This window comes from Gordonia sp. 'Campus', assembly GCF_022206305.1.
GTDB lineage: Bacteria > Actinomycetota > Actinomycetes > Mycobacteriales > Mycobacteriaceae > Gordonia.
The window spans coordinates 1-229,466 of the sequence record NZ_JAKOIW010000004.1 but is presented as its reverse complement, the minus strand read 5'-3'; the positions used below and the strand labels follow the sequence as shown (position 1 = coordinate 229,466).

Sequence of the window (229,466 nt, the reverse complement as noted above, 5' to 3'; positions counted from 1 at the left end):
CGGTGAGCGGCCGGGATCGTCCGAACGGCCTTCGCGGCGATCGTGTTCACGTTCTTGAGATGCTGTGCCTCGTCGACGACGATCCGGTGCCAGGGCTTGGTCGACAGCAGTTCGTGATCGCGGCCGGCGATCGCGAACGTGGTGACGAGGACGTCGACGGAATCACGGAGCCCGTCGAAGGTGGCACCCGACGCGCGGGAAGGCCCGTGATGGATGGCGACACGGAGGGTCGGCGCGAATCGGGCGAGCTCCCGCGCCCAGTTGCCCACCAGAGACATCGGGCAGACGACGAGCGTGGGTGCGACGGGCGTGTCGGTATCGGTTGCGGCAGAACGGCGTTCATGGCACTCGAGGGCGATGACCTGCAGCGTCTTCCCGAGCCCCATGTCGTCGGCCAGAACGCCCCCGACGCCGAGGGTGGACAGATGTGCGAGCCAGTCGAGGCCACGCTGCTGGTAGGGCCGCAGAGTCGCGACCAACTGCTCAGGGGGAGTGACAGAGTCGGGACGGAGGGCGCCGGTCTCGGCGACGTCGTCGAGCCAGGAGAGCCCTTCGACGCGGGTGACCGGAGCGGGTAGCTGGTCGGAGCCGCCGGTGACCAGGTTGAACAGTTCGCCGAAGTCGCTCGGGGGTTCGGTGGCCGCCAGCGCGCGCTGAGCCGTGACGAAGGTGGCGGCGCGGGTGAGCGCGGCACCCTCGGCGCGTACCCACACGCCGCGGACGCGGACGAGATCGCCCTTCAGGCCGGACAATTCGTCGAGGTCGGCGTCGGTGAGCGTGAGCGCGTCCGGCGAGTCGCCCAGCGCGAGACGCCACTCGAACTCGCGGATCTCGCGGAGTCCGACCATCGCCGCCGGGGCGCCGCCGCCTGGTGGGGCGAGGGCGCGCAGGGTGAGGCTGGGACGGACCTCGGCGATCGTGCGGGGGAGCAGGACGGGGATACCGGCGGCGCCGAGTGCGGCCGCACCGGTGGCGAACAGCGCCTCGGCCACCTCGGTGGGGAGGAGGAAGTCCAACGAGGTGCGATCCGGGTCGGCGCGGGCGAGATCGGGGAACTCACGGACAGCCGTGGCCAGTTCGGTCGTCAGCTCGTCGAGTTCGTGCGCGTCGAGTCGATGTGGGGCGACGGGTTCGACCTGACCGTCGACGCTCAGCCGACAGACCTGGAGACGCCACCGCGACGATTCGGCGACCTCGTGTCGGGTGGGCGGCGCGAACGTGTCGTCGTCCCATGGGTCGTCCCACCGGCTGTCCACGGGGTCGTCGTACTCCGGTTCGTGCAGGCGCAGGATGAGCGAGCGATCGTCGCGCGGCGCTCCCGCCCCCCACCGCGACCAACTCCCGGACGCGGCGGCGAGCCGTTCGGGGGAACTGGGCGGGCGCGAGTCGGCGTCGGGGAGGAGAGCACGGACGATGGGCGACGCCGGGCCCGGATTCCCGAGTCGGGCAGCCGAACGAGCGATCGTCGACCGACACTCGTGGTCGATCGCCTCGGCGAGAAAGTCGTCCAGCGCGGCGACCGATCCGTTGTCCGACAACGCGTCCGGGGAACCACCCACCACGACGGCGTGCCAACTGCGCCATGTCGGGGTCGGGATGGCCGACCACCGCATCAGCCACTCGCCCGCGACCTGCACCACCGTCGGCACCACCGCGCCGGCGCCGATGAACGCACGCGCACCATCGAGGAGGTATCGGTACCACCGCACGTCGCCGGTCACCGGAACCGATCGCGAGGCGTCGAGAAGCGTGACCGCCGACGTCACGCCCAGCGTCGCGGCCCGGACGAATCGTCGGCGGCCGTCGGCGTCGACGACGGGGATCTCGCTGCGGAACCGCCGGCCGGACAGGACGTCGCGCAGCGGTTGCGGGAGGTCGGACACCTCGCCGTCGACCCAGACCGCCATCCCGATCCCCGGCCGCCACAAGGCATGCAGGGGTGCGGTGGTGCGAGTCGTGGGGGCCGTGTCCGGTGAGGTCTGCCCGCTTCGTGGCGCGTGTGTAGGCATCGAGAATCGCAGGCCAGTCTAGCGGCGACGTCCGACACGAACCGTGCCCGCGATCGGCTGTGCGCTGCTCCTCGCGCGTTTGCGCGAGCGGCGGCCCGGGTATCGCCGAAGGTCTCACAAGAGGGCACGCCGCCCGAGCGAGGAGGCAGAGATGGCACAGTCCGGCAAGGACAAGGCTTCAGCAGAGGCCCAGACGGAAGAAGTACAGAAGGAAGAAGTACAGAAGGACCCGCCCGGACCGAAGGATCACGGTCGCGACGGCGGCATGGCCACCCGCGAGAACGCCCCCGAAGCGGTTCAGCGCTCCGAGGGCGGCGGCTCGGCGGACGACTAGGTACTCGGGTCAGGACACCTCGCGCAGGAGTCCCGTCGCGACGTCGAAGACGAACCCGCGCAGCGAGGTGGTCTTGGTGACGAACGGGCTGTTCCGGATCCGGGTCAGCGACTGGCGGATGTCGTCGTCGAGGTCGTCGAACGCCTCGGCCGACCACGCCGGCTTCTGCCCGACCTCGTCCTGGATCTGCCGTTTGAAGTCGTCGTCGGTGAAGGTCAGCATGCCGCAGTCGGTGTGATGGATCAGGATGATCTCGGTGGTGCCGAGCAGTCGTTGACTGATCGCCAGCGACCGGATCTCATCGTCGGTCACCACGCCTCCGGCGTTCCGGATGACATGGGCCTCGCCCTCGTTCAGCCCCAGGATGCGGTAAACATCGAGGCGGGCGTCCATGCAGGCCACCACCGCCACATGTTTGGCCGGCGGAAGAGGTAGCGGTCCGGTGAAGGTCTTGGCGTATTCGGCGTTGTTGGCGAGGTATTCGTCGGTGACACTCATGCGCTGATCCTGATGGGTTCCCACCGGCCCGGCGAGGGTTTGGACGGGGGTGATCCGAACTGTCAGAGGTGACTCCGCAGATGTCGCACTTCGTGGCGATCCCCGTCACGAAGTGCGACATCTGCTCGTCCCGAAGTGCGACAACTCGCGGGCTCAGGAATTCCCGTCGAGCGAACCCTTCACGTCGTTGAGGACCAGCCACGCGGCGGCGAGACCCGAGGTCTGATACCAGACCTCGTCGTCGACGGCGAGGACCCGTTTCCAGACCGGCGCCCCGAGGCTGAGCCATTCGTCGCTCAACAGCACGTCCTCGCCATGGGCGCGGCCTGCGTCTCCGTCGAAGCTGACGTAGATGAGGTCGGCGTCGGCGTCCCGGAAGTTCTCGTCGGTGACGGCGAAGGAGTCGGGGACGCGCTGCGGGCCGGGGCGTTGGACGCCGATGTCGCCGAGGACCTGGCCGGCGAAGGTGTTCATCCCGGCGATGGTCTCCGAGCCGTCTCCGAACCGGACCAGCGACACCTGGGTGTGCGAGGCGTCCATTCGTCGGCCGGTCTTGCGGGCCTCTGTCGTGTATTCGGCGAGACGACTCGCGCCGGCCTCGCTGCGCCCCAGGGCGTCGGCCACGGACTGGAACTGTTCCTTCCAGTCCGTTGCTCGTCCATCTGGGCCGATCGGAACGGTCACCGACCGCACGCCGTCGAAGGCGCGCGCCGAGCCCGCGGTGTCCGGGGTGGTCAGAACGAGGTCCGCGTCGGCTGCGGTGACGGCCGCGGAGTCGGGCGCAGACCCGATCGCGGGGACCGAGGTCAGTTGCGGCCCCAGGTATGCGGGCACCGACCCCGGCTCGGCGGTCACGGCGCTCACCTTGGCACCGAGGCCGAGGGCACACACGGCGTCGAGGAGCGCGGGATCGGTCACGACGACCCGGGTCACGTCCTGCACCCCGGGATCCGGTGCCGTCGGAGCGAGGCAGGTCTTTGCGTAGTCGCGGTCCGCGGAGACGATGTTGACCTCGGCGATGCGCGTCACGGTGGTCGAGATGGGGGAGCCGTCGGGCGTCGTCAGCGGTTTCTCGCCCGAGCAGGCCGCCGCGGCGACGACGGTCAGCCCGATCGCCGCGGACCAGCCGAGACGACGCAGGAACGAGACGGTAGAGCCGCCGGAAAGCGAGTCGACATCTCTGGCCACCACGTTCACGACCCCCGTCACCCTGCGCTGCACCCGCCCAACCTAGCACCGGCTCGCCGGCGTCCGGCGTAGGCTCGGACCCGTACACAGGGGACCCTCGACACGGGGTCCCCGATGTACGTTCGCAGAGCCGGGCGAGTCGTCGAGAAACAGGCGGTGAGCACTGTCGATACGTCCGATCCGGAATCGAATACGACAGATCGTAGGACCCGGTCGGCCCGGGCGCCGGTGAGGGTTTAGGATCAGTAACCAGCGCTCGGTTTGTTCATGTGCCGACCGGCAGCCGAAGGGGTTCGGCGTCGAGTTCGGGCAAGAGGAGGATCTGTGACCGCGGTAGACCAACCCACCACGCAAGTGGCTCCAGTGCGTCCGTTCCCGGAGCGCTATCAGCCCAAGGGTTCGTTCATCTACAAGCTGCTCACCACGACCGATCACAAGTTGATCGGCATGATGTACATCACTGCGTGCTTCGCGTTCTTCCTCATCGGCGGCCTGATGGCCCTGCTGATGCGTGGCGAGCTCGCGATGCCCGGCATGCAGTTCTTGTCCACCGAGCAGTTCAACCAGCTCTTCACGATGCACGGCACCGTGATGCTGCTGATGTACGCGACCCCGATCGTCATCGGCTTCGCCAACTTCGTGTTGCCGCTGCAGATCGGTTCCCCCGACGTCGCCTTCCCGCGACTCAACGCTCTCGGCTTCTGGCTGTTCGTGTTCGGCTCGACCATCGCGATCGCCGGCTTCATCACCCCCGGTGGTGCCGCCGACTTCGGCTGGACCGCCTACACGCCGCTGACGGACGCCGTCCACAGCCCGGGCATCGGCGCCGACCTGTGGATCATGGGCCTCGCCGTCGGTGGTCTCGGCACCATCCTCGGTGGCGTCAACATGGTCACGACGGTCATCTGCCTTCGTGCTCCCGGTATGACGATGTTCCGGATGCCGATCTTCACCTGGAACATCCTCGTGACGAGCGTCCTGATCCTGCTGATCTTCCCGCTGCTGACCGCGGCGCTCATGGGTCTCGAGGTCGACCGGCAGTTCGGGGCCCACATCTACGACCCCGCCAACGGCGGCGTCATCCTGTGGCAGCACCTCTTCTGGTTCTTCGGTCACCCCGAGGTGTACGTCATCGCCCTGCCGTTCTTCGGCATCGTGTCCGAGGTCTTCCCGGTCTTCTCGCGCAAGCCGATCTTCGGTTACTCGGGTCTGATCTACGCGACTCTCGCCATCGCCGCACTGTCGGCTGCGGTCTGGGCGCACCACATGTACGTCACCGGCGCCGTGCTGCTGCCGTTCTTCTCCTTCATGACGTTCCTGATCGCGGTGCCGACCGGCGTGAAGTTCTTCAACTGGATCGGAACGATGTGGCGAGGCCACATGACGTTCGAGACCCCGATGCTGTTCTCGGTCGGCTTCATCGTCACGTTCCTCTTCGGTGGTCTGACCGGCGTCCTGCTCGCGAGCCCGCCGCTGGACTTCCACCTCTCCGACAGCTACTTCGTGGTCGCGCACTTCCACTACGTGCTCTTCGGCACCATCGTGTTCGCCACCTACGCGGGCATCTACTTCTGGTTCCCGAAGATGACCGGACGCATGCTCGACGAGGGGATCGGCAAGATCCACTTCTGGATGACCTTCATCGGCTTCCACATGACGTTCCTGGTGCAGCACTGGCTGGGCAACGAGGGCATGCCGCGTCGCTACGCCGACTACCTCCCGTCGGACGGCTTCACGACGCTGAACATGATCTCCACCGCCGGTGCGTTCATCCTGGGTCTGTCGACCCTGCCGTTCCTCTGGAACGTGTTCCGCAGCTACCGCTACGGCGAGGTCGTGACCGTCGACGACCCGTGGGGCTTCGGCAACTCGCTCGAGTGGGCGACCTCGTGCCCGCCGCCGCGCCACAACTTCACCGAGCTGCCCCGCATCCGGTCGGAGCGTCCGGCGTTCGAGCTGCACTACCCGCACATGATCGACCGGATGCGTGCCGAGGCGCACGTCGGCCCGGGCCACGACGCGGGCAAGGACCGGCAGATGGAAGAGGCTCGTCGCGAGCCCTTCACCGTGGGTACGCACGAGGGATCTCCGGATCCCGACCCGCGCTGACCCGGTGGGCGCAGAAGCAACAGCAAGTCCCGGTACGACCGTTCTCGTCACCGTCACCGGTCCTGACCGGCCAGGCGTCACCTCAGTTCTCATGGGTGCCCTGGCCGGTCAGGCCGTTGCACTGCTCGACGTCGAACAGGTGGTCATCCGTGGGCAGCTGACCCTCGGTGTGCTGGTGTCCGCCGGCGGTGATCCCGAGACCTTGCAGGAGGTCGTCGAGCAGGCGATGGCGTCCATCGGCTTCGATGTCCGGGTCGAGATCGGTGTCGATCCCGGCAGCCGGTCCCCGTCATCGCACGCCGTGGTTCTCCTCGGCAGCCCGGTCACGGCCACGGCCTTCAGTGCGGTCGCCGCAAAGCTCGCCAGCCAGGGCGGCAACATCGATTCCATCCGCGGGATCGCCGACTACCCACTGACCGGCCTCGAGCTGATGGTGAGCGTGGCGGGCCGAGGCGGCGTCGCCGCCGACGCCGCACTCCGCAAGGGTCTGGCGCAGGTCGCCGCGAAGCACTCGGTGGACATCGCGGTCGAGCGCGGCGGACTGGCCCGACGCGCCAAGCGTCTCATCGTCTTCGACGTCGACTCGACGCTCATCCAGGGTGAGGTCATCGAGATGCTCGCGGCCCATGCGGGTCGCGAGGCCGAGGTCGCCGCGGTGACCGAGGCCGCGATGCGCGGCGAGCTCGACTTCGCCCAGTCGCTGCACGAACGCGTGAAGGCGCTCGCCGGGCTCGACGCCGGAGTGCTCGACGAGGTCGCAACGTCGCTGCAGCTGACGCCTGGCGCACGGACCACGATTCGTACGCTGCACCGTCTCGGATTCCACTGTGGTCTGGTGTCGGGCGGATTCCGCCAGGTCATCGACGGTCTGGCCCACGAGCTCGAACTCGACTTCGTCCGGGCCAACACCCTCGAGATCGTCGACGGGAAGCTCACCGGCCGCGTCGTCGGCGAGATCGTCGACCGGATGGGCAAGGCCGACGCACTGCGGTCCTTCGCCGACCAGGTCGGGGTCCCGATGGAACAGACCATCGCCGTCGGCGACGGTGCGAACGACATCGACATGCTCAGCGTCGCGGGTCTCGGTATCGCGTTCAACGCCAAGCCCGCGCTGCGCGAGGTCGCCGACGCCACGCTCAATCACCCGTTCCTGGACGGTGTCCTGTTCATCCTGGGTGTCTCGCGCGACGAGATCGAGGCCGCGGACGCCGCCGACGGTGTGTACCGCCGGGTCCCGCTGGGCTGAGGGCTGCCGCCCCGTATGGACGTCGAGGCGATCAAGGCCGACCACCGCCGGCTCGTCCGCTACGTCGGTGGCGGTGACGATCCCGCAGACCCTGCCGACGTCCTGGCGATGGCCATGGTGCTGCGCATCGAGAAGAGCGAACCGCCCGACCGCACCGACCTGCTGACCGCTGCCGCTCGTGCGGTGGCGCTCCTGTGCCTCGACGAACGCAGTGCCGGTGACGGCCCCTGGGCCGAGCCGATGGACGACTGGTGCGACGCTCGCATCCGCAAGATCGCGAGGCGGGCGAGGGGTGCGCACTGGGTTGCGGCGCAGGAGGTGTGGGGTGTGACGGCCACCGAGGGGGACGCCTCGGCGAGGGCCTTCGTACCCGGACGTGTCGGCGACCTCGACCGGCGGATCGCGCGTCTGCAGATCGGCGGGACCGAGGTGGAGGGACAGGTACCCACCGACCGGCCCGCCGGCGGCGTGGTGCTGTGGACCAACGCAGCGCTGGAGATGACCGTCGGGAAACTCGCCGCGCAGGTGGGCCATGCGGCGATGCTCGCCACGAAGCTGCTGACACCCGACGAAGCGGTCCGCTGGCGCCTGTCCGATTGTCCACTCGCCGTTCGCGAGTCGACACCCGAACGCTGGCATGAGCTTCTCGCGGCGGACTCCGCCGGAACCGCGGTCGCCGTGCGCGATGCGGGGTTCACCGAGATCGCGCCGGGGTCGGTGACGGTCATCGCCGAAGTCATCCGCGAACAGGAGAACACATGAGCACCGCCGAACCGCCGGACTGGGTGACAGCGCTCGATCTGCAACCGCATCCCGAGGGCGGCTGGTTCCGGGAGACATGGCGCAGCGACGTCGTCGTACCGCGCGACGCGCTGCCGGGCGACTACGCGGGCGACCGTGCGGCCGGCACCGCCATCTACTTCGTCCTGCTACCGGGTGAGACGTCGGCGTGGCACACCGTCCGGGGTGGCGAACTGTGGCTGCACCATCGCGGCGCCCCGGTACACCTCGACCTCGGCGGGGCCACCGAGACGCCGGGTGACGTGACGTCGGTCGTCGTGGGACCCGGCATCGAGGCCGGACAGCAACCGCAGGCTCTGGTGCCGCCGGGGGTGTGGCAACGCGCCCGCGCCGTCGGCGACGAGCCGTCGCTCGTCAGCTGCATCGTGGTCCCCGGGTTCGACTTCGAGGACTTCCGGCTCGCCTGAGAGCGTCATCGAGCCCCGAGCGCGCCACCCCGGGGCGGCGTCTCTGGGCGCGCCACCGCGCAGCGACGTCTCCGGGCGCGCTACCGCGCGGCGACCGGCGAATTCGCCGGGGCCAGATGGCCGAACGTGCCCAGCCAGACCTCACGGTCGGGGGCCATCGACGCGACGATCAGCTCGTCGGCGTCGGCGTGGCCGGCGAACCAGGTGAGGTAGTCGCGGACCTCCGCGGGCGTGCCGACTCCCGAATACGTGGTCATCTCGTCGATCTGGCGGCCCTGCGGCATCGACAGGATGGCGTCGGCCTCCTCGTCGGTGAACGTGCGGCCCCGTCCGAAGAGCAGGGACACCCGCTGTCGTTTCGCGATCTGCAGTTGTTCTCGGGCACGGTCCGCGTCGTCGTCGGCGATCGCACCGACACCGGCGATCACATAGGGCTCGGCGAGCGCCTCCGACGGCCGGAACTCGCGGCGGTACAACGCGACCGCCTCGGTCAGTGCCTGCGGCGCGAAGTGGGAGGCGAAGGCGTACGGCAGCCCGAGGGCCGCGGCCAGCTGCGCGCCGAACAACGACGACCCCAGGATGTAGAGCGGGACGTGCGTCCCGGCGCCCGGGGTGGCGCGAACACCCTCGATGCGGGATTCGTCGCCGAGGAAGGCCTGTAGCTCCAGGACATCGTGCGGGAACCGCTCGGCCGAGGAGTGTGTCCGACGCAGTGCGGCGAAGGTCTGCTGATCGCTGCCGGGGGCGCGTCCGAGGCCCAGGTCGATGCGTCCGGGATGGAGCTCGGCGAGGGTGCCGAACTGTTCGGCGATGGTGAGCGGCGAGTGGTTGGGCAGCATCACACCGCCGGCGCCGAGCCGGATCGTCGAGGTGTGCGCGGCGATGTGTGCGATGAGCACCGCGGGCGCCGACGAGGCGATGGCGGACATGTTGTGGTGCTCGGCGTACCAGATCCGACGGTAGCCCCACTTCTCCGCATGCTGTGCGAGATCGACACTGGCGGAGAGGCTTTGCGCAGCCGTCTCGTCGCGACCGATCTGCGCGAGATCGAGGATCGACAGGGGGAGGTTCGAAGGCGTCACGACTCGAGTCAACCGTGGACACGCCCGTTCCTATTCCCGTACGGCGCCGGTTTCCCGATGACCTCGACGACGCCGAGAGTCGACACGTCCGAACGGGGGGCCGTGGTGCAGGATGGGGGAGTGACCGATTCCGATCCCGACCTCCTGATCGATTTTCGTGACGTCGCCGTCGTTCGCGGCGGTGAGACCCTCGTCGGCCCGCTGTCGTGGCAGGTGGAACTGGACGAACGTTGGGTGATCATCGGGCCCAACGGCGCAGGCAAGACGACGCTGATCCGGCTGGCCGGTGCGGAGATCCATCCGACGTCGGGGACCGCTTTTGTGCTCAACGAGAAGCTGGGGCGGGTGGAGATCCGCGAACTGTCGACCCGGATCGGCGTCTCGAGCCCATCGCTGGTCGACCGGGTGCCGCCCGAGGAGATCGTGAGCGATGTCGTGATCTCCGCGGGCCACGCGGTTCTCGGTCGATGGCGGGAGAGCTACGACGCGATGGACCGTGCGCAGGCCGTCGAGTCGCTGGAATCGATGGGTGCCGAACACCTCGCGGACCGTCGCTTCGGCACGCTGTCCGAAGGCGAGCGCAAGCGGGTCGTGATCGCCCGCGCGTTGATGACCGATCCCGAACTGCTCCTGCTGGACGAGCCCGCCGCCGGTCTCGACCTGGGCGGACGCGAAGAACTCGTCGACCGCCTCGCGCGTCTCGCGGCCGACCCGGACGCACCGGCCATCGTGCTGATCACCCACCATGTCGAGGAGATCCCGGAGGGCTTCACGCACGCGTTGATCCTGTCCGAGGGCGGAGTGGTGGCGCAGGGGCTGCTCGATGAGGTACTCACCAGTGAGAACCTGACCGCTGCCTTCCGGCAGCAGATCGTTCTGGACAAGGTCGACGGTCGGTACTTCGCACGGCGCCGACGCCGTGCGGGTGGCCATCGACGGGCAGCAGGAGGTAGCTAGATGACGTCCACCCAGTCAGGTGCCGAAGTGGTGTCCGCGCCGTTGCGCGACGCGGCGACCGTCGTTCTCGTCCGCGACGCCGCCGACGGCATCGAGGTGTTCCTGCAACGCCGGGTGAAGCAGATGGCGTTCGCCGGCGGCATGACGGTCTTTCCCGGTGGCGGCGTCGACAAGCGCGACGCCGACGCCGACCTCGCCTGGACCGGACCGGACGCCACGTGGTGGGCGAGCGAGTTCTCCAGCGACGCCGAGGTGGCGCAGGCACTGGTGTGCGCGGCGGTCCGCGAGACATTCGAGGAGTGCGGGGTACTGCTCGCCACGGACTCCGATGGTTCGTTCGCGGACCCGTCGGGTCTCGGGGGTGACCGTCAGCGTCTCGTGGGGAAGTCGTTGTCCTTCGCCGAGTTCCTGACCGCGCGAGGGCTCACCCTGCGTGCCGACCTCCTGCGACCGCTCGCGCACTGGATCACTCCCGTCAACGAGAAGCGACGCTACGACACCCGGTTCTTCCTGGCGGCCATGCCCGACGGTCAGCAGGCCGACGGCGAGACCACCGAGGCCGAGGTCGCCCGCTGGGCGAACGCGCGTACGGCCATCGAGTCCTGGGCGGCCGGGGAACATTTCCTCATGCCGCCGACCTGGTCGCAGCTGAACTACGTCGCCGGGTTCGCCACGATCGACGAGCTCCTCGCGGCCGAGCGGGTCATCGAACCGATCCTGCCGAACGTGACACCCGGTGCCGGACTCGCCGGGCTCGGGTTCCCGAACTCCGACGAGTACTTCCGGACCCTCGGTGACCAGCAGCCGCCGGAGATCACACTCTGACCAACGCCTATTCCTCGGGGTCGTCCTCGTCGGACCCGATGTCGTCGCGGTCGGCCCACTCGATGAGCGAATCAAGCCGGTAGGCGACGTCGTCGATCTCGGCATGCAGGTCGCCGAGCCGGGCGAAGCGTTCCGGGACCGTCGCGATGGTGAAGTCGTCGGGCTCGATGTCGTCGATCTCATCCCAGGTCACCGGGGTCGAGACCGTCGCGCGCTGGTTGCCGCGCACCGAATACGCCGATGCCATCGTGTGATCGCGGGTGTTCTGGTTGTAGTCGACGAAGACCGCCGCCGGGTCCCGGTCCTTGCGCCACCACGTGGTGGTCACGTCGTCGGGTGCTCGGCGCTCCACCTCGCGGGCGAAGGCCAGCGCCGCCCGCCGAACCTGCGGGAAGCCCCACTCGGGGGCGATGCGCACGTAGATGTGGAGGCCACGGCCCCCGGAGGTCTTCGGGAATCCGCGCATGCCCAGTTCGTCGAGAACCTCCTCGACGACATGCGCCACCCGCTGGATACGGGAGAACGAGCAGTCGGGCATCGGGTCGAGATCGATGCGCCATTCGTCGGGCGATTCGGGGTCCGCGCGCCGCGAGTTCCACGGGTGGAACTCGACCGTCGACATCTGGACCGCCCAGATGACCGACGCCAGCTCGGTGACGCACAGTTCGTCGGCGGTGCGACCGTAGCGAGGGAAGTAGATCTCGGTGGTCTCCAGCCAGTCCGGCGCCCCCGCGGGCACACGTTTCTGATGGACCTTGTTGCCGCTGATCCCCTTGGGAAACCGGTGCAGCATGCAGGGACGGTCACGCAGAGCGCGGACGATGCCATCGCCCACCGACATGTAGTAGTCGGCGAGGTCCCGCTTCGTCTCACCCCGTTCGGTGAAATAGACGCGGTCGGGACTTGACAGCCGGACGGTACGGTCGCCGACCTCGAGCTCGATGGGATCACCTGCGGAACCCGACGTTTTCGCCATGACCGCCACTGTATGGCGCTCCGCGGCTTCCGGGCGGCGTCTGCGGGCTGCGGCGCCGGACGGACTTACCTACCGGTAGCCTTCGACCATGCCTGAGTTCGTGACCCTCGAGTGCTCCGACGAGCATCCCGGTGTCGGCACCATCCTGCTGCAGCGACCGCCGATGAACGCGCTGAGCCGACAGGTGCAGTCCGAACTCGCCGCTGCGGCCGACGAGGCCACGCTGCGCGACGACATCAAGGCCGTCGTCGTCTACGGCGGACCGAAGGTGTTGGCCGCCGGCGCCGACATCAAGGAGATGAGAGACGTCGGTTATGCCGAGATGAGCAAGGTCGCCGGCAGGCTGCAACGCGACCTCGGGGCCATCGCCGCGATCCCCAAGCCGACGGTCGCCGCGATCACCGGCTACGCCCTGGGCGGCGGCCTCGAAGTCGCGTTGGGCGCCGACCGGCGGATCGCGGGCGACAACGCGAAGCTCGGGCTGCCCGAGGTGTTGCTCGGCCTGATCCCGGGCGGCGGCGGCACCCAGCGGCTCGCGCGCCTCATCGGTCCGTCGAAGGCCAAGGACCTCATGTTCACCGGCCGGTTCGTCGGCGCCGAGGAAGCTCTCGCCATCGGGCTCGTCGACGAGGTCGTCGCCCCCGACGACGTCTACGACGCGGCGCTGGCCTGGGCGGGCCAGTTCACCGGCGCCGCATCGGTGGCTCTCGCCGCCGTCAAGAAGGCCGTCGATCAAGGGCTCGGGGTCGACCTCGACACCGGTCTCAAGATCGAGGAGCAGCTGTTCTCCGCCTTGTTCGCCACCGAGGACCGCGCCATCGGCATGGCGTCGTTCGTCGAGAACGGCCCCGGCAAGGCGGCATTCGTCGGACATTGACCCGACGCACCGACCATTCCCTACCCACCCACGCGACAGGAAGCGATCATGACCACCGACGCGACACCCGGTATCGACCCGGCGCCGAACCCACATGCGACCGAAGAGCAGGTCAAGGCCGCGCTCACCGACACCAAACTCGCGCAGGTCCTCTATCACGACTGGGAAGCCGAGACCTACGACGAGAAGTGGTCGATCAGCTTCGACGAACGGTGCATCGACTACGCGCGCGGCCGCTTCGACGCGGTCGCGACCGACGACTCCTCGCTGCCGTACGGCCGGGCGATGGAACTCGGTTGTGGCACAGGCTTCTTCCTGCTGAACCTGATGCAGTCCGGAGTCGCGGAGAAGGGTTCGGTCACCGATCTGTCGCCCGGCATGGTGAAGGTCGCGCTGCGCAACGCCGAGAACCTGGGGCTCGACGTCGACGGCCGGGTCGCCGATGCCGAGAAGATCCCCTACGACGACAACACCTTCGACCTCGTCGTCGGACACGCTGTGCTGCATCACATCCCCGATGTCGAGCAGGCGCTGCGCGAGGTCCTGCGGGTCCTGAAGCCGGGCGGTCGCTTCATCTTCGCCGGCGAACCGTCGACGATCGGTGACTTCTACGCCCGCTGGATGAGCCGCGCCACCTGGTTCGCCACCACCAACATCACCAAGTTCGGTCCGCTGCAGGGGTGGCGTCGACCCCAGGAAGAACTCGACGAGTCCTCACGCGCGGCGGCGTTGGAAGCGGTTGTCGACATCCACACCTTCGATCCGGATGAGCTCGCCGGCATCGCCCGCGCCGCCGGCGCGAACAAGGTGGAGACCGCCACCGAGGAGCTGGCGGCCGCCATGCTCGGCTGGCCGGTACGCACCTTCGAGGCCGCGGTGCCGCCGGAGAAGCTCGGTTGGGGATGGGCGCGCTTCGCCTTCGGTGGCTGGAAGCGTCTCACCTGGCTCGACGAGAACGTCCTGCGGAAGGTAGTGCCGCCGAAGTTCTTCTACAACGTGGTGGTCACCGGCACCAAGCCGTGAGCTACTCGTTCTCGCTCGACGACGTCGCGTTCCTGCGGTCGCGGCACGGTGAGAAGGCGCTGCAGACGGTGTCCGGTCTCGAACTGTCGGCGTCATCGATGATCGCGGACGTCCCCGAGGTCCGTAGCCGGTATGCACCCCACGACGCCGCACTGATCGAGACCGTCCGATGCAGGCGGCGCGCGGCGGTCAAGCTGCGGGCGGCCGATGACCTGCTGGTGAACGACGACGCGCTCCAGCAGGCGACGGCATCGGCGGTGGCGGCCGACCGGACTGCCGAAATTGCCGGGCGGTTCCCGGGCGCGGTGGTCCACGACGTCACCTGCTCGATCGGCGCGGAGTTGCGGGAGTTGGTGCGCAGCAACGGGATTGCCGGTGTCATCGGCAGCGACCTCGACGTGGTCCGGCTCGCGATGGCCCGGCACAACGTGCCGGCGGCGACGCTGCTCAACGCGGACGCGCTCACCCCCACCTCCACCGCCGATGTGGTTCTCGCCGACCCGGCCCGACGCTCAGATGCCGGCCGGGTCTTCCGGCTCGACCAGCTCACACCACCGCTTCTGGAGCTGATGACGACCTATTCGGGGCGCGTGCTGATCGTGAAATGCGCACCGGGTCTGGACCACATGATGTTGCGGAATCGCTTCGGATTCGACGGCGAGGTCCAGATCACTTCTCTCGACGGCGGTGTGCGGGAGGCGTGCCTGTGGTCGGGACCCGGAGTGGAGCCGGGTCGTCGTGCGACGGTGCTGCGGACGCGCGGCGGGGTCGTCACCCGTTTCGAGATCACCGACCGGGAATCCGACGACGTCGATGCCGGGGATGTGGGGGAGTGGATCGTGGACCCGGACGGCGCGATCGTGCGCGCCGGACTCGTCCGGCACTACGCGCACCGCTTCGGGCTCTGGCAGCTCGACCCCCAGATCGCCTATCTCACCGGAGATTACGTACCAGCGGGAGCGCGTGGTTTCCGGGTCGTCGAGCAGACCGGTGTCACCGAGAAGGCCCTGCGCAAGGCGCTCACGGCGCACGATTGCGGTCCGCTCGAGATCCTGGTGCGCGGACTCGATGTCGATCCCGACCGGTTGCGAAAGAAGCTCAAGCTGAAGGGCTCGCAACCGATGTCGGTGGTGCTGACCCGCATCGGGCGCAAGGGTGCCGCGTTCGTCTGCGAGCCCGGAGTCCGATTCTGACCGATCTCGAAATCCAGAGTGCGGGATGAGTGTCGAGAACCGACACTCATCCCGCACTCTGCGGAGGACTATCCGATCGCGGCCTTGCTGTCGAAGAAGTAGACCTCACCGAGGTTGGTGGCGGTGACGACCTGGCCGGAGTAGGAGATCGAGACGCCGGTGGCGAACCCCGCCGAATTCGGCAGCGCCAGCCTGCGTTTGGTCGCACCGTCGGCGGTGGACACCTCGACCAGCGACAGCGTGTCCTTGCCCGCGTCGCGTACGACGGTCCACGCCGTCTGCTGCTGCGTGAGAGCAGACAGGCTGACGGTCGCCAGATCCTTTCGTTGCCAGACCTGTTCGGCGCGGTCTCCGCGATCGCGGAGCAACGTCAGTGGTGCGCCGAGTGAGCCGGTCGGGATGATCAGACCATCGGGTGAGACGGTCATCGTGGCGAAACCGTGCCCGCCGATGTCCTGGGTCCACTTCGTCGATCCGTCGTCGGCGTTCAGCGCCACGATCTTGCCGTCGCGCGAGAACGCGTAGAGCGTCGTTCCGTCGGCCGAGAGGGTGGGCGTGCCGACGACGCCGGTGGGCACATCGGCCTCCCATGCGGTACGCACCTCGCGTGCACCGCCCACCTCGCCGTACTTCATCGCACGGATCTGCGAGGTGGCAGCGCCCGAGGGAAAGAAGTTGAGGTAGAAGCGTTCCCGGCCGGTGTCGACGGCCGCCGGTGCGGGGATGGCGCACTGCGGGCCGTTGCGCACGCAGTCACCGAATCCGCGCAGCGGCTGCGCGGGATCGGCGTCGTCGCGCAGCCGGACCTCCGGCGCGACGAGCTCGTTGCGCTGCGAGTCGACGAGGAGGATCTGCCCCTGCGTGGTGGTGATCAGTACGACGCTGGGTGCCGCGAACTTCGCGGACAGCGGCACTCCGACGACCCCGGCCCGCCAGCGGATGGCCCCACCGGCGTTGAACGCCAGGAAGGTGGTCTCCTCGCCCAGGTACGGCTGGTCGTACTGGTCGACGAGCATCGCGTTGATCTCGACGCCGGGACGCATGTCCTTGCAGAAGTTCTTACGCCCCGACTGTCCGTCGAGGACCAGGACGTTGCACCCGTCGGCCGCATTCGAGGTGACACCCACGTTCCCCTTGCCGGAGATGGTCACCGGCGCGGTGACCGGGCCGCCCGTCGGGCGGGTCCAGCTCAGCGTCAGGTCGTCGGGTACGTCGGCATAGGCGAAGTTGCCGTTGCCCGGCACGCCGCCGTAACTGGGCCAGCCCACGCTCGGGACCGAGCGGACGTCGATGTGACCGTCCGAGCACGCGGCGAGGGCGAGCGAGCACACGGCCGTGAGGGTGACGAGCAGGCGGGTCAGCGCAGATCGGCGGCGTCGGGACACCTGCGGTCGTGCCAAGGCCATCCTGCTCCTCTTGATCGTGTCCGCGTACGGGACGCGGCATCGAAACCGGCACGGGGGACGTGCCAGCAGTGAGCCTATCGTGCGCCGAAATCGCGTCGATTAGGGTTTCTCGTCATGACCACCATGTGGAACGCCTCGTACCGGTCCCGCCGGCGCGCGGGCCGCCGCCGCGACCCCGAGCAGGCGCGTTTCCTCACTCTCGACTCCCTGCGCTGGGTGACGCGGAATCGCGCCTACACCCCGTGGTACCTCGTGCGTTACTACCGGCTGGCGCGGTTCCGCATGGCCAACCCGCACATCGTGCTGCGCGGCATGGTCTTCCTCGGACGCAACGTCGAGATTCACGCGACGCCCGAACTGGCTCGCATGGAGATCGGTCGATGGGTCCACATCGGCGACGGCAACTCCATCCGGTGCCACGAGGGCAGCCTCCGCATCGGCGACAAGACCGTGTTCGGCTGCAACAACGTGGTCAACTCCTACCTCGACCTCGAGATCGGCGGGTCCACCCTCATCGCCGACTGGTGCTATATCTGCGATTTCGACCACAAGATGGACGACATCACGCTGCCGATCAAGGACCAGGGCATCGTGAAGGGTCCGGTCCGTATAGGCCCGGACACCTGGGTTGCGGCGAAGGTCTCGGTGCTGCGCAACACGATCGTCGGCCGCGGGTGCGTGCTCGGCTCGCACGCCGTCGTCAAAGGAACGATCCCGGACTACTCGATCGCCGTGGGCGCACCCGCGCGGGTGGTCAAGAACCGCATGGACGACTGGGCGTCGAACGCTGCCGAGCGCGCCGAACTCGAGCGGGCGCTCGCCGACATCGAACGCAAGAAGGCCGCGGCGGAGCGGGGGGAGTAGCTCAGGGCTGTCCCGGATCCCGCTCCGGAAGCGGGCGAACGGGGATGTCGGGACGCCCGACGGGGTGCCGTACCCGACGTTTGGCCGCCAGGTGCACGCTTGCCGTGCGTTCGGCCACCTCGGCCCACGAGAACTCCGCGGTCAGGCGGGCCCGCGCACGACGTGCTCGCTGGGCTGCAGCGCCCGGGTCGGACAGGGTGGCGCGGACGGCGGTCGCCAGGCCCGCGACATCGGCGGGTGCGAACGACAGTCCGGTGTCGGGTTCCTGCACCGCCTCGCCCAGCCCGCCCGCCGTCGACACGATCAGCGGTGCCCCGGTGGCGGCGGCCTCCAACGCGACGATGCCGAACGGCTCGTAGCGGCTGGGCAGCACGATGGCGTCGCACCGATGCATCAGGGTCACGAGCTGGTCGTGATCGACCGCGCCGACGAAGTTCACCGATCGCGTCACGCGGTGCTTGCGGGCCTGTTCCATCAGCCAGTCACGTTGCGTCCCTTCGCCTGCGACGGTCAGCGTGGTCCCCGGATGACTGCGGCGGATGCGTGGCAGCGCGGCCAGCAGATCCTGCACGCCCTTCTCGTATTCCAGGCGACCGGCGAACAGCAGTTCCGGAGGCCCGCCCGGGTGGGAGCGTTCTGCGAACGGCCATGTCCGGATGTCGATCCCGTTGTGGATCACCGAGATGTCGGCGGCCTCGTAGCCGAACAGTCGGTGCACCTCGTCGCGCATGGACGCCGAACAGGTGATGAGCGCATCGGATTCGGACACCAGCCACCACTCGACCGAATGCACCTGGCGATTGATCCGACCGCTGACCCAGCCGCTGTGCCGGCCCGCCTCGGTCGCGTGGATGGTGGAGACCAGCGGGACGTCGAACAGCTCGGCCAGTGCGATCGCCGGATGGGCGACCAACCAGTCATGCGCGTGAACGACATCCGGAATCCACTGTCCGCCAGACCCGTTCGCATCCATTCCCGCCAGAACCCGAACGCCCGCCCGAACGAACGCGTGCCCCATGGCCAGCGTCCACGTCATCATGTCCTGGGCGAAGTCGAACTCCGGCGGGTCCTCGGCGACGGCCAGGATGCGCACACCGTCGACGACGGTGTCGGTGGTCGGATGCGTGACCGCGTCGGTGCCCGAGGGGCGCCGCGTCAGCACCGTCACATCGTGACCGGCCGCGGCCATCGCGGTGGCGAGATGATGCACGTGCCTCCCGAGTCCGCCCACCACGACCGGCGGATACTCCCACGACACGAACAACACCCTCATCCGATGCCCCCCTCGGCGTTTCCGATCGCGTGCAACCGACGCGCGTCGAGCGCGGGGAAGAGAGAGTCCGCGCGAGACCAGGTCTCGGCGAGGATCGCGGCCGCGTCGTCGCGTCCGCGCATCGCCGCGTCGCTGATCTCGCGGGTGGCGTGCGCGTGGGTGTGGGCGCGGGAGACGGCGTACTGGGCCGCGGTGTCCTTGGACACCATGAACGGCCAGTCCGAGGACACCGTCAGCAGCAACTCCCGCACGATCTGATCGGCGACGCGGTTGCGACCCCGTCGCCGGTCGAGCAGCTTGGCGACCGCGTCGAGCGCGGTCTCGGTGACCTCGGCGTTGAGGTCCACGAGGTGCCGGACGGCGGGACCGTTCCACACCCGCCAGTCCTTGCCCGACCCCCACGACGACGCCGGTAGGTCCACGGGATCGCCCACCAAGCCCGATCGCGTTGCGCCCGACAGGGTTCCGACATCGACCCCGATCTCGGGCAGCCGCCGCAACACGCGTTCCAGCCAGACCGGCCCCTCGTGCCACCAGTGACCGAACAGTTCGGTGTCGAAGGCCGCGACCACCAGTGCCGGCCGCCCGATCCGCGCGGATTCGTCGATCAGCCGCTGCCGGACATGTCCGACGAAGTCCTCGACATGGCGGTCGATGACGGCATCGACGCGCGACGGATCGTAGGGCTTCTTCGCCTCACCCGGGACCCCGCGGCCCGTCACGCGGAAGCGTTTGAGGCCCGACCCGTGGTCGTAGGTGTGGAAGTCGCGGTACGCGGCGTGGCCGGGATAGCCCGACTTCGGTGACCAGACGCGATAGCTCACCTGGAGATCCCGGCCATAGGCGATCACATCGGCGTCGCCGACGGGGCGGCCCAGCGCGGTGTCGCCGTGCAGTGTCGGGCCGTCGACCATGAAGTGGCGGACCCCTGCGCGGTCGTACTCCGTCTCCATACCCGGTGCGAAGGCGCATTCGGGTGCCCAGATGCCTGCAGGATCGACTCCCCATCGAGCCCGCGCGTCCGCACGACCCTCGGTCAGCGAGAACTGTCGCAGGCTCGGGTCGAGCAGCGGCGCGAACGGATGGGCGAGCGGACCGCCCAGGATCTCGACGACGCCGCTCGTGGCGAGGCCGCGGATCAGCGGCGAGCCACCGTGACGCCAGCGGGTCTCGAAGGTCTCCAGTGCCCGCCCGGCGTCCAGGTATTCGCGGCGGCCGGCATCCGCGCGGTCGGCGTCGCGACTCATCGCGGCCTCGGTCGCGCGGAGCTGCCAGTCGGCGAGCCACTCGTACATCGACGCGGTGCAGTGCGGGTCGTCGAGCTGAGCGGCGAGCACCGGTGTCAGACCCAGGCTGACCTGATCGGTGTAGCCGTCGGCCGCGAGTCGCTCGAACACGTCGAACAGCGGCAGATACGACGACGCCCACGACTGGTAGAGCCATTCCTCGCCCACCGGCCAACGTCCGTGGTTGGCCAGCCACGGCAGATGCGAGTGGAGGACCAGGGTGAACTGGCCGGGGACCGCGGTGGTGCTGATCGCCATCGTCAGGCCCGGTTCGCCACGGCGAACAGGTCGAGCGACTCGTCGATCTCGGCGTCGCGCGCGTCGACGACGTCGAAGTCGTCGGCGGCCACGCCGGCGACGTCGTCGGTGAGTTCATCCGGCCAGGGCTCGCCGGCGAGGGCGCGTTCGATCTGGGCGTCGATCAGCGAGCCACCCCATCGTGCGTCGAGGGCCTCGAGGCGGGCTCCGTGCACGACCCCGAGCATCGCCTCGACCTCGAATCCGCCGTCGACCAGCAAGGCGGTGAGTTCGGCAGCGTCGAGCTCCCGGGTGTGGAACGGGTTGAGAGGGGTGTCGCGGCCGGGGGAGAAGGTGATCCGATTGGGGGTGGAGATCAGCAGCCTGCCGCCTGGGCGCAGTACGCGCCGGCACTCGGCGATGAACCGCGGCTGATCCCAGAGGTGTTCGATGACCTGGAAGTTCACCACGACGTCGACCGATGCCGCGGCCAACGGCAGGTCGACGAGATTGCCCTGATGGACGACGAGCCCCGGGTAACGGCGTCGCGTGTGTTCGACCGCGGCGGTGTCGTAGTCGACACAGATCACCGACGACGCCCCGGCGTCGGCGATCATGGCGGCCCCGTAGCCCTCGCCGGAACCGGCCTCGAGGACGTCCAGGCCGGCGCAGTCGGCGGCGATGTGGCGATAGGCGATCTCGTGGCGTCGGAACCAGTAGTTCTCCGCGGGGATACCGGGAACCGTCCGCTCGCCGGTGAGGGCGAGCTGCTGGTCGAGGTCGAGCGCCTCGAGACCGCTGGTCGCGGTCCCGCCCGGTCCCTGGGCACGCGGGGAACCGAGGTCTGCGTCAGTCATCTGAGAGAGCGTAGGGCATGGGTTCGGGCCTCCTGGGGCGGTCGCCCCGACCGAGCGAACGGTCGAGCGCATTGTGTGAGGTAGTCGATGTTTAGTGAGAGGATAGGAGACGCTAAAGTGGTGGGGACCCATGGCCTTACCCGCCGGTAAGTTGCCGAACCCGATGCAGGAGGTCGACGAAGACCCATGACAAACATTGTCGTACTGATCAAGCAGGTTCCCGACACGTGGTCCGAGCGCAAGTTGTCCGACGACGACTACACCCTGGACCGTGAGGCCGCCGACGCCGTCCTGGACGAGATCAACGAGCGCGCCGTCGAGGAAGCGCTGAAGATCAAGGAGGCCGATGGGGGCGAGGTCACCATCCTGACGGCGGGGCCCGAGCGCGCCACCGATGCCATCCGCAAGGCACTGTCGATGGGCGCAGACAAGGCGATCCACATCAAGGATGACCTCATGCACGGCTCGGACGCGGTCCAGACCGCCTACGTGCTGGCCCGCGCACTCGGCACGGTCGAAGGCGTCGAACTGGTCATCGCAGGCAACGAGGCCACCGACGGTCGCGTCGGCGCGATCCCCGCGATGATCGCCGAGTACCTCGAACTCCCGCACCTCACCCACCTGCGTGCGCTGACCCTCGAGGGCGAGACCCTCAAGGGCGAGCGGGAGACCGACGACGGCATCTTCCACGTCGAGGCCACCCTGCCGGCCATCGTGAGCGTCAACGAGAAGATCAACGAGCCGCGCTTCCCGTCCTTCAAGGGCATCATGGCCGCGAAGAAGAAGGAAGTCACCGTCCTCACCCTCGCCGAGATCGATGTCGAGGCGAGCGATGTGGGCCTGGAGAACGCGGGGTCGGTCGTGACCGCGTCCAAGCCGAAGCCGCCGAAGACCGCAGGCGAGCGCGTCACCGACGAAGGCGACGGCGGCACCAAGGTCGCCGAGTACCTGGTCGGCCAGAAGATCATCTGATCTCCCGACGCAGACCACCGGCGAACCCCCAGACATTCAGGAGAAAACCACCATGTCAGAAGTACTCGTGCTCGTGGAGCAGGACGCCGAAGGCGCCCTGAAGAAGGTCACCAGCGAGCTCATCACCGCCGCCCGCGCGCTCGGCACCCCGTCGGCAGTCGTCGTCGGCAAGCCCGGCTCGGCCGACGGCATCGTCGACGGACTCAAGGAAGCCGGCGCAGAGAAGATCTACGTCGCCGAGTCCGATGACGCGGGCGGCTACCTCATCACCCCGCAGGTCGACGTGCTGGCCTCGATCGCCGAGTCGGCGTCCCCGGCCGGGATCCTGGTCGCGGCGACCGCCGACGGCAAGGAGATCGCGGGTCGTCTTGCCGTGCGTCTCGGCTCCGGCGTGCTCGCCGACATCGTCGACGTCCAGGAGGGTGGCGTGGGCATCCACTCCATCTTCGGTGGCGCCTTCACCGTCGACGCGCAGGCGAAGGGCGAGGTCCCGGTCTTCTCGGTTCGTCCGGGTGGCGTCGAGGCCGCTCCGCAGGCCGGCGCCGGCGAGCGTGTCGACGTCGAGGTCCCCGCACAGGGCGAGGGCGCGGTGAAGATCACCAAGGTCGAGCCGAACGTCGGCGGCGACCGTCCCGAGCTCACCGAGGCGTCGATCGTCGTCTCGGGTGGTCGCGGTGTGGGCAGCGCCGACAAGTTCTCGGTCGTCGAGGAACTCGCCGACGTGCTCGGCGCGGCAGTCGGTGCCTCGCGCGCCGCGGTCGACTCCGGGTACTACCCCGGCCAGTTCCAGGTCGGTCAGACCGGTAAGACCGTGTCGCCGCAGCTCTATGTCGCCCTCGGTATCTCGGGCGCCATCCAGCACCGCGCCGGCATGCAGACCTCGAAGACCATCGTGGCCGTCAACAAGGACGAAGAGGCCCCGATCTTCGAGATCGCGGACTACGGCATCGTGGGCGACCTGTTCAACGTCGCCCCGCAGCTGACCGAAGAGGTCAAGAAGCGCAAGTGATCACCAGCTGATCATCGAGCTCGGCCCGATGGCCCCCGACTCATCGTCGGGGGCCATCGTGCGTTCACGGGCGAACCCTGTTCACCCAACCCGCACCGACACGACACGCTGCGGTGGTCCCGCCGATGCCCGCCCTGGCTTTCATTCGAGACATGAACGCCATGCAGTCCTCCGTCCGCACCGATCATGTCGCGCGCGCCCGGTTCTCGCGGGCCGTACCGACCACCCTGTTGTCCGCGGGACCCATTCGCGTCCTCGTGTCCGACGACCCCGCCGACATCGTCGCGGCGCAGCGACTGCGCTACCAGGTCTTCGCCGCCGAGCCCGGCTTCTCCAACCGCATCGGTGACGCCGCGACGGGCCGCGACGCCGACCGCTTCGACGCGTTCTGCGAGCACCTGATCGTCCGGCACGACGACGACGGGGTCATCGGGTGCGCCCGCGTGCTCTCGCCGGCACGGGCGATCGCGGCCGGCGGGTGGTATTCGGCCACGGAGTTCGATCTCGCGGAGATGAGCGACATCGTCACGGCGACAGTCGAACTCGGCCGAGCGTGCGTGCACGCGGACCATCGCGACGGTTCGGTCACCGCGCTGATGTGGGCCGCCCTGCTCCAGTACATGGAGGAGGCTGATCTCCGCTATCTCATGGGCTGCGTATCGGTGCCCCTCCACAGCCCGGGGGAGTGGTTACCCGGGTCGGCCATGCGCGCATTGCGCGATCGGTTGCGGGCCGAGCACCTGGACCCCCACCGCAGTGCGCGCCCGCTCGTCGCCGCCCGGATCGGCGGACGCCTGCTCGACGACATCGAGCCCGCCGACACGGTCGCGATGCCGCCGCTCATGCGAGGCTACCTACGGCTGGGCGCTCGGATCTGCGGCGAGCCCGCCGTCGACGAGGTCTTCGACGTCGCGGATTTCCTGACGCTCCTCGATCGGGAAGGCGCCAACAAGCGGTACCTCGACCGTCTGCGGTCCAGCGCCCGCCGCCTCGGCGGAGCCCGGGCCGACGCGGCCACCCCGGCTTCGGGCACCCCGGCACGATGACCGCCCTTCTGGTCGGGCCGGCCACCGCCGAGACCGCCCGCATCCCGAAGTCGGCAGGTGTCCCGAGGGCCGGCGCCGTCTCGGAACGGTGCGCAGTCCCGGAGCCGAGCATTGCCTCGCACCGGGACCGCGTCGCCGCTCCGCACGCGACCCGGCCCCGGCCGCTCGGATGTGTGCCACCGGGCGACGTCGGCCCCCGATCGCACCCGTGGTTCCCCGTCAGCACGTGCGGCGACTCGTGCATCGGTCCACGGGTCTCGCGACGGCTGACCGCCGTGGCGGACGCGACAGTCGTCATGTGGCGTCTGTTCCGCCTGGCCGTGGTCGTGACGTGGATCGTGTGGGCGGCTTCGACGGCCCGCATGTCCGCCCGGCTGCGTCACCGCCCGCCGCGTGCACTCCGTGGACCGGCGTCCGCGGCTCTGCTGAGAGCCCTGGGCATCAGCGTCGACGTCGAGGACCTGCGGGGCGATCCGTCCGGGCCGGGACTCGTGGTCGCCAACCACATCTCGTTCCTCGACGTGCTCGCGCTGGCCCTCATCAGTCCGGCCCACGTGGTCGCGAAGTCCGATGTCGTCGCGATGCCGGTGGTGTCGTCCCTGGCCCGTCGGTTCGGGGTGATCGCGGTCGACCGTGCGACGCTTCGCGGACTGCCGTCGACGGTGGGCGAGGTGGCGGACCGACTACACGGGGACACCTCGGTCATCGTGTTCCCCGAGGGCACCACATATTGCGGACGCACCGGCGGCGCGTTCCGTCCGGCGTTCTTCCAGGCCGCCATCGACGCCGACGTCCCGGTGGTGCCCGTCCGTCTGCGATTCGTCGGCGTGGACGGGACCACCGCCACGGCGCCGAGCTTCATCGGCGCCGACACCCCGGCGGACACCCTTCGGCGCGTGCTGCGCACTCGTGGTCTTGCCCTCACGATCGTGATCCACCCCGCCGAGTCGCCCGGGCGCGATCGTCGCGAACTGGCGGGACGCTGCGAGCGGGCGGTGACCGGTTCGGCGACCACCGCGAAAAGTGACATCATCCGTTCTCTCATATAGGTTTCATCGGTACCGTTCCGTACCCAGCGGACGACCTGATGTGTACCCAGGAGGCCGACGATGACGTCCACCCAGACCCGAGAAGCCGCGCGCGCCAAGTTCTTCGAGCTGCGCGACGTCGACGGCCGCGTCGACGACGCCGATCTCGACACCGTGTGGGCGGGCTTGGCCACCCTGCGTCCCGAGGAGATGCTCGGTGCGTGGAAGGGCGGGGAGTTCACCACCGGGCATGCCATCAACGGGATGCTGGGAAAGGCCGGCTGGTACGGCAAGACCTTCACCTCGCGCAGCGACGTGCAACCGTTGGTGTGTCGCGACGAGAACGGCAACCTGTACTCCAACACCAAGCTCGGCAAGGGCGAGGCGAGCCTATGGGCGATCGAGTTCCGGGGTGAGATCACCGCGTCGATGGTCTACGACGGACAGGCGGTCATCGACCACTTCAAGCGGGTCGACGACACGACGGTGATGGGCATCATGAACGGAAAAGGCGGCGTCATCGACGGTCGCCACCTGTACTTCTACCTCGAGCGCGCCTGACCGATCCGCCTTCGGGACCGGCCAGATCGCCGATCGCGGAATTTGTCGGCGACCCACACGCGTTTATCCTTGCTAGCGATGCCCGAATCAAGCCGACCGCCCGTGCCGAACAGCAAGGGGGCGCCCGTCTACCTCGACCACGCCGCTTCGACGCAGATGCTGCCCGAAGCCGTCGAGGCGATGACCGCTGTCTACGCGCAGCCTGGTAACGCGTCCTCGCTGCACGGCTCCGGCCGCACCGCGCGTCGTCGGCTCGAGGAGGCGCGGGAAGCGATCGCCGCGGCCGTCGGGGCCCGCCCGTCGGAGGTCGTCTTCACCGGCGGTGGAACCGAGTCGGACAACCTGGCGATCAAGGGAATCTACTGGTCTCGGCGGCGGGCCGATCAGCGACGCCGTCGGATCATCACCTCCGCTGTCGAACATCATGCGGTCCTCGATCCCGCGCAGTGGCTGGCCGAGGCGGCGGATGCCGAGCTCGTCCTCCTGCCTGTGGACGCCGCCGGCGTGGTCTCGGTCGCCGACCTGCGTGCCGAGCTCGAGACCCACGCCGAGGAGACCGCACTCATCTCGGTGATGTGGGCCAACAACGAGGTCGGGTCGATCCAGCCGATCGCGGAGATCGCCGCGCTCGGCGCCGAATTCGACGTGCCCGTGCATTCCGACGCGATCCAGGCCGTCGGCCACCTTCCGGTCGACTTCGCGGCGAGCGGACTGTCGGCACTCTCACTGACGGCCCACAAGTTCGGCGGACCGCAGGGTGTCGGCGCGCTGCTGCTCGGCCGAGATGTCGGTTGTGTACCCCTGCAGCACGGCGGCGGGCACGAGCGCGACGTCCGGTCGGGAACACAGGATGTCGCCGGCGCTGTCGGCATGGCGACGGCGTTGTCGTGGTGCGTCGAGCACCTTGCCGAGAACACCGTGCACGTCCGTGCGCTACAGGAGCGGCTCACCGAGATCCTCCTCGGCGTCGACGGTACGACGCGCAACGGCGCCGACCCCGATCAGCGGCTGCCGGGCAACGTCCACGTGTCTTTCGCCGGGTGTGAGGGCGACTCCCTCCTGATGCTGCTGGACGCGAAGGGCGTGGAGTGCTCGACCGGCTCCGCGTGCACGGCCGGTGTCGCGCAGGCCAGCCACGTACTGCTCGCGATGGGGCTCGACATGGCCGACGCCCGCTCATCGCTGCGGTTCTCCCTCGCTCCCACGACAACCGACGCCGACATCGATGCGGTCGCCGCGGTCATCGACGAGGTCGTCGACCGTGCGCGCGCGGCGGGCCTCGTGTCCGCGCCCGGTGGAAGGATCTCCTGATGCGTGTACTCGCGGCGATGAGCGGCGGCGTCGACTCCGCGGTGGCGGCGGCACGGGCTGTCGAGGCCGGCCACGAGGTGGTCGGTGTGCACCTCGCGCTCTCCACCGCACCGGGGGCGCTGCGGACCGGTTCGCGCGGTTGCTGCTCCCGTGAGGACGCCTCGGACGCGCGGCGTGCCGCGGACGTCCTGGGCATCCCGTTCTACGTGTGGGACTTCGCCGACCGGTTCAAAGACGACGTCATCGACGAGTTCGTCGAGGCATACGCCGCCGGCCGCACCCCCAACCCGTGTCTGACCTGCAACGAGAAGATCAAGTTCGCGGCCCTCGCGGACAAGGCCGTCGCCCTCGGTTTCGACGCGCTCGCCACCGGTCACTACGCGCAACTCGTCGACGGCGAACTGCGCCGCGCGGTCGACGCGGACAAGGACCAGTCCTATGTGCTCGCGGTCCTGACCCGGGACCAGCTCGCGCGGGCGATGTTCCCGATCGGGGACACCCCCAAGAGCGAGATCCGCGCCGAGGCCGCCCGCCGCGGGCTGGCCGTCGCGGACAAGCCCGACTCACACGACATCTGCTTCATCCCCAGCGGCGACACCCGCGCGTTCCTCGGCGCGCGCATCGGCGTCCGGCCGGGCGCGGTGGTCGACGCCTCGTCGGGTGAGCGCCTCGCCGACCACGACGGCGTCCACGGTTTCACGATCGGGCAACGCAAGGGGCTGGGCATCGACGCGCCGGCGGCTGATGGCAAGCCGCGCTATGTCACCCAGATCGATCCCGACTCGGGGACGGTGACCGTCGGTACGGCCGATGATCTCCAGGTCTGGGGAATCACCGCCACCCGCGCGGTCTGGACGTCGGGTGTGACCCCGGACGAGCCCTTCGACGCCATGGTCCAGGTCCGCGCACACGGCGGTCTGGCGCCGGTGCGGGCGACCCCGATCACGGTCGACGGCGAAGCGGGCATCGACATCGCGCTGCAGGAGCCGCTCACCGGCGTCGCCCGCGGTCAGGCCGCGGTGCTCTATCTCCCCGACGCCCGGCGCGGCGACCAGGTCATCGGGTGCGGACGCATCGCCACCACCTCGGCGCAGCCGACACCGGTCGCCGCTCGGTGACCCACCCCGTCCTGCCCACCGGCCTCGGCACCGGTGTGGGCTCGATGCCGGGCACCGACCCGCGTGCCGCCGCGGAAGTGGTCAACGGCGAACTCGATCTCGCCCACCTCGTCGAACTCCCCGGCCGGGGGATCGGCTCCGACCTGATCGGCCGCATGGCGGCCATCCTCGTCGACCTCCCGATGGACACCGCGACCTGGGGTTACCGGCTCGCGCAGCGCCATTCGCGGCTCGCGCGGCGTGCCACCGATCTACTCAGCGAAGATCTGGACGTCGTCGAGGAGCTCTGGGAGACAGCGGGTTTCGTCGGTACCGGACGGTCGTTCAAAGTGCAGGTCGCCGGGCCGTTCACGACCTCGGCGTCGGTCGAGTTGGCCAATGGCCAACGCGTGCTGAAAGATCCGGGTGCGGTCCGCGATGTGGTGGCGTCGACCGCCGAGGGGATCCGCGAACATGTCCGCGAGGTCGAGAGGCGGCTCGGGGCCCGCGTCGTCGTCCAGCTCGACGAGCCGATGGTGGGGCAGGTCATCGACGGCACGGTCAAGCCGCTGACCCGCTTCGATCCGATCCGCGCGATCCCGGCGGTCGAGGTGGCGCGCGCTCTCACCGAACTCGTCGACCACATCGGTGTTCCGGTGATCCTGCACGACTGCAACCGTCCGCGGTGGGATCTGCTCGCCCATCTTCGTTCGGTGGCCTACTCGATCGATCTCACCCGGCCCCGTGACGCGGACCTCGACGGCATCGGGATGCTCGTCGATCGGGGCGACACTCTGGTCGCCGGTGTCGTGCCCTCGACCCCGCCGGAACGACGGCTCGATGCCGAGACGGTCGCCGTGGACCTCGCTGCGATCACCGACCGCATCGGACTGAATCGACAAGTGCTGTCGGACAACGTTATCGTCACTCCCACTTGCGGACTGGCCGGTGCTTCGTCCGACTGGGCGAAAAGGGCGCTGGCGATCACCGCCGAAGCCGGCCAGTTCCTCGGAACCGATCCGACTGCGCTGTAGCGAAGGATCAAGGGAGCAACGACTGCGGGGCAAATGGACTGCGGGCGAATCCCGGCAGCCCTATCCTCATCGGTATGCCGCACCCGATCATGTTCGACGATGCCGATCCGTACCTGGGCCGGATACGCGAGATCGCGTTGGCCCTGCCCGACGCCACCGAGGTGGTCGCACACGGTCGCCCGACGTTTCGCTGCGGCAAGATGTTCGCCAACTACGGGGGTGGCGTCAAGGGTTCCAAGGTGCGCCACGACCAGTCGATCCTCGTCATCGCCGAGGAGGCCGAACGGCCCGCCCTCCTCGAGGACCCGCGATTCTTCCTGCCCGCCTATCTCGGTCCCTCCGGTTGGGTGGGTCTGATCCTCGACGACACCACCGACTGGGATGAGGTGACCGAGCTCCTCGATGCCAGCTATCGCCAGATCGCGCCGAAGGGTTCGCTCGCCAAGCTCGACGCCTTGTGAGCCGTGCTCCCTCCCATCAGTGAGAGCGATCTCTGAGAGTGTGGGACCGTGACGACAACCTATCGGGACTACCTGTGGTTCAACGACGACGAATTCGCCGGCTGGCGAGCGAACGGACACGTGGTCAGCCTCATTCGTGATACCACCGCTGACGATGTCCTCGATGCCTTGTCCGCCTTCAGCCGGCGTCCACGCGGGGTCGGGTTGGAGGGGTTCGGCGGCCGGGCGATGGAGTTCGAAACGCTGGGCCTGGCCACCTTGGGGTCGCAGGCGGTTCAGACCGTGGGGGTTGCGGACATCGGCGACGGCTGGGTGTTGCTGATCCAGCACAACAGTGAATACCTCGGCGTCACCGATGATCTGTTCAGGCCCGTCATCGAGAAGCACGAGGTGGTCAGCCACTTCAGCAACGTCAACGCGAACTCTCGCTTTGTGTGGTGGCGCGATGGGCAGCGAGAGATTTCATTTGAACCGATGTTCCCTTCCTGGGATGTCGACCGGGCCCGGTCGACAACGACCACCGGGTCGTCGACATTGTTCGATCTGATGTCCGAAGTCGGTGGATTCGAGCTCGAGGAGGCCGACGAACCCCGCTCCGAGTTCTTTCACATCGAAGCCAGTTTCGCACTTGCCGAGCGGCTCACCGGGATTCCGGTCACCAAGGAGATGATCAAAACAGCCGAGTTCACCGTCGCCCTGGTACCCACCACCACCGAGCCTCAAGCGCCCTATGCCCACGAAATCCCACCGCGGGTTCCGCTGCTGGGGGAGAGAGCAACGTGGAGCGAGGTGCACCAGCTGTACCGGTCGGCCGGCGAAGCCACTGTTCACGCGACGATGGTGCTCTCCGAGGATCAGGGCGGTAGCGAGGAGCGCCACGAGGTGGAGTTCTGGTACTCGCCGTTCGAGGGAATCCGGCAGGTCGACGACGAAGGGTTGCTCTCCGTTGGCGACTCCTCGGGGCGTCACTGGCACCGTGGGCCGTACTCGCCGAACACGTGGCCCGATCAAATGGTCGCGATACACCGACGCTGGGATCAGCAAGTCCCGTTTCGTTTGGTTATCGATCCCACCAGTGCGGGAACGGCCACCGAGGTCAACGGGCGCCGAGCGTGGGAGTTCGTGTTCCCTCCTGACATCTTCGGCCCGGTAGCAGTTGCATTCGATGCTCACACCGGCATCCCGCTCCGCGCCGAAAGCGGCGACCGCACAGAAGAACTCTCCGACGTCAGACTCGACGAAACGTTCGCCGAGGACCTGTTCACACTGCCGGAGTGATCGGTTCAGCAGTCGGCAACGGGACTCCGTACTGGGGGCCGGTGGGCGTTCCTGGCGGCGAGAGTGCGACTTCTGTTGGTGGCTCGCTCTGTGACTGGTGGGGTTTCTGTTCACCACGGTTCACTGCGGTTCACTGCTGGTGCGCGAGTGACTTGTACTGAAGCGCAATGATATTCGCGGCGGAGTTGGTTGTGGAGAAACCTCGTTGTCGAACATATTTGCGGGTACCTTGGTGTCATGCCCTCGCTCACCGAACTCCGTGACACCCTCATCTCTCTGCAACCACCGCCCGACGACCGAACTGGTCGCCTGGTGTCCGACCGTCTCGACGAATTACGCGTACTGCGCAACGTTCTCGATCACCAGATCGCGGTACACGCAGCTCGTTTGGACGAGTCGGGCGCGCCGGCGCGGGCCGGGTCGACGACGCGGAACATGTTGATCGAGATGGGGTTTGCGCCGGCGGCCGCGCACCGCTACATGCGGATCGCCGGTGGGGTGGTGTCGTTACCGAAGCTCGCCGACTGTGCGGCGCAGGGGTATCTGGCCGCGGAGTGTGTCGATGCGGTGGTACGCGGGGTCGGACTGATCGACAAACGCGCTGCAGTAACGCTTTCCGACGACGAACGGAGTGTGTTCGAGACCGAGTTGTTGACGCAGGCGTTCTCCGGTGCCACCCCGGCCGAGATCGACGCCCATGCCCGCGCTATTGCGGTCGGTGTGGCCGACGCCGACCCGGACACGGTCGCGGCGGCTGATGATGCGTCGTTGAACACCCTGCACCTGCGGGTGACCGAGGATGGGCGGGTGGCGATCAGCGCGGAGGTGACGGCGGTGATCGGGGAGAAGTTTGTGTCGATGATCGACGAACGGTCCGGTCCGCGCCCGGAACCCGATGGTGCCGAGGATCGCCGCAGTGTCGGGCAACGCCGGGCGGACGGGTTGGAGGTGTTGTTGGATCAGGCGGCGCTTGGTGCGGCGATGACCACCGCCGGAGCACCGCGGACTCAGGTGTTGGTCACGGTTCCCGCTGATGGTGTCGATCCGGCGCGGTTGCCGTGGCTGGGGGCGGTGTCGGCGTCGACGGCGCGGCGCTTGTCCTGTGATGGCGGGGTGGCTGAGATCGTCCTCGACGCCGAGGGGGTGCCGCTGCGGATGGGCACCACGAAACGACTGTTCCCCCATCATCTGCGGCAAGCGATCATCGTGCGGGATGTGTGTTGTGTGAAATGTGGTGCCCCCGCGGCGCATACCCAGGTGCACCACATCGTGCATTGGGTTGATGGTGGGCCGACGGATCTGGACAACGGGTGTCTGTTGTGTCAGCGGTGTCATACCCAGGTGCATCACCACGGCTGGGAGGTGGTGATGGGTCCCGACCGGCATCCATGGCTGATCCCACCGGCCGATATCGACCCCCGGCGCCTACCCCGACCGGCCTACAACCGGCGCACCATGCGACTCGACGACGCCCTGGCGTAGCCACCCTCGCCCCGCTGACCCTCCGGCGTCGACACCCGACGCCACACGACCTTTGACAACTCCACAGTGTGTACCCGGCCCGCCCACCGGCATCTCGTGACAAAGAGGGTTCTTCAGCGTGCTGTTCCGGTCTGGGCTCGTCGAGGTCCCAGGTGTCGCCTCATGCCGCCGAGATCAGGCTCAATACGCTCGGTCGTCACGTCGACGACGGCCCCCTGTGCCGCTGCGACGACAAGCAGGGCATGTCGGCCCGCTCCGATACCCTCGGAACGTGGCAGATACAACGGAGTCGGGTCAGCCGGTCGCCGAGCAGTCGGGGTCGGAGGGCGGCCTGCGCGAGGAGTGGTCGGCACTCGCCGAGGAGATCCGCGAGCACCAGTTCCGCTACTACGTGAAGGACGCGCCCGTCATCACCGACGGCGAGTTCGATCTGTTGCTGCGTCGGCTGCAGGCGCTCGAGGACTCCCACCCCGAGCTGGCGGCGCCCGATTCGCCCACCAAGCTCGTGGGCGGCGGCTTCTCGACCGCGTTCTCGCCGGTGGACCATCTCGAACGAATGATGTCCCTGGACAACGTCTTCGACCACGACGAGATGCGCGCCTGGGTCGACCGGGTCGTCGCCGACGCGGGGGCTCGGGTCGACTTCCTCTGCGAACTCAAGATCGATGGAGTGGCGCTCGCGCTCGTCTATCGCAACGGTGTGCTCGTGCGGGGTGTCACACGCGGCGACGGCCGCACCGGCGAGGACGTGTCGCTGAACGCGCGCACGATCGACGACATCCCGATGCGGCTCACCGCGTCCGAGACGTATCCCGTGCCCGAGGTCCTCGAGGTCCGCGGCGAGGTCTTCTTCCGGGTGGAGGACTTCGAGGCGCTCAACGCCTCGCTTGTCGCCGAGGGCAAGCCCCCGTTCGCCAACCCGCGCAACTCGGCCGCGGGATCGCTCCGGCAGAAGAACCCGCAGATCACCGCGCGTCGCAAGCTCCGGATGATCTGCCACGGCATCGGCCACACCGAGGGCTGGCGGCCGGCGTCGCTCCACGACGCCTACCTCGCACTCGGAGAGTGGGGCCTGCCGGTGTCGACGCACACCACCAAGGTGTCCGGGGTCGACGAGATCGTGGACAAGATCGCGTACTGGGGCGAGCACCGCCACGACGTCGAACACGAGATCGACGGCATCGTGGTGAAGGTCGACGATGTCGGGGTCCAGCGCCGACTCGGTTCCACTTCGCGCGCGCCGCGCTGGGCGATCGCCTACAAGTACCCGCCCGAGGAAGCCACCACCAAGCTCCTGGACATCCAGGTCAACGTCGGAAGGACCGGCCGCGTCACCCCGTTCGCGGTCCTCGAACCCGTGCTCGTCGCCGGGTCGACGGTGTCGCGCGCGACCCTGCACAACGGCTCGGAGGTCAAGCGCAAGGGCGTGCTGATCGGCGACACCGTCACCATCCGCAAGGCCGGCGACGTCATCCCCGAGGTCCTCGGACCCGTCGTCGACCTACGCGAGGGCACCGAGGTCGAGTTCGAGATGCCGGAACTGTGTCCGGCATGCCAGACGCCGCTGCGGCCGGAGAAGGAGAGTGACGCCGACCTTCGGTGTCCGAACCAGGAGAGTTGCCCGGCTCAATTGCGCGAGCGGCTCTTTCACCTGGCCGGCCGCGGCTCCTTCGACATCGAGGCCCTGGGCTACGAAGCCGCATCGGCGCTGCTCTCGGCGGGAGTGCTCACCAACGAGGGCGACCTGTTCTCACTGACCGCCGACGAGCTCGTCCGGACCGATCTGTTCACCACCAAGGCGGGTGCGCTGTCGGCCAACGGCAAGCGTCTGTTGGCGAATCTGGACAAGGCCAAGGACGTGGCGCTGTGGCGCGTGCTGGTCGGGTTGTCGATCCGCCATGTCGGGCCCACCGCGGCCCGCGCGCTGGCCACCGAGTTCGGTTCCCTGGAGGCGATCGAGGCCGCCGACATCGAGCGGCTCGCCGCGGTCGAAGGGCTGGGGATGACCCTCGCCCAGTCCATCCACGACTGGTTCACCGTCGACTGGCACCGCGAGATCGTCGAGAAGTGGCGCGCCGCAGGTGTTTCCATGGAAGACGAGCGCGACGAGTCGATCCCGCGAACCCTCGAGGGAAAGACGATCGTCGTGACGGGATCACTGGTCGACTTCTCCCGGGACGGTGCCAAGGAAGCCATCTTGCAGCGTGGTGGCAAGGCGTCGGGGTCGGTGTCGAAGAAGACCGATTACGTGGTGGTCGGGGAGTCACCGGGTACCAAGGCGGACAAGGCCGAACAGCTCGGTGTGCCGGTCCTCGACGAGGACGCGTTCAAGAGACTGTTGGAGACCGGCAGCCCGGAATGATCTATCAGCCCGGAATGACCTATCAGCCCGGAATGGCCGATCACTCCAACGCGGTCTCGAACGCCCGGTACGCGCGCTGGTCGAACAGGACGAAGCGCACCTCGGCGATGGAGGTCTCGGGCAGGGTCGACCGGACCGTGTCGACGGCCCGGCGGGCGCCGTCGGCCATCGGCCAGCCGTAGACACCCGTCGAGATGGCCGGGAACGCGATCGTCGTCGCTCCCAATTCTGTTGCCAGACGTAGTGATTCGCGGTAACAGGAGACGAGCAGTGCTGATCGGTCCTCGTTATGGGAGTACACCGGGCCGACGGTGTGGATGATCCAGCGCGCGTCCAGATCGCCCGCGGTGGTGGCCACCGCCTCGCCGACGGGGAGTCCACGTGCGTAAGCGCCGGCGCGCAGCTGTTTGCATTCGGCCAGGATCGCCGGACCGCCGCGCCGGTGGATCGCGCCGTCGACCCCGCCGCCGCCGAGCAGGGTGGAGTTCGCGGCGTTGACGATCGCGTCGACCGACTGCGTCGTGATGTCGCCCTGGACGAGCTCGATGGACGTCATCGATCCATCATGCCCGTACTCCGGGCCAGATGTGCTCAGCTCTCGGAGCGCAGCACCGTACTCACGATGCCCGCGAGATAGCCGAGCCGCGCGACCTCCGACGGCCGGAAGTCCGGACCGCCGATCCGGCCGAGAAGGATGGCCTTGGCGTCGGCGCCCAATGGCGCCGCAGCCAGTCGTGTGTCCATGTCCTGCCAGGCGGCGGGCACCCAGTCACCCTCCGCGTCGAGCTGGGCCGCGTGCTCGAGGGGCAGCCAGTCCGCCGTGGTCAAGGGTGTCTCCGGCGCGCCGGAGGAGCCGAACAACTGCAGGACGCCGCCGCTGGCGGGGGTGATGACCATGGCCCACGAGACCCGGAGGACGCGTGGGGCGTTGTCGACCAGGACCTGCAGCCGGTCGCGACCCGCGGTCGCGACCTGATCGACCAGCTCGAGCTCGCGGTGCGTGTCGAGTACGCCCGAATAGGGCCGAATGGAGTCGACGCGCACACCGCTGACCTTCTCGGCCGCGGTGATCAGACTGTCGGGGAGGGCGCCGGGCGCCACCTCGACCACGAGATCGTCGACCGCGTACCCGTTCCCGCGCTCGACCACCTCGAGGGACAGGATGTCTGCACCGACGGACCCGAGTTGTACGGCGAGCACGCCGAGACTGCCCGGGCGATCTTCGAGCGAGACCCGCAAGAGGTAGGACACGGCGCCATTCTCGCACCCGCGGCCGACCCGCGCGCACCGCCCGGGTCGGCAACGGTGGCCGGGGACAGCAGGCATCCTGGGGACAACGGGGATCGCGCGTTCCCATAGTCTGGGTGTCGCACCCTGCGTCGTGAACGGTCCGGACGAGACCGCCGGATGACATCCACGCGCAGTGACAGAGAACCACGAGGATGTTGTGGAAGGAAGGACGCTGAAGTGGCTGGCGAACCGAAGTCCATCTCGCGGGACGAGGTCGCGCACCTGGCGCGACTGTCGCGACTGGCGCTGAGCGAGGACGAACTCGATGTCTACGCCGAGCAGCTGGACTCGATCCTGACCCACGTCGCGTCGGTGTCGGAGGTGGCCGCCGACGACGTCCCGGGCACGGCCCATCCCGCCGAGCTCGCCAACGTGCTGCGTCCCGACGTGGTCGTCCCCGGACTGTCGACCGCGGAGGCCTTGTCCGGCGCGCCCGCCGTCGAACAGGACCGATTCGCCGTTCCGCAGATCCTGGGAGAAGAGCAGTGAGTGCCGCCGAGACAAACTTCGCCACACCGCGCGACTCCGGTGACCTGACCGGCCTGTCCGCCGCCGAGCTCGCCACCAGGATCGGTTCCCGCGAGATCAGCTCGCTGGAGGTCACGCAGGCCCACCTCGACCGCATCGCCGAGGTCGACGACCGGCTCGGTGCGTTCCTGCACGTCAGCGGGGCAGAGGCGCTCGTCGCCGCCAAGGCCGCCGACGACGCGATCGCCGCGGGTGAGGCCCCCTCCGCTCTGGCGGGCGTGCCCATCGCCCTCAAGGACGTCTTCACCACCGTCGACGCCCCCACCACGTGTGGGTCCCGGATTCTCGAGGGCTGGGTGCCGCCGTACGACGCCGCGGTCACCGAACGCCTTCGCGCAGCGGGTATCCCGATCCTGGGCAAGACCAACATGGACGAGTTCGCCATGGGCAGCTCGACCGAGAACTCCGCCTACCAGCTCACCCGGAACCCGTGGGACGTGAGCAAGATCCCGGGCGGGTCGGGCGGCGGCAGCGCCGCGGCACTCGCGTCGTACCAGGCGCCGCTGGCGATCGGCACCGATACCGGCGGCTCCATCCGTCAGCCGGCCGCGGTCACGGCGACGGTCGGTGTGAAGCCCACGTACGGCACCGTCTCGCGCTACGGCCTCGTCGCCTGTGCCTCGTCGCTCGACCAGGGCGGTCCCTGCGGCCGTACGGTACTCGACACCGCGATGCTGCACGAGATCATCGCCGGTCACGACCCGCGCGACTCGACGTCGATCGACGTCGCCGTGCCCGATGTGGTCGCCGCCGCCCGCGAAGGTGCCGAGCGGGACCTGACCGGCGTACGGATCGGCGTGGTCACCGAACTCCAGGGAGAGGGTTACCAGTCCGGCGTGCTCGAGTCCTTCCAGCAGGCCGTCGCGCTGCTCACCGAGCGCGGTGCCGAGGTCGTCGAGGTCAGCTGCCCGCACTTCACCTACGCACTCGGTGCGTACTACCTGATCCTGCCCTCGGAGGTGTCCTCCAATCTGGCCCGCTTCGACGCGATGCGCTACGGGCTGCGCGTCGGCGACGACGGTTCGCATTCGGCCGACGAGGTCATGGCGCTGAGTCGGGAGCAGGGATTCGGTCCAGAGGTCAAGCGCCGCATCATGATCGGTACGTATGCGCTGTCCTCGGGCTACTACGACGCCTACTACGGTCAGGCGCAGAAGGTCCGTACCCTCATCTCGCGCGACTTCACCTCGGCCTTCGAGAAGGTCGACGTCCTCATCTCGCCGACGACGCCGACGACGGCGTTCCCGATCGGCGAGAAGGTCGACGACCCGCTCGCGATGTACCTGTTCGACCTCTGCACCCTGCCGGTGAACCTCGCGGGCATCGGGTCGATGTCGGTGCCCTCGGGGTTGTCGGCCGACGACGGCATGCCCGTCGGCCTGCAGATCATGGCGCCCGCCCTCGCCGACGACCGGTTGTACCGGGTCGGCGCGTCCTATGAGGCGGCTCGCGGACCGATCGTCTGACCTGCCTGATCCGTCCCGTAGCGGTGGCCCACGCCTGCCTCGCCGTCCAGGGCGGCGAGCAGGTCCACGCTCGTCTGCACGAAGCTGACCACCGGCAGCCAGGGCGCCCGGGGCACCCGCGGACCGCCGCGGCGGGTGTCGCCGGTGTCGGTGTGCGGATGCCACAGGCTCGACACCGACCACCGCACGACGGGATCGCTGTGGTTGGCGAGGATCTTCCGAGGCGTGCGGGACGATTCCGCCACCGTGTCGGCCGGCGGTGCGGTGAGCACGGTCTCGTCGAAGAGCTCCGGGTGGTGTTCCTCGAACCAGATGCGGGCAGCGTCGGCGCCGACGGCCCCGAGGCTCTGCCCGTAGAGCACGACTTCGGGTCGGTTCTCGGCCGGTGCCATCCGCAATGCGCCGGCCAGCGCGCGGGCGGTCGCGATCGCCGACTCCGAGGCGCCGGACCGATCGGACACGAAGGCCTTCCAGGACGGGACGTCGGCGTAGGGCAGCGTGATGACCCGCACGTCGCCGAACCTGCGCGCGAATCCGTCGACAGCGGCGGGATCCACCCACCCTGACCCCGTCGGCACGGCCAGCACGACCGCGCGGGCCGCCTGCCCGCCCGACGCCACCCAGTCGTCCACCAATTGCTCTGCGGCGCGGTCGAAATCGTCGGGAGTGAGGACTCCTCGCAGCACCGGCCCGGGAGCCTGGACGACGGTGGAGACACGGGTGGCGCGCTGCTCGCCGGCTCCCGACTCGTCGGCCCCCGCGTCGGCGGGCGCCAGCAACCCGGCCGTCAGCGCCAGGGCGCATGCCGCGCCCACCGCGGCGACACGCGGCGCGGCGACGATCGCCACCACGACCGCGGCCGGGATCACCGTGATCGCCGCACACCATTCCCAGCCGACCGGCGTCGCCCCGACCGCTGAGCGGACGACGTTCTGCCACCACAGTGCGACGCCCGCGGTACACGTCATCACCACGATGCCCGCCCCGAAGGTGATCCGGCTCGCCTGTTCGTCAGCGGTGCGAGAACTCCGCCGGCGCACGAGCATGCCGATGATCGCACCCAGCGCGGTGGCCGCCGCGGCGACGACAGCCGCTGCGACCGCGCCGCGGGGCAGACTCCCCGGGTAGAGGGAGGCGATGTAGGCGGCCGTGACGGCTACGTTGATCGCCGGGTGGGGCCAGCGGCTCATGACCGCACCGCCTCGTGGGCCGGATCCACCAGCGCGCGTTCGAGAGTGGTGGTCACCAGCGCGGTGATCGATTCGTTGCCCGCGGGTGGCCCGCCGCGCTGTCGCCATGTGTTCCACGCGAGCCCCATTCGGGCTGCGGTAGCGGCCGCGGCGCAGCCGGGCGACCCGCAGGCCGCGTACATCCGGTTGATGAGCATCCGATCGAGGGCGACACGTGCCCACGGGCCCAGGGGCTCACCGTCTCGCTCCGCGGCACGCAAGAGGTCATAGCCGAAATCATGTGTGCGACAGAGCGGGGTGAAATCCGCGGGAAGCGGTACCGGCGAAGAGCAATCACCCTCCGGATCGATCGGGTACCCGTCGACGATGTCGGGGGAATAGCCCTGGGTCAGTGCGAACGACCGGGGCAGCACCGCCACCGCCGCGGACGGTCGTGGACCCGACAGTGCGACGACCGTGGCGGCATACGGATTTGCGGCGTCGGCCGGGGGAGCGGTCACCGCCGTGCCGACGGTCGACGGTCCGGCGACGGCATGGGCGGTCGAGAACCACTGTCCGGTGAGGAGAACGGACAGCGTCAGCGCGGCCACCCACCACCGCGCCTGACCGCGCGCCGTCGAACCCTGCGGATGATGTAAGTCACTGGCGGAAGAGCGATTTCGGTGCAACGTCGATCTGGTCATGGTCGTCGACGCTATGGCGCCCGACCGCGACGCCACATCGTTCGCCGGGGCCGTTCGTTCTCGTCCTGAGGGGGGCGTCGCCGCCCGAGATCCATACCGCCGCGCGAGGCCGTATCCCCCGAAAGTATGAGGTGTTCCCGCGGTCGGCGAGCCTAGGGTGAAGGCATGTTCGGATACCGCAAGACACTCCGCAAGGCGGGTGCGTCCTCGCTGGAGTGGGCTGCGACCGCGCCGGTGGCACAGGACCCCGCGGTGCGGCACTACTTCTCGTCGCGCATCAACTGGTTCTTCCTGTTCGTGGCGCTCGTCATGTACTCGGTCTCCTGGCCGACGCTGCCCATCACCCACGCCGTACCGGCGTTCGTGTTGCCCGTGGTCGCGGCGTTCGCGGCGCTGCCGATCGCCCTCGCGTGGTCGGCGCCGCTGGTCGGCTGGGGCGTCTCGGTGGTCTCGGCGCAACTCATCGGCATCGTCGTGCCCGCAAGGGACTCGTGGGAACTGACCATCCAGGTCACCCACCTCATTGAGCTGCTCGTCCTCACGTTCATGGCCTTGCTCCGGTGCCCGCTCCGGTGGATACCCGTGGTGTGGGCGTCGACGTCGATCGTGATGGCGTTCGCCGTACAACCGTCCGCCCGGATCGGCTGGGTGTTCGGCATCTCGGTGCTCGCCGTCGTGGTCGCACTGCTCCGCGGGCTCATGGCTTCCCGTCGGCAGCTGGCGGTGCGCACCGAACAGACGCAGGCCGCCGAGGCGGAGGCGGCGGTGTTGCAGGAACGCGCCCGGATCGCACGCGATCTGCACGACGTGGTGGCACATCGCATGTCGATGGTCGTGGTGATGTCGCAGACCGCCCGTTACCGGGTGCCCGATGTGAGTCCCTCGGCCGCAGCGGAATTCGAGGCCATCGCCGAGGCCGCGCGCACCTCCCTCGACGAGGTGCGACAGCTGCTCGGCGTCCTGCGTGTCGAGGGCGCCGATGCCGTCGGCGCACCGAATCCAGGTTTGGCAGAACTCGATTCGCTGGTGTCGGAGACGCGTCGCGCAGGATCTGACGTCACCCTGCGCCGCGAGGTCCAGCCGGAAGAGGTGGGTGAGTCGGCGGCTCTGGTGATGTATCGGATCGTGCAGGAGTCCCTCGCGAATGCCACTCGACATGCGCCGGGAGGGCACGTGGACGTGAGCGTCGCCTGGGCCGGCGGCGACCTCGTCGAGGTCGCCGTGGTCAACACTCCCGCCACGGCCGAACCGTTACACCTCGGCGGCAGTGGCGTCGGCATCCCGGGCATGATCGATCGGGCCCAGGCGGTGGGTGGTTCCCTCACCGCGGCGCCGACCCCGACCGGGGGTTTCGCGGTACGCGCGCTGATCCCGTCGGCGCCACGCCGGGACGGTGTCGTCGTCGCCGAGATCGCGACCGTTCCGGGTTCCGTCGAGTCGCCGTCCGGGCGGTAGCGTAGCGGCGTGCCGATCACCGTAGTCATCGCCGATGACCAGGCCATGGTGCGTCAAGGATTCTCGGCGCTGCTCGCGGCCCAGCCGGACCTGTCGGTCCTGGGCGACGCCTCCGACGGGGTGGAAGCCGTCGAGGTGTGCCGCCGCGTCCGCCCCGACGTCGTCCTGATGGATGTGCGGATGCCGCGCAAGGACGGGCTGTGGGCCGCCGAACAGATCCTGGGGTCGTCGACCGAGCCACCCACGCGGGTACTGATGCTGACGACCTTCGACATCGACGACTACGTCTACGAGGCGTTGCGCATCGGAGCCTCGGGCTTCCTGCTGAAGGACGCACCCGCCGACGAACTCGTCCGGGCGGTGCGCGTGGTCGCGGCCGGCGAGGCGCTGCTGGCGCCGTCGATCACGCGGCGGCTGATCACCGAGGTGACGGCCAACCGCCGGCGGCAGCCACGTGATGCCCGTCTGGACACCCTCACCCCCCGCGAGCGGGAGGTGCTCGACCTGGTCGCCGACGGCAAGTCCAACGCCGAGATCGGTGCCGAGCTGTACGTCACCGAGCAGACGGTGAAAACCCATGTGAGCAGCCTGCTGGGAAAGCTCGGTCTGCGCGATCGGGCGCAGGCGGTGGTCTTCGCCTACGAGAACGGCATCAAGTGATCTAGGGATCAGGAATTTCTGGGCCTGGGATTTCGGGGTCAGCGGCCGGCCCGCATGCGCACTAGATTGGGGATGTCCGCGCACCGACGTGCGCGCGTTCTCGAGAGTGACGACAGGGAGGGTCTCGCCAGTGACCAAGAGGTTCGGCATTCTGACGTCCGGCGGTGATTGCCCCGGTCTGAACGCGGTGATCCGGGGTGCGGTGCTCAAGGGCGAGACCGTGTACGGGCACGAGTTCGTCGGCTTCAAGGACGGATGGGCGGGACTGGTCTACGGCGACATCGTCGAACTGAACCGCTCCTCGGTCCGGGGCCTGTCCAACCAGGGCGGCACCATCCTCGGCACCAGCAGGTTCGGTCCGTACACCGAGCCCGACGGGGGACCCGAGAACATCGCGAAGGTGCTCAAGAACCTCGAGATCGACGGAGTCATCGCGATCGGCGGAGAAGGAACCGCCGCGGCGTCGAAGCGACTGTTCGACGACGGCATCAACATCGTCGGCGTCCCCAAGACCATCGACAACGACATCGACGCCACCGACTACACCTTCGGTTTCAACACGGCCGTCGAGATCGCGACCGAGGCCATCGACAGGCTGCGCACCACCGGCAACTCCCACAAGCGCTGCATGGTCCTCGAGGTGATGGGCCGCCACGCCGGGTGGATCGCGCTGCACTCCGGTATCGCCGGCGGCGCCCACGTCGTCCTGATCCCGGAGAACCCCGAGAGCATCGACCAGATCTGCGCTTGGGTCACCAGCGTTCGGGATCGCGGGCGCGCACCGATGGTGGTGGTCGCCGAGGGCTTCAAGCTCCCCGACATGAAGGAAGCCCATTCGACGAAGGGACTCGACGGGTTCAACCGTCCCCGGCTCGGCGGCGTCGGCGAGGTGCTCGCGCCGATGATCGAGGAACGAACAGGCATCGAGACCCGCGCGACCGTCCTGGGACACATCCAACGCGGTGGCGTGCCGTCGGCCTACGACCGCGTGCTCGCCACCCGGATGGGCATGGCGACCGCGGATCTGGTCGCCGAAGAGGGCTGGGGACAGATGGTCGCCCTGCACGGCACCGAGATCGCGCGTATCACCTTCGACGAGGCGCTCGGCGAACTGAAGACGGTGCCCGCGGACCAGTACGAGGAGATCCGGGTCATCTTCGGATGATCGTGTCCTTGTCCTTGTCCCCGTCTACGGACGGGTGGGGTCAGACGACCGGGGTGGCAGTGGCCGGGGCGGGCCGGCGAGGGATCACGATCCACAGCGCCAGGTAGATCAGCACCTGCGGTCCGGGGAACAGGATCGACAGGACGAACAGCGCGCGAACGAGGGTCGGGTCCCAGTTCCAGCGCTCGGCGATGCCACCGCAGACCCCACCGAGCCAGGCGTTGTCGCGCGAGCGCATCAGGCGCGGGCCGATGTGGGCGGGTTGTGCGGTGGTCATGGGTCCTCCTCATGGGTGGTGTCTCGGCGGGTGTCAGCCGATGTCTTCGACGGTAGGAGCAGAGGCCGCCCCGCGGCATCGGTGATCACCCTGAACGTGTCCCTGGGATATGGCCGCATAAACTGACAGCCATGACTTCCGCCGCCGTCGAACTGTTTGAGTACGACGAGGTCATCGCCGGTTTCGATCCGGTGATGGGCCTCGAGGTGCATGTCGAACTGGGTACCGCGACCAAGATGTTCTGCGGCTGCCCCACCGAGTTCGGTGCCGAACCCAACACGCAGGTGTGCCCGGTGTGCATCGGATTGCCCGGTTCGCTGCCGGTCGTGAACGCCAAGGCCATCGAGTCCGCGATCCGCATCGGGCTCGCGCTGAACTGTTCGATCCGACCCTCGAGTGTGTTCGCGCGCAAGAACTACTTCTACCCCGACCAGCCGAAGAACTATCAGATCTCGCAGTACGACGAACCCATCGCCTACGACGGGTATCTCGACGTCGTGTTGGGCGACGGCACCACCTGGCGGGTGGAGATCGAGCGGGCCCACATGGAGGAGGACACGGGCAAGTCCCTCCACATCGGCGGTTCCACCGGGCGCATCCACGGCGCGAGTCATTCGCTGCTCGACTACAACCGCGCCGGGGTTCCCCTCGTCGAGATCGTCACCCGCCCGATCGTCGGGGCGGGCGAGCGCGCACCCGAGGTCGCGCGGGCGTATGTGGCCGCGCTACGCGACCTGCTGAAGGCACTGGACGTCTCGGACGTCCGGATGGATCAGGGCTCCCTGCGGTGCGATGCCAACGTCTCACTGATGCGCAAGGACGCCACCGAGTTCGGCACCCGCACCGAGACCAAGAACGTGAACTCGCTCAAGAGCGTCGAGGTCGCCGTGCGCTACGAGATGCGCCGCCAGGCCGCGATCCTCGACGCGGGTGGCGAGATCATCCAGGAGACGCGTCACTTCCACGAGTCCGACGGCACCACGTCGGCGGGTCGTCGGAAGGAGACCGCCGAGGACTACCGCTACTTCCCGGAACCGGATCTCCCACCGGTACAGCCTGATTCGGCCTGGATCGAAGACCTGCGCGCGACCCTGCCGGAGCTGCCGTGGTTGCGCCGGGCGCGTATCCAGCAGGAATGGGGCGTCTCCGACGAGGTGATGCGCGACCTCGTCAACGTCGGTGCGGTCGACCTGATCATCGCCACCGTCGACGCGGGGGCCTCACCCGAAGCCGCCCGCAGTTGGTGGGTGTCCTTCCTTGCCCAGCAGGCGAACTCGCGCGGGGTCGAACTCGACGGCCTCGCCATCTCGCCCGCCCAGGTCGCCGAGATCGTCGGTCTGGTCGACGAGGGCAAGCTGACCACCAAGCTCGCGCAGCAGGTCGCGAACGCAGTCCTGGACGGAGAGGGCGAACCCGCTCAGATCGTCGCCGACCGCGGCCTCGAGGTCGTCCGCGACGACTCGGCACTGCAGAAGGCCGTCGACGATGCGCTGGCCGCCAACCCGGACATCGCCGAGAAGATCCGCGGCGGCAAAGTCGCGGCCGCGGGCAAGATCGTCGGCGACGTGATGAAAGCGACTCGCGGACAGGCCGATCCGGCGCGCGTCAAGGAACTCGTCATCGCCGCCTGCTCCTGAGGCTCGCCGCCCTTCGAGGCTCGTCGCGAGCGCAGCGAGCCTCGAAGGGTCACGTCCGGTCGTTGCCACCGCCGGAGGGCAGGAAGCGGAACACGCGATCGTCGGTGGGCTTGGCCGCGCCCACTTCCTTGTTCACCGTCGCGACCTGCAGCAGGCCGTTGGGCAGCGCGGCCATCCGGCCCAGCGCCCCGTAGCGTCGATCCAGCACGACGGCCGGCGCGGTGATCGTCGGCTCTTCACGTGTGGGTTCGTTGATGCCCTCGATGCGCTGGGTGCGCGTCGTGGAGACGAAGATGTTGCCGCCTGCGACACCACATCCGGCGATCTGTGGTTTGTCGGGCCACGTCCACAGCACCTTGGGGCCGCCCTCCTCGAGGACCTGCACGCGGTCCTCGGTCGCCTTCTGATCGGCGATGTAGATGGTCCCGGTCGAGGCGTTGGGGCACAGCGACACGGTGGAACCGAACCCGGCGGCGAGGACGGTGGGCCGAGGATTCGCCCCGGAGGACAGCGAGGTCACCAGCAACACCTTGCCCGCGAGTGACGACGGGTCGTCGGCGGCCGCGGGGTTGCCGGCATCGCCCGTGGCGACCACCAGTTCGGTCGGCGATCGGAAGTACATGGACCCCATGTTCCCCGTGGTGCCCTTGGGGATTCCGGTCAAGATCGGCTTGGGCACGTCGCCGGGCGCCAGTCGCACGATGCGGTTGTCCGCCGCAGTCGTGATGAGGGCGTAGATCAGGCGGTCCTGAGAATAGGTGGGGGAGAACGCGAAATCGATCAAACCGCCGTCACCGGACGCGTCGACCTGTGCCTCGCCCAGGGTTCGCTGCGGGCCGTAGCGCTTGGTGGTGAGGATTCGGCCCGTCGTGCGCTCGGCGACGACGGTCACCTCGCCCTGCTCGTCTCCGGGCATGACACCACCGGTGGAGGCCAGACAGGTCGCGATGACGGCCGGGTCGGGGTCGACGCACGGGCCGGTGGGTGGCGGTTGCGTCTCACGCGGTGTGGCCGGCGGTGGTGTCGGTTCGGGCTGACCACTCGGCCGGTTGTTGGGACTGAAGGCACCGGCTTCGCGCTCACGGTCCTGCGCGGAGAAATCGGCGCACCCCCCGACCATGATCGTCACCACGGCCAGAACCGTCACCAGCACTCGCCACCGGACCCATGCCGGGCGCCCCTTCCACATGGCGTCCACAGTAGTGGTGCGTCGAATGTCGTCATCCCGACTCACCCCGGCGGGGTGCGCGGAGGGCGCCTCGAGAGCCTCTAGAGTCGGGCGTGTGAGCGAACGCGATACGTCGGGCACCAGCGGGCGCGACACACCGGCACCCGGCGGGGCGACCCCGTACGACGGGGCGATGAGCCCCTACGACGAGCCGACCGGACAGATACCGGTTCCCGGTTCCAGACCCGAAGGCCCCGGAACCCGAGCTGCAGGAACCCGAGCTCCCGGAACCCGAGCTCCCGAACCCCGAGCCGCAGGACCCGGCGGTGGTGCCCCGGTACCGCCGTCCGCGCCCACGACGCCCGACCGCGACGACTTCTACAACCGGCACGCACGTCGCACGCCCGCGCCCTACTCGCGGGTCGACGACCTCGACGACCTCGATCCCGGTGACGTCGAGACGCGCTCGATCCCCGGCGCCGCGTCACAGGACCCTGCGGCAGCGGCCCCCGCGACCAGGGACCCCGCGACCAAGGACCCCGCGGCCACGGGAGCCGCGACCGAGGACGCCGCGACGGTCCAGTTCGCGAAGAGTCCGTCCGCGACCCCGGTCCCCGAACCCGTCGACGACGCGGTCACGACCCCGGAACCGGCGTTGCCGCCCGTGGGCACCGCCCGGTACGACTTCCTCGACGACGAGGACTCGTCCGCCGGCGCCTATCCGCGGCGCGAGGCGTCGGACACCGCGGTTGCCGTCGACGAGGAAGAGGACGGCAGGACCCGCCGATTCGGACGTCGTCGCAAGGATGCCGTCGAGAACCGGAACACGACCCCCGCCGACGACGATCTCTCCGATGCCCTCGCGAAGTCCCGCCGCGGCACCATCGACCTCGGACTGCTTGTGCTGCGCGTCGCACTGGGACTCGTCGTCGGCGCCCATGGGTTGCAGAAACTCTTCGGTCTCTGGAACGGCCCACGGCTCAGCGGGTTCGAGTCGATGCTCGTCGACGGCGGCTTCAACGCCGACTACGCGCAGGTGCTCGCCATCGTCGGTGCGCTGTCGGAGACAATCGGTGGGCTGATGGTGATCCTCGGTCTGCTCACCCCGATCGGGGCCTCGGCGATCCTGGGCACGATGCTCGTCGCCGCGGCCTACAAGATCTCGGCGGCAGGCGGTTTCGCGTTCTTCGCCGCCGCGGGCGGGGTGGAGTTCGAGTTGTTCCTCGCCGTCGCGGCCGCCGTCGTGATCCTCACCGGTCCGGGGCTGTACTCGCTGGACTATCCCCGTGGCTGGGCGCGCCGCCCCTTCGTCGGGTCGTTCCTCTGGCTCATCGTCGGCGCGGCTGCGGCCGTCGCGGTCTGGGTCCTGGCCAACGGCAGCAACCCGCTCGCCTGACACACACAGAGTGCGGGGTGGGTATCGGATTTCGATACCCACCCCGCACTCTCTGTCTGATCTGTTCGAGGTCAGTCGACCTGTGACATCCAGAGGTCAGTCGACCTGGCGCACCGCACCCCGGTCGGCCGACGTCGCCAGCTTGGCGTACGCCCGCAGCGCGGTGGTGACCGTACGTTCGCGATCCTTCGGCTGCCACGGGCGCTCGGACGCCTCCATCTTGGCGCGGCGCTCGGCGAGGACGTCCTCGTCGACGAGGACCTCGAGACGACGGGTCTTCACATCGATCAGGATCGGGTCGCCGTCTTCGACGAGCCCGATGGCGCCACCCGAGGCGGCCTCCGGTGACATGTGACCCACCGACAGTCCCGACGACCCGCCGGAGAAGCGGCCATCGGTGATCAACGCGCACTTCTTGCCCATGCCCGTGCCCTTCATGAAGGCGGTCGGGTGGAGCATCTCCTGCATACCGGGCCCGCCCGCGGGACCCTCGTACCGGACCACGAGCACCTCGCCCGCCTGAATGGTCTTCGACAGGATCACCTGGACGGCGTCCTCCTGGCTCTCGACCACGCGGGCCGGACCCTCGAAGTGCCAGAGGTCCTCATCGATGCCCGCGGTCTTCAGGACGGCACCGTCGGGTGCGAGGTTCCCGCGGAGAACGCACAGGCCACCCTCGACGGTGTAGGCGTGCGCGAGGTCGCGGATGCATCCGCCCTCGGCGTCGACGTCCAGGGACTTCCACCGATTGGCCGTCGAGAAGGGGGTGGTGGTGCGAACACCGCCGGGTGCGGCGTGGAACAGTTCGACGGCCTCGTCGATGGCCTTGCCGCCGCGGATGTCCCAGTCGTCGAGCGCCTGCGCCAGCGTCGGGGTGTGCACCGTGGAGGTGGTGTCGTCGAGGAGTCCGGCCCGGCGCAGTTCACCGAGGATGGCCGGGATTCCGCCCGCCCGGTGGACGTCTTCCATGTGGTAGTCGGAGTTGGGGGAGACCTTCGACAGGCACGGCACATTGCGGCTGATCTCGTCGATGACCGAGAGGTCGAAGTCGGCGACCTCGCCTTCCTGGGCGGCGGCCAGGATGTGCAGCACAGTGTTCGTGGAGCCGCCCATGGCGACGTCGAGCGCCATCGCGTTGCGGAAGGCGGCGGGCGTCGCGATGTTGCGGGGCAGCACGGACGCGTCGTCGTCGCGGTACCACCGGGTCGCCGCGTCGACGACGACCTCACCGGCCTTGGTGAACAGCGCGCGGCGTGCCTCGTGGGTGGCCAGGGTCGAGCCGTTGCCGGGCAGAGCGAGCCCGAGTGCCTCGGTCAGGCAGTTCATCGAGTTGGCGGTGAACATGCCCGAGCACGAACCGCAGGTGGGGCACGCCGCAGCTTCGACCTCGCTCAGGCCCGCATCGTCGACCTCGCTGTTGGCCGAGGCCGAGATGGTGGTGATCAGATCCGACGACGGATGCGCGACATCGCCGACGACGACGGCCTTTCCGGCCTCCATCGGTCCGCCGGAGACGAACACCGTCGGGATGTTCAGGCGCATCGCGGCGTTGAGCATGCCGGGGGTGATCTTGTCGCAGTTCGAGATACACACCAGCGCGTCCGCGGTGTGGGCGTTGACCATGTATTCGACGGAGTCGGCGATGATCTCGCGACTGGGCAGCGAGTAGAGCATGCCGCCGTGGCCCATCGCGATGCCGTCGTCGACGGCGATGGTGTGGAACTCGCGCGGCACGCCACCGGCGGCGCGCACGGCCTCGGCCACGATGTCGCCGACATCCTTCAGATGCACGTGACCCGGCACGAACTGGGTGTAGGAGTTGGCGATCGCCACGATCGGTTTGCCGAAATCGTCGTCGGTCATCCCGGTGGCGCGCCACAGGGAACGTGCGCCGGCGGCTTCGCGGCCGACGGTGGTGGTGCGTGACCTCAGAGCAGGCATGGATTCCTCGAATCGATCGTGTGGCTCGGGCGGGCCCGGCGCGATCGGACGTGCAGTGACGGACCGGCGCCGGACTCTTCGGCTCAACACCGCGATCCCGGGGTTGTTCCCACGGGCTGTGGCCGGGCGCGGCTGTGTTGACGGGCGCCGCCTCGCTGAGGGTGGGCGTGGGGGAGCGCCGAGAAGCCAGGCTACTCCGCTGTGACGAGGGGGGACAAAACGATTCGGGCGTCCCCGACATGCCCTTGTCGGCGCCGTCCCCCGACGGGGTCAGATCCCCAGCACCGCCTTGGCGATCGAGAAGTAGAGGAGGAGCCCGGTGGCGTCGCAGAACGTCGAGATGAACGGGGTGGAGAACACGGCCGGGTCCACCCGGATCGACTTCGCGATCAACGGCATCACGCCGCCGACGGTCGCGGCCAGGGTGCACACCGACAGGATCGTCAGACCGATGACCACGCCGATGTCGAGGCCGTAGACGAGTGCGGCGACGGTGAACCCGGTGAGGCCGAGCAGCGCGCCCATGGTCAGTCCGACCCGCACCTCCTTGGCGGCGACGCGGGCCACGTCGCGCGGGGTGACCTCGTCGGTGGCGAGCGCGCGGGTGACGGTGGTCGCGGCCTGCGAACCGGTGTTGCCGCCGATCCCGGTGAGCAGCGGGATGAACAGGGCGAGGGCCACCCGCTGCTCGAGGGTGCCCTCGAAGATCTCCAGGACGTTGACGGTGAGGATCGCCGACACCGCGAGGACGAACAGCCACACGATCCGTGCGCGGGTGATCGACAGGATGGAGGAGACCAGGTAGGGGTCGCGGAGCGGTTCGCGCGCACCCGCGCGGGCCTCGTCGGTGTCGCGGGCCTGTTCGACGACTTCGACGGCGTCGTCGATCGTCAACACACCGACCAGGCGGCTGTCGTTGTCGACGACGGGCATCGCGAGGATCCCGCGGTCCACACACCGCTGCGCGGTGGCCTCGGCGTCGTCCTCGGCATGGGCGAACATCGGCTTGTTCATCAGGGCACGGACGGGTTCGGCAGGGTCGGCCAGGAGGAGGTCGCGCAGGCTGACCACACCGCACAGGGAGCGAGCGCCGTCGAGGACGGGCACGGTGTAGATCGTCTCCGCGGCGTGTCCGCGTTCCCGCACGCGGGCCAGCGCATCGCCGGCCGGTTCGTCTTCGCGCGCATGGACGAACTCGGGACTCATCCGGCGCCCCACCGAGCCCCGGGGGTAACCGAGAACCACTGCGGTCATGTCGCGTTCGGCCGGGGTGAGTTGCTGGATCAGCGACTTGGCGACTCCCGCGGGCAACTCGTCCAACAGCTCGGCGCGGTCGTCGGGGTCGAGGTTGTCGAAGGCGGCAGCCACCTCGGCGGTGCCGAGATCGTCGATGAGGCGGCGCTGCGAGCCGGCCGACAGATCGTCGAACACCTTCACCGCAAGGTCCTTGGCCAGCAGGCGGAACGCGATGCCGCGGGACTTGTGGGGGAGTCGGTCGAGCAGGGCGGCGATGTCGCCGGCCGGGAGCAGGGACAGCGTCGTCCCGACATCGGCCAGGCGCCCGGCCGAGATCAGGTCGTCGAGTTCACCGGCGTCGAGTGTTCGGGTGTTCGCCACGGCCGCACTCTATCGCCGGAATCCGGGGCGACGACACGTCAGAAGGTCCGACGCTGCCGTCGGTCGAGCCGGGCGTCGGTACCTACTTGGCCGAGCGCGCTGCCTCGAACGGGTCCGGGATGCGGCCGGCGCTGACGATGGACAGGACCGGAAGATCGCGGAATGCGATGGCGGGCAACCGAACACGGCTGCCGTCCTGCAGCACCGCCCGCACCGAGCTCCACTTGGGGAACTGCAGACCGGCGATGTCGGACCATGCGATGTCGGTCGTGGAGAACATGCGCACGGTGTGCAGTCCGTCCTCGGTGACCTCGGTGCGGAGCCGATGGATCCACAGCCACAGCAGGACCGGGATGACGATCGCGAAACCGAACCACAGCGACGCACCGACCAGCAGCAACACCACCAACGCGACCATCGGGACCGTGAAGTAGGCGACCCGGTTGATACGGAACGTCACCGGGTACTCGAAGGTCACGGCGTCGTCGGCGTCGGACCCAGACGTGTCGTTCGACTTGTCGGCTGGGTCGGGGGATTCTGTCGGCACATGTCCATTGTGCCAACCCCTCGGGCCGCGATGCGTCGACGGGTTCTGCCCGGTCACGACGGTCCGGTGAGGCGTATCGGGCCACGTCGCGGCGCATCACCAGTGGTTTCCCACGATGTGAGACACAGTGGTCCGGAGTTTGACTCGGAACTACACGCGGTCCTACCGTGAACGCGTGATGCAGAACGGGATCCTCGTAGTAATCGGCTGGCGCGTCTTCGCCTGACCGGTCACCTCGCAGACCCCCAACCGGCATCGACGCGCCACCCTCGAACAGCTGAAGCTGTCGGGGGTTTTTTCATGCCAGGCAGTTCCATCACGGATATCGGATTCCACAACCAAGATGAGGATCGTGCAGTGAGCGCACCAACAGCACGCACCGACGCCGGCCGTAATGAGCCGACGCGCAACGCAGGATTGCGACAGCAGTCTCCGGCGGCGGGCAACCTCCGTGCGGTAACCCAGCACACGGTCGCGCCCGAGCGCGTCAGCGGCGCCCAGTCCGTGGTCCGCTCGCTCGAGGAACTCGGTGTCGAGGTCGTCTTCGGTATTCCGGGAGGCGCGGTCCTGCCTGTCTACGATCCGCTTCTCGATTCTCAGCGGGTCCGTCACGTGCTCGTGCGCCACGAACAGGGCGCAGGTCACGCCGCGACCGGTTACGCCCAGGTCGCCGGCCGTGCGGGCGTCATGATGGCAACGTCCGGTCCGGGCGCCACCAACCTGGTGACCCCGCTGGCAGACGCCCAGATGGACTCCGTGCCCGTCGTCGCGATCACCGGTCAGGTCGGCCGGGCGCTCATCGGCACCGATGCCTTCCAGGAAGCCGACATCTCCGGTATCACCATGCCGATCACCAAGCACAACTTCCTGGTCAGCCGCGCGATCGACATCCCCAAGACCATCGCCGAGGCCTTCCACATCGCCGAGAGCGGTCGCCCCGGCGCGGTCCTGGTCGACATCCCGAAGGACATCCTGCAGTCGCAGACCACCTTCTCGTGGCCGCCGCAGATCGACCTGCCCGGCTACCGCCCGGTGACCAAGCCGCACGGCAAGCAGGTCCGCGAGGCGGCTCGGCTCATCAACGCCGCGAAGTCGCCGGTGCTCTACGTGGGTGGCGGCGTCATCAAGGCCAACGCATCCGCCGAACTGCTCGAACTCGCCGAGCTGACCGGCATCCCGGTGGTCACCACGCTGATGGCGCGGGGTGCCTTCCCCGACAGTCACGACCTGCACCTCGGCATGCCGGGCATGCACGGGACGGTCGCCGCCGTCGCCGGCCTGCAGCGCAGCGACCTGCTGATCACCCTGGGTGCGCGCTTCGACGACCGGGTGACCGGCCAGCTGTCGTCGTTCGCGCCCGGCGCGAAGGTCATCCACGCCGACATCGACCCCGCCGAGATCGGCAAGAACCGTCCGGTCGATGTCCCGATCGTGGGTGACTGCAAGGCTGTCATCGCCGAGCTGACCGAGGCGCTGCGCGACGAGCGGGCCACGAGCGGCTCCACCCCGGACATCTCGCAGTGGTGGTCCTACCTGGCGAACCTGCGCCAGACCTACCCGCTGAGCTACGACCGTCAGACCGACGGTTCGATGTCCCCGGAGTTCGTCATCCAGGCGCTCGGCAAGGCGGCCGGGCCCGACGCGGTGTACTGCGCGGGCGTCGGTCAGCACCAGATGTGGGCGGCGCAGTTCATCTCCTACGAGAAGCCGCGCACCTGGCTCAACTCCGGTGGTCTGGGCACGATGGGCTACGCGGTGCCCGCCGCGATGGGCGCCAAGGCCGCCGACCCGTCCGCCGAGGTGTGGGCGATCGACGGTGACGGCTGCTTCCAGATGACCAATCAGGAACTCGCCACCTGCGCGATCGAGGGCATCCCGATCAAGGTGGCGCTGATCAACAACGGCAATCTGGGCATGGTTCGTCAGTGGCAGACGCTGTTCTACGAGGAGCGCTACTCGAACACCGATCTGTCGACCCATTCGCGGATGATCCCGGACTTCGTCAAGCTCTCGGAGGCGCTGGGCTGTGTGGCTTTCCGCGTCGAGCGCGAGGAGGACGTCGACGAGGTGATCGCGAAGGCGCGCGAGATCAACGACCGTCCGGTGGTCATCGACTTCATCGTCGGCAAGGACGCCCAGGTGTGGCCGATGGTCGCCGCCGGCACCGGCAACGACGAGATCATGGCCGCTCGTGACATCCGGCCGCTGTTCGACGACGACGAGTCGGCGTCGGGTCCGGTGGAGATCCACCAGGCGATGGACGGCCATCAGACGGTCGAGAACGCACCGGCCGACCGCGCAAACCAGAAGGACGAGCAGTGAGCACCACCCATACCCTCAGCGTCCTGGTCGAAGACCGTCCGGGCGTCCTGGCGCGCATCTCCGCGCTGTTCTCGCGACGCGGCTTCAACATCGAGTCGCTGGCCGTCGGCCCCACCGAACTCAAGGGCATCTCGCGGATGACGATCATGGTCTCCGTCGAGGATTTCCCGCTCGAGCAGGTCACCAAGCAGCTCAACAAGCTGATCAACGTGATCAAGATCGTCGAGCAGGACCCGGGGAGCTCGGTGTCCCGCGAACTCATGATGGTCAAGGTGCGGTCGGACTCCACCGTCCGCACCGAGGTCATCGAGGTGGTGAACCTTTTCCGCGCCAAGGTGATCGACGTGTCGCCGGAATCGCTCACCATCGAGGCGACGGGTACGTCGGAGAAACTCGAAGCACTTCTGCGGATGCTCGATCCGTATGGAATCCGGGAGATCGCGCAATCCGGCGCGGTGACCCTCGGTCGGGGACCGAAGAGCATGTCGGCCAACCGCTGACAAGGAATCCCGCTGTCGCCGTGCGCCACTGAGCGCCGACGGCAGCGACAGGAGAATTACGAAACCCGGGCGTTCGGAGAGTTCGCCGGGGTCACCACATATCGAAGGGAAACATAGTGGCCATCGAACTGTTCTACGACGACGACGCAGATCTGTCGATCATCCAGGGTCGCAAGGTCGCGGTGATCGGCTACGGCAGCCAGGGCCATGCGCATTCGCTGTCGCTGCGCGACTCCGGCGTCGACGTCGTCATCGGTCTTCGCGAGGGCTCGAAGTCGAAGGCGAAGGCCGAGGAGCAGGGCCTGAAGGTGCTGACCGCGTCCGAGGCCGCCGCATGGGCCGACGTGATCATGGTGCTGGCACCCGACACCTCGCAGGCGAAGATCTTCACCGAGGACATCGAGCCGAACCTGCAGGACGGCAACGCACTGTTCTTCGGCCACGGTCTCAACATCCACTTCGGTCTGATCAAGGCCCCGGAGAACGTGACCGTCGCGATGGTCGCCCCGAAGGGCCCCGGCCACCTCGTGCGCCGTCAGTTCGTCGACGGCAAGGGCGTTCCCGCCCTCATCGCCGTCCACCAGGACCCCAAGGGCGAGGGCCAGGCGCTTGCGCTGAGCTACGCCAGCGCCATCGGCGGTGGTCGTGCCGGCATCATCAAGACCACCTTCAAGGAAGAGACCGAGACCGACCTCTTCGGCGAGCAGGCCGTGCTCTGCGGTGGCACCGAGGAACTGGTCAAGACCGGCTTCGAGGTCATGGTCGAGGCGGGCTACGCCCCGGAGATGGCCTACTTCGAGGTGCTGCACGAGCTCAAGCTCATCGTCGACCTCATGTACGAGGGCGGAATCGCCCGCATGAACTACTCGGTCTCCGACACCGCTGAGTTCGGTGGCTACGTGTCGGGGCCGCGGGTCATCGACGCCGACACCAAGGAACGCATGCGCGGCATCCTCACCGACATCCAGGACGGCACCTTCGTCAAGCGCCTCGTCGCCAACGTCGAGGGTGGCAACAAGGAGCTCGAGGGTCTGCGTAAGGAGAACGCCGAGCACCCGATCGAGGTCACCGGCAAGAAGCTGCGCGATCTCATGAGCTGGGTCGATCGCCCGATCACCGAGACCGCCTGAGTCACAACCACAAGCGGGCCCGCACCGAAAGGTGCGGGCCCGCTGTGCGTATCGGGGTCCGGCGCGGAGGGGTCGATCACAGAGGAGGGTCGTTCACCGATGAGGCAGGCCCTGCTCCCGGACGGCGGCGACGTCGACTCCGCTCCGCCGCGAGACCGCGGCGACGAGCTCGTCATAGGTACGGCACACCGCCGCCGACCCGGTGGGGGAGCTGATCACCCAGCCCGACGGGATCGCCCGGACGGTGTCGCGTCGCAACACCTGCATCATCCGTGTGGCGACCGCGGCGCGCTGCCGCGGACCGCTCACGAACTCGGCCGCCCAATCCGGTGGTGCCCCTGCGCAACCCCCACACATCAGGGCATCACGTCGCCGGAGTTGGGGCCGAGTACCTGCCCGACGAACAGATTGCCACCCGGGTCGGAGGCGAGAAGCACTGCCACCGGCGCGATCTCCTCGGGTCGTCCGAATCGGCCCAGCGGCAGCTCCGCACGCTTGCTGCGCTTCCACTCGTCGTCGATGCCGTCGACCATCGGCGTGTCGATGGGCCCGGGGGCGATCGCGTTCACCAGGACGCCCTGCGCGGCCGTCTCGAGCGCGATCGACTTCGACATCGCGATGACGCCCGCCTTCGCCGCGGCGTAATGAGCCAGCGAGACACCGCCTTTGATGGCCAACTGAGACGCCACGTTGATGATGCGTCCGCCACCTTGCGCGAGCATCGGCCGGAGCGCCGCACGGTTGAGCAGAAAGACGCTCGTCAGGTCGATGTCGACGGTCTCGCGCCACAGCTCGGTCGGCATGTCCACGGTGGGCGACTGGGTGAGGATGCCGTGCGAGCACACGAGGATGTCGAGTCCACCGTCGTCGTCGACGATCTGGTTCACCAGCCCGTCGACTTCGGTCTCGATCGTCGCGTCGAGGACGACACCGCGGCGCGCGCCGACCTCGTCCGCCACCTCCTCGACCCGTGTATCGCGGTCGGCGAGGGTCACCACCGCTCCCTCGGCGACGTAGGCCGCGGCGATCGCGCGTCCGATACCCGACGCAGCGCCGGTCACCAGCGCCCGTCGTCCCTCCAACAGTCCGGTCATGTCAGATCCTCTCCGGGATGGTGCATTCAGTCACGCATGGCGGTGGTCAGGGCGCCGTCGACGACGATCGCCTGACCGCTGACATACGACGCCTGAGGACTCGACAGGAAGGCGATGACCTCGGCGACCTCGCGGGGGTGTCCGACTCGGCCCCACGGGATGTAGTCGCCCGCGCGGTCGAGCCCTTCCGGTCCGAGTGAGTTGACCGCATCGGTGGACTGCGGGGTACGGATGAGGCCGGGGATGATGGCGTTGGCGCGGATGCCCCGGGGCCCGTACTCGACGGCGAGACTTCGTGCCAGGCCGACGACCCCGGCTTTGGCTGTCGCATAGTGGGCGTGGTTCTGCCAGCCGTAGACGCCGCCGGCGATCGACGAGATCACCGTCACCGAGCCGCCTTCGCCCATGTGGCGCAGGCCGGCACGCGCCGTGCGCATCACCCCGTGCAGGTCGACATCCATCATGTCGTGCCACTGGACGTCGGTGATCGAATCGAACGACGCCTCCCGCAGGATGCCCGCGTTGGCCACCGCGATGTCGACACGGCCCCAGGCGGATACGAGTTCGTCGGCGAAGGCATCCACCGACTCGGTGGAACGCACATCCACTTCGACGATGCGCCCCTCGCCGCCGGCGTCGTGCACGTCCCGGAGCGTCGACTCGGGGTCGTGCGGATCGCCCGGGAAGGTCCCGATTCCCACGCGCACACCGCGTTCGGCGAGGCACACAGCCGTGGCCGCGCCGATACCCGATGCGGCGCCGGTGATCATCGCGACACTCGGATCGCTCATGCCTGGGCTCCCGCCGTCGTCGTGGGACCCGCGGGGACGCCCGCCTGGGGCGGGGCGTCGACGACTTTGCGGGCACCGAGCACGATCACGGCCGAGGCGATGGCGCCGAGCGCGCCGACCCAGAGAGCAGCCGTCGAGTAACCGATCGACGCGGCGGTGAGACCGGTGAGGATGAAGCCCGAGATGATCGCACCGGGTTGGGACATGGCGCCGATGAACGCGCTTCCGGTTGCGCGGCAATCGGTGTCGAAACACTCGGCCTGGAAGAACATGATCGCGGCGTACGGGCCGAGGAGGAAGAACAACCCCATCATGTATGTGACGAGAACGAAGATCTGATCCGACGGTCCCAGCAGCATCGCGCCGAAGAACAGGCCCGACAGCAGCCAGCCGACGGCAATCGTGTTGCGGCGGCCGAAACGGTCGCCCGCCCAGCCGTGGGCGAGGTAGCCCGCGACCGCGACGAGGTTGGACAGGACCACGAGGATCAGGGTGCTCGAGGCGTCGATTCCCTTGCCCTTCTCCAGCACCGTGGTGCCGAGGACCGAGAAGGTCTGGATCGCGAACCAGTTGAACAGCCACGCCAGCGACAACACGACGGTGTTGCGCAGGTGCTTGCCGGTGAAGATCCGCTTGAACGGAGCCGAGGTCTGCTCGACCGTTGCGGTCGCGGCGGCCAGTGCTTCGGCCTCCTCGTGCTTGCCGGCCTTACGGAGTTGCTTGACCGCATGCTGTGCCTCGAACTGCGGGCTCTCCTTCAGGGTGCGGCACACGAGCGCGACGATGACCGCCGGAACGGTGGCCAGTAGGAAGGCGATTCGCCAGGAATCGGCGCCGAAGATCGCCGTCACGACGGCGACGAATCCGGCGGCGAGCAGTGCGCCTGCGGGCCAGCCGGTCTGGACCATCGAGTAGACGAAGCCCCGACGCTTCTTGATCTTCTCGTCCTCGGTGAGCTCGTAGAGCTCGTTGAGGTAGGTGGCGTTGACCGACTGTTCGGCGAGGCCCAGGCCGCTGATCGCGCGGACTCCGATGAGCGATGTCGCGCCGAATGTCGCGGCGGTGGCCGCCGACGATGCAGCCGTGCCGCCGACGGAGATGATCATGCCCTTGCGGCGTCCGAGCTTGTCGACCATGGGACCCACGAGGAGAACCACGATGGCGGTGCCGACGCTGACGAGGGTGGAGACCAGGAGCGCGTGACTGGTGGTCCAGCCGAACGACTCCTCGATCCGCGGGAGCAACGTCCCGAAGAGGATGAAGTCGTACACCGCGATCGTCCACGCGAAGAACGCGATTCCGGATGCGCGACGGGTCTCCTTGCCGGTGACGCGCCGCAGCCCCGCGGTCGGGGGTGTGGTGGGTTGAGACATGGTTGTGCTCTCTTGCTCAGAGGGTTGAGTCGGTGGGGGGTAAGGCGGTGGGGGTTGAGTCGAGGGGTTGACGCGAAGGGGGAATGGGCGCGGTGGTGCTCAGCCGCGCGGGGACCGCTTCTTGAAGTCCTCGGCGATGGTGTCGAAGTTCGCCCAGCGGACGCCGTCGTGGGTGTTGATGTGCTCGATGAGTCGTTCGAGCATCAACAGCACCTGCGGGCGTCCGGAGACATCGGGGTGGATGGTGAAAGTGAAGACCGCGTAGTCGCTTTCGCGGTAGACCCAGTCGAACTGGTCGCGCCACATCTCCTCGATGTGCCGTGGGTTGACGAAGCCGTGGCTGTTCGGGCTGCCCTTGATGAACATCATCGGGGGCAGGTCGTCGAGGTACCAGCTCGCCGGGATCTCGACCAGGTCGGTTTCTTCGCCGCGCACAAGGGGTTTCATCCACTCCGAGGCGGGTTTGTCATAGTCGATGGGCGTCCACGAGTCGCCGACCCGGACGTAGTACGGTTCGAAGTCGCGGTGCATGAGCGAGTGGTCGTAGGTGATGCCGCGCTCGACCAGGAGTTCGTTGGTGACCTTGCTGAACTCCCACCACGGTGCCACGTAACCGGTGGGTCGCTTGCCCGTTCGGTTGCCGATGAGATCGATGCAGTGGTCGAGGATCTCGGACTCCTGCTCGCGGGTCATCGCGATCGGGTTCTCGTGGCTGTAGCCATGGAGGCCGATCTCGTGACCCGCCGCGACGACCTGATCGAACTGCTCGGGGAAGGTCTCGATGGAGTGGCCCGGCCAGAACCAGGTCGCCGGGAGATCGTATTTCGCCAGCAGGTTGTTGAGCCGGGGCACTCCGACCTCGCCGGCGAACACGCCGCGCGAGATGTCGCCGGGCGAGTTCTCGCCACCGTACGAGCCGAGCCAGCCGCCGACCGCGTCGACGTCGATGCCGAAGGCAACGAAGATTTCTTTGGCCATTGTTCAGTCCTCCTTGATGTCGGGGTGATTGCTGATGTCGGGGTGATTGCTGATGTCTGGGTGATCGTTTGTGTCGGGGTGATCACCGGTGTGGGCGTTCGCCGTGCACGCCGACGTCGAGTCGGCGTAGGTCGCGATCAGTTCCGGCAGCGGTCGTGCCGTGGTGAGTCCGGTGGAGATCAACAGCGCCAGCAGTATTCGCACCTGCGTGGCGGGCAGTCCGGAGGCGGGTGGCACGCCGGCGGCGACGAGGTCGGCGCCTCCGCCGTTGCCGTAGACGCCGCGCACGGGTCCGGCCGGGACGCGGGTGGAGAGAACGAGGGCGACCCCGTCATCGACGAGTTCGGCTGCAGCCGCGACGATGTCGGCGTTTCCGTTGCCGATCCCGGTGCCGGCCAGCACGATTCCGGCTGCCCCGGCGCGTGCGGCGGCCCGAACCAGCACGTCGTCGGCGCCGGGATAGATGTCGATGAGGTCGACGCGCGTGTGGTCGAAGGACGAGTCCGGCCGTGGCAGCGGTGCCGGACGCGTCACTGCCGACCCGATGCGAACGTGGCCGTCGTGCACGGTTCCCAGTGGGAGAGCGACGACCGACCGGAATGCGTCGAGGGCGGTGGTGTGGATCTTCCGCGCGCCACGAGCGGGGACGATTCGTCCGGCGAAGACGACCATGACGCCTCGGTCTCGCGCCGCCTCCGACGCCGCCACGCGCACGGCATCGGCCAGGTTCGTCGGCCCGTCGCCGTCGGTGGTGTCACCGGCGCGTTGCGCGCCGGTCAGGACCACCGGACGCGGATCGTCGTGGACGAGGTCGAGGAGCACCGCGGTCTCCTCCATCGTGTCCGTGCCGTGGGTGATCACGATCCCGTCGATCGGTCGGGTGGAACGGGCGAGGAGTTCGGCCACCGCGTCGCTGATCCGGCGTAGGTGCCCGAGCGTGAGTCGATAGGAGCCGACCGTCATCAGATCGAGCGTCTCGACGTCGACGTCGTCGAGTCCCATGCCGCGTACCAGCCGCTCGGCCGTCTGGGTGGCCACGACCCCTGTGTCGGTCGCCTCGGAGGCGATGGTGCCGCCGGTGGCGATGACCGCGACCCGCGCCATCAGCGGTCCCTCCGGCCGGCGCCGACGCCCCGGCGGGCGTGGCGATCTGTGATCTGCGTGACGTGCATGAAGTGAAGTGAAGCACAGCCCAAACGTTTGGCGCAATCGTTTGTGTAACTTCCGCCAAACGTTTGTGTAAACCAAGGCGTAACACGATGGGTTGGGTACGATGTGGCCACCGACGAGAGAGGGGCGGCGTGAGACAGCCAGCCGAACGGCCTGCCAGGGGGCCGCTGACGCTTCGCATGATCGCCACGGAGCTGGGCGTGAGTCCGTCGACGGTGTCCCGTGTCCTCAACACGCCCGGGGATGCCGCACTGCGATGGGGGTCCTCCGACACCGTCGCGCGCATCCGCGCATTCGCCGCCGATCACGACTACTCGCCGAACCCCCAGGCGTCGAGCCTGCGGACGCGTCGGTCAGGGCTGATCGGCGTGCTCGTTCCCCGTCTGCAGGACTACGTGCTCGCGACGATCTACGAGGGGATCGAGGAGGCCGCCTACGAATCGGGGCTGTCGACCTTCGTGACCAACTCGCTGGACAAGCCGGAGAACCAGCGCGCCCGTACCCGCATGATGATCGATCGCCGCGTCGACGGTCTGATCTACGGCGACGCACACCTCGATCACCACTTTCTCGACGAGATCCATTCGCAGGGAATCAAATTCGCGCTCGTGTCGCGGACGGCCGGAGACTACCCGTCCGCGACGGTGAACGATGTCGAGGGCGGTCGGTTGGTGGGCGAACACCTCATCGAGACGGGGCGGCGAGATGTCGCCGTGCTCGCCGGCTGGGAATTCGCCTCGACCGCGCGCGACCGGACCAACGGCATCGTCGCGACATACGCCGACCACGGAATCGAGATCCCGGACGACCGGATCGTGTATTCCGGCTTCGACCCGGCCGGTGGCCGGGCTGCCGTCGACCGCCTACTCGCCACCGGGTCGGTGCCCGACGCGATCTTCGCGACCAACGACTTCGCGGCCATCGGCGCCTTCGGCGCGCTGCGAGACCGCGGCATCCGGGTGCCCGACGATGTTGCGCTCGTCGGTTACAACGACACCCCGATCGCCGCCGGCGGTGCCGTCCCGCTCACCACGATCCGCTCGCCGATGCACGAGATGGGTAGACGGGCGGTCGGTTTGCTGATGGAGGTGCTCGCCGGACGCACCCCGGAATCTGTCGTCCTCGAGCCCGAGCTGATCGTCCGCTCGAGCAGTACATCGCGCGCCGGTGATCTCGACGATCTGATCCCGAACGCCTCGTCCATCGAGGGCTGAGGCCAGACGACGGCAACACATACGACGACACATACGACGGCGACACAAACGACGACGCCCCGGGTGTGAACCCGGGGCGTCGTCGTTTGTCTGTGGCGATCGGTCAGGCCACGCGGAATCCCTTGTAGGCGTCGAGGGACCCGATGCGCTTGAGGATCGGCTGGATGTTGGTGCCGGTCTCGGGGCCGAGGCATCCGAGGAAGTAGTAGGCGTTGACCATGCCCACCAGGCGGTCACCCACGACCACGGGACTGCCCGAGTCTCCCTCGATCACGCACATCTGACTCACGTGCACGTCGCCGTCGGAGAACCAGGCGATGCCGCAGGTGTTGCCGGTGGTCCGGCCTTCCTTGCAGGCGATGGTCGGGAAGGCGAGAGGAGCGGTGTCAACCGAGCGGATCGTGATACCGCGCACCGTGCGCAGCGGCACGACGCGCGACGCGTCGAACTCGATGACCGCCATGTCGAGATCGGGAGCGGAGTAGGTGATGGTCCCGGCCTGACCGCGGTCCTGGAAGGTCTCGGAGTACACCTTCTGGCCCGGGTTGCCGCAGTGTCCGGCGGTCACGCCGATCAGCTTGTTGGTCTTGGACCGGCCGATCGTGGTCAGCGTGCATGCTGCCGCCGAGTTGCCACCCTTGAGGACCAGGATTCCCGAGCCGCCGCCGATGAAGATCTTCGCCGGCGCGGCGACCGCGACGCCCCCACCCCAGCCGGCCAGCACCGTCGCAGCCAAAACCGCCAACAGCACTGTCAGCTTCTTCGTCATCCGCACTCCACTTCTCGGGTTTCAAGGCATCGAAACGCCTGCCTGGACATCGCAGCAGGCGGCAAGCACACCGTACCGGGCCGGTGGGACGTCCACGTCCGGGCGGGATCGACCCGCGGTCGGTTTGCAACACTTCTGTGATCCGGTGTGCCGTCGAACCGTAATGCCGATCACACTCTACCCAGGTCGTCGGACAAGCCTCCGGTTTCGGGGTAGACCGCATGCTCGACGCCACCTACCACACCTTTAAGCTGTCGTACGGAGTCGTCTTCGGCGCTCCGCACCGTCGTAGGTGATAATCGCCCGCCCCGAACCTGGAGAAATGACTGTGAGCTCTGCTGGCCGCCCGGTTGTACTCATCGCCGACAAGCTGGCGCCGTCCACCGTGGAAGCACTCGGTGACGGTGTCGAGGTGCGATGGGTCGACGGCCCGGATCGTCCCAAGCTGCTCGAGGCGGTCGTCGACGCCGACGCCATCCTCGTACGCTCCGCGACGACCGTCGACGCCGAGGTCCTCGACGCGGGCAAGAAGCTGAAGATCATCGCGCGCGCCGGCGTGGGTCTCGACAACGTCGACGTGCCCGCCGCGACCGAACGCGGAGTCATGGTCGTCAACGCGCCGACCTCGAACATCCACACGGCCGCCGAGCACGCCATCGCGCTGCTGATGTCGGCATCCCGTCAGATCCCCGCCGCAGACGCGACCCTTCGCGAGAAGACCTGGAAGCGTTCGTCGTTCAACGGTGTGGAGATCTTCGACAAGACCGTCGGCGTCGTCGGCCTCGGTCGCATCGGCCAGCTCGTGGCCGCACGGCTGGCCGCCTTCGAGACCCACATCATCGCGTACGACCCCTACGTCTCGCCTGCACGCGCGGCCCAGCTGGGAATCGAGCTGGTTTCGCTCGACGAACTCCTCGAGCGCGCCGACTTCATCACCGTGCACCTGCCGAAGACCCCGGAAACCCTGGGCCTCATCGGTGCCGATCAGCTTGCCCGCACCAAGAAGGGCGTGGTCATCGTGAATGCCGCGCGCGGTGGGCTCATCGACGAGCAGGCACTCGCGGATGCCATCTCCTCCGGGCAGGTGCGTGCCGCCGGTCTCGACGTCTTCGCGACCGAGCCGTGCACCGACTCCCCGCTGTTCGACCTCCCGCAGGTCGTCGTGACCCCGCACCTGGGCGCATCGACGAGCGAAGCGCAGGATCGCGCCGGCACCGACGTCGCGAAGAGCGTCCGCCTGGCCCTGGCCGGTCACTTCGTGCCGGACGCCGTCAACATCACCGGCGGTGCCGTCGACGAAGAGGTCGCGCCGTGGCTCGAGGTCGCGCGCAAGGCGGGCGTCCTGCTCGGTGCGATCAGCAAGGAGCCGCCGACCTCGCTCGTCGTCGACGTCCGCGGTGAGCTGGCTGCCAACAACGTCGAGGTGCTGGGCCTCTCGGCCCTGCGCGGTCTGTTCTCGGCCGTGCTCGACGAGCCGGTCACCTTCGTCAACGCACCGGCTGTCGCGGAGGGCCGCGGCGTCACCAGTGAGGTCACGACCGCGTCGGAGAGTCCCAACCACCGCAGCGTGGTCGATGTGAAGGCCGTGTTCGCCGACGGATCGACCCACAACGTGTCGGGCACCCTGTCGGGTCCGCGCCTGGTGGAGAAGATCGTCAACATCAACGGCCGGAACTTCGACCTCCGCGCCGAGGGACACAACCTCATCGTCAGCTACGCCGACCAGCCCGGTTCGCTCGGCCGGATCGGAACCCTGCTGGGCAACGCCGGTATCGACATCCTCGCGGCCGGTCTGTCGCAGGACGCCGAGGGCGGCGGCGCCACCATGATGCTGCGCGTGAGCAGCGTGCTCGACGACGAGACCGTCGCGGCGATCGGCGAGGCCGTGAGCGCGACCCTGATCGAACAGGTCGACCTCGCATGAAGCTCGCTGTCATCGCCGGCGACGGCATCGGTCCCGAGGTCATCGGGGAGGCGCTGCAAGTCCTCGACGCCGTCGTCCCGTCGGTGAGCACCACCGAATTCGACCTGGGAGCTCGTCGTTATCACCGCAACGGTGAGCTCCTCACCGAGGACGACCTCGAGTCGCTCCGACGCCACGACGCAATCCTGTTGGGAGCGATCGGCGATCCGTCGGTGCCCTCGGGTGTTCTCGAGCGCGGCCTGCTGCTCACGATGCGTTTCGCTCTCGACCATCACGTCAACCTGCGCCCGTCGCGTCGTTTTCCCGGTGTCTCCTCGCCGCTCGCCGGCGATCCCGACATCGATTTCGTCGTGGTGCGCGAGGGGACCGAGGGCCCGTACACGGGTAACGGTGGCGCGATCCGCGTCGGTACGCCCCACGAGGTCGCCACCGAGGTCAGCGTCAACACCCGTTTCGGCGTGGAACGCGTGGTGCGCAACGCCTTTCATCGCGCCCAGCAGCGTCGCAAGAAGTTGACGCTGGTCCACAAGACCAACGTCCTGACGTTCGCCGGCTCGATGTGGAGCCGGGCCGTCGCGGAGATCGGCGCCGAATTCCCCGACGTCGCCACCGATTACTGCCACGTGGACGCGGCGACGATCTACCTGGTCACCGACCCGGGCCGCTTCGACGTCATCGTCACCGACAACCTGTTCGGCGACATCATCACCGACATCGCGGCCGCGGTGAGCGGAGGCATCGGGCTGGCCGCGTCGGGCAACATCGATGCCACCGGTGCCAATCCGTCGATGTTCGAGCCCGTCCACGGCTCCGCACCCGACATCGCCGGGCAGGGCAAGGCCGACCCCACGGCCGCGATCCTGTCGACCGCACTTCTGCTCGAGCATCTCGGCGACACCGAGGCCGCCGCGCGCATCGAGAAGGCGGTCGCCGAGGATCTCGCCGAGCGGGACGGAACGTTCAGCACCTCGGAGATCGGCACGCGCATCCGCGAGCGTCTGTAGTCCGAACCCGAGACCGCCTCGCGGCAGGCAACAGCACAATCAATGGACAGACCCGCCACCGATCCGCTGGCGGGTCTGTCCATTCGCGGTGGATTCAGGCGTCCATCAACTCGCCGGGTTCCCGCGCCCGGTCGCGGGGCACGAACGGCGCGGCTGCGAGGGGAGCGAGTGCGGTGACGGCGAACGCCAGGGGGAACCCCACGGCGGCGATGAGCGCGCCCAGCAGCGGCGTGGTGGCGGCGACCACCAGGTGCTGCCCGGTGTTCTGTACGGCGAGGCCACGCCCGCTCCAATCGGGTCCCACGAACTCGGCGATCGCCGTGAACGCCAGCCCGTTGTCGGCGACCGAGATCACCGTCGCGACCGCCATCAGGGCCGGCGCCCACGGGCTGTCCAGCCAATCGGCAAGTGCGAGAGCGAACATCGAGGCCACGCCGGCCACGGCGATGATCCGGATCGGTCGCATCCTCGACATCCAGGCATCCGACCAGCGTCCCGCGACGATGCGGCCCAGCGCGCCGGTCACCTGAGTGACGGTGATCAACAGTCCCGCACCGGCCGGGGACCATCCGTGCGCCACGATGAGCCAGGTGGGCACGAAGGTCCAGAGCATGGACTGGGGGATCACCAGGAGCATGCTGACGAGGTGGACACGGGCCAGGAATGAGTTGCCGCGGTAGGGATTAGGGCGTGGCGCGACGGTCTCGCCGATCCGTTCGGCGGCCCCCCGGCGCGGCGGGTCGGTGATGCCGACGATCACCGCGACGAGTCCGGCCGCGGTCACGACGGCCGGGATCGCCAGTGCCGCAGCAGGTCCGTGGCTCGCCGCGACCACCGGCATGGTGAGCGCGCAGACGCCGATGCCCAGGGGTTGGGCCATCTGTCGGATTCCCATCGCGGTGCCGCGCTGATGAGCCGGGAACCAGCCCACGACAATCCGTCCGCTGGCCCCGTTGGCCGCACCGGAACCCAGCCCGCCGATCAGAAGTGCGCCACCGACCACGACATACGACGCGGCGACGGATGCCGCGACCGCGGCGGCGCCGGCTCCGGCGAGCGTGATCGTCAGCGACACCAGCAGGATGCGACGTTCGCCGTAGCGGTCCAACAGGATTCCCCAGGGGAACGTCGCGGCCATCAATCCGACCGTCGGGACGGCGGCCAGGGTCGATGCCTGGGTCAGTGTCAGCCCGGCGTCGGTGTGCAGCGACGGGATCAGGTACGCGACACCGCTGACCACCGAGGTCGTCGTGAGTGCGGCGAGGAGCGAGCAGCCGAGGATGAGCCACCTTCTGGCGGTGGAGATGTCGTCGACGGCATCCATGAATGCTCCCTTCTCGGCTCTCAGCGCAATACGGCGCAGATCGGGCGGGTCTCAATATGTGAAACGATTCTTCCACATTCTAAAACCGCCGAGGCGTCCGGCCAACTCGGCTCCCAACGGGTGAGATCGGCCGTGCGCTAGGGTTTGGAACATGCGCTTAGGTCGAATTGCGAGTCCCGACGGAGTGGCCTTCGTGTCCGTCGAGGGGGATGGTGACGACACCGTCGTCAAGGAGATCGCCGAGCATCCGTTCGGCACCCCGACGTTCACCGGCCGATCCTGGAAACTGGCCGATGTACGGGTGCTGGCGCCCATTCTGGCCAGCAAGGTGATCTGTATCGGCAAGAACTACGCCGCCCACGCGGCCGAGATGGGCGGCGAGGCGCCCGCCGATCCGGTGATCTTCCTCAAGCCCAACACCTCGATCGTCGGACCCGAGATCCCGATCGTGCGGCCTCCGTCGTCGCAACGAGTCGACTACGAGGGCGAGCTGGCGGTGGTCATCGGACGACCCTGCAAGGACGTGTCCGCGGCACAGGCCAAGGACGTCATCCTCGGTTACACGGTCGCCAACGATGTGACCGCGCGAGACCACCAGCAGGCGGACGGTCAATGGACACGGGGCAAGAGCTACGACACGTTCTGCCCCCTGGGCCCCTGGATCGAGACGACCTTCGATCCCTCCGATGTCGAACTCGTGACCGAGCTCGACGGTGAGGTCAAGCAACGCACCCGTACGTCGCTGATGCTGCACGACGTCGGGGAGATCATCGAATGGATCTCCCGCGTGATGACGTTGCTGCCGGGCGACGTCATCCTGACGGGCACCCCGGAAGGGGTGGGGCCCATGGTCGCCGGTCAACGCGTGTCGGTGACGGTCGACGGTATCGGCACTCTCTCCAATCCGGTGGTGGACAAGTGACAGCTCCGAGCACAGCACGGGTCAACGGCATCGACATCTCCTACAGCGTCGCCGGATCCGGCCCGCTGGTGGTCATGGTGATGGGGACCGGAAGTCCGGGACGGGTGTGGAAGGCCCACCAGGAACCGGCCCTGGTGAAGGCCGGCTTCACCGTCGTGACCTTCGACAACCGTGGTGTCGCCCCGTCGTCGGAGTGTGCCGAGGGCTTCACGCTCGACGACATGGTCGCCGATACCGCCGCCCTGATCGAGCACCTGGGTCGCGGCCCGGCGATCGTGATCGGTACCTCGCTCGGCGCCCGGATCACCCAGGAGTTGGCGTTGGCGCGGCCCGACGTGGTGAAGGCGGCGGTGATGGTCGCGACCTATGGTCGCAACACCCCACTGCAGGAAGCGATCTCGGCCGGAGAGCGGGCGCTGTACGACAACAAGATCACGTTGCCGCCCGAGTACGAGGCCGCGATCACCGCGCATCTGAACCTGTCGCCGCACACCCTCGACGACGACCGCACCGCACGCGACTGGCTCGACATCATCGGGTTCTCCCCGCAGACCATCACCCCGGGTGTCCGCGCGCAGCTCGAACTGCACAACAAGGAATCCAACCGGCTCGCCGCCTATCGCGGTATCACCCGGCCCGCCCTGGTCGTCGGATTCGCCGACGACCGGACCCTGCCCGCGAAGTTGGCGCGCGAAGTCGCCGAGGCCATTCCGGGCGCGCAGTACATCGAGATCGAGCGGGCCGGACATTTCGGCTATCTCGAGCAACCGGCCGAGGTGAACCGGGTGCTCGTCGACTTCTGCGAGCGTCACCGGGGCTGAGATCGGGCGTGTCGGGCGTGTCGGGCGTACCGTCGCGACCGACGGAGCGGAGCTCGTGGCGGCTTCGATACCCTGAGCCTCATGACCAGTACTGAGGGTGTGCGCGTCCGATTCTGTCCGTCTCCGACGGGGACGCCGCACGTGGGACTCGTGCGGACCGCGCTCTTCAACTTCGCCCAGGCCCGTCACGACGGTGGCACATTCGTCTTCCGCATCGAGGACACTGACGCCGCGCGCGACAGCGAGGAGTCGTATGCGGCCATCCTCGACGCCCTGCGCTGGCTCGGGTTGGACTGGGACGAGGGACCCGAGGTCGGTGGACCCTACGGGCCCTACCGCCAGTCGCAGCGGCGGGACCTCCACGCCGACGTCGTCGCCCGGTTGCTCGAGGCGGGGGAGGCCTACGAGGCCTTCTCCACCCCGGAGGAGGTCGAGGCCCGTCACCGCGCCGCCGGGCGCGACCCGAAACTCGGCTACGACAACTTCGATCGTGACCTCACCCCCGAGCAGCGCGCCGCCTACGTGGCAGAGGGCCGTAAACCCGTTGTCCGACTGCGTATGCCGGACACCGACATCACATGGAACGACCTCGTCCGCGGTGAGACGACCATCAAGGCGGGCACCGTTCCCGACTTCGCCCTAACGCGAGCCTCGGGCGATCCGCTCTACACGCTGGTCAACCCCGTCGACGACGCCATGATGAAGATCACCCACGTACTGCGTGGGGAGGATCTCTTCTCCTCGACCCCGCGCCAGCTCGCGCTGTACGACGCGCTCATCCGCATCGGCGTCGCCGACGCGGTGCCTGCCTTCGGTCATCTCCCGTTCGTGATGGGGGAGGGCAACAAGAAGCTGTCGAAGCGCGACCCGCAATCCAACCTCTTCCATCACCGGGACCGCGGCTTCATCCCAGAGGGACTGCTCAACTACCTCGCGCTGCTCGGCTGGGGTTACAAGAGCGATGTCGACGTGTTCAGCCTCGACGAGATGATCGCGGCTTTCGATGTGCGACAGGTCAATTCCAATCCCGCGCGGTTCGACCAGAAGAAGGCCGACGCCATCAACGCCGAGCACATCCGACGCCTGGAGCTCGGTGACTTCACCGCGCGACTGAAGTCGTACCTCGTTACGCAGGGCAAGCTCGCCGACACTGCCGACGACGGGACCTTCGCTGCTCTGGCAGAGCTGGTACAGACGCGCATCCAGGTCCTCGGCGACGCGTGGGACCTGATCGCGTTCGTCTATGTCGCCGACGAGGACTTCGCGATCGACGAGAAGGCGGCGAGCAAGAACCTGGGCGCGGACGCGGTGCCGGTGCTCGACGCGACCATCGCGGCCGTCGAGGCCCTCGACTCCTTCACCACGGCCGCACTGCAGGACGCGCTGAACGCCGCCCTGGTGGACGATCTGGGGCTCAAACCGCGTAAGGCGTTCGGTCCGGTACGCGTCGCCGTGACGGGATCGCAGATCAGTCCGCCGCTGTTCGAATCGATGGAGATCCTGGGCCGCGACAAGACGCTCGCGCGACTGGGCGCCGCCCGCGGTATCGCGGCCGAAAACCAGTCCTGAGCTGCACGTTTGTGGACTTCCGGTTACCCTTTGATACTCTCTTTCTCGGCAGTTTTCCGCAAGGAAAACCAAGCCAGTGGGGTATGGTGTAATTGGCAACACAGCGGTTTCTGGTACCGCCATTCTAGGTTCGAGTCCTGGTACCCCAGCGGACAGAAAGAGATCGAGATCGTGCTAAGGTCTTGATCGCCGGAAGTTCCCAGGGCCCCGTCGTCTAGCGGCCTAGGACGCCGCCCTCTCAAGGCGGTAGCGCGGGTTCGAATCCCGTCGGGGCTACGAGAAACACCCTCCCTCTGCACAGCAGGGGGAGGGTGTTTTCGTTTGTGCCGCAATCACTTCGGTGTCACATCGACATCCCGGTCACATGGACGTGTCGGTCACAGGAACTCGGCGGTGCTCCCGGACGCCGGCATCTCCGGGATGCCGAGCTTGCGATGGTCCCAGGACCGCGTGCGGGACGCCACGACCCGGACGGCTACGCGCTTGTTCATCATCTGCTCGACGAATGGACGCGACTCCTCGGTGTAGGGGGCCGTGTAGCGCTCCCAGACGCTGATGCCGACCTTCAGGCATGAGTCCGCATCGTCCAGGATCTCCGCGGTGCCCTCGAAGGTCACGCCGCGAAGCGTGTCGTAGGTGTCGCCGTCCTCGATCATGACCGAGCAGCGGCTGTTGCGCCGGAGGTTGACGGCCTTCTGTGACTTGGCCTTGGTCTCGAACCAGATCTCGCCATCGATGACGCCGTACCACATCGCGACGAGGTGGATGCTCCCATCCGGGCCGGTGGTGGCGAGGGTGGCCGTCCGGCTGCGGCTGACGAACTCGGCGATCTCGGCCTCGGACATGACGATCTGGTTGCGTTGATTGACTCCCATTTCTCCGACGCTAGTCGACGACGCGCACGGGCGGAACGATCCGTCGTGCAACGGCTCTGGTGTCGTCGACGGAACCGGAACTCACACCCGTGATGCCTGTAGTCGCTTGTGGATCGCGTCGGCGGCGGCGAGCAGGTCGGCTGCCCACCGTGCGCCGGGCCGGCGACCCATCCGGTCGATCGGTCCGGAGACGGAGATGGCGGCGACGACGTCGCCGTTGCCGTCGCGTACCGGTGCGGACACGCTCGCCACGCCCGCGGCCCGCTCGCCGGCGCTCTGCGCCCAACCGCGGCGTCGGATCTCGTGCAGGGCGCGCTCGCTGAAGATGCTGTCGTGCAACAGGGCACGCTGGGTGGCGGGGTCGGCCCAGGCGAGCAGGACCTTGGCCGCCGACCCGGCGCTCATGGGGAAACGCGTACCGACGGGGACGGTGTCGCGCAGTCCGGTCGGTGGTTCCATCGCGGCCACGCAGACGCGCTCGGCGCCTTCCCGGCGATAGACCTGGACGGACTCGCCGGTGATGTCGCGGAGCCGGGGGAGGACCATGAGTGCCGATTCGGTGACGGGATCGTGTGCCGACGAGGCGAGTTCGCCGAGGACGGGACCGGGTTGCCAGCGTCCGGTGACGTCGCGGGTGAGGAAGCGGTGGGTCTCGAGCCCGACCGCGAGGCGGTGTGCCGTCGCGCGGGGCAGACCCGTTCGATCGCACAGCTCGGACAGGTTGCACGGCGTCTCGGCGATGGCGTGCAGCACGGCCACGGATTTGTCGAGCACTCCGATTCCGCTGCTGACCCCGGATGCGCTATCCTTTCCCATAGGACGATACTAGCTGTCCAAATAGTGAGATGCACGTCAAGCCCCGCCCGGCGTGCACCGTCCGTTGAACCCGAGCAGATATCGAGTGCAGCCATGAGCAACAGCCCAGCCCAGCCGCTAACTCTCGCCGAGAAGGTGTGGCGCGACCACGTCGTCGTACCCGGAGAGGCCGACGCGTCGGGAACGCATGATCCCGACCTGATCTACATCGACCTCCACCTCGTGCACGAGGTCACCAGTCCGCAGGCCTTCGAAGGTCTGCGCCTCGCCGGCCGTCCGGTGCGTCGCCCCGACCTCACCATCGCGACCGAGGACCACAACGTCCCCACCGTCGACATCGACAAGCCCATCGCCGATCCGGTCTCCCGGACGCAGGTCGACACCCTCCGCAACAACTGTGCGGAATTCGGTATCCGGCTGCACCCCATGGGGGACACCGAGCAGGGCATCGTCCATGTCGTAGGTCCGCAGCTCGGCCTGACCCAGCCCGGCATGACCGTGGTCTGTGGCGACAGCCACACCTCCACCCATGGCGCGTTCGGCGCCATCGCGATGGGCATCGGAACCAGCGAGGTCGAGCATGTCCTCGCGACGCAGACCCTGTCGCTGCGTCCCTTCAAGACGATGGCGATCAACGTCGACGGCGAGTTGCCCCCGGGTGTCACGAGCAAGGACCTGATCCTGGCGATCATCGCCGAGATCGGGACCGGCGGCGGGCAGGGATACGTACTCGAGTACCGCGGCGAAGCAATACGCAAGTTGTCCATGGAAGCCCGGATGACGATCTGCAACATGTCGATCGAGGCCGGCGCGCGGGCGGGCATGATCGCGCCCGACGAGATCACCTATGAGTTCCTCAAGGGGCGTCCCCACGCGCCGTCTGGTGCCGATTGGGATGCCGCCGTGGCCTATTGGGACAGTCTGCGGACCGATCCCGACGCGACGTTCGACGCCGAGGTGCACATCGACGCTGCCGCGCTCACGCCGTTCGTCACATGGGGGACCAACCCGGGGCAAGGGGCGCCGCTCGGTGCCGCGGTGCCCGACCCGGCCGAGTACGGCGACGAGGTCAAGAGCGGCGCAGCCGCCAAGGCGTTGGAATACATGGGACTCGAGCCGGGTACTCCGCTGCGCGACATCAAGGTCGACACCGTGTTCGTCGGATCGTGCACCAACGGCCGCATCGAGGATCTGCGCGAGGTCGCGGGCATCCTCAAGGGACGCAAGGTCGCGGACGGGATGCGGATGCTCATCGTGCCCGGTTCGATGCGGGTGCGTGCGCAGGCCGAGGAAGAAGGTCTCGGCGAGATCTTCGTCGGCGCCGGTGCCGAGTGGCGCCAGGCGGGGTGCTCCATGTGCCTGGGCATGAACCCCGATCAGCTCGCGCCGGGTGAGCGGTGCGCGTCGACGTCGAACCGCAACTTCGAAGGGCGACAGGGCAAGGGTGGCCGCACCCACCTCGTGTCGCCTGCGGTGGCCGCCGCGACGGCCGTCCGCGGCACGTTGTCCGCGCCGGCCGATCTCGGTTGAATCACAGCCGCGAGACAGTTACGCCGTACAACCATTCGAGTGTCGGCCAAACAGTCTGACCGGCAAGCGTTGTGCCGCCGCACACCGACGACGACACCGACGTGCGGTGGCGCATCCCGACCATCTCCCAACCATCATTCGAACAGGGGCTCTTCTCATGCAACCGTTCACCGAACACACCGGCATCGGCGTCCCGTTGCGCCGCAGCAACGTCGACACCGACCAGATCATCCCGGCGGTCTACCTGAAGCGCGTGACACGCACCGGGTTTGAGGACGGTCTGTTCGCCGGCTGGCGCACCGATCCGGACTTCATCCTGAACAACGAACCGTGGAGCCGCGGCTCGGTCCTCGTCGCCGGGCCCGACTTCGGAACGGGCTCGTCGCGCGAGCACGCCGTGTGGGCACTGTCCGATTTCGGTTTCCGCGTGGTGATCTCGTCGCGCTTCGCCGACATCTTCCGGGGCAACTCCGGCAAGGCCGGACTCGTGGCGGCTCAGGTGGAGCAGCCCGACGTCGAACTGTTGTGGAAACGACTCGACGAGAATCCGGGACTGGAAGTGACGGTCAGCCTCGTCGACAAGACGGTCACTGCCGGAGACCTCGTGGTGCCGTTAACAATTGATGACTACACCCGCTGGCGCCTGATGGAGGGTCTCGACGACATCGGCCTGACGTTGCGCCAGGTAGAGCCGATTTCCGAGTACGAATCGACGCGCCCGGCGTTCAAGCCGAGGACCCTCGCCGACTGATCCGCGCCCGCACCGCCGGGTGTTCCCGGCGGTGCGCCCTCCGTCGTGAGCTGCCATGCGATTTCGCAACACGGCGTCTTAATTGGCGTGGAAGATGGACGTTTTCACATCCGACGTTTACCGTGTGTTGGTAGCTGGCCGAAACTCGGTCAGATCAGCTTGCGGAGGTACTCTCATGAACAAGGCGGAGCTCATCGATGAGCTGACCAAGAAGCTCGACGCGGATCGCAAGACTGCGACTGAAGCCGTCGAGCTCGTAGTCGACACGATCGTGCGCGCGGTCAACAAGGGCGAGAGCGTCACGATCACCGGATTCGGCGTCTTCGAAAAGCGGAAGCGCGCACCGCGCGTCGCCCGCAACCCGCGCACCGGCGAGACCGTCAAGGTCCGCGCGACCTCGGTTCCCGCGTTCCGCCCGGGTGCTCAGTTCAAGGCTGTCGTCGCCGGCAAGCAGAAGCTCGCCGCCACCGGCCCGGCCGTGAAGCGCGGAAGCGGAACCACCACCACCGCGGCCAAGAAGACGACGGCGGCGAAGAAGTCGACGCCGGCCAAGAAGACCACCGCGGCCAAGAAGACCACCACGGCGGCGAAGAAGGCTCCGGCCAAGACCACCGCGGCGAAGAAGACCACCACGGCGGCGAAGAAGGCTCCGGCCAAGACCACCGCGGCGAAGAAGACGACGGCGGCGAAGAAGTCGACGCCGGCCAAGAAGACCACCGCGGCCAAGAAGACCACCACCGCGGCGAAGAAGGCCCCGGCCAAGAAGACCACCGCGAAGAAGACCGCGGCCAAGAAGACCACTCGTCGCTGACCCTCGGGTCCCAGCGGTAACAGCCACAGTTCAACCCCCGGCGTACTTCCCCCGCCGGGGGTTGAATTGTGTCCGGACCCTTGTGGCCTCACAGAACAGGGTCAGGCGGTCGGCAGCGGGCCCGGGATGTGGTCGGCGGCAACCAGTCGGCCGTCGTGCAGGGACAGGACCCACACGCTGCCCTTGCGGGTCGAGACCTTCGGCAGAGTGATCCCGTCGTGGTCGGCCCACCAGTCCATCAGCGGCGGAATCACCTTGCCCTGACTACAGACCGCGAGTGTTGCCGAACCCTCGGAGGCGAGTTCGCGGATCCGTTGTTGTGCCGCCGACGGATCCGCCTTGTACGACTCCTCGGACAGGGCGGGCTCGCTGTGCATGTTGACGCCCAGCCGGTGCTGGAGCGGTTCGAGGGTTTGCTCGCATCGCACGCGGTCGGCGGCGTGGACCCGCGCCGCACCGAAGGCCACCAGCAGCGGAACCAGCGCGTCGGCCTGGGCGCGGCCGAGTTTGTCGAGAGGGCGCTCGCGGTCGTCTCCCTTGTAGGTGGAACGCCGGCCTGCTTTCGCATGCCGCACCAGCAGCAAGGTGTGCAGATCCGCGGGGAGGCGGGTGAACTCCTCAAGGATCGCGCGATCGAGGGGATAGCTCAACGCCTTGTGCGCCTTGCTCGTCGACATCCACCGGAGGTCGTCGACCTCGTGATCGGCGGCGAACTCCCCGCCCAGGGCGCGAGCCGACCAGTAGCGCACGTGCTTGCGCGTGCTGCCCAGATCGTAGTGGACGTCGTCGAGGTGTCGACCGAGGACGACGCGCTGACCGGTCTCCTCGGCGATCTCACGAACCGCGGTGTCGACGAGGGTCTCACCCGGCTCGGCCTTGCCTTTCGGCAACGTCCAGTCGTCATAGCGCGGACGGTGGACGAGCGCGATCTCGACATCGTCGATGTCGGTGGAACCCGACGCTCCCGGCCGCCAGACGACGCCGCCGGCGGCCCATACAGTGGTCTCTTTCTTCTTCGACATCGTCAGCGATGGTAGATGCGCAAGGTTACGTCTCGGTGCCGGTCACGAATTGGTCTCCGGCCGACGACGATTGCGGCGCATCATCTGCCGCTGGTGGTCGCGGACCTCCTCGCCCTCGGCGGGGGAGGCGATCCAGCTGCCGTCGGAGTGCAGGACCCAGCAACGGGTTCGCGGATCGAGCGCGGAGGCGAAGATGTCGCTGAGCTCTCCGGCGAGTCGTTCGTCGCGCACATTGACCATGACCTCGACACGTCGATCGAGGTTGCGGTGCATCATGTCCGCGCTGCCGATCCAGTACTCGTTCTGCGCCCCGAAATGCAGGACCCGGGAATGCTCCAGGAACTGTCCGAGGATGGAACGGACATGGATGTTGTCGCTGACACCTTCCATACCCGGTCGCAGGGCACTGATCCCGCGCACGACGACGTCGACCGGGACACCGCTCTGGGAGGCCCGGTACAACGCGTCGATGACCTGTTCGTCGACGAGCGCGTTGGCCTTGAGCCGCACCCGCGCCCGGGCGTCACCCTCGCGGAACAGTTCGATCTCCCGCTGGATCCGCTTGATGATGCCCGCGCGAATGCCATGGGGCGCAACGAGAATGTTGCGATACTCCTTCTTTCGCGAGTATCCGGTCAACGTGTTGAACAGATCGGTGAGGTCGGCACCGACGTCGGGCGCGGCGGTCAACAAGCCCACGTCCTCGTAGAGTCGTGCGGTCTTGGGATTGTAGTTGCCGGTGCCGATGTGGCAGTACCGTTTGATCGTCGAGCCCTCGCGGCGCACCACCAGACACGTCTTGCAGTGGGTCTTGAGGCCGACGAGACCGTAGACGACGTGGACGCCCGCCTGCTCGAGTTTGCGCGCCCACTTGATGTTCGCCTGCTCGTCGAACCGTGCCTTGATCTCCACGAGCGCGACGACCTGTTTGCCGGCCTCCGCGGCGTCGATGAGCGCGTTGACGATCGGGGAGTCACCGGAGGTGCGGTACAGGGTCTGCTTGATCGCCAGCACCTGTGGATCGGCCGCGGCCTGTTCGATGAACCGCTGCACGCTCGTCGAGAACGAGTCGTACGGGTGGTGCACGAGGACGTCGCCGTCGCGCAGCGTGGAGAAGACGCTCTTCGGCGTCTCACGCTCGCCGAACGCGGGGTGGGTCGCCGGTACGAACGGCCGGTCCTTCAGATGCGGGCGGTCGAGTGCGTAGATCTCGAAAAGCGATGACAGGTCGAGCAGTCCGGGCACCTGGATGACGTCGGCCGGGTTGACCTCGAGCTCGCGCAGCAACAGTTCGAGCATGTGCTCGCTCATGTCATCGGCCACCTCGAGGCGCACCGGGGAACCGAACCTACGCCGCGCCAGCTCGCGCTCGAGTGCCTGCAGCAGGTCCTCGTCGCGATCCTCCTCGACCTCGAAATCGGCGTTGCGGGTGATCCGGAAAGCATGATGCTCAACGATTTCCATCCCCGGGAACAGGTTGCCGAGATTGGCCGCGATGAGGCTCTCCATCGGCAGGAACACCGCGCGCTTGCTGTGCTTGTCGTCGTCCGGGCCACGGTGCGGGGCGAGTCGATCGACGCGGATGAAGCGATTCACGTTGTCGGGGACCTTGACCCGCGCGAAGTGCTCACCGCTCTCGTTGACGTCCCGGACGGTGACGGCGAGATTCAGGGACAGACCGCTGATGTACGGGAACGGATGGGCCGGGTCCACCGCGAGCGGTGTCAGGACGGGGAAGACCTCGTCCTGGAAGTAGCCCACCATCCGGGCCTTCTGATCGTCGGTGAGCTCCGACCACGACACGACGTAGATGTCGTTGGCCGCCAGTGCCGGACGGACCGAATCGAGGAAGACGCGAGCGTGACGGTCCGCGATGGTCTGCGTGCGTCCGGCGATCCGCATCAGCTGCTCGCGTGGGGACAACCCGTCCGCGGACCGCACCGACAACCCGGTCTCGTCACGTCGTTTCAGACCCGCCACCCGGACCATGAAGAACTCGTCGAGGTTGGAGGCGAAGATGGCGAGGAACTTCGCCCGGTCGAGCAGCGGCAAGGACGTGTCCTCGGCCAGGGCCAGCACGCGCGAGTTGAAGTCCAGCCAGCTCAATTCGCGGTTGAGGTAGCGGTCCTCGGGAAGGTCCGCCGATTCGTCGGGCACCAGGGTGGCGGCCGGCGGCGCATTGGGGATCGGTGTGGTGGTGACCATCGCGGTCTGCGAAGCGGTGTCGTCGGCTGGGCTCACCTGTCAATCATGACGTATCACCGTCGGTGACGTACACGGCCGACGGTCGACCGGGCCGGGACGCGTCGCGATCAGAGGTTGCGGAGCGCTTCGGTGGTGTGTCGACCGAGTCCGAGCCCGCGGGCCACGGCGAGATCGGCCGCGGTGTCGACGTCGGTGCGCAGGTCGGCCCACCGGTGACGGGCCGGGTCGAGCTCGACGGCGCCGGCGGCCCGGTGCGCCGCCGCGGATGCGGGACCGAACCGCGGCACCGCACCCGCGTCGTCGGTCGAGCCGTGGAGGATAACCGTCCCGGTCCCGTCGCGGTCGCTGAGGAAACTCGACGGGTGAACTCGAGCCGCCCGGACGACCTCACCGACGGAGCGACTCGTGGCGGCGGGGAGATCGGCCTGAACGAACATGAGTCGGCTCGAATCCGGCCACGTCTGGCGCGCCCAGCGCGCACCGTCGGCGAATGCGGCGTTCAATCCCGCGGTGGCGGAGCCCGAGACCGGCGATTCCCGGAGACCCTGCATCCCCGCACGCCGAGCCGCGGCGAGAACCTCGTCGTCGGGGGAGACCACGACGACGCGTACGACTCCTGCGCCGCGGAGGGCCTCGATCGTGTCGAGGAACATGCCGAGGACGAGTGACCCGTGCGTGGTCGGGTCGTCACCCGCCGGGACCGTGGACAGCGTCGCCGCGAGGCGGGATTTGGCCCGATGCAGACTCTTCACCGCCAGCACGGCCGCGACCGTCGAAGCGGCCGACTGGTCCTCGACGGAAGCGGCTTCGACAGCATCGGCGTCCACAGCATCGACGTCGGTCTGTCCGACGTCCGCCGAGTCGACGTTCACGTCGACCGAACCGTGTTCCATGCAGACCATCATGGAGCACCGGGTGATGGTGGGTGACATTCCGGGTCGGTCGACGCCGCGGGGCACTAGGGTGAGCAGGGTCGGTCGATCCGAGGGGCCGTCCGAGTGGATGCGAAGTGTCCCCGACAGGAGGTTGCGGTGCGCGCGGCGGTGATGGGAGCAGGTTCCTGGGGAACCTCGGTGGCGAAGGTCCTCGTCGATGCGGGTACCGACACGGTGATCTGGGCGCGCCGCCCCGAGTTGGCCGATGCGATCAACAGTCGGCACGTCAATCCCGACTATCTCCCGGACATCACGCTGCCCGACGGATTGTCCGCGACGGCGTCGGCGGTCGATGCGCTCATGGGTGCCGACATCGTGGTGTGTGGCGTGCCCTCGCAGTCGTTGCGGCCGAACCTGACCCAGTGGACGCCCTACATCGGGTCGGATGCGTCGCTGGTGTCGCTGGCCAAGGGCATCGAATCGAATTCGCTGTTGCGGATGAGTGAGGTCATCGCCGAGGTGACCGGTGTCGAGGACGATCGCATCGCGGTGCTGACCGGACCGAACCTGGCGCGAGAGGTGGCCGAGGGCCAACCGGCCGCGACGGTGATCGCATGCACCGACGAGTCGCGGGCGGAGGCGCTGCAGAGTGCGTTCAGCACGCGATACTTCCGTCCGTACACCAACACCGACGTGATCGGCTGCGAGATCGGCGGCTCGGCCAAGAACGTCATCGCACTCGCGTGCGGGATGGCCAGCGGGGTCGGATTCGGTCAGAACACGCTCGCCACCATCATCACCCGCGGACTCGCCGAGACGATCCGGCTCGGCGTGGCGGTGGGCGCGCAGATCGAGACCCTCGCCGGGCTGGCCGGGATCGGGGACCTCGTCGCCACCTGCTCGTCACCGCTGTCGCGCAACCGGAGCTTCGGCGCGCGTCTGGGCGAGGGGGCGACGATGGCCGAGGCCCAGCAGGCCACCAACGGTCAGGTCGCCGAGGGCGTGAAGTCGTGCTCATCGGTGCGGGCGCTGGCCGAGAAGCACCAGGTGCCGATGCCGTTGACCGACGCGGTGCATCAGGTGTGCCATGACGGCATGTCCGTCGCCGACGCCGTCAACTCGCTTCTGGGACGCAGCACCAAGCCGGAGATCTACCGGGATTGAACGTCCCGGCGCGCGGGCGTGCCGCCGGCTAGCCGAAGTCGAGCGGGCCGCGTTCGAGCGTCCGGTCGATCAGTCCGGAGATGTCGGTGATGGGTCCGTTGCCGGCATTCGACGGCACCCACATGGCGACGTAGGGCCGGTGGTCGACGCACACGTATGCCTGGCCCGAGCCGTCGACGGTGTCGGTGATGAACCATTGGACGCCTTGCTGACCCGCGGCGTGGATCTCCTGCAGGTTGCTCGTCGGGGACAGCTCTCCCGGGCGGGTGACGCCGCAGCGCAGCGTCATGTCGTCGCCGGATTCGGCGGCCGGCCAGGTGGCCCGGTCCTCGGAGATCTCCTTCGTCCCGAATCCCTCGAACTGCTCGGGCGCCTCGGCGAGGAGTTTCGCGCACGCCTCCGGAACGGTTGCGGCGGAATCGTAGGACTCGATGGGATTCACCGGGTCGGGGCGCAGTGCCGCGAACACGATGAAACCGGCGAGGACCATGACCGGGATGGCCACGAGTGTCGCTACGAGTGCCGGACTGAGCCGACCGCCGCTCCCGTAGCGACCGGCGCTCGCCGTGTCGTCGTCGGGGAGGTCGCCGACCGTCGGGTCGTCCACCGGGTCCTGCGGAGTGTCATCCGAACCTGCTGACGTCACAGGACCACAGTAGGAGTCATGCGCCCGGGGGCGTGCAGCGGGACCGGGTGTGCGGGCGGCGGCGGGCCGACCGGGTGTCCCCGGTCACCGTGTGGAGGTGACGACCGGGCAGGTGAGGGTGCGGGTGATGCCGTCGACCTTCTGGATCTGCGGGACCACGCCCTCGGTCAGGTGCTTCGCGTCGGCGGCGTCCACGCGGACGATCACGTCGTAGGGCCCGCTGACCTCCTCGGACGATGCGACGCCCGAGATCTCGGCGATGGTCGCCGCTGCCAGCGCCGCCCTGCCGACCTCGGTCTGGATCAGTATGTATGCCTGAACCACGGACATCCTCTCCGTCTGAGCCACATCGCCGGCCCAATACACTGTGGCACACATTGTCACCGACAACCCCGTACGTGCGCGACCGGAGAGAAAGGCAGGCCGGACAGGTGACCTCCGACGACGCAGGCGGTTCGCGAGGCGGGATCGTGCGTACGGACACGGTCGGGGAGATCGGTGAACGGGCGGTGATCGCGGCGCTGACCGCTGCCGCGACGTCGGGGGAGCCCGCCGACGACATCGTCATCGGATCCGGCGACGACGCAGCGGTTCTCGACATCGGCGGGTCGGCGGTGATCAGCACCGACACCGTCGTCGAGGGGCGACACTTCCGGTTCGACTGGTCGACGCCTCGGCAGATCGGGGCCCGCGCCGTCGTGCAGAGCGCTGCCGACGTGGCCGCGATGGGCGGGCGCACAACGGGTCTCGTCGTCTCGATCGCGTGTCCCGCGTCGACGCCGGTGGGGGTGGTCCTCGACCTGAACGACGGTGTGGTCGACGCCGCGCACGCACTCGGAGCACGGGTGCTGGGCGGCGATCTCGTCGCGGCCGGCCAGGTGGTGGTGAGCGTGACCGCCGTCGGCGCCCTCGAGGGCCGGCGACCGGTGTCGCTGGGCGGAGCGCGGACCGGCGACGCGCTGGCGGTGAGCGGTCCGCTGGGTGCCGGTGCGGCCGGCCTGGCGGTGCTGTCCGACAAGCGCGTCGACGCCTCCGCCTGGACGGATGTCGTTGCCTTGCATCGCGTTCCGTCTCCCGACCTGACTCAGGGGCCGATCGCTGCGGCGGCGGGCGCGCACGCCATGACCGACATCTCCGACGGGCTGGTCGAGGAGTTGATCACGATGTCGCGCGCCGCGGGTCTCGTGATGAGCGTCCGCGCCGACGACGTGCCCCGGCGGCCCGATCTGTCCGGGGTGGCTCGCGAACTCGGGGTCACCGTCGATCGGTGGGTGCTCGCCGGAGGGGAGGACCATCACCTGCTCGCCGCGTTCGACCCGGCTTCGGTCCCTGGCGGGTGGACGGTCATCGGCGAGGTGGGCGAAGTCTCGTCCACCGCGCCGGAGGTGTGGGTCGACGGGCGGCGGGTCGGCGAACCGGGGGGACCGGATCTACACGGGTGGCAGTCCTTTGCCGACCCGTCCGGTGGCTAGAGTCGCCCTATGGCGATTTACGCACTCGATGATCGAGAGCCCGTCCTGGGCGAGAACACCTACGTGCATCCGGACGCGGTGGTGATCGGGGCCGTCACGCTCGGTGACGGTGTCTCGGTCTGGCCCGGGGCGGTGCTGCGCGCCGACTACGGGACCATCACGATAGGTGCGCGCACCAACATCCAGGACGGGACGGTCGTGCACTGCACGGTCTTCGACCCGACCGTCATCGGTGAACGATGCGTGGTCGGGCACAACGCCCACATCGAAGGCGCGACCATCGGCGACGAATGTCTGATCGCCTCGGGCTCGGTGGTCCTCAACGGTTCGACGATCGGTGACGGCGCGATCGTCGGTGCCGGAGCGGTCGTCCCCTTCAAGTTCGACGTACCCCCGCGTCGCATGGCGCTCGGTGTCCCGGCCCGTCTGCGTGAGGGTTACGAGGTCCCGGACGGGCACACCGAACTGAACTGCGAGATGTATTACCAGAACGCCCAGCACTTCCGCACCGCCCTGAGGCGACTGGACGGATGAGGGCGACGACGGGAAAGAACCAGTGACGGAGGAGGACCGATGACGGCGTCACCGAAACCACTTGCCGAACTGATCGACCCGGGGTGGGCGGAGGCCTTGGCGCCGGTGGAGCCGGTCATCACCGAGATGGGCCGCTTCCTGCGGGACGAGGTCGCGCAGGGGCGGCGTTATCTTCCTGGTGGGCAACACATCTTGCGCGCGTTCACCCGGCCGTTGGACGACGTCCGGGTCCTCATCGTCGGCCAGGATCCGTACCCCACGCCCGGACACGCCGTGGGGCTGAGCTTCTCGGTCGCCCCCGAGGTGCGGCCGATCCCGAGGTCGCTGACCAACATCTATACGGAGTACTGCTCGGACCTGGGATATCCGATGCCGAGCACCGGGGATCTGACACCGTGGGCCGACAACGGGGTCCTGCTGCTGAACCGGGTCCTGACGGTCGCCCCGGGGGAGCCCGCATCGCACCGCGGAAAGGGCTGGGAGGAGGTGACCGAGTGCGCGATCAAAGCACTCGTCGCCCGCGACGAACCTCTCGTCGCCATCCTGTGGGGCCGGGACGCCGCGAGCCTGGAGAAGTGGTTGCCGGATGTGCCGACGATCGTGTCGGCCCACCCGTCACCGTTGTCGGCGTCGAGAGGCTTCTTCGGGTCGAAACCGTTCAGCCGGGCCAACGAAGAACTCATGGATCTCGGCGCGGACCCGGTGGACTGGCGTCTGCCCTGAGACCGGGCTCGCGAGCGTCTCCGGTGTTTCCTGAGGAGCGAGCTCGCGAGCGTCTCGAAGGGCTACCGCCCGCGGGTGAAGTCCGCGGCACGTTTGCCGACGAATGCGTCGACACCCTCGATGCCCTCCGGCAGCCCGGCGCGCTCGGAGATGGACCGGGCTTCGAGGGTCAGTTGCTCGAGGAGTGAGTTGTCCGCAGAGACCGACAGCAGGTGTTTCGTCGCCGCATCGGCATGACGGGGGCCGGACGCGATCGTCTCTGCGACGGCGAGGGCGGCTGAATCCACGTCGTCATCGGCGACGATCTCGGACAGCAACCCCCACTGGAGGGCTTCGTCGGCGGAGATGATCCGATCGGTGAGGATGATCTGTTTCGCGCGGGCCGCGCCGACTGCCCGGGGCAGGGTCCAGGTCAATCCGCCGTCGGGGGTGAGTCCGATGCCGCGGTACGCGGGTCGCAATCTGGTCGAGGCGCTGCCGATGGCGACGTCGGCGTGCAAGACGAGAGACATGCCGGCGCCGGCCGCCCATCCCTTCGCGGCCACGACGACAGGGCGGTCGGCCTCGTACAGGGCGCTGACGAGCTGGTGGAAGTTGTCGGCGATCTCGCGGAGGTAGGTCGGCCGGTCGTCCGCGCCGGCGAAGGCCCGCACGTTGCCGCCCGCGCAGAAATTCTTGCCCAGACCGGTGAGCAGGACGGCACCCACGTTCCGGCTCCCTCGAGCCACCTCGCGCAGAGCCTGTGCGCCCGCGGCGACCCCTGCATCGTCGAGCGAATTGCCCGCGCCCGCGGTCGACACCGCGATGGTGAGGACGCCGTTGATCTCGGTCACGAGCGCGGCGTCGGGGGCTGTGTCGGGAGCAGCGGAGGAAGCAACGGAATTCGAAGAGGCCATGCGCGAAACCCTATCCCGCACACGTCAAAGACCCGATGCCGGGGAGCTTTCGCTCGTGGCATCGGGTCTCTTGCTCTCCGAACACCTCACCCGCTCGCGGGTGACGGGATCAGACAGCTGCGGTCTTGCCGGCCTTCAGGCAGGAAGTGCAGACGTTCTTACGCTTGCGGTTGCCCGGGGCGACCTCCACGCGAACGGACTGGATGTTCGGGTTCCAGCGGCGGTTGGTACGTCGGTGTGAGTGAGACACCGACTTGCCGAAGCCCGGGCCCTTGCCGCAAATGTCGCAGACGGCAGCCATCGTCGAACTCCCTTGATAGATGATTATGGTCTGGTGGTCAGCCTCTCGGATCGATCGGCACCACCGGAAGGTGTGCACGCTGAGGCGAAAGGCAACCCTGCAAGGATAACCAGGTCCGGCTGACGTGACCAAATCCGGCCCGTCCCGCCGGGGGACCCGCTCGCGTCGTGCGGATCGGTCGGACACCCCGAGTAGCCTTGCACACATCCTCACCAGCCGGTCCCGTAGCCCGCGGTCCCCATGCCCGTCGCGCGGCACGTCAGAGCGAGAAAGAGCCACCGTGTGATCGCCCGCACCGTCAATCCGCAACTGCTGCGCGACTGGGCTCGCGCGTCGGTCGAGCAGCTCGAGGCGCTGCGCGGCGAGATCAACGACCTCAACGTCTTCCCGATCCCCGATTCCGACACCGGCAGCAACATGCTCTTCACCATGCGGGCGGCGGCCGAGGCCGCCGAGGCGACAGCGCCGGATGCATCACTGCCCGAGGTCGCGCGGGCGATGGCCGACGGCGCCGTGGCGCAGGCGCGCGGCAACTCGGGGATCATCCTCTCGCAGGTGCTCGTGGGGCTCGCCGACGGCGCCGAGATCCTCGGCGACACCCCGGCCCTGACCTTCGCCGAACTGTCGACCCTGGGTCTGCGGCTCGGTTCGCTCGCGGCGACGCGCGCGGTGAGCGAACCGCGCGAGGGCACCGTGCTCACCCTCGTGCGAGTGGCGGCGGAGTCCGCGGCGGCACACGAGTCCGAGTCGGCGGCCGACCTGGTACGCGCAGTCGCCGACGACTGTGCCGAAGCCCTCGAACGCACGCCGGAACAGCTGTCGGTACTCGCCAGCGCCGGGGTCGTGGACGCCGGCGGCCGCGGGTTCCTGGCGGTCGTCGACGCGATGGTCCAGGTGATCACCGGCGTGTCCCATCGCCGTCGCCGCTACCGCGGCATACTCACCGACAGCACGACGCTGGGTCACGGGCCGGACGAGAGTTGTCTGGAGGACAGCGAGCAGGATTTCGAGGTCATGTATCTCCTCGACGGCGCGGCCGGCGAGCAGATCGCCGAGTTGCGCAAGAAGCTCGACGACCTCGGGGACGCGGTCGTCATCGTCGGCGACAGCTCCAGCGGTGAGGGCGAACGGTTCTCGGTGCACGTGCACACCTGCGAGCCGGGAGCGGCGGTGGAGGCCGGCGCCGGTCTCGGACGGCTCTCGGACATCCGCATCAGTTGTTTCGCCCTGGACGCCATTCGCGCGCAACCGGATTCGACGGAGCCGCCGCCCCGTCACAAGCGTGCGGTGGTGGCGGTGGTGTCCGGCGACGGCGCCGCCGAGCTGTTCGGGGAGGCCGGGGCCGTCGTGTTGCGGGCCGACGACGGTCTGTCGGCGTCCGAACTCGGGCAGGCGATCCGGGAGACCGACAGCGCGCACGTCGTCGTCATGGCCAACGGCGCACTGACCTCCCAGGACCTCGTGACGGTCGCGACCGAGGTGCGGTCCACCCGACGGTCGGTGCTGATGCTGCCGACGTCCTCCATGGCCCAGTGCCTGGCGGCTCTCGCCGTGCACGACCCCGGCGAGACGCCCGACGTCGACGCGTACGCGATGGCGGAGGCCGCAGCGGGCGCGCGATGGGGTTCGTTGCAGACGGCGGGCACCAAGATGATGACGCTCGCGGGGATGTGTGAGGTCGGTGACGTGCTGGGGCTCATCGGCGACGACGTCCTCGTCGTGGCACCGGACCAGACGTCGGCGTTCACCGCCCTGGTCGACCTGATGCTCTCCACCGGCGGCGAACTGGTGACCGTGCTCGCGGGTGTCGACGTGGACGACTCGGCTCTCGAGGCGGTCGCCGAGCAGATGCGACGCAGCTACCCCGGCATCGAGCTGGCGGTGTACCGCACCGGACAACGCAGTGACCTGGTCCAGGTGGGTGTGGAGTGACCGGCCTGACCGCGTCGGACTCGCTCGTCGACGTTCTCGGTGAGAAGCCGGCCGAGCAGTTGGCCACCGTCGGTGTCCACACCGTCGGCGAACTGCTCCGGTACACGCCCCGCCGGTACATCCGGCGCGGTCACGTGGCCGATCAGGAGCGGCCGGAGGCCGGCGAGTGGCTGACCATCGTCGGACGGATCACGAAGTCGGATCTCATCCGGATGAAGAGCCGCAACGGGTCGTTCCTGAAGGTCAAGATCTCCGACGACAACGAGGTGTACGAGGCCAGTTTCTTCAATGCGTACCGGATCAAGGGCCTGCTCCGTCCCGGGACGCGGGTGATGATGGCCGGGGCGGTCAAGTATTTCCGCGACCAGATCCAGTTGTCGCATCCGGAGTGGATGATCCTGCCCGACGGTGACCCCGAGATCGAGGACGTCGTCGGGTCGAAGATGCTGACCGAGATGTACGCGATCGAGGAGCAGGTGACCGGCGGGCACGGCGACCATCCGCTGGTCACGATGTTCGACCGTGACATCCTGCCGATGTACCCGGCCAACAAGAACATCCAGACGTGGGACATCCTCGGTGCGGTCCGTCGGGTGCTGAGCGAAAGTGCCCCGATCCCCGATGCGCTCACCGACTCCGAGCGGCGCGAGCGCGGCCTCGTCACCACCGACGAGGCGATCCGCAAGATCCACCTGCCCGATTCCGAGGACGACGTCAAGATCGCTTCCCATCGGCTGAAGTTCGACGAGGCGCTGGCCATCCAGACCGTGCTCGCCCAGCGCCGATTGGCCGGGCGCAGTGACTCGGCGCCGCCGTGCCCGCGTGTTCCCGGGCGACTCGAGGACGCCCTGCGCGAGGGTCTTCCGTTCACGCTGACCGACGGTCAGCTCCAGGTGGGGGAGGAACTCGCCCAAGATCTGGCTCGCGCGCAACCGATGTCGCGGTTGCTGCAGGGTGAGGTGGGGTCGGGCAAGACCCTCGTCTCGCTGCTGGCGATGCTGCGCGTCGTCGACAACGGTTTCCAGTGCGCGATTCTGGCACCCACGGAAGTGCTTGCCGCCCAGCATTATCGGACCATGAAGACCATGCTGGGGAATCTCGCCGAGGCGGGTGAGCTCACCGCCGCCGAGGGGGCGACCCGGATCGCGCTGCTGACCGGTTCGATGAAGACCAAGGGGCGGCGGCAGACTCTCCTCGATGTGGTGACCGGTCAGGCCGGCATCGTGATCGGCACCCACGCGCTCCTCGAGGACAAGGTGGAGTTCTTCGACCTCGGGTTGGTCGTCATCGACGAACAGCACCGGTTCGGTGTGGAACAGCGAGACGTGCTGCGGGGCAAGGGCCGCGACGGACGAGTGCCGCATTTCCTGGTCATGACCGCGACGCCGATCCCGCGGACGGTCGCGATGACGGCCTTCGGCGATCTCGAGACCTCGGTTCTGCGTGAGCTGCCGCGCGGCCGCCAGCCGATCACGACCTCCGTGGTGCCCACGAGCAAACACTCATGGGTCGATCGGGTGTGGTCGCGGGCCAACGAGGAGATCGACGCGGGCCGTCAGGTGTATGTCGTGTGCTCGCGGATCGGCGACGGCCCCGAACCCGAGCCCGGCGCTGACGAGGAGAAGGCCCCGCGCACCACGTCTGTTCTGGAGCAGTACGAGATCCTCGCGGGGGGTCCGTTCGCCCACCGGCGGGTGGAGATGCTGCACGGTCGGTTACCTGCCGACGAGAAGAACGCGATCATGGACGAATTCGGGCGCGGGGAGATCGATGTCCTGGTGTCGACGACGGTGATCGAGGTCGGTGTGGACGTCCCCAACGCGACCACGATGGTCATCGTCGACGCGGATCGGTTCGGCGTGAGCCAGTTGCATCAGCTGCGCGGCCGTGTGGGCCGCGGACGGCACGCAGGACTGTGTCTGCTGATGACGGGCGCCCGGGACATGTCACCGTCGATGGAACGTCTGCGGGCCGTCGCAGGCTCCAACGACGGATTCGAGCTCGCACGAGTGGACCTCGAACAGCGACGCGAGGGGGACCTGCTCGGTTCGCTGCAATCCGGTGTCAACACGTCCCTGCGTTTCCTCTCGCTGCTCGAGGACGTCGAGGTCATCGAGGATGCGCGTGCGCTCGCCGAGACGGTGGTCAGCGACGACATCACCCTGCTGGAGCACCGACCGCTCGCCGACCTCGTCGACGGAATCCTGGTGCCGCACAAGATCGCCTATCTCGACAAGTCCTGAGCGCGGCCGGCGCCGCGGCGTGTCGCCGGAACCGGATGCACCCCGCCTGCGTCTGAGAATGCATGGTGTCGGGTGAACTCCGGTTGCGTCCACCGTCGCTGCGGCGTCTGTGTATGCGGGTGCGTTGGATGCTGTGGACTCCACGGGCTCACCCGTCCTGGCCCCCGCGTCGGTGGGCGGTGCTCGTCGCAGCAGTCATCACCGTCGTGGCGGTGGCGGCCGGGGTGGACTGGTTGGGGGCCGGTCCCGATGTCGACCCGCGTGTTCGGGCGATGGCCGAACGGGTACTCGCAGAACTCGAGGCGATACCGGTGTCCGCCACCCGGGCCCATCGGGATGATTACGAGCGCAGCGCTTTCGGGAGCGCATGGACCGACGCGGTGACCGTCGCCGGTGGCCGAAACGGGTGTGACACCCGCAACGATGTACTGACCCGCGACCTCGACGAGGTCCGCGCCGGGCCCGTGGCCGATTGCCCGCGAGGGGTGCTGGCCGGCGAGCTACGAAGCCCGTACACCGGTGAGTTCGTCGTGTTCCGGCGGGATCGTGCAGCATCGGCCGTCCAGATCGACCACATCGTGCCCCTCGCCTATGCGTGGGACATGGGTGCGTGGTCGTGGCCGCCCGACAAGCGGCAGGACTTCGCGAACGATCCGGCCAACCTTGTTGCGGTGGACGGGGAATCGAATCAGGCCAAGAGCGACACCGAACCCGCTCGGTGGATGCCGCCCGAGCGCGGGTTCTGGTGTCAGTACGCGATCCAGTTCGTCACCGTCGCCGCGGCGTACGGCGTGATGCTCGATGCCGCGTCCGCCGAGACGCTCGGAGAGGCGTTACGGGACACGGGCTGAGGCGCGATGCCTGCCGTGGCCGCGGGTCAGTCCGTGAACGTCGGCGGCCCGCCGGCCGGTCGCTTGAACTGCGAGAAGCTCGACGTCCCCGCAAGGGTCACCAGAGCGGAGAACAGGGCTTCGGCCTCGTCGCCGCCGGGGACGTCGGACAACACCGGCCCGAAGAAGTGGACGCCGTCGATGCCGGTGATCGGACTTCCGCCGGGCTCGCCCAGCGCATCCTGGCTTCGTCGATGCGCCGCGCGCAGCGCTTCGTCATGGGACTCGTCGTGCATCGCGCGCGACAGACCGGCGGGGAGCCCGACGCCCACGAGGATCTGCGACACCACCTCGGGTGTCATCTCCTCGCCGGCGTGATGGAACCGTTGTCCGAGAGCGGCATACAGGGCTTCGATCGCCTCGTGCCCGTGCTCGTCGACAGCGGCCACGAACACGCGTCCGAGCTGACGAGAGGTCTCGAGTCGACGGCGCTGCTCGTCCGACCCGGGCTCCTGGTCCTCGTTCAGGATCGCCAGACTCATCAGTCGCCAGTCGACGTGTGCACCGTGCCGGCCGGCCTGATCGGTCAGCCATCGCGATGCCGCCCAGGCGAACGGGCACACCGGGTCGAAGTAGAAGTCGAAGCGTGTCATGAGAACTCCTGCGATGTCGAAGGGGACGCTTGGTCGTTACTGAGGTGGTCCGGACCGGGGTGTCAGGACTGGGTCGAGAGCGAGTCGATGGCAGCGCGCAATTTCTCCGCGGCGTCGCGTGCCACAGGTTCGAGGTCCTGTTCTCCCGAGACCTGGACCATGAGATCGGGATTCATCGCTTCGACGATCGTGATGTCCGGCCTCTCCGGGTCCGACCGGACGACCACGTTGCAGGGCAACAACAGTCCGATCTGACGTGCGACGCCGAGCGCCCGGTGTGCCAACGGCGGGTTGCAGGCGCCGAGGATCAGATAGGGCTCCATGTCCTCGTCGAGTTTTGCCTTGAGCGTCGCGGTGACGTCGATCTCGGTGAGGACGCCGAACCCCTGGTCGGCAAGTGCGGCGCGGGTGCGCTCGACGGCCTCGTCGAACGGGACCGGCAAGGTGGTGGCCAGTGCGAGTGACATTGCTGTTTCCTTTCTTTCCGACCCGGTGGATCGGTGGTGTACCCGTTTCGGGTGCTTTCAATGCGAGAAGCTGATGGAGGGCAGTACTCGATGCAGCCAGTTCGGCGCCCACCACGCGGCGCGGCCGGTGATCCGGAGGAGGGCCGGCAGCAGCGTGAGGCGGATCAGGACGGCGTCGAGCAGCACCGCGACGCCCAGGATGATCCCCATCTCCTTCGGCGGAAGCGGTTCGGAGAGCGAAAGTGAAGAACACCGCCACCATGACCGCGGCCGCGGCGAAGATGATGCGTCCGGAGTGCGCCATCCCGTCGATCTGGGCGGTCGCCGGATCGTCGGACCGTTCGAAGTGTTCTTTGGCGGTGGCCAGCAGGAACACGGTGTAGTCCATCGCGATGGCGAAGATCATCGCGAAGAAGAAGACGGGTCCCCAGCCGTCGAGAAAGCCCTGGGGTGTGAAGCCCAGCAGGTCGGCGAGGTGACCATCCTGGAAGATCAGCTTGGCGACGCCGAACGCGGCCGCCGTCGACAGCAGGCTCACCACGGTGCCGATGAGGGCGATCAGCGGAGCCTGCAACGACACCAGGAGCAACAGGAAGCCCAGGACGAGGATGACCGTGACGATCACGGGGAAGTAGTCGTTCAGGGCCTGCTGCAGGTCGAGGTTCTCGGTGGCGGCACCGCCGACGAGGGCCTGCTCGGGCAACGCCTCACGTAGATCGTCGACGATCGTGCTCATTCGACCGTCGGACGGGTCCACGGACGGAAGTGCCTGCAGGACAACGTGGTCCGAGCCGTCCATGGCAGGCATCGGGGGAGTCACCATCTCGATGCCCGGAGATCCCGCCGCGATCGTGGCGGTCTGTTGGGCCACCTCGGCGGGCGCGATGATCTGCAGCATGCCGGGGGCGCCCTCACCCATCTGCGCTTGCACGAGCTCGTACCCCTGGCGGACGGGGGCGTCGGCCGGGATGACCTCGATCGAGGGCATCGCGACCTTCAGGCCGACGACGGGGATGGCAAGCGCGACGAGCACCGCGAGGGACCCGGCCGAGACGGTCCAGGGGTGACGGTGCACGAACCCGCCCCACCGCGCGAACAGCGGCGAACGGTGCCGCTGACGTCGGGCGTACGGCATGGACACTGCGTTGACCCGGTCGCCGAGCCTGCCCAGTGCGGCCGGCAGCAACGTCAGGGTCGCAGCCAGGACGAAGGCCACCGCGAGCATGATGCCCACCGCCATCGTCCGTACCGCGGGCGCGGGGACGAGCAGCACGGCCGACAGACTGACCAGAACCGTGAGGCCTGAGAGAAGCACAGCTTTGCCCGCGGTGTCCATGGTCTCCGCGACGGCGGCGCGCATGTCCTCGCCGTGCTCGCGGATCGCGTCGCGGAACCGCGACACGATGAACAGCGCGTAGTCGATACCCAGCGCGAGGGCGAACATCATCGCGAAGTTCATCGCCCACACCGAGATGGGCGTGACCTGGTTCAACAAGACCAGCCCGCCCGCGGAGGCGACGAGACCCGCGATGGTCAGCAGCAGGGGCAGACCGGCGGCGACGAGCGATCCGAAGGCCAGCACCATGATCGACAAGGTGACCGGCCAGGAGAACAGCTCGGCCTTGATCATCGCGTCGTGGTTGGCCTTGTTGAAGTCGCTCCACAACGCCGATGCGCCGGTCGGGTAGACCTCCACCCCGTTTCCGGACAGACCGGTGAGCGCGTTCTTGTGTGCGTCGACGGCACGGACCATCTCGTCGGTGTCGGCGGCCGCGCCCAGAAGCACGATCCCGGTGTGCCCGTCGGGGCTGATCGACAGCCCGGGTTGTGGTGGGACGACGCCCGCGAAGCGGTCATCGGAGGCCGCGATGTCGGTGATCCGGGCGACGACCGATCGGACCTCGGGGCTGTCGATCTCGTTGCTGTCGCTGTGGACGACGACCTGAACCGCAGCCGAGGATTGTCCGCCGAAGTGTTCCTGGGCGAGCTCGCGAACCTGGACCGATTCCGATCCGTTCGCCTGCCAGCCGGCACCCGCGAGAGATGAGAACACCGACGGCGCGGCTGCCCCCAGGACCACCAGGGCGATCAACCACGCGCCGAACACCCAGCGGGCTCGACCGGCCATCGTCGCGCCCCAGCGGCCGAGTGCTCCGGCCGCCTTGCGGGATGTGTCTTGTGCTGCCTCGTCTTCGGGCAGGGCCGATGTCGGCGTCATGGCCTTCCTCTCGTCATCTCCGGTATACCCAGGGGGGTATCGGATATGGCGCCAACATACCCATGGGGGTATTGTTCGTCAAGACAGCGCACGATCGGCTACCCGGGCCGTTCTGCCGGAACGGAAGAGAGTTGTGATGACCGACGTCGAGAGGCCGCAGATGGCCGTGGGTGACGAGGCGATGAGCGCGGTCCTGAATCGTCTCAGGCGTGCTCAGGGCCAGCTCGCCGGTGTGATCGCGATGATCGAGGCCGGGCGGGACTGCAAAGACGTGGTCACCCAGCTCGCCGCGGTGTCGCGGGCACTCGACCGGGCCGGGTTCAAGATCGTCGCCTCGGGAATGCGGCAATGTCTCTCGGCCGTTGACGGTGAGCAGCCGCCGCTGACCGAGGCGGAGCTCGAGAAGCTGTTCCTGGCGCTGGCGTAACGGAGTTCCGCTGTCGGGATGTTCCGGCCGCGGCGCTACTCTGAGAACGGCACTTGTCCGGGGCGTCTCGTTCCGGAACCACCGCGAAGTCGAGGATGTTGATGAGCGCACCCACCGCAGAGCAGTCCGTCACGGGCAGCTCCGGCACCGAGAAGTCCGACGCCGAGAAGGTGGTCCTCGGACTCGCCAGGGCGGCGAAGTCCGCGTCCCGTTCGCTCGGTGGACTGACGACCGCGGGGAAGAACGAGGTGCTACTCGCCGCGGCCGACGCCATCGAGGCCGCGACGGAGTCCATCCTCGCCGCCAATGCAGACGACATCGCGCGTGCCGAGGATGCAGACTTCGAGGCGAGCCTGCTCGACCGGCTGCGCCTCGACGAGGCGCGGGTGGCCGGCATCGCCGACGGTCTGCGCCAGGTCGCGGTGCTTCCCGATCCGATCGGTGTGGTCGTCTCCGGCAAGACACTTCCCAACGGCCTGCAGCTGCGCCAGCTGCGGGTGCCGCTCGGCGTCGTCGGCATCGTGTACGAGGCACGCCCCAACGTGACCGTCGACGCTTTCGGGATCGCGTTCAAATCCGGCAACGCGGTGCTGCTGAGAGGCTCCTCGTCCGCGGCGTCCTCCAATGCCGAACTGGTGCGCGTGCTGCGCGAGACGCTGTCGTCGAAGGGCGTCACCGCAGATGCGGTGTCCCTGCTGCCGAGTGACGACCGGTCGAGTGTCACCGCGCTCATCCGGGCGCGTGGACTCGTCGATGTGGTCATTCCTCGTGGCGGTGCCGGCCTGATCGCGGCCGTCGTGTCGAACGCGACGGTTCCGACCATCGAAACCGGCGTCGGCAACTGCCACGTCTACGTTCATGCGGGCGCAGATCTCGACGTCGCGGCGCGCGTCATTCTCAACTCCAAGACCCGCAGGCCGAGCGTGTGCAACACCGCGGAGACGGTCCTGATCGACAAGGCCGTCGCCGCCGAGGCGCTGCCGCGGATCACGTCCGTTCTGCAGACCCAGGGCGTGGTGATCCACGGTGACGAACCGGGCATGGAACCGGCGACCGAGGACGACTGGTCGACGGAGTATCTGTCCATGGACATCGCCATGAAGGTCGTCGACGACCTCGACGCCGCCGTCGCCCACATCGACACCTACGGGACCGGGCACACCGAGGCCATCATCACCACCGACCTGTCGGCCGCCGACGAGTTCACCCGCCGGGTCGACGCCGCAGCGGTGATGGTCAACGCGTCGACCGCGTTCACCGATGGGGAGCAGTTCGGTTTCGGCGCCGAGATCGGCATCTCCACCCAGAAACTCCATGCTCGCGGTCCGATGGGCCTGCCCGAGCTGACCTCGACCAAATGGGTGGTCTGGGGCAACGGCCACGTGCGGCCGGCCTGATGGCGGAGTACACGGGCGCCGGGCCCGCGGTGGTGCCGTCGTTCACCGCCGTCGACGACGTCGTCACGCGGTTGCGCGACACGGGATACCTCGCCGACGATGCCACCGCGACGTCGACCTTCCTCGCCGACCGTCTCGGCAAGCCGCTGCTGGTGGAGGGGCCCGCCGGCGTCGGCAAGACCGAGTTGGCCCGTTCGATCGCGGCGGCGACGGACGCCGAGCTCATCCGGCTGCAGTGTTACGAGGGCATCGACGAGGCGCGGGCCCTCTACGAGTGGAATCACGCCAAGCAGATCCTGCACATCCAGGCCACCGGCACCCGTGCGTGGGACGAGGCGAAGACCGACATCTTCTCCGACGAGTTCCTGCTGCCACGACCGTTGTTGAAGGCGATCTCCCGCGAGGGCGCCACGGTGCTGCTCATCGACGAGGTCGACAAGGCCGACGTCGACGTGGAGGGCCTGCTGCTGGAGGTGCTCAGCGATTTCGCCATCACCATTCCGGAGATGGGAACCGTTGCCGCGCAACGACGCCCGATCGTGCTGCTGACCTCCAACGCCACGCGTGAACTGTCCGAGGCGCTCAAGCGGCGCTGTCTGTATCTCTACATCGACTTCCCTGATGCCGAGCGGGAGAAGCAGATCCTCGCGTCGCGGGTCCCGAATCTGTCGGAATCGCTCAGCGCCGAGCTGGTACGCATCGTCGGAGTCCTGCGCACGCTCGACATCCGTAAGAAACCGTCTGTGGCCGAGACCATCGACTGGGCCAACACGCTGCTCGCGCTGGGTGCGGGGGAGAAGGCGACCGCGAAGGGCGGGGGCCTCGACGACGGGCTGATCGCGCGGACCCTGGGCGTGGTGCTCAAGCACCGGCCAGATCTGAAGACGGCACTCAAAGAACTCAAGCTGGGCTGATGACGGCTCCGCTCGTCGCGCACCTCACCGAATTCGTCGACGAGTTGCGTCGCCGCGGGATCGTGGTGGGGCCGTCGGGGCTCATCGACGCCGCGAGCGCGATGGAGGTTCTCGACCTGCTGGAACGTCCGCGACTCCGTGAGGGGCTGGCCACGACGCTTCTCGTCGACCATGCGCACCGGGGTGTGTTCGATCGGGTCTTCGACCTGTGGTTCCCGATCGGCGCCGGAATGCGCACGGTCACCGAGGATCTCCCGCGCGACGAAGACGGCGCACTCGATGTGGAGGCGGTTCGGGAGTTGCTCGCCGAGCTCCTCGCCGACGATTCGGCCGCCAACGACGGGCGGCTCGACCAGGCGATCGCGATGATCGTCGACGAACTCGGTCGATACGGGTCCACCAAGGGCGAGGCGTTCTCGGCCTACCAGGCACTGTCGGCGGTCAGCCCGCAGACGTTGATCGCGAAGATCGCGGCGGCGATGGCGGGCGGCGAGGGTGACGAGGGGTCACGGGCCGGCACCGAGCCGATGTACCGCCAGGCGGCGCGCAAGAGGGCCGACGATCTGCGCGCGGCGATCGAGCGGGAGACGCAGCGGCGCATGGCCGACCGCAACGGCCGGGACAAGGTCGGTGCCTACGCCGTTCCGCCCCTGCCGGAGAAAGTGAACTTCCTGTCGGCAGGTGCCAAAGAGCAGGTGGAGATCCGCAAGACAATCGAGCCGCTGGCCCGCTTGCTCGCCGCGAAACTCGAGACGCGACGACGCCGCGCCCACCGCGGTGCGGTCGACGTCCGCAAGACACTGCGGGCGTCGATGTCGACCGGTGGTGTGCCCATCGAACTCAGTCATCGCAAACCGCGGCCCGGCCGTCCCGAGCTGACCATCATCTGCGACGTGTCCGGATCCGTCGCGGGGTTCAGCCAGTTCACGCTGCGATTGGTGTACGCGCTGCGCCAGCAGTTCTCGAAGGTCCGTGTCTTCGCGTTCGTCGACACCGTCGACGAGGTGACCGACTTCTTCGACCACGGTGAGGAGGACTTCGGCGCGGCGATGCACCACATGATCTCCACCGCACGGATATCGACGCGCGACGGACATTCGGACTACGGAAACATGCTCGCGGGCTTCGTCAGTGACTACGGCGACTCACTGACCCACCGGGGTGCGCTGCTCGTTCTCGGGGATGCCCGCAACAACTATCACGACCCGCACGCCGACGCCCTGCGCGAGCTGGTGCAGCGCGCGCGCCATGCCTACTGGCTCAACCCGGAGGCCGAGCAGCACTGGGGGACGGGCGACTCGATCGCCACCGATTACGCGGAGGTCATCGACATGTTCGAGTGCCGCAACGCCGGCCAGCTCGGCACCGTCATCGCCGACCTGCTGCCGATCTGATCCCCGCGCCGAGTCTGAGCAGGTGATCGACGCGTAGACTGACCGTCCATGTCACCCGACCGCCCTCGCGCGCGCCGTATAGGTGTCATGGGTGGCACGTTCGATCCGATCCACAACGGTCACCTCGTGGCGGCGAGCGAGGTCGCTCACCGGTTCGCGCTCGACGAGGTCATCTTCGTCCCGACGGGTCGTCCGTGGCAGAAGATCGGCGAACTCACCACGGTGAGTCCACCCGAGGACCGCTACCTGATGACCGTCATCGCCACGGCCTCCAATCCGCAGTTCAGCGTGAGCCGTGTCGACATCGACCGCGACGGCGACACCTACACCGTGGACACCTTGCGCGACCTGCGGGCGTTGCTTCCGGATGCGCAGCTGTATTTCATCACCGGCGCCGACGCGCTCGAATCGATCCTCTCGTGGCAGGACTGGGAAGAACTGTTCGGCCTCGCCAGGTTCGTCGGGGTGAGCCGCCCGGGATACGAGCTCGACGCCAAACACCTGGCCCACCATCTCGAGGCGATGCCCGAGGACACCCTGCACCTGCTGGAGATCCCGGCGCTCGCGATCTCGTCCACCGAATGCCGCACGCGGGCATCGCAGGGGCGGCCGGTCTGGTACCTGGTCCCCGACGGCGTCGTGCAGTACATCGCGAAGCGCAAGCTGTATCGCGCGGCACGCGCGTCGTCACCGGGTGTGTCCGCCCCGGCCCTCCCCGGTGCCAACCGCCCCGAGAAGCATGACCCCGAAGCCGCCGAATCGATTCGGCGCGTGGGCGAGACAAGCGACAAGTGAACGAGAGGACTTGAGTGACTGCGTCAGCGGAAGCAATCGAGATGGCGAAGGTGGCGGCACTGGCCGCTGCCGAGAAGCTCGCCCATGAGGTGACCGTGATCGATGTGTCGGAGCAGTTGGTCATCACCGACGCCTTCGTCATCGCCTCGGCGGACAATGAGCGACAGGTCAATTCGATCGTCGACGAGGTCGAGGAGAAGCTGCGGGAGGCCGGACACAAGCCGCTCCGTCGAGAGGGCACCCGCGAGGGTCGTTGGGCGCTGCTGGACTATGCCGACATCGTCGTGCACATCCAGCACACGGATGAACGGCGCTTCTACGCGCTGGAGAGCCTGTGGAAGGACTGCCCGGTCATCGAGGTGGACGGACTCTCGTGAGTGGCGGTCCGGATTCGCACGACACCGCTGTCGAGCGGCTGACCCCCATCGTCCGTCGGCTGATCCTGTTGCGCCACGGGCAGACCGAGTACAACGCGGCGAGCCGGATGCAAGGTCAGCTCGATACCGACCTCTCCGAGCTCGGTGTGCGGCAGGCGAACTCGGCGGCCGTCGAGCTCGCGAAGCGTCAGCCGCTGGTGATCTGGTCGTCGGATCTGCGCCGGGCCCGCGACACCGCGCAAGCGCTGGCCGAGCGCACCGGTCTGCCGGTGACAACCGATGTGCGGCTGCGTGAGACGCATCTCGGCGAGTGGCAGGGCCTCACCCATCTGGACGTCGACGATGTCATGCCCGGGGCGCGTGCGGTCTGGCGCGACGACGCCACCTGGACGCCGCCGGGCGGGGAGAGTCGTGTGGACGTGGCCCAGCGGGCCACCCCGCTGGTCGACGAACTCATCGAGCAGCTACCGGAGTGGGGTGTCGGAGACAGCGCCGAGGCTCCTGTCGTACTCGTCGCACACGGCGGGGTCATCGCCGCGATGACGGCGGCACTGCTCGGTCTGCCGGTGGAGAACTGGCCCGCCCTCGGTGGCCTCGCGAACACCAGCTGGGTCCAGTTGTCGGGTCACGCCAAGCCGGGTGAGCTCCCGCGCTGGCGGCTCGACGTGTGGAACGCCTCGGCCGAGGATTCCGACCCCGCGGTGCAGTGACCGACCCAGCACCCCGTGGGGACCGGCCCGTGAATGTGTCCGGAACGGACCGGCGCAGCATCCTGGTGCTGTCGGATTCGTTGGCCTACTACGGGCCGAAAGGCGGGCTGCCTGCGGACGATCCGAACATCTGGCCTTCGCTCGTCGGCGCCGATCTGGGGCGTCCGGTGCGTCTGTTCGGGCGGATCGGGTGGACGAGTCGGGATGTGTGGTGGGCGCTGACGCAGGACCCGAACATCTGGGCGACGGTGCCGCACGCCGATGTCGTGGTCCTCGCCTTCGGCGGGATGGACACCCTGCCGTCGCCGCTGCCGACCGCGTTCCGCGAACAGATCCGGTACGTCCGTCCGAACCGGCTGCGGCAGTGGATTCGGGACGGTTACGCGTGGGTGCAGCCGCGCGGCTCCCGTCTCGGTTGGCCGTTGGCACTGCCGCCCGGGGTCACGGTCGAGTACCTCGAGAAGATCCGGGAGGCGCTCACACACCTGCGTCCGGACCTGCCCGTCGTCGTGTGTCTGCCGCCGACGCATCGCAGCCCGTATTACGGCTACGTCCATACGGGTCGAATCCCCACCACCGCCGCCATGGCGCGCTGGGCTGCCGACCACGACCTGCCGTGCGTCGACTTCTACCCGACGACCCGCGACTCGTTCGACGATCCGGGCGCCGAGATGAACCCCGACGGCATCCACTGGGGGTTCGCGTGTCATCGGCAGATCGCCGATCGGGTGATCCCGGTCGTCGAGGCCGCCCTTCGCGGGTGAGTGGCCGGAGCCCCTGGTGGCGCCGAGCGAGTCGACTCCCGTGTCGGGGCCGTCGCGTGAACCGGTTAACGTAGACCCGTGCCTGTCGTCGTCGTCACAGACTCCTCGTCCCGGTTGCCGCGGTCGGTCACCGAGCACTACGGAATCCGGCAGGTCCCCCTGCACGTCAACGTCGAGGACAAGGACTATCGCGAGGGTGTCGACGACATCCCCGCCGACATCGTGACGACCCCCGGAGTGACGACCTCGGGCGCCAATCCGAACGACCTCGCGGAGTATTTCGAGGCCGCGCTCGAGGACAGTGCGGGCGACGGGGTGGTCGCGGTGCACATGTCGCGGCGATTGTCCGGCACCTGGAGTTCGGCCCGGATGGCCGCGGAGAAGTTCTCCGGCAAGGTGCGCGTCGTCGATTCCCGATCCGTCGGTCTGGCAGTGGGTTTCACCACCATCGCCGCGGCGCAGGCAGCAGCGGGCGGTGCCGATCGCGATCGGGTCTACGAGTCCGCGATCCGCCAGGCGGCGACGGTCGATTCGCTGCTGTGCGTGCAGCAACTCGACAACCTCCGCAACAGCGGACGGATCAGCGCGGCCGGCAAACTCTTCGGGTCGGCCCTGTCGATCAAACCCATCCTGCACATGGTCGACGGCACCCTCACGCTGAGGGAGCGACACCGTACGTTCTCCAAGGCATTGGACAAGATGGTCGACGCCGCGGTCGACTCGGCCGGCGGACGTGCGGTCACCGTCGGCATCCAGCACTGTCAGAGCCCGGACGTCGCCGAGGAACTGCGTGCCGCGGTGCACGGCCGATTGCGGGTCGTCACCTCCGAGCTGACCGTCGACCTGGGCCCGATTCTGGGAAGTCATGTGGGTCCCGGCGCAGTCGGCATCGTCCTGGCCGCCCACCTGGACCCGATCGAGGGCCTCGACACCGCCTGAGGAGCGGCGCAGCACTCAGCGGCCCATCCACAGGGTTGCGAACCGTCCACAGATTGCGGTGGCCATGACCGGACTCGTCCGGTGACGACGTGCGGCGCGCCTAGCGTGTGGCCTCATGAGCGCAACAGGCCGGCGGAGTCCACTGGACAGACTCGGGCCGAGGGTGGAGTCCCCAGGCCGTCGAGCCGAGTCGACGTCATCTGACCTCGATGGCTTTCCATCTCATGGCGCAGCTGAAGGCGAGGAACCGGGTGCGCCCGTCCCAGGAGTCGTCGATCCGGGATCGGTCGAGCCGGAGCCCGACCATCCGGGGTGGGGGATAGGTGGTATGCCCACCTGGCTCGACACTACGGACCGTTCCTCGGGCGGGCGTGCGGGATACGACCATGACGACGACCCCGGCGACGATGGTGTCGTCGACCGGCGACGTTTCGCGGTGGCACCCCCGGCGGCCATCGCGCTCATCGCCGTCGGCGTGATCGCCTGTACTGTCGCGGCTTTCGGTCTCTTCCGGGGTGCTGACACGGCGCCGGTGGTGGATTTCGGAGCGGTCGCCGGATCGTCGTCGCTCCCGACGCCCCAGGGCGGTACTTCTGCGCCCGTTCCGTCGACTCCGTCCCCGATGGTGGTCAGTGTCGTCGGCCTGGTGAACAAGCCGGGCCTCGTACGCCTCGCGGCAGGAGCGCGGGTTGCGGAGGCGATCGACCGTGCGGGCGGCGCGCGCAGGGACGCCGATCTGCTGTCGCTGAACCTCGCGCAGGTGCTTCGCGACGGTGATCAGATCCTCGTCGGCTACTCCGGTGGTGAGGGTCGGATGTCGTTGCGCAGCGCGGTCGTCGGCGCATCGGGTTCGCCTGCGACGCCGGGCGGATCCGCCGGGTCGGGCGCACCGGCGGATGGTGCGGGCGTTGCTGATCCGCCCGGCGGAGCGGGCGGCCTCGTGAACCTGAACACCGCGACAGAGGCCGACCTCGACGACCTGCCGGGCGTCGGGCCGGTGACCGCCAAGGCGATCCTCGCGTGGCGAGAATCCAACGGCCGCTTCGCTTCCGTGGACCAGCTCGCCGAGGTCGACGGGATCGGTCCCGCGCGCCTGGCCAGGCTTCGCGACCTCGTGACGGTCTGACGGATGGACTTCCGGCTGTTGTTGCCGGCCGTGGTGGTCTGGTCGGTGACCGCTGCGGGTCTGCTCGCGTCGTCCGCGACGACCATCGGTCTCGCGGTCGGCGCCGGGGCTATCGCGGTGGTGGGCACCGGCGCGTGCGTGATGGGCCGAATCGGCTGGGAGACCATCGGTCTGGTCGTCGTCGCGGCCGGGCTGGCCGCGATGTGTGCGACGTCGCTGTCACTGAGGCAGGAGGCGCGCGCCGATCATCCGCTGCGCGCGGAATCCGGAAAGGCGACGGTGGTCATGACGCTGCGCGGCGACCCGACGCCTGTCGGCGGTCCGCGGACGGGCCGCGCCCGGGTGCGCGTCGACGTCGAGCAGGTCGGTGCCCGGCCCGTTCCGGAGGCGCCGGCGGAGCTGATGGGTGACGCGAGGGCATGGCTGGGTCTGCTGCCGGGGCAACGTGTCGTCGCGGTGGTTCGTGTCCGGCCCCCGCCGGATCATTCGCTGCTCGTCGCAAGCCTGACCGCGCAAGAACCGCGGACGGTGGGCGGTCCGCCCGCCTATGAGCTCGGTGCGGGGGCGATCCGGGAGCGGTTGCGGACAGTGGCCGCGCGCGGGCTGGGGCCGGAATCGGCGGGCCTGTTGCCGGGTCTCGTCCTCGGCGACGAAAGCGCACTGGACGAACAGCTGCGGGAAGACTTCCGCGACGCCGGGTTGAGCCACCTCACGGCGGTCAGCGGCAGCAACTTCGCCATCGTCTGTGGCGCGGCACTTCTCGTGGTCCGGAGCGTAGGTGTGCCGCCGCGGGTGGCCGCGATCGCCGGCCTGGTGGTGATCGTCGGGTTCGTCATTCTCGTCCGACCCTCGCCGAGTGTGCTGCGCGCCGCGCTGATGGGAGCGGTGGGTGTCCTCGCTCTGTTCACATCACGACGGGCACAGTCGTTTCCGGCACTGGGCGCGGCGGTGGTCGGCGGTCTGCTGTGGTGGCCCGAGCTCGCCCTGCAACCGGGGTTCGCGCTGTCGGTCGCCGCGACCTGCGCGATCGTCATCTGGGCACCGCGTCTCCGTGATCGGCTGAGACAGTGGCGTTGTCCGCCGGGCGTCGCCGAGGTGATCGCGATGGCCGTGACCGCTCAGGTGGTGACCGCACCCATCGTCGTGGCCGTCACCGGGCGGTTCTCCGTCGTCGGGATCGTCGCCAACGTTCTCGTCGCCCCGGTGGTGGCGGTCATCAGCGTGGTCGGCACGCTCGCCGCGCTGATCGGCGCGATCGGGCCGCCGGACGGCCCCGGCGCCCTCGTCGCGGAACTGCTGATACGGGCGCTCGCACCCGAACTCTGGTGGATGGTGTGGTGCGCGCGCACCCTCGGTGGGGTGAGTTGGGCGAGTGTGGACGTCCCGTCACCGTTCGATTAGGCGGTCCCCGGATTGGGCAGGCCGCCCCGCGGCGCGGTTCCACGCCAGGTACCCGATGCCGACGGCGGAGAACCACACCGCGCCGACCACTAGAGCGATCCGGCCGTCGTGGTCGAAGAACAGCAGGACGAAGACGAGGGCGAGGAAGGCGAGCGCGAGCCAGGTCGTCACCGGGGCTCCCGGGACCCGATAGTCCGACCGGGGGAGCTCACCGCGTGCCACCTTGCGGCGGTAGGCCATCTGGCAGATGAGGATCGTCGACCAGATGACGATGATGCCGACCGTCGAGACCGCGGTGATGTAGGCGAAGGCGTGTTCGGGGTCGATCACGTTCACCACGACGCCGATCGCCATCACGGCGGCGCTGAGGGCGATGCCCGCGGCCGGGACCTTCCGGTTCGACAGCTTGGTGAACTGGCGGGGGGCGTCGCCGGTGTGGGCGAGGGAGCGCAGCATACGACCGGTGGAGTAGATACCCGAGTTGCACGACGAGAGCGCGGCGGTCAGCAGGATGAAGTTGACGATGCCGGCCGCGCCCGGGATGCCGATGTAGGAGAACACGGAGACGAACGGACTCTGGCCCGCCTGGAAGTCTTTCCAGCTGCGCACCGAGAGTATGACGAACAGCGACCCGACATAGAAGATGCCGATGCGGAAGGGGACGGAGTTGATCGCCTTGCGGAGCGTCACCCGTGGATTCTGCGCCTCGCCCGCCGTGACGCCGACGAGTTCGACGCCCACGTAGGCGAACATCACGATCTGCAGGCTGAGCATGGCGTTGCTGAATCCGGTGGCGAAGAAGCCACCGTCGTTCCAGAGGTTCGTCACCGACGGCCCGGATTCGGGGCCCAGGCCGGCGATCGGCAGGAGCACCCCGATACCGACGATGATCATGCCCAGGATGGCGGTCACCTTGATCGCCGAGAACCAGAACTCGGCGCGACCGAACACCCCGACGGAGATCAGGTTGGCGCCGAACAGGATGACCAGGGCGACCAGGGCGGTCACCCACACCGGTATCGACGGCCACCAGTAGTTGATGTACTTGCCGGCGACGGTGATCTCCGCCATGCAGGTCGTCGTCCACACCGCCCAGTAGGTCCAGCCCTGACTGAATCCCGCGAACCGTCCGAGGAACTCGTCGGCGTACTCACTGATGCCGCCGGAGATGGGGCGGTAGATGAGGAGCTCGCCCAGGGCACGCATCACGATGAAGATGGCCAGCCCGGCGAGCGCGTACGCGAGGATGAGTGCCGGCCCCGCCTTCTCGATGGCCCCGCCCGCACCGTAGAACAGGCCGGTGCCGATGGCGCCACCGATCGCGATCATCTGGACCGTGCGCGCGGTCAGCCCGCGCTGATACCCCTCGTCGGTGTCCGCACCTGTCTCGGTGCCGGGGTGCTCGACTGTCACGTGGACGTCTCCTGATCCGCTGATGGAACTCTGGCGGATCTCACGGTAGCGAGCGGTGAGCGAGGGAATTCACGCACCTGACGCGGGTGTCCAGTTTGTCGTATTCGATTGCGGTCGCGTCCGTCTCACCGTCGTCGGGGGCATCTGGCACCATTGGCGCGTGACCGAACGCCTGCACCTGCTGCTCGGAGACGACGACTTCCTGACCGGTCGGGTGATCTCCGCCGTCGCCGAGGCCGCGTCGACGGAGGCGGGTATTCCGGTCCCGGTGACCCGGGTGCGTGCGGGCGACGTGAGCGAGCACGAGCTCGCCGAGTTGCTGAGCCCGTCGCTGTTCGCCGAGGAACGGGTCGTCGTCGTCGAGGCCGCGGCCGACGCGGGCAAAGAGCCCGCGGCGCTCCTGACCGCGACCGCGTCCTCGCTGCCCGAGGGCATCACCCTGATGGTGGTGCACCACGGAGGCGGACGGGCCAAGTCGATGGTGCCCGCGCTGAAGAAGGCGGGCGCGGTCGAACACGCGACAGCTGCGCCGAAGTGGCCGTCGGATCGGATGGCTTTCGTACGCAACGAGTTCCGCGCACTCGGCGTGAAGGTCAGCGCAGAGGTGGTCGAGCAGGTCGTCGAGGGGGTCGGCTTCGAACTGCGCGAGCTGGCTGCTGCCTGCGCCCAGCTCGTCGCCGACACCGGCGGGAAGGTGGACCGCGACACCGTGCGGTTGTACTACCAGGGGCGCCCAGAGGTCACCGGCTTCGAGGTCGCCGACCGTGCGGTGACCGGCGACCGGGCGGGAGCACTCGAATCGCTGGCCTGGGCGCTGCACCACGGCGTTCCGCGCGTGCTGCTCGCCGACGCCCTTGCCGAGGCCGTGCATGCCATCGCGCGGGTCCGGCCCATGGGGTCGATCGATCACTTCGCCGCGGCGAGCGAATTGGGCATGCCGCCGAACCGGGTCAAGAACGTCCAGGCCAAGGCCAAGGCGTGGGATTCGGAATCGATCGCGCGGGCCGTCGGCGTGGTCGCCGCGCTCAACGCCGACGTGAAGGGTCAGGCCGCGGACCCCGACTACAGCCTCACCCACGCCGTTGCAGCCGTCGCAGACCTCAGACCCGACGGGCGTCGTCGGAGCTGACGGCCTGGCGAACGACGATCACCCCGGCAACCGCGTGGATGCTGCCGGGGTGAGCGAAGAGGATATGAAGATATGTCGGCGGTGCCGACGGTCCGGCCGGGGCCGGGCAGGCTCAGATCAGAGCTTGTTGACCGCGAGAGCGATGGCCGACTTCTTGTTGGCTGCCTGGTTGGCGTGGATGACACCCTTGCTGGCAGCCTTGTCGAGCTTGCGGCTCGCGGTCTGGCCGAGCTCGGCGGCCTTGTCCTTGTCGCCGGACTCGACAGCCTCACGGAAGCTGCGGATCGCGGTACGGAGCGCCGACTTCACCGACTGGTTGCGCTGGCGGTTCGCTTCGTTGGTGCGATTGCGCTTGATCTGAGACTTGATGTTTGCCACGCGTGTCTACCTCTGTCGTTGCTGGTGGATATGTCTGTCTGTTCGTGGTCGGGCGGTGACCGAGATGGCCCTGCTCGCACCGGGCGGTGTCGGCACGCGAAGAGTCTCCGCGGCATCACCGCAACAGCGGACCACATTACCAGTCGGCTCATCCAGCCCAAAATCCGCGCGACGGCCCGGCCCGGCAGTGCCCGAGGGCACTAAGAATCATCGTGAACTTATGTCTACGGTGGACGCATCATGTCCGTCGTTTACGTACACATCGGCCTGCCGAAGACCGGCACCACGCATCTGCAGGATCGCCTCTGGCGAAACCGCGACCTGGCCCTGCAGTCGTCCGGACTGCTCTATCCGGGCAATGTGATCTCCGATCACTTCCACGCCGCCGTCCACCTGCAACCCGAGCGCTACCTGGACTGGGTGGACCCGGCCTTCGCCGGGACGTGGCCGAAGATGCTGGGGCAGATCCGTGCTTGGCCGCAGATCTCCCTGCTGTCACACGAGCTGTACAGCACGGCGACCGGCGAGCAGATCGAGCGCCTGATGGCCGATCTGTCCTTCGCCGACGAGGTCCATGTCATCGCGACGGTCCGGGATCTGGCGCGTCAGCTCCCGTCGGTGTGGCAGGAGAACGTCAAGAACCAGCGCCGGGCCTCGTTCGACGAGTTCGTCGATTCGGTGGCCTACGCCGCCGGGGGACTTGCGCACGGAGCGCCCGTCGGCGGCGAACCGATCGAGGAGGAACCCTTCTGGGAGTTCCAGGACTACATCGGCATCCTCGAGCGCTGGGCGCGGTGCGTCGGTCCCGAACGGGTTCACGTCGTGACCGTGCCGGGTCGCGGGGCCCCTGCCGGTGACACGCTCTGGGATCGGTTCCTGCGGGTCATGGAGATCGATCCGACACCGCTGCGCATTCCGGTGCCGAGTCTCAACAGCTCGCTCTCGGCGGCGCAGGCCGAATTCCTCCGCGGCCTCAACCGCCGCTTGCAGCCCGACGTCATCGAATGGCGCCGATACGAGCGGATCATCAAGGGTCAGCTGATCGGCGAGATCCTGTTCGAGGCGCCCTCGGGCCCACCCCAGGGACTCTCCGCGAAGCACCGCCAGTGGGCGGCCGGCCAGTCCGAGCGCATGGTCGACGCGGTGCGGGCGGCGGGATACGACGTCGTCGGTGATCTGACCGATCTCGCCGTGTCGCCGCAGCACGTGGCATCCGACGTCCCGGCGCCCACGGACACCGCGGTGCTCGATGTCGCCCTCGACACGGTCGCGGCGATGGTGCTCGCGGCTCCGCTGCCGAAGGTCGGCCCGCGAGCACGAACGCGAGCGGCAAACGTCCTGCGTCGAGTCAAGCGGCGTATGATCGCCGCACGCCGGTCGCGCTGATCCTCCCGGCCGCGAGGTGCCGGGAAAGTCCGCACGTGACACGGCCGGTCGACGTCCTGCCGATCCCGACGATTTGTAGCACCATGGCAGTTTATGACCCCCGCATCGACCAGTGCGCCCGCCAAGAAGGCGGCGCGTAAGTCCGCAGCCGCCAAAGCGGCATCACCGAACTCATCAGGCCGGGCGGCGTCCGGCCGTGCCGGCGCGGCGAAAGGCTCTGGCTCGGGCGGGAAGTCGGCGAAGTCGACGTCCGCGGACAACTTCACCGGCAACTTCGCCGGATATGCAAAAGGGCCGTACGGCAAGGCATATGACGAGATGTTCGATGCCGCCGGAGAGGTGCGCACCCCGTACCGCGGCATCTACAAGGCCATGGCCGACGAGGATCAGTCCGACCTCGTGGAGGCGCGCGTCGAGGCGCTGGGTCGGGCCTACCTCGATCAAGGTGTCACCTTCTCGCTGTCGGGCAAAGAGCGCCCGTTTCCGTTGGACGTTGTGCCGCGCGTGATCTCGGCCGCGGAGTGGAGCAAGCTCGAGGCCGGCATCACCCAGCGTGTCCAGGCGCTCGAACTGTTCCTCGACGACATCTACGGCGAGCAGGAGATCCTGCGCGACGGCGTACTGCCCAAGCGGCTCGTCCACTCCTGCGAGCACTTCCACCGCCAGGCGGCAAACATCCGCCCGCCCAACGGTGTTCGAATCCACGTCGCCGGCATCGACCTCATCCGTGACGAGAACGGTGACTTCCGGGTGCTGGAGGACAACCTCCGCTCCCCGTCGGGGGTGTCCTACGTCCTCGAGAACCGTCGGGCCATGGCCCGGGTGTTCCCGGATCTGTTCTCCAAGCATCGGGTGCGTGCGGTCGCCGACTACCCGAGTCATCTGCTGCGCGCCCTGCGCGCGTCGGCGGCATTCAACGAGGCCGACCCCAACATCGTCGTGCTCACACCGGGAGTCGCCAACTCGGCCTACTTCGAGCACTCGCTGCTCGCCCGCCTGATGGGCGTGGAGCTGGTCGAGGGGCGTGACCTCTTCTGCCGCGACAACATCGTCTACATGCGCACCACCGAAGGTGAGCAGCGGGTCGACGTCATCTATCGACGCATCGACGACGACTACCTCGATCCGATGCAGTTCCGGCCCGATTCGATGCTCGGGGTGGCCGGGCTGCTCAACGCCGCACGCGCCGGGAACGTGGTGATCTCCAGTGCCGTCGGCAACGGCGTCGGCGACGACAAACTGATCTACACCTATGTGCCCGAGATCATCCAGTACTACCTCGGCGAGAAGCCGAGTCTGCAGAACGTGGACACGCTGCGGTGCTGGTTGCCGGAGGAATGCGAGGAAGTCCTCGATCGCATCGACGAGCTCGTGGTGAAACCCGTTGAGGGGTCCGGGGGTTACGGCATCGTGTTCGGCCCGGACGCCACGGGCGCCGAACTGGATGCGTTGGCGCGGAAGGTTCGCAACGATCCGCGCGGGTGGATCGCCCAGCCGGTGGTGCAGCTGTCGACGGTCCCCACGAAGATCGGCGACGACATCCGTCCGCGCCATGTGGACCTGCGACCCTTCGCCGTGAACGACGGTGAGTCGGTGTGGGTGCTGCCCGGCGGCCTCACCCGCGTGGCGCTGCCCGAGGGATCGCTGGTCGTGAACTCCAGTCAGGGTGGCGGTTCCAAGGATACCTGGGTCCTGGCCTCGCGTAGCTCCGAAGGTGATCGCGAACTGTCCGGCGCCAAGGTCGTGACCACCAGCGGCGTCGCCGCGGCACGGCCGGCCGAGAGCGCGCCCGACCCGGTGCACACCCAGACCCAGCAACAGCAGCAGGGCACCATGTCTCAGCAGCAACAGCTGGGCGCCATGACGCAGCAGCAACAAGGCGGTGACGTCCGATGATGCTGGCGCGCAACGCCGAATCCCTGTACTGGATCGGCCGCTATGTCGAACGCGCCGACGACATGGCGCGCATCCTCGACGTCGCGATCCATCAACTACTCGAGGACACGACCGTCGACGTGGACCGTCAGGCGCGGCTGATCATCCAGGTGCTGGGCCTCGCAGCGCCGGAGACCGACGAGGAACTCGACGTCTGGTCGCTGACCGAGCGCGTGGCCTACGACGCCGACGCGGTGGGGTCGATCGTCGATCTCATCCGCGCGGCGCGTGAAAACGCCCGCGGCGCACGTGAGGTCACGTCCAGCGAGTTGTGGGAGTGTCTGAACACCACCTACAACGGTCTCGACGGCGCCGAGCGACGCTCCCGTCGCCTGGGTCCGCATGAGTTCCTCTCCTACGTCAAGAACCGGGCGGCGATGTTCGCCGGACTCGCCGACGCCACCCTGAGTCACGACGACGGATACCGGTACCTGTTGCTCGGGCGTTCGGTGGAGCGCGTCGACATGACGATCCGGATGTTGTTGTCGCGCGCGGGGGATCGCACGTCGTCGCCCGCCTGGGTCAACGTGCTGGTGTCCGCGGGTGGGCACGACACGTTCCTGCGTACCTACCGCGGGGTGCTCGACGCGGAGAACATCGTCGAGTTCATGCTCCTCGACCGACTGTTCCCGCGGTCGATCTTCCATGCGCTGAGTGTCGCCGAACGCAACCTCGGCCAACTCGAGAAGGGACCGAGCCGTGTCGGCGCCCAGGCCGAGGCCCAGCTGCTCCTCGGTCGCGCGCGGAGCTCGCTGGAGTTCCTCGAACCGGGGAAGCTGCTCGACGATCTCCAGGACCGCCTCGTCGACCTGCAGGACACGTGCCGGGCGGTCAACGAAGCGGTCACCAAGCAGTATTTCCATGTGTCGCCGTATGTCTCGTGGGCCGATGCCCGCGCGAGCGAGGGCCAGATCATCGAGGAGAGTGAGCTGTGAGCTGGCGTCTGCGCGTCGTCCATTCCACCGGATTCGCCTACCACAGTCCGGTCACCTCGTCGTACAACGAAGCCCGGCTGACACCGCGCAGTGACGCGCGGCAGAACGTCATCGTCAACCGCGTCGAAACGGTGCCCGCCACGAGGTCGTACCGCTACACCGACTACTGGGGCACGGCGGTCACCGCGTTCGACCTGCACGCGCCGCATGAGGAACTCGAGGTGTCGGGCCTGTCTGTCGTGGAGACCGACCGCGGTGTGCGTCCGGCCGAGGACGATCAGGTGTCGTGGGACGACATCAACAGCGAGGCCGTCAAGGACCGCTACGACGAGATGCTGTCGTACACACAGTTCGTCGCACGGAACCGGCAGCTGCTCTCGACCGCGAAGAAGGTGACCAAGGGCCTGAATCCCCAGGAGGCCGTCGAGGCCGTGTGCCGCTTCATCTACACCGAGATGGAGTACGTCCCCGGCACGACGGGTGTGCACACCACCGCGGTCGACGCGTGGAGCGATCGCAAAGGGGTGTGCCAGGACTACGCGCACCTGACACTGTTGATGCTGCGCGGTCTGGGCATCCCGGCCCGGTACGTCTCCGGCTATCTGCATCCCGAACCCGATGCCACCGTCGACAAGGCCGTGCAGGGACAGAGTCACGCCTGGATCGAGGCCTGGACGGGCGGCTGGTGGGGATACGACCCGACCAACGACACCCCGATCACCGAACAGCACGTCTCGGTGGGTGTCGGCCGCGACTACGCGGATGTGTCTCCGCTGAAGGGCATCTACACCGGGGGCGGCGCCACGGATCTCGATGTGATCGTGGAGATCACGCGACTCGCCTGAGCGAGATCCGGAGCCTGCTCACGGGGAGCCTGCTACCGCCAGCCGTATCGGTCGCGCAGTTGCTCCGCGACCGCATCGAAGCGCCGCTGGTCGAGTACGGCGCCCTCGCGACGGATTCCGTCGGCGTCGACGACGAGCACCCGGTCGAGCCGCACGGAACTCGGCCGGTTCTGCGAGTCCCAGGAGCCCGACCCGACGGCGAACCAGTTGCCCTCACCGTGGTGGTCCTTGCTCGACAGCATGAGACCCAGCACGTTGCCGGCCAGTCCGTCGTCGGCTGATTCCCCGTCGGCTGATTCCTCGTCGGCTGATTCCTCGTCGGTTGGGCCGCCGTCGCGCCCCACCACGAGCACCGGCCGGTCCTTGCCCTGGTTCGGATCGTCCTCGTAGGCGACCCAGGTCCATACGATCTCGCCGGGATCGGCGTCACCGTCCAGATCGGGCGAGTAGCTGATGTGACGCGCCAGCTCGGCGGTCGGGCGGATGGCGGAGCGCATGCTGCGGCTCGTCACGAACGGGTCTCCTCGGTCACGGTGGGGGTCATTGGGCGGACATCAGGAAGTCGTCGACGGCGTCCGCGGTCAGGGTCGCGGTGGGTTTCTTCTTCGGATTCAGGTCGTGTCCGACCTTCTCCAGCTCGACGATGCGGGTGGGACCGGGGATGAGCGCGATGGCGTCGGCCATCTCCTCGGTGGTGCCGAACGGGTCGGTGCTGCCGTGTACGACGAGGGTCGGCACGTCGATCGACGGCAGGTGCTCGGTGCGCAACCCGTCGGGCTTGCCGGGCGGATGCAGCGGATACGAGGTGAGCAGCAGGCCGTCGGCGAGGCCGGTGCCGTCCTCGGCGACCGCCATCGACGCCTGTCGGCCGCCGTAGGAGTGACCGCCCACGAACAGGGGGCCGTCGGATTCGGTGCGGAACGCCGCGCATGCGGCACGTATGCCGTCGCGGTCGGCGGGAGAGGTGGATGGGCTGGGCGGTCCCTTGGGCCGGCGTCGCCGGTAGGGCAGGTCGATGCGCGCCACGACGAACCCTCGATCGCACAGCTCGTCGGCCAGCGCGCGGAGGATGACGGCGTTGCGGTTGCCGCCCGCGCCGTGCGCGAGAACGATCGTGGCCCGGGCGGCGGTGACCGGTCGGTGCACGTCGGCGGCGACGTCGTCGTTCTCGATGGTGGTGACGGAGGAGTCGGACACGACTGCCACCGTATCGCCCGGCGTGCGTCGAGGGTCGTCGCAGACGTGGCCGTGGGCGCGAGTCGCGGCTCGCATGAGAAACTGATGGTAAACCTTGTCCCCGTCGGGTACCCCCAAGTCGGTACCCCCACACAGTTCGGTCCCACACAGCTGTACGTCTCGAGGAGTAGTTCCCATTCCCACCTTCGCCGACACAACCTTCACCGACCCGGCGCGCATCCGGAACTTCTGCATCATCGCGCACATCGACCACGGCAAATCGACCCTGGCCGACCGGATGTTGCAGCTGACCGGTGTCGTCGAAGAGCGGCAGATGCGGGCGCAGTACCTCGACCGGATGGACATCGAGCGGGAGCGCGGCATCACCATCAAGGCTCAGAACGTGCGCCTGCCGTGGACGGTGTCCTCGGCGGAGGGCGATGAAGACTATGTCCTGCACCTCATCGACACCCCCGGTCACGTGGACTTCACCTACGAGGTCTCGCGCGCGCTGGAGGCGTGCGAAGGTGCCGTGCTCCTGGTCGACGCCGCGCAGGGCATCGAGGCCCAGACGCTGGCCAACCTGTACCTCGCGATGGAGAACGACCTCACCATCATCCCGGTGCTGAACAAGATCGACCTGCCCGCCGCCGATCCCGACCGTTACGCCGCCGAACTCGCGCACATCGTGGGATGTGAGCCGGAAGACGTGCTGCGGGTGTCGGGCAAGACGGGCGTCGGGGTCACCGAGTTGCTCGACGAGGTGATCCGTTCGGTCCCCGCACCGGTCGGCGACGCCGACGCGCCCGCGCGCGCGATGATCTTCGACTCCGTCTACGACACCTACCGCGGCGTGGTCACCTACGTGCGCGTGGTCGACGGGAGGATCGTTCCCCGCGAGAAGATCCTGATGATGTCGACCGGTACGACGCACGAGCTCCTCGAGGTCGGCATCGTGTCACCGGAACCCAAACCGACCAAGGGACTCGGGGTGGGTGAGGTCGGGTACCTCATCACCGGGGTGAAGGACGTCCGCCAGTCGAAGGTGGGCGACACCGTCACCACCGCCCGCCGGGGCGCCGAGCAGGCGCTCACGGGCTACCGCGAGCCGCGGCCGATGGTGTACTCGGGGCTGTACCCACTCGACGGTTCCGACTACCCGGTCTTGCGTGAGGCTCTCGAGAAGCTGCAGCTCAACGACGCCGCGCTCACCTTCGAGCCGGAAACGTCGGTGGCCCTCGGATTCGGGTTCCGCTGTGGCTTCCTCGGCCTGCTGCACATGGAGATCACCCGCGAACGACTCGAGCGCGAGTTCAACCTGGATCTCATCTCGACCGCACCCAACGTGGTGTACCGCGTCGTGATGGAGGACGGTTCCGAACACGTGGTCACCAACCCGTCGGACTGGCCCGAGGGCAAGACCCGCCACATCTACGAACCCATCGTGAAGACGACGGTGATCGCACCGAGCGAGTTCATCGGCGCCATCATGGAGCTGTGCCAGTCGCGTCGCGGCGAGCTCGGGGGGATGGATTATCTGTCCGAAACCCGGGTCGAGCTGCGGTACACGCTGCCGATGGCGGAGATCATCTTCGACTTCTTCGACGCGCTCAAATCGAGAACCCGCGGATACGCCAGCCTCGACTACGAGGAGGCCGGCGAACAGGAGGCGGACCTCGTCAAGGTCGACATCCTGCTGCAGGGTGAGGCCGTCGACGCCTTCAGCGCGATCGTGCACAAGGACGCCGCCTACGCGTACGGCAACCGCATGGCCATCAAGCTCAAAGAGCTGATCCCGCGTCAGCAGTTCGAGGTGCCCGTACAGGCTGCGGTCGGCTCCAAGATCATTGCCCGCGAGAACATCCGGGCCATCCGCAAGGACGTGCTCGCGAAGTGTTACGGCGGTGACATCAGTCGTAAGCGCAAACTGCTCGAGAAGCAGAAGGAAGGCAAGAAGCGGATGAAGACGATCGGCCGCGTCGAGGTGCCCCAGGAGGCGTTCGTGGCCGCGCTCTCCACCGATGCGGTGGGTGACAAGCCGAAGGGGAAGTGATGGACCGCGCCGAAACCCTGTCCGCACACGACAACTCGACGCCGAACCCGGTCCTGGCACCGAGCTCGCTGCCGTTCGACCTGCCGGACTTCGCGTCCATCTCCGACGACGACTTCCTGCCCGCGTTCACGGCCGCGATGGCGTCGCACCTCGCGGAGGTCGATGCGGTCGCCTCGGACACCCACCCGCCGACGTTCGCCAACACGGTCGAGGCGCTGGAACTGTCCGGTCGCGACCTCGCCCGTGCCGCGGGCATCTTCTTCAACCTCGTCGGGCCCGACACCAACCCGCAGCGCAACGAGATCTCGCAGGAGCTCTCCACTCGCCTCACCGATCATGCGAACACCGTCGCGATGAACCCGGTTCTGTTCGAACGCATCTCCGATCTCCACGACCGTGCCGACGATCTCGACCTGGCCGAGCCGCAGCGCCGGCTCCTCGACAAGCGCTATCGGGAATCGGTTCGCGCGGGCGCCGGACTTCCCGCCGACGACCAGCGGGAGATGCGTGAGATCGCCTCGCGCCTGGCCTATCTCACGACGACGTTCTCCCAGAAGATCCTCGACGACACCAACGACTCCGCCGTGTTCGTCGACGATGTCGCCGACCTCGACGGTCTCTCCTCGGGGCAGATCGCCGCCGCCAGGCGAGCGGCAGCCGAAGCCGGCCACGACTCCGGGTACCTACTGGCCCTGGAACTGCCGACCAGCCAATCGGTGCTGACCGAACTGGCGAAACCGGAGGTGCGGCAACGCGTCTTCGACGCGTCGGTCAACCGTTGCGCGCGGGGCAACGCGCACGACACCCGCGACCTCGTGCTCGAGATCGTGCGGTTGCGTGCCCGGCGCGCCGAGTTGCTCGGGTACCGCGATCACGCGGAGTTCGTCATCGCCGAGCAGACCGCTCCGAACCCCGCCGCCGTCGACGACATGCTCCGGGAACTCAACACGTCGGCGATGCGTGCCGGCGGCCGGGAACTGACGCGTCTGACCGAGTTCGCCGGTGACGCCACGATCGGGGCCGCCGACCTCACTTATTGGCTCGACCGTGAGCGACGTGCGACGTCATCGGTTCCGCTGGACGACTTCGCGGACTACTGCGAACTGGACACGGTCCTCACACGCGGGGTCTTCCACGCCGCGAACAAGCTGTACGGCCTGCGTTTCGTCGAACTGACCGATCTGCCGCTGTACCACCCGGACGTGCGGGCGTGGGAGGTGCGGGACGACGCGGGTACCGGCATCGGGCTGTTCCTCGGCGACTTCTACGCGCGGCCGTCGAAACGTGGTGGCGCATGGATGAACAACATCGTCGACCAGTCGTCGGTGCTGCACACCCAGCCCATCATCGTCAACGTGCTGAATCTGACCAAACCCGATGCGGGCCGGCCGTGCCTGCTGACGATGGACCAGCTGACCACGCTGTTCCACGAGTTCGGACACGCGCTGCACGGCCTGCTCTCCTCGGTCGAGTACCCGTCGCAGTCCGGGACCTCCGTGCCACGCGACTTCGTCGAGTTCCCTTCGCAGGTCAACGAGATGTGGGCGCTGCACCCCGATGTGTTGGGCAATTACGCCCGTCATCACGAGACCGGTGAGGCCATCCCGGCCGAGCTCGCCGAGGCCGCGAGGCAGTCCGCCGGAGCCGAATCCGCCCACGGCACCATCGAATACCTGGCCGCATCCTCGCTCGACCTGGCCTGGCACCGGTTGTCGGTGGAGGACGCCGCGAACGTCTCCGACGTGGAAGAGTTCGAGGCGAACGCGCTGACCGCGGCGGGGCTGCGGACCGAGTTGATCCCACCGCGCTACCGGAGTGCGTACTTCAACCACATCTTCGGCGGCGGCTACTCCGCCGGGTACTACAGCTACATCTGGTCGGAGGTGCTCGACGCCGAGACCGAGCAGTGGTTCCTCGCCGAGGGCGGGCTGCAGCGCGAGAACGGCCGGCGCTTCGCCGACGCCACTCTCTCCCGCGGCGACAGTGTCGATCCGCTCGCTGCGCACGAGGGCCTGATCGGCCGCCGACCGAGGATAGACCCCCTGCTGCGGCGCCGGGGGCTCGCGGCCTGAGCGGGGTGTGGCCATGACGACGACGCGCACCTCACGCCGCGACCTGTCGGCGTTCGCGGTACTGAGCATCGTGACCGCAATCGTCGTGATCGGCCTCAAACTGATCGCGTGGCGTATCACCGGTTCGGTCGGTCTGCTCTCCGACGCGCTCGAGTCGCTGGTCAATCTCGTTGCGGCAGTGGGTGCTTTCGTGGCGCTGCGGGTGGCGGCGAAGCCACCGGACCGCGGCCACAACTTCGGGCACACCAAGGCCGAGTACTTCTCGGCGGTGTTCGAGGGGGTGATGATCGTCGTCGCGGCGGTGGTCATCATCGTCACGGCCGTCGACCGTCTGGTCAATCCGCGGGAGCTCGAGGAAGTCGGTGTCGGACTGGCGATCTCGGTCGGTGCGACCGTCGTCAATGCGGTCGTCGGCTGGGTGCTCATCCGAGCCGGCCGCCGCCATCGGTCAGTGACGCTCGAAGCCGACGGCAAGCACCTCATGACCGACGTGTGGACGACGATCGGGGTGGTCGTCGGTGTCTTCCTCGTGGCCGCGACGGGCTGGCTGCCGCTCGATCCGCTGATCGCCATCGCGGTGGCGATCAACATCCTCGTCGTGGGCGGGCGACTCGTGTGGCGATCCGGTGCGGGGCTGATGGATTCCGCACTACCCGACGACGAGCGCGCCGCGATCGACGGGGTCCTCGCGGCGCACCGCGCCGACCGGATCGACTTCCACGACATCCGCACCCGCGAGGCGGGTCATGAACGGTTCGTGCAGCTGCACATGCTGGTGCCCGGCGACTGGTCGGTGCAGCGCGCACACGACCTCGCCGAGCGGGTCGAGGACGAACTGCGCACCGCGGTCGACGACCTGAACGTGACGATGCACGTCGAACCGATCAACGACCCACGCGCCTACGAGGAGTGGCGGCTCGACTGAGGGCCGGTGACCGGATCGACGCGCCCGGTCAGTGATTCGCGGGCTGGAACGTGGCCTGGTGGGCCGCCTCCTCGGCGCGGATCACGTGCATCACGGCGTTGATCAGAGCCAGGTGGGTGAACGCCTGCGGGAAGTTGCCGAGGTGCTGTCCGGTCTTGGCGTCGATCTCCTCGGCGTACAACTTCAGCGGGCTCGAATACGAGAGCAGGCGTTCGCACAGCGTCTTCGCGCGCGGGAGTTCGCCGATCTCCACCAGGGCCGACACCAACCAGAACGAGCAGATGGTGAACGTGCCCTCTTCGCCGCTGAGGCCGTCGTCGGTCTCCTCCACCCGGTACCGGAGCACCAGCTCGTTCTCGGTGAGTTCGTCGGCGATGGCGAGAACCGTTGCCCGCACCCGATGGTCGTCGGGCGGCAGGAACCGCAGCAGTGGAACGAGCAGCAGTGAGGCGTCGAGCGCGTCGTCGCCGTAGCGCTGGGTGAACACCCCGCGATCGTTGACGCCGTGTTCGAGGATGTCGTCACGGATCTCCTCGGCGATCGCCGCCCACTCCCGGGCGTGGGTGCGTTCCCCGTGCATCGTCGCCAGTCGGGATCCACGGTCGAGGGCCACCCAACACATGACCTTCGACGAGGTGAAGTGCTGGGGTTCGCCTCGGACTTCCCAGATACCGCGGTCGGGCTCTCGCCAGTGCTTGATCGCCTCTTCGACCTGTGCCTTGAGAACCGGCCACAGCGTCTCGGGAATCGTCTCGTGCGACTTGATGTTCAGGTACACCGAATCGAGCATCGTGCCCCAGATGTCGTGCTGCGCCTGGTTGTACGCACCGTTGCCGATCCGGACCGGCTGGGCGCCGTCGTAGCCCGAGAGGTGGGTCAGCTCTTCTTCTTCCAGGGTGCGTTCGCCCCCGACGCCATACATCACCTGCAGCGGATGGCGTTCGCCGTTGGTGATGCCCGAGACATCGGCGATGAACGAGAAGAAGTCGTCGGCCTCGCGGTCGAGGCCCAGGGTGTAGAGCCCCCACAGGGCGAAGGTCGAATCGCGCACCCAGGCGTAGCGGTAGTCCCAGTTGCGCTCCCCCTGAGGGGTTTCCGGAAGGGACGTGGTCGCTGCGGCGAGCAGCGCGCCGGTCGGCGAGTAGGTCAGGCCCTTGAGGGTGAGGGCGGAGCGCTGCAGATGCGAGCGCCACGGATGGTCGGGGAAGCTGCCGATGTTGATCCACTGGCGCCACGATTCGCTGGTGGCCCACATCTTCTGTGCCGCTTCCTCGAAGTTCTGCGGGGCCGGTTGTCGTGACCAGCTGAGGGCGACGAACCTGTTGTCGCCCTCCACGAGTCGGGTGCGCGCACGCGCCTCCCGGCCTTCGAGGCCGAGCCGCAGATCGGTGGTGAGTTTGAGAGTGGGTGTGTCGGTGTCGGTCTCCTTGGCGACGGCGATCGCCTCGCCGTAGGCGGGACCGGAGTACTCCCACGAGGTGGTGCCGCGGTGATAGTCGAACGCCGGCTCGCAACTCATGTGCAATTCGACTGTCCCGGAGACGCATCGAACGGTCCGGAGCAGGATGTGCTCGGCGTCCCAGTCGGTGGGTGTCCGGCGGTGGGTGCGCGAGCGCCGCTCGTTGTCATGCCACGGGCCCATGACGAGCGCATCGCGGACGATGATCCAACCGGTGTCGGTCTGCCAGGTGGTCTCGACCATCAGACTGCCCGGCAGGTACCGGCGATCCACGGGAACGTTGACGCCGTAGGGGGCGAGGCGGAAGTGGCCCGCGCTGCGGTCGAGGATCGCACCGAACACGCTCGGTGAATCCGGCCGCGGCACGCACATCCACTCCACCGACCCGTTGCGGGCGATCAGACAGTTGGTCTCGGTGTCGGAGAGGAAAGCGTAGTCACCGATGGGTGGAAAGGCGCTCGAATGCGACGGAGCCGAGGGTGTGACCGGCGCCGACACCGGGCCACCGACTCGCGCGACGCCTGCGCCGTCCGCACTCCCGGGTGCCGGGGAGGTCGCGCTCGGCAGGGGCGTTACGGTGGAGTCATCTGCGGCAGACATGGACCTATCATTGCGATGGGCGTTCGCCTGCGCCAATCGGCCCCCGAAGGGCCGACGGTGGCGGTGGTCACGGTCTGCCGGGCCGCAGGTGAGACGCACCGGACGCACGAGTGTCGCCGGTCGGACGACGGATGGACGAGGTGATGGGGTGACGGCGTTCTTCGCCTGGTGGGACAGTGTGGAGGAGTGGCTGACCGGCCTGTCCTTCGTGCCCCAGCTGCTCGTGACCGTCGCCGTCGTGATCCCCCTGGCGATCCTCATCGCCTTCGTGTTGAGCATCCTGGTGGATGCCGCAGCCGCGCTGTTCGACAGACGCCGATTCGCCGACGACGATGGGACCGGATTGTGAAGATACTGCGTTCGCCGGTCACACTGGCGCTCCTCGCCCTGCTGATCCTCGTCGTGATCGCCTGGCTGCTGACGGCCTGACCGGATTGTCGTCGCATGCGACCTCGATCCGGCGGGTCACGAGGTGTGGGTCACCGACGCGTCAGCGACCCGCGGGCACCGTGGTCCGGGTGGCGGCGAGACGGTAGAGCGAACAGATCGCATCCACCACATCCGGATGGGTACCGAGCGGTCCGGCCACGAGGGTCTCGTCGACCATGGCATCGAGTGCTCGCTCGACCCGTTCGGTGAGCAGTCCCGCCGACAGGAAGTAGGGACTCAGCGCGATCCGGCGCGCGCCTCCGGAACGGAGGCGACGCACCGCGGACTTCAGGATGCGATCGCCGGCGCCGAGTTTGGTGGCGAAGACCACCTCGACGGGCCGGTGCAGTCGCGTCGACAGCTCGATGGCCCGTAGGCGGACGGAGCGGTCCGCGTCGGGGTCGGACGAGCCGACCGCCGACAGGATCACCCCGTCTCCTTCGCCGAGGCCCGCCTCGACGAGCCGGTCGGCGAGGGCGCGGGTCAGCGACCGCGTCCCCATGACATCGGTCTGGCGCGCGGACGGGTGGCTCTCGGCGAGGATTCCGGGGAGATCGACCTTCTGGTGGAAACCCGCCGACAGCAGCATCGGCACGACGACTGGTTCATCCTGAGCGTCCGCGGAGGCGTGTAATCCACTGAGCACGTCACCGACGAGCGGTTCGTCGAGATCGAGGTAGGACAGGACCACCTCGACGCCGGGCAATTGCGCCGCCACGGCGTCTCGCACACGCCGTGCGGTCGCGCCGAAGCGCGGATCGCGACTGCCGTGTGCGGCGAGTACCAGGGTCCGGCTCACACCAGCTCTTTGAGGTGCAGCGGTGCGAGTGCATCGCCGACGAGTCCGGCGGCCAGGGTGTTGCCGCCCTGCGGATCGATGAGCAGGAAGCTGCCCGACTCGCGGTTCACCTGGTAGTCGTCGGCCGGGATGGGCTCGGCGGTCTGTACCGAGATCCGCACGATCTGGTTGAGCTCCACCGACTCCGGGGCCTCGACCAGTGCGAGGTTCTGCTCGTCGAACTGTGCGTCGAGTGCGCCGACGATCGCCTGCGTCGTCTTGGTCCCGTGCTTGAGCAGCAGGCGCGCACCGGCGCGCAGCGGCTTCTCGGCCAACCAGCAGACGGTTGCGGTGAACTGCTGCAGCGGTTCGGGGGCGTCGCCCGCCGAGGCGATCAGGTCGCCGCGCGAGATGTCGACGTCGTCGGCCAACAGGATGGTGACGCTGCGACCGGTGTGCGCGGTCGCGAGTTGTCCGTCGGCGGTGTCGATCTGGCTGACCGTGGTCCGTTGGCCCGACGGCAGGACGACGACCTCGTCGCCGACCGACACGCGTCCGGCCGCGATCTGACCTGCGTACCCGCGGTAGTCCGGGTACTCGGCGGTCCGGGGCCGGATGACGTACTGCACCGGGAACCGCAGACCGACCCGATGGCGCTCGACGAGGTTCGGCACGGTCTCGAGATGCTCGATGAGAGTGGGCCCGTCGTAGAACGGGGTGGTCTCCGAACGTGTCGCGACGTTGTCTCCGTTGAGTGCCGACACCGGGATCGCGGTGACCTGGTCGTCGGACCATCCCAGCGAACGTGTGAGCTCGGCGAACTCGGCGGAGATGTCGGCGAAGACCGACGCCTGGTCGTCGACGAGATCGATCTTGTTGACGGCCAGCACGAGCTGCGGCACGCCGAGCAGCGCCATCACGGCAGCGTGCCTGCGGGTCTGCGAGACCACGCCGTTGCGGGCGTCGACGAGCAGGATCACGAGCTGCGCGGTCGAGGCGCCGGACACGGTGTTGCGGGTGTACTGCACATGACCGGGGGTGTCGGCGAGGACGAAGGACCGTGCGGGCGTGGCGAAGTAGCGGTACGCCACGTCGATGGTGATGCCCTGTTCACGCTCGGCGCGCAGGCCGTCGACGAGGAGCGACAGGTCGGGACCTTCGAGGCCGCGGTCGACCGATGCCTTGGTGACGGCGTCGATCTGGTCGGCGAGCACGGACTTCGTGTCGTACAGCAACCGTCCGACGAGAGTCGACTTACCGTCGTCGACGCTGCCGGCGGTGGCGATGCGGAGGAGATCGGGGGAGTGCTTCATGTCAGAAATATCCTTCGCGCTTACGGTCTTCCATGGCGGCCTCGGAGACCCGGTCGTCGCCACGGGTGGCGCCTCGCTCGGTGAGTCGCGACGCGGCGACCTCGGCCAGGACGGCCTCGTTGTCGGCGGCATCCGACAGCACCGCGCCGGTCGACGAGCCGTCGCCGACGGTCCGGTACCGCACCGAAAGACGCTGCAGCTCTTCGCCGTCGCGGGGGCCGCCCCAGACGCCCGGGGTCATCCACATGCCGTCGCGTTCGAAGACGTCGCGCTCGTGCGCGTAGTAGATCGAGGGCAGCAGAACCTGCTCGCGGGCGATGTAGCGCCAGATGTCGAGTTCGGTCCAGTTCGACAGCGGGAAGACGCGCACGTGCTCACCCGGCGCGTGGCGTCCGTTGTAGAGATTCCACAACTCGGGACGCTGACGCTTCGGGTCCCACTGTCCGAAGGCGTTGCGCAGCGAGAAGATCCGCTCCTTGGCCCGCGAGCGCTCCTCGTCCCGGCGCCCGCCGCCGAAGACCGCGTCGAAGCGGTTCTCGGTGATGGCATCCAGCAACGGGATCGTCTGCAGGGGGTTGCGGACACCGTCGGGACGCTCGGTGAGCCGGCCGTCGGCGAGATAGTCCTCGACCTTGGCGACGTGCAGCCGCAGGTTGTGACGCTCGACGACCTGATCGCGGAACTCGAGCACCTCGGGCAGGTTGTGCCCGGTGTCCACGTGCAGCAGCGAGAAGGGCAGCGGCGCAGGCCAGAATGCCTTCAGCGCGACGTGCAGCAGAACGGTGGAGTCCTTGCCTCCCGAGAAGAGGATCACCGGGCGCTCGAACTCGCCCGCGACCTCACGGAAGATGTGGATGGCCTCGGACTCCAGCGCGTCGAGCGTGGTGAAGTCGTCGGCGTCGGTGAGTGCCGGGGTCGGCTGTGCCGCGTCGGTGACGGCGGTCTCGGTGACGGTCATGCGTGCAGCCCACATTCTGTCTTGGCGCGGCCGGCCCAGCGGCCGCTGCGCGGATCGGATCCGGGTTCGGGTTTCGCGGTGCACGGAGCGCACCCGATGGAGGGATAACCCTCGTCGACAAGCGGATTCACCAGCACACCGTTGGTGTCGATGTAGTCCTGCATGGTCTCGTCGGACCAGGCCGCGATCGGATTGATCTTGACCAGCCCGAAGCCCTCGTCGAAGGAGATGAGCGGGGCGTTGGCCCGCGTCGGTGCCTCCACCCGACGGATGCCGGTGATCCACGCGTCGTAACCGCCGAGGCCGGCCTTGAGCGGCACAACCTTCCGCAGCCGGCAGCATTCGCCCGGGTCGCGCGCGAAGAGGTTGCGCCCCAACAGCTCATCCTGCTCGGCGACGCTGTGCTCGGGCGTCAGGTTCACCATCTCCACGCCGTACACCTGCTCGACGGCGTCCCGGGTGCCGATGGTCTCGGCGAAGTGGTAACCGGTGTCGAGGAACAACACCTTGACCGGGTCACCGCCCAGGAGATCGCGGTCGATGTTCTTCACGGCGAGGTCGACCAGGGCTGCGTCCTGCATGTTCGACGCGACGACGAAGTTGGTGCCGAAGGTCTGCGCGGTCCAGCGGATCAGTTCTTCGGGGGTGGCGTCGGAACCGAGATCGGCGGCACCCTTCTGCGCGATGTCGCGAAGCTGATCCTCGCTGAACCGTCGCCCTGCGCGGGCAGTCGTCTCGATGGTCATCGCAGCGCCTCCTCGTCGGCACGAACGGCCCACTGCGCGAACCGTTCACCTTCTTCGCGCTGGTCCACGAAGTTGCGGACCACACGCTCGATGTAGTCACCGAGCTCGGTGCCGAGCACCTTGTGCTGGCGCAGCTTGCGCCCGAAACCCGAGTCCAGGCCCAGGCTTCCGCCGAGGTGGACCTGGAATCCGTCGGTCTGGTTGCCCTCGGCATCCTCGACGAGCTGGCCCTTGAAACCGATGTCGGCGATCTGCGACCGCCCGCACGAGTTGGGGCAACCGTTGATGTTCACCGTGATCGGCACGTCGAGCTGGGAATTGATGTCCGCGAGCCGCTCGTCGAGCTCCGGTGCGAGCACCTGCGAACGCTTGCGGGTCTCGGTGAACGAGAGCTTGCAGAACTCGATACCGCTGCACGCCAGCAGGTTTCGGCGCCACCGCGTGGGCCGGCCGTGCAGGCCGAGTGGCTTGAGCTCGTCGATCAGCCAGTCGACCTTGTCGTCGGGGACGTCGAGGACGATGAGCTTCTGGTACGGGGTGAAGCGGACGCGGTCCGAGCCGGCCGCGGCGACGGCCTCGGCGGCCTTGGTCAGGATCGTGCCCGAGACGCGGCCGGCGATGGGGGAGAAGCCGATCGCGTTGAGTCCGTTGCGCAGCTTCTGCACCCCGATGTGGTCGATCGGGCGTTCGGGTTGTTCCGGGGCCGGGCCGTCGATCAGCTTGCGGCCCAGGTACTCGTCCTCGAGCACCTGGCGGAACTTCTCGATGCCCCAGTCCTTGATGAGGAACTTCAGACGGGCCTTGGCGCGCAAGCGGCGGTATCCGTAGTCACGGAAGATCGAGACCACGGCCTCCCACACATCGGGCACCTCGTCGAGGGGGACCCATGCCCCGACGCGCTGGGCGAGCATCGGATTGGTGGACAGGCCGCCGCCGACCCAGAGGTCGAGGCCGGGACCGTGCTCGGGATGCACGACGCCGACGAACGCGACGTCGTTGATCTCGTGCACCACGTCCTGCTGACCCGAGATGGCGGTCTTGAACTTGCGCGGCAGGTTCGAGTACTTGGGGTCGCCGATGTAGCGGCGGACGATCTCGTCGATGGCCGGGGTGGGGTCGAGGACCTCGTCGAGCGATTCACCGGCGAGCGGCGAGCCGAGCACGACGCGCGGGCAGTCGCCGCACGCCTCGGTGGTCTTGAGTCCGACACCTTCGAGGCGCTCCCAGATCGTCGGGACGTCCTCGATGCGGATCCAGTGGTACTGGACGTTCTCGCGGTCGGAGAGGTCCGCGGTGTCGCGGGCGAACTCGGTGGAGATCTCGCCGAGGGTGCGCAGCTGCTCGACGTTGAGCGCGCCGCCATCGCAGCGCACGCGCATCATGAAGTGGCTGTCTTCAAGGATGTCGATGTTCTCGTCGCCGGTCCAGGTGCCGTCGTATCCCTCGGCGCGCTGGGTGTACAGGCCCCACCAGCGCATGCGGCCGCGGAGGTCCTGCTTGTCGATCGAGTCGAAGCCCTGCTTGGAGTAGATGTTCTCGATGCGGGCGCGGACGTTGAGCGGGTTGTCGTCCTTCTTGACCTGCTCGTTGGGATTGAGCGGCTCCCGGTAACCGAGCTTCCACTGGCCCTCGGCGCGACGCTTGGCGGGACGGGCCTTGCGCGCCGGACGGGCGGGCTTGTCGGCGGGTGCCTCGCGGGTGGCGGCGGCATCGGGCTCTGCACCCGCGCCGGGCACGGCGGGGGCGTCGGTGGTGGACGTCATGAACTCTCCTGTGCCGGCACACAGGGCCGGCGTTCGTTGCACGAATTACGGGCTGAAACGTGCCGGCATCCCCAGGGAAACGGGGACCAGATCGGGGCCGAGACGTCGCTAGATGCGACAGAAAGCGCTGTTGACGCGCTTGAGATCAATGTGGCGGCGCGCTGCGAGCCACACCCCGGGGAAAATCACGAGGTCCATAGTGCCACGCTGCCCATCGACTCGTCTACTTGGGGTTATTTTCCATCACGCTGATGGAAAACGGGCGGGAGGATCCCCGCCTGTGGCCGACAACGCATGTGGGGACGCCGCTGTTCCCGGGACGGGCGAATCCGGCGCCCGGCGCCGGACGAACGGCTCGAGCCGAGCGATTTGCGTGGCTCGGCATGATGGGAGGGTGACCGTCGACCTCCGCACGCCCGCATCCGAGCTGATCGCCGGCGCGTGCGCGAACGCAGATCCCGACGTGCCGCTCGGCCTCTACCTGCACGTGCCGTTCTGCGCGACGCGGTGCGGATACTGCGATTTCAACACCTACACCGCGGGTGAACTGGGTTCGTCGTCCTCGCCGGAGTCCTGGCAGCAGGCAGTCGCCCGCGAGCTCGAGACGGCGGCCCGCATGCTCACACCGGTCCGACCGGTCTCGACCGTCTTCGTCGGGGGCGGGACACCGTCCCTGCTCGGCGGTGACGGGCTCGGCCGTCTGCTCGACTCGGTGCGCGCGCACTTCGACCTCACCCCGGATGCCGAGGTCACCACCGAATCGAACCCGGAGTCGACCTCGCCGGAGTTCTTCGCCGAACTGCGCGGGGCGGGGTTCACCCGCATCTCGCTGGGCATGCAGTCCGCCGCTGCGCATGTGCTCCGACTGCTCGATCGCACCCACACGCCGGGACGGGCGGTCGCGGCCGCCCGCGAGGCGCGCGCCGCGGGATTCGACCACGTGAACCTCGACCTCATCTACGGAACCCCGGGGGAGACCGACGCCGACCTGCACGCGACGATCGACGCCGTACTCGAAGCCGGGGTCGACCACGTGTCGGCCTACGCGCTGATCGTCGAGGACGGCACCGCACTGGCCCGACGCATCCGGCGCGGTGAGATGCCCGCTCCCGATGACGATGTCCTCGCCGACCGCTATCAGATCCTCGACTCCCGGCTGCGCGCCGGCGGTCTCGACTGGTACGAGGTGTCGAACTGGTCGGCGGGAGGCGATTCGGTGTGTCGCCACAACATCGCGTACTGGCACAGCCACGACTGGTGGGGGATCGGTCCGGGAGCGCACTCCCATGTCGGCGGTGTCCGTTGGCTGAACGCCAAACACCCTGCGCGCTATGCGAAGTCGCTGGCCGACGGTGAGCTGCCGATCGCATCCGCCGAGGAGCTCACCGACTCCGACCGGCACCTGGAGACCGTCATGCTGACCACGCGTTGCCGCGGTGGCCTACCGCACACGGTCCTCGACGCCACGGAGCGTGCGAACGCCGAGAAACTCAGCGCCGACGGGCTTCTCACCTCGACCGGTGATGCATACGTCCTGACCGACGCCGGCCGGTTGCTCGCCGACGGGGTCATCCGGCGTGTGCTCTGGGACTGAATGTCGACCGACGGACTCGGTCACCAACCGGAATCGGGACGTGCGGGGCTGGTCCATCCGGTCGACCGCGTGCCACGGCGATGCGCTCCGCCGGCGTCGGGTGCCGTCGGGGGACGCCGCGCGGGGATCTCCGCGGTGTCCTCGAGCTGCTCGTCGAGCGGTGCGGCTGTCCCCGACAGGTCGAGTGCGTCGAGGTCGAGGGTGCGCGCGTGGATGATGTGACGGTTGCGCAACGCCGACCGGACCGCGCGATGCAGCCCGTCCTCCAGATACAGGTCGCCTTCCCAGCGCACGACGTGCGCGAAGAGGTCACCGTAGAAGGTCGAGTCCTCGCTGAGCAGTTTGTCCAAGGCCAGGACCTTGGTGATCGGGATCAGCTGGTCGAGGCGCAACTGCCGCGGCGGGATCTTCGCCCAGCCGCGTGACGACAATCCGTGGTCGGGGTAGGGCTTGCCCTCCCGCACCCCCTTGAAGATCATGAGAACTCCTCCGACGCCCGTGCTCGACGCCCGGCTCGGCGCCGCGCGTCGATCCGCGCAGCGGACGTCAACCGCGTGTGCGCACCGGTTTCGTACTATGGAACGCACCCAACTGTATGGCAGTGGTCCGAGTCAGGAGGTGTACCGCGTGTCAACCACCGATGATCGCCGCTTCGAGATCCTCCGTGCGATCGTGACCGATTACGTCGGCACGCAGGAACCGATCGGCTCCAAGGCGCTGGTCGAACGGCATCAGCTCGGTGTCTCCAGTGCCACGGTCCGCAACGACATGGCGGTGCTGGAGGCCGAGGGATACATCACCCAGCCCCATACGAGCTCAGGGCGCGTGCCCACCGACAAGGGCTACCGCATGTTCGTCGACCGGATCAGCGAGATCAAACCGCTGTCGTCGGCCGAACGCCGCGCGATCCTCTCGGTTCTCGACTCCGGCGTCGACCTCGACGACGTGCTGCGCCGCTCGGTGAAGCTGCTCGCCCAGCTCACCCGCCAGGTCGCGGTCATCCAGTACCCGGTGCTGTCGGCGGCGACCGTGCGGCATCTCGAGGTCGTCACGCTGTCGCCGTCTCGACTGCTGCTGGTCGTCATCGTCGACAACGGTCGGGTCGAGCAGCGGATGGTGGCTCTCGACGAGGACCACGACGAGGCCGACATCGCCCGGCTGCGCGACCTGTTCTCCGCCGCGCTGCACGGCAAGCGGCTCGAGGCCGCGTCGGCGGCCGTCGCGGAACTGGCCAACTCCGCACCCGACGACCTGCGGCGTGCGGTCCTCGCCATCGCGACCGTCTTGGTGGAGACGCTCGTCGAGCGCGGGGACGACCGACTCGTGCTGGGTGGCACCTCGAACCTCGCGCGTTCGGCCGCCGACTTCACGCCCGTCGTGGGCGGCATGGACACCGTCCTCGAGGCGCTCGAAGAGCAGGTCGTGGTGCTCAAGATCCTGGCCACGACGCAGGACATGGGGCAGGTCACCGTGCAGATCGGGGAGGAGACGCAGACCGAGAACCTGCGTGGGACCTCGGTCGTGTCGACAGGGTACGGTGCATCGGGAACCGTGTTCGGCGGCGTCGGTGTGCTCGGCCCCACACGGATGGACTACCCGGGAACCATTGCATCGGTGGCAGCCGTTGCCAAATACATCGGTGAGGTGCTCGCCGAACGATGACCGCTGCGCGACGCCGGCGGTTCCCGCAAGGACCCGAGCAGTCGTCGACAGTGGGGTCGGTTCCCCACGCGCGTACCCCCGCGCTCGCGTGAGCACCCGCCGCAGGCACCAACTGAGACCGAAGGATCACTACGACCGTGGCACGTGACTACTACGAAATCCTGGGTGTGGCCAAAGGGGCCGGTGACCAGGAGCTCAAGCGCGCCTACCGCAAGAAGGCCCGCGAACTGCACCCCGACGTCAACCCGGGTCGGGAGGACGAGTTCAAAGAGGTGAGCACCGCCTACGAGGTGTTGACCGATCCGGAGAAGCGACGCATCGTCGACGCCGGCGGGGATCCCCTGGCCGGCGCGGGCGCCGGCGGGTTCGGTGGCTTCGGCGGGGGCGGCGGCGGTTTCGGCGATGTCTTCGAGGCCTTCTTCGGCAACGGTGGCGCGTTCGGCGGTGGCGGCGGCTTCGGCTCGGGTCGCGGCCCCAAATCGCGGGTCCAGCCCGGCGAGCCGGCGCTGGTGACCCTCACGCTCGATCTGGCCGAATGCGCCAGAGGCGTCAACAAAGAGATCACCGTCGACACCGCCATCCTGTGCGACGTGTGCACGGGGTCCGGTACCAATGGCGACAGCAAGCCGGTCACCTGCGACATCTGTAAGGGTGCCGGCGAGATCCAATCGGTGCAGCGATCGTTCCTCGGCCAGGTCATGACCGTCCGTGAGTGTCCGACCTGTCACGGTGTGGGCGAGGTCATCCCGGATCCCTGCCACAAGTGCGGCGGCGACGGTCGGTACCGCTCGCGGCGCACGATGACCGTCCGTATCCCCGCGGGGATCGAGAACGGCATGCGTGTCCGACTCACGGGTCAGGGCGAGGTCGGCCTGGGCGGAGGCCCGGCCGGCGACCTCTATGTCGAGGTCAGGGAGCGTCCCCACGAGATCTTCGTGCGTGACAAGGACGACCTCCACTGCACCGTGAAGGTGCCGATGGCCGACGCGGCGCTCGGCGCCGACTTCGAGGTCGAGACCATCCTCGGCGACCCGGTGAGTGTGACGATCGCCCCGGGCACCCAGCCGGGGCAGGTCGTCACACTGCGCGGACAGGGCATGCCGCACGTCAGCTCCGGTGTCCGCGGAACGATGCACGTGCACCTCGATGTCGTCGTCCCCACCAGACTCGACGCCGCGCAGACCGATGCGCTCAAGAAGTTTCGCAAGGTCGCCGCCGACCAGATCGAGGTGGTCAACACCTCCGCCGCGGCCGCGCCCGGCGGGCTGTTCTCCCGGTTGCGCAACGCGTTCGCCGGAAAGTAGGAGCCGTTGTCGCGGGCATCCTCGGTCTCGTCGGCGGACCAGCGATGAGTCCGCCGCTGTTCTGGGCGGATTCCGTCCCGGCGCCCGGCGCCGACCTCGTCCTGACCGGTGCCGAAGGACGGCACGCCGTCACCGTGGCCCGGCTGGGCGTGGGCGAGCGCATCCTCGTCGGGGATGGGGCCGGATCGGTCGCCGGGTGCGAGATCCGCGAGCTCAAGGGCAAGGACACCCTCGTCGCATCGGTCCACGACCTCGAGTTCGAAGCGCGGGCCCAGCCCTCGGTGACCCTGGTGCAGGCGCTCCCCAAGTCTGAGCGATCCGAACTCGCGGTCGACCTCGCGACCGAGGCCGGGGTCGACGCCATCGTGCCCTGGCAGGCGGCTCGGTGCGTCGCCCGGTGGACCGGCAAGGCCGACAAGGGCGTCGCGAAGTGGCGGGCGGCGGCATCGGCCGCCGCGAAGCAGAGTCGCCGGCCGTGGATCCCCGAGGTCACCGACCTGGCGACCACCATCGACGTCCGCGCTCGCTGCGCCGAGGTGGTCGCGGCCGGGGGTGTGGTCGCGGTGCTGCACGAGGAGGCCGCGCAGCCGTTGGCGGACCTACCGCTGGCCGATGCCACCGAGATCCTGCTCGTCGTCGGACCCGAAGGGGGTCTCGACCCCGGTGAGGTCGCCGACCTGACCGCGCTGGGTGCACGATCGGTCGTCCTGGGGCCCGAGGTGCTGCGCACGTCGACCGCCGCGGCGGTGGCCCTGGGCGCGATCGGCGTACTCACCCGGCGGTGGTCCCGGTGAGCGGCGTCCGGCGCGCGTCCGTGCGTCGCACCAAGATCGAATATGGTTCGGCGCCATCACAATTCGGGCACCTGTATCTTCCTGCCCGTCCTGACACCTCGTCGCCGACGCGGCTCGTGGTGCTGGTGCACGGCGGGTCGTGGTCCGTGGAATTCGGCTCGACCACGCAGACGGCGATCGCGCGCATGCTCGCCGAGCGTGGGGCGGCGGTGTGGAACGTCGAGTACCGGCGGGTCGGCGAGGACGGCGGCGGGTGGCCCAACACGGGCCGGGACGTGATCGACGCGCTCCGCGCCATCGACGGGCCGGTCCGCGATGCACTGCCCGCGGACGCCGTCGACCTCTCGTCGACGGCGGTCGTCGGGCACTCGGCAGGCGGCCAGCTCGCGGTGTGGGCGGTCGGGCACCTCGGCGCGCGCACCGCAACGGCCACCATCACCACCGTGGTCGCCCAGGCGGCGGTGCTCGACACCGTCGAAGCCGCCGACCGGGAGTCGGTGCAGGCCTACATGGGTCGGCCCTACCGGGAGTCGCCGCGCCGGTACCGCGAGGCCTCACCGATGCTGGCGCCCGTGTTCGACGCCCACGTCGTGGCGATCCACGGCGACGCCGACGATCTGATCCCGCTCGAGGTCAGTCGACGCTATGTGGACGACGCCGCGGGGCGAGGCCAGTCCGCCGAGCTGGTCGTCGTTCCGGGGGAGGGGCACGACGCGTTCGTCGACCCCCGGAGCGCGTGTACACGGCAGACCGTCCGGGTGCTCGGGGTCTGACGGAAATATTGCCTGCTGATCGGCCGTTGCACCGCGATACACTGGCGGCACCCCTGCATGTCCGCCGACGGTGAGAAGGCGCTCGTGCAGAAGACCGGACATCCAGAACACCAGGAGTGATTTCATACGTGAGTGACGACAACCCCGACCAGAGCGGGCAATCCAGCCGAATGCACCAACCGCAGCGGCCTGGGGTCACATCCACTGTCGAAGTCTCTCCCGGGGTCGTCTTCGGGCTGCTCGGCGCCAGTGACGTCAACCTCCGCACGCTCGAACAGCTCCTGCCCGCCGACATCCACGTTCGCGGCAACCAGGTCACGCTGACCGGTGAGCCCGCCGACGTCGCCGCCTCCGAGCGGGTGATCGCCGAACTGGTGGACCTCGTCGGCCGCGGCACCCCGCTGACACCGGACCTGGTGCGGCACAGCGTCTCGATGCTGTCCGACGGCACTGTCGAGTCGCCCGCGGACGTGCTGTCGCTGGACATCCTGTCGCGACGCGGCAAGACGATCCGGCCCAAGACGCTGAACCAGAAGCACTACGTCGACGCCATCGACACCCACACCATCGTCTTCGGTCTGGGGCCCGCCGGCACCGGCAAGACCTATCTGGCGATGGCCAAGGCCGTGCAGGCGCTGCACTCCAAGTCGGTGAACCGCATCATCCTGACGCGTCCGGCGGTCGAGGCCGGCGAACGCCTCGGCTTCCTCCCGGGGACGCTGAGCGAGAAGATCGACCCGTATCTGCGTCCGCTGTACGACGCCCTGCACGACATGATGGACCCCGAGGCGATCCCCAAGCTGATGGCAGCCGGGGTCATCGAGGTGGCGCCGCTCGCCTACATGCGCGGCCGGACGCTCAACGATGCGTTCATCATCCTCGACGAGGCGCAGAACACCACGAGCGAACAGATGAAGATGTTCCTCACCCGGCTCGGCTTCGGATCCAAGGTGGTCGTCACCGGCGACGTGACCCAGGTGGACCTTCCGGGCGGCGCCCGCAGCGGACTGCTCGCCGCGTCGGAGATCCTCGAGGGGATCGAGGACATCCACTTCGCCCGGCTGACGAGTCAGGACGTGGTCCGGCACCGCCTCGTCGCCGACATCGTCGACGCCTACGGCCGAGCCGAGGAGTCGCGTCGTGGACTGTCGGATGCCGCGATCGGCGGCAACCGGGCGTCGCGGCGCGCGGCGGCCCAGGGGCGTCGTTCATGAGCATCGAGCTCGCCAACGAGTCCGGCGTCGACGTCCCGGCGGAACTGATCATCGACGCCGCGCGCTACGCGGTGAACGCGATGGACGTCAATCCGGCTGCGCTTCTGTCGGTCCTGTGTGTCGACGAGGACACGATGGCCGACATGCACGTCCAGTGGATGGACCTGCCCGGCCCGACCGATGTGATGAGCTTCCCGATGGACGAGCTGGTCCCGGGGGGACGCCCCGATGCCGCCGAGCCCGGGCCGGCGATCCTCGGCGACATCGTGCTCTGCCCGGATTTCGCACGAAAGCAGGCCCGAGAGGCCCGGCGGTCCTTCGAGCACGAGCTCGCGATGCTGACGATCCACGGCGTTCTGCACCTCCTCGGTTATGACCACGCCGAGCCCGAGGAAGAGCGCGAGATGTTCGGGCTGCAGAACAAGATCCTCGACGAGTTCTACGCCGAGCGGCACCGACGGGCGCAGGAGCAGCGGCAGACCGACCGCGACTCGCGGCTGCTGTCCAACATCGGGTTCACCGGTGGCCCGGGCGACCCGCCCGCCCCGGAGACCGCGCCGCGGTCCGAGGAGGACTGAGAACGTGCCCTCCGACTACTGGTTCATCGTGGCCGCAGTCGTGCTGATCGGGGTGGGCGGCATCTTCGCGGCCGTCGACACCGCGGTGTCCACCGTCTCCAACGCCCGTGTCGACGACATGGTCCGGGACGGGCGCGCGGGTGCCCGCCGCCTGGCGCGCATCCTCGAGGCGCGCGCGACCTACGTCGGCCTCGTGGTCCTGCTCCGCGTGGTGTGCGAGACGGCCGCTGTCGCTCTGGTCGCGGTCGCCGCGACCCAGCTGATCGGCGTCGGCGGGGGACTGGCGGTGGCCATAGCCGCCATGGCCGTCGTCTCCTACGTCGCCGTGGGCGTCGGCCCGCGCACCCTGGGCCGGCAGCACGCGTACACGATCGCGCTCGCGTCGTCCTATCTGTTGTTCGCGCTGGGTGTGCTGCTCAAACCGCTGACGCGTCTGCTGATCCTGATCGGTAACGCTCTCACCCCGGGCCGCGGATTCCGCAACGGTCCGTTCGCCACCGAGATCGAGCTGCGCGAGGTCGTCGACCTCGCCGAGGCCTCGGGCGTCGTGGCCGCCGACGAGCGCCGCATGATCCAGTCGGTGTTCGACCTCGGCGACACCAGCGCCCGGGAGGTGATGGTCCCGCGTCCGGAGATGGTGTGGATCGAAGCCGACAAGACCGCTTTGCAGGCCACCAGCCTGGCCACTCGGTCGGGGCACTCCCGCATCCCCGTCATCGGTGAGAACACCGACGACGTCCTGGGCATCGTGTATCTCAAGGACCTCGTGGCCCGCACGGTCGCCCAGCGCATCGATCCCACGACTCTTCGCGTGGTCGATGTGATGCGCGACGCCGAGTTCATCCCCGACTCCAAACCGCTCGACCGGGTCCTCGCCGACATGCAGCGCGAACGGAACCACATGGCGATGCTCGTCGACGAGTACGGCGGCATCGCCGGACTGGTGACCATCGAGGACGTCCTCGAAGAGATCGTCGGCGAGATCACCGACGAGTACGACACCGACGAGCTCGCCCCGGTCGAGGATCTCGGTGACGGGTCCTACCGGGTGTCGGCACGGCTGCCCGTCGAGGATCTCGGCGAGTTGTTCGACGTGGAGATCGCCGAGGAGGAGGTCGAGACGGTCGGCGGACTCGTCGGACTGGAGCTGGGTCGTGTGCCGCTGCCCGGCGCCCGCGTCGAGTCGCACGGCCTGCAACTGGTGGCCGAGGGCGGGCCCAATCGCCAGGGCCGCCAACGCATCATCACGGTGCTGGTCACCCGAGTCCCCGGCGCGGAGGAGGATTCGCGACGCGACGATCATCGGGGGAGCTCGAACCGCTCGCAGTCTCGTTCCGAGCGTGCCTCGGGACGCGATGACGATGCCGGACGCCGCGCGGAACGGGGTGGCGACCGATCCGCGGACGAACGCGGAGCCGACGACCCGGACACCGCCGATCACCGCAGCACAGACGAGTCGAGAGCAAGGATGAACCAGTGACCGAGACCCTCCCCGACGAGGATCGCAAGCTCGTGGTGCTCGCGCGCGGTGCGCTGGCCCGTGCCGAGGCGCCCTCGGGCGCCGCGGTTCGTGACGGTGACGGCCGCACGTACGCCGGCGCCGACGTGCGCACCGCCACGCTGACCCTCACCGGCCTGCAGGTCGCCGTCGCCTCGGCGATCTCCAGCGGGGCGACCTCTTTCGAGGCGGCGGTCATCGTCAACGGTGAGGCCGACGACCCGGGTCTGGCCACCCTGCACGAACTGAGTCCGGACGCGTACGCCGTTCTCACCGACACCGCGGGCGCACCGCGGCAGCGCATCGAGCGTGCGGATGCCTGAGTTCCGTTCGGGTTTCGTCTGTTTCGTCGGCCGGCCCAACACCGGCAAGTCCACGCTCACCAACGCCCTGGTGGGTGAGAAGATCGCGATCACGTCGAATCGCCCGCAGACCACACGCCACACCATCCGCGGGATCGTCAACCGGCCCGACGCCCAGCTGATCCTCGTCGACACGCCCGGTCTGCACCGCCCGCGCACCCTGCTCGGCCGGCGCCTCAACGACCTCGTCCGCGACACCTACTCCGAGGTGGACGTCATCGGCGTGTGCATCCCGGCCGATGAGGCGATCGGTCCGGGCGACCGCTGGATCATCTCGCAGGTTCGCGAGATGGCACCGCGCACGACCATCGTCGGCGTCGTCACCAAGATCGACCGGGTGGGTGCCGAGCGGGTCGCCCAACAGCTGCTGGCGCTCTCGGAGCTGCTCGGCCCCCAGTCCGAGGTGGTGCCCGTGTCGGCGAAGTCGGGCAAGCAGCTCGACGTCCTGAGCGATGTCCTCGTCGGACTCATGGAAGAGGGGCCGGCCTTCTACCCCGACGGTGAGCTCACCGACGAACCCGAACAGGTCCTGATGGCCGAGTTCATCCGGGAAGCGGCGCTCGAAGGAGTCCACGACGAGCTGCCGCACTCGCTGGCCGTCGTGATCGAGGAGGTCATCGACCGTGAGGACCGCGACCCCGAACTGCCGCCGATGGTCGACGTCCACGCGATCCTCTTCGTCGAGCGTGACAGCCAGAAGGGCATCATCATCGGGCGCAAGGGCGCGCGTCTGAAAGAGGTGGGTACAGTTGCCCGCGCACAGATCGAGCGGCTGCTGGGGACCAAGGTGTACCTGGATCTGCACGTGAAGGTCGCCAAGGACTGGCAACGCGACCCCAAGCAGCTGCGTCGATTGGGTTTCTAGCAGCGTGACCTGCCGGCTCGTCGCCGGGTGGAATCGGCCTGCGGGGAGGAACGTCCATGGGAACGCACGAATCGCCGGACCGGCCGGAGGATGAACTCGGGCGCGGCGCGCACGAGGCCCCCGAGAGCGATCAACCGACCGGCCGCACCATCGCCGGAGTGCTCTCCTCGCCCCGGTTCTGGCTGGCGCCCCTTGCGCTGGTGGCCGTGTTGTTCTCGCTGATGGCGGGGCTCTACATGGCCGCCGTCGTCGACCCGCAGCGCCACCTGCACGACTTCCCGGTCGCGCTGGTGCAGGAGGACGCCGGCGGCGACGTGGAGAACGCGCAGGGCGAGGCCACCAAGCAGAACTTCGGGGACCAGGTCGCCGAGGGCATCATCTCCTCGGCCGCGGAGAACGGGATCGTCGTGACCCGCACCGACCGGTCGACGGCCCTCTCCGAACTCAACAGCGGCAAGGTGTACGGCGTCATCGTCGTCGGGTCGAACTTCACGAATCGGGCTGTCGCGCTGGGTCGTTCGACGGTACTCACGGCCGAGCCGGCGAAGCCGGCCATCGACATCTTCATCAACCGGGGCTCGGGCGCGTTCGCGTCGTCGATCACCACCACCCTGGCCGATCAGGTGCGCACACGGGTCAACGACCAGGTCGGGGCACAGCTGACCGAACAGGTCCGCACCCAGCTCGAGCGCAACGACATCACCTTCACCGGCGCGGCGCAGCTCGCCCTCGCGACGCCCGTGGCCGTCGAGGTGTCCGAGCCGACCCCGCTGCCCGACGGCGCGGGCAACGGACTGTCGGCGTTCTATCTGACGTTGCTGCTCGTGCTCGCCGGCTTCACCGGGGCGATGATGGTCAGCATCGTCGTCGACGGCATGCTCGGCCAGACGCCCATCGAATACGGGCCGTTCTATCAACTGCGTGAGCGTCTCAAGATCAGCCGGTGGGCCACGCTCGCCGCGAAGTGGACGATCATGTTCCTGGTCGCGGTGGTGCTCTCGACCCTGTTCATCGCCGTCGGCGCCATGGTGGGGACGTCGATTCCGAACGGGTTCGTGCTCTGGATGCTGTCGGTGCTGGGCATCTTCGCCGTCGGGGTGAGCGCCAGCGCGATGATGGCGGTGTTCGGCAACGCCGGACTGTTGTTCAACCTGCTCTTCTTCGTGGTGTTCGGTCTGCCGTCGTCCGGCGGGACGCTTCCGTTGGAGGCGAGTCCGCGCCTCTTCGAGTGGATCGCCGCGATCGAGCCGATGCACGTGATCTATCTCGGCGTGCGCGCGGTTCTCTATTTCGACGCCGATCTGTCGGCAGGGCTCGGCCGGTCGATCATCCAGTGCCTCATCGGTCTGCTGGTCGGCGTGCTCCTCGGTCTGCTCGGCACCAAGTACTACGACCGCAAGGGCTGGCACCGGTATCCGGGTGGGATGACGCTGCCGCCGAAGCTCGACAAGATCGTCAACGCCGGCTGAGCCCGTCTGCCCTCCGGAGTTCTCGATCGTCGGCTCCGGCCGGCCGGCGGGCATGTCGGGGTGGGACATGTCGGTGCGCGGTGGGAGAATGCGTCGGTGAGGTTCTACCGGGATGAGGCCGTCGTGCTGCGCCAGCACAAGCTGGGCGAAGCCGACCGGATCATCACCCTGCTGACCGCCGAGCACGGTCTCGTGCGTGCGGTCGCCAAAGGAGTACGGCGGACTCGCTCGAAATTCGGCGCCCGGCTCGAACCCTTCGCCCACATCGATGTGCACCTGTATCCGGGGCGCAGCCTGGACGTGGTCACCCAGGTGCACAGCCTGCACGCCTTCGCCGATCGCATCGTCGCCGACTACGGGCGCTACACGACGGCCTGCGCGGTCCTCGAGACCGCGGAACGGCTCGCGGGCGAGGAGCGTGCTCCCACCCGCCAGCTGCACCGGCTCACGGTGGGTGCACTGGAGGCGCTGGCCGACGACCGGCGACCGCGTGAACTGATCCTCGACGCCTACCTGCTGCGCGCGATGTACAGCGCGGGGTGGATGCCCGCGCTGGAGGAGTGCGCACGATGCGCGACGCCGGGGCCGCATCGCGCCTTCCACGTCGCCGCGGGTGGCGCGGTGTGCCTGCCCTGTCGCCCGCCGGGTTCGGCGACACCCTCGCCCGGTGTGCTCGACCTCATGGACGCGTTGTTCCGCGGTCAGTGGGATCACGTGATCGACTCGACGCCGTCGCTGCGCCGTCAGGCCAGCGGGCTCACCGCCGCGCATCTGCAGTGGCATCTCGAACGGCAGCTCCGAACCCTGCCTCTGATCGAACGCACCGCGCCTCATAGGCTGATGGACACAGGTGTGGACGTGGGTGTGAGGAGAGTCGACGATGGCGTTGCGGCCGGGTAGTTCCGCGAGAGGGCGGAAGTCCGCGAGCCCCCGTGGCGACGTTCGGCCACCCGACCCGCATCCGAGCGGCGCGCGTCCGCCGGCCATCCCCGCCCAGTTCGTACCCAGGCACGTGGCGCTCGTGATGGACGGTAACGGCCGCTGGGCCACCGACCGCGGACTCCCGCGCACCGAAGGCCACAAGCGCGGGGAAGCCGTCCTCATGGACACCGTCTGCGGTTGTATCGAACTGGGTGTGGGCTGGTTGTCGGCCTACGCGTTCTCCACGGAGAACTGGTCCCGCAGCCCCGACGAGGTGCGCTTCCTGATGGGATTCAACCGGGACGTCATCCGTCGTCGACGCGACGAGATGCATGAGATGGGAGTCCGCGTGCGCTGGGCCGGTCGCCGACCCCGGTTGTGGCGCAGCGTGATCCGTGAACTCGAGATCGCCGAGGAGATGACGCGGGACAACACCACCATGACGCTGACGATGTGCGTCAACTACGGTGGCCGCGCCGAGATCGCCGACGCCGCAAAGGAGATCGCCCGCCGGGCGGCTCGCGGCGAGATCGATCCCGACCGCATCACCGAATCGACGTTCGCGCGCTACCTCGACGAGCCGGACATGCCCGACGTCGACCTGTTCCTGCGCCCGTCGGGGGAGCAGCGCATCTCGAACTTCCTGCTGTGGCAGTCGGCGTACGCCGAGATGGTCTACCAGGAAAAGCTGTTCCCCGATTTCGACCGCCGCGACCTATGGGATGCGTGCCTCGAATACGCCTCGCGCGACCGACGTTTCGGCGGGGTGAAGCCGTCGTGACCGAGGCCGCCGGGCTCCTGGACCGGACTGCGGAGATCGTCGCCGAACTCGGACCGGTCGACCGTCCCGATGCCGATTCCGTGGTCGTCCAGGTCGGTCCGACCCGCGCGTCGATCCGCGTGCTCACCCTGGCCGACGGGCTCGACGTACTGGCCTTGACGCAGATGGTCGCGATGGACCTGCCCAACACCCCGACCCTGCGGGACGATGTCGAGGCGTGCGCCGCGCAGCTGAGCTTCGGCAGCCTCCGACGCTCCGACCGTGCCGGGGTCACCACGGATGTGCTGCAGTACTACACGTTTCCGGCCGGGCAGCTCGACGACGTACCACTGCTGACGGTCCTGCACATCGTGCTCGCCGCCGGTGTCGACGCCGCCGAGCGGCTGATGGGCCCGAGTACTGCGTCCTGAGGTGTGGGGGGCGTTCTCGCTCAGCCGTTCTCGGCAACCCGGCAGTCGGCGCAGCGCCCGAACACCTCGACGGTGTGGTTGATGTCGGTGAATCCGTGCTGCGCGGCGATTTTCGCGGCCCAGCGCTCGACCGGCTCCGCCTGCACCTCGACCGTCGTGCCGCAGTCGCGACACACGAGGTGATGGTGATGGCCGGAGGAGCAATGGCGGTAGCGGGTCTCGCCGGAACCGTCCCACAGCACATCGATCTGTCCGGACTGACTGAGCGCCTGGAGGTTTCGGTAGACGGTGGTCAGGCCGATGGACTCGCCCCTGGCCTTGAGGATCTCGTGGAGCTCCTGCGCCGAACAGAAGTCGTCGGTGCCCGCGAGGGCGTCGGCGATCGCGGCGCGCTGACGCGTCGACCGGACGCCGGTGACCGGCTGTGGGCCCGACGCGGCGACACCGGTCACTCGTTCACCGCCGTCGCGTCGGACGAGACCCGGGAGCCGCCCGGCGTCGTCTCCATGGCGTGGACAAGCGCGTCGCCCACGATGTGCGCGACGTGGTCGTCGAGGAGTTCGTAGGTGATCTCGCGACCGTTGCGCTGCCCGCGCACCACACCGGCGTCCTTGAGGACACGCAGGTGCTGGCTGACGAGCGGTTGACTCAGGCCGAGGTGTCCCACGAGCTCGTGCACACACTGCACCCGTTCGCGCAGGGACAGCACGATGGCGACGCGGGTGGGGGAAGCGAGAGCGCGCAGGAGGTCGGCTGCGGCCTCTCGTGCGGCGGCGTCGGCCGCGTCCATCGGCTCGGGTGCGCCCAGTGATTCGGCAGACATGGCGCTCCTCTCGGCGGGCTCGCGGTGCAGGGTCGGTTCATTCTATCGGAAATGGTTTTCAATCAGGTCCCGGGTGTCATCCCTGGTCAGCCGCCCTCGGTCCGGCGGCGCTGGTCGACCGGAGGTACCCCGTCGCGGCCACCGGTCGACAGCGCGTACGTCGCGACCGCGTGTGCGACCGCTGCCGCGTTCACGGCGAGGAGTTCGGTGTCGATGTTGTCGATGGTGTCTCGCGCGGTGTGGTAGTCGGGGTCGAACGCCTCGCCCGCGGTGCCACCCCACAGCCGCGCCTGCTCCTCGGTCTTCTTCTCGTCGGCTCCGGTGAAGACCCCGCCGGCGGGGATGCCGGCGGCGATGAACGGCCCGTAGTCGGAGCGTCCGTCGAAGTCGCTGGGCGCGAGGGCGATACCCCGGTCGGCATAGAACTTCGCGAAGGTGCGCTCGATGCCGTCGGAGCCGCCAGGCCCTGCGGGGGCGCCGTCCCGCTCGGAGTCGTCGCCGTCGTAGGTGAGGTATCCGCCGTTGGGTGAGGCGAGCATGTCGAAGTTCAGGTAGAGGGCGATCGCCGCCCGTCCGGCGTCGTCGAGGGTCTGGATGTAGTCGGTGGACCCGATGAGTCCGTCCTCCTCGGCGCCCCAGAACGCGAACCGCACCCGATGCGGGACCCGTGGTGAGGATCCGAGCCGTAGCGCGGTCTCCAACACCGCGGCACTGCCGCTCGCGTTGTCGTTGATCCCGGGGCCTTCGTCGACGCTGTCGAGGTGCGCACCGGCCATGACCACGTCGTCCACGGTGCCGGTCCGGGTCTCGGCGATCAGGTTACGGGTGGTGATCGGTGTGGTCCGGGCTTCGACGGCCAGGGTGACCGACTCCGCCGAGCGCAGGCGATCGGCGTCCTCCGACGGCGCGCCCACGACGGGGATGGTCGGGCGCTCGTCGGTCCCGAGGGTCGCGCCGCTCAGCTGACCGGGTTCGTTGTTGACCATGATGACGCCGACTGCTCCCGCGGCCTGGGCATTGCGAGCCTTGTCCCCGAAGGTGCAGGTTCCGCGGACGATCACCGCGACGGCACCACGAACCGTCGCAGGGAAATCCGCGGCGGCGCAACCGAGACCGCCCACCCCGACGGGCCGCGCGGTCAGCGGGTCGTCGCCCGTGCCCGCGGAGTACTCGAGGACCGTCGTCGCCACCTTGTAGCCATCGGCGGTCAGGGTCACCGGGCCGGCGTCGAAGCGCTCGTACTCCACCGTCGGGGTCGTCACCTCGAAACCGGCCGTTCGCAGCAGTCCCGCCGTGTAGTCCACGGACGCGTCGAAGCCGGGGGTTCCGGCGGCCCGGTCACCGCCGTTGTTGTCGGCGATCTGCTGGAACGCCCGGACGTGGCCCATCACGTTCTGGATCGTGACGGCGTCCGCGAGAGCGCCGGGGGTGACCTCGCCGACGGGAGGTCCGGGGACCGGTGTGGACACCGGAGCCGACGACGGACGCTCCGGCTCGTCCGAACTGTCGGGCGCGCACCCGGCGAGCACACCCAGCGCCAGCGTGGACGAGGCCAGCAACGCAACGACGCGGGGTCGTCGTCGGGACAGAACCGTGCCGAGCGGGGCTCGTCGTAGTCGAACGGTCACCCTGTCACTGTGGCAGTTCCGGACCGTCCACGCCCACCGGTTGCCGGCCCGACGCGGGTGACCGCAGTGCTTTCGTGGAACGGGACACYTGCTCGGTACCCTGTAAGGGTTGCCGTGCGATCGCTCGTCGTTTTCGCCGAGCACGTCGCACGTGAGCAGAACCGTCCCGCCCGAACACCGAACCCGTGGAGAGCAGTTAACCGTGGCCGCCCAGTCCAATGTGGAATCCGTCGTCAACCTCGCCAAGCGCCGGGGTCTGGTCTACCAGTGCGGTGAGATCTACGGCGGTACCAAGTCGGCGTGGGACTACGGACCACTCGGTGTCGAGCTCAAGGAGAACATCAAGCGCCAGTGGTGGCGCACCATGGTCATCAGCCGCGAGGACGTCGTCGGCCTCGACTCGTCGGTGATCCTGCCCCGCCAGGTGTGGGAGGCCTCCGGTCACGTCGAGGTCTTCACCGACCCCCTGGTCGAGTCGCTGCACACCCACAAGCGGTATCGCGCCGACCACCTCATCGAGGCGTACGAGGCCAAGCACGGTCGCCCGCCGGAGAACGGTCTCGCCGACATCAACGATCCGGAGACCGGGCAGCCCGGCAACTGGACCGAGCCCAAGGCCTTCAGCGGCCTGATGAAGACCTACCTCGGCCCCGTCGACGACGAAGAGGGCCTGCACTACCTCCGTCCGGAGACCGCGCAGGGCATCTTCGTGAACTTCAAGAACGTGATGACCACCGCTCGGAAGAAGCCGCCGTTCGGTATCGCCCAGATCGGCAAGAGCTTCCGCAACGAGATCACCCCCGGCAACTTCATCTTCCGGACCCGCGAGTTCGAGCAGATGGAGATGGAGTTCTTCGTCAAGCCCGGCGAGGACGAGGAATGGCACCAGTACTGGATCGACCAGCGCTTCGACTGGTACGTGAACCTCGGTATCGACCCGGAGAACCTGCGGCTCTACGACCACCCCAAGGAGAAGCTGTCGCACTACTCCAAGCGGACCGTCGACGTGGAGTACAAGTTCGGGTTCACCGGCAATCCCTGGGGCGAGCTCGAGGGTGTGGCCAACCGCACCGACTACGACCTGTCCACCCACAGCAAGCACTCGGGTGAGGACCTGTCGTTCTTCGATCAGGCGTCCGGTGAGCGGTACACCCCGTTCGTGATCGAGCCGGCGGCCGGTCTGACCCGGTCGTTGATGGCCTTCCTGTGCGATGCCTACACCGAGGAAGAGGTGCCGAATGCCAAGGGCGGCACCGACACCCGTACCGTGCTGCGCCTCGATCGTCGTCTCGCCCCGATCAAGGCCGCGGTGTTGCCGTTGTCGCGGAATGAGAAGCTGTCGCCCAAGGCCCGCGACCTCGCCGCCGAACTGCGCAAGCACTGGAACGTCGAGTTCGACGACGCGCAGGGCATCGGCAAGCGGTACCGCCGCCAGGACGAGATCGGCACGCCGTTCTGCGTGACGGTGGACTTCGACACCCTCGACGACCAGGCGGTCACCGTCCGCGAGCGCGACACCATGAGCCAGGAGCGCGTCGCCCTCGACAAGGTCGCCGAGTACCTCGGCGGCAAGCTGCTCGGCGCCTGAGCGGAGAACGACAGGAGCCCCGTCCGTCACGATTGAGCCTGACCTGCGCTTGTCTGTCACAATTGATGGCGAGTTGTCGCGTGGAGCAGGGCATGGGGTCCGTCGCGCCCGCGACGAGGAAGTGAGTGGAGTCGTGTCTGTCAGCGGGAAAGTCGTTCACTACGACGCAAATCGGGGATTCGGGTTCCTGGCACCGGAATCGGGCGGTGCCGATGTGTTCCTGCACATCAACGACATCGACATCGACGAGAACTCGTTGAAACCCGGTGCCAAGGTGTCGTTCGACGTCGAGGAGACCGACCGCGGGTCCAAGGCCGTCAACGTCGCGGTGACCGAGGCTGCGCCCGCCGACGACGCCGCGGGAGCGCGCGGACACCGTCGCGACGACCACCACGGTCGCGATCGCGGGGACCGCGGCGATCGTGGAGACCGTGGTGATCGCGGAGACCGTGGTGATCGCGGTGGGCGTTCGGACGACCGCGGTGGCCGTCGCCCTCGCGGCGGTGGATCACTCGACTCCGCGGCCTTCACCGAGGAGCTGACCGAATTGCTCCTCGACGCGGACGACGATCTCACCGCCCGTCAGATCATCGCGATCCGCCAGCGGGTCACCGACTTCGCCGTCGCCCGGGGCTGGGTGCTTGACTAGCACCCACCACGATCCGGAGACCGTGGGTCACGTCCTCCCGGCCATGGCCTCCTACGGTGCCGAAGCGGTCGAACGTTTCGTGCCCGAGGGTGCCAAGGTGGCAAGTCTGCCCGGCACCCGGACCGATCACCGCAGCGACTTCGCGCGTGATCGAGCGCGTGTCCTGCATTCGGCCGCCCTGCGTCGGCTCGCGGACAAGACCCAGGTCGTCGGCCCGCGCGAGGGTGACACCCCGCGAACGCGGCTGACCCACTCGCTCGAGGTCGGGCAGATCGGACGGGGGATCGCGATCGGTCTCGGCGCCGAACCCGACCTCGTCGAGCTCGCCGGTCTCGCCCACGACATCGGCCACCCGCCCTACGGGCACAACGGCGAACGGGCTCTGGACGAGGTCGCTGCGGACCACGGGGGATTCGAGGGCAACGCCCAGAATCTGCGCATTCTCACGCGGTTGGAGCCGAAGCTGCTCGACGCAGACGGGAACAGTGTCGGTCTCAACCTGACGCGGGCGTCCCTGGACGCGACGCTGAAGTATCCGTGGACGCGGCGCGCACCGGGCGGGAAGTTCGGTGCGTACGACGACGATGCGGACATGCTGGCGTGGGTGCGTCGCGACGCGCCCGGCACCCGGCAGTGCATCGAGTCGCAGATCATGGACTGGTCCGACGACGTCGCGTACTCCGTCCACGACCTCGAGGACGGCGTCATCGGCGGCCGCATCGACCTGCGCAGTCTCGGTGATCCGCAGGACCAGCGCGGGCTCGCCGACATCGGCGCCAAGGAGTTCCCCGGACTCGATCCGGAGGCGCTCGTCGATGCCGCGCAACGCCTCCACCGCATGGACATCGTGCGGTCGGTCGGCGTCTTCGACGGCACACTCGATTCCTACGTCGCTCTCAAGCGGTTGACCAGCGAGTTCATCGGACGATTCGCGTCGGCGGCCATCACCGGCACCCGTGCGGCGGTCGGGGACCGGCCGGTGTCCCGCTACGACGCGGACCTCGAGGTGCCACCGCTCATCGCGGCCGAGGTGTCGATGCTCAAGACCATGGCGCTTCGGTTCATCTTCTCCAACGAGCGGCACAAGGCCACCCAGCGCCGGCAGCGCGAGCGAATCCACCGGGTGGCCGACTGGTTCCTCGAGGCGGCACCGGGCGGACTGGATCCCGTCTTCGTGCCCTTCTGGAACGCCGCATCCGACGACGCCGCCCGCATGCGCGTGGTCGTCGACCAGATCGCGTCGATGACCGAAGGTCGGCTGGAGCGCACGGACAAGAACAACTCGGGGGCCCAGGCGCACCTCGGGTAAGGGCCTGTCGCCCGGCGCCGAAGCACCCGGTCGGGCGGCTGCGCCGACGTCACTACACTGGTCGCGTGGCAGGCCGAATTCCCGATCGCGACATCACGGCGATCCGTGAGCAGACGAGGATCGAGGACATCGTCGGCGATTACGTCGCCCTGCGTCGAGCCGGTGCCGACAGCCTCAAGGGCCTGTGCCCGTTCCACGACGAGAAGTCCCCGTCGTTCCACGTCCGACCCAATCACGGCCACTTCCACTGCTTCGGTTGCGGCGAGGGCGGCGACGTCTACAGCTTCCTGCAGAAGCAGGAACACGTCAGTTTCGTGGAGGCGGTCGAACAACTCGCGGACCGGATCGGTTACCGGATCAACTACGAGGGCGGTGGCACCGCGATCAAGCGGGACCGCGGCACGCGAGCGCGTCTGGTGGCGGCGAACGCCGCCGCTGCCAAGTTCTACGCCGCCGCGTTGCAGAGCCCGGAGGCGCAGCCCGCTCGCGACTACTTGAAGGAACGCAACTTCGACGCGGTCGCCGCCGTCCAATTCGGTTGCGGTTACGCGCCGGCCGGCTGGGACACGATGACCAAGGCCCTGCTCTCGCAGGGGTTCGAGTTCAGTGAACTCGAGGCGGCCGGATTGTCGAAGATGGGTCGCAAGGGTCCCATCGACCGCTTCCATCGCCGCTTGCTGTGGCCGATCCGCAACCTGGGCGGCGACATCATCGGCTTCGGTGCCCGCAAACTCTTCGACGACGACAACCTCGGCAAGTACATGAACACGCCGGAGACCATGCTGTACAAGAAGTCTCAGGTCCTGTTCGGTCTGGACCACGCGAAGAAGAGCATCGCGAAGGGTCATCAGGTGGTGGTCGTCGAGGGGTACACCGACGTCATGGCCATGCACCTGGCGGGCGTCACCACCGCGGTCGCGTCGTGTGGAACGGCTTTCGGTGAGGACCATCTGGCGCTCATCCGGCGTCTGATGATGGACGATTCGTACTTCCGCGGTGAGGTCATCTACACCTTCGACGGTGACGATGCCGGTAAAGCGGCGGCTCTCAAGGCATTCGAGGGGGAACAGAGCATCTCGGGTCAGACCTTCGTGGCGATCGCCCCCGACGGCATGGACCCGTGCGAGCTCCGCCAGGACAAGGGTGACGCGGCCGTCCGGGACCTGATCGCCCGGCGGGTCCCCATGTTCGAGTTCGCGATCAAGGCGCTTCTCGCCGAACACGATCTCGACACCGCCGAGGGTCGCGTCCATGCGTTGCGCGACACCGTGCCGGTGGTCGCCCGGATCAAGGACATCGCGCTGCGCGACGAGTACGCACGCCAGCTCGCCGGGTGGGTCGGCTGGGAGGAAGTCGGTCAGGTACTGGGACGCGTCCGGGAGGAGGGCGCTCGAATCCGCAAGGCGCAGGGGGTGTCCGGAACGGGCGGCCGCTCGAACGGGCGCGGCGCACGTAACCGGCCCGAGGCGGAGACCGCGCCGACATCGGCCCGGCCGCAGCCCAACGACCCCCGCCTGTGGCCGCAGCGTGAGGCGCTCAAGGCCGCGCTGCAGTATCCGGCCATCGCCGGAACGGTCTTCGACTCGCTGCCCGTGGAGTGTTTCAACGAACCCGCATACGCGATCGTGCGGCAGGCGATGACCGGCCTGGGCGGGACGTCGTCGGGGATGGGCGGCGCCGCCTGGGTCGACGCGGTGCGCAACGCCGTCGACGATCCGGTGATCGATCCGCTGGTCACCGAACTCGCGGTGGAGTCGATGCCCGTCGACGAGGACAACATCCCGCGATACATCTCCAGCGTGCTGGCCAGGCTGCAGGAGGTGTGGGTGGGTTCGCAGATCGCCGACATCAAGTCGCGGCTGCGCCGCATGGCACCCAGCGACGATCCGGACGGTTACAACGCCGTCTTCGGCGACCTCGTCGCGCTCGAAGCCTATCGACGCAGTCTGCTGGAACAGGCCGTCGACCCCATCGTCGACGCCGGCTGACCGGGTTCACACCGTCGCGATGAGTTTCCGGAGTCCGGGGAGTCTGACCCTGTATCCCCGAGAACGGAGCAGACAGTGGCAACCATCTATTCGGCGACGGCATCGCTCGACGGCTTCATCGCCGGGCCCGGCGGGGACATGTCCTGGCTGTCCCGATTCTTCGACGGTCCCGGCGACACCGACAGCGGGGGGAGCGACGCGAGCAGCGGAGACGATGCCGCGGCGCGCTTGATGTCGAATACGGGCGCGCTGCTGGTCGGGAAGCGGAGTTTCGTCGGCGACGACCCGAACCGGGGCACCGACCGCGAAGGTGCCTTCGGTGGTGAATACGAGGGTCCCGCTGTGGTTCTGACGCATGCGCCGCCCGCCGAGGACGTCGACGGGGTGACGTTCGTGTCCGATCTGCACGCGGCCGTCGAGCTGGCTGCCGAGCTCGCGGGGGACGCCTACGTGACGGTCATCGGCGCCGACGTCGCGCGGCAGATGATCGACGAGGGACTCCTCGACGAGGTGCTCATCTTCTTCGTGCCGCTGTTCCTCGGCGATGGCACACGGATCTTCGAGCGCGCCGGCGCCGAGGTACGGCTGACACGCATTCCCGGCGAGAGAGAGTTCTGGTGTCGAGTCGAGCGCTGAGCCGCCGAGGGGTGTCCGGCGAACACCAGCTGAACAGTCGGCGACGATCCGGGTTGTCGGATGCGGCCCCTCCGTCGGATGCCTAACGTGGGACTGTGGACGCGAATGACGAGCGCCGGCAGATCACCGAGGTACAGCACCGTCTGATCGGTATGTACACGAACAGAAGACCCGAGGAGGTCGCCGAGGCCGTCGAAGCCGCTTACCGGCATTTCGACGGCACCGAAGTCCGTGACTTCGTGCCGCTGCTCGTGGAGCGCCGGGCCAATGAGACGCTCACCGGATCGTCGGTGATGGCCGACTCCGGAGAAGTGCCGCCGAACCTGGGGGAGTGACTCCCGGGCCACCGACAATCCCGACACCCGAATTGTGATGCGGCCGTGCCCCGTCCACCGTGAGAGCGGCGGCGAGGCACGGCCGTATGTTGTTCGGTGGGGAGTGCGGGGCTCGAACCCGCGACCTACGGATTATGAGTCCGCGGCTCTAACCGACTGAGCTAACTCCCCGCGCAGAACGAACCTGCGGGGTGGAGATTACCGCACCGGCAAGACTGTGGAGCGGCCACATGCGCACGTGGTCACCGGGGCAGCTCCGCTCACGTCGGGGCCGGCCGACCGTCGAACCTGAGGTGGCCCTGACCGCGCGTTTTGTCCTCCGCCACGACCATGCGCTAGAGTCTGACCTCGGTTCTGGTGAAGCTCCTGAGGGTGCCGAACAGGACCGGAGCAATCCCCCATAGCTCAATTGGCAGAGCATTCGACTGTTAATCGAACGGTTACTGGTTCGAGTCCAGTTGGGGGAGCAGAACAGCCCGTCACCAGCGAAAGCTGGTGGCGGGCGTTTTTGTCTCGACCATGAAGTGGGCCGGACATCAGTCCCGCCTGCTCTGCCGCTCGTCGTAGTCGGCCTGGGCGGCGCGCACATCCGGCATGTTGTCCTGCACGAGTTCGATGAGTCCGCTCAGCTGATCGGCGACCTGCCGGCCCAGCGGGGTGAGGTGGTACTCGACCTTCGGCGGGATCGCTTCGAGGACCGTGCGCACGATCATGCCGTCGCGTTCGAGGTTCTGGAGTGTCTGCGACAGCATCCGCTCACTCACGCCGTCGACGCGGCGGCGCAACGCGCTGAACCGATAGTTGCTCTCGCCCAACGCGATCAGGACCAGGCTGCCCCAGCGACCGGTGACGGTCTGCAATGTGGTCCGGGACGAGCAGTCCCGGGCGAAGACGTCCGCCTCGAGGGACTGGTCGCTGATCTCGGTCACACTCTCAACGGTAGCCGACAGACTGAGATCCTGCTAACTATCCGTATTGCACTTACGAAAAGTTAGTGCATACTGTGATCATCCAACCCGAAGAAAGAGGAATCAGATGACCACAGCAGTGACAGGTGCGACCGGACAGCTCGGCGGACTGGTGATCGAGGAGTTGCTGGCCCGCGGCGTCGCCGCGAGTGACCTCGTGGCGATCGTCCGTGACGAGGCGAAGGCGGCAGACCTTGCATCGCAGGGTGTTTCGGTGCGGGTCGCCGACTACGACGATCCTGACGCCCTGCGCGGCGCCCTCGACGGAGTGGACAAGATGCTTCTCGTGTCCGGCGCCGACATGGGTCGGCGCGTCGCGCAGCACACCAATGTCATCGAGGCCGCGGAAGCCGCCGGTGTCGGGTTCATCGCCTACACCAGCCTCCTCCATGCGGACACCAGCGGTCTCAGCCTCGCTCCCGAGCATGTCGCGACCGAAGAGCGTCTGACCGCATCGGCCATCCCCACGGCGATCCTGCGCAACGGGTGGTACTGGGAGAACTACCTCGCTGCCATCCCGCAGGCGGCAGAGTCCGGTCAATTGTTCGGTGCAGCAGGTGACGGCAGGCTCGCAGGCGCCGCACGCGCCGACTATGCGGCCGCCGCCGCGGCGGTCCTCACCTCCGAGACCGACCAGGGTGGCAAGGTCTATGAACTGGGCGGAGACGAGCGCCTCACGTACACCGAGTTGGCGAAGCTCATCGCCGACGCCTCAGGCAGGGACGTCACGTACCGCGACCTCCCCGAAGCCGAGTACGCCGCGGTGTTGAGCGGCGCGGGCCTGCCCGCGCCTGTCGCGGAGATGCTGGCCAGCTCGGACGCGGGCATCAGTCGAGGCGAACTCGACACCACGTCCGGCGATCTCCAGGCCCTCATCGGTCGGTCGTCGACGCCGGTTGCCGACATCGTCACGCGTGCACTCGGCTGACGATGATGCGACGGGGCCGATGAGTTCTGCTGCGCCACGGAGTCTGTCCGCATAGATTGCCCGTGCAGACGACGCGGCTCGACGACAGGAAACTCGAAACCATGCCTCAGCTACTCAGGGTCCAGAACTTCTCGATCTCGCAGGACGGGGTCGGCGCCGGTCTCAATCAGTGCTTCGAGCGTCCCTTCGGGGATGGTGTCGAGCCCTGGGCGTTGATGTCGTGGGCGGGTGCCACCGCGAGTTGGCCCAATCGGACCGATCCGGGTGGCACCCGTGGCCTCGACGACTACTTCACCCGCGACTTCACGCACAACATCGGTGCAGAGATCATGGGACGCAACAAGTTCGGTCATCAGCGTGGGCCCTGGACCGACCTCGAGTGGCAGGGCTGGTGGGGCGACGAGCCGCCGTTCCACACGCCCGTGTTCGTACTGACTCATCACGTCCGTCCGTCGTTCACCCTGGGTGACACCACATTTCACTTCATCGACGCGACTCCGGCGGAAGCCGCCGAACAGGCCAAGGCGGCGGCCGGGGGCAAGGACGTGCGGATCGGAGGCGGCGTCAGCACGGTCCGCGAATTCCTCGACGCCGGTCTGATCGACGCCATGCACATCGCGGTCGCGCCCGTCACGATCGGAACCGGGCTGCGTCTGTGGGATTCGCCCGACGAGCTCGACGACCGCTTCCACCATGAGGCGATCCCCAGCCCGTCGGGGGTGACCCACCACCTGCTCTGGCGAAAGTAGGAGGTCCGCGTTCTCCCGCGATGTGGGATCGGTGGAATGCGGCGGCGAAGCGGGGTAGTTGTAGGGACCATGACGGAACTCTCCAGCAAGGCCCGCACTCTGCTCGAACTGCATCAGCCCGGCAACCCGGTGATCCTCCCGACGGTGTGGGACGCGTGGTCGGCGAACCTCGCGGTCTCGGCCGGGTTCACCGCGCTCACCGTCGGCAGCCACCCGGTGTCGGACTCCATCGGGAAGCCCGACAACGAGGGCATCACGTTCGACGAACTGACCACCCGTATCCGGCAGATCACCCAGGCCGTCGACGTCCCGATCTCCGTCGACATCGAATCCGGCTACGGCGAAGACCCCAAGACCCTGATCGACGGTCTCATCGCCGCGGGAGCGGTGGGCCTGAACATCGAGGACACCGTCCACAGCGAAGGCGGCCGCCTTCGTGAAGCCCAGGAGCATGCGGACTTCGTCGGTGCGTTGCGGACCGCGTCGGACGCCACCGACGTGCACGTCGTCATCAATGCCCGCACCGATCTGTTCGTGAAGCAGGTCGGGGACGAATCCGACCGCGTCGATCGCGCCATCGCCCGGATGAAGCTGGCCGCCGAGGCCGGCGCCGACGTCCTGTACCCGGTCGGTTTCCACGACGACGCCGTGCAGAAGCGACTGACCGACGAACTGCCGCTCCCGGTCAACGCCATCGGGCACCCGACCGAGAACGACAAGGCGTCGCTGGCCGAACTCGGCGTGGCCCGTGTGAGTTTCGGCCCGCTGTTCCAGATGGTTTTGGCCGAGCGCGCAAGCGAGGTCCTCGCCCCCTGGAAGTAGAAACCAGGCCGGGTTGTCGGTGCGCGGGTCTACGGTCGGACCATGGCACTCAGCACATCCGCACGAGAAGCGTTCTTGGCCGAGCCGCACGTCGCGGCGCTGTCCGTGGAGGCCGAACCCGGCCGTGCCCCGCTCACGGTCCCGATCTGGTATCAGTACAGCCCCGGCGGTCGGCCGTGGCTGCTCACCGGCACCGAGTCGCGCAAGCTGCAGCTGATCCGGGCGGCCGGGCGCTTCACGCTCATGGTCGACGAGGTGACACCGCGGCTGATGTACGTGGCCGTCTCGGGCGACGCTGTCGACATGGTCGCGGGCACCCGGAGCGACCTGCAGGAGATGGCCTCCCGCTACCTGCCTCCGCAGGCGGTCGAGCCGTACGTCGAGATGGCCGAGAAAGAGCACGGCCCGCAGACCAAGGTCTACCTCGATCCGCAGCAGTGGGTGTCCCTCGACCTCGGCAGTCTGTAGTCGCGGACGCGGTCCCCGATCTCGGGGCCCGGGATCCGGCAGCGAGACGAAGCAGTCCTGAACGTCTCGCTACATTGAACGCATGTCGAAGCCAGGCCCCACTTCCGATCGTCCGGACACCGAGGTGACCCAACCCGGTCGAGAACCCCAGGCACCGTCGGAAGACCGGACCCCCCTCGACCAGGTCTCCGACGACCAGGTCTCCGACGACGACGACCGGGACTCAGGCGACGCGGCTGTCGGATCGCCGTCGAACACTGGCGTGACCCCCCTTGACGGGGAGGTGTTCCTGCAAGCGAATCGGAGCAACCGGGACAGATACCGGGCCGAGGCGCAGGAGAAGGCCGCCAAGGCGGCGCGCAAGAAGCGGGGCAACGGCACCGCCGAGACCGAGACCGAGACCCACACCGACGCCGGGCACGACGCCGCGAGCCGGCCCGACGAGATGAACGCCGACCGGACGCCGCGCAAGCTGGCGGGCGGGGTGAGCGGCCCTCGGCGCTCGGCATGGCGAGGCCGCGTTTCCGCTATCGGGAAGTTCTCGTGGCCGGTTCTGGTGTTGGTGGCGCTCGTCATCGTGCTGGCGGTGTCGACGGCCGCCCTCGCGGTGGCCTATGTCGATGCCGATCATCGGGCAGACACGGCCACCAGCAGCTCGGGTACAGGCTCGATCCTCGACACCGCGCGCAAGTACGCGGCCGAGATCTCGACCTACAACTCCGCGGACTACTCCGACCTGGATCGGCGCATCCGGGAGATATCCACGCCCGCGTTCACCCAGACGTACATCGAGTCGTCCCAGGACGCCCGACGTGGTTCGACGGCCGCGGAATCGGTGTCCTCGGCCAAGGCCGACCACGCGGGGATCATGTCCCTCGCCGATGGCAAGGCCGTCGTGCTGGTCACGCTCGACCAGACGTTGAAGTCCCCGCAGACCGCCCAGCAGTTTCCTGACGGATTTCCCTACCAGTCACGCGTGAGAGTCACTCTGGTGAAGCAGGACGGCCGATGGCTGATGGACGACTTCGCGGTGCTCTGATCCCACGCGTTCAAAACCGTCCACCGCCACCCGCGGTATCGGCGGTTGCCTGCACACCGCTCAGCGGGTTTCCGACACCACCGGACCCAGCAACAGTCGCGACGCCAACGCCTCGATCCGCGCGGGCGACGGCTGCGGGGATTGCCGGGACAGATCGGCGACCACGTTCAGCGCAGCGTGGACCAGGAATCGCGCTCGCGGCAACGTCACGTCGGTGCGGTCGCGCGTGACCCACGTGGCGAACTCGTCGACGACGATGCGTTGCCGGTTGCGCAGCGCGCCGCGCGCCTCGGGCGTGGTGTGACCGATCTCGGTCGCGTAGATGGTGATCAGATCGGTTGCGGTACATGACAAACGCACGTACTGCGCAAGCATGGTGAGGAGCGCCTCCCGGGGGGTCGCCGACGCCTTCAGTGCATCGGAGATCACCGTCGCGACCAGATCGCTGGCACGCCAGAACGACGCCTCCAAGATCGCGACCTTGCTGGGGAAGTGACGGTACACACCCGAGGCGGGTAGGTCCGCAGCGTGCGCGATGTCCTCGATGGTGACGTCCCGAAACCCGCGAGCGGCAAACAGAATGATGGCCTCGGTCAGGATGACCTCGCGCTTGGCGGCCGGAGCGAGGCCGCCGGCGGTGAGCTGGGGGCTCTCGGGCTGGTCCGGCAGGTCGATGTCGAGCAATCCCAGCGCCGCCTCGCTCATCAGCGACGTGGCGTCTCGGGCGGGCAACGCCGCGCGGTGCGTCGTGGGGCTCGCCGCCACGCTGATCATGGCCGCGGCGAGGAGATTGGCGTCGGCGTCGTCGAGGGACGGTCGGACTCGGCGAGCCGCCGCGCGGATGCGCCGGTGTTGATGGACCACGACGTCTCGGACCAGCGCGGCATCGCGAGGTTCGAGGTATCTCGACTCCCAGCGGTACAGACCACCGCGACGCCGATTGTCGAATGAGGTCGTCGTGATGGCGTCGACCAGTGCGTGCAGCTCGTCTGGCCCCCCGTCGGGGACGGTGTCGAGCGCACTGCGCAGGCCGATGGCGAGCTCCGCCGTGGTCTCGGCGAACAGTGCGTACTTGTTGGGGAAGTGCCGGTACAGGGCCGGCGTCGAGATCCCGACGGCGTCGGCGATGTCGTCGAGGCGGACCGCGTGATATCCGCCGTCACTGAACGCCACCGCCGCCGCGTCGATGATCAGTCGCCGGCGATCGGCAGGGCGCCGACGCGGCGTACCGGTCTGCGACATCTGCGGGTGCGCGGTCATGACGACAGAGCCTAGCCGGAGACATCGTTCTCGAGACAAGTTTTCGACGTGCTCGCGAAAAGCCCAGCAAGAGGGCATTGGGTGACCGGATAAGTTAACGAGAATTCTCGTGATCTGCGTCGCACTGTGGTAGTAATCTAGGGCGATGGCACAGCTGAGACGCGCTGTGTCAGTCGAGCCGGAGTCGGAGTGGGGAGACCAGTGACCGAAGAGACCACGCGCGGCGGAGTCGTGACATCGGTGGACGAGCGCGGCATCGGGCGTTTGACGATTTCGCGGCCCGAACGGATGAATGCCCTCGACGGTCACGCCCACACCGCCATCGAGGAGACCCTGGCGGAATGGTCGAGCCGAGACGATGTCCGGGTGGTCGTGATCGACGGCGCAGGCGGGAGTTTCAGCGCGGGTGCCGACGTACGGGGTTTCGCCGAGCAGTCGACCGCGGGTGGTGCGTCCGGCTTCACCCGCGAGCAGGCACGGCAGATCATCTCCGGGGGTTCCGATCTCGTGCGCGCCGTGCGGTCGGTGCCCGTCCCGGTCATCGCCTCCGTCGATGGTGCGGCCGCCGGAATCGGGGCGTCGCTGGCGCTCGGCGCCGACCTCATCTACACGACGTCTCGGTCGTACTTCCTCCTCGCCTTCGTCAACATCGGGCTGATGCCTGATGGAGCCGCGTCGATGTCGTTCGCAACGGCGGTCGGACGTGTACGGGCCAACGAACTGGCGCTGCTCGGTGAGAAGTTGCGTGCCGACGAAGCGCTGGCGGCCGGACTCGTCAATGGCGTCGTCGATGATCGGGCAGCGCTCGACGAAACCATCCACCAGGTCGCGAGCAAGCTCGCCGGGAAAAGCGCTGCAGCCCTTCGGCTCACCAAGTCGGCGCTCGACGCGCACACCATGTCCGGCTTCGAGGCCGCGATCGAGCGAGAACTCGACGGCCAGACCGAGTTGCTCCAGTCCCCGGAGTTCCAGGCGGCGATCACCGCATTCGCCGGCGCCTCCAAGTGAATTCCCTTCCCCACCGGATTCGCTGCATCACAAGCGTTCCCGACTCCATCGCCACCAGAAAGACAACGAGGAGACCGATCGTATGACCGCGACCGTCGACACCTTCAACGATCTGGCCACCGAGCCCTTGCGCTCGCGCCGCAATCACTGGAACAACCAGGTCCGCCGCCACGCCTTCATGACCCCGGACAAGCCCGCGCTGAAGTTCCTGGGCTCTGTGACCACCTGGAAAGAACTCGACGAACGCAGCCGCGCCTTCGCGGCGGCGTTGAGCCGACGCGGCGTGCAGTTCGGCGACCGTGTCCTCCTCGTCTTGCTCAACCGCTCGGAATACGTCGAAGCCGTGTTGGGCGCCAACCTGATCGGCGCGATCCCGGTACCGGTGAACATCCGGATGAGTCCGGCCGAGGTCGCCTTCCTGGTGAACGACAGCGGTGCGAAGGTCATCGTGACCGAGACCATGCTCGCCCCGCTGGCCGATGCCGCCGCGGCCGCCACCGGCGACGCCATCGAGCACACCATCGTGGTGGGTGGCTCTGACAAGGACGCGCACCTCGACTACGAGGCACTGGTCGCCGAGGATTCGTCGGATCTCGACGAGATCGACGTCCCCGAGGAGACCGTCGCGCTGATCATGTACACCTCGGGCACCACCGGAAAGCCCAAGGGCGCCATGCTCACCCACACGAACATGCAGGCTCAGGCCGTCACCTGCCTGCAGGCTCTGCAGACCCGATCCGACGACATCGGCTCGTGTGTCGCACCGATGTTCCACATCGCGGGTCTCGGCGCGATGGCGCCACTGTTCTACATGGGTGCGCTCTCGGTGATCCATCCGCTCGGCGCGTTTGATCCCGACGACATGCTGGACACCATCGAGAAGGAAGGCACCACCTCGATCTTCCTGGTGCCCGCCCAGTGGCAGGCCGTCTGCGCAGCGCAGCAGGCCAAACCGCGCGACCTCAAGCTCCGGGTGATCAGCTGGGGTGCGGCGCCGGCGTCGGACACAGTGCTGAACGCGATGAACGAGACCTTCCCGAACGCGCTGAACGTCGCGGTGTTCGGTCAGAGCGAGATGTCGCCGATCACCTGTGTGCTCGAGGGCAAAGACGCGCTGCGCAAGATCGGCTCGATCGGCAAGGTGGTGCCGGCGGTGACCGCGCGGATCGTCGACCCCGAGATGAACGACGTGGCACAGGGCGAGGTCGGCGAGATCGTCTACCGCGGCCCCAACATGATGAAGGGTTACTGGCAGAACGAGCAGGGGACCGCGGATGCGTTCGCGGGCGGCTGGTTCCATTCCGGCGACCTCGTCCGCGCAGACGACGAGGGTTTCCTCTACGTCGTCGACCGCGCCAAGGACATGATCATCTCCGGCGGCGAGAACATCTACTGCGCGGAGGTGGAGAACGCACTGTTCGGGCATCCGAGCATCACCGAGGCGGCGATCATCGGTCGCGCGCACGAGAAATGGGGCGAGGTGCCCGTCGCGGTCGTCGTTCTCGCCGAAGGTGTCGAGGACCTGACCCTGGCCGACCTCGAGCCGTACCTCAACGAGAACCTCGCGCGCTTCAAGCACCCGAAGGACCTCGTCATCGTCGACGAACTGCCGCGTAATGCCGGCGGCAAGGTCGTCAAGCCGACGCTGCGCCAGAGCTACGGCAGCAAGGATGCCGGCCTGGCCAACTGAGGCCGAGCTCCCCACCGCCCCCTGCGGGTGCCCTCCGGGCATTCGCAGGGGGCGGATTACGTTGTGTTCCCACGACACTCAGGCGTGGAGCCGGCGATGACACCCGCGCGGCAAGGTCACCGGCCGTCGGCCGGCGTGGTTCTGGGCCGCAGATGCGGGAAGAGCAGGGGAGAGAGGAACTGGTGGGCGAAAGCGCGGGCGGAGTCGCCGTCCCGCAGCGGTATGACCCCGCGCGGGTTGGTGATGAACGACATCTCCAGGCGCACAAAGATCTCGGCCACCACCTCGGCGTCGAAATCACCTAGCTCGCCACGGTCCTGCCAGTACTTGATGTAGTGAGCGACCATCGCGCGACCGCGGGACAGGAAGGTGTCGTCCGACATGAAGTCGACCATCTCACCGGCCGCCGACGAGTGGCGCAGACTGCGGGTCAGGAGATGGGGGCGCGATGCCTCCTCGACGAATGCCGCGAACATCTCGGCGAGCCCGCTCACCGGACCGGACGATCGCTCCATGGCGTCGAGCAGGATGGTGGAGACCCGAAGCCCCTCGGCCATGAGCGCGTAGCGCACGATGGCGGCCTTGGTTCCGAACCTGCGATAGACGGTTGCCACGCCGACTCCCGCACCCTCGGCGATCTGCACCATCGTGGTCTCCTCGAAGCCCAGGTCGGCGAAGCACTGGCGAGCGGCTTCGATGATCTGGCGCGACTTCGGATCCAGTTGGTCGAGCTCGACCGAGGAGGCGGCGAGCGGCTGCGAATAGTCGATCACAAGCGCTCGCATCCTGGGTTGTCGTGGCGGAGAACGATGTCGGTCACGCTAACACGAGTCCCGCCGGCGGACTTGCCGACGAGCGACGGACGCCTCTCGGATCGCGCGGATCTCCGCACCGAGGAGAATCTCTGACCAGCACGTGGCAGTAAGGGTTTTGATAGACTGAGCTCACTCATCTATCGAATCGGGGATCTGATGACTTCAGTGGCGACAACACGTCCGGCTGCAGCGGGTGCGCGCGCGGCGGATGCGGGGCCGGTGGGCGTCGGGGGCGGAACTGTGCGATCCGAGGTGATCGAAGAGTTCCGTCGACACACCGGCAGCCAGCTGGGCGGCCTGTTCGGTGGCGCAGCCTTCGATCAGGTCGCCCTGCCCGCGGTCGCGGCGGCGGTCGACCGCACGGGCCGGTTCGCGGAGAACTTCAGCGACCGGGGTGTACGCAGCGGGTTGTCGGCGATGCTCGCGATGTGGGGCGATCCGGCTGATCGTGCGGCCGAGGCCGAGTGGCTCAAGGAGCGACACAAGGACGTTCGTGGTCGAGGCGCCGGCGCTTACAGTGACATCAGGTACAGCGCGTTACAGCCCGAGAACTGGAAGTGGATCGCTGTCAGCGGAATGATGCTGTCGTTGAACACATTCCGCCCCTGCACCGGCATCAGGATGACTTCGGACGAGCGGGAAGCCGCATATCAACTCGTCCGCGAGGCCTTCGCGGATCTCGAATTGTCCGGGGCTGCAGGGAAGCTGCCGGCCACGGTTGCCGAGGCCGACGCGTACTACGAGGACATGGTCGAGACCAGGCTCGCGTCCACCCCGTTCCTGGTCGAGCAATTCGACGGTCTCACAAAGCTTCCCATGCCGACACTGGGCGTCTCCCGGTCGGCGCGCCGAGTGCTGGAGCCTATCTGGCCTGCGGTGCGACCCGTGGTCGGGCATCTGATCGTCGTGTGTTCGTCGAAGGTGATGCACCCGAGAGTGCAAGAGATGACCGGGTTCCGATTGCGTCGCCGACACGACGTCGAGTTCGCGCTTGTCTGCGCGATGCTGCAGACGTCCTGGCGGTTGCTGCCCGATCGCGTGTTGTTGCTGCCGCTGGCACGCAACCGCCTCGAATACGAGAAGCTGGTGCGACTGCACCGGAAGTACGCGCTCGACACGTTCGCTGTCCCCGACGGGCGCTCCGGCTGTCCGATGTGACGCTTCGTGCGTTCTGGTTCGCCATCGTGATAGCCCGAAACGGAAGGGGCTATCGCTGGGCGCCCGGGCATCGGCATCCCCGCCTCGGTATCGACAGGGATACTAGAACACGTTCCATTTTGCGGCCCGACGAACTAGTCTTCCAGTTACCGTCCGGACGTGGCGTCCGGGCCAGCTGCTCGTCGTGGAGGTTGGAATCGTGAAGACAAAAGGTGCGCTGCTGCGGGAGCACAACAAGCCGTGGGCGATCGAGGAGATCGAGCTGGGCGATCCCAAGGCGCACGAGATCAAGATCAAGATGGAAGCGGCGGGCATGTGCCACTCCGATCATCACTTGATGACCGGTGGCATCCCGATGGCAGGCTTCCCGATCCTGGGGGGCCACGAGGGTGCGGGCGTCGTCGCCGAAATCGGCGAGGGAGTCACCGACTTCGAGGTCGGCGACCACGTCGTGCTGTCGTTCATCCCGTCGTGCGGCAAGTGTCCGTCGTGTCAGTCGGGCATGGCCAACCTGTGCGACTTCGGTGCGATGCTGCTGCAGGGCGAGGCCGTCTCGGACAACACCTTCCGCATCCACACCGCGGACGGCGAGAACGTCTACCCGATGACGCTGCTCGGCACGTTCTCGCCCTACATGGTGGTGCACGAGGCGTCGGCGGTGAAGATCGACAAGGACATCCCGTTCGAGGTCGCCGCCCTGTGCGGCTGTGGCATCCCCACCGGGTACGGCTCGTCGACCCGGAGCGGTGACGTCCGCCCGGGCGAAGACGTCGCGATCGTCGGCGTCGGTGGTGTCGGTACCGCTGCGCTGCAGGGCGCAGTGATCTCCGGTGCGCGCAACGTGTTCGCCGTCGACCCGGTGGAGTGGAAGCGTGAGCAGGCGCTGAAGTTCGGTGCCACGGCAGCGTTCGCGTCGGTCGAAGAGGCCGCCATGGCGATCGCCGAGACCACGCACGGGGGTATGTGCCAGAAGGTGATCGTCACCGTCGGTGAGGTCCACGGCAAGGATGTCGACCTGTGGATGGGGATCACCGCCAAGGGCGGCACCTGCGTCCTGACCGGTATGGGCAACATGCTCGAGAGCGATGTGACCCTCAACCTCGCGATGCTGACCCTGCTCCAGAAGAACCTGCAGGGCTCGATCTTCGGCGGCGCAAACCCGAAGCTCGACATCCCGCAGCTGCTGTCGATGTACAAGATCGGCAAGCTCAACATCGCCGACATGATCACCCGCCAGTACCGCCTCGACCAGATCAACGAGGGCTACCAGGACATGTTGGACGGCAAGAACATTCGCGGTGTCATCCGCTACACCGAAGAGGACTGGTGAGCACGCGGGTATCGTGACCCGATGTGTCTGTCCTTGATTCTCTGACGGAATGGCCCGTCGACCACGCGTCGGCGGCGATCATCACTCGTGACGGGGTCGCCGAACAATTCGGCGACCCCGCTCGCGTCTACGAGCTCGCCTCGGTCACCAAGCCGCTCGCCGCCTACGCGGTTCTCGTGGCGGTGGAGGAAGGCGCCGTCGAGCTCGACGACCCCGCCGGTCCGCCCGGGTCGACCCTCGCCCATCTGTTGTCGCACGCCTCCGGCCTCGCATACGACACCCATGAGGTGCAGGCGCCGGCAGGGGAGCAGCGGATCTACTCCAGTTCCGGCTTCGAGGTCGCCGCAGACGCGGTCGCCGAGGCCACCGGCATAGCGTTCGACCGATACCTCTCGGAAGCCGTGTGCGCGCCGCTGGGCATGTCGTCGACGACGCTGCAGGGCTCGGCCGGGCACGCGGCCCGGTCGACCGTCGCGGATCTGAGCGCATTCGCCGGGGAGCTCATGAACCCCCGGCTGCTGGCGCCCGAGACGTTCTCTGCCGCGACGTCGGTGCAGTTCCCCGGTCTCGACGGCTTCGTACCGGGCTACGGCAAGCATCGGCCGAATGACTGGGGGCTCGGGTTCGAGATCCGGTCGGAGAAGTCCCCGCACTGGACCGGAACGCGGAACTCGCCCCGAACATTCGGCCACTTCGGTCAGGCCGGGACGTTCCTCTGGGTGGATCCGGCTCTCGATGCCGCCTGCGTCGTGCTGACGGATCGCCCGTTCGGCCCGTGGGCGAAGCCGCTGTGGAGTGAATTCAATGATCGTGTCGTCAGTGAACTCTCGTCACAAGAATGAATATTCATCGCATCAGAAACTGGCGCAACACGTACACCATGAGGCACAATTGACCTCACGAGTGTGATATCCGCTGTCGCGAGGTGTGTTGGGGAAGACGTTCCTCGTCGACAACGGAGGTGAACAAGGTGCGCAATCTGAACCAGTTTGCGGACATGACAACAGGAGTGGTGTACATCCACTCGGCGCCGGTGGCGCTGTGCCCGCATGTGGAGTGGGCTCTGTCGTCGACCCTGAATGCGCGCGCCAACCTGAAATGGTCGGCACAGGATGCCGAGCCGGGCATGCAGCGTGCCACCGTCGACTGGGCAGGGCCGGTCGGCACTGCGGCACGTCTGGTGACGGCTCTTCGCGAGTGGTCGGCCCTCCGCTTCGAGGTGACCGAGAATCCGAGCGAGGGAGTCGATGGCGAGCGGTTCTGCTACGTCCCCGGTCTCGGACTGTGGCGCGGTTCCACGAGCGCCAACGGCGATGTCATCATCGGCGAGAACCAGCTGCGCTCGATGATCGAGTCGCAACCCGACAGTGCCGGTCTCGCAGGCGAACTCGAGGGTGCCCTCGGCACCGCATGGGACAACGCCCTCGAGCAGTACCGCATGGGCGGCGCCGGTGCCGAGGTCACCTGGTTGCAACAGCGCGTGGGATAGCCCTTCGAGACGCCCTTCGCAAGCTCCGGGCTCCTCAGGGGGCTGCGGGGGATGGCTCCGCAAGCTCCGGGCTCCTCAGGGGGCGGCGGTGACGTGCCTCGGTGAGCTGCGGGCACTGCAGGGCGAGAAGCATGTAGATGACGAGTGCCCCGGTCCTGGGAGGACCGGGGCACTCGTCGCGATGCTGGTGTCAGAGCGGAATGTTCTTGTGGCGTCCGCGGCGCGCGGGTGCGGCCGCGAGCGCCTCGGCGATGATGCTCCGGGTGTGCGCGGGATCGATGATCTCGTCGACGACGCCGATGGACTGCGCGCGTCCGACACCGCCGGCGATGGCCTCGTGCTCTGCGGCGAGACGATCGTGCAGGGCCTCGCGCTCGTCGTCGGGCGCCGCGGCGAGCGCCTTCTTGTGCAGGATGCCGACCGCGGCCTTGGCTCCCATGACAGCGACCTCGGAACCGGGCCAGGCAAACACCGCGGTGGCTCCGAGGGCGCGCGAGTTCATCGCGATGTAGGCACCGCCGTAGATCTTGCGGGTCACCAGCGTGACGCGGGGGACCGAGCACTCGGCGAAGGCGTGGAGGAGTTTGGCACCGCGGCGGACGACGCCGTTCCATTCCTGTCCCACGCCCGGTAGATAACCCGGAACGTCGGTGATGACGATCAGCGGGATGCCGAACGCATCACACAGACGGACGAACCGCGACGCCTTCTCCGCGCTCTCGGAGTTCAGGCAACCGCCCATGCGCAGCGGGTTGTTGGCGATGACGCCGACGCTACGGCCGGAGAGCCGTCCGAAGCCGACCACGATGTTGGGAGCCCACTTCGCCTGCAGCTCTTCGAAACTCGAGATCTCGGTCTCGCCGTCCGCGGCGGTGTCGGAGTCGAGCAACCGGGCGACGACGGGGTGGACGTCGTAGGCGCGACGGTTCGACTCCGGCAGAAGGGATTTCAGGTCGGTGTCGCCGGCGCGCGCGTGCTCGATGTCGAAGTGTCCCTGCTGGGTGAACGTCGACACCAGACGCCGTGCCCGCCATAGCGCGTCGGGTTCGGAGTCGGCGACGATGTGACAGACGCCGGACTTCTTGCCGTGGGTGGCCGGGCCGCCCAGGGACTCCATGTCGACTTCCTCGCCGGTGACGCTCTTGACGACGTCGGGACCGGTGACGAACACGCGACCGGCGGGAGCCATGATCACGACATCGGTCAAGGCCGGACCGTATGCGGCCCCGCCGGCCGCGAAGCCGACGACCACCGAGATCTGCGGGATGTACCCGGAGGCCCGGACCATGGCCTCGAAGACCTGACCGACCGCGTGCAACGCCTCGACACCCTCGGCGAGGCGAGCGCCCCCCGAATGCCAGATGCCGATGACCGGCGCCTGCTCGGTGATGGCGGTGTCGATGGCGTTGACGATGTGGGCACACCCCACGACACCCATGGCCCCGCCCATGACGGTTCCGTCGGTGCAGTACGAGACCGTCCGAACTCCGTGGACGAGACCGATGGCGGCCTGGACTCCGGACTTGTCGCGCGGATGGAGCAGCGACATCGTCCCCTCGTCGAAGAAGTTGGTGAGCCGCAACAGCGGGTCGCGGGGATCGGCAGCTTCTTCGCGGCCGGGAACGGGAGCCAAGGTCGTCATCGATGTCTCCTGGGTGTCGGGGTGCGGCTGGTGGTCAGTAGCGACCGAAGGCGAGAGCCACGTTGTGCCCGCCGAAACCGAACGAGTTGTTGATCGCGTAATCGATCTGTCCATAGCGGGGTTCGCCGTGGACGACGTCGATGTCGCACTCGGGGTCCAGGTTCTCGAGATTCAGGGTCGGCGGGATGACGCCTTCCTCGATGCTCTTGATCGTCAGGACGGATTCGAGTGCTCCGACGGCGCCGATCGAGTGACCGAGGGCGGACTTCGGTGCATACACCGCTGCGTGCTGGCCGATGGCGGACAGGATGCCCGCCGCCTCCGCGGTGTCGCCGATGGGAGTCGACGTCGCGTGCGCGTTGATGTGGGTGATGTCGGACTTCTGCAGACCGGCGGTCTGCAGGGCCCGGGTCATCGCCCGCGCGTTGCCCTGGCCGCTGGGATCCGGAGCGACGAGGTGGAACCCGTCGGAGGTGATACCGGAACCGAGGAGGCGTGCGTGGATGTGCGCGCCGCGTGCTCGTGCATGCTCTTCGCGCTCGAGGATCAGCATCGCCGAGCCCTCGCCGAAGACGAAGCCGTCGCGATCCTTGTCGAACGGACGCGACGCCGCGGCCGGATCGTCGTTGCGCGTGCTCATGGCCCGCATCATCGAGAATGCCGCGATCGGCACCGCGTCGATGTGTCCCTCGACGCCACCGGTGAGCACCATGTCCGCGTCACCCATGACGATGTGACGCCACGCGTGGGCGATGGCCTCGGCACCCGAGGAACAGGCCGAGACGGGGGTGATGACGCCGGCGCGTGCGCCGACGTTGAGTCCCGCGACGGCCGCGGGGCCGTTCGGCATCGCCATCGAGACGGCGAGCGGGGACACCTTGCGGTAGTTGCCGGTGCCCTCCATGGCCTGGACGGCGTCGACCATCGCGTCGGCGCCACCCTGACCGGTACCGATCACGACCGCCAGGCGGTCCTTGTCGATGTCGGGTTCGCCGGCCTGTGCCCAGAGGCGCTTGCTCATCACGTGGGCGATGCGTTCGACGTAGGCCATCCGTCGGGACTCGACGCGCGTGACCTCCTCGGCAGGATCCTGGAGCAGCCGACCGCCGATGCGCACCGGCAGGTTGTACTTGGTGATGAAGTCGTCGGTCAGCTCTCGGATGCCCGATTCGCCGGCCAGCAGGTTCTTCCAGGTCGAGTCGAGATCCCCACCCAACGAGGTGGTGGCCACCATGGAGGTGACCACCACACTCGGGAAGTTCCCACCCAGCGTGTTGTACTCGCGGAGGGAAGAGGGGGTCATCAGGCCTCGTCTGCCTCGACCTGCGCCTTGATGGCTGCGGCGGCCTCGGGGTTCTCGTTCTCGAGCTTCTGGATGTAGGCGACGGCGTCACCGACGGTGCGCAGGCCGGCGAGATCCTCGTCCGGGATCTTCACGCCGTACTTGTCTTCGGTCTGGACCGCGATCTCGACCATGGACAGCGAGTCGATGTCGAGGTCATCGACGAACGACTTCTCGAGGGTCACCTCGGACGGCTCGATGCCGGTGACTTCCTCGATGATCTCGGCGATGCCGGCAATGAGTTGTTCCTGGGTGGCAGCCACTGTGGCGTTCCCTTTCCTTGGCTTGGTTGACTTGATGGTTTCCGGAGCGCAGGACGGACCGAATGGTCCGCGCGCTTGGACACGCCGACGTCAGGCCGGCGTTCCGGGGGCCGCGGACCAGCCGCGACCGCTATCCAAGTTCGGTGATCTTCGCGATGTCGCCGGGCTCCTTGAGCGCCAGCGCGGGAGTGCCCTTGAGCTCGCGCTTCGCGATGCCCACGAGGGTGCCGGCCGGGGGGAGTTCCACCACGGCGGAGGCGGAATGGTCGCGCAGGTAGGCCGAGCAGAGGTCCCACCGGACCGGCTTGGTGACCTGGCCGACCAGTTTGGTCAGCGCGTCGGCGCCGTCGGACACCGGCTGTCCGTCGGAGTTCGACAGGAGAGTGCGGGCCGGGTCGGACGGGGTGATCTGCGCGGCGGCCGCGGCGACGGCCTCCTGGGCCGGCGCCATGTAGTGGGTGTGGAATGCGCCGGCGACCGCGAGCTTGCGGATGCGGGCCTTCTCCGGCGGCGAGGCGATGAGCTCGTCGATCTGTGCGACCGCGCCGGCGGCGACGATCTGGCCGGCCGCGTTGCGGTTGGCGGCGACGAGGTCGAGTTCGGCGAGTCGGGCGAGGACGGCGGCCTCGTCGCCACCGAGGACGGCGGCCATCGTCGTCGGTTCGATGGCACAGGCCTTGGCCATCTCCGAACCGCGGATCGCGGCCAGCGTGACGGCCTCGTCGGCAGAGATGACCCCGGTGATCGCGGCAGCGGCCAGCTCGCCGACCGAGTGTCCGGCGACGACGGCGTCGTACGGGAGTTCGGCGTGCTTGCGGACCTCGTCGTAGGCCAGCAGCGCGGCGACCACGACCAGCGGCTGGGTCACCGCGGTGTCGGTGATCTCCTCCGCGGTCGCAGTGGTGCCGAGGCGTTCCAGGTCCAACTGGGTCAGCTTGGACCAGGTGGCGATCTGGTCACGCGCGCCCGGCAGTTCGAGCCATGGCACGAGCATGCCGGGTGTCTGGGAGCCCTGTCCGGGAGCAAGCATCGAAAGCACGTGACCAGAGAACACCCTTTACCTCCCGTATGTGGGTGTGGAGAAGCATGAACCTTGTTGCCGGCTTTTGTGGGGTTCCCACAAACTTGATCGTCAGGTCACCTGAGTCGTCACCAGTCCGAGATTTGTTACCGAACCGTGTTCCCAAGGTCTCTATCTGCGGAAACGGTAAATCGGACATGTAACGGGTGTGATCTATGGTGCAGATGATCGCGATTTGTGCCGGAAGTGTGTCAGACGACCCACCGTCGACGCGACTCTCAGAACGTAGGCGTCACGCGGATTCGTGGGGTCGCGTCCTGTGATTTCAGAAATTTTCTTCAGTCTGTACCGGACCGTATTTGGATGTATGTACAGAATCCGTGCACATGATTCGACCGAGCCGCCGGAGTCCAGGTACGCCTCGAGCGTCGTGGTGAGTGTCGAGCCGCCGTCGGCGAGCGGATCCACGAGCGAGTCGACGAGCGCGGACATCGCCGACTCGTCACCGTTGAGCGCACGCTCGGGGAGCAACTCGAGACTGTGGACGGGCCGCGGCGCGCTCGGCCAGCCCACCACCGCCTCGATTCCGGCCATCGCCTCGGTGGCACTCGTATGCGCGCTGCCGAGGTTGGGCATCGTCGGACCGATGACGACCGGACCCTCGGCGAAGTGGGAGAGCAGAGCGGCGACGAACTTCTCCGTCGGCCGGATCGGCCCGCTGACGATGGCCACCAGTACCGCGCCCTGCACAACCGAGAGGGCCGACCGGTCGAACTGTTTGGCAGTCGTGTGGATGGCGATGGGCACCGAGACGTTCTGCTCGGGAGGAGGAGTGCCCACGATGACGGTGGCCGGCGCGTCGGAATCCCAGTTGAGTGCGGCGGCCCGGGACAGCAGCTGAGGGCCGGTGTCGCCGCGCACCACCGCGTCCACCACCAGCGCCTCGAGTCGGGAATCCCACGCGCCGCGGGATTCCGCGGCGGAGGCGTAGATCGCGGCTGCGGCGAAGCCGATCTCGCGTCCGTACCGGAGGACCGACTCGGTGAGGGCACGAAGCTGCGCGTCGTTGCGGGCGAGCAGTGGCAACCACTTCTCGAAGAACTCCATGGCGACGCGGACCATCTCGACCGTCTGCAACAGGGTGATCCGTCGGGCGAGATCCTGCGGCACCACCTGGAAGGCCTGAACCGTGAACTTCACGTTGCCCTCAGGATCCTGGATCCACTCGACGAAGTTCACCACCGCGGTCTGCACGACCAGTTGGACACTCGCCCGCTGGGCGGCGTCGAGGTCGGAGAAGTACGGCAGTTGGTCCTGCATCGAGTGGACCGCCTCGGTCGCGAGACGTCCGCTGTACTGCTTGACACGCCGGAGCAGGGTGTCGGGCAGTGCGTCGTGAACGGTGGCGGGGGCCGGTACGTGGGCACCCCGCTCACCGAACACGTCAGCCGGTGGTGGCTTCTTGTTCACGCGGGGGTCGGACACGCCCTCAATCTAGACCCCGACCGTGTCATCCGAGGTCGCGGCACTCGATCGAGGGCGGTCCGCGCGTGGATCAGGCGACGCCCGGATCGCTGGTCTGCTCGGGCGCTGCCGCCACGTCGGCGATCTGGTACTTCTCGGCCGCTTCCTTGGCCACCGACATGTCGATGTTGCCGTCGCGGGCGAGGGCCACGAGGACGCCGACGACGATCGACTCGGCGTCGACGTTGAAGAACCGTCGAGCGGCCGGACGGGTGTCGGAGAAACCGAAACCATCGGTGCCGAGCGTGAGGTAGGTGCCGGGCAGGTAGGCGCGGATCTGCTCCTGCACGCCTCTCATGTAGTCGCTGACCCCGACGAACGGGCCGGCGGCGTCGGCGAGCAGCTCGGTCAGGTACGCGGGTGCGGGCTCGGCGCCCGGGTCGCGCAGGGCCTCGCGGTCGGCCCGGATGCCGTCGCGGGCGAGCTCACTCCACGAGGTCACCGAGTACACATCGGCCCCGACGTTCCACTCGTCGGCCAGGAGTTCGGCCGCTCGGAGCGCGTCGGGCATCGTCACACCGGACACCAGGATGTTGGCCGGGTGCTCCTTGCCTTCGGGTGCCTTCTGGAATCGGTAGGCGCCCTTCACGATTCCCGTGGGGTCGAGACCTTCGGGTTTCGCCGGCTGGCTGATCGGCTCGTTGTAGACCGTCAGGTAGTAGAAGACGTTCTCCGGGTTCTCGCCGTACATGCGGGTGAGGCCGTTGTCGACGATGTGGCCCAACTCGTAGGCGAAGGCCGGGTCGTAGGCGACGACGGCGGGGTTGGTCGCGGCGAGCAGCGGCGAATGACCGTCGGCGTGCTGGAGGCCCTCGCCGGTGAGTGTCGTGCGGCCCGCCGTGGCGCCGATGATGAAGCCGCGCGCCATCTGGTCGGCGGCGGCCCAGAAGCTGTCACCGGTGCGCTGGAACCCGAACATCGAATAGAAGATGTACAGCGGGATCATCGGCTCGTCGTGCGTCGCGTACGACGTCCCGACGGCGGCGAAGCTGGCCGCCGAGCCGGCCTCGTTGATGCCCTCGTGTAGGATCTGACCCTCGGTGCTCTCCTTGTAGGCGAGCATCAGTTCGGCGTCGACCGATGTGTAGAGCTGGCCGTTGCGGTTGTAGATCTTGAGGGTCGGGAACCACGAGTCCATGCCGAAGGTTCGCGCCTCGTCGGGGATGATCGGCACGATGCGCTTGCCGATCTCCTTGTCGCGCAACAGATCCTTGAACACGCGAACAAGCGCCATGGTGGTGGCGACCTGCTGCTTGCCCGAGCCCTTGGCGGTGGCCTTCAGCGCCGAACTCACGTCGGCCTTGAGCACCTTCGCCTTGGTCCGGCGACTCGGCAGGAAGCCACCGAGGGTCTTGCGACGATCCAGCATGTACTGGATCTCGGGCGAATCCTTGCCGGGGTTGTAGTACGGCGGCAGGTACGGATCCTTCTCCAACTGCTCGTCGGAGATCGGGATGCGCGTCGAATCGCGGAACGCCTTGAGGTCGTCGAGTGTCAGCTTCTTCATCTGGTGGGTCGCGTTGCGGCCCTCGAAGTGCTTGCCGAGCGTGTAGCCCTTGATCGTGTGCGCGAGGATGACCGTCGGCTGGCCCTTGTGGGTCATGGCCGAGGCGTACGCGGCGTGGATCTTGCGGTAGTCGTGTCCGCCGCGCTTGAGGTTCCAGATGTCGGCGTCGGACAGGTCCTTGACGAGTTCCTTCGTCCGCGGATCGCGGTTGAAGAACTGCTCGCGGACGAACGCGCCGTCGTTGGCCTTGTAGGTCTGGAAGTCGCCGTCGGGCGTCGTGTTCATCAGGTTGACCAGCGCGCCGTCGCGATCGGCATGGAGCAGGGCGTCCCACTCGCGGCCCCAGATGACCTTGATGACATTCCATCCGGCGCCGCGGAAGTACGACTCGAGTTCCTGGATGATCTTGCCGTTGCCGCGGACCGGCCCGTCGAGACGCTGGAGGTTGCAGTTGATGACGAAGGTCAGGTTGTCGAGGCCCTCGGTGGCGGCGAAGCTGGCGAATCCGCGCGATTCCGGCTCGTCCATCTCGCCGTCGCCGAGGAACGCCCAGACGTGCTGGTCGGAGGTGTCCTTGATGCCGCGGTCGTGGAGGTAGTGGTTGAACCGCGCCTGGTAGATCGCGTTCATCGGGCCGATGCCCATGGAGACGGTCGGGAATTCCCAGAAGTCGGGCATCAGCCGCGGGTGCGGGTAGGACGGCAGTCCGCCCCCCTCGCCGGCGTGGCTGTGCTCCTGACGGAAGCCGTCCATGCGGGCCTCGTCGATCCGGCCCTCGAGGTAGGCGCGCGCGTAGATGCCGGGGGACGCGTGACCCTGGATGAAGATGTGGTCGCCGCCGCCGGAATGGTCCTTGCCGCGGAAGAAGTGGTTGAAACCGACTTCGTACAGCGACGCCGACGACGCGTAGGTGGAGATGTGGCCGCCCACGCCGACGCCGGGCCGCTGTGCGCGGTGGACCATGATCGCGGCGTTCCAGCGGATCATCTGACGGAAGCGTCGTTCGACGTCCTCGTCACCGGGGAACCACGGTTCCGCCTCGGTGGGGATCGTGTTGACGTAGTCGGTGGACGTCAGCGCGGGGATGGACACGCGCTTCTCGCCGGCCCGTTCCAGCAACCGCAGCATCAGGTACCGGGCGCGCCCGGGTCCGGCCGCGTCCAGCAGGGCGTCGAACGAGTCGAGCCACTCGGAGGTCTCGTCGGGGTCGATGTCGGGCAGATAGGACGCGACTCCCTCGCGGATGACACGGACTCGTTGTCCGGCGGCGCGTCCGTTCGAGCGAGCACCGGTGTCACCGGCGTGTGTGCTCGGTACGACGTCCGATGTCGCATGGTCCATCTGGTTGGTCACGGTGATGCCTACTCCCTCTGACAGGCCGGACTGGGGGTGGTGGTCCGGCCGCATGGCGTGACACCGCCGCTCCGATGTTGTGCGGTGTCACCCCTCATCGTGCCCCATGTGACGTGGCTTGGCACCGACCGGATCTGTGTAGGCTGTCGCTCTCGCTTCGGTGCGGTAGCGTCCACCGAACCGTTACTGATCAGTAAGGAGAGGCGATGCCGGGCAGCGGGGGGACCGTGCCGGACCGAGCTGCACGCGGTCGGCGCCGGATCGTGGCGGCCCTGCTCGTCGCCGCCGGGGCGACGGTGTCCGGGGCGTGCGCCTCCACGGTGGGCGGCGCGGGATCGCCCGTGCCGGGTGAGGTGGCGGCCTACCGTTCCGAACTGTCGGCGTCGGCGGCCGCGGAGGTCCGGGCCGAAGGGGTCGAACTCTGCCGGGAGTCGTTGGCGTCGATGGTGGTGATGGTCCGCGGGTTCAACACGTTCGTCACCCGGCTGAACACGACCCACTCGTATCCGGCCGTCGGAGACCTCGACGAGAAGGCCCGCGCGAGTCTGATCGCCGGATCGGACCAGATCCGTCCGAAGATCACCGGTTCGGCACCCGCCGAGGTATCGGCGCCGGCGCGGACATTCCTCGACTCGACGGCACGCCTCGAGAACGCGATCCGTCGTGAACTGAACACGGGACTCAACCCGGTGTCCGGGCAGTGGTCCCGAGACAAGGCGCGTCTGCTCGATGTCTGTCGTGCGTACACCCCGCTCCCGGCGGCGTCGTCGGCCACGCCGCGTAGCCCCGTCGTCCCGACCCCGACGGGCCCGTCTCGTCCGGGCGGTTGACGCCACCGGCGTCTGGGTAAGAAATTCGCGGCGACGTTCCCCGGCCCCACCGTTCAGAACGGTGACCCGGGGGCGAAACGCCGAAACCGGTGACGGCGTTCGGCTTGCAATGTGAGGCTTTAGGCTGTTGCCTATGCTGACAGGCGAGTCGGTGTACGGGAACGTATCCGGTGCCGACCGGGACACACAGAACGCAGAGGCGTGCAACGCCGACGCACACAACGAATCATCACCTTCAGGAGGTCACGCGCGGTGGTAGCCGCCACAGACGGTAGCAACGCCCAGAAACTGGGATTGACCGCGGGCTTGGTCGTGCAGGAAGTCGGTTGGGACGAGGACACCGACGACGAGCTCCGTGCCGACATCGAGGACGCGATCGACGGCGAGATGGTCGACGAGGACGCCGACGATGTCGTCGACGTCGTGGTCCTCTGGTGGCGTGAGGGCGACGGTGACCTCGTCGACGCCCTGATGGACGCCATCGGCCCCCTGGCCGAGGACGGTTACGTCTGGGTGTTCTCGCCCAAGACGGGTAAGTCCGGATATGTGGACCCGAGTGAGATCGCCGAGGCGGCGCCCACCGCGGGTCTGACGCAGACCTCGGCGATCAGCCTCGGAGACTGGTCGGCCGCTCGACTGGTTCAACCGAAAGCCCGCTCGGGCAAGAAAGCATGAGCGCAGATCTGCCCTCTGCGCCTCTGTCCGTCGGCGATCGCGCTCCCGACTTCGCGCTGCGCGATCAGAACAACCAGCTGGTGTCCCTGTCGACGCTGCGCGACGGCCGCAACGTGCTCGTCGTGTTCTTCCCGCTCGCCTTCACCGGTACATGTCAGGGCGAGTTGGGTTACATCCGCGATCAGCAGCCTCGCTTCGACAACGACGACGTGACGACCGTGGCGGTGTCGGTCGGTCCGTCTCCGACACACAAGGTGTGGTCCGCAGCGCAGGGATTCCTGTTCCCGCTGCTGTCGGACTTCTGGCCGCACGGGGAGACTGCGCGTGCCTACGGTGTGTTCAACGACGAGCGCGGCTACGCCAACCGCGGCACGTTCCTGGTCGATCGTGACGGCAAGATCGTGTTCTCGGACATGGTCGGCCCGGGCGAGGTGCGCGACAACGCGGTCTGGGACAAGGCGCTCGACATCGTCGGCTGAGGTCCGCTGTCGCCCGGGCCGATGTCGGCCGGGGGCGAAAACCCGTTGCCCTTGGGGAGATTCGACGGTGTGATGTGAGGGCCCGTGACCCGGGCGCTCACGAAAGGAACTCCCATGCCGACCATGGCGTCGCCCAAGGTGCTGAACTACGCATCGCACGTGGACGACAACACTCTTGCTCAGGCGGCCCAGACCGCCCGGATGCCGTTCGTGCACCCGCACATCGCCCTCATGCCCGACGCACACTTCGGGATGGGTTCCGCGGTGGGCACGGTCATTCCGACGACCGGTGCGGTGATCCCGGCCGCCGTCGGCGTCGACATCGGCTGCGGCATGATCGCTGTCCAGCTGCGCCTGCGCGCCGACGACATCTCCGGGATGGACCTCGGGCGGTTGCGGACACGGATCGAGGATGCGATCCCGCTGTCGCCCGGCAACTACAACCGCGGCCTGGACCGGTTCGCCTTCACCCGGGCGCGGATCGACTCACTCGCCGAACTCGCGTCGAACAACGGTGTGGATCTCGCACATTCACCGAAGTGGCGTGAGCAACTCGGGTCGCTCGGTGGCGGAAACCACTTCATCGAGCTGTGCCTCGACGAGCGGGACATGGTGTGGCTGTTCCTCCACTCGGGTTCGCGGGGTGTCGGAAACAAGATCGCGCAGAAGCACATCAAGGTCGCCCAGAAGCTGTGCAGGCAGTGGTGGATCGACCTGCCAAATGCAGATCTCGCCTACCTCCCGCAGGGCACCCCGGAACTCACGGCCTACCTGCGGGACCTGTCCTGGGCCCAGCGGTTCGCCTTCGAGAACCGGGCCGAGATGATGGACCGGTTCGTCTCGGTCTTCGCCGACTGGTTCGGTGCGCGCGACGGCGACGCGGGGTCGCTCGAGGTCGACCGGATCAACTGCCACCACAACTACACGGTCAACGAGACGCATGCGGGCAAGGACGTGTGGCTCACCCGGAAGGGTGCGATCGATGCCCATGAGGGCGTTCGCGGGGTGATTCCCGGCTCGATGGGGACGCGGTCATATGTGGTGCGCGGCAAGGGCAACGAGTCGGGTCTCTGCTCGGCGCCGCACGGTGCGGGTCGTCGCTTCTCCCGGTCCGAGGCGCGCAAGCGGTTCACCGCCGACGATCTCGCGGACCGGATGGCGGGAATCGAGTACCGGCACGGTGAGCAGTGGGTGGACGAGATCCCCGACGCCTACAAGGACATCGACCAGGTGATGGCCGATGCCGTGGACCTCGTCGACATCGAGCACACATTGCGGCAGATCCTCAACGTGAAGGGGACGTGACACCGATCGTCTCCACGAGAAGTCGAACCCCGAAGGTGTTGCACACCTTCGGGGTTCGTTGCTCTCGGCGGGGAATCAGTTCCCGGACAGCTTGTCCTTGATGTTCGACGCGGCGTCCTTGACGCTCTCGACGCCGTCCTTGACGGCAGCGGACAGCTGATCGCCCTTGCCCTCGCTCTTCAGCTGGTCGTCACCGGTCACGTCGCCGGCGGTCTCCTTCGCCTTGCCCGAGAGGTCCTCGGCCTTGTTGCTCACCTTGTCGCTGAATCCCATCTTCTTCTCCTTCATCTCATCGGTACGACAACGGCCTCGGGGTGAGGTCGTCTGTCATGTCTTCGGTGATCGGTCATCTGTCGTCGTGCTTCATCTGTCCAGGTGGACAAACGCCTGGACGTCCACTCCGGACTGCCCCAATGCGGTTCGGATCGCGGCGACGGTCTCCGCGACCGGCGCGGCGACCTCGTCGAAACCCCGGTTCGGCTTCGCCGAGACCTCGAGCCGGATGAGGCTGCGCGCCCGATCGTCGATGGCTTTCGCGGTCACCTTCTGGAACATCGGGTTTCCGGCGAGCTCCTGCGCGGCGGCGTTCGCGATCAGTTTCGGTGCAACGGTGAGCGTTCCGGTCTGATCGGAACCGTCGAGCAGGGCATCGTCGACCGCGCGCGGCCGTATGTTGGTGGCCAGCAAGAGCAGGCCCCAACCGACCGCGAGCACGGCCACGCCCACGAGGACCCACGTCCACCAGGACGCCTGTGCCGCATCGAGAACGGCGCGCTCGTCGAGGCGGTCGACCCAACCGGCCACGGGTTCGACGCCCACCCGCCAGGCGATGGCGGCGCCGCCGATGGCGATCAGCGCCAGGGCCACGAGTCCGACCGACAGTCGATGCGCGGTTGCGGGAAGACGATTCATCGCACGCTCCTCGGTCCTCGATCGCGCAGGCGCACGACGACTCGCGGCGGCGACTGCAGGTCGGCGGCCACCGCGGTGGCCGTGTTCTCGATGAGTGCACGGTCGGCGATCTGACTCCGTACGTCCACGGTGCAGGTCAACTTGCGCCGTGTGACCACCGTGTCGGCGTCGAGTACGCCGGGTAGGTCGGAGATCGCAGCGCTGCATCGCCTCGCGACATCACCGGGGCGGGTCCACATACCGTCGCCCGCGAGTGCGAGATGTGTACGGCGTCGCGGTCTGACCGCAACCCACAACAGGATCAGACCCAGGAGGATCGCCCCGATTGCTGCCGGCCACATCCAGTTCTGCCACTGCAGGCCGGCTATCCACTCGGCCGCGGTGAGCGACCACGCCCGACCATCCAGCCACGCCGCGCTGACGGCGATGTCACGCACTGCCACCGCGCCGAGTGCAAGGAAGGCGAGTCCCAGCGCGGCACCCGCGATGGCGGCGCCGGGGAGCGCGGCGGGTGGAAACGCGTGCTCGGATGTCGGGTTCTGGTGCCCGCGAGGTGTGAGGTCCGGGTCGAGCGCGGTCTGCGTCATCGTCGTACCTCCATGTCGGTGCTGATGGTCGGAGAGACCGCAGCGGCGTCGTGCTGCGGGTCGGGGGTGTCAGGGACGTCCGCCTCGGAAACTGCGGCGTCGGGGTTGTCTGCCGGGGCGAGATCTGCGGGACCGCCCGTTCGCACGTCGTCTGCGACGGGCGGCAGGTCGACGTAACCGCGCTGGAGGCGTCGGATCGTCTGTCGTGGTTCCAGTTTGGACACCGTCACGTCGACACGGAGCGGCTCGATCCCGGCCAGACGCTCGACCTCCGTGGCAACGTGTTCACGTGTCCGACGGGCCACCTCGGCGACCGCGCACGGCCATTCGAGCGCGACGGACAAGGTGATGCGTGAGCCACCGGCGTGGATGGTGGCGTGTGGCAGAGAAGTCTTCTCGCCGATCGGTCCGAGTACGGAACCGACGCCGCCGCGGTGGCGGACGACCCCGGCGATGTCGAGAGCTGCTCGGGCCGCGATCTTCTCGAGGACCCGGTCGGCGATCGAGAGTGTCCCCGGCGACTCGTCGGCGGGCATGCCGTCGCCCCGCACGGCGCCGGGGTGGTGGTCAGCCACGACCCCGACTCCGCAGGAGCGCGCCGAGGTCGATGGCACCGTCCCGGTTCAGGCCGAGCACGAGTCCGGCGGCCCCGAGCACCACGGCCAGCAGAAAGCCGGCCAGGCCGCCGGCCACGGCGGCCAGTGCGAGCAGCAGACCGACGAACAGACCTATTGTCGCGTTGTTCATTCCGTTTCACCTTCTTCTGCGGGGGTGCCGACGCTGATGTCCGCAATGGTCACCGTGATCGGCCTGGCCGCGATCTCCTCCGCGGCGTCGCGAACCTGCGCAGCGACGCCGTGCAGGTCGTGGGAGACGTCGACGACGATGTGGATCGCACCCGCGTCATCGTCGAGGGAGACACCCGAAACACGTTCTCCCGGCAAATAAGTGGCTACTTCGCCGAACACCCCGCTGTGCAGGCCGCTGACACCGGGCACGGCGAGTGCCGCGGTGGCCAGCCGCTGCGCGAGGCCCGGCGACTCGACGTCTCCGGGCGCACCGGCCATCACTGGACTCGCGGAGTGGTGTTCGAGTCCTGGTCGTCGTCACCGAAGGCGATGTCGTGCACGGTCACGTTGACCTCGGTGACCTCGAGTCCGGTCATCTGCTCGATGGCGGTGATCACGTTGCGTCGAATGGCTGCCGCGAGTTGATGAATCGCCACTCCGTACTCGGCGACGATGGAGACGTCGACCGCGGCCTGGCGCTCACCGACCTCCACCTCGATGCCCTGGGTGCTGCTCACCGTGGTGCCCGGGAGGACGTCGCGAACCCGTCCGACCACACGCTCGGTGGTACCGCCCAGATCGTGGACGCCGTCGATCTCACGCGCGGCGATGCCCGCGACCTTGGCGACGACGATGTCGGCGATGGAGGTGCGACCGCGGTCACCCGTCGAATCGCGGCGGGCCAGAGCACGACCCGCGGCGGCGTCGGCAGGCGTCCCGGTGGCGATGCCGGCATCGTCCTTCGTGACGTCCTTGGTGGTGGTTGCGCTTGCGGACATGTCGAACTCCTTCAGTCGTCGTGTCTTCTTCGTAGACGGACCGCGTTCGGATGATGCGCTATCGCAAAGGCTGTTCACGATCCGTCTGTAAGGTCAGTCGGGACAGAGGGGGGGAGTTGCACGCATGGGACCCAGTGATTCGGCTCACAGGCAATCGCTCGACCTGTCGGAGCTCGGAGACGACGAGCTCGCCGGCGCGGCCGCCGTCGGCGACACCGAGGCGTTCGACGTGCTCGTCCGGCGCGTGACACCGGGTCTGCTCCGGTACATGCTGCGAATGGTCGACGGGCAGCAGACCGCCGAGGACCTCACCCAGGAAACCCTTCTGGACGCGTGGAAAGGTCTGCCCGACTTCGCCTTTCGGAGCAGCTTCCGCACGTGGATGTTCACCATCGCGCACCGGAAGGCGGCCGACCATCACCGGCGCAGACGCGACGTCCCGTTCGACGACGAGCGGTTCGCCGAGCTGGAGGCCGCCGGGCCGTTGCCCTCCGACATGGCCGAGCGGAGTCTGTTGATCGACGCTCTCCGGGCCGAATTGGACAACCTTCCGGCGAATTCACGCGCAGCGTGGTGGCTCAAGGAAGTGGAGGGGCTTACCCTCGAGGAAATCGGACAGGTGTTGCGCATCACCACCGGATCGGTGCGTGGACACCTCCAGCGGAGCCGGAAGTTCCTGTTGACCCGTTTGGCGCCGTGGAACCCTGGTAAACCCACACCTACGACGATCGTCGACGACCGGGAAGGAGGGGACAGTGATGCCTGACCGGATCTCGCCCGACCCCGCCGGACCCGATGTCACCGATTCGTGGCTCATCGAGGCGACCCAGCAGATCGCCGAGGAGCCGACGAGCGACATCGAACAGTTGATCTCGTCGATCTCCGGCAACCTCCGGCGCATCCGCCGCCCCGCCCGGACACTCGCGACCGACGATCCGGGCATCAAGACGACTGACCGCGTCGTCCAGCAGATGATCGCCATCCGCACCCGCCGGGAACTGGGAAGGCTCACGGTGTTCGTCGCCGTCGACGGCACCGGCGACGCCGTGGAGGGGGTGCGCGTCGGGTTGATCGCGCGTTACGCCGACGACCTGCCGGCGCTGTCCGACGAGGTGCGCGACATCGTCGACGAGGTGCTCATCGAGGCGGTCGGCCGCCAGAGCAGTGCCGACGCGCGTCGGAACATCGCGGTGCGCTGGCAGGACGTGTACACGCGAGAGTGGCTCAGCCGTTAGCGATTTCATAGCTCGAAGTCGCGTTGGGCGCGGATTGGGGCTATGGGATAAGCAGTGGTGCGCGCAAAGGGATTCGAACCCCTGACCGCTGGTGTGTAAGACCAGAGCTCTACCGCTGAGCTATACGCGCGTACGGCGGCCACAACTGTGGCGCTGCGCACCCGAATTTAGTCGCTCCGATGCCGATCGCCCAAACCGGGTTGGTCCTGACGCGGGAGCCAGGGTCGCCGGCCCTTCGAGGCTCGTCGCTTGCGCTCCTCGCACCTCAGGGAGCAGAGGGGCACCTCAGGACGCACGAGTCGTCGGACCGGCAGACTTCAACTCGACTCCCAGACTTCGATCGAAGTCTGGGAGTCGAGTTGAAGTCTGGCAGTCAGGCGAAGACCGGCGGGAGAGCCAGGACCATCACGGCACCCCAGATCACGTGGGTGATCGCGGGGGCGAGGACGCCTGCGGTGCTGCGTCGGAGGATGGCGCAGACAGTACCGAGGACGGCGCCGGCGAATCCGAGCATGACATTGCCGCTGGCCATGGTGACCAGCACGTAGATCACCGTCGACACGAGGATCGGGTTGTGCGGGCGGGCCGCCGAGTAGACCGAGCCGCGGAAGAACAGCTCTTCGGCGAGGCCGTTGAGCATCGTGATCGCGGTGACCACTGCGAGGCTGCCGAAGTCGGCGAAGGCCAACACCTGGTTGGCGAGGTCGCTGACGCCAGGGATCATCCGTGCGACCAGGCCGCCGACGATGAAGGCGCCGCCCACGGCCACGCCGACGACGGTGCCGAGGATGATGGCGCCGACCCGGTTGGGCGGACGGGACGGCGTCGGACTCCAGGCGCCGAGCCGCAGTGGCCCGGAGACGAACGCCCCGACGATCCACACGGCCGCCAGGCCGATGGTCAGCGGGTAGAACGCGGCATCGCCCGGCTCCACCCGGAGGGACACTCCGAGAACCACCGCGCCGATGACGAGGAAGACTCCGACGAGCCAGCGTCGTCGAATGTAGTGGGCGCCGGGATCGGGGTCACGATCCGCGGCGATGGACTCGTACAGGTCGCGCGCCAGTGTGGTCACCAGCACTCATCACCACCTAGGTAGATCGGTCAGGTCGATCGGTCAGGGATGGTCGATCAACCACCACCGGTCACGACGCTACATCGGTGCGGCTCGGACGGAGGGCCCCGACGACCTTGGTGGCCACCCCGAGGGATGTGCCGATCGTCTCGACGACGCCGCGCTTCACTCGTAGCCAGTCACCTCCGGCCCAGGCCGGATCGGTATCGGCGAGGTGGTGGAGGTCGTCGAGGTCGCACACCGAGCGGGGGTACGGCGAACGCACCGACGCCCGGACGGCTTCGCGCATCGGTGTCAGTCCACCCTCGGGCGGGGGCACGAGATCGCGGATGCGGTGTTCCGACGCCGTCATCGGATGGTTCAGCGAGGTCACGAGTTCTTCGGTGAGCGACGCGGGCACCGGCACGAGCATCCCGCCCACCCGTCCGGCCAGACGTGTGGAGATCCCGAACACCGGAAGCCGCAACCGCGGTACCCGTACCGCGGAGATGTACTCGTGCAGGATGGAGATGTAGCGGGCGCTGTCGGGTCCGGAGATGTCGTAGTGGCCTGGAGGAAGCGACGACTCACACGCCGCCACCAGGTAGTGCACGGCGTCCCGGATCGAGATGGGGTCCATCGCGTTGGTGATCCAACCGGGTTCGGGGATCACCGGCAGCCGATCGGCCATGTACCGGATGATCTCGAACGACGTGGACCCGGCGCCGATGACCACCGCGGCGCGAAGCCACACCAGTTCGGGGCCGCCATCGATCTGGAGTCCCTCGGCCACGTCGGCGCGGCTCTGCAGATGGGTGGACAGTTTGTCGTCCGACGGCACGAACCCGCCGAGGTAGATGATCCGTCCGACGCCCGCGTCGCGCGCAGCCTCGGCGACGTTGCGCGCGGCGTCGCGGTCGCCGTTGGCGAAATCGGCCTGCCCGATGCCGTGGACGAGGTAGTAGATGGCGTCCACCGCACCCGCGTCGGCCACTGCCTTCTTGACCGAGGTCGGGTCGTCGGCATCCATCGTCACCTTGCTGACCTGCGACGACCACCCGAAACGGGCGAGCTTGCGGGTGTCGCGTGACGTGACGACGACCTCATGTCCCTGTTTCAGGAGGGCGCACACGAGCCGGGACCCGACGTATCCGGTGGCGCCGGTGATCAGAAGCCTCATGACACCGACGGTAGAGAAAATGTGCCGACTTGGTCGAGCAAGGGGGTTCGGTGTGACTGAGACGGTGCGCTCGTCACGGGTGGATCACGACGGTCGCCGGGGTGTCACGGGTCCGCGGCGACTGCTCGCCGGTACCTCTCGGCGACCTGGTCGTGATACTCCGCCGCGGCGGCGAGCTCGGCACGGAGTTCAGGGGGTTCGATGACGGTGAAGTCCGCACCGAAGGCGTGCATCCACCGGGCGATCGAGGTGAGTGAGGTGCTGTAGAGCGTCACCTCGCAGCATTGTTCGTCGCCGGATTCCACCGCCCCCCACGATTCGTGCACCGTCGCCGAGACCTCGGCCAGCGGTGCGTAGATCATCACGCGTGCGGTGGCCCGCTTGTACAGCGCGCCGAGTCCGCGGAGCACGAACGCCGCCGCGCCACCCTCCGGCGGGTCCCGTGGTGTGAAACGCGGCCCGGTGGGCACCTTCGGTTCCATGCGGTCGACGCGGAACGATCGCCAGTCGGCGCGCTGGATGTCGAAACCGACCAGATACCAACGGTTTCCGTTGCGGACGAGGCGGTAGGGTTCGACCTCGCGTCGACTCTCCTCGCCGTCGTTGCGCCGGTAGTCGAATCGCAGGCGCTCGTTCCGATGGCAGGCGGTGGCGATGTCGGTCAGCCGATCCGCCGACACCGCGCTCGCCGGTGCGGTCCGCGGGACGGCTTCGATGCGCAGCGCGTCGAGCCGGTGTCGGAGTCGGGACGGCATGACCTGGCGGAGCTTCGCGAGCGCGCCGGCGGACGCCTCGGCCATGTCGGCGACGGCCCCGGTCGTCACCGCGTCCAAACCCAGCGCGACGGCGAGGACCTCCTGGTCATCGAGGAGCAGCGGTGGCATCTCGGCCCCGGCCCCCAACCGATACCCGCCGCGCGAGCCGACATTGGCATCGACGGGATAACCGAGTTCGCGCAGTTTGTCGACGTCACGACGGACGGTGCGAGTCGTGATCTCGAGACGCTCGGCGAGCTCGCGGCCCGACCACTCGCGTCGTGTCTGCAGCAGAGACAGCAGAGCGAGGAGGCGAGCAGACGTTTCCAGCATGCGTCTCATCCTGCCCGACGAAGCGGACAGTTTCTGTCCGCGATTGAAACATGCGGGGCGCCGCGGATCAGCAGGCTACCTGCGACCCCGGGTCCGACGACGTGTCGAGCCACTTGCCATACCCGCCGACTCGGTTTCGCAGTTCGCAGATCTCGTTCTGGGTACGACCAGCCACGTAGTAGACCGAGTAGATGGGGCTGCCGTCGTCGAAGGACTGCCTCAGTGAGGGGCATGATTGGTCGGTTCGGAGGTAACTCGCACCTGGGTGCCGGTCGAGGTAGGACTGCACCTCGGCGACGTAGGTCCCGGGCGCAGTCGCGTTGGCGACGACGACGATGCCCGTACCGTCGCATGCAGGTCGTGTCATCGGCACTGTGAGACCGAGATCGCCTGGGACGACTGCGCGCGGTGCACGGGTAGGCGGCTGGAGCGAGGGGCCGGGTAGCGACGTTGGGCCAGGTTCAGAAGTGGGTCCGGGCACAGGCGAGACCAGAGCTGGTGAGGCTGGTGTCGCGGTGGTCGTCGGCGGTGCGGAAGCGTCACGCGCGGTCGCCGGGTTGTCCCGGTCGGTGGTGGCGACCGCCCAGGCGACGACCCCGGCGCAGATCAGCAGGACGACAACCGTGGCCACGACGATCGGGACCACAGGCGATCGGCGGCGCGACGGGGCCGGACTCGCGGTCCTGGTGGCATCCCACGGTGAGCTCGGGCCCGACGGACCGCCGAGTGTGGGCGCGGCCGGACCGGCGGGAATGACTCGCGGCGGCCCGGCCGGAATGAGTGTCGGCGCACCACCGAGAGGCTTCGAGCGCACCGCGGCCTCCGCGTCGGCGACCAGAGCTGCGGCCGAATGCTGCCGCTGCGCAGGGTCTTTCGCCATACCGCGGCCGATGACCTCGTCGATGGGCCCGCCGAGACGCGGTGGTGGGGTTGTCAGGTGAGCCGCGATCAACCGCTCGATGGTGGTCGCCGACGCGAAGGGATGTGTGCCGGACAGGCATTCGAAGAGCACGCAGGCCAGCGCGTAGATGTCCGCGGGCGCCCCCACCGCGCCGTCACCGAATCGTTCCGGCGCCATGTACCCGAAGGAACCGACAGCGGTGCCGGTGCTCGTGAAACGAGTGTCGGTGTCCGCCTGCGCCAGGCCGAAGTCCACGAGGTATGCGAAGTCTCGGCCGTCGACGAGGATGTTGTCGGGCTTGACGTCGCGGTGGACCAGGCCGGAACGGTGCGCCGCGTCGAGCGCGTCCCCGATCTGGCCGACGATCCGCAGCGCACGTTCGGCCGGGAGCGGCCCATCCTCGACGAGGAGTGTGCGCAGATCCCGGCCGTCGACCAGGCGCATGTCGATGAACAGACGTCCCTCGATCTCGCCCCAGTCATGGATCGGGATGACGTGCGGATCGTTGAGTTGGGCGGCGACGCGGGATTCGCGATGGAACCTGTCGCGGAACGCGGGGTCGTCGGCGACCTGGGGGTTCAGCAACTTCAGCGCGACCACCCGATCCTTCCGGGTGTCGATGGCGCGGTACACCTCACCCATTCCGCCGCGTCCGATCAACTCGCCGATGAGGTAGGGGCCGAGTCGGTCGCCGGCGTTCACGGATGCTGACACGCCGACAAGCGTAGGGGGCTGCGGCGGTTCGCCGGAGTCGGAGCCGGCAGTTGTCCCCCGTTCGGCGGGTCCCGGGACCTCCGGTGCGGACCTCGATACGGTTGAGTTGATTGCCCCACGGTCGGCCCGGCCGCCCGTCAGACCCGAGGAGTGAGAATGGCGACGACGATCCTGCCCATCGACGAGGTGACCGCGGCTCTGATCGCGGAGTGGGGCGCGATCCGGGACCTCGCCGGCTCGCTCGACGACGAGTCGTGGTCGGCGCCTTCGGTCCTCCCCGGCTGGACCAACGCCGACATCGTCGCCCACATCGTCGGCACCGAGAGCATGCTCGACGGCCGTGACGTCGAGGCGACCCGCACGGTGAGCGCGCTCGACCACGTCCGCAACCCGATCGGCGAACTCAACGAGAAGTGGGTGGACCACTTTCGGCCGAAGCCGCGGACGGAGGTCCTCGACGCGCTCGACGAGATCATCGAGGTGCGCACCGCCGCGCTGAGGGCGATGACCCAGGACGAGTTCGACGCCGCGGCGATGACGCCGGCCGGCGCGGACACCTACGGGCGGTTCATGCGCATCCGCATCTTCGATTGCTGGGTGCACGAGATCGATCTGCGCGACGGCACCGATCATTCCGCGCTGACCGATTCTCACCCCGCCAGGTGGGCGCTCGACGAGATCTGTGCGTCGTTGCCCTTCGTGGTCGGGAAGCGCGCTGACGCGCCGAAGGGCAGCAACGTGCTGTTCGACGTCACCGGACCCGCACCGCGCACCGTACGCATCGCCGTCGCCGACCGCGCCGGTGTCGTCGACGAGTTCGACGGCGGCGACTCCGCCGCCGACGTGCGCATCCGACTCGACGGGGTCAATCTGGCGCGGTTCGCGGGCGGGCGTCGCGACGCGGACCCGTCCGGCGTCGAACTCGACGGCGATGAGGCTCTCGGACAGGCGATCCTGAAGCGCATGAACTACGTGATCTGAGCGATCACCCGTCGAGTTCGCTTGTTGTGAACGGTCCTGTGTGGTGCCACCCCACCCGCAGGTCGAGGAGTACGTGCGCCCGCTCACTGATTCCGTTTCCGCTCACCGGATTTCGATGAGCGGCAACGGATTCGATGAGCGGGAACCACTTTGTGTGACCAGCCTTGCAGGACTGACGAATCTGGCAGCAGGGGTGGCGTCGCCCGCACCCCGCGGGGCGATCACCCGTCGACGGTGGCCCGCTGGATCAGGAGATTCTGCTTCGGGGGTCCCGACGCCGCGCCGGGAGCGTTGGGCGTGAAGCCACCCGCCACGATCTTGTCGAGGACGGCGAGTCCGGACGCGTCCACGGTCCCGACGATCGAGTAGGTCAGTGGCAGGGCCGTGTCGTCGGTCAGCATGAAGAAGGTGGTCGAACCGGTGGCGCCCTCGTCGTCGGGGAGGTCGAGGATTCCGACCGTGCCCCGCGGGTAGGTCACCTGTGGCACGCCGTCGTCGTCGGTCCCTGCGGACGGAAGTCCTTCGGGCAGTTCGTCGGGACTGGTCCAGCCGGGGTTGGTGCCCTCCTGACCGCCCGACGATCCACAGATCAAGTACTTGTCGGACGCCCGGTGACATTTGCTGTTGTTGTAGAAACCGGACTTGATCAGCGAGACCATGGCCCCGACGTTGCAGGGCGCCTCGGCGCGGTCGAGCGTCATGCTGACGGTGCCCTGACCGGCGATCGGGATCTCCGCGTCGACCGTGCCGGTGTTCGGCTGGCTCGGAGCGGGTTTCGCCTGGGTGATGCCACCGACCGCCGCGCGCGCCGGGTAGTCGCATGCGACGGTGCCCGCTGGTAGGGCGCTGGTGGACGTGCTGGGCGTCGGTGGTGGGTCGCCGCCGTCGGAACCCGACAGCGCCACAACGATTCCCGTCACCGCGAGGACGATGACCACGAGGCCGACTCCGGCGGCGATGGCGATGTTGCGACCGGTGTGCGACGTGCCCGGTGTGGGGCCGGGGCCCCACTGACCGCCGCCGAGATGCGATGCCGAATATGCCGACTGGGGCCCCGAGTACGGCTGAGGTCCCGAGAATGCTTGCGGCCCCGATGCTCCAGGCGGGGAGCGGAATCCGCCGCCGGCGCCGGAGTGCGGTCCGGACACCGTGGGACCCGAACCGGGTCCGCGGACCAGAGTCGGATCCGACGGCACCCCGGTGGGTCCGGATCGATGGCCCGGTGTCGGTTGGCCGGGGGAGACGATGGTGCGGTCCGAGGGCACGGGGGAGCCGGGCGCACCGAATCCGGGCTGCACCGATGCGCCGCCGGGCGCGTACGTCGGGGGCAGCATGACCGGGGGTGTGACGGTGGGTGGTGCGGGCGGGGTGTTGTCGTGCGGCGATGACAGCGCCGTCGACGCGGCGCGGATGAGTTCCCTGGCGGTGGGGAACCGACCGGCCGGGTCTTTCGCGAGACCGCGCGCGATCACCGGGTCGAGCGGTCCGCCGGTCCTCGGCGGTTCCTTGGTGATGTGGGCGGTCATGAGGCCCTGGTCGGTCTTGGCCGGGTACGGGGTCTGACCGGTGACGCATTCGTACAACACGCAGGCGAGCGCGTAGTTGTCGGAGCCGGGGCCGGCGGGCTCGTCACCGAAACGCTCCGGGGCCATGTAGGCGAGGGTGCCGAGCGCCGTGCCGATCTGGGTGAGCCGGCTGTCGGTGGTGCCCTGCGCGATGCCGAAGTCGACGAGGTAGGCGAAGTCATCGGCGTCGACCAGGATGTTGTCGGGTTTGATGTCGCGGTGGACTAGGCCATCACGGTGTGCGGAGTCGAGGGCCGAGGCGATCTGTCCGAGGATGTGGACGGCGCGACCCGGCGTGAGCGGTCCCGACGCGAGGAGCTTGCGCAGATCCTGTCCGTCGACGAGTCGCATGTCGATGAAGAGGACGCCGTCCTTCTCGCCCCAGTCGTGGATCGGGATGACGTGCGGGTCGGAGAGTTTGGCCGCGGTTTTCGACTCGCGTTCGAATCGATCGCGGAAGTCTTTGTCCCGCAGCAGGTGTGGGGGCAGTACCTTGAGTGCTACGCGGCGTTCGCGGAGGGTGTCGAAGGCTTCGTAGACCTCGCCCATTCCGCCGCGCCCGAGCAGGCGGTCGATGCGGTACGGACCCAGCATGGTGCCGGCCCGTGACGTTGGATCGGTCACGTCATCCTCGGCTTCCTCGGTGTCGGCGCCAGTCGGTCGGGGGCGGTCGGGTCAACCCTAATCAGCGTGGGGTGCTGACGTACAACGAGCCACGGACCGAGGGTTCTCGGTGGGCGTGCGGACCGCGCCTGCCCGGTGCCGGTACCAGTGTCGACGCGATGACGTCCCGACAACGGCCCCGCAGAACTCGACGGACGGTGAATCGTCCGCGGCGGCGTCGAGACGGGTGGTTTTCAGCCAGCAGGTGGGCGGGTGGCGGTGGGAAAGGTACGCCCCCGTCACGCGTCGTCGTCGGTCAGTGCCGGTCCGCGCGCGAAGTCGCGTGCTCGTTGCCCCGACATGATCTGGGCGGGGAGCGGGTCGGCGAGCAACGTACGGACGAGTGCGGCCGACGGCTCGAGTGGCGTGTCGCTGCCCACGATCACGATGTTGCCGGTGCGCCGGCCCTTGAACATGGCGGCGTCGGCGATGAGCATCAGGTGCTCGAAGACCGAACCGATGGTGGCGGCGTCGGCGCGCGCCCCGGCCAGGTCACGGCCGTCTCCGCAGTTGGCGAGGTACAACCCGCCGGGGACGAGGACGTCGCGGACGGCGGTCGTGAATTCGCGTGTCGTGAGGTGTCGCGGGGTGCGGTCCCCGGCGAACGCGTCACGGACGATGACGTCGCGTGTCCCCGGTTGCAGGGAGGTGACGACCTCGCGCGCATCGCCCACGCGGATGCGCAGTCTGGGTGCGCGGGGGAGGTCGAACCATTCGCGTACGAGCCGTGCGAGTTCGGCGTCGATCTCGACGGCCACCTGGCGGGCGTCGGCGTAGCGGTGGTCGAGGTGGCGGGCGAGCGCGCAGGCGGCGCCGCCGAGGTGTAGGACGCGGAGTCGCTCCGACGGCGGGTGGCGTTCGTCGATGACCGCGGCCATCTGGCGGAGATATTCGAAGTCGAGTGCGGTCGGGTCGTCGGGGTGGATGTGCGAGCTGTGCGCGCCGTTGATGGTCAGGAGCCATCCGCCGGAGATGGTGTCCGCGCTCAGTTCGGCGACGCCGGTGTCGATGTCGTACCGCCCGGGTGTCGGCTGTGCGGGTGTCCTGGCCACGGGGGCCAAGTGTGGCACCCGGCGCCGGGAGCGAAGCGAGCGGGCCGTGATGGCCCGGCGCCGGGAGCGAAGCGAGCGGGCCGTGATGGCCCGGTGCCGGGAGCGGAGCGAGCGGGCCGTGATGGCCCGGCGGGCCGGGTTACCATCGCGCGGTGCCGAGACCGACCAGCGTTTCCCGCCGCCGTCCTGTCCGATGGGCCGGTGGCGGTGCGTCGACGGCGGTCGGGCTCGCGCTGGGGTTTGTGATCGACGAGTGGGCCGGCGATCCGGTGCGCGGTCATCCGGTCGCGGGTTTCGGTCGGTTGGCCGGTGTGGTCGAGCGTGCGCTGTACCGCGACTCGCGGGTGGCGGGCGTGGGTTTGGTGGCGGTGATGGTCGGGTCGACAGCGGTGTCGGCGATCGTCGCCGAGAGACGTGCGTCATTGCTGGGGAGGGTCGGTGTGACCGCGGCGGCGACGTGGGTTGCGCTCGGCGGGACGTCGCTGTGCCGGGTGGGGGATGCGGTGGCCGATGCGCTGGACGCGGACGATGTGGGGTCGGCGCGGGCGTTGATCCCGAGCCTGTGCGGTCGCGATCCGGAGTCGCTGGATGAGGCTGGTCTGTGCCGTGCGGCGTTGGAGTCGATCGCGGAGAACACCTCGGATGCCACGGTCGGTCCGCTGGTGTGGGGAGCGCTGGCCGGTGTTCCCGGACTGTTGGGGTATCGGGCGGTCAACACCCTCGACGCGATGGTCGGTTACCGCAACGACAGATACCGACGGTTCGGCTGGGCGGCAGCGCGCGTCGATGACGTTGCGAACCTGGTGCCGGCCCGGCTCGCAGGCGTGCTGATCGTCGTGGTCGGGGGAGCGCCGAGACGCGCCGCGGCGGCATGGCGACGGGATAGCGGGGCCCATCCGAGTCCCAATGCGGGTGTCGTCGAGGCGGGCTTCGCCGGTGCGCTGGGTGTGCAGCTGGGCGGACGGACGGTGTATCCGCACGGCGTCGAGATGCGTCCGACGCTCGGTTCGGGGCCGGTGCCCGGGCCTGCCGACCTGCGCGCGGCCGTGGCCCTGTCACGGCGCGTGCAGCGGGCGACGTTGGTGGTCTGTGCCGCCGCCGTCCTGGCCCGCCCCGGCCTGGGCGTCGCGGCGCGGCGGCTCAGTCGCCGTAGCGTCGGGTGAGCTTGTCGCGGACGTCGCGGGATTCGTCGTCGGCCTGCGGACCATGGCCGATGCGGCCGACCTGATGGACCACCGTCGTGCCGGCCGCGGCGCGTAGTTCGTCACGCATCTGCTGGCGGCGGTGGGCACGTGAGTCCGGCTCAGGTGCGGTGGGTTTCGGCGACCGGGGCGTGTCCTGCCCGGACTGTTCGCCGGCTGCGGACGCGGATGCGGCAGCGGCTGCGCGTCGCCGGGCCCGGATCTCGGAGAAGAGGAAGTAGCCCACGCCGAGGGGTGCCATCACACCGAAGGCGAGCCATTGGAGTCCGTAGGAGAGGTAGGGACCCGTGTCCAGCTGGGGCAGGGAGATCTCGCCGAGAGAGCCCGGCTGATCGGGGGACAGCTGCAGGTAGAAGTCGTCCATCGGCGTCGACGTCACCGCCGAGACGAGGCCGGGATTGATGGTGGACACCGTCAGCGTCCCGTTGTCCTGCCGTGCCCCGCGGTCGGTGCTGACGCTCTCCGCGGCCCGGATGCGCGCGGTGATCGTCTGCTCGCCCGTGGGCGGCGCCGGGATGTCGGGGACCGCGCCCTCCTGGGGTCGTATGTACCCCCGATCGACGAGGATGACCCGGTCCGATCCGCTGACCGCGAACGGGGTGAGGACCTCCACGGCCGGACGTTCGTCGACGTTGCGCAACCGGACCAGGGCCTGGTCCTCCACCAGGTAGCGACCGGTCAGTTGCACCGAGCGCCATTCCGACGACGGATCGAACGTCGACGACGGGGCGACCTCGGCGAGGGGCTCGGTCTCGATCGACGTCGCGGTGCGGATCAAGTCGTTGCGGCGCTCGGTGTCGGAGTTCTTGCCGAGCTGCCAGGGCGCGAGCAGGGTGAAACAGGCCACCGCGAACGCCGCGACCACCACACCGAGGGCGATCCACCCTGGGCGGAGGATCGTTCGCAGAACATGCACACACCCAGGCTACCGAGCGGGGGTAGCCTGATCGAAATGCGAGACTTCGTCTGCTTGAAGTGTGGTCAGCGTCTTTCCTTCGAGAACAGTCTGTGTCTGAACTGCCGGAGCAAGCTCGGATTCTGGCTCCAGACCCGGGCGATCCATGTGCTCGACGACGACGGACGTGCCGAGGTGGACGGCGTCCTCCTCGAGCGGTGCGTCAACATCAAGCTCGCTCAGTGCAATTGGCTGGTGAAGTGGAGCGGCACTCCCACCCTGTGTGAGTCGTGTCGATTGACCCGCACCCGTCCGGACGACGACGACACCGAGGCGATGGTGATCTTCGGGCAGACCGAGACCGCCAAGCGCCGCCTCGTCCTCGAACTGTCCGAACTCGGGTTGCCCATCGAGAGCCGGGAGGACAATCCGCACACCGGTCTGGCCTTCGATCTGCTGTCCAGCGCCAAGCGGTCGGTCATCACCGGTCACGCGAGCGGGGTCATCACCCTCGATCTCGCGGAGGGCGACGATGTGCACCGCGAGCAGATGCGCGTCGAACTGGCCGAGCCGTATCGAACGGTTCTGGGGCACTTCCGTCATGAGATCGGTCACTACTATCAGATCGTCCTCATCGACGACGACCATCGCGCGGGGTACGAGGAGTTGTTCGGCAATCCCGACGACGATTACCAGGCCGCGCTGGACCGGCACTACAAGGAGGGAGCGCCCGAAGGCTGGCAGCGCGACTTCGTCTCCTCGTACGCGACGATGCACCCGGCCGAGGACTTCGCCGAGACCTTCGCCCACTACCTCCACATCCGCGACACGCTCGACACCGCAGCCGCGTTCGCGATGGCGCCCGCGGGGGCGACCTTCGACGGTGTCCCGCCAGGGGATGTGGGCTTCGACCGGGTGATCGACGAGTGGCTACCGCTGACCTGGGCGCTCAACCAGATCAACCGGTCGATGGGCCACCCGGACCTCTACCCGTTCGTCCTGCCGCAGAAGGTCCTCACCAAGATCCGGTTCGTGCACAACCTGGTGGCGCCCGCAGCGTGAGCTGCACCGGCACAGCAGAGCAAGACCAGGTCAGGACACCCCGAGCTGGTCTCGAACCCAGTCGATGAGCCCGGGCATCGCGCCCTCGATCTGTTCGCGGGTCACGACGAAGTCGTCGGTGCTGCCGTAGTACGGGTCCGCGAGGTCGAGATCGTCGGCGGGTGCGGACGGATCGAACGACCGCAGGAGCCGGGTGCGGTCGCCGAGTCGTTTGCGTTCGAGTTCGCGGACGTGGCCCTCGTCCATGGCCAGCAGCAGGTCGGCGTCGAAATGCTCCGGTCCGAGGATCGCGGCGACGTGGGCATCGGAATACCCGTGTGCGACAAGCTCGGTCCGCGCACGATTGTCCGCGGGTTCGCCGATGTGGTAACCGCTCGTCCCACAGCTGGAGACGCGTACCTTGCCGCCCAGGCCCGCGTCGTCGAGGGCGGTGCGGAAGATGTTCTGCGCCATGGGGGATCGGCAGATGTTGCCGGTGCACACAAAGCAGATGTGGAGTTCGTCTGACACTGTCACCACCTCAACAAGTCGATTCGCCGTCGGCTGTGCGTCGGGGGCCGATCAGGCACCCAGGACGTCACGCAATTCGGCCACGGACCCGACCGCCCAGGTCGCGTCCTGTTCCTCCCCGTCCAGAGCGTAACCCCAACGCACCAGGATCGCCGGGATGCCGAAAGCCGCTGCCCCGTGGACATCGTGGCTGCGATCGCCGATCATCACGACGGGTCCGGTGACGTGCCCGGTGTCCGGGTCGGTGGGCAGGTCGAGCTGCGCGATCGCATGGGCGATGACGTCGGACTTCTGCCGCCGGGTGCCGTCGTCGCTCGCGCCGGCGATGTGGCGGAAATGGTCGGCGAGTCCGAAGTGTTCCAGGATCTTTCGGGCGGTCGTCTCGTTCTTCGACGTCGCGATCGCCAGGGTCCGACCCGACGCCGCCAGGTCGCCCAGGAGCGAGTCCATGCCGTCGAACACCGAGTTCTCCAGCCAGCCGGTGTCGGTGTAGCGCTCCCGGTAGGCGCGCATCGCCTCGTCGGCGGCCTCGGGTTCGAGTCCCAGGGCGTGCAAGGTGTCGATCATCGGCGGGCCGGCGATACCCGCGACGATTCGCGGGTCCGGTTCGGCGGCGCCGACCGCGGCGAGTGCGTGGCGGAAACTGTTGGCGATTCCGTCGAAACTGTCGGTGATCGTGCCGTCGACGTCGACGAGCAGAACGGTGTCGGGATGGCGGGGATCCGGCGGCGTCGTCACGATTCCATGGTGCACGTAAGGTCGGAAGGCATGACAGCTGGGTACGGTGCGCTCGATGTCGCGGTGACCACCGCGGGCGCGAGGCGTTCCGACGCCGATCTGACCGATCCGGAACGTCATGGCGACAGCGACGCGGTACCGGGGCTCGTCGACTTCGCGGTGAACGTGCGAGGCACCCCGCCCCCGTTCGTACTCGATGCCGTCCGTGCCGGGCTCGATGATCTCGCCCGCTATCCCACCGCCGCCGACGAGCAGCGTGCGGTCGACGCCGTCGCCGCGGCCCACGGCCGACACCCCGACAACGTGCTGCTGCTGTCGGGTGCCGCCGACGGGTTCGAGATGCTCCCACGACTGGGAGTTCGACACGCGGCGCTGATCCAGCCGTCGTTCACCGAACCCGAGATCGTCCTGCGGGCCGCCGGTGTGCCGATCACGCAGGTGGTGTTGAGCCCACCCTGGCGGCTCGGCACGCCCGCGGAAACGGGTGTGCCCGAGGACGCCGATCTGGTGATCCTCGGCAATCCCACCAACCCGACGTCGGTCCTGCACCCGGTCGACGCCCTCCACGCGCTGCGCCGGCCGGGCCGGATCATCGTCGTGGACGAGGCTTTCGCCGATCTCACCCTCGGCGCCGACGGCGCCCCCGAACCGCAGTCGGTGGCCTCGGTCGACTGGCCCGATCTGTTGGTGATCCGTAGTGTGACAAAAACATTCGGTCTGGCCGGACTCCGCGCCGGTTATCTGCTGGGCCCAGCCGCAGTGCTCGACCGCCTGCGAGCGGGCCGCCGCCCCTGGGCGCTGTCGACACCGGCACTGGCGGCGCTGACCGCATGCCTGGGCGATGCCGGGCAGCGATACTGCCTGGATCAGGCCCGGGCGGTCGCGGAGGAGCGTGCTGCATTGCTCGATGAGCTCGCCCGCATCGGACTCTCGGCGGCAGCCGAACCGTCGGCGCCGTTCGTCCTCGTCGAGGTGCCGAACGCCACGGAGGTCAAACGCCGGCTCGTCGACCACGGTTTCGCGGTGCGTAGTTGCGCCAACTTCGTCGGACTCGGCGACGCCCACCTGCGGCTCGCGGTCCGCCCCCGCTCACAGGTGCGGGATCTCGTACGTGCGATCGAACAGGTTCGAGAGGAGATCGGTGATGCAGCCGTCCCCGCAGTCTGAGCGAGTGATCACCGTCGGCGATGTCGTGGACGTCGTCGAACGGGCGTACCCGCCGGCCCTGGCCGAGTCGTGGGATGCGGTGGGTCTGGTCTGCGGCGATCGCGAGGAGCAGGCACGTGGCGTGCTCGCGTGTGTCGATGTGACCGAGGCGGTGGTCGACGCGGCGATCGAGGCGGGTGCGGGGATCGTGGTCGCGCACCACCCGCTCCTGCTCCGCGGGGTGACCACGCTTGCCGCCGACACCGCCAAAGGGCGGATCGTGCACCGGCTGATCCGTTCCGGGACCGCCCTGCTCGCGGCCCACACCAACGCCGACAGTGCGCGACCCGGCGTGTCCGACGCCCTCGCCGACCGCCTCGGTGTGTTCGACACCGTGCCGATCGCGCCCAAACCTGTTGACCCGCTGGACAAATGGGTGGTGATGGTGCCGGAGGGCAATGTCGAGCAGGTGAGCGAGGCGATGTTCGCCGCCGGCGCGGGGACCATCGGCGACTACCGAGACTGTTCGTGGTCGGTCGTCGGCACGGGACAATTCGAGGCCGGGGAATCGGCATCGCCGGCGATCGGCGAGATCGGCATGCGTACGCACGTCGACGAAGCGCGCGTGGAGATGGTCGCGGGCCGTGGACTCCGGGCCGCGGTGCTGCGCGCACTGCGCAACGCCCATCCTTACGAAGAACCGGCCTTCGACGTGTTCGAACTGGCCGCATTCGGCAGCGACGTCGGGCTCGGGCGGGTGGGGGCGCTCGCCGAGCCGATGACCCTCCGGGACTTCACCGCCATGGCGGCACGGGTTCTGCGGACCCCCGCAGGAGTCCGCGCGGCCGGTGACCCCGACGCGCTGGTGCGCACCGTCGCGGTGTGCGGGGGCGCCGGGGACTCGTTGCTCGACCGTGTCCGCGGTCTCGACGTCGACTGCTATGTGACGTCCGACCTCCGGCACCACCCCGCCGACGAGAGCCTTCGCGTCGGCGGCCCGGCCCTGATCGACGCCGGGCACTGGGCGACCGAGTTCCCCTGGTGCGCACAGGTGACGGCGCTGCTCGACGCCGAACTCGGCATCCCGACGACGGTCTTCGACGAGCCCACCGATCCGTTCGTTCTGCACAGCTCGCTCTGAACCGGCGAAATCCGAGCCGCCGCCGGTGGACATGACCCCTCCGCGTACGGTGGGGGGACTTCAGAGACAGGAGGCCGCAATGAAAGTCGACGCCGGCGCGCAACGACTGCTACTCGATCTCGCGGACTCCGATGCCGAGATCAACCGACTCGAGCATCGACGCAAGACCTTGCCCGAGGACGCCGAGATCGCCGAACACAATAAGGCGATCGACGCCGCCCGGGACGACCTCGTGCGCGCGGAGATCGCGGCCGAGGACCTCGGTCGCGAATACCGCCGCATCGACTCCGAGGTCACCGGGATGGCCAACCGGGAGGCCAAGGACTCCGCGCTGCTCACCGGGGGTGGACTGGCCCCGAAGGCCCTGTCCGAGCTGCAGCACGAGCTCGCCGGGCTCGGGCGTCGTCGTTCGGTACTCGAAGACGAGTTGCTGACGCTGATGGAACAGCAGGAAGCGGTGGAGGCGGAACGGTCCCGCGCCGCGGCCACCATCAGCCACCTGGAAGAGAAGGTCGCCGAGGCGCAGGTCCGTCGGGATCAGTCGCTGTCGACGATCGACGAGGACCTGGCGCGCGCCCGGGAACGTCGCGAGTCCTTTGCGGCCGAAGTCGATCCGGCCCTGTTGAGCGTCTACGACAAGCAGCGCGCCAACGGCCGCATCGGTGCCGGGTTGTTGCGTGCCCGACGCTGCGGTGCATGTCGGATGGAACTGGATCGCGGGACCATCGCCACGATCGCCGCAGCCGCTTCCGACGAGGTGATCCGCTGTGAGGAGTGCGGGGCGATCCTGGTGCGGACCGCGGAGTCGGGACTCTGACTCCGTGACCGCGACGCCGAGCGAGCGCACCGTCGCAGCGCCGGGTCCGGCCGCGACGCCGCCGTCGTGGCAGGGCCAGCAGGGGGCACCGACACGTTTCATCCTGTTGCGCCACGGGCAGACCGCGTTGTCGGTGGAACGGCGTTACTCGGGTCGCGGCAACCCAGAGCTCACCGAGGAAGGTCGTCGCCAGGCGCGGACCGCAGCCGAACGGGTCGCCCGCGAGGATTCGATCGCGGCCATCGTGACCTCGCCGCTGAGCCGGACCCGGTCCACCGCCGACGAAGTCGCCGCGCGCACGGGTGTCGAGGTCGTCGAACACGCCGGACTCATCGAGACCGACTTCGGCGAGTGGGAGGGGCTGACGTTCTCCGAAGCCGCGGCTCGCGACCCCGAGATCCATCGCGCATGGCTGTCCGACATCACCCTGGCCGCTCCCGGCGGGGAGAGCTTCGCGCAGGTCGCCGACCGGATCGCCGAGACGAAAAACGAACTCTTGGAACGCTATTCGGGTCAAACGGTCGTGCTGGTGTCGCATGTGACGCCCATCAAGTCGATGCTGCGTGACGCGCTGGGCGTCGGACCCGAGTTGTTGTTCCGCCTTCATCTGGATCTCGCGTCGGTGTCGATCGCCGAGTTCTTCGCCGACGGTGGTTCGGTGGTGCGGCTCGTCAACGACGCCGCCCACTGGCGTTCCTGACGCGCTGGGGTCCTTCGGCTGCCGGCCGCGAGCCACAGAGGGCCGCGGCGTATCCTGAGTGCGCGAACGAGTCGGCCGGGCGGCCGCGATGCGCGGAACGGGCGGACTCCCGTCACGCCGTTCATCGAGGAAAGTCCGGACTCCGCAGAGCAGGGTGGTTGTCAACGGCAACCCGGGGTGACCCGCGGGACAGTGCCACAGAGAACAGACCGCCGGCCGTCAGGCCGGTAAGGGTGAAACGGTGCGGTAAGAGCGCACCAGCGGCACGGGTGACCGTGCCGGCTAGGTAAACCCCACCCGGAGCAAGGCCGAAGCACGCACCGTGAGGTGCGTGTGCGCGGACGTCACGAGGGCTGCTCGCCCCAGTCCGCGGGTGGGCCGCTCGAGGTACCCGGCGACGGTGTGCCCAGATGGATGGTCGCCACCCGTACCGGCCGCGAGGCCGGGGCGGGTACAGGATCCGGCTTATGTGCCGGCTCGTTCGCCCCAATCGCCCGGCTCTCGACGGTCTGCCCCCGCCGGTACGGACCTGCTCCGCGTTAGGGTCTCTGGGGTGAAGCGCATCCTCTCCGCCCCCGACATCGATTTCGCCGGCATCCGCACCGAACTCGGCGTGGACGAGGAATACGGTGACGACGCGCTCGCCGAGGCTCGCGCCGCGGTCGACCGCTTCGCCGGCACCCGCGAGGATCACACGCATCTCCCGTTCGTCACCATCGACCCGCCGTCGTCGAAAGACCTCGACCAGGCGGTGCGCATCACCGCCGACGGAGACGGGTTCGTCGTGGATTACGCGATCGCCGATGTCGCCGCCCTCGTCGTCCCCGAGGGTGCTCTCGACCAGGAGAGCCGACGGCGCGGGGCGACGGTGTACTTCCCGGACGGTTCGGTGCCCCTGCATCCCAGAGAACTGTCGGAAGGCGCGGGATCGCTTCTGCCCGAGCAAGTGCGACCGTGCGTACTGTGGACCATCGGAGTCGCCGGGGACGGTTCGGTGACCGACGTGCTGGTGCGGCGCAGCCGTATCCGGTCGGTCGCCCGCCTGGACTACGCCGGGGTCACCGCGGACGCCGTCGCCGGACGGCTGCACCCCTCGATCGCGGCACTGCCGGCCTTCGGCGAGCTGCGTCACGAGGTGGCACTCAACCGCGGTGCGGTCGAACTCGACCTCCCGGACCAGACCGTCACCCGCACCGCACGTGGGTGGCGCCTGGATCTCGAGCCGCACACCCCCGCCGACATGTGGAACTCACAGGTCTCGTTGCTTGCGGGTAGTTGCGCGGGAACGATCATGGCAGACGCCGGAGTCGGCCTGCTCCGCACGCTGCCGCCGGCCGACGACGATGCCGTCGAGGGCCTGCGGGCCACCGCCCGTGCACTCGGGGTTCCGTGGCCTGCGGGGTTCTCCGTCGGGCGATTCCTCGCCGGGCTGCCGGGCGACGAGCCCAGCACGCTCGCGCTGCAGTCGGCGGCGGGCGGGCTGATGCGCGGCGCCAACTACCTCGCGCTCGACGGAACCGGCACCGCGGCCGGTATCGACGACGACAGCAAGCGGCACGCCGCCATCGGCGGACTCTATGCCCACGTCACGGCGCCGCTGCGTCGGCTCGGCGACCGGTTCGCGACCGAGGCGTGTCTCGCGGTCACCGCCGGCACGCCGATTCCGGACTGGGTGCTGCGCGCACTCCCGACACTGCCGAAGATCCTCCGGTCGGCGGACTCTCTCGGTGCGACCGCAGACCGGGCGAGCATCGACCTCGCCGAAGCCGTGATCCTCCGAGACCGGATCGGCGAGCGTTTCGAGGCGGTGGTCATGGCGGCGGCCACCGAGCGCAGACCGGCACAGGTGTTCATCGCGGATCCCCCGGTCGTCGCACGGTGTGCGGGGGACCTCCGACCGGGGGACCGGATCGGCGTCGAACTGATGAAGGCCGACGAGGTCAGCCGATCGGTGGAGTTCCGGCCGGTGGCCTGATCACAGGTCCTTGGCGACCTTGCGGTAGGTGGCGATGGCGCGGTGACCGTCCGCCTCGAGCCGCGCATCGACCCGGCCGAGCACGAACATGTCGGCGCCGCCGAGCTTTCCGGTGGCGGCGACGTCGGCGATACGCCTCCGGTTGATCCGGGTGTCGTTGAAGTCGCCGAGGGCTGCTTGGATCCTCTTGGCCGCGGAACCGACCGCGCGGTACTTCTTCTTGCCGAGGGGTTCGGTCGCGTCGATGCTGTACCGCAGGCGCTTTGCGCGTTTGCGGATGGTGTGCAACTGCTCTTCCCACTCGTCGGAACCCTCGGCGAACGCTGCGAGCCGATCCTGTGCCTTGTGAATGTGCTTGCGGCTGCGCGCGATCGCCTTGTCGACGACGACCGTCGCCGGTACGTCGGCGTCGGGCCCGGGTGGCGGAGAAGCGATCAGACCGTCGACGGCGTCGAGCAGCGCGAAGTACCGCTTCGAGGTCATCGCCGCATGTGCGGCCCGCAGTGCTCGGTCGTGGGCGACGACCTCGGTGCCGGCGAGCTCGGCCAGCAGCTCCGCGGAGGCGTTCTCGCCGCGCAGCACTGCCTGGTTCATCTCCAGCTGGACCTCGGAATCGCGTGCATCGCCGAGGATCTGGGCGAGCAACTTGAGCTCCGCCGCGACGTGGGCGGTCCGCTCCGCGTCGAGGACGGTGGGGAACCCGGACAGGATGCTGCGCAGGCGACGGCAGGCGACCCGCATCTGGTGGACCGCGTCCGGGGCGTCGATCCGTACCAGGGGGTCGTAGGCGATCAACGAGTTGCGGTGCAGTGCGATGTCGGTGACGACGAGCTCGAGAGCCGTGGGCCGCTTGGACAACTTCGGCTCGTGGACCGTGGGGGTCGCGCCGATCGCGCGGGCGAGCTTCGACGCACTCGACGCCTCGCGGGCACCACCGGCGCGCAGGGCCTTGTCGGCGGCCTTCAGCAGCTTGCCGGTGCCTCCGGCGAGAAGTTCGAACTCCCACTCGGCCCACTGTCGGCAGTGTCCGCCGGGAAGCAGCGACTGCGCGGTGACGAGATCCTCGGCCAGTTCGGCGAGGGGTTCGTCGCCTGCGCCGAGCAGACGCGTGACGGTGCGCGTCGTCGAGATCACCGCGACCGGGATCAGCGGGCGCTCGCGGGTGAGTGCGAGCACCGGTGTGACCAGGGCGTCGGGAGCGTCACCGTCGGCCGGCGCCTCGTCGAAACCGACGTGCAACTCGCGGCGGGCGCCGGGAATGTCGGTGGGACGCTTGAGATGCCAGCCCTGATCGGTGCCGCCGGTCCGTCGGCGCATGGTGATCCGGTTGCCGGCGAGGTCGAGGTTCTCGGTGTCGAAGTAGGTGGCGTCGAGCGAGAACGTCTGCGGCTCCGACGCCGAGACGACGCCCGGCAGCGTCCGCAGGTCGGGGGCCACGTGACCGGCGTCCACGTCGAACTTCAGTTCCACCTCGAGCTGCTCGGATGCGGCCACCTGTTCCTCCTGGGTTCGACGCCTGTCCGTCGAGTCTAGTGAGCGTTGGTCGGTGCGGGTCGACACACCTGACGACCGAGCGGGGTGTCGCGGGTGCGTTCGCTATCCCGCGAAGCGGTCGGTCGCCTCGATGAGGTGGTGGCGGATACCCGGTTCGTAGGACGCGTGGCCGGCGTCGGCGACGATGTGCAACTCGGCCGACGGCCAAGCGCGGTGCAGGTCCCACGCGCTGCGGGTCGGACACACCACGTCGTAGCGTCCCTGCACGATCACGCCGGGGATGTGCGCGATCGCATCGATGTCGGCGAGCAGTTGCCCGTCGGTGAGGAAACCATGATGGACGAAGTAGTGGTTCTCGATGGTGGCGAACGCGAGGTCGAAGCGCTGGGCGTCGTCGGCGTCAGACTCGGAACCCGAACCCGCACCGGTGTTCTCGGCGGGCCGGGGGAGCAGGTAGCTGGTGGCCTGCTCCCACCCCGTCCATGCCCGCGCAGCAGCGCCGGCAACGGCGGGATCGTCCGAGGTGAGCAGGCGGTGATAGGCCTCGACGAGGTCGCCGTCGCGCTCGGCCTCCGGGATCGGTGCGAGATAGCCCTCCCACAGGTCCGGGTAGATGTGGGCGGCACCGCCGTTGTAGTACCAGTCGATCTCACTGCGTCGCAGCAGGAAGATGCCGCGCAGCACGAGTTCGGTGACCCGGTCGGGGTGTGACTGTGCGTACGCCAGGCCGAGGGTCGAACCCCAGGAGCCGCCGAAGACCTGCCACCGTTCGATGCCGAGATGAGTACGGAGACGTTCCATGTCGGCGATGAGGTGAGCGGTGGTGTTCACACTCAGGTCGGCGCCGTCGGCGATGTGCGGGCGGGACTGTCCGCACCCGCGCTGGTCGAACAGGACGATGCGGTACTTCGTCGGGTCGAAGAAGCGGCGTTGTGTCGGCGCCGTCCCGCCCCCGGGACCGCCGTGCACGAACACCGCCGGCTTGCCGTCGGGGTTGCCGGACGTCTCCCAGTAGATCTGTTGACCGTCACCGACGTCGAGATGACCCGAATCGTAGGGTTCGATCTCCGGGTAGAAGTTCCGCATGCAGGCCAGCGTAGGCGCTCCGAGGCCGGTGACCGAGGAGGCGGGCGGGTTCCCGACCCCCGCCCGATCACCGGCTCGGCGACCGTCGGATCAGTAGCTGTGTTCAGGCCCCGGGAAGACGCCGCGCCGCACCTCGTCGGCGTACTGTTCGGCCGCCGAACGCAATTCGGAACCGACGTCGGCAAAGCGCTTCACGAATTTCGCGGTCTTGCCGTGGGTGAGTCCGGCCATGTCCTGCCACACCAGCACCTGCGCGTCGGTCTCGTTGCCCGCGCCGATGCCGACCGTGGGGATCGTGAGCTTGCGCGTGATCTGACCGGCGAGGTCGGCGGGCACCATCTCCATGACGACGGAGAACGCCCCGGCCTCCTGGACGGCGATGGCGTCGGCGACGAGCTGGTCCGCCCCGTCTCCGCGACCCTGCACGCGGAAGCCGCCGAGGCCGTTGACGCTCTGCGGGGTGAACCCGATGTGTGCCATGACCGGGATGCCGGCCGCGGTCAGCGCCGCGATCTGGGGTGCGACTCGTTCGCCGCCCTCGAGCTTCACCGCGTGGGCGCCGGTTTCCTTGAAGATCCGGAAGGCGTTCTCCAGCGCATGCTGGGGTCCGATCTCGTAGCTGCCGAACGGCATGTCGGCGACGACGAGCGCGTGGGGTGCGCCGCGTACGACGGCGCGGATGAGCGGGATCATCTCGTCGAGGGTGACCGGGATGGTGGTGTCGTAGCCGAGGACCACATTGGCGGCGGAGTCGCCGACGAGGAGGACGGGGATCTCGGCGGCGTCGAAGATGCGGGCCGACGAGTAGTCGTAAGCGGTGAGCATCGACCACTTCTCGCCTTCGGACTTCATCTGGGCGAGGTGATGGACGCGGGTGACGCGGCGCTTGGCGGTCGGGGCGGAAGCGGGTGCACCATAAACCGAGGAATCGGACATCGTTGTCTCTTTTCTGCCTCGAGTCCCGGCTGGTCGGCAGAGCGACGCGGCGGGTACCCGGGTTGAACACGGACGTCAGCCATTGTTTCACCGCGCCACGACCTTGTGACCGGCCGCGGCTATGCAATTGATCACACGCGCGAGTTGGGCGCGGGCGGTCGGTGTGCGAGTGTGGACGGGCTCTCGCGGCGAATGGCACGGCCGGAAGGGTCTCCCACAGGATGGTCTTGTGTCCCAAATGTTGAGACAGCCTCGCCAAAACGCCTGCACAGCGAGTTGGACTCGCGCGTGTAACACGGATTTAACAGCGTACTTCTAAGGTCGGCGACCATGGATCGCCAAAAGGAATTCGTGCTGCGGACCCTCGAAGAGCGCGACATCCGTTTCGTTCGATTGTGGTTCACCGACGTCCTCGGCTATCTCAAGTCCGTCGCGATCGCCCCCGCTGAACTCGAAGGTGCCTTCGCCGAGGGCATCGGATTCGACGGCTCCGCCATCGAGGGGTTCTCGCGGGTGTCGGAGGCCGACACCGTCGCCAAGCCCGATCCGTCGACGTTCCAGGTGCTGCCCTGGACGACGTCAGCCGGCCGTCATCACTCGGCACGCATGTTCTGCGACATCGCGATGCCCGACGGCACCCCCAGCTGGGCCGACTCGCGACACGTGCTGCGTCGTCAGCTCAACAAGGCCGCCGACCTCGGTTTCAGCTGCTACGTCCACCCCGAGATCGAGTTCTTCCTCCTCAAGGAGGCCCCGCTCGACGGCTCGGTGCCGACGCCCGCCGACTCCGGCGGCTACTTCGATCAGGCCGTCCACGACGCCGCGCCGAACTTCCGTCGCCACGCCATCGAGGCGTTGGAGTCGATGGGCATCTCCGTGGAGTTCTCCCATCACGAGGGCGCTCCCGGGCAGCAGGAGATCGACCTGCGTTACGCCGATGCGCTGTCCATGGCCGACAACGTCATGACCTTCCGCTACCTCATCAAGGAGGTGGCGATCAACGAGGGCGTGTGGGCGACCTTCATGCCCAAGCCGTTCAGTGAGCACCCGGGGTCGGCGATGCACACGCACCTGAGCCTGTTCGAGGGTGACATCAACGCCTTCCACAATCCCGACGACCCGATGCAGCTGTCGGCCACGGGCAAGAAGTTCATCGCCGGCATCTTGCACCACGCGTCGGAGATCAGCGCTGTCACCAACCAGTGGGTCAACAGCTACAAGCGGCTCATCCACGGCGGCGAGGCCCCGACCGCGGCCACCTGGGGCGGCGCCAACCGTTCCGCGCTGATCCGGCTCCCGCTCTACACGCCGAACAAGGCGTCGTCGCGACGGGTGGAGGTCCGCAGCCCCGACTCGGCGTGCAACCCGTACCTCACCTTCGCCGTGCTGCTCGCCGCGGGACTCAAGGGCATCGCGGAGGATTACGAGCTGCCCGACGAGGCCGAGGACGACGTCTGGGCACTCACCTCGGCGGAGCGTCGGGCCATGGGCTACAAGGAGCTCCCGGGCAGCCTCGCCGACGCCCTGAAGGAGATGGAGACCTCGGAGCTGGTCGCGGAGGCGCTCGGCGAGCACGTGTTCGACTACTTCCTGCGCAACAAGTGGACCGAGTGGACGAACTATCGAAGTCTCGTCACCCCCTTCGAGTTGCAGAACTACCTGCCGCTGTAGCGCCCGCACCCTGCTCATCGGGGACCGCGGTGTCGTAATCGGCGGCTCCGGTCGCTACTTTTATGGTGTGACAACACGATCGGGACCCCCTGCGCGATCCGGACCCTCTGCGCGATCCGGCCGCAGCGCGGTCCCCAGTGCGGGTCGGCTGGGTCTCCTCGACGACTCCGCTCCACGGGATCTGGCGGAGCTGGGGTGGAACACGCCCGAGTCGGTCGACGTGTTGTGGGCGCTGTCGCGGTCCCCGGACGCCGACCTCGCGTTGCGAACGCTCGTCCGGTTGCGCGGGGCCGCGGGCGACGAGTGGTCGGACATCGACGCCGCGCTCCGCTCCGAACGTTCCTTCCGCGGCCGGTTGTTCGGGGTCATCGGGTCCTCGGACGCCCTCGCCGATCACCTCGTCGCCGAACCGTCCGGCTGGCGCCTGCTGCTCGCCGACGAGCTGCCCGACCGTGCGGAAGTCGACCGTCTCATGCTGGCCGCCGTCGAGGCCGAGGCCGTACCCGGCGAAGAGGAGAAGGGCAACCGGGTCTACCGCGCCAAGCTCACGGGCCCGAAGTCGGTGGTGGCGCTGCGTCTGGCGTATCGCAACCTCATCCTTCAGCTCGCCGCGCACGACGTCGCGTCGACCGTCGAGGACGAACCGGTCATGTGGCTGCCCGAGGTCGGGGCCTATCTGTCCGACCTGGCCGATGCCGCGCTCACGGCCGCACTCGCGGTCGCGTTCGCCGAGGTGTGCGGCGACGGCCCCGTCCCGGTACGGCTCGCGGTGGTGGCGATGGGCAAATGCGGTGCGCGGGAACTGAACTACGTCAGCGACGTCGACGTGATCTTCGTCAGTGATCCCGCCGACGGCACCGCGGCGCGTATCGCCGGCGAGATGATGAGGGTCGGCTCGCTCGCCTTCTTCGAGGTGGACGCCGCGCTGCGACCCGAGGGCAAGTCGGGTGCGCTGACCCGCACCCTCGAATCGCATGTCGCCTATTACGAGCGCTGGGCGAAGACGTGGGAGTTCCAGGCGCTGCTCAAGGCGCGGGCGATGACCGGCGACATGCAGCTCGCCGACGAGTACATCGCCGCGGTGAAGCCCATGGTCTGGAAGGCCGCCGAGCGGCCCGACTTCGTGCCCGAGGTCCAGAAGATGAGGCGCCGCGTCGAATCGCTGGTGCCCGAGGACGAGCGCGAACGTAATCTCAAACTGGGACAGGGGAGTCTGCGCGACGTCGAGTTCGCGGTGCAGTTGCTGCAGATGGTGCACGGCCGGGTCGACGAGGACCTGCGGGTGATGCCGACGGTCGATGCGCTGGCCGCGCTCACCGCGGGCGGTTACGTCGGTCGCGACGACGGGGCCAATCTCAGTGCGTCGTACCAGTTCCTGCGCCTGCTCGAGCATCGTCTCCAGATGCAACGGATGTCGCGCACCCACCTGCTCCCGCAACCCGACGACCACGAGGGGTTGCGCTGGCTCGCCCGCGCCGCGCACATCCGGCGTGAGGGTGAACTCGACGCCACCGGGGTGTTGCGTGAGCAGATCAAACACCAGAGTCTGCGGGTGCGCCGGCTCCACCAGAAGCTCTTCTACCGTCCGCTTCTCGAAGCGGTCACCCGGTTCAAGACCGATGAGCTGACCCTGACCGACACCTCGGCCGAAAGACGTCTCGCCGCACTCGGTTACGCGAAACCCGATCGCGCGCTGAGCCACATCCGCGCGCTGTCGAATGCGCCCGGGCGCCGCGGGCAGATCCAGCTCCTCATCCTGCCGCAGCTCCTCGAACACATCGGGGACACGCCGGATCCCGATGCGGGACTGCTGAACTACCGCCGGTTGTGCGACGTCATGGAGGACACCGACTGGTTCCTGCGTCTGCTGCGCGACGACGGTGTGGTGGCCGCGCGGCTGATGAAGGTGCTGGGCACCTCCGAGTACATCGCGAACATGTTGATGCGCTCGCCCGAGGTGATCCACCAGTATTCCGACGGGCCCGACGGTCCCAAGTTGTGCAATGTCCGGCCCGAGGACGTCGCGAAAGGACTGATCGCGTCGACGGTCCGCCAGACGGACATGAAACGCGCTGTGGCGGTGGCGCGTTCGCATCGCCGCGCGGAGCTCGTCCGCATCGCCTCGGCGGACGTGCTCGGACTGCTCGATGTCCCGGCGGTGTGCAAGGCCCTGTCGAGCGTGTGGGCCGCGGTGCTGAACGCGGCGCTGACGGTCGCGATCAACGTCTCCGAACGCGACCGGGGCAGCCGGGCCCCGGCGCGCATCGCGGTGATCGGGATGGGGCGTCTCGGTGGCGGCGAGCTCGGCTACGGCTCGGACGCCGACGTCATGTTCGTGTGTCAGCCCAATCGCGAAGCGGAGGAGTCCGAGGCCCTCAAGTGGGCCCAGACCATCGCCGAGAACGTGCGATCGATGCTCGGGAGTCCCAGCGCGGATCCCCCGCTGGAGGTCGACACCGGTCTGCGTCCCGAAGGCCGGAACGGCCCCATCGTGCGCACCCTCGCGTCGTATGCGGCCTATTACGCGCAGTGGGCGCAACCCTGGGAAGTCCAGGCGCTGCTGCGTGCGCACCAGGTCGCGGGGGACGAGCCCCTCGGCATCGACTTCCTGCACATGATCGACCACGTGCGGTATCCGGCGGGCGGTGTCAGCAACGAGGCCGTCAAGGAGATCCGGCGGATCAAGGCGCGCGTGGACGCCGAGCGGTTGCCCCGCGGCGCCGATCCGGCGACCCACACCAAACTGGGCCGCGGCGGACTCGCCGACATCGAGTGGACGGTGCAGCTGCTGCAACTCAGGTACGCACACCGGTATCGGAGCCTGCACAACACGTCGACGCTCGAGGCGTTGGACGCGATCGGTGCAGCAGAGCTGTTGTCCGAGAATGATGTGACCCTGTTGAAGAACGCCTGGACGACCGCCACCAAGGCGCGCAACGCCCTGGTCCTCGTGCGCGGCAAGCCGATCGACCAATTGCCCGGACCGGGCACCCAGCTGCGTCAGATCGCGTTCGCCGCGGGCTGGCCGGAAGACCAGGCCCAGGAGTTCCTCGAGAACTACCTCAGGGTCACCCGCCGCGCAAAGGCTGTGGTACTCAAAGTCTTCGGCTCCTGACCCCGCCCGGGGGTGAGCGTGGGGCACGTGGCGGGCGCAAGCGGTTCGGGGCACCGGGTGACCGGTACGACGGGGCAGCGGGGCAAACGGGGGAGAGATGACGAGATTCTTGTGGGCGGCCGCCTACGTCCTGGGGTGGGCCATGCTCGCCGGTGTGCTGCTGGGGGTGTGGTTGCACTACTACCCCTCCCGGGGCGACGCGGCCCTGTATCTGACGAGTGCCGTGCAGTTCGCACTGGTCCCTGCCGCGCTCGCGATCGTCGTCTTCGCGGTCTTGCGGCGTTGGTTCATGCTGGCCGCGGCGATCATCGCCGCCGGTGCTCTCACCTACACGCAGGTGCCGCTCGTCATCAGCGCGGACGCGCCAGCGGGTGAGCGTTTCACGGTGGTCTCGGCCAACCTGCTCTTCGGCGGCGCCGACATCGCGGCGCTCGAGAAGATCGTCGCCGACGCCGATCCCGACCTGGTCTCCTTGCAAGAGGTGACCCCGGAGGCGCTGGACAAGGTGCGGCGCAGCGGGATCGGCCGATCGCTGCCCCATGAGTTCGCCATCCCGTACACCTATGCCGCCGGCACCGCGATGTTCGGCAGGCAACCGCTGCGCGACCGCTACAACATCCCCGGCACGGTGCTCCACAACCTGCAGGCTCGCACCGACCTCCCAGGAGCCGCGGACACCCAGGTGCTCGCCGTACACCCGGCCGCGCCGCTGTGGGGTGACAAGGACGGCTATTTCGCGGACATGGACACCCTCGGTGCCCATTTCGAGCAGTTGCCGCAGGGGCGGGTCATCGCGATCGGTGACTACAACTCGACCTGGAATCACGCGGAGTACCGGGATCTCCTCACCAACGGGCTCGTCGACGGCACCGACGTCGCCGGCGCGGGTTTTCTGCCGAGCTATCCGACCGACTCACGGCTGGGCAATCGTCCCCTCGTCGCGATCGACCGGGTGATCCTGCGCGGATTCGTGTCCACGACGATGGACACCCACCACCTGCCGGGTTCCGATCATCGGGCACTGGTGGTAACACTGGTGGCATCATGAGCGCCGATCCCCAGAACGCCCCATCACCTGAAGCCCCCGAGCGGCCCAGCATCTCCGCTCGACTCCGGTCGGCGACCGCGGCGGCGCACGAGCGCGCAGAACACGCGCCCTTCATCGACGACCTCATGTCGGGGCGCCTCGACACCTTCGAGTACCAGCGGCTCGCGGTGCAGCTCTACTTCGTCTACGAGGCCCTGGAGAATGTCGGCGCGCACCTCGCGGGCGACCCCGTCGCCGACGCGGTCCTCGACGAGAAGTTGTTGCGTGTTCCGAGACTCGGCGCCGACCTCGCCTCGTTCGGCATCGATCCACGGTCGGCGACACCGCTGCCCGCCGTGGCGCGCTATGTCGCGGCCATCGAATCGACGCGCACCGATCCGGCGCGGTTCGTCGCGCACCACTACACGAGGTATCTCGGCGATCTCAGCGGCGGGCAGGTCGTCGCGCACCGCATGCGAGAGCACTACGGCGTCGAGAGCACCGGGCTGAGCTTCTACTCCTTCGACGGCATCGACAAGCTCAAGCGGTACAAGGACGCCTACCGATCGCGCGTGGACGAATTACCGCTCGACGACGAGGCCGTCGAGCGCATGATCGACGAGGCGGTCGCTGCTTTCGACCACAACCAGGCGGTCTTCGAAGACCTCGACGGCGCGCGAGCGGCCTGAGTCCGGGGGGGCTCGCGCCCCGGGTGTCTAGTTGACCTGAAGCTTGACGGTGCGGTCCAGGATGACCTCCGCGAGGTCGTCCCGGCCCTTCACGAGCTCGATCCGCAACTGATTGTCGTCGAGGCGGGTCGTGGTGCGGACGACGCGCGGAGTGCCCTCGAGGCTGATGCGATCACCCGGTACGAGGTCTTCCACATACACATCTCTGGTCATGCGTCCAAACTACGGTCGAACCTTGTGAGTCGGCAGAGCAACAAGTCCGTAAAGTGATATGGATCACATGTGAGTGTGTTCACTTCGGGTTCGTCGGACGTCCGCCCGAGGAACCTTGACACCGCACCCATCGGGGATGGCATGTAGTCAGGTGACCAGACGGAACGATCGCTCAGTGATCGTTTCCTCCCTACCGGAAGGTGCCCGATGTCCGATGCCGCCGTTCCCGATCTCACCGAACTCCTGGCCGACTCGCCCACCAACTGGGGGAAGTGGGGACCGGATGACGAGGTGGGGAGTCTCAACTATCTCACCGCGGAGCAAGTGCTCGCCGGTGCCGCACAGATCAAAAAGGGGAAGGTGTTCACCCTTCAGCGCCTGATCGGCGATCCGAAGGGCGACCCGGTGTGGCCCGGTCGTAACCCGGCGGTTCGGGAGATGACGCTCGACGAGTCCCACTGGGACGAGGGAAACAACGGTCCCGCGTTCCCGGGCGGAATGCACTGCGCCGACGACACACTCACCGCATCGCTGCAGGGGTCCACGCAATACGACGCGCTCGGACATGTCTGGTACGACGGCAAGATCTGGAACGGGTTCGACGCGCGGACCACGATCGGCGGATTGTCCAAGGCGAGCGTCGCCCCGATCGCCGAACGGGGCGACGCCGGGCGCGCCGTGCTCCTCGACATCGCCCGCCACCGCGGCAAGGAGTACCTCGAACCCTACGAGACCTTCACCCATGAGGACCTGGTCGCCTGCGCCGAGGCACAGGGCACGCCGATCCGACCCCGCGACATCCTGGTCGTCCGCACCAACCATCTACAACTGTTCTTCGAGAAGGGCGACAAGTTCTACTCCGACTTCTGCGAAGCGGGCCTGGTGTACTCGCCGGAGCTCGTCTCGTGGTTCCAGGAGATGGAGATTCCCAATCTGGTGACCGACACGATCGCCAACGAAGTCACCATGGACCCGCACAACGGTGCCGCGCTGGTGCTCCACTCCGCCCTCATGCGCAACCTCGGGGTCGCCTTCACCGAGATCTGCGACCTGGAGAAGCTCGCCACTGACTGCGCCGATGACGGCACCTACAGCTTCTTCTATGTCGCCGCGCCACTGAAGATCAGCGAGGCCACCGGTTCTCCCGTCAATCCGGTCGCGATCAAGTGAGCGCCTGGTCTCGCTCCCCGGCCCGACGCCCAGGGCGACGTCGACACTGCTGAACGCGACGACGCCCCGTCCGCGAACGGACGGGGCGTCGTCGTGTGACAGCCGAGATCAGCAGTCGTAGTACAGCGAGAACTCGTACGGGTGCGGACGGATCTGCACCGGCTCGATCTCGTTCTCGCGCTTGAGCGCGATCCAGGTCTCGATGAGGTCCTCGGTGAACACACCACCGGCGGTGAGGTAGTCGTGATCCTCTTCGAGGCGGTCGATGACCGCGGCCAGCGAGGTCGGAGCCTGCGGGATGCTCTTGGCCTCCTCCGGCGGGAGCTCGTAGAGGTCCTTGTCGACCGGCTCGTGCGGCTCGATCTTGTTCTTGATGCCGTCCAGGCCGGCCATCATCATCGCCGCGAACGCCAGGTACGGGTTGCCCGAGCTGTCCGGGCAACGGAACTCGAGGCGCTTGGCCTTCGGGTTGTTGCCGGTGATCGGGATACGCACACAGGCCGAACGGTTGCGCTGGCTGTAGACCAGGTTGATCGGGGCCTCGTAACCCGGGACCAGACGCTTGTAGGAGTTCACCGTCGGGTTGGTGAACGCCAGCAGCGACGGAGCGTGGTGCAGGATGCCGCCGATGTAGTAGCGCGCCAGATCCGACAGGCCCGCGTAGCCGGCCTCGTCGTGGAACAGCGGCTTGCCGTCCTTCCACAGCGACTGGTGGGCGTGCATGCCCGAGCCGTTGTCGCCGAACAGGGGCTTCGGCATGAAGGTGACGGACTTGTTGTTCTGCCACGCGGTGTTCTTGATGATGTACTTGAACAGCTGCACGTCATCGGCCGCGTGGAGCAGCGTGTTGAACTTGTAGTTGATCTCCGCCTGGCCCGCGGTGCCGACCTCGTGGTGGCCACGCTCGAGCTCGAAGCCCGAGTTGGTCAGGTTGGTCGACATCTCGTCGCGCAGGTCGACGTAGTGGTCGTACGGCGCGACCGGGAAGTAGCCGCCCTTGGGGCGGACCTTGTAGCCCAGGTTGGGGCTGCCGTCGGGATCGCTGGGCGATGCGGTGTTCCACCAGCCGGACTCGGACTCGACCTCGTAGAAGGTGCCGTTCATCTCCGAGCCGAAGGACACCGAGTCGAAGATGTAGAACTCGGCCTCGGCGCCGAAGAAGCAGGTGTCGGCGACGCCGGTCGACGCGAGGTAGTCCTCGGCCTTGCGGGCGACGTTGCGCGGGTCGCGACTGTAGGCCTCGCGGGTGAACGGGTCATGGACGAAGAAGCTGACGTTCATCGTCTTCGCCTTGCGGAACGGGTCGATCCGCGCGGTGGCGGGGTCGGGCAGCAGCATCATGTCCGACTCGTTGATCGACTGGAAGCCACGCACCGACGAGCCGTCGAATGCCAGCCCGTCCTCGAACACGTCCTCGTCGAATGCCGAGGCCGGGATCGAGAAGTGCTGCATGACACCGGGCAGGTCGCAGAATCGGATGTCGACGTACTCGACACCTTCCTTCTTGATGCCCTCGAGTAGTTCTTCTTTACTGCTGTACACCGTGCGGTGACTCCTTCGTGATCGGTGGTCCGTGTATGGGGACACGCCACATCCGCCACTGAGAAACAGCAGCGGATCTCAGCGGCAACCGTATGGAGGCGAAGTTGCCCATGCGTCAAGTCCGTGTTTCCCCCGTGTTACACGCGCAGTGGTGTTCGCTACACGGCATGCCCGGGGCGCAACGCACTCGGCGCCCCCCAACCCTAGCGGCAGGCCCGAACGGGCGGGGAGGGTCGCGCCAACCAGCGACTACGATGGTGCACGAGTGCGGCGACGACGCGGACCGAGGGGGTTGCGCGGTCGCGTGAGAGGAGTAATCACCGATGGGACGAGTCACCGGTTCCTGGCTGTCGGGACCACAGATCGGTCCCGCCGACGGCGTCGAGAACGATCATCGGGGGCAAGACCTCGGCCTCCCGGCGAGCGGCCCCGGGTCGCTGGCCACCGGATGGCCGCGCGTCGCCGGTCTGCTCGTCGACTGGTTGATCGCCGGCGGGCTGGCGATGCTGTTCGTCGGCTTCGGCTCTCCCCACCTGGGCACGACCCAGCTGGGCACCTGGTTCGTCATCGGCATCTTCGCGGTGACCCTGTTCGGGTTCACCCCCGGTCAGCTGGTCATCGGGATGCGGGTCGCGCGGGTGGACTTCGGAGCCGACCGCAACACCGCCGAGGCCACCGGTAAGGAGAGCCCGGCCGCGGTCGGGATCGTGCGTGCGTTCTTCCGCCAACTGCTGATGGTCTTCCTGGTCCCGGCTCTCATCAACGACTACAACGGTCGTGCACTCCACGATCGGGCAACCGGCACGGCGCTCGTCCGTACCCGCTGACGGCAGCCGATCCGGCGCATACGCCACCCGTCGACAAAGCCCACCACCGACATCGGTGGTGGGCTTGGTCGTAGGTCATGGCCCGTCGAAGGGGTGCACGGTCGACGGGATTCGGTGCACGGTCGACGGGATTCGGTGCACGGTCGACGGGATTCGGTGCACGGTCGACGGGATCTGGCGCACGGTCGACGGGATTCGGTGCACGGTCGACGGGAGTCGGGGGACCGCCGTCAGCCGCGGCGGCGCGCGGTGCGCTGCATGCTGCGCATCTTGGCGTTGCCGGGGAGCGGCCCCTTCGGCATACCGGGGCCGGGGGCCTTGCTGCCGAGTGCGGCGAGACGACCCTCGAGGGTCTCCATGCGCTTGCGGTCGATGTTGCTGGGCAGCTTGTTGAGGTGACGTTCCAGCTTCGACAGCGGGACCTGACCGTCGTCGTTGCCGACGATGATCTCGTAGATCGGGGTGTCGCCGACGACACGGGCGACCTTCTTCTTCTCCTGGCCGAGCAACGTCTTGATGCGGGTCGGTGAGCCCTCGCCCACCAGGATGACGCCCGGCTTGCCGATGACCCGATGGACGGCGTCGAGATGCGACGTCCCGGCCACGGCCTGCTTGACCCGCCACTGTCCGCGCATGTTCCCCAGAGCCCAGCCGGCAGCTCCTGGTTGACCCTCGGCCTTGGTGTAGACGTTCTTCTGCACCCGGCGACCGAACAGGATGAACGCGCCCAGGATTCCGAGCACGACGCCCAGCGGGATCAGCAGCCACGGCGAGCCCAGGACGAACCCGAGCGCGGTGAACACCGCGATCGACAGAACGATCACACCCGCCATGTACGGGATGAGTCGCTTGTCTTCCTTGCGCTGCATCTGGAAGGCCTGCCACAGCTGTTGGCGCCGTTCCTTCGATGCGGCCTTGCGGGCCTTCTTCTTCTCGGCCTTAGCCTCTTTGCTCACCTGCGCCTTTGCCATGAGCCCAGTTTACGTCCGCGCGCCGAGGAGTCAGCGGGCGAGGCGTGCCATCAGGCTGGAGGCTTCCTGGCTGGCCGATCCCTCGGCTGCCAGGTGGGCGAGCGCCGGCGAGATCTCGCGGCCGTGGTGGGCCATCGCCTGCGCGTACAGCCGGCCGGCGCGGTACGACGAACGCACCAGCGGGCCGGCCATGACGCCGGCGAAACCGACCTCTTGCGCGAACTCCGAGTGGTCGACGAACTCCTCGGGCTTGACCCAGCGCTCGACCGGATGGTGTCGCGGCGAGGGGCGCAGGTACTGCGTGATCGTGAGGATGTCGCACCCGGCCTCGTGCAGATCGACGATGGCCGACTGCACCTCCTGCGGGGTCTCGCCCATGCCGAGGATCAGGTTCGACTTGGTCACGAGGCCGAAATCGCGTGCGGCGGTGATGACGTCGAGCGACCGCTCGTAGCGGAATGCCGGACGGATGCGCTTGAAGATGCGGGGAACCGTCTCGAGGTTGTGCGCGAGCACCTCGGGGCGGGCGTCGAAGACCTCGGCCAGCAGATCGGGCTTGGCATGGAAGTCGGGGATGAGGTTCTCCACGCCGGTGCCGGGGTTGAGACGGTGGATCGCGCGGACCGTCTCCGCATACAGCCAGGCGCCCTCGTCGGGCAGGTCGTCACGGGCGACACCGGTGATGGTGGAGTAACGCAGACCCATCGCCTGGACGCTCTCGGCCACACGACGGGGCTCGTCGCGGTCGAGTGCCGACGGCTTGCCGGTGTCGATCTGGCAGAAGTCACAGCGACGGGTGCACTGCTCACCGCCGATGAGGAAGGTCGCCTCGCGGTCTTCCCAGCACTCGTAGATGTTGGGGCACCCGGCTTCTTCGCAGACGGTGTGCAGACCCTCGCGCTTGACCAGTCCCTTGAGTTCGGTGAACTCCGGTCCCATCGTCGCGCGGGTGCGAATCCACTCCGGCTTGCGCTCGATGGGGGTCTGGGCATTGCGCACTTCGAGGCGCAACAGTTTGCGGCCCTCGGGGGCCGGGGTGGGGGTCTGAGGTGCGGATGCCGGTGTCGAGGGTGTGACATCGGTGGCACCGGGTCCGGGGGTGAGGGGGGACGCGGTCACTGTATCGATCCTACGCTCGCTGAGGTGTGGTCATGGAGAGACGCCGGTGCGGCGTCGAGTGTGCGGTCGAGGGCGGCGAGAACGGCCTGCGCGACCGATTCCCGCACGTCGGCCACCGGGATCGCCCGGCCGAGTTCCCGAGCCAGTGAGGTGACGCCGGCGTCGGGGATGCCGCACGGGACGATCGCGTCGAACGCCGACATGTCGGGGTCGACGTTGAGGGCGAAGCCGTGCAGCGCCACCCCGCGCGCCACGCGGATGCCGATCTGGCCGAGCTTGCGTTCTCCGGCGTCGTCGCGAATCCAGACACCTGACCGTCCTTCGACGCGACCGGTCCGGACACCGAGCTCCGCGCACACGGCGATGAGCGCGGCTTCCAGCCTGCGGACGTACTCGACGACGTCGAGCGGCTCGGCGAGCTTGACGATCGGATATCCGACGAGCTGCCCCGGGCCGTGCCAGGTGATGCGGCCGCCGCGGTCGACGTCGATCACCGGCGCGCCGTTGGTCGGCCGGTCAGCATCCTCGGTGCGCTTGCCCGCCGTGTACGTGGACGGGTGTTCGAGAAGAAGCAGCGCGTCGTGGTCCAGGGTGCCGTCGGCCCGTTCGGCGGCCAGGCCGTGCTGCATGTCGTAGGCGGCCCGGTAGTCGACGATGCCGAGATCGCGGATCTCGACCGGCTCGGACGAGGCGCGAATCCGATGCCCGGGGGTCATGAACGGCCGGACCCGGTCGCGTAGGCCAGGGCCTCGTCGATGCCGGGATGGGTGAAGGTGAATCCGTGATCGGTCAGCACCTGAGGTGCAACGCGTTGACTGGACAGAATCATTTCCTCGGCCATCTCACCGCCCACCCGGCGGGCAGCGAAGGCCGGCACCTGCAGCACCGTCGGACGGTGCACCGCGCGGCCCAGGGCGGACGCGAACTCGCCGAACGGCACGGCGCCCGGCGAACTCAGGTTCACCGGCCCGGACACGTCGGCGTCGAGCAGGAACTCGATGGCCCGCACCTCGTCGATGAGGCTGATCCAGGAGAAGTACTGCTTGCCGTCGCCGATGGGCCCGCCGAGACCGAGCTTGAACAGCGGCCGGAGCTTGCCCAGCAGGCCGCCCTGTGCACTCAGGACGGGAGCGGTGCGCAGCAGGACGAGACGGGTGCCGTCTCCCACGTTGGCGGTTGCCGCGCGCTCCCAGTCCACGACCAGGTCGGCGAGGAAACCCTCGCCCGGGCCGTCGGACTCCGTCGCCGGCCGTGAACCGGTGTCGCCGTAGTAGCCGGTCGCACTCGCACTGATGAACGTCGGGATGCCGAGATCGCGTACCGCTTCGGCGAGCACCTCGGTGGGCGCGATCCGGGAGTCGCGTAGCTCCTGTTTGAACCTGCCCGTCCAGCGACCGTTGCCCACGCCGACGCCGCCCAGCGACACCACTGCGTCGACCCCGGCGAGACTCTCGGGAGGGACGCCGATGGTCTCGGGGTCCCAGCTGAACTCGTCGTCGGCGTGCGCTTCGCGGCGGACCAGACGTGTGACGGTGTGGCCCGCCGCGCGCAGCGAGTTGACGAGAGCGTTGCCGATGAGGCCTTGCGAACCTGCGACGGCGATACGCATCGGGAGTCCTTCGTGCCGGGTTCCGACGAATCCGGGCTAGAGGCCCAGGTCCGCGGCGAAAGCGGCCTCTTCGAGACGCTTCTTCACCGTGGTGAGGAAGCGGCCGGCGTCGGCGCCGTCGATGAGGCGGTGATCGTAGGTCAGCGGCAGGTACGACATCGACCGCACCGCGATCGACTCCGAGCCGTCCTCACCGGTGATGACGACCGGACGCTTGACGATGGCACCGGTACCGAGCATGGCCGCCTGCGGCGGAACCAGGATCGGGGTGTCGAACAGCGCGCCCTGGCTGCCGATGTTGGTGATGGTGAAGGTGCCGCCGGCGAGCTCGTCGGGCTTCAGGCCGTTGGACCGCGCACGCGAGGCGATGTCGGCGATGGCCCGGGCGAGACCGGCGATCGACAGGTCGTCCGCGTTGTGGATGACCGGCGACAGCAGTCCCTGCGGGGTGTCGACGGCGATCCCCAGATGCACCTTGTCGTAGTAGGTGATCTCCTTCTTGTCCTCGTCGATCGACGCGTTGACGTTCGGGTGCGCCTTCAGCGCCTCGACGACGGCCTTCGCGATGAACGGCAGGAACGTGAGGTTGACGCCCTCGGAGGCCTTGAAGCTCTCCTTGGCCGCCTTGCGCAGACCGGCGATGCGGGTCATGTCGACCTCGAAGACCTGTGTCAGCTGGGCGCTCTGCTGCAGGGACTCGCGGGTCTTCTTCGCCGTGATCTGCCGGATACGGTTGATCTTCTGGGTGGTGCCGCGCAGCTCGGCGAGCTCGGGACGGATCTCCGGCGACGCGGACTTCCCGGCCGATGCCGCGGGAGCCGACGGAGCAGCAGCCGCGGGCTTCTGCTCGGGAGCGGGGGCCTTGGCCTCCTCGGCCGCGGCGAGCACGTCCTGCTTGCGAATCCGGCCACCGACACCGGTGCCCTTGATCGCGTTCAGATCGATGTTGTTCTCCGCGGCCAGCTTGCGCACCAGCGGGGTGACGTACGGAGTCGACTCGACGGTCGGCGGGTCGGACTTGTCGGCGACCTTGGCCTTGGGCTCGGGCTTCTGCTCCTCCTCGGGGGCAGGCGCCTGCTCGGGCTCGGGCTTGCGTTCCGGCTCCGACTTCTGCTCGGGTTCCGACTTCTGCTCGGGTTCCGGCTCGGGTTCGGGCTCCGGCTCCTTCTTCGACGGTGCGGCGGAGGCGTCGCCGATGACGGCCAGCTTGCCGCCGACCTCGATGACGTCGTCCTCCTGCGCGAGGATCTCGAGCAGGGTGCCCGCGACGGGCGACGGGATCTCGGTGTCGACCTTGTCGGTCGAGACCTCGAGAAGCGGTTCGTCGGCGGCGACCTCGTCGCCGACCGCCTTCAGCCAGTTGGTCACGGTGCCCTCGGTGACGGATTCACCGAGCTCGGGCATGAGCACGTCGGTGCCCTCTGCGGAACCGGATCCTGTGTCGGCCGTGGGCTTCTCGGCGGGCGCGTCCTCGTCGGTGGAGGGCTCCTCGGCCGCCTGCTCGGGCTCGGGTTCGGGGGCGGCCTCGGTGGGCTCGTCGCCGCCGGCGGAATCCTTGTCGGAGTCGTCGGAGCCGGAGTCGTCGGAGCCGGAGTCGTCGGAACCGGAGTCGGCCTCGTCGGCGTCGCCGATCAGGGCGAGGTCGCCGCCGACCTCGACGACGTCGTCCTCCTGCGCGATGATCTTGGTCAGCACCCCCGATGTCGGGGCGGGGATCTCGGTGTCCACCTTGTCGGTCGACACCTCGAGCAAGGGCTCGTCGGCCTCGACGGTGTCGCCCTCCTCCTTCAGCCACCGGGTGACTGTCCCCTCGGTGACACTTTCACCAAGGGCGGGCATCTGGACGGAGAAGGCCATCGTTGTGAACTCCTGAACTCGACGTGGTGGTCTGTAGGTGATGCCCAGTGGTGTGTGCGCCGCGGGCACGGGGTCGGGGGACGGTGAGGAACCGCGCGAATGAGAGGCGGGTCAGCCGCTCATCCCCGCGGCCAACCCTACCCGCACCGCACGACGCCGACTCGATTCGGCTCGTACTCGTGGGTAACGATTCTCATGCGGGGTCGGGGTGATCATGCGGTCGCTGTCCGAGACCTGTTGTCAGCCGTTCGCGGCGATGTCCTCGAGCACCGCCGCGATGGTCCGGACGGGCACTCCCGTACCGCCTTTGGTGGTGTAGCCCCACGGGCCGCCCGTGTTGAAGGCCGGCCCGGCGATGTCGATGTGTGCCCACTGGACGTCCTCGGGCACGAACTCCTTCAGGAAGATGCCTGCGGCGAGCATCCCGCCCCAACGGTGGGGAGTCACGTTGGCGAGGTCGGCGACGCGCGACTTGAGATCGGCACGCAGTTCGGCGGGCAGCGGCATGGCCCAGGCGTTCTCACCGACGTCGGCCGAGCGGGCGGCGACGCGGTCGCGGAACTCGTCGGTGCCCATGACCCCCGGGGTCCGGGTGCCGAGTGCCACCATCTGCGCGCCGGTCAGGGTTGCGGTGTCGATGAGGTAGTCCGGGTCGTCCTCGCAGGCCCGCACGATCGCGTCGGCGAGGATGAGGCGCCCCTCGGCGTCGGTGTTGAGGACCTCGACCGTGCGTCCGCCGTACTGGGTCAGCACGTCGCCGGGGCGCTGGGCGGTCGAGGACGGCATGTTCTCGGCCATCGGCACGGTCGCGGTGACCGAGACATCGATGTCGAGTCGGGCGGCCAGGATGGTCGCCGCGATGACGGCTGCCGCGCCGCCCATGTCCGAGGTCATGGCATCCATGTTCGCGGCCGGCTTGATCGAGATGCCGCCGGTGTCGAAGGTGATGCCCTTGCCGACCAGGGCGACCTTCTTGGTCGACTTCTTGGCGGTGTGGGACAGCCGGACGAGACGCGGCAGGCGCGACGAGCCCTTGCCGACGCCGATGATGCCGCCGTAACCCTGTGCGGCGAGCTGGGTGTCGTCGAGGATCTCGACCTTGAGGCCCGCCTTGCTGCCCAGGGTGCGGGCGCGTGCCGCGAACTCCTCGGGGTAGAGGTGGCTGGGCGGGGTGTTGACGAAGTCGCGGGCGATGGCCACCGAGTCGGCGACCGCGATCGCGCGCTCCAGGGCGGCCCTGGCCTCCTTGGACTTCGATTCGACCAGCAGTGTGATGTGTTGCGGCGGAGTCTTCTTGGGACGCGACTTCTCCGACCGGAACTCGTCGAACCGGTACGCGCCGAGGAACAGGCCCTCCGCGGCGGCGATGAGGTCGACCGCGGAGAGGGTGGTCGCCACCGACTCCAAGCCGTCGAGTTCCCGGGCGACGATGCCCGCCGCCTGCCGGACCTGATCGGCGTCGTCGAGGTTGTCGGCGTCGCCGAGGCCGACCGCGACGACGACGTCGACGGGCAGCGTCTCGGGGGCCGCGGTGCGGGTGACCTCGCCGTGCGAGCCGGTTGCCCCGAGGGCTGTCAGCGCGGCGGTGATCGCGGCGGCCTGGGCGTCGTCCAGGATGCCGTCACCGATGGCGAGCGTGGGCTCGGCGGCGTCGTCGGCGCCCTCGGCGTCGGGTGACGACGCGCTGATCAGGCCGATGACCAGGGCGGAATCGTCCTTGCCGATCGAGGTGGACAGTTCGAGTTCGGGGCCGCGCACGCGGTCGACGGTGTCGTTCTTGCTCACCCGGACAACTCTGCCACAGCGGCGGCGATGCCGACTCGCGACGCACGAAGCCGTCCGCGTACGTTGCCCGTCGGTCCGCGCGTGTCCGGGCGTGGTCCCGACCCGCGGCACCGGGGCGGCCCGATAGCGTGGACGTCATGACCGAACTCCTCGCCGGGCCCATCGCCGACCGTCATGCCGCACTGGGTGCGACCTTTGCCGAGTTCGGCGGTTGGAACATGCCGGTGTCCTACTCGGGCACCGTCGCCGAGCATGCCGCCGTGCGGGAGGCGGTCGGCATCTTCGACGTCAGTCACCTCGGCAAGGCGCTCGTGTCCGGTCCCGGCGCGGCGGCCTTCGTCAACTCGACACTGACCAACGACCTGGGCAAGATCGCCCCAGGTAAAGCGCAGTACACGTTGTGCTGCAACGACTCCGGTGGTGTCATCGACGATCTCATCGCCTACCTCGTGAGCGACGACGAAGTGTTCCTGGTGCCCAATGCGGCCAACACCGCCGCTGTCGTACAGAAGATGAGTGCCATTGCGCCAGAAGGAATCTCCGTCGTCGACCGGCATCGCGACCTGGCAGTGCTGGCCGTCCAGGGGCCGAAGTCGCCGGAGATCCTCGCCGGACTGGGGCTGCCCGCCGACATCGAGTACATGGCGTTCGCCGACGCCGAGCTGACGACCGCCGCGGGCGTGGCGCCGGTGCGGGTCTGCCGCACGGGGTACACCGGCGAACGGGGTTACGAGATCCTGCCGCGCTGGACCGATGCCGGAGCGGTCTTCGACGTTCTCCTGGAGTCGATCACCGAGGCCGGCGGCCTCCCAGCGGGACTGGGTGCACGCGACACCCTCCGTACCGAGATGGGATACGCGCTGCACGGACACGAACTCGGTCCGGACATCTCGCCGGTGCAGGCTCGCTCGAGCTGGGCGGTCGGCTGGGAGAAGCCGTCGTTCTTCGGTCGCGACGCGCTGCTCGCCGAGAAGGAGGCCGGACCCGCCCGCCGGTTGTACGGGTTGCGGGCGACCGGCCGTGGGGTCCCGCGCGCCGGATGCGCGGTTCGGCTCGCGGGAGACCCCGAGGGCGCCGGGCAGATCGGAACCTGCACCTCCGGAACGTTCTCGCCGACGCTGAAGCAGGGCATCGCACTGGCTCTCCTGGACACCGCGTCCGGAGTGCGCAAGGGCGACGAGGTGGTCGTCGACGTCCGTGGCCGGGACCTGCTCTGCGAGGTCGTCATCCCGCCGTTCGTGCCCTCGCACGTGTGACCAGGGCGCACCCGCGGGGCGCTCGAGTACGCCGTCGGCCCGGCTGACGGGGTGCGGTAATGCTTTTGCGGCCAGCGGTACGATGACGCCATGACCTTGGAGTTCAACCGTACCGAGCACCCGCACCCGGTGTCTGAGGGCCGGCGCGCGGAGATCTTGTCCGCCCCCGGATTCGGACGTCATTTCACCGACAACATGGTGATGATCGACTACGGCGCCGAGGTGGGCTGGCACAACGCCAAGGTCAAGCCGTACGGTCCGATCGCGCTGGATCCGGCGGCCACGGTCCTGCACTACGGCCAGGAGGTCTTCGAAGGCCTCAAGGCCTATCGTCAGCCCGACGGTTCGATCGCCGCCTTCCGCCCGGAGGCCAACGCCGAACGACTGCAGCGCAGCGCCGAACGCCTCGCGATGCCGGCCCTGCCCGTCGAGGATTTCCTCGCGTCGCTCGAGGCGCTCCTCGCCGCGGACAACGAGTGGGTTCCCGCCGCCGGTGGCGAGGAGTCGCTCTACCTGCGTCCGTTCATGTTCGCCTCACAGGCCAGTCTCGGCGTGAACGCGCCGTCGACCCAGTACATCTACGCCGTCATCGCCTCCCCGGCCGGGGCCTACTTCGCCGGCGGCATCAAGCCGGTGAGTGTCTGGCTGTCCACCGAATACGTGCGTGCCGCTCCCGGCGGTACCGGCTTCGCGAAATGCGGCGGCAACTACGCCGCCGCCTTCCTGGCGCAGCGCCAAGCCACCGAGCAGGGTTGTGACCAGGTCGTCTGGCTCGACGCCGTGGAGCGCCGCTACATCGAAGAGATGGGCGGCATGAACCTGTTCTTCGTGTTCGGCTCCGGTGCCGACGCGCGTCTGGTGACCCCCGAACTCTCGGGCTCACTCCTCCCCGGTATCACCCGTTCGTCTCTGCTCACCCTGGCCACCGATGCCGGGTTCGAGGTCGAGGAACGCAAGATCACCACCGAGGAGCTGCGCAAGGGTGTGGCCTCCGGCGACATCACCGAGGTCTTCGCGTGCGGCACCGCCGCCGTGATCACCCCCGTCGGCCGGGTCAAGGGCGAGGGTGGCGAGGACTACACCATCAACAACGGAGAGACCGGCGAGGTCACGCAGGCGTTGCGAGACACCCTGACGGGCATCCAGCGTGGAACGTTCGCCGACACCCACGGGTGGATGACGGAGCTCTACCGCCGCTGAGGCCTACCGGCGGCCCCGCCTCGCGGCCGGGCCGCCGGGTCAGAGCAGCAGACCGACGAGGGCGATCGCGACGCCGAGTTCGATCGTCCCACCCAGGACGTCGCCGGTCACCCCACCCATCCGCCGCGCGCAGTGACGGGTGAACAACCACGCGAACCCGGCGACCACGACGACGACCCCCGCACCCTGCACGACCGGCACGGGATCGAAACCGGTGCCACCCAACCCGAGTGGCGCCGTTGCCAGCAGTGCGATGCCACACCACACGGCGATCGAGACGTGCTGGGTTCCGGCGACCAGCGCGCCGAAACCGTCGGGGTGGGCCGGCGTCAGTGCGCGGCGCGTGGCGATGACCGCCCCGAGTCGCCCGACGGCGATGGCGAATGCGACGGCGTACCAACGATTCTCGTCGGTGAGTCCGGCAAAGCCGGTCGCCTGGACAGCCAGGGTGAGCAGCAGTGTCGCCACCCCGAACGGCCCGACCGTCCCGCTGCGCATCACCTCGGTGACCCGTTCCGGCGGGCCGTAGCAGCCCAGACCGTCGGCTGTGTCGGCGAGGCCGTCGAGGTGCATTCCCCGCGTGAGCGCGGCGAGCGCGGCGACGAGCAGGACACCGATGAGCGCCACCGGCAATCCGGTGTGCGACAGTCCGAATGCCAGGCCGGCGGCAACGGCGCCGAGGGCCGCGCCGATCGCGGGCACCGAGGCCATCACAGCGCCGCCGAGTGCGCGGTCAGGTGCGGTGTCCACATGCCGCTCGGCGACGGGGACCACCGTCAGCCAGGTGACTGCGGTTCGGACCGCACGTCCCGGTGAGATCATCGACACACGCTGCGGGTCAGGACTTTCCGGCCTCGACGGTCTCGGCGACCGCGGCGTCCGACGCCGTCTTGTCGCTCACACCTGCCTCGTCGAACGTCGCCATCGAGAACAGCAGATCGGTGGCGGACTGCACGATGGGAAGCGCGAGCACCGCGCCGCTGCCCTCGCCGAGGCGCATCGAGAGGTCGAGGACGGGTTCGAGATCGAGGTGTTCGAGCGCGATCTGGTGGGCGGGCTCGACCGACCGGTGACCGGCGATCCACCACCGCATCGCGCCGGGCGCGAGTTCGTTGGCGACCATGGCGGCCGCGGTGACCACGACACCGTCGAGGATGACCGGTGTCCGACGCAACGCGGCCTGGGCCAGGAACCCCGCTGTCGCGGTGAGGTCGGCTCCGCCGACGGCAGCCAGCAGCGCCAGCGGATCGTGAACGACCTTGCGTGCGCGGCGCATTCCGTCGCGGATGGCCGCCGTCTTGCGCATCCAGCCCGTGTCGTCGATCCCGGTGCCGCGGCCCACGATCTCGACCGGCTCGCGACGGGTGAGCGCACCCACGAGCACGGTCGCCGGTGTGGTGTTGCCGATGCCCATGTCACCCGCGATGAGAAGACCGGTGCCCGAGTCGACGAGTTCGTCGGCGATCGCGCGGCCCGCGGCGAGGGCCATGCGCGCCTGTTCGAGTGAGATGGCGTCGGAGGTGCGCAGGTCGTCGCTGCTGCGGCGGACCTTGTACCGCGACACATGGGGGTCGGTGTCGGCGTCGACGGACATGTCGACGACCTGGACCGTTGCGCCGGCACGTTCGGCGAGGACGTTCACCGCCGCGCCACCGGCCGCGATGTTCGCGACCATCTGCGCGGTCACCTCGGGTGGGAACGCCGACACCCCGCCGCCGGCGACACCGTGATCGCCGGCGAACACGACGACGGTGGGGGAGGTGAGGGCGGTGGGCGGGCACTGGCCCTGGCACGCGGCTATCCACACCCCGATCTCCTCGACGCGGCCGAGCGAGCCCGGCGGCTTGGTGAGGATCGCCTGGCGTTCGCGGGCTGCCCGGGCGACGGCTTCGTCGGGCGGCGTGATGGGAGCGAAGACCTCGGCGTCGGTCGGGTCGGGACGGTCGTAGGACGTCGGGGAGGCAGCGTCGGTGCGCGCCGCCCCGGTCTGGCCGGCGGCAGTCGCGCTCGCGTCGAGATCGGTGGCGTCGACCGTCGGGGCCGGTGTCGGAACCGGAGCGACGGTCGGAGACGGTGACCGCCCATGGCCCGGCTCTGCGTCGCGGTCCGATCCTCGGGGGCTCGCGGTGTCGCCGGGCCGCGGAAGGTCGAGAACCCGTCCGGCGACGACGAGCTGGACTCGATCGCACGCGTCGGCGACCCGGGTGTTGAGGGTGCCCAGGAGGTCCTGGAAGATGCGGCCGGCAGGGGTCGGTGGAACGAGACTCAGCCCCACCTCGGGACTGATCAGCACCACATCGGCGGCCATCGCGGCGAGGGCATCACACAGGTCGGTGATCTGGTCCTCGAGGTCGATCGCGACGTCCGTAGTCCACCCGTGGACGGCGTCGATCTGCGCGGTGAGCCAGCTGCCCAGATCGTCGACGAGAGCCGGGATGTCTGGTGCCGCCCGCAACGCCTGACCAAGATCGGTGGTCTCGATCGTGGTGTACCGGTCGTCGCGGCGCTCGCGGTGGGTGCGGACCCGCTCCATCCACTCGCCGTCTGAAGAGGTGAGGGGGCCCGTGGCCAGGTAGCGGATCTGGCGGTGGTCGCCGAGCAGCGATTCGCCGTGCGCCGACTTACCCGAACGCACACCGCCCAGGACCAGGGTGCGCATCGCGCGATCGGTCATCGATCAGACTTCGTCGCCGTGGGTGACCATCGGCTTGGGTGCCCGCATCTTGCGCAGCTGCATGGCGCGGGTGAAGGCGTACCAGCCCAGCTTGAAGCCGCCGTCTCCGGATTCGGGGAAGCGTTCGGCGACACGGCGGTTCACCATGCGGCCCAGGATGACGCCGTCGATGGCCATCAGGACGACGAAGGCGACCAGGATCAGGTTGGTCAGCGCCGCCGCCTGCGGCACGAGGAACATCAGCACGATCAGCAGGATGGCGAACGGCATGAACAGCCCGGCGAAGTTGCGTCGGGCGTCGACGATGTCACGCACATAACGACGCGCGGGACCCTTGTCGCGCGGCATGAGATAGGCCTCGTCGCCGGCCATCATCCGCTCGCGCTGTTGGAGTCGCTTCTCCCGGCGCTCCGCGGAGAGCGCACGCTTTTCCTCTTTGGTGAGCGTGGACTTCAATTCCTTCTTGCGGGCCCGCGCCTCGGACCGGTTCGTCGGGGGAGGTGCGACGGGCCCGCGACGCTTGTTCTCGGCCTGACGCCGGGACGGCGTCGGGCGGCCCTTGCCCGGGGTGTACTTGCTGCCCTTGGTGGTCGTCGCGACGTCGGCGCCGGACTCGTCGGCGGTGTAGGTGGACACCGGGCTCTCGCCGGATTCCGCCTCCGTGTCGTCCTTCTTCCATGGCAGCTTCACGCCTGTAGAGCCTAGGTGATCGACGTCGCGGGGCAAACGCGTGGTGGTCGCTTTCCGGGCACCGACGGCGGCGTTCGTCGCGCTGCCCGGTCACGCGACCGTCCCTATACTTCGTGCTCGAGACTTCGTCTTCGAGGCCGGGACCCGGGTCCGTGCGCCACGACCGGGCCGGCCGAGCCGGTGGGAGGAACCCGAATGCGCGTCCTGATCGCACCGGATTCGTTCGGCGACACGATGTCCGCGGTCGTCGCCGCGCGTGCCATCGAGGCCGGATGGCTCGCCGCGAGGCCGTCGGACAACGTCGTCGTCGCACCGCAGTCCGACGGCGGGCCGGGTTTCGTGGACGTGCTCGCATCACGACTCGGCACCCGACGACCGGAGTTCGTCCACGGTCCGCTCGGCGCCGGGATCCCGGCGAACTGGCTCCTCGACGACGCGGCGTCGACCGCCTACGTCGAATGCGCCCAGGCGTGCGGCCTGCACCAACTCGGCGGTGCTCCCACCCCCCGTACCGCGATGCGGGCGGACACGTCCGGGGTCGGGGAACTCCTCGACGCGGCGCTGCGGCACCCGGTGGCCAGGATCGTCGTCGGACTCGGCGGCAGTGCCACCACCGACGGCGGCGCGGGTCTGGTCGAGGCGCTCGGCGGCGGTGAGCGCGCACGCGAGCGACTCCGCGGGGTGGAACTGATCGTGGCGTCCGACGTGGAGAATCCGCTGCTCGGGCCGACAGGAGCAGCTGCCGTCTTCGGTCCGCAGAAGGGGGCCGACCCCGACACCGTCGAGGCGCTGGAGCGGCGCCTCGCCGAGTGGTCGACGACGCTCAACGCGCTCGCGGGGCGCGATGTGACGGGCGAGCCGGGCGCCGGGGCGGCCGGCGGACTCGGCGCGGCACTGCTCGCCCTCGGCGGCAGGCGCGTGTCCGGAGCCTCGGTGGTCGCCGAGGCCACCGGCCTCGAGGAAGAGGTCACCGCCGCCGACGTGGTCGTCACCGGCGAGGGCAGATTCGACGCCCAGACACTGCGCGGAAAAGTCGTGTCCGCGCTACACCGGCGGGCTTCGACGCTGGGCGCACGTGGTGCCGGGGCGTCGACGCTGGTGCTCGCGGGCCAGGTGACGCTCAGCGATGCCGAGATCGAGGCCGCGGGCATCGCCGGGGCGCACTCGATCGTCGACGTCGCGGGTTCGGTCGAGGTGGCCATGAACGATGCCGAGAACCAGCTCACCGCACTTGCGCGCAGAGTCGCGGCGGACTTGCGGCCCAGGTGAGCGTGCGCGGGCCGGGGCATCGTCCGTCGATGGCTCCCGACGGCCCATCCCGCGGCTGCGACAGGTCGGGAAAACGCTGGTGCTACTCGACGGGAATAGCACGGGGAGGAGTACGGTTGTACGCACGGGCACAACCGGTCGACCTCTCGGCGAGCGGGGTGAATCCCGACTGCGGGCGGGGTGCCGACCCCGCGACGACATCGGGCCACATCCCACCGGGACCACACCACCTACAGGAGCATCCATGACCGTGCAGAACGAAACGGGCACAGCCACGAGCACCGGCGTCATCCTCAGCGATGCCGCCGCATCGAAGGCCAAAGCGCTGCTCGACCAGGAAGGTCGCGACGACCTGGCGCTGCGCATCGCCGTACAGCCGGGAGGCTGCGCCGGCCTGCGCTACCAGCTCTTCTTCGACGACCGCACCCTCGACGGCGACATCACCAGCGACTTCGGCGGCGTGACCCTGGCGGTCGACCGCATGAGCGCTCCCTACGTGCAGGGCGCCACCATCGACTTCGTCGACACCATCGAGAAGCAGGGTTTCACCATCGACAACCCGAACGCCACCGGCAGCTGCGCCTGCGGCGACTCGTTCAACTGACGCACCAGCCGCGTCGGACCGCTCGTCACACACCGGCCGCACCCTTTATGGGTGCGGCCGGTGTCGTGTTTCCGGCGAGTGGGTAGCGTGGACACCTGTCCGTGAACTGACCGGGTAACCACACGAAGGGCTGAGAACGCTAGTGGCAATCGTTGTATGCGGGTCCATTGCAACCGACCATCTGATGAAGTTCGCGGGCAAGTTCTCCGAGCAGATCCTCGGAGATCACCTCGAGCACATCTCGCTCAGCTTCCTCGTCGAAGATCTCGTCGTCCGCCGAGGCGGGGTCGGCGGAAACATCTGCTACGCGATGGGCCAGCTCGGCGGCAACCCCGTCCTGGTGGGGGCCGTCGGAGCCGATTTCCACGACTACCGCAAGTGGCTGGAGTCGAACGGGGTCGACTGCCGGGGCGTCCGCGTCTCGGAGAACCATCACACCGCCAGGTTCATGTGCACCACCGACGAGACGATGGCCCAGCTGGCCACCTTCTACGCCGGCGCCATGAGCGAGAGCCGCGACATCGAGCTCGCCCAGGTCATCGCCGAGGTCGGTGAGCCCGAGCTGGTGCTCATCGGGGCCGACGATCCGGACGGGATGATCCGGCACACCGAAGAGTGCCGGACCGCCGGAATCCCCTTCGCCGCCGATCCGTCGCAGCAGCTCGCGCGGCTGAACGGTGAGCAGGCTCGCACGCTGATCGACGGTGCCGACTATCTGTTCACCAACGAATACGAGTGGGGTCTGCTCCGCCAGAAGGCGGGCCTGTCCGAAGCCCAGGTCGCCGAGATGGTCGGCGTCCGCGTCACGACTCTCGGCAAGGACGGCGTCGAGATCGTCGACCGCGACGGCACCCGCATCCATGTGCCCGTCGTGCCCGAGACCGCCAAGGTCGACCCGACCGGGGTCGGCGACGGGTTCCGCGCGGGTTTCCTGTCGGCGCTGTCCAAGGGACTCGGTTTCGAGCGCGCCGCGCAGGTCGGTTCGATGGTCGCCGTGCTGGTGCTCGAGACCGTGTCCACCCAGGACTGGTCGTGGGACTCCGACTCCGCGCTCGCGCGCATCGAGGGCGCCTACGGGGCCCAGGCTGCAACAGAGATCAAGGCGGCGTTCGCCGACTGACGGCCCGTGGACCCGGGCAGGCCGGGTGGTGACGCGTCTGACGTTGCCACCCCGCACCCGGCGTGACACCGTGGAACGGAGCCCGCGATTGCGGGCCCCGGACGAGGGGTGCTGTACCCGGTGTGCGACAAGACGGCCCGTGGGAGGCCGTCATGTCATGGTTGATCTTGGTTCTGTCCGGTGTCTTCGAAGCCGTGTGGGCCACCGCTCTGGGTAGATCCGAGGGGTTCACGAAGCCCGGACCCACGTCGTTGTTCGTGGTGGCACTGGCCATCAGCATGGCGGGCCTGGCCTACGCGATGCGCGATCTGCCGGTGGGAACCGCCTACGCCGTGTGGGTCGGCATCGGCGCCGTGCTCACGGTCGTCTACGCCATGATCACCGGTGGTCAGCCGATATCGGTGCTCCGGGTGTTCTTCTTGCTGATGATCGTCGGCGGCGTGATCGGTCTCAAGCTCGCGAACTGAGCGACGTCCTCCGACCACACCCCCAAACC

Annotated in this window: 216 protein-coding genes, 5 tRNA genes, 1 other RNA gene, 1 pseudogene and 1 riboswitch (1 of these 224 running past the window's edge); of the genes and pseudogenes, 130 read left to right on the top strand and 93 right to left on the bottom strand. The window is 68.2% G+C overall.

Annotated elements, in window-relative coordinates:
* Positions 1-2,009, bottom strand: the 5' portion of a protein-coding gene (locus MAY35_RS06500) for a DEAD/DEAH box helicase (RefSeq protein WP_238420055.1). The gene continues 991 nt to the left of window position 1, outside the view; 2,009 of the gene's 3,000 nt are visible here — the first part of the coding sequence; it begins with the start codon at positions 2,007-2,009; its stop codon lies beyond the left edge, outside the window.
* Between the two features lie 151 nt (positions 2,010-2,160).
* On the opposite strand from MAY35_RS06500, the gene MAY35_RS06495 reads away from it, so the two are divergent.
* On the top strand, positions 2,161-2,343 hold the full coding sequence (locus MAY35_RS06495; protein WP_238420054.1) for a hypothetical protein: 183 nt from the start codon (positions 2,161-2,163) through the stop codon (positions 2,341-2,343).
* Positions 2,344-2,352: 9 nt separating this feature from the next.
* On the opposite strand, the gene MAY35_RS06490 is transcribed toward MAY35_RS06495, so the two are convergent.
* Entirely contained in the window at positions 2,353-2,841 is a 489-nt protein-coding gene (locus MAY35_RS06490; RefSeq protein WP_238420053.1) for a carbonic anhydrase, read from the bottom strand.
* 153 nt (positions 2,842-2,994) lie between these two features.
* Positions 2,995-4,062, bottom strand: a complete 1,068-nt coding sequence (locus tag MAY35_RS06485; RefSeq protein ID WP_374237928.1) for an ABC transporter substrate-binding protein — start codon at positions 4,060-4,062, stop codon at positions 2,995-2,997.
* Between the two features lie 291 nt (positions 4,063-4,353).
* On the opposite strand from MAY35_RS06485, the gene ctaD reads away from it, so the two are divergent.
* Genes ctaD through MAY35_RS06465 form a run of 4 tightly spaced genes read left to right on the top strand, consistent with a single transcriptional unit; the run spans position 4,354 to position 8,592 of the window.
* Complete coding sequence (gene ctaD, locus MAY35_RS06480; protein ID WP_238420052.1) at positions 4,354-6,138, top strand: cytochrome c oxidase subunit I; 1,785 nt, start codon at positions 4,354-4,356, stop codon at positions 6,136-6,138.
* A 4-nt stretch (positions 6,139-6,142) separates the two neighbouring features.
* A complete protein-coding gene (serB, locus tag MAY35_RS06475; RefSeq protein ID WP_238420050.1) occupies positions 6,143-7,384 on the top strand; it encodes a phosphoserine phosphatase SerB in 1,242 nt (413 codons plus the stop codon).
* 15 nt (positions 7,385-7,399) lie between these two features.
* Positions 7,400-8,146 (top strand): peptidyl-tRNA hydrolase, encoded by a 747-nt coding sequence (locus MAY35_RS06470; protein WP_238420048.1) that lies wholly within the window; start codon positions 7,400-7,402, stop codon positions 8,144-8,146.
* A complete protein-coding gene (locus tag MAY35_RS06465) occupies positions 8,143-8,592 on the top strand; it encodes a cupin domain-containing protein (protein ID WP_238420047.1) in 450 nt (149 codons plus the stop codon). The genes MAY35_RS06470 and MAY35_RS06465 overlap by 4 nt, the downstream gene beginning before the upstream one ends.
* 80 nt (positions 8,593-8,672) lie before the next feature.
* Here the strand turns inward: MAY35_RS06465 and MAY35_RS06460 are convergent, their stop codons facing one another.
* Positions 8,673-9,674, bottom strand: a complete 1,002-nt coding sequence (locus tag MAY35_RS06460) for an LLM class flavin-dependent oxidoreductase (protein ID WP_238420046.1) — start codon at positions 9,672-9,674, stop codon at positions 8,673-8,675.
* Positions 9,675-9,794: 120 nt separating this feature from the next.
* Between MAY35_RS06460 and MAY35_RS06455 the strand changes: the two genes are divergently transcribed.
* Together MAY35_RS06455 and MAY35_RS06450 are read left to right on the top strand one after the other, a co-directional pair.
* Positions 9,795-10,631 (top strand): ABC transporter ATP-binding protein, encoded by an 837-nt coding sequence (locus MAY35_RS06455; RefSeq protein WP_238420045.1) that lies wholly within the window; start codon positions 9,795-9,797, stop codon positions 10,629-10,631.
* Positions 10,632-11,456, top strand: coding sequence for an NUDIX domain-containing protein (locus MAY35_RS06450; protein ID WP_238420044.1), 825 nt, complete (start codon positions 10,632-10,634; stop codon positions 11,454-11,456).
* A 7-nt stretch (positions 11,457-11,463) separates the two neighbouring features.
* Here MAY35_RS06450 and ligD read toward each other — a convergent pair whose 3' ends face one another.
* Positions 11,464-12,432, bottom strand: coding sequence for a non-homologous end-joining DNA ligase (gene ligD, locus MAY35_RS06445; RefSeq protein ID WP_238420043.1), 969 nt, complete (start codon positions 12,430-12,432; stop codon positions 11,464-11,466).
* 88 nt (positions 12,433-12,520) lie between these two features.
* Here ligD and MAY35_RS06440 point away from each other — a divergent pair, with 88 nt between their 5' ends.
* Genes MAY35_RS06440 through MAY35_RS06430 form a run of 3 tightly spaced genes read left to right on the top strand, consistent with a single transcriptional unit; the run spans position 12,521 to position 15,525 of the window.
* Positions 12,521-13,309, top strand: a complete 789-nt coding sequence (locus tag MAY35_RS06440; RefSeq protein ID WP_238420042.1) for an enoyl-CoA hydratase/isomerase family protein — start codon at positions 12,521-12,523, stop codon at positions 13,307-13,309.
* 48 nt (positions 13,310-13,357) lie between these two features.
* A complete protein-coding gene (locus MAY35_RS06435) occupies positions 13,358-14,332 on the top strand; it encodes a class I SAM-dependent methyltransferase (RefSeq protein ID WP_238420040.1) in 975 nt (324 codons plus the stop codon).
* On the top strand, positions 14,329-15,525 hold the full coding sequence (locus MAY35_RS06430) for a class I SAM-dependent methyltransferase (protein ID WP_238420039.1): 1,197 nt from the start codon (positions 14,329-14,331) through the stop codon (positions 15,523-15,525). Before MAY35_RS06435 ends, MAY35_RS06430 begins: the two co-directional genes overlap by 4 nt.
* A 68-nt stretch (positions 15,526-15,593) precedes the next feature.
* Here MAY35_RS06430 and MAY35_RS06425 read toward each other — a convergent pair whose 3' ends face one another.
* Entirely contained in the window at positions 15,594-16,931 is a 1,338-nt protein-coding gene (locus MAY35_RS06425) for a PQQ-binding-like beta-propeller repeat protein (RefSeq protein WP_238420038.1), read from the bottom strand.
* Between the two features lie 114 nt (positions 16,932-17,045).
* On the opposite strand from MAY35_RS06425, the gene MAY35_RS06420 reads away from it, so the two are divergent.
* Complete coding sequence (locus MAY35_RS06420) at positions 17,046-17,795, top strand: acyltransferase (protein ID WP_238420037.1); 750 nt, start codon at positions 17,046-17,048, stop codon at positions 17,793-17,795.
* A gap of 1 nt (position 17,796) precedes the next feature.
* Here the strand turns inward: MAY35_RS06420 and MAY35_RS06415 are convergent, their stop codons facing one another.
* Genes MAY35_RS06415 through MAY35_RS06405 form a run of 3 tightly spaced genes read right to left on the bottom strand, consistent with a single transcriptional unit; the run spans position 17,797 to position 21,448 of the window.
* A complete protein-coding gene (locus MAY35_RS06415) occupies positions 17,797-19,068 on the bottom strand; it encodes a glycosyltransferase family 4 protein (RefSeq protein WP_238420036.1) in 1,272 nt (423 codons plus the stop codon).
* The gene (locus tag MAY35_RS06410; protein WP_238420035.1) at positions 19,065-20,612 is read right to left on the bottom strand and encodes a glycoside hydrolase family 57 protein; all 1,548 of its coding nucleotides are present in this window, start codon (positions 20,610-20,612) and stop codon (positions 19,065-19,067) included. The genes MAY35_RS06415 and MAY35_RS06410 overlap by 4 nt, the downstream gene beginning before the upstream one ends.
* A gap of 2 nt (positions 20,613-20,614) precedes the next feature.
* Complete coding sequence (locus MAY35_RS06405; protein ID WP_238420034.1) at positions 20,615-21,448, bottom strand: bifunctional 2-polyprenyl-6-hydroxyphenol methylase/3-demethylubiquinol 3-O-methyltransferase UbiG; 834 nt, start codon at positions 21,446-21,448, stop codon at positions 20,615-20,617.
* A 186-nt stretch (positions 21,449-21,634) separates the two neighbouring features.
* Here MAY35_RS06405 and MAY35_RS06400 point away from each other — a divergent pair, with 186 nt between their 5' ends.
* The 12 genes from MAY35_RS06400 (at position 21,635) to ligA (ending at position 35,089) form a co-directional block, all read left to right on the top strand.
* A complete protein-coding gene (locus tag MAY35_RS06400; protein WP_238420032.1) occupies positions 21,635-22,420 on the top strand; it encodes an electron transfer flavoprotein subunit beta/FixA family protein in 786 nt (261 codons plus the stop codon).
* 52 nt (positions 22,421-22,472) lie between these two features.
* A complete protein-coding gene (locus MAY35_RS06395; RefSeq protein ID WP_238420031.1) occupies positions 22,473-23,429 on the top strand; it encodes an electron transfer flavoprotein subunit alpha/FixB family protein in 957 nt (318 codons plus the stop codon).
* 125 nt (positions 23,430-23,554) lie between these two features.
* Positions 23,555-24,475, top strand: coding sequence for a GNAT family N-acetyltransferase (locus MAY35_RS06390; RefSeq protein ID WP_238420030.1), 921 nt, complete (start codon positions 23,555-23,557; stop codon positions 24,473-24,475).
* Positions 24,472-25,524, top strand: a complete 1,053-nt coding sequence (locus MAY35_RS06385) for a 1-acyl-sn-glycerol-3-phosphate acyltransferase (RefSeq protein WP_238420029.1) — start codon at positions 24,472-24,474, stop codon at positions 25,522-25,524. Before MAY35_RS06390 ends, MAY35_RS06385 begins: the two co-directional genes overlap by 4 nt.
* 60 nt (positions 25,525-25,584) lie before the next feature.
* On the top strand, positions 25,585-26,064 hold the full coding sequence (locus MAY35_RS06380) for a DUF4334 domain-containing protein (protein WP_238420028.1): 480 nt from the start codon (positions 25,585-25,587) through the stop codon (positions 26,062-26,064).
* Between the two features lie 78 nt (positions 26,065-26,142).
* On the top strand, positions 26,143-27,375 hold the full coding sequence (locus MAY35_RS06375) for a cysteine desulfurase family protein (protein WP_238420027.1): 1,233 nt from the start codon (positions 26,143-26,145) through the stop codon (positions 27,373-27,375).
* Entirely contained in the window at positions 27,375-28,493 is a 1,119-nt protein-coding gene (gene mnmA, locus MAY35_RS06370; protein ID WP_238420026.1) for a tRNA 2-thiouridine(34) synthase MnmA, read from the top strand. The genes MAY35_RS06375 and mnmA overlap by 1 nt, the downstream gene beginning before the upstream one ends.
* Positions 28,490-29,506: a vitamin-B12 independent methionine synthase gene (locus MAY35_RS06365; protein ID WP_308192443.1), complete on the top strand. Its 1,017-nt coding sequence runs from the start codon at positions 28,490-28,492 to the stop codon at positions 29,504-29,506. The genes mnmA and MAY35_RS06365 overlap by 4 nt, the downstream gene beginning before the upstream one ends.
* A 74-nt stretch (positions 29,507-29,580) precedes the next feature.
* Positions 29,581-29,967 carry an MmcQ/YjbR family DNA-binding protein gene (locus MAY35_RS06360; protein WP_238420023.1) on the top strand — a complete coding sequence of 129 codons (387 nt, stop codon included), beginning with the start codon at positions 29,581-29,583 and terminating at the stop codon, positions 29,965-29,967.
* Positions 29,968-30,015: 48 nt separating this feature from the next.
* Positions 30,016-31,245, top strand: coding sequence for a DUF6461 domain-containing protein (locus MAY35_RS06355; protein WP_238420022.1), 1,230 nt, complete (start codon positions 30,016-30,018; stop codon positions 31,243-31,245).
* A gap of 237 nt (positions 31,246-31,482) precedes the next feature.
* Positions 31,483-32,727 (top strand): HNH endonuclease signature motif containing protein, encoded by a 1,245-nt coding sequence (locus MAY35_RS06350; RefSeq protein WP_238420021.1) that lies wholly within the window; start codon positions 31,483-31,485, stop codon positions 32,725-32,727.
* Between the two features lie 271 nt (positions 32,728-32,998).
* Complete coding sequence (gene ligA, locus MAY35_RS06345) at positions 32,999-35,089, top strand: NAD-dependent DNA ligase LigA (protein ID WP_238420020.1); 2,091 nt, start codon at positions 32,999-33,001, stop codon at positions 35,087-35,089.
* Between the two features lie 40 nt (positions 35,090-35,129).
* Here the strand turns inward: ligA and MAY35_RS06340 are convergent, their stop codons facing one another.
* On the bottom strand, positions 35,130-35,645 hold the full coding sequence (locus MAY35_RS06340) for an O-acetyl-ADP-ribose deacetylase (protein WP_238420019.1): 516 nt from the start codon (positions 35,643-35,645) through the stop codon (positions 35,130-35,132).
* 35 nt (positions 35,646-35,680) lie between these two features.
* Complete coding sequence (locus MAY35_RS06335; RefSeq protein ID WP_238420018.1) at positions 35,681-36,340, bottom strand: amino acid-binding protein; 660 nt, start codon at positions 36,338-36,340, stop codon at positions 35,681-35,683.
* Between the two features lie 216 nt (positions 36,341-36,556).
* Between MAY35_RS06335 and gatC the strand changes: the two genes are divergently transcribed.
* Together gatC and gatA are read left to right on the top strand one after the other, a co-directional pair.
* On the top strand, positions 36,557-36,868 hold the full coding sequence (gatC, locus tag MAY35_RS06330) for an Asp-tRNA(Asn)/Glu-tRNA(Gln) amidotransferase subunit GatC (RefSeq protein WP_238420017.1): 312 nt from the start codon (positions 36,557-36,559) through the stop codon (positions 36,866-36,868).
* Entirely contained in the window at positions 36,865-38,373 is a 1,509-nt protein-coding gene (gatA, locus tag MAY35_RS06325) for an Asp-tRNA(Asn)/Glu-tRNA(Gln) amidotransferase subunit GatA (protein WP_238420014.1), read from the top strand. The genes gatC and gatA overlap by 4 nt, the downstream gene beginning before the upstream one ends.
* Here gatA and MAY35_RS06320 read toward each other — a convergent pair.
* Positions 38,343-39,563: an alpha/beta-hydrolase family protein gene (locus MAY35_RS06320; RefSeq protein ID WP_238420012.1), complete on the bottom strand. Its 1,221-nt coding sequence runs from the start codon at positions 39,561-39,563 to the stop codon at positions 38,343-38,345. The genes gatA and MAY35_RS06320 overlap by 31 nt on opposite strands.
* Positions 39,560-40,153 carry a hypothetical protein gene (locus MAY35_RS06315; RefSeq protein WP_238420009.1) on the bottom strand — a complete coding sequence of 198 codons (594 nt, stop codon included), beginning with the start codon at positions 40,151-40,153 and terminating at the stop codon, positions 39,560-39,562. Before MAY35_RS06315 ends, MAY35_RS06320 begins: the two co-directional genes overlap by 4 nt.
* Before the next feature lie 258 nt (positions 40,154-40,411).
* On the opposite strand from MAY35_RS06315, the gene MAY35_RS06310 reads away from it, so the two are divergent.
* The 3 genes from MAY35_RS06310 to MAY35_RS06300 all read left to right on the top strand — a co-directional run bounded on the left by MAY35_RS06310 (position 40,412) and on the right by MAY35_RS06300 (position 43,526).
* Positions 40,412-41,701, top strand: coding sequence for a sensor histidine kinase (locus MAY35_RS06310; protein WP_238420006.1), 1,290 nt, complete (start codon positions 40,412-40,414; stop codon positions 41,699-41,701).
* A 9-nt stretch (positions 41,702-41,710) separates the two neighbouring features.
* Positions 41,711-42,361, top strand: coding sequence for a response regulator transcription factor (locus MAY35_RS06305; RefSeq protein WP_238420005.1), 651 nt, complete (start codon positions 41,711-41,713; stop codon positions 42,359-42,361).
* Between the two features lie 130 nt (positions 42,362-42,491).
* A complete protein-coding gene (locus tag MAY35_RS06300; protein WP_238420004.1) occupies positions 42,492-43,526 on the top strand; it encodes a 6-phosphofructokinase in 1,035 nt (344 codons plus the stop codon).
* 40 nt (positions 43,527-43,566) lie between these two features.
* On the opposite strand, the gene MAY35_RS06295 is transcribed toward MAY35_RS06300, so the two are convergent.
* Positions 43,567-43,803, bottom strand: coding sequence for a PspC domain-containing protein (locus MAY35_RS06295; RefSeq protein WP_238420003.1), 237 nt, complete (start codon positions 43,801-43,803; stop codon positions 43,567-43,569).
* Between the two features lie 131 nt (positions 43,804-43,934).
* On the opposite strand from MAY35_RS06295, the gene gatB reads away from it, so the two are divergent.
* Complete coding sequence (gatB, locus tag MAY35_RS06290; protein ID WP_238420002.1) at positions 43,935-45,440, top strand: Asp-tRNA(Asn)/Glu-tRNA(Gln) amidotransferase subunit GatB; 1,506 nt, start codon at positions 43,935-43,937, stop codon at positions 45,438-45,440.
* Between the two features lie 49 nt (positions 45,441-45,489).
* Here the strand turns inward: gatB and MAY35_RS06285 are convergent, their stop codons facing one another.
* On the bottom strand, positions 45,490-46,629 hold the full coding sequence (locus tag MAY35_RS06285) for a PQQ-dependent sugar dehydrogenase (protein ID WP_245403695.1): 1,140 nt from the start codon (positions 46,627-46,629) through the stop codon (positions 45,490-45,492).
* Between the two features lie 94 nt (positions 46,630-46,723).
* On the opposite strand from MAY35_RS06285, the gene MAY35_RS06280 reads away from it, so the two are divergent.
* Positions 46,724-48,004 carry a DoxX family protein gene (locus MAY35_RS06280; protein WP_238420001.1) on the top strand — a complete coding sequence of 427 codons (1,281 nt, stop codon included), beginning with the start codon at positions 46,724-46,726 and terminating at the stop codon, positions 48,002-48,004.
* Positions 48,005-48,100: 96 nt separating this feature from the next.
* Here the strand turns inward: MAY35_RS06280 and ilvD are convergent, their stop codons facing one another.
* From ilvD to MAY35_RS06265, 3 genes are all read right to left on the bottom strand, one after another.
* Positions 48,101-49,945 (bottom strand): dihydroxy-acid dehydratase, encoded by a 1,845-nt coding sequence (gene ilvD, locus MAY35_RS06275; protein ID WP_238420000.1) that lies wholly within the window; start codon positions 49,943-49,945, stop codon positions 48,101-48,103.
* Between the two features lie 270 nt (positions 49,946-50,215).
* On the bottom strand, positions 50,216-51,562 hold the full coding sequence (gene mgtE, locus MAY35_RS06270; protein ID WP_238419999.1) for a magnesium transporter: 1,347 nt from the start codon (positions 51,560-51,562) through the stop codon (positions 50,216-50,218).
* An 82-nt stretch (positions 51,563-51,644) separates the two neighbouring features.
* Entirely contained in the window at positions 51,645-52,109 is a 465-nt protein-coding gene (locus MAY35_RS06265; RefSeq protein WP_238419997.1) for a PH domain-containing protein, read from the bottom strand.
* Between the two features lie 357 nt (positions 52,110-52,466).
* On the opposite strand from MAY35_RS06265, the gene MAY35_RS06260 reads away from it, so the two are divergent.
* The 3 genes from MAY35_RS06260 (at position 52,467) to ilvC (ending at position 56,061) form a co-directional block, all read left to right on the top strand.
* On the top strand, positions 52,467-54,431 hold the full coding sequence (locus MAY35_RS06260) for an acetolactate synthase large subunit (protein ID WP_238419996.1): 1,965 nt from the start codon (positions 52,467-52,469) through the stop codon (positions 54,429-54,431).
* Entirely contained in the window at positions 54,428-54,931 is a 504-nt protein-coding gene (gene ilvN, locus MAY35_RS06255) for an acetolactate synthase small subunit (protein ID WP_004019305.1), read from the top strand. Before MAY35_RS06260 ends, ilvN begins: the two co-directional genes overlap by 4 nt.
* 116 nt (positions 54,932-55,047) lie before the next feature.
* A complete protein-coding gene (ilvC, locus tag MAY35_RS06250; RefSeq protein WP_058252140.1) occupies positions 55,048-56,061 on the top strand; it encodes a ketol-acid reductoisomerase in 1,014 nt (337 codons plus the stop codon).
* A gap of 93 nt (positions 56,062-56,154) precedes the next feature.
* On the opposite strand, the gene MAY35_RS06245 is transcribed toward ilvC, so the two are convergent.
* From MAY35_RS06245 to MAY35_RS06220, 6 genes are all read right to left on the bottom strand, one after another.
* The gene (locus MAY35_RS06245) at positions 56,155-56,370 is read right to left on the bottom strand and encodes a hypothetical protein (protein WP_238419995.1); all 216 of its coding nucleotides are present in this window, start codon (positions 56,368-56,370) and stop codon (positions 56,155-56,157) included.
* Between the two features lie 47 nt (positions 56,371-56,417).
* Positions 56,418-57,155 (bottom strand): SDR family NAD(P)-dependent oxidoreductase, encoded by a 738-nt coding sequence (locus MAY35_RS06240; protein WP_238419994.1) that lies wholly within the window; start codon positions 57,153-57,155, stop codon positions 56,418-56,420.
* A 26-nt stretch (positions 57,156-57,181) separates the two neighbouring features.
* A complete protein-coding gene (locus MAY35_RS06235) occupies positions 57,182-57,946 on the bottom strand; it encodes an SDR family NAD(P)-dependent oxidoreductase (protein WP_238419993.1) in 765 nt (254 codons plus the stop codon).
* Complete coding sequence (locus tag MAY35_RS06230; protein WP_238419992.1) at positions 57,943-59,319, bottom strand: MFS transporter; 1,377 nt, start codon at positions 59,317-59,319, stop codon at positions 57,943-57,945. The genes MAY35_RS06235 and MAY35_RS06230 overlap by 4 nt, the downstream gene beginning before the upstream one ends.
* 99 nt (positions 59,320-59,418) lie before the next feature.
* On the bottom strand, positions 59,419-60,297 hold the full coding sequence (locus tag MAY35_RS06225; protein ID WP_238419991.1) for a polysaccharide deacetylase: 879 nt from the start codon (positions 60,295-60,297) through the stop codon (positions 59,419-59,421).
* 3 nt (positions 60,298-60,300) lie between these two features.
* Positions 60,301-61,401 carry an asparaginase gene (locus tag MAY35_RS06220; RefSeq protein WP_238419990.1) on the bottom strand — a complete coding sequence of 367 codons (1,101 nt, stop codon included), beginning with the start codon at positions 61,399-61,401 and terminating at the stop codon, positions 60,301-60,303.
* 197 nt (positions 61,402-61,598) lie between these two features.
* Here MAY35_RS06220 and MAY35_RS06215 point away from each other — a divergent pair, with 197 nt between their 5' ends.
* Complete coding sequence (locus MAY35_RS06215; protein ID WP_374237927.1) at positions 61,599-62,681, top strand: LacI family DNA-binding transcriptional regulator; 1,083 nt, start codon at positions 61,599-61,601, stop codon at positions 62,679-62,681.
* Between the two features lie 103 nt (positions 62,682-62,784).
* On the opposite strand, the gene MAY35_RS06210 is transcribed toward MAY35_RS06215, so the two are convergent.
* Positions 62,785-63,450: a S1 family peptidase gene (locus tag MAY35_RS06210; RefSeq protein ID WP_238419987.1), complete on the bottom strand. Its 666-nt coding sequence runs from the start codon at positions 63,448-63,450 to the stop codon at positions 62,785-62,787.
* Positions 63,451-63,778: 328 nt separating this feature from the next.
* On the opposite strand from MAY35_RS06210, the gene serA reads away from it, so the two are divergent.
* Together serA and MAY35_RS06200 are read left to right on the top strand one after the other, a co-directional pair.
* Positions 63,779-65,374: a phosphoglycerate dehydrogenase gene (serA, locus tag MAY35_RS06205; RefSeq protein WP_238420170.1), complete on the top strand. Its 1,596-nt coding sequence runs from the start codon at positions 63,779-63,781 to the stop codon at positions 65,372-65,374.
* Positions 65,371-66,378, top strand: coding sequence for a 3-isopropylmalate dehydrogenase (locus MAY35_RS06200; protein ID WP_238419986.1), 1,008 nt, complete (start codon positions 65,371-65,373; stop codon positions 66,376-66,378). Before serA ends, MAY35_RS06200 begins: the two co-directional genes overlap by 4 nt.
* A 94-nt stretch (positions 66,379-66,472) precedes the next feature.
* On the opposite strand, the gene MAY35_RS06195 is transcribed toward MAY35_RS06200, so the two are convergent.
* Positions 66,473-67,702, bottom strand: coding sequence for an MFS transporter (locus MAY35_RS06195; RefSeq protein ID WP_238419985.1), 1,230 nt, complete (start codon positions 67,700-67,702; stop codon positions 66,473-66,475).
* A 151-nt stretch (positions 67,703-67,853) separates the two neighbouring features.
* On the opposite strand from MAY35_RS06195, the gene MAY35_RS06190 reads away from it, so the two are divergent.
* The 5 genes from MAY35_RS06190 (at position 67,854) to MAY35_RS06170 (ending at position 71,290) form a co-directional block, all read left to right on the top strand.
* Positions 67,854-68,624 carry a fumarylacetoacetate hydrolase family protein gene (locus MAY35_RS06190; RefSeq protein ID WP_238419984.1) on the top strand — a complete coding sequence of 257 codons (771 nt, stop codon included), beginning with the start codon at positions 67,854-67,856 and terminating at the stop codon, positions 68,622-68,624.
* Complete coding sequence (locus MAY35_RS06185) at positions 68,621-69,445, top strand: alpha/beta fold hydrolase (RefSeq protein ID WP_238419983.1); 825 nt, start codon at positions 68,621-68,623, stop codon at positions 69,443-69,445. Before MAY35_RS06190 ends, MAY35_RS06185 begins: the two co-directional genes overlap by 4 nt.
* Before the next feature lie 81 nt (positions 69,446-69,526).
* Complete coding sequence (gene gltX / locus MAY35_RS06180) at positions 69,527-71,014, top strand: glutamate--tRNA ligase (protein WP_238419982.1); 1,488 nt, start codon at positions 69,527-69,529, stop codon at positions 71,012-71,014.
* A 77-nt stretch (positions 71,015-71,091) separates the two neighbouring features.
* Positions 71,092-71,163: transfer RNA gene (locus MAY35_RS06175), tRNA-Gln, on the top strand.
* Between the two features lie 54 nt (positions 71,164-71,217).
* Positions 71,218-71,290 (top strand) — tRNA-Glu (locus tag MAY35_RS06170).
* 101 nt (positions 71,291-71,391) lie between these two features.
* Here MAY35_RS06170 and MAY35_RS06165 read toward each other — a convergent pair.
* Both MAY35_RS06165 and MAY35_RS06160 read right to left on the bottom strand, forming a co-directional pair.
* On the bottom strand, positions 71,392-71,889 hold the full coding sequence (locus MAY35_RS06165) for a PPOX class F420-dependent oxidoreductase (RefSeq protein ID WP_238419980.1): 498 nt from the start codon (positions 71,887-71,889) through the stop codon (positions 71,392-71,394).
* An 81-nt stretch (positions 71,890-71,970) separates the two neighbouring features.
* On the bottom strand, positions 71,971-72,705 hold the full coding sequence (locus tag MAY35_RS06160) for an IclR family transcriptional regulator (RefSeq protein ID WP_238419979.1): 735 nt from the start codon (positions 72,703-72,705) through the stop codon (positions 71,971-71,973).
* A 93-nt stretch (positions 72,706-72,798) separates the two neighbouring features.
* Here MAY35_RS06160 and leuC point away from each other — a divergent pair, with 93 nt between their 5' ends.
* The 3 genes from leuC (at position 72,799) to MAY35_RS06145 (ending at position 75,797) form a co-directional block, all read left to right on the top strand.
* On the top strand, positions 72,799-74,235 hold the full coding sequence (gene leuC / locus MAY35_RS06155) for a 3-isopropylmalate dehydratase large subunit (protein ID WP_238419978.1): 1,437 nt from the start codon (positions 72,799-72,801) through the stop codon (positions 74,233-74,235).
* Positions 74,236-74,392: 157 nt separating this feature from the next.
* Positions 74,393-74,986, top strand: a complete 594-nt coding sequence (gene leuD, locus MAY35_RS06150) for a 3-isopropylmalate dehydratase small subunit (protein ID WP_238419977.1) — start codon at positions 74,393-74,395, stop codon at positions 74,984-74,986.
* Between the two features lie 175 nt (positions 74,987-75,161).
* Positions 75,162-75,797 carry an HU family DNA-binding protein gene (locus tag MAY35_RS06145; protein ID WP_238419976.1) on the top strand — a complete coding sequence of 212 codons (636 nt, stop codon included), beginning with the start codon at positions 75,162-75,164 and terminating at the stop codon, positions 75,795-75,797.
* 101 nt (positions 75,798-75,898) lie between these two features.
* On the opposite strand, the gene MAY35_RS06140 is transcribed toward MAY35_RS06145, so the two are convergent.
* From MAY35_RS06140 to cofC, 3 genes are all read right to left on the bottom strand, one after another.
* A complete protein-coding gene (locus MAY35_RS06140) occupies positions 75,899-76,819 on the bottom strand; it encodes an NUDIX hydrolase (protein WP_238419975.1) in 921 nt (306 codons plus the stop codon).
* Between the two features lie 42 nt (positions 76,820-76,861).
* A complete protein-coding gene (locus MAY35_RS06135) occupies positions 76,862-79,060 on the bottom strand; it encodes an RNA degradosome polyphosphate kinase (RefSeq protein WP_238419974.1) in 2,199 nt (732 codons plus the stop codon).
* A 71-nt stretch (positions 79,061-79,131) separates the two neighbouring features.
* A complete protein-coding gene (gene cofC / locus MAY35_RS06130) occupies positions 79,132-79,917 on the bottom strand; it encodes a 2-phospho-L-lactate guanylyltransferase (protein ID WP_238419973.1) in 786 nt (261 codons plus the stop codon).
* A gap of 138 nt (positions 79,918-80,055) precedes the next feature.
* Between cofC and MAY35_RS06125 the strand changes: the two genes are divergently transcribed.
* Positions 80,056-81,063 (top strand): NAD(P)H-dependent glycerol-3-phosphate dehydrogenase, encoded by a 1,008-nt coding sequence (locus MAY35_RS06125; RefSeq protein WP_238419972.1) that lies wholly within the window; start codon positions 80,056-80,058, stop codon positions 81,061-81,063.
* Positions 81,064-81,091: 28 nt separating this feature from the next.
* Here MAY35_RS06125 and MAY35_RS06120 read toward each other — a convergent pair whose 3' ends face one another.
* Together MAY35_RS06120 and MAY35_RS06115 are read right to left on the bottom strand one after the other, a co-directional pair.
* On the bottom strand, positions 81,092-81,709 hold the full coding sequence (locus MAY35_RS06120) for a DUF3515 domain-containing protein (protein WP_238419971.1): 618 nt from the start codon (positions 81,707-81,709) through the stop codon (positions 81,092-81,094).
* Positions 81,710-81,793: 84 nt separating this feature from the next.
* The gene (locus MAY35_RS06115; protein WP_238419970.1) at positions 81,794-82,039 is read right to left on the bottom strand and encodes an Lrp/AsnC ligand binding domain-containing protein; all 246 of its coding nucleotides are present in this window, start codon (positions 82,037-82,039) and stop codon (positions 81,794-81,796) included.
* Positions 82,040-82,140: 101 nt separating this feature from the next.
* On the opposite strand from MAY35_RS06115, the gene thiL reads away from it, so the two are divergent.
* From thiL to MAY35_RS06100, 3 genes are read left to right on the top strand one after another with little or no spacing between them, the layout of a single operon-like run.
* Positions 82,141-83,181 carry a thiamine-phosphate kinase gene (gene thiL, locus MAY35_RS06110; RefSeq protein WP_238419969.1) on the top strand — a complete coding sequence of 347 codons (1,041 nt, stop codon included), beginning with the start codon at positions 82,141-82,143 and terminating at the stop codon, positions 83,179-83,181.
* Positions 83,182-83,190: 9 nt separating this feature from the next.
* Positions 83,191-83,715 (top strand): gamma carbonic anhydrase family protein, encoded by a 525-nt coding sequence (locus MAY35_RS06105; RefSeq protein WP_238419968.1) that lies wholly within the window; start codon positions 83,191-83,193, stop codon positions 83,713-83,715.
* 39 nt (positions 83,716-83,754) lie between these two features.
* Complete coding sequence (locus tag MAY35_RS06100) at positions 83,755-84,438, top strand: uracil-DNA glycosylase (RefSeq protein ID WP_238419967.1); 684 nt, start codon at positions 83,755-83,757, stop codon at positions 84,436-84,438.
* 62 nt (positions 84,439-84,500) lie between these two features.
* On the opposite strand, the gene MAY35_RS06095 is transcribed toward MAY35_RS06100, so the two are convergent.
* Together MAY35_RS06095 and rpmB are read right to left on the bottom strand one after the other, a co-directional pair.
* A complete protein-coding gene (locus tag MAY35_RS06095) occupies positions 84,501-85,334 on the bottom strand; it encodes an enoyl-CoA hydratase/isomerase family protein (protein ID WP_238419966.1) in 834 nt (277 codons plus the stop codon).
* 109 nt (positions 85,335-85,443) lie between these two features.
* Positions 85,444-85,635, bottom strand: a complete 192-nt coding sequence (gene rpmB / locus MAY35_RS06090; RefSeq protein WP_004023092.1) for a 50S ribosomal protein L28 — start codon at positions 85,633-85,635, stop codon at positions 85,444-85,446.
* Between the two features lie 282 nt (positions 85,636-85,917).
* Between rpmB and MAY35_RS06085 the strand changes: the two genes are divergently transcribed.
* The 3 genes from MAY35_RS06085 (at position 85,918) to MAY35_RS06075 (ending at position 90,661) form a co-directional block, all read left to right on the top strand.
* Positions 85,918-87,567: a DAK2 domain-containing protein gene (locus MAY35_RS06085; protein ID WP_374237926.1), complete on the top strand. Its 1,650-nt coding sequence runs from the start codon at positions 85,918-85,920 to the stop codon at positions 87,565-87,567.
* Positions 87,564-89,810, top strand: a complete 2,247-nt coding sequence (gene recG / locus MAY35_RS06080) for an ATP-dependent DNA helicase RecG (RefSeq protein ID WP_238419964.1) — start codon at positions 87,564-87,566, stop codon at positions 89,808-89,810. The genes MAY35_RS06085 and recG overlap by 4 nt, the downstream gene beginning before the upstream one ends.
* Positions 89,811-89,872: 62 nt before the next feature.
* Positions 89,873-90,661, top strand: a complete 789-nt coding sequence (locus tag MAY35_RS06075; RefSeq protein WP_238419963.1) for an HNH endonuclease family protein — start codon at positions 89,873-89,875, stop codon at positions 90,659-90,661.
* 26 nt (positions 90,662-90,687) lie between these two features.
* On the opposite strand, the gene MAY35_RS06070 is transcribed toward MAY35_RS06075, so the two are convergent.
* The 3 genes and pseudogenes from MAY35_RS06070 to MAY35_RS06060 all read right to left on the bottom strand — a co-directional run bounded on the left by MAY35_RS06070 (position 90,688) and on the right by MAY35_RS06060 (position 93,978).
* Complete coding sequence (locus MAY35_RS06070) at positions 90,688-91,293, bottom strand: hypothetical protein (protein WP_238419962.1); 606 nt, start codon at positions 91,291-91,293, stop codon at positions 90,688-90,690.
* A gap of 62 nt (positions 91,294-91,355) precedes the next feature.
* Positions 91,356-91,760 (bottom strand): DUF302 domain-containing protein, encoded by a 405-nt coding sequence (locus MAY35_RS06065; RefSeq protein WP_238419961.1) that lies wholly within the window; start codon positions 91,758-91,760, stop codon positions 91,356-91,358.
* A gap of 57 nt (positions 91,761-91,817) precedes the next feature.
* Positions 91,818-93,978: pseudogene (locus MAY35_RS06060) on the bottom strand (MMPL family transporter).
* A gap of 160 nt (positions 93,979-94,138) precedes the next feature.
* On the opposite strand from MAY35_RS06060, the gene MAY35_RS06055 reads away from it, so the two are divergent.
* From MAY35_RS06055 to MAY35_RS06005, 11 genes are all read left to right on the top strand, one after another.
* Positions 94,139-94,405 carry a metal-sensitive transcriptional regulator gene (locus MAY35_RS06055; RefSeq protein ID WP_238420169.1) on the top strand — a complete coding sequence of 89 codons (267 nt, stop codon included), beginning with the start codon at positions 94,139-94,141 and terminating at the stop codon, positions 94,403-94,405.
* Between the two features lie 101 nt (positions 94,406-94,506).
* Positions 94,507-95,802, top strand: a complete 1,296-nt coding sequence (locus MAY35_RS06050) for a glutamate-5-semialdehyde dehydrogenase (RefSeq protein WP_238419960.1) — start codon at positions 94,507-94,509, stop codon at positions 95,800-95,802.
* Positions 95,802-96,716: a MoxR family ATPase gene (locus MAY35_RS06045; protein ID WP_238419959.1), complete on the top strand. Its 915-nt coding sequence runs from the start codon at positions 95,802-95,804 to the stop codon at positions 96,714-96,716. The genes MAY35_RS06050 and MAY35_RS06045 overlap by 1 nt, the downstream gene beginning before the upstream one ends.
* On the top strand, positions 96,716-98,110 hold the full coding sequence (locus MAY35_RS06040) for a VWA domain-containing protein (protein WP_238419957.1): 1,395 nt from the start codon (positions 96,716-96,718) through the stop codon (positions 98,108-98,110). Before MAY35_RS06045 ends, MAY35_RS06040 begins: the two co-directional genes overlap by 1 nt.
* A gap of 48 nt (positions 98,111-98,158) precedes the next feature.
* Complete coding sequence (nadD, locus tag MAY35_RS06035) at positions 98,159-98,905, top strand: nicotinate-nucleotide adenylyltransferase (RefSeq protein WP_238419956.1); 747 nt, start codon at positions 98,159-98,161, stop codon at positions 98,903-98,905.
* Positions 98,906-98,919: 14 nt separating this feature from the next.
* Positions 98,920-99,282 (top strand): ribosome silencing factor, encoded by a 363-nt coding sequence (gene rsfS / locus MAY35_RS06030; protein WP_238419955.1) that lies wholly within the window; start codon positions 98,920-98,922, stop codon positions 99,280-99,282.
* A complete protein-coding gene (locus MAY35_RS06025; RefSeq protein WP_238419954.1) occupies positions 99,279-99,992 on the top strand; it encodes a histidine phosphatase family protein in 714 nt (237 codons plus the stop codon). Before rsfS ends, MAY35_RS06025 begins: the two co-directional genes overlap by 4 nt.
* Positions 99,993-100,021: 29 nt before the next feature.
* Positions 100,022-100,756 (top strand): diglucosylglycerate octanoyltransferase, encoded by a 735-nt coding sequence (gene octT, locus MAY35_RS06020; RefSeq protein WP_238419953.1) that lies wholly within the window; start codon positions 100,022-100,024, stop codon positions 100,754-100,756.
* A gap of 78 nt (positions 100,757-100,834) precedes the next feature.
* Positions 100,835-101,695 (top strand): DegV family protein, encoded by an 861-nt coding sequence (locus tag MAY35_RS06015; protein ID WP_238419952.1) that lies wholly within the window; start codon positions 100,835-100,837, stop codon positions 101,693-101,695.
* Between the two features lie 115 nt (positions 101,696-101,810).
* Positions 101,811-102,821, top strand: a complete 1,011-nt coding sequence (locus tag MAY35_RS06010; protein WP_238419951.1) for a ComEA family DNA-binding protein — start codon at positions 101,811-101,813, stop codon at positions 102,819-102,821.
* Positions 102,822-102,824: 3 nt separating this feature from the next.
* Positions 102,825-104,222, top strand: coding sequence for a ComEC/Rec2 family competence protein (locus MAY35_RS06005; protein WP_238419950.1), 1,398 nt, complete (start codon positions 102,825-102,827; stop codon positions 104,220-104,222).
* Here MAY35_RS06005 and MAY35_RS06000 read toward each other — a convergent pair.
* Positions 104,208-105,635, bottom strand: coding sequence for an amino acid permease (locus MAY35_RS06000; RefSeq protein WP_238419949.1), 1,428 nt, complete (start codon positions 105,633-105,635; stop codon positions 104,208-104,210). The genes MAY35_RS06005 and MAY35_RS06000 overlap by 15 nt on opposite strands.
* A gap of 160 nt (positions 105,636-105,795) precedes the next feature.
* Between MAY35_RS06000 and holA the strand changes: the two genes are divergently transcribed.
* Positions 105,796-106,764, top strand: a complete 969-nt coding sequence (gene holA, locus MAY35_RS05995) for a DNA polymerase III subunit delta (RefSeq protein ID WP_238419946.1) — start codon at positions 105,796-105,798, stop codon at positions 106,762-106,764.
* Between the two features lie 117 nt (positions 106,765-106,881).
* Here the strand turns inward: holA and rpsT are convergent, their stop codons facing one another.
* A complete protein-coding gene (gene rpsT, locus MAY35_RS05990; protein ID WP_238419945.1) occupies positions 106,882-107,142 on the bottom strand; it encodes a 30S ribosomal protein S20 in 261 nt (86 codons plus the stop codon).
* A gap of 240 nt (positions 107,143-107,382) precedes the next feature.
* On the opposite strand from rpsT, the gene MAY35_RS05985 reads away from it, so the two are divergent.
* The 4 genes from MAY35_RS05985 (at position 107,383) to MAY35_RS05970 (ending at position 112,243) form a co-directional block, all read left to right on the top strand.
* Entirely contained in the window at positions 107,383-108,528 is a 1,146-nt protein-coding gene (locus MAY35_RS05985; protein WP_238419944.1) for a sulfotransferase family protein, read from the top strand.
* 93 nt (positions 108,529-108,621) lie between these two features.
* Positions 108,622-110,424 carry a circularly permuted type 2 ATP-grasp protein gene (locus tag MAY35_RS05980; RefSeq protein WP_238419943.1) on the top strand — a complete coding sequence of 601 codons (1,803 nt, stop codon included), beginning with the start codon at positions 108,622-108,624 and terminating at the stop codon, positions 110,422-110,424.
* Entirely contained in the window at positions 110,421-111,398 is a 978-nt protein-coding gene (locus MAY35_RS05975) for an alpha-E domain-containing protein (RefSeq protein WP_238419942.1), read from the top strand. Before MAY35_RS05980 ends, MAY35_RS05975 begins: the two co-directional genes overlap by 4 nt.
* Complete coding sequence (locus MAY35_RS05970) at positions 111,395-112,243, top strand: transglutaminase family protein (RefSeq protein WP_238419941.1); 849 nt, start codon at positions 111,395-111,397, stop codon at positions 112,241-112,243. The genes MAY35_RS05975 and MAY35_RS05970 overlap by 4 nt, the downstream gene beginning before the upstream one ends.
* Before the next feature lie 32 nt (positions 112,244-112,275).
* On the opposite strand, the gene MAY35_RS05965 is transcribed toward MAY35_RS05970, so the two are convergent.
* Together MAY35_RS05965 and MAY35_RS05960 are read right to left on the bottom strand one after the other, a co-directional pair.
* Positions 112,276-112,755, bottom strand: coding sequence for a type II toxin-antitoxin system PemK/MazF family toxin (locus MAY35_RS05965; RefSeq protein WP_238419940.1), 480 nt, complete (start codon positions 112,753-112,755; stop codon positions 112,276-112,278).
* A 28-nt stretch (positions 112,756-112,783) separates the two neighbouring features.
* Complete coding sequence (locus tag MAY35_RS05960) at positions 112,784-113,449, bottom strand: alpha/beta fold hydrolase (RefSeq protein ID WP_238420168.1); 666 nt, start codon at positions 113,447-113,449, stop codon at positions 112,784-112,786.
* Positions 113,450-113,615: 166 nt separating this feature from the next.
* Between MAY35_RS05960 and lepA the strand changes: the two genes are divergently transcribed.
* Genes lepA through MAY35_RS05945 form a run of 3 tightly spaced genes read left to right on the top strand, consistent with a single transcriptional unit; the run spans position 113,616 to position 118,469 of the window.
* The gene (lepA, locus tag MAY35_RS05955) at positions 113,616-115,472 is read left to right on the top strand and encodes a translation elongation factor 4 (protein ID WP_238420167.1); all 1,857 of its coding nucleotides are present in this window, start codon (positions 113,616-113,618) and stop codon (positions 115,470-115,472) included.
* Positions 115,472-117,544 (top strand): M3 family metallopeptidase, encoded by a 2,073-nt coding sequence (locus MAY35_RS05950; RefSeq protein WP_238419939.1) that lies wholly within the window; start codon positions 115,472-115,474, stop codon positions 117,542-117,544. The genes lepA and MAY35_RS05950 overlap by 1 nt, the downstream gene beginning before the upstream one ends.
* 13 nt (positions 117,545-117,557) lie before the next feature.
* Positions 117,558-118,469: a cation diffusion facilitator family transporter gene (locus tag MAY35_RS05945; protein ID WP_238419938.1), complete on the top strand. Its 912-nt coding sequence runs from the start codon at positions 117,558-117,560 to the stop codon at positions 118,467-118,469.
* A gap of 28 nt (positions 118,470-118,497) precedes the next feature.
* Here MAY35_RS05945 and MAY35_RS05940 read toward each other — a convergent pair whose 3' ends face one another.
* Positions 118,498-120,528 (bottom strand): glycoside hydrolase family 15 protein, encoded by a 2,031-nt coding sequence (locus tag MAY35_RS05940; RefSeq protein ID WP_238419936.1) that lies wholly within the window; start codon positions 120,526-120,528, stop codon positions 118,498-118,500.
* Positions 120,529-120,676: 148 nt separating this feature from the next.
* Between MAY35_RS05940 and MAY35_RS05935 the strand changes: the two genes are divergently transcribed.
* Positions 120,677-120,877, top strand: coding sequence for a hypothetical protein (locus MAY35_RS05935; protein ID WP_238419935.1), 201 nt, complete (start codon positions 120,677-120,679; stop codon positions 120,875-120,877).
* A gap of 141 nt (positions 120,878-121,018) precedes the next feature.
* On the opposite strand, the gene MAY35_RS05930 is transcribed toward MAY35_RS05935, so the two are convergent.
* The 5 genes from MAY35_RS05930 to MAY35_RS05910 are packed head-to-tail and all read right to left on the bottom strand — an operon-like array spanning position 121,019 to position 126,515.
* A complete protein-coding gene (locus MAY35_RS05930; protein WP_238419934.1) occupies positions 121,019-121,756 on the bottom strand; it encodes a sirohydrochlorin chelatase in 738 nt (245 codons plus the stop codon).
* Entirely contained in the window at positions 121,753-123,048 is a 1,296-nt protein-coding gene (locus MAY35_RS05925) for a sulfate adenylyltransferase subunit 1 (protein WP_238419933.1), read from the bottom strand. Before MAY35_RS05925 ends, MAY35_RS05930 begins: the two co-directional genes overlap by 4 nt.
* 1 nt (position 123,049) lies before the next feature.
* Positions 123,050-124,021 (bottom strand): sulfate adenylyltransferase subunit CysD, encoded by a 972-nt coding sequence (cysD, locus tag MAY35_RS05920; RefSeq protein WP_374237925.1) that lies wholly within the window; start codon positions 124,019-124,021, stop codon positions 123,050-123,052.
* Positions 124,003-124,752, bottom strand: a complete 750-nt coding sequence (locus MAY35_RS05915) for a phosphoadenylyl-sulfate reductase (RefSeq protein ID WP_238419931.1) — start codon at positions 124,750-124,752, stop codon at positions 124,003-124,005. The genes cysD and MAY35_RS05915 overlap by 19 nt, the downstream gene beginning before the upstream one ends.
* Complete coding sequence (locus MAY35_RS05910; RefSeq protein ID WP_238419930.1) at positions 124,749-126,515, bottom strand: nitrite/sulfite reductase; 1,767 nt, start codon at positions 126,513-126,515, stop codon at positions 124,749-124,751. Before MAY35_RS05910 ends, MAY35_RS05915 begins: the two co-directional genes overlap by 4 nt.
* Positions 126,516-126,909: 394 nt before the next feature.
* Here MAY35_RS05910 and hemW point away from each other — a divergent pair, with 394 nt between their 5' ends.
* The gene (gene hemW, locus MAY35_RS05905; RefSeq protein WP_238419929.1) at positions 126,910-128,109 is read left to right on the top strand and encodes a radical SAM family heme chaperone HemW; all 1,200 of its coding nucleotides are present in this window, start codon (positions 126,910-126,912) and stop codon (positions 128,107-128,109) included.
* Between the two features lie 20 nt (positions 128,110-128,129).
* Here hemW and MAY35_RS05900 read toward each other — a convergent pair whose 3' ends face one another.
* A complete protein-coding gene (locus tag MAY35_RS05900; protein ID WP_238419926.1) occupies positions 128,130-128,588 on the bottom strand; it encodes a type II toxin-antitoxin system VapB family antitoxin in 459 nt (152 codons plus the stop codon).
* A 148-nt stretch (positions 128,589-128,736) separates the two neighbouring features.
* Here MAY35_RS05900 and hrcA point away from each other — a divergent pair, with 148 nt between their 5' ends.
* The 13 genes from hrcA (at position 128,737) to MAY35_RS05835 (ending at position 140,740) form a co-directional block, all read left to right on the top strand.
* Positions 128,737-129,771, top strand: coding sequence for a heat-inducible transcriptional repressor HrcA (gene hrcA, locus MAY35_RS05895; protein ID WP_238419925.1), 1,035 nt, complete (start codon positions 128,737-128,739; stop codon positions 129,769-129,771).
* 137 nt (positions 129,772-129,908) lie between these two features.
* Positions 129,909-131,075 carry a molecular chaperone DnaJ gene (gene dnaJ / locus MAY35_RS05890; protein WP_238419924.1) on the top strand — a complete coding sequence of 389 codons (1,167 nt, stop codon included), beginning with the start codon at positions 129,909-129,911 and terminating at the stop codon, positions 131,073-131,075.
* Between the two features lie 44 nt (positions 131,076-131,119).
* Positions 131,120-131,869 (top strand): 16S rRNA (uracil(1498)-N(3))-methyltransferase, encoded by a 750-nt coding sequence (locus MAY35_RS05885; protein ID WP_238419923.1) that lies wholly within the window; start codon positions 131,120-131,122, stop codon positions 131,867-131,869.
* Positions 131,866-132,642, top strand: a complete 777-nt coding sequence (locus MAY35_RS05880) for a S9 family peptidase (RefSeq protein WP_238419922.1) — start codon at positions 131,866-131,868, stop codon at positions 132,640-132,642. The genes MAY35_RS05885 and MAY35_RS05880 overlap by 4 nt, the downstream gene beginning before the upstream one ends.
* 128 nt (positions 132,643-132,770) lie before the next feature.
* Complete coding sequence (locus tag MAY35_RS05875) at positions 132,771-133,856, top strand: PhoH family protein (protein WP_374237924.1); 1,086 nt, start codon at positions 132,771-132,773, stop codon at positions 133,854-133,856.
* Positions 133,853-134,434 (top strand): rRNA maturation RNase YbeY, encoded by a 582-nt coding sequence (ybeY, locus tag MAY35_RS05870; RefSeq protein WP_238419921.1) that lies wholly within the window; start codon positions 133,853-133,855, stop codon positions 134,432-134,434. Before MAY35_RS05875 ends, ybeY begins: the two co-directional genes overlap by 4 nt.
* A 4-nt stretch (positions 134,435-134,438) precedes the next feature.
* Positions 134,439-135,914 (top strand): hemolysin family protein, encoded by a 1,476-nt coding sequence (locus MAY35_RS05865; protein ID WP_238419920.1) that lies wholly within the window; start codon positions 134,439-134,441, stop codon positions 135,912-135,914.
* Positions 135,911-136,255 (top strand): cytidine deaminase, encoded by a 345-nt coding sequence (locus MAY35_RS05860; RefSeq protein ID WP_238419919.1) that lies wholly within the window; start codon positions 135,911-135,913, stop codon positions 136,253-136,255. The genes MAY35_RS05865 and MAY35_RS05860 overlap by 4 nt, the downstream gene beginning before the upstream one ends.
* Positions 136,248-137,159, top strand: a complete 912-nt coding sequence (gene era, locus MAY35_RS05855) for a GTPase Era (RefSeq protein ID WP_238419918.1) — start codon at positions 136,248-136,250, stop codon at positions 137,157-137,159. Before MAY35_RS05860 ends, era begins: the two co-directional genes overlap by 8 nt.
* 56 nt (positions 137,160-137,215) lie before the next feature.
* A complete protein-coding gene (locus MAY35_RS05850) occupies positions 137,216-138,628 on the top strand; it encodes a YhgE/Pip domain-containing protein (protein ID WP_238419916.1) in 1,413 nt (470 codons plus the stop codon).
* A 96-nt stretch (positions 138,629-138,724) separates the two neighbouring features.
* The gene (gene recO / locus MAY35_RS05845) at positions 138,725-139,528 is read left to right on the top strand and encodes a DNA repair protein RecO (protein ID WP_238419915.1); all 804 of its coding nucleotides are present in this window, start codon (positions 138,725-138,727) and stop codon (positions 139,526-139,528) included.
* Entirely contained in the window at positions 139,509-140,330 is an 822-nt protein-coding gene (locus tag MAY35_RS05840) for an isoprenyl transferase (protein ID WP_238419914.1), read from the top strand. Before recO ends, MAY35_RS05840 begins: the two co-directional genes overlap by 20 nt.
* Positions 140,327-140,740 carry a hypothetical protein gene (locus MAY35_RS05835; RefSeq protein ID WP_238419913.1) on the top strand — a complete coding sequence of 138 codons (414 nt, stop codon included), beginning with the start codon at positions 140,327-140,329 and terminating at the stop codon, positions 140,738-140,740. Before MAY35_RS05840 ends, MAY35_RS05835 begins: the two co-directional genes overlap by 4 nt.
* A 20-nt stretch (positions 140,741-140,760) precedes the next feature.
* Here MAY35_RS05835 and MAY35_RS05830 read toward each other — a convergent pair whose 3' ends face one another.
* The 3 genes from MAY35_RS05830 to MAY35_RS05820 form a co-directional block, all read right to left on the bottom strand.
* Positions 140,761-141,192, bottom strand: coding sequence for a Fur family transcriptional regulator (locus MAY35_RS05830; protein WP_238419912.1), 432 nt, complete (start codon positions 141,190-141,192; stop codon positions 140,761-140,763).
* A complete protein-coding gene (locus tag MAY35_RS05825) occupies positions 141,189-141,563 on the bottom strand; it encodes a metalloregulator ArsR/SmtB family transcription factor (protein WP_238419911.1) in 375 nt (124 codons plus the stop codon). Before MAY35_RS05825 ends, MAY35_RS05830 begins: the two co-directional genes overlap by 4 nt.
* Positions 141,564-141,649: 86 nt before the next feature.
* A complete protein-coding gene (locus MAY35_RS05820) occupies positions 141,650-143,191 on the bottom strand; it encodes a M28 family peptidase (protein WP_374237923.1) in 1,542 nt (513 codons plus the stop codon).
* 202 nt (positions 143,192-143,393) lie between these two features.
* On the opposite strand from MAY35_RS05820, the gene MAY35_RS05815 reads away from it, so the two are divergent.
* From MAY35_RS05815 to MAY35_RS05790, 6 genes are all read left to right on the top strand, one after another.
* Positions 143,394-144,779 (top strand): glycine--tRNA ligase, encoded by a 1,386-nt coding sequence (locus tag MAY35_RS05815; protein ID WP_238419910.1) that lies wholly within the window; start codon positions 143,394-143,396, stop codon positions 144,777-144,779.
* 133 nt (positions 144,780-144,912) lie between these two features.
* Positions 144,913-145,428 carry a cold-shock protein gene (locus MAY35_RS05810; protein ID WP_238419909.1) on the top strand — a complete coding sequence of 172 codons (516 nt, stop codon included), beginning with the start codon at positions 144,913-144,915 and terminating at the stop codon, positions 145,426-145,428.
* Positions 145,429-145,471: 43 nt separating this feature from the next.
* Complete coding sequence (locus MAY35_RS05805; protein WP_238420163.1) at positions 145,472-146,737, top strand: deoxyguanosinetriphosphate triphosphohydrolase; 1,266 nt, start codon at positions 145,472-145,474, stop codon at positions 146,735-146,737.
* A gap of 65 nt (positions 146,738-146,802) precedes the next feature.
* Positions 146,803-148,725 (top strand): DNA primase, encoded by a 1,923-nt coding sequence (dnaG, locus tag MAY35_RS05800; RefSeq protein ID WP_238419908.1) that lies wholly within the window; start codon positions 146,803-146,805, stop codon positions 148,723-148,725.
* 75 nt (positions 148,726-148,800) lie between these two features.
* Complete coding sequence (locus MAY35_RS05795) at positions 148,801-149,361, top strand: dihydrofolate reductase family protein (RefSeq protein ID WP_308192439.1); 561 nt, start codon at positions 148,801-148,803, stop codon at positions 149,359-149,361.
* A 95-nt stretch (positions 149,362-149,456) separates the two neighbouring features.
* Complete coding sequence (locus MAY35_RS05790) at positions 149,457-149,696, top strand: three-helix bundle dimerization domain-containing protein (protein ID WP_238419907.1); 240 nt, start codon at positions 149,457-149,459, stop codon at positions 149,694-149,696.
* 97 nt (positions 149,697-149,793) lie between these two features.
* Here MAY35_RS05790 and MAY35_RS05785 read toward each other — a convergent pair.
* Positions 149,794-149,867 (bottom strand) — tRNA-Ile (locus tag MAY35_RS05785).
* 223 nt (positions 149,868-150,090) lie between these two features.
* Here MAY35_RS05785 and MAY35_RS05780 point away from each other — a divergent pair.
* Positions 150,091-150,163, top strand: a tRNA-Asn gene (locus MAY35_RS05780).
* Positions 150,164-150,232: 69 nt separating this feature from the next.
* Here the strand turns inward: MAY35_RS05780 and MAY35_RS05775 are convergent.
* Positions 150,233-150,625: a helix-turn-helix domain-containing protein gene (locus tag MAY35_RS05775; RefSeq protein WP_238419905.1), complete on the bottom strand. Its 393-nt coding sequence runs from the start codon at positions 150,623-150,625 to the stop codon at positions 150,233-150,235.
* A gap of 106 nt (positions 150,626-150,731) precedes the next feature.
* Between MAY35_RS05775 and MAY35_RS05770 the strand changes: the two genes are divergently transcribed.
* The 5 genes from MAY35_RS05770 to MAY35_RS05750 all read left to right on the top strand — a co-directional run bounded on the left by MAY35_RS05770 (position 150,732) and on the right by MAY35_RS05750 (position 154,670).
* On the top strand, positions 150,732-151,592 hold the full coding sequence (locus MAY35_RS05770; RefSeq protein WP_238419903.1) for an SDR family oxidoreductase: 861 nt from the start codon (positions 150,732-150,734) through the stop codon (positions 151,590-151,592).
* Positions 151,593-151,693: 101 nt separating this feature from the next.
* On the top strand, positions 151,694-152,341 hold the full coding sequence (locus MAY35_RS05765; protein WP_238419902.1) for a dihydrofolate reductase family protein: 648 nt from the start codon (positions 151,694-151,696) through the stop codon (positions 152,339-152,341).
* Positions 152,342-152,410: 69 nt separating this feature from the next.
* Positions 152,411-153,163, top strand: coding sequence for an isocitrate lyase/phosphoenolpyruvate mutase family protein (locus MAY35_RS05760; RefSeq protein ID WP_238419901.1), 753 nt, complete (start codon positions 152,411-152,413; stop codon positions 153,161-153,163).
* A gap of 42 nt (positions 153,164-153,205) precedes the next feature.
* Complete coding sequence (locus MAY35_RS05755; protein ID WP_238419900.1) at positions 153,206-153,631, top strand: pyridoxamine 5'-phosphate oxidase family protein; 426 nt, start codon at positions 153,206-153,208, stop codon at positions 153,629-153,631.
* Positions 153,632-153,713: 82 nt separating this feature from the next.
* Positions 153,714-154,670, top strand: coding sequence for a YbjP/YqhG family protein (locus tag MAY35_RS05750; protein ID WP_238419899.1), 957 nt, complete (start codon positions 153,714-153,716; stop codon positions 154,668-154,670).
* Positions 154,671-154,730: 60 nt separating this feature from the next.
* On the opposite strand, the gene MAY35_RS05745 is transcribed toward MAY35_RS05750, so the two are convergent.
* On the bottom strand, positions 154,731-155,930 hold the full coding sequence (locus MAY35_RS05745) for a TetR/AcrR family transcriptional regulator (protein WP_238419898.1): 1,200 nt from the start codon (positions 155,928-155,930) through the stop codon (positions 154,731-154,733).
* Positions 155,931-156,131: 201 nt separating this feature from the next.
* On the opposite strand from MAY35_RS05745, the gene MAY35_RS05740 reads away from it, so the two are divergent.
* Positions 156,132-156,938, top strand: coding sequence for an enoyl-CoA hydratase-related protein (locus MAY35_RS05740; RefSeq protein WP_238419897.1), 807 nt, complete (start codon positions 156,132-156,134; stop codon positions 156,936-156,938).
* An 82-nt stretch (positions 156,939-157,020) separates the two neighbouring features.
* Positions 157,021-158,628, top strand: coding sequence for a fatty-acid--CoA ligase FadD5 (gene fadD5, locus MAY35_RS05735; protein WP_238419895.1), 1,608 nt, complete (start codon positions 157,021-157,023; stop codon positions 158,626-158,628).
* Between the two features lie 116 nt (positions 158,629-158,744).
* On the opposite strand, the gene MAY35_RS05730 is transcribed toward fadD5, so the two are convergent.
* A complete protein-coding gene (locus MAY35_RS05730) occupies positions 158,745-159,413 on the bottom strand; it encodes a TetR/AcrR family transcriptional regulator (RefSeq protein ID WP_238419894.1) in 669 nt (222 codons plus the stop codon).
* Between the two features lie 186 nt (positions 159,414-159,599).
* Between MAY35_RS05730 and MAY35_RS05725 the strand changes: the two genes are divergently transcribed.
* The 4 genes from MAY35_RS05725 (at position 159,600) to MAY35_RS05710 (ending at position 163,420) form a co-directional block, all read left to right on the top strand.
* Positions 159,600-160,601, top strand: a complete 1,002-nt coding sequence (locus MAY35_RS05725; protein ID WP_238419893.1) for an oxygenase MpaB family protein — start codon at positions 159,600-159,602, stop codon at positions 160,599-160,601.
* Between the two features lie 199 nt (positions 160,602-160,800).
* Positions 160,801-161,931, top strand: coding sequence for an NDMA-dependent alcohol dehydrogenase (locus tag MAY35_RS05720; protein ID WP_238419892.1), 1,131 nt, complete (start codon positions 160,801-160,803; stop codon positions 161,929-161,931).
* A gap of 23 nt (positions 161,932-161,954) precedes the next feature.
* The gene (locus MAY35_RS05715) at positions 161,955-162,773 is read left to right on the top strand and encodes a serine hydrolase (RefSeq protein ID WP_238419891.1); all 819 of its coding nucleotides are present in this window, start codon (positions 161,955-161,957) and stop codon (positions 162,771-162,773) included.
* Between the two features lie 128 nt (positions 162,774-162,901).
* Positions 162,902-163,420, top strand: coding sequence for a DUF3145 domain-containing protein (locus MAY35_RS05710; protein WP_010841193.1), 519 nt, complete (start codon positions 162,902-162,904; stop codon positions 163,418-163,420).
* 190 nt (positions 163,421-163,610) lie between these two features.
* Here the strand turns inward: MAY35_RS05710 and MAY35_RS05705 are convergent, their stop codons facing one another.
* The 6 genes from MAY35_RS05705 to aceE all read right to left on the bottom strand — a co-directional run bounded on the left by MAY35_RS05705 (position 163,611) and on the right by aceE (position 172,126).
* Positions 163,611-165,062, bottom strand: a complete 1,452-nt coding sequence (locus MAY35_RS05705; RefSeq protein ID WP_238419890.1) for an acyl-CoA carboxylase subunit beta — start codon at positions 165,060-165,062, stop codon at positions 163,611-163,613.
* A 34-nt stretch (positions 165,063-165,096) separates the two neighbouring features.
* Positions 165,097-166,365 (bottom strand): KasA/KasB family beta-ketoacyl-ACP synthase, encoded by a 1,269-nt coding sequence (locus tag MAY35_RS05700; RefSeq protein ID WP_238419889.1) that lies wholly within the window; start codon positions 166,363-166,365, stop codon positions 165,097-165,099.
* Positions 166,365-166,667 carry a meromycolate extension acyl carrier protein AcpM gene (acpM, locus tag MAY35_RS05695; RefSeq protein ID WP_004022984.1) on the bottom strand — a complete coding sequence of 101 codons (303 nt, stop codon included), beginning with the start codon at positions 166,665-166,667 and terminating at the stop codon, positions 166,365-166,367. The genes MAY35_RS05700 and acpM overlap by 1 nt, the downstream gene beginning before the upstream one ends.
* A 130-nt stretch (positions 166,668-166,797) precedes the next feature.
* A complete protein-coding gene (locus MAY35_RS05690) occupies positions 166,798-167,706 on the bottom strand; it encodes an ACP S-malonyltransferase (protein WP_238419887.1) in 909 nt (302 codons plus the stop codon).
* Positions 167,707-167,901: 195 nt separating this feature from the next.
* Positions 167,902-169,173, bottom strand: a complete 1,272-nt coding sequence (locus MAY35_RS05685) for a CdaR family transcriptional regulator (protein ID WP_238419886.1) — start codon at positions 169,171-169,173, stop codon at positions 167,902-167,904.
* 70 nt (positions 169,174-169,243) lie between these two features.
* On the bottom strand, positions 169,244-172,126 hold the full coding sequence (gene aceE, locus MAY35_RS05680; RefSeq protein WP_238419885.1) for a pyruvate dehydrogenase (acetyl-transferring), homodimeric type: 2,883 nt from the start codon (positions 172,124-172,126) through the stop codon (positions 169,244-169,246).
* Positions 172,127-172,278: 152 nt separating this feature from the next.
* On the opposite strand from aceE, the gene MAY35_RS05675 reads away from it, so the two are divergent.
* The 4 genes from MAY35_RS05675 (at position 172,279) to MAY35_RS05660 (ending at position 175,361) form a co-directional block, all read left to right on the top strand.
* Positions 172,279-172,902, top strand: a complete 624-nt coding sequence (locus MAY35_RS05675; RefSeq protein WP_238419884.1) for a hypothetical protein — start codon at positions 172,279-172,281, stop codon at positions 172,900-172,902.
* 252 nt (positions 172,903-173,154) lie between these two features.
* Positions 173,155-173,577, top strand: coding sequence for a DUF3052 domain-containing protein (locus MAY35_RS05670; RefSeq protein WP_238419883.1), 423 nt, complete (start codon positions 173,155-173,157; stop codon positions 173,575-173,577).
* The gene (locus MAY35_RS05665) at positions 173,574-174,056 is read left to right on the top strand and encodes a peroxiredoxin (protein ID WP_238419882.1); all 483 of its coding nucleotides are present in this window, start codon (positions 173,574-173,576) and stop codon (positions 174,054-174,056) included. The genes MAY35_RS05670 and MAY35_RS05665 overlap by 4 nt, the downstream gene beginning before the upstream one ends.
* Before the next feature lie 114 nt (positions 174,057-174,170).
* Complete coding sequence (locus MAY35_RS05660) at positions 174,171-175,361, top strand: RtcB family protein (RefSeq protein ID WP_238419881.1); 1,191 nt, start codon at positions 174,171-174,173, stop codon at positions 175,359-175,361.
* A gap of 75 nt (positions 175,362-175,436) precedes the next feature.
* On the opposite strand, the gene MAY35_RS05655 is transcribed toward MAY35_RS05660, so the two are convergent.
* The 7 genes from MAY35_RS05655 to MAY35_RS05625 form a co-directional block, all read right to left on the bottom strand.
* Complete coding sequence (locus MAY35_RS05655) at positions 175,437-175,634, bottom strand: CsbD family protein (RefSeq protein ID WP_010841182.1); 198 nt, start codon at positions 175,632-175,634, stop codon at positions 175,437-175,439.
* A 90-nt stretch (positions 175,635-175,724) separates the two neighbouring features.
* Complete coding sequence (locus tag MAY35_RS05650; protein ID WP_238419880.1) at positions 175,725-176,273, bottom strand: hypothetical protein; 549 nt, start codon at positions 176,271-176,273, stop codon at positions 175,725-175,727.
* Positions 176,270-176,860 (bottom strand): DUF6286 domain-containing protein, encoded by a 591-nt coding sequence (locus MAY35_RS05645; RefSeq protein WP_238419879.1) that lies wholly within the window; start codon positions 176,858-176,860, stop codon positions 176,270-176,272. The genes MAY35_RS05650 and MAY35_RS05645 overlap by 4 nt, the downstream gene beginning before the upstream one ends.
* The gene (locus MAY35_RS05640; RefSeq protein WP_238419878.1) at positions 176,857-177,435 is read right to left on the bottom strand and encodes an Asp23/Gls24 family envelope stress response protein; all 579 of its coding nucleotides are present in this window, start codon (positions 177,433-177,435) and stop codon (positions 176,857-176,859) included. The genes MAY35_RS05645 and MAY35_RS05640 overlap by 4 nt, the downstream gene beginning before the upstream one ends.
* Positions 177,428-177,607 carry a DUF2273 domain-containing protein gene (locus tag MAY35_RS05635; RefSeq protein ID WP_238419877.1) on the bottom strand — a complete coding sequence of 60 codons (180 nt, stop codon included), beginning with the start codon at positions 177,605-177,607 and terminating at the stop codon, positions 177,428-177,430. The genes MAY35_RS05640 and MAY35_RS05635 overlap by 8 nt, the downstream gene beginning before the upstream one ends.
* Positions 177,604-177,927, bottom strand: a complete 324-nt coding sequence (locus MAY35_RS05630; protein WP_238419876.1) for a hypothetical protein — start codon at positions 177,925-177,927, stop codon at positions 177,604-177,606. The genes MAY35_RS05635 and MAY35_RS05630 overlap by 4 nt, the downstream gene beginning before the upstream one ends.
* Positions 177,927-178,427 (bottom strand): Asp23/Gls24 family envelope stress response protein, encoded by a 501-nt coding sequence (locus MAY35_RS05625; protein WP_238419875.1) that lies wholly within the window; start codon positions 178,425-178,427, stop codon positions 177,927-177,929. The genes MAY35_RS05630 and MAY35_RS05625 overlap by 1 nt, the downstream gene beginning before the upstream one ends.
* A gap of 124 nt (positions 178,428-178,551) precedes the next feature.
* Here MAY35_RS05625 and MAY35_RS05620 point away from each other — a divergent pair, with 124 nt between their 5' ends.
* Positions 178,552-179,193 carry an RNA polymerase sigma factor gene (locus tag MAY35_RS05620; RefSeq protein WP_238419873.1) on the top strand — a complete coding sequence of 214 codons (642 nt, stop codon included), beginning with the start codon at positions 178,552-178,554 and terminating at the stop codon, positions 179,191-179,193.
* Positions 179,186-179,662, top strand: coding sequence for a hypothetical protein (locus MAY35_RS05615; protein ID WP_238419872.1), 477 nt, complete (start codon positions 179,186-179,188; stop codon positions 179,660-179,662). Before MAY35_RS05620 ends, MAY35_RS05615 begins: the two co-directional genes overlap by 8 nt.
* A 55-nt stretch (positions 179,663-179,717) precedes the next feature.
* On the opposite strand, the gene MAY35_RS05610 is transcribed toward MAY35_RS05615, so the two are convergent.
* The 5 genes from MAY35_RS05610 to MAY35_RS05590 all read right to left on the bottom strand — a co-directional run bounded on the left by MAY35_RS05610 (position 179,718) and on the right by MAY35_RS05590 (position 184,599).
* Positions 179,718-179,792, bottom strand: a tRNA-Val gene (locus MAY35_RS05610).
* 243 nt (positions 179,793-180,035) lie between these two features.
* On the bottom strand, positions 180,036-180,743 hold the full coding sequence (locus MAY35_RS05605; RefSeq protein WP_238419871.1) for a type II CAAX endopeptidase family protein: 708 nt from the start codon (positions 180,741-180,743) through the stop codon (positions 180,036-180,038).
* 64 nt (positions 180,744-180,807) lie between these two features.
* On the bottom strand, positions 180,808-181,896 hold the full coding sequence (locus MAY35_RS05600; protein ID WP_238419870.1) for an NAD(P)H-binding protein: 1,089 nt from the start codon (positions 181,894-181,896) through the stop codon (positions 180,808-180,810).
* A gap of 104 nt (positions 181,897-182,000) precedes the next feature.
* A complete protein-coding gene (locus tag MAY35_RS05595) occupies positions 182,001-182,984 on the bottom strand; it encodes a YafY family protein (RefSeq protein WP_238419869.1) in 984 nt (327 codons plus the stop codon).
* Between the two features lie 67 nt (positions 182,985-183,051).
* Positions 183,052-184,599, bottom strand: coding sequence for a serine/threonine-protein kinase (locus MAY35_RS05590; protein ID WP_238419868.1), 1,548 nt, complete (start codon positions 184,597-184,599; stop codon positions 183,052-183,054).
* Positions 184,600-184,755: 156 nt separating this feature from the next.
* On the opposite strand from MAY35_RS05590, the gene MAY35_RS05585 reads away from it, so the two are divergent.
* Positions 184,756-185,580 (top strand): maleylpyruvate isomerase family mycothiol-dependent enzyme, encoded by an 825-nt coding sequence (locus tag MAY35_RS05585; protein ID WP_238419867.1) that lies wholly within the window; start codon positions 184,756-184,758, stop codon positions 185,578-185,580.
* Between the two features lie 221 nt (positions 185,581-185,801).
* On the opposite strand, the gene MAY35_RS05580 is transcribed toward MAY35_RS05585, so the two are convergent.
* Entirely contained in the window at positions 185,802-187,769 is a 1,968-nt protein-coding gene (locus tag MAY35_RS05580) for a protein kinase (RefSeq protein ID WP_238419865.1), read from the bottom strand.
* Positions 187,770-188,047: 278 nt separating this feature from the next.
* Positions 188,048-188,860 carry a spermidine synthase gene (locus tag MAY35_RS05575; protein ID WP_238419863.1) on the bottom strand — a complete coding sequence of 271 codons (813 nt, stop codon included), beginning with the start codon at positions 188,858-188,860 and terminating at the stop codon, positions 188,048-188,050.
* A 152-nt stretch (positions 188,861-189,012) separates the two neighbouring features.
* Between MAY35_RS05575 and MAY35_RS05570 the strand changes: the two genes are divergently transcribed.
* A complete protein-coding gene (locus tag MAY35_RS05570; RefSeq protein ID WP_308192438.1) occupies positions 189,013-190,023 on the top strand; it encodes a cobalamin biosynthesis protein in 1,011 nt (336 codons plus the stop codon).
* Here MAY35_RS05570 and MAY35_RS05565 read toward each other — a convergent pair.
* Positions 190,001-190,978: an SURF1 family protein gene (locus tag MAY35_RS05565; protein ID WP_238419861.1), complete on the bottom strand. Its 978-nt coding sequence runs from the start codon at positions 190,976-190,978 to the stop codon at positions 190,001-190,003. The genes MAY35_RS05570 and MAY35_RS05565 overlap by 23 nt on opposite strands.
* 36 nt (positions 190,979-191,014) lie before the next feature.
* On the opposite strand from MAY35_RS05565, the gene MAY35_RS05560 reads away from it, so the two are divergent.
* Positions 191,015-192,019, top strand: a complete 1,005-nt coding sequence (locus MAY35_RS05560; protein ID WP_238419860.1) for a putative zinc-binding metallopeptidase — start codon at positions 191,015-191,017, stop codon at positions 192,017-192,019.
* 30 nt (positions 192,020-192,049) lie between these two features.
* Here MAY35_RS05560 and MAY35_RS05555 read toward each other — a convergent pair whose 3' ends face one another.
* Together MAY35_RS05555 and MAY35_RS05550 are read right to left on the bottom strand one after the other, a co-directional pair.
* Positions 192,050-192,529: a low molecular weight protein-tyrosine-phosphatase gene (locus MAY35_RS05555; RefSeq protein ID WP_238419859.1), complete on the bottom strand. Its 480-nt coding sequence runs from the start codon at positions 192,527-192,529 to the stop codon at positions 192,050-192,052.
* Positions 192,530-192,580: 51 nt separating this feature from the next.
* Complete coding sequence (locus tag MAY35_RS05550; RefSeq protein WP_238419857.1) at positions 192,581-193,267, bottom strand: HAD hydrolase-like protein; 687 nt, start codon at positions 193,265-193,267, stop codon at positions 192,581-192,583.
* A gap of 30 nt (positions 193,268-193,297) precedes the next feature.
* On the opposite strand from MAY35_RS05550, the gene cobC reads away from it, so the two are divergent.
* The 6 genes from cobC to MAY35_RS05520 all read left to right on the top strand — a co-directional run bounded on the left by cobC (position 193,298) and on the right by MAY35_RS05520 (position 199,046).
* Positions 193,298-194,434, top strand: a complete 1,137-nt coding sequence (gene cobC, locus MAY35_RS05545) for an Rv2231c family pyridoxal phosphate-dependent protein CobC (RefSeq protein ID WP_238419855.1) — start codon at positions 193,298-193,300, stop codon at positions 194,432-194,434.
* Complete coding sequence (locus MAY35_RS05540; protein ID WP_238419854.1) at positions 194,412-195,554, top strand: Nif3-like dinuclear metal center hexameric protein; 1,143 nt, start codon at positions 194,412-194,414, stop codon at positions 195,552-195,554. The genes cobC and MAY35_RS05540 overlap by 23 nt, the downstream gene beginning before the upstream one ends.
* A 79-nt stretch (positions 195,555-195,633) precedes the next feature.
* A complete protein-coding gene (locus tag MAY35_RS05535) occupies positions 195,634-196,371 on the top strand; it encodes a zinc ribbon domain-containing protein (protein WP_238419853.1) in 738 nt (245 codons plus the stop codon).
* 4 nt (positions 196,372-196,375) lie between these two features.
* Positions 196,376-197,071, top strand: a complete 696-nt coding sequence (locus MAY35_RS05530; protein ID WP_238419852.1) for a histidine phosphatase family protein — start codon at positions 196,376-196,378, stop codon at positions 197,069-197,071.
* 67 nt (positions 197,072-197,138) lie between these two features.
* An RNA gene (gene rnpB / locus MAY35_RS05525) (RNase P RNA component class A) lies at positions 197,139-197,555 on the top strand.
* A 69-nt stretch (positions 197,556-197,624) separates the two neighbouring features.
* Positions 197,625-199,046: an RNB domain-containing ribonuclease gene (locus tag MAY35_RS05520; RefSeq protein WP_238419851.1), complete on the top strand. Its 1,422-nt coding sequence runs from the start codon at positions 197,625-197,627 to the stop codon at positions 199,044-199,046.
* Here the strand turns inward: MAY35_RS05520 and MAY35_RS05515 are convergent, their stop codons facing one another.
* The 3 genes from MAY35_RS05515 to panB form a co-directional block, all read right to left on the bottom strand.
* Positions 199,047-200,540, bottom strand: a complete 1,494-nt coding sequence (locus tag MAY35_RS05515) for a CYTH and CHAD domain-containing protein (RefSeq protein WP_238419850.1) — start codon at positions 200,538-200,540, stop codon at positions 199,047-199,049.
* A 102-nt stretch (positions 200,541-200,642) separates the two neighbouring features.
* Entirely contained in the window at positions 200,643-201,626 is a 984-nt protein-coding gene (pip, locus tag MAY35_RS05510; RefSeq protein ID WP_238419849.1) for a prolyl aminopeptidase, read from the bottom strand.
* Positions 201,627-201,716: 90 nt separating this feature from the next.
* Entirely contained in the window at positions 201,717-202,562 is an 846-nt protein-coding gene (gene panB, locus MAY35_RS05505; protein WP_238419847.1) for a 3-methyl-2-oxobutanoate hydroxymethyltransferase, read from the bottom strand.
* A gap of 330 nt (positions 202,563-202,892) precedes the next feature.
* Here panB and glnA (MAY35_RS05500) point away from each other — a divergent pair, with 330 nt between their 5' ends.
* From glnA (MAY35_RS05500) to MAY35_RS05485, 4 genes are all read left to right on the top strand, one after another.
* Positions 202,893-204,233 (top strand): type I glutamate--ammonia ligase, encoded by a 1,341-nt coding sequence (gene glnA / locus MAY35_RS05500; RefSeq protein ID WP_238419846.1) that lies wholly within the window; start codon positions 202,893-202,895, stop codon positions 204,231-204,233.
* Between the two features lie 67 nt (positions 204,234-204,300).
* Complete coding sequence (locus MAY35_RS05495; protein WP_238419845.1) at positions 204,301-207,348, top strand: bifunctional [glutamine synthetase] adenylyltransferase/[glutamine synthetase]-adenylyl-L-tyrosine phosphorylase; 3,048 nt, start codon at positions 204,301-204,303, stop codon at positions 207,346-207,348.
* Positions 207,349-207,445: 97 nt separating this feature from the next.
* On the top strand, positions 207,446-208,396 hold the full coding sequence (locus MAY35_RS05490) for an endonuclease/exonuclease/phosphatase family protein (protein ID WP_238419844.1): 951 nt from the start codon (positions 207,446-207,448) through the stop codon (positions 208,394-208,396).
* Positions 208,393-209,064, top strand: a complete 672-nt coding sequence (locus MAY35_RS05485; RefSeq protein ID WP_238419843.1) for a heme oxygenase (biliverdin-producing) — start codon at positions 208,393-208,395, stop codon at positions 209,062-209,064. Before MAY35_RS05490 ends, MAY35_RS05485 begins: the two co-directional genes overlap by 4 nt.
* Positions 209,065-209,091: 27 nt before the next feature.
* On the opposite strand, the gene MAY35_RS05480 is transcribed toward MAY35_RS05485, so the two are convergent.
* Positions 209,092-209,277, bottom strand: coding sequence for a hypothetical protein (locus MAY35_RS05480; RefSeq protein ID WP_238419842.1), 186 nt, complete (start codon positions 209,275-209,277; stop codon positions 209,092-209,094).
* A 207-nt stretch (positions 209,278-209,484) separates the two neighbouring features.
* Between MAY35_RS05480 and MAY35_RS05475 the strand changes: the two genes are divergently transcribed.
* A complete protein-coding gene (locus MAY35_RS05475; protein ID WP_238419841.1) occupies positions 209,485-210,447 on the top strand; it encodes a cyclase family protein in 963 nt (320 codons plus the stop codon).
* A gap of 108 nt (positions 210,448-210,555) precedes the next feature.
* On the opposite strand, the gene glnA (MAY35_RS05470) is transcribed toward MAY35_RS05475, so the two are convergent.
* Positions 210,556-211,989 (bottom strand): type I glutamate--ammonia ligase, encoded by a 1,434-nt coding sequence (gene glnA, locus MAY35_RS05470; protein WP_238419840.1) that lies wholly within the window; start codon positions 211,987-211,989, stop codon positions 210,556-210,558.
* Positions 211,990-212,312: 323 nt separating this feature from the next.
* Between glnA (MAY35_RS05470) and MAY35_RS05465 the strand changes: the two genes are divergently transcribed.
* Complete coding sequence (locus MAY35_RS05465; RefSeq protein WP_238419839.1) at positions 212,313-212,816, top strand: RDD family protein; 504 nt, start codon at positions 212,313-212,315, stop codon at positions 212,814-212,816.
* 230 nt (positions 212,817-213,046) lie between these two features.
* On the opposite strand, the gene MAY35_RS05455 is transcribed toward MAY35_RS05465, so the two are convergent.
* The 6 genes from MAY35_RS05455 to MAY35_RS05430 all read right to left on the bottom strand — a co-directional run bounded on the left by MAY35_RS05455 (position 213,047) and on the right by MAY35_RS05430 (position 220,157).
* Positions 213,047-213,787, bottom strand: a complete 741-nt coding sequence (locus MAY35_RS05455) for a DUF4191 domain-containing protein (protein WP_238419838.1) — start codon at positions 213,785-213,787, stop codon at positions 213,047-213,049.
* Positions 213,788-213,817: 30 nt separating this feature from the next.
* Entirely contained in the window at positions 213,818-214,906 is a 1,089-nt protein-coding gene (gene lipA / locus MAY35_RS05450; protein ID WP_238419837.1) for a lipoyl synthase, read from the bottom strand.
* On the bottom strand, positions 214,903-215,622 hold the full coding sequence (gene lipB / locus MAY35_RS05445; RefSeq protein WP_238419836.1) for a lipoyl(octanoyl) transferase LipB: 720 nt from the start codon (positions 215,620-215,622) through the stop codon (positions 214,903-214,905). The genes lipA and lipB overlap by 4 nt, the downstream gene beginning before the upstream one ends.
* Positions 215,619-216,515, bottom strand: a complete 897-nt coding sequence (locus tag MAY35_RS05440; RefSeq protein ID WP_238419835.1) for a TIGR01777 family oxidoreductase — start codon at positions 216,513-216,515, stop codon at positions 215,619-215,621. The genes lipB and MAY35_RS05440 overlap by 4 nt, the downstream gene beginning before the upstream one ends.
* 36 nt (positions 216,516-216,551) lie before the next feature.
* Complete coding sequence (sucB, locus tag MAY35_RS05435; RefSeq protein WP_238419833.1) at positions 216,552-218,372, bottom strand: 2-oxoglutarate dehydrogenase, E2 component, dihydrolipoamide succinyltransferase; 1,821 nt, start codon at positions 218,370-218,372, stop codon at positions 216,552-216,554.
* Positions 218,373-218,612: 240 nt separating this feature from the next.
* Complete coding sequence (locus MAY35_RS05430) at positions 218,613-220,157, bottom strand: leucyl aminopeptidase (protein ID WP_238419831.1); 1,545 nt, start codon at positions 220,155-220,157, stop codon at positions 218,613-218,615.
* 137 nt (positions 220,158-220,294) lie between these two features.
* Here MAY35_RS05430 and gcvT point away from each other — a divergent pair, with 137 nt between their 5' ends.
* Both gcvT and MAY35_RS05420 read left to right on the top strand, forming a co-directional pair.
* On the top strand, positions 220,295-221,413 hold the full coding sequence (gene gcvT, locus MAY35_RS05425; RefSeq protein WP_238419830.1) for a glycine cleavage system aminomethyltransferase GcvT: 1,119 nt from the start codon (positions 220,295-220,297) through the stop codon (positions 221,411-221,413).
* 90 nt (positions 221,414-221,503) lie between these two features.
* Positions 221,504-222,613: a branched-chain amino acid aminotransferase gene (locus MAY35_RS05420; protein ID WP_238419829.1), complete on the top strand. Its 1,110-nt coding sequence runs from the start codon at positions 221,504-221,506 to the stop codon at positions 222,611-222,613.
* A 39-nt stretch (positions 222,614-222,652) separates the two neighbouring features.
* Here the strand turns inward: MAY35_RS05420 and MAY35_RS05415 are convergent, their stop codons facing one another.
* Genes MAY35_RS05415 through MAY35_RS05405 form a run of 3 tightly spaced genes read right to left on the bottom strand, consistent with a single transcriptional unit; the run spans position 222,653 to position 225,977 of the window.
* On the bottom strand, positions 222,653-223,435 hold the full coding sequence (locus MAY35_RS05415; protein ID WP_238419828.1) for an adenosylcobinamide-GDP ribazoletransferase: 783 nt from the start codon (positions 223,433-223,435) through the stop codon (positions 222,653-222,655).
* A 16-nt stretch (positions 223,436-223,451) separates the two neighbouring features.
* Entirely contained in the window at positions 223,452-225,287 is a 1,836-nt protein-coding gene (gene cobT, locus MAY35_RS05410; protein WP_238419827.1) for a nicotinate-nucleotide--dimethylbenzimidazole phosphoribosyltransferase, read from the bottom strand.
* A 3-nt stretch (positions 225,288-225,290) separates the two neighbouring features.
* On the bottom strand, positions 225,291-225,977 hold the full coding sequence (locus MAY35_RS05405) for a DUF3043 domain-containing protein (RefSeq protein ID WP_238419826.1): 687 nt from the start codon (positions 225,975-225,977) through the stop codon (positions 225,291-225,293).
* A 195-nt stretch (positions 225,978-226,172) separates the two neighbouring features.
* Between MAY35_RS05405 and MAY35_RS05400 the strand changes: the two genes are divergently transcribed.
* From MAY35_RS05400 to MAY35_RS05385, 4 genes are all read left to right on the top strand, one after another.
* Complete coding sequence (locus MAY35_RS05400) at positions 226,173-227,246, top strand: glycerate kinase (protein WP_238419825.1); 1,074 nt, start codon at positions 226,173-226,175, stop codon at positions 227,244-227,246.
* Between the two features lie 244 nt (positions 227,247-227,490).
* Positions 227,491-227,850 (top strand): iron-sulfur cluster assembly accessory protein, encoded by a 360-nt coding sequence (locus MAY35_RS05395; RefSeq protein ID WP_238419824.1) that lies wholly within the window; start codon positions 227,491-227,493, stop codon positions 227,848-227,850.
* 142 nt (positions 227,851-227,992) lie between these two features.
* Positions 227,993-228,970, top strand: a complete 978-nt coding sequence (locus tag MAY35_RS05390) for a carbohydrate kinase family protein (protein ID WP_238419823.1) — start codon at positions 227,993-227,995, stop codon at positions 228,968-228,970.
* A gap of 76 nt (positions 228,971-229,046) precedes the next feature.
* Positions 229,047-229,112: riboswitch (guanidine-III (ykkC-III) riboswitch) on the top strand.
* Positions 229,113-229,122: 10 nt separating this feature from the next.
* On the top strand, positions 229,123-229,437 hold the full coding sequence (locus MAY35_RS05385; RefSeq protein WP_238419822.1) for a multidrug efflux SMR transporter: 315 nt from the start codon (positions 229,123-229,125) through the stop codon (positions 229,435-229,437).
* Positions 229,438-229,466 lie beyond the last annotated feature (29 nt).

Bases quoted from the DNA above. Each gene is read 5' to 3' on its own strand.
- MAY35_RS06495 (WP_238420054.1), top strand. From the start codon at position 2,161: ATGGCACAGTCCGGCAAGGACAAGGCTTCAGCAGAGGCCCAGACGGAA.
- MAY35_RS06490 (WP_238420053.1), bottom strand. From the start codon at position 2,841: ATGAGTGTCACCGACGAATACCTCGCCAACAACGCCGAATACGCCAAG.
- MAY35_RS06470 (WP_238420048.1), top strand. From the start codon at position 7,400: ATGGACGTCGAGGCGATCAAGGCCGACCACCGCCGGCTCGTCCGCTAC.
- MAY35_RS06465 (WP_238420047.1), top strand. From the start codon at position 8,143: ATGAGCACCGCCGAACCGCCGGACTGGGTGACAGCGCTCGATCTGCAA.
- MAY35_RS06450 (WP_238420044.1), top strand. From the start codon at position 10,632: ATGACGTCCACCCAGTCAGGTGCCGAAGTGGTGTCCGCGCCGTTGCGC.
- ligD (WP_238420043.1), bottom strand. From the start codon at position 12,432: ATGGCGAAAACGTCGGGTTCCGCAGGTGATCCCATCGAGCTCGAGGTC.
- MAY35_RS06440 (WP_238420042.1), top strand. From the start codon at position 12,521: ATGCCTGAGTTCGTGACCCTCGAGTGCTCCGACGAGCATCCCGGTGTC.
- MAY35_RS06435 (WP_238420040.1), top strand. From the start codon at position 13,358: ATGACCACCGACGCGACACCCGGTATCGACCCGGCGCCGAACCCACAT.
- MAY35_RS06425 (WP_238420038.1), bottom strand. From the start codon at position 16,931: ATGGCCTTGGCACGACCGCAGGTGTCCCGACGCCGCCGATCTGCGCTG.
- MAY35_RS06420 (WP_238420037.1), top strand. From the start codon at position 17,046: ATGACCACCATGTGGAACGCCTCGTACCGGTCCCGCCGGCGCGCGGGC.
- MAY35_RS06415 (WP_238420036.1), bottom strand. From the start codon at position 19,068: ATGAGGGTGTTGTTCGTGTCGTGGGAGTATCCGCCGGTCGTGGTGGGC.
- MAY35_RS06410 (WP_238420035.1), bottom strand. From the start codon at position 20,612: ATGGCGATCAGCACCACCGCGGTCCCCGGCCAGTTCACCCTGGTCCTC.
- MAY35_RS06405 (WP_238420034.1), bottom strand. From the start codon at position 21,448: ATGACTGACGCAGACCTCGGTTCCCCGCGTGCCCAGGGACCGGGCGGG.
- MAY35_RS06400 (WP_238420032.1), top strand. From the start codon at position 21,635: ATGACAAACATTGTCGTACTGATCAAGCAGGTTCCCGACACGTGGTCC.
- MAY35_RS06395 (WP_238420031.1), top strand. From the start codon at position 22,473: ATGTCAGAAGTACTCGTGCTCGTGGAGCAGGACGCCGAAGGCGCCCTG.
- MAY35_RS06390 (WP_238420030.1), top strand. From the start codon at position 23,555: ATGCCCGCCCTGGCTTTCATTCGAGACATGAACGCCATGCAGTCCTCC.
- MAY35_RS06385 (WP_238420029.1), top strand. From the start codon at position 24,472: ATGACCGCCCTTCTGGTCGGGCCGGCCACCGCCGAGACCGCCCGCATC.
- MAY35_RS06380 (WP_238420028.1), top strand. From the start codon at position 25,585: ATGACGTCCACCCAGACCCGAGAAGCCGCGCGCGCCAAGTTCTTCGAG.
- MAY35_RS06375 (WP_238420027.1), top strand. From the start codon at position 26,143: ATGCCCGAATCAAGCCGACCGCCCGTGCCGAACAGCAAGGGGGCGCCC.
- mnmA (WP_238420026.1), top strand. From the start codon at position 27,375: ATGCGTGTACTCGCGGCGATGAGCGGCGGCGTCGACTCCGCGGTGGCG.
- MAY35_RS06360 (WP_238420023.1), top strand. From the start codon at position 29,581: ATGCCGCACCCGATCATGTTCGACGATGCCGATCCGTACCTGGGCCGG.
- MAY35_RS06350 (WP_238420021.1), top strand. From the start codon at position 31,483: ATGCCCTCGCTCACCGAACTCCGTGACACCCTCATCTCTCTGCAACCA.
- MAY35_RS06340 (WP_238420019.1), bottom strand. From the start codon at position 35,645: ATGACGTCCATCGAGCTCGTCCAGGGCGACATCACGACGCAGTCGGTC.
- MAY35_RS06320 (WP_238420012.1), bottom strand. From the start codon at position 39,563: ATGAGCCGCTGGCCCCACCCGGCGATCAACGTAGCCGTCACGGCCGCC.
- MAY35_RS06310 (WP_238420006.1), top strand. From the start codon at position 40,412: ATGTTCGGATACCGCAAGACACTCCGCAAGGCGGGTGCGTCCTCGCTG.
- MAY35_RS06295 (WP_238420003.1), bottom strand. From the start codon at position 43,803: ATGACCACCGCACAACCCGCCCACATCGGCCCGCGCCTGATGCGCTCG.
- gatB (WP_238420002.1), top strand. From the start codon at position 43,935: ATGACTTCCGCCGCCGTCGAACTGTTTGAGTACGACGAGGTCATCGCC.
- MAY35_RS06285 (WP_245403695.1), bottom strand. From the start codon at position 46,629: ATGTGGAAGGGGCGCCCGGCATGGGTCCGGTGGCGAGTGCTGGTGACG.
- ilvD (WP_238420000.1), bottom strand. From the start codon at position 49,945: ATGCCTGCTCTGAGGTCACGCACCACCACCGTCGGCCGCGAAGCCGCC.
- MAY35_RS06240 (WP_238419994.1), bottom strand. From the start codon at position 57,155: ATGACCGGACTGTTGGAGGGACGACGGGCGCTGGTGACCGGCGCTGCG.
- MAY35_RS06235 (WP_238419993.1), bottom strand. From the start codon at position 57,946: ATGAGCGATCCGAGTGTCGCGATGATCACCGGCGCCGCATCGGGTATC.
- MAY35_RS06230 (WP_238419992.1), bottom strand. From the start codon at position 59,319: ATGTCTCAACCCACCACACCCCCGACCGCGGGGCTGCGGCGCGTCACC.
- MAY35_RS06225 (WP_238419991.1), bottom strand. From the start codon at position 60,297: ATGGCCAAAGAAATCTTCGTTGCCTTCGGCATCGACGTCGACGCGGTC.
- MAY35_RS06220 (WP_238419990.1), bottom strand. From the start codon at position 61,401: ATGGCGCGGGTCGCGGTCATCGCCACCGGCGGCACCATCGCCTCCGAG.
- MAY35_RS06210 (WP_238419987.1), bottom strand. From the start codon at position 63,450: ATGACGAAGAAGCTGACAGTGCTGTTGGCGGTTTTGGCTGCGACGGTG.
- MAY35_RS06200 (WP_238419986.1), top strand. From the start codon at position 65,371: ATGAAGCTCGCTGTCATCGCCGGCGACGGCATCGGTCCCGAGGTCATC.
- MAY35_RS06195 (WP_238419985.1), bottom strand. From the start codon at position 67,702: ATGGATGCCGTCGACGACATCTCCACCGCCAGAAGGTGGCTCATCCTC.
- MAY35_RS06190 (WP_238419984.1), top strand. From the start codon at position 67,854: ATGCGCTTAGGTCGAATTGCGAGTCCCGACGGAGTGGCCTTCGTGTCC.
- gltX (WP_238419982.1), top strand. From the start codon at position 69,527: ATGACCAGTACTGAGGGTGTGCGCGTCCGATTCTGTCCGTCTCCGACG.
- MAY35_RS06165 (WP_238419980.1), bottom strand. From the start codon at position 71,889: ATGGGAGTCAATCAACGCAACCAGATCGTCATGTCCGAGGCCGAGATC.
- MAY35_RS06160 (WP_238419979.1), bottom strand. From the start codon at position 72,705: ATGGGAAAGGATAGCGCATCCGGGGTCAGCAGCGGAATCGGAGTGCTC.
- leuC (WP_238419978.1), top strand. From the start codon at position 72,799: ATGAGCAACAGCCCAGCCCAGCCGCTAACTCTCGCCGAGAAGGTGTGG.
- leuD (WP_238419977.1), top strand. From the start codon at position 74,393: ATGCAACCGTTCACCGAACACACCGGCATCGGCGTCCCGTTGCGCCGC.
- MAY35_RS06145 (WP_238419976.1), top strand. From the start codon at position 75,162: ATGAACAAGGCGGAGCTCATCGATGAGCTGACCAAGAAGCTCGACGCG.
- MAY35_RS06140 (WP_238419975.1), bottom strand. From the start codon at position 76,819: ATGTCGAAGAAGAAAGAGACCACTGTATGGGCCGCCGGCGGCGTCGTC.
- cofC (WP_238419973.1), bottom strand. From the start codon at position 79,917: ATGGAACACGGTTCGGTCGACGTGAACGTCGACTCGGCGGACGTCGGA.
- MAY35_RS06115 (WP_238419970.1), bottom strand. From the start codon at position 82,039: ATGTCCGTGGTTCAGGCATACATACTGATCCAGACCGAGGTCGGCAGG.
- MAY35_RS06105 (WP_238419968.1), top strand. From the start codon at position 83,191: ATGGCGATTTACGCACTCGATGATCGAGAGCCCGTCCTGGGCGAGAAC.
- MAY35_RS06100 (WP_238419967.1), top strand. From the start codon at position 83,755: ATGACGGCGTCACCGAAACCACTTGCCGAACTGATCGACCCGGGGTGG.
- MAY35_RS06095 (WP_238419966.1), bottom strand. From the start codon at position 85,334: ATGGCCTCTTCGAATTCCGTTGCTTCCTCCGCTGCTCCCGACACAGCC.
- rpmB (WP_004023092.1), bottom strand. From the start codon at position 85,635: ATGGCTGCCGTCTGCGACATTTGCGGCAAGGGCCCGGGCTTCGGCAAG.
- MAY35_RS06075 (WP_238419963.1), top strand. From the start codon at position 89,873: ATGGTGTCGGGTGAACTCCGGTTGCGTCCACCGTCGCTGCGGCGTCTG.
- MAY35_RS06070 (WP_238419962.1), bottom strand. From the start codon at position 91,293: ATGACACGCTTCGACTTCTACTTCGACCCGGTGTGCCCGTTCGCCTGG.
- MAY35_RS06065 (WP_238419961.1), bottom strand. From the start codon at position 91,760: ATGTCACTCGCACTGGCCACCACCTTGCCGGTCCCGTTCGACGAGGCC.
- MAY35_RS06055 (WP_238420169.1), top strand. From the start codon at position 94,139: ATGGCCGTGGGTGACGAGGCGATGAGCGCGGTCCTGAATCGTCTCAGG.
- MAY35_RS06050 (WP_238419960.1), top strand. From the start codon at position 94,507: ATGAGCGCACCCACCGCAGAGCAGTCCGTCACGGGCAGCTCCGGCACC.
- MAY35_RS06045 (WP_238419959.1), top strand. From the start codon at position 95,802: ATGGCGGAGTACACGGGCGCCGGGCCCGCGGTGGTGCCGTCGTTCACC.
- MAY35_RS06040 (WP_238419957.1), top strand. From the start codon at position 96,716: ATGACGGCTCCGCTCGTCGCGCACCTCACCGAATTCGTCGACGAGTTG.
- nadD (WP_238419956.1), top strand. From the start codon at position 98,159: ATGTCACCCGACCGCCCTCGCGCGCGCCGTATAGGTGTCATGGGTGGC.
- MAY35_RS06010 (WP_238419951.1), top strand. From the start codon at position 101,811: ATGAGCGCAACAGGCCGGCGGAGTCCACTGGACAGACTCGGGCCGAGG.
- MAY35_RS06005 (WP_238419950.1), top strand. From the start codon at position 102,825: ATGGACTTCCGGCTGTTGTTGCCGGCCGTGGTGGTCTGGTCGGTGACC.
- MAY35_RS05985 (WP_238419944.1), top strand. From the start codon at position 107,383: ATGTCCGTCGTTTACGTACACATCGGCCTGCCGAAGACCGGCACCACG.
- MAY35_RS05980 (WP_238419943.1), top strand. From the start codon at position 108,622: ATGACCCCCGCATCGACCAGTGCGCCCGCCAAGAAGGCGGCGCGTAAG.
- MAY35_RS05975 (WP_238419942.1), top strand. From the start codon at position 110,421: ATGATGCTGGCGCGCAACGCCGAATCCCTGTACTGGATCGGCCGCTAT.
- MAY35_RS05950 (WP_238419939.1), top strand. From the start codon at position 115,472: ATGGACCGCGCCGAAACCCTGTCCGCACACGACAACTCGACGCCGAAC.
- MAY35_RS05945 (WP_238419938.1), top strand. From the start codon at position 117,558: ATGACGACGACGCGCACCTCACGCCGCGACCTGTCGGCGTTCGCGGTA.
- MAY35_RS05940 (WP_238419936.1), bottom strand. From the start codon at position 120,528: ATGTCTGCCGCAGATGACTCCACCGTAACGCCCCTGCCGAGCGCGACC.
- MAY35_RS05925 (WP_238419933.1), bottom strand. From the start codon at position 123,048: ATGAAGCACTCCCCCGATCTCCTCCGCATCGCCACCGCCGGCAGCGTC.
- cysD (WP_374237925.1), bottom strand. From the start codon at position 124,021: ATGTGGGCTGCACGCATGACCGTCACCGAGACCGCCGTCACCGACGCG.
- MAY35_RS05915 (WP_238419931.1), bottom strand. From the start codon at position 124,752: ATGACCATCGAGACGACTGCCCGCGCAGGGCGACGGTTCAGCGAGGAT.
- MAY35_RS05910 (WP_238419930.1), bottom strand. From the start codon at position 126,515: ATGACGTCCACCACCGACGCCCCCGCCGTGCCCGGCGCGGGTGCAGAG.
- MAY35_RS05900 (WP_238419926.1), bottom strand. From the start codon at position 128,588: ATGATCTTCAAGGGGGTGCGGGAGGGCAAGCCCTACCCCGACCACGGA.
- MAY35_RS05885 (WP_238419923.1), top strand. From the start codon at position 131,120: ATGAGTCCGCCGCTGTTCTGGGCGGATTCCGTCCCGGCGCCCGGCGCC.
- ybeY (WP_238419921.1), top strand. From the start codon at position 133,853: ATGAGCATCGAGCTCGCCAACGAGTCCGGCGTCGACGTCCCGGCGGAA.
- era (WP_238419918.1), top strand. From the start codon at position 136,248: ATGCCTGAGTTCCGTTCGGGTTTCGTCTGTTTCGTCGGCCGGCCCAAC.
- MAY35_RS05850 (WP_238419916.1), top strand. From the start codon at position 137,216: ATGGGAACGCACGAATCGCCGGACCGGCCGGAGGATGAACTCGGGCGC.
- MAY35_RS05840 (WP_238419914.1), top strand. From the start codon at position 139,509: ATGGCGTTGCGGCCGGGTAGTTCCGCGAGAGGGCGGAAGTCCGCGAGC.
- MAY35_RS05825 (WP_238419911.1), bottom strand. From the start codon at position 141,563: ATGTCTGCCGAATCACTGGGCGCACCCGAGCCGATGGACGCGGCCGAC.
- MAY35_RS05805 (WP_238420163.1), top strand. From the start codon at position 145,472: ATGGCCTCCTACGGTGCCGAAGCGGTCGAACGTTTCGTGCCCGAGGGT.
- MAY35_RS05770 (WP_238419903.1), top strand. From the start codon at position 150,732: ATGACCACAGCAGTGACAGGTGCGACCGGACAGCTCGGCGGACTGGTG.
- MAY35_RS05765 (WP_238419902.1), top strand. From the start codon at position 151,694: ATGCCTCAGCTACTCAGGGTCCAGAACTTCTCGATCTCGCAGGACGGG.
- MAY35_RS05760 (WP_238419901.1), top strand. From the start codon at position 152,411: ATGACGGAACTCTCCAGCAAGGCCCGCACTCTGCTCGAACTGCATCAG.
- MAY35_RS05755 (WP_238419900.1), top strand. From the start codon at position 153,206: ATGGCACTCAGCACATCCGCACGAGAAGCGTTCTTGGCCGAGCCGCAC.
- MAY35_RS05750 (WP_238419899.1), top strand. From the start codon at position 153,714: ATGTCGAAGCCAGGCCCCACTTCCGATCGTCCGGACACCGAGGTGACC.
- MAY35_RS05745 (WP_238419898.1), bottom strand. From the start codon at position 155,930: ATGACCGCGCACCCGCAGATGTCGCAGACCGGTACGCCGCGTCGGCGC.
- fadD5 (WP_238419895.1), top strand. From the start codon at position 157,021: ATGACCGCGACCGTCGACACCTTCAACGATCTGGCCACCGAGCCCTTG.
- MAY35_RS05730 (WP_238419894.1), bottom strand. From the start codon at position 159,413: ATGCGAGCGCTTGTGATCGACTATTCGCAGCCGCTCGCCGCCTCCTCG.
- MAY35_RS05725 (WP_238419893.1), top strand. From the start codon at position 159,600: ATGACTTCAGTGGCGACAACACGTCCGGCTGCAGCGGGTGCGCGCGCG.
- MAY35_RS05705 (WP_238419890.1), bottom strand. From the start codon at position 165,062: ATGACGACCTTGGCTCCCGTTCCCGGCCGCGAAGAAGCTGCCGATCCC.
- MAY35_RS05700 (WP_238419889.1), bottom strand. From the start codon at position 166,365: ATGACCCCCTCTTCCCTCCGCGAGTACAACACGCTGGGTGGGAACTTC.
- aceE (WP_238419885.1), bottom strand. From the start codon at position 172,126: ATGCGGCCGGACCACCACCCCCAGTCCGGCCTGTCAGAGGGAGTAGGC.
- MAY35_RS05675 (WP_238419884.1), top strand. From the start codon at position 172,279: ATGCCGGGCAGCGGGGGGACCGTGCCGGACCGAGCTGCACGCGGTCGG.
- MAY35_RS05665 (WP_238419882.1), top strand. From the start codon at position 173,574: ATGAGCGCAGATCTGCCCTCTGCGCCTCTGTCCGTCGGCGATCGCGCT.
- MAY35_RS05660 (WP_238419881.1), top strand. From the start codon at position 174,171: ATGCCGACCATGGCGTCGCCCAAGGTGCTGAACTACGCATCGCACGTG.
- MAY35_RS05655 (WP_010841182.1), bottom strand. From the start codon at position 175,634: ATGGGATTCAGCGACAAGGTGAGCAACAAGGCCGAGGACCTCTCGGGC.
- MAY35_RS05650 (WP_238419880.1), bottom strand. From the start codon at position 176,273: ATGAATCGTCTTCCCGCAACCGCGCATCGACTGTCGGTCGGACTCGTG.
- MAY35_RS05645 (WP_238419879.1), bottom strand. From the start codon at position 176,860: ATGACGCAGACCGCGCTCGACCCGGACCTCACACCTCGCGGGCACCAG.
- MAY35_RS05635 (WP_238419877.1), bottom strand. From the start codon at position 177,607: ATGAACAACGCGACAATAGGTCTGTTCGTCGGTCTGCTGCTCGCACTG.
- MAY35_RS05630 (WP_238419876.1), bottom strand. From the start codon at position 177,927: ATGGCCGGTGCGCCCGGAGACGTCGAGTCGCCGGGCCTCGCGCAGCGG.
- MAY35_RS05625 (WP_238419875.1), bottom strand. From the start codon at position 178,427: ATGTCCGCAAGCGCAACCACCACCAAGGACGTCACGAAGGACGATGCC.
- MAY35_RS05620 (WP_238419873.1), top strand. From the start codon at position 178,552: ATGGGACCCAGTGATTCGGCTCACAGGCAATCGCTCGACCTGTCGGAG.
- MAY35_RS05615 (WP_238419872.1), top strand. From the start codon at position 179,186: ATGCCTGACCGGATCTCGCCCGACCCCGCCGGACCCGATGTCACCGAT.
- MAY35_RS05600 (WP_238419870.1), bottom strand. From the start codon at position 181,896: ATGAGGCTTCTGATCACCGGCGCCACCGGATACGTCGGGTCCCGGCTC.
- MAY35_RS05595 (WP_238419869.1), bottom strand. From the start codon at position 182,984: ATGCTGGAAACGTCTGCTCGCCTCCTCGCTCTGCTGTCTCTGCTGCAG.
- MAY35_RS05585 (WP_238419867.1), top strand. From the start codon at position 184,756: ATGGCGACGACGATCCTGCCCATCGACGAGGTGACCGCGGCTCTGATC.
- MAY35_RS05560 (WP_238419860.1), top strand. From the start codon at position 191,015: ATGCGAGACTTCGTCTGCTTGAAGTGTGGTCAGCGTCTTTCCTTCGAG.
- cobC (WP_238419855.1), top strand. From the start codon at position 193,298: ATGACAGCTGGGTACGGTGCGCTCGATGTCGCGGTGACCACCGCGGGC.
- MAY35_RS05540 (WP_238419854.1), top strand. From the start codon at position 194,412: ATGCAGCCGTCCCCGCAGTCTGAGCGAGTGATCACCGTCGGCGATGTC.
- MAY35_RS05535 (WP_238419853.1), top strand. From the start codon at position 195,634: ATGAAAGTCGACGCCGGCGCGCAACGACTGCTACTCGATCTCGCGGAC.
- pip (WP_238419849.1), bottom strand. From the start codon at position 201,626: ATGCGGAACTTCTACCCGGAGATCGAACCCTACGATTCGGGTCATCTC.
- panB (WP_238419847.1), bottom strand. From the start codon at position 202,562: ATGTCCGATTCCTCGGTTTATGGTGCACCCGCTTCCGCCCCGACCGCC.
- glnA (WP_238419846.1), top strand. From the start codon at position 202,893: ATGGATCGCCAAAAGGAATTCGTGCTGCGGACCCTCGAAGAGCGCGAC.
- MAY35_RS05490 (WP_238419844.1), top strand. From the start codon at position 207,446: ATGACGAGATTCTTGTGGGCGGCCGCCTACGTCCTGGGGTGGGCCATG.
- MAY35_RS05485 (WP_238419843.1), top strand. From the start codon at position 208,393: ATGAGCGCCGATCCCCAGAACGCCCCATCACCTGAAGCCCCCGAGCGG.
- MAY35_RS05480 (WP_238419842.1), bottom strand. From the start codon at position 209,277: ATGACCAGAGATGTGTATGTGGAAGACCTCGTACCGGGTGATCGCATC.
- MAY35_RS05475 (WP_238419841.1), top strand. From the start codon at position 209,485: ATGTCCGATGCCGCCGTTCCCGATCTCACCGAACTCCTGGCCGACTCG.
- MAY35_RS05465 (WP_238419839.1), top strand. From the start codon at position 212,313: ATGGGACGAGTCACCGGTTCCTGGCTGTCGGGACCACAGATCGGTCCC.
- MAY35_RS05455 (WP_238419838.1), bottom strand. From the start codon at position 213,787: ATGGCAAAGGCGCAGGTGAGCAAAGAGGCTAAGGCCGAGAAGAAGAAG.
- lipB (WP_238419836.1), bottom strand. From the start codon at position 215,622: ATGACCCCCGGGCATCGGATTCGCGCCTCGTCCGAGCCGGTCGAGATC.
- MAY35_RS05440 (WP_238419835.1), bottom strand. From the start codon at position 216,515: ATGCGTATCGCCGTCGCAGGTTCGCAAGGCCTCATCGGCAACGCTCTC.
- sucB (WP_238419833.1), bottom strand. From the start codon at position 218,372: ATGGCCTTCTCCGTCCAGATGCCCGCCCTTGGTGAAAGTGTCACCGAG.
- gcvT (WP_238419830.1), top strand. From the start codon at position 220,295: ATGACCGAACTCCTCGCCGGGCCCATCGCCGACCGTCATGCCGCACTG.
- MAY35_RS05420 (WP_238419829.1), top strand. From the start codon at position 221,504: ATGACCTTGGAGTTCAACCGTACCGAGCACCCGCACCCGGTGTCTGAG.
- MAY35_RS05415 (WP_238419828.1), bottom strand. From the start codon at position 223,435: ATGATCTCACCGGGACGTGCGGTCCGAACCGCAGTCACCTGGCTGACG.
- cobT (WP_238419827.1), bottom strand. From the start codon at position 225,287: ATGACCGATCGCGCGATGCGCACCCTGGTCCTGGGCGGTGTGCGTTCG.
- MAY35_RS05400 (WP_238419825.1), top strand. From the start codon at position 226,173: ATGCGCGTCCTGATCGCACCGGATTCGTTCGGCGACACGATGTCCGCG.
- MAY35_RS05395 (WP_238419824.1), top strand. From the start codon at position 227,491: ATGACCGTGCAGAACGAAACGGGCACAGCCACGAGCACCGGCGTCATC.
- MAY35_RS05385 (WP_238419822.1), top strand. From the start codon at position 229,123: ATGTCATGGTTGATCTTGGTTCTGTCCGGTGTCTTCGAAGCCGTGTGG.